The organism is Treponema sp. OMZ 799 (assembly GCF_024181365.1).
Classification (GTDB): Bacteria; Spirochaetota; Spirochaetia; order Treponematales; family Treponemataceae; genus Treponema_B.
On record NZ_CP051301.1, the window covers coordinates 519,043 to 749,728 of the forward strand.

Consider the following 230,686-nt stretch of genomic DNA (forward strand, 5'->3'; position numbering starts at 1 on the left):
AAGATGGGTTTAAAAGTAGATCCAAATCATCCCTTTTTGAATTTTAATCTTGCAGAGCTGTATAAGGAAGAAAAGCTTTACAAAGAAGCTATTAATTCATATCAAACTGCCATAAAAACAAAACCTAATTGGTATGAAGCTCTTACAGCTATTGCTGATTGTTATGTAGAAATGGAAGAATTCGAAAAAGCGATTGAAACCTACAAGATGCTTATAGAGACAAGCGGTAAGTCTGAAGAAAATTTTACAAAGTTGGCAAACCTGTATGAAAAGACTCATGACGATATAAATGCTGAAAACTTTTATAAAAAGGCCGTTTCTATAAATGAAAATTTTTTACCTGCGGTACTCGGATATTCCGATATGCTTAAAGCTCAAAAAAGATATTTTGATGCTTATAATATTTTGATAAATAATAAAGATAAACATCCTAATAGTAAAGAACTATTGTTGAGTACGGCAGAAGTTTGCTTGATGCTTGAGGATTATGCAAAGGCAAAAGAAATCTTAAATCATTTAAGTAAAGAAATTAAGGGCGATAAAGAAGTTCTTAAAATGCAGGGTAAACTTTATTCGGTATTAGGAGATACTAAAAAAGCAGAACTTATTTTTGAACACTTACTTCAGCTGTCTCCAAGCGAAATAAATATGAGGGCAGAGTTGGCTGATTTGTATTTTCACAACGATAAATATAAAGAAGCGGCAAATGAGCTGATTAAATATCTAAATGAAAGACCTCAAGAAATTTCTGCACGGTTAAAATTAGGAAAAGCCTATGAGCAAATGCAAAAATATGATTTAGCCAAACGTGAATACAATAAGATAATAAAAAACGATTCAAAAAATACTGAAGCTCTTGCAGCAATTGTAGAACTGAATAAAAAAGAAGGTAACACAGCCGAAGCAGTCCGTCTTGCAAATGAAATTGTCGATATTCAAACGGATAAAATTCAAAATGATGATATAGCCGGTCTTTCTAGGTCTGTACAGTTATATGAAGATGCAGTTAAGTCTTACGGTGATGACGGTATTTTGAATAAAAATCTTGATAAACTGAAATTGCCCCAAGAAGAGCTTGATATAAGTCCTGAACCGGATCTAAAAGATTTGGGAGAGGTGAATTTTGAAGATGATGATGAAATAACTCTCAGCGAAAGCTTTGAGGATATGCCTGACTTGGAAATGCCTTTTGATGATTTGATGGAACTGGCTGATGATGAGGTTTTTGATCGAGGAGAAGATGAAGACTCATTAGATAATTTGGTCTATGTTGATGCCCCCATTGACGATAGTCCGGATATAGGTGCCGAGTATGATCCTCTTGAACTCGGTAAGCCGGGGTCCAATAGGAATCGCAAAAACGATATACCTGAGGAAGAGTTTCAACTTCAAGATACTTCACAAAAAGAAGAACTGCCGGCAAAAGATGCCGCATCTGGAACAGATGCAGTACCTCCTCAGTATCCGCCTTATCAGCCCCCAAATGAGCCGGCTCCGTATCAGCCTCAGCACCAATCAAGCTTACCTGAACCGGATTATCCCCACGATTTTAACTCTGAAGCAAAGTCCGGGAAACCCGTTTCAGCTGAACCTGATAGCCCTGTTTTTGAAGACGACGAAATTGAAAAAAATGAAGAAATTGAAATGGAGCCGGAATTTGTAAAAGAACCGGAAACAGGGCTAGGTTCGAAAGATAGCTCTAAGCCGGCGGCTGAAAGCCCCTTAGGCAGAAAATCTCCACAAGCTTCTGATGTTCCGGCCTTTGATGAGATGGATTTAAGTGCTGAAGATGAAGATATGGATGAGACTGTCTTTGAAGACGACAATACTTTTGATGAAGCCGGTATTTTTGCTGAGGGTAATGATATTGAAGATGATGCTTTTTTGGATCCTGCTTTTTCTGCCCCGGACTCTCTTATTCCTTCTTCCTTTGATGATGATTTGGATGCCTCTGAAACTATCGATGAAATTGTAAATGAAGCTTCTGAAAAACCTTCGTTTTCAATTTTGCCTCACGGCGTAAAAAAATCTCCTCAATTTGAAGAAGAGTTGGATATTATCGAAAGCTATGAAATAGTTAGACTCTTTGTCTATTTACGTGACTTATTGGATAATCTTCCTTCTGTCGAGCTGAAAGATTTTCTTATCAGTAATGAACGTATTCAAATGGAATATGTTATAAATAAGTTGTCCGGAGATGTAGGATTAAAACGCAGGATGATTCTCTTAAATGTAAGAGGCGCTTTGAAAAAAACAATAGAACCTAAAACTTCTGCCGATAAGACCTTAAAGGATGTTTTAGGTTATCTGCGGATAGTCGCATCTCAGCTTCCTGATAAGGGGTTCGCTTCTGCCTGTATAGGAAAAATCAATAAGCTGATAGAACAAATCGAATAAAATTTTGACAGCGCAAGAGCTGGACAAAAGGCCAAATATATATTATTCTTAACAGATAGGAGTTTAAATATGGAATTAAATAAATATATAGATCACACCCTTCTTAAACCGACAGCTTCAGAAAAGGATATAATTAAAATTTGTAACGAAGCAAAGGAATATCATTTTGCTTCCGTTTGTGTAAATCCTTGCAATGTTTCGTTAGTGAGCAAGGAGCTGAAAGATTCGGATATAAAAGTGTGCAGCGTTATTTCTTTTCCTTTTGGAACTTCTTCAACAGAGGTAAAGGTAGAAGAAGCTAAAAAGGCAATCGAAGCCGGTGCTGAAGAGATAGACATGGTTATTAATGTCGGAAAGCTTTTGGAAGGAGATTTGGAGTATACTCAAAATGAGGTGAGCGCCGTTACAAAGGCTTGCCATGAAAAAAAAGCTCTTCTTAAAGTGATTGTAGAAACCTGCTATCTTGAAGAAAAAAACATCGCGGATATTTGTGCAATCATCGAAAAGGCCGGAGCGGATTTTATAAAAACCTCGACAGGCTACGGATCCCGCGGGGCCTCAGTTGAAGATATAAAACTGTTTAAAAAGTACTTAAAAAAAGATACGAAGATAAAGGCTTCGGGCGGAGTGCGTACCCGCGAAGATGCGGAAACCTACATCGGCTTGGGCTGTTCAAGAATAGGTGCAAGCAGCGGTATCGCAATAGTTACCGGCAAGTAAATTTTAAAAAGCTAATTTTAAACAGCGTACCTTTTATAATAAAAAAACCGGCCTCAAGCGAGCCGGTTTTTTTGTGTTCTTAAAATTTAGGCTCTTTCGCCCAGTTCTTTATCAAGAATCATAAGGCCTGCGTTGTTGTCTACATATTTGAATTTGTCTAAGATGGCCGAAACATTGGCTTCTTCTTCTACCTGCTCATTTATAAACCATGTCAAAAAGCTTTGAGTTTTATAATCTTTTTCGGCAAGGGCCAGCTCGTAAAGGCTTGTGATTGAAGCGGTTACGAATTTTTCATGTTCCAAAACCTTTTTGATTACATCTATAGGTTTTCCATATTCGGTACTCTGGGCACCGATGGCTCCTAAAACCGGCTTTGCTCCAATTTCAAATAAATATCTGTATATTTTAAGAGCATGTTCCATTTCTTCTTTAGCTTGTTCCTGCATCCAATGGGCAAAACCCGGAAGAGCCTCTGCTTCAAAATGTACAGCCATTCCTAAATACAAATAAGCCGATTCCATTTCCTTGTTAATCTGCTCGTTTAAAGCCTTTGTAATTTTTTCGTTCATAATATTTACCGCCTTTTGTTTATATGCATAAATAAAAGATAACACTATTTTTGTCTACAGTCAAGTTAAAATTTATTCATTATGCGTACAAAAAAGGCAAGGGTGCGTTTAAACTCGTCCAGGCGTATTCTTTCATCATTGCCGTGAATCAAGCCTCTTTCTTCCTTTGTTAAGTGCATCGCAGAAAAACGGTATACCTTGTCCGAGATTCTTGAGTAATGGCGGGAATCCGAGCAGGCCATCATAAGATACGGCGTTACAAGAGCGTCTTCCCAAGTTTGCCTGATTGCATCGCTTAAAAGTTCAAATTCGGGGCAATCTATTTTTGAATAGCGGCTTGGTTCCTCATCATATTTTACCTCTATCTTTACGTCTTCATTTTTTATTACTCTTTTAAAATGAGAAACAATATTCTCTCTTCCGTCTTCGGCCAGATAGCGGATATTGATTCCTATGCTTGCCTTAGGCGGAATAACGTTAAAGGCATCGGAGCCGGACATCTTTGTTACGGCCGTTGTTGTGCGGAGCATTGCGTTTAATTCCCCGCCTGTTTTTTTGGTAAGCAGATTAAAAAGCGGGTAAAAAACTTTTAGGTTTGCAAAGACTAACCTCATCCCAAGGCCTGCATGACGGCCGAGGACATCGAACATGGCCGAAACGGGAGGCGTTACATGAATGGGGAGGGGATTGTTTTCGATATTGCAAACAGCCTGAGAGAGCTCTCCTACTATTGTGTGCCGGGGAGGTGTTGAGGCGTGCCCGCCCTTGCTTTCCATCGAAAGCTCCACATCCATCTGTCCCTTTTCTCCTATACCGATTACGGCAAACCTTTCTTTAATGCCGGGGAAGACACCTTCAACTACGGCCCCTCCTTCATCGAGAACGAAGTCTATTTTTATGTTTTCTTTTTTAAGCTCTTCGACTATTGCAGGACAGCTTGGGCCGTGCGGCTCCTCATCCCCCGAAAAGGAAAGATAAATATCGTGCTCGGGCACAAAACCCTTTGAAAGGAGATATTCGGCAGCTTCCATTACGCCGCAGAGGGTGCACTTAGTATCCAAGGTACCGCGTCCCCAAAGCACATTATCTATAATTTCCGCCCCGAAGGGATCCCGGCTCCAGCCTTCCCGATTTACGGGAACTACATCATAATGGGCCATAAAAACCGAAGCCTTTTCGGAGCTCTTTCCCTTCCAATGATAGAGAAGCCCCTTAGGCCCTAAGATTCGCCGCGGACAGGTTTTGGTTACCAGAGGGTAGGCCTCGTTAAGATAGTCTTGAAATTTTTTAAAAACGGCAGGGTCTTCAAGGCTTACATCGGCGTGAGACACTGTCGGAATCTTTATCATCCCCGCAAAACGGCTTATAGCCTTGTCAAAGTCCATATCGATATCTTCGATAATAATCTTATTTAGTTTTTTAGGTTTAAATGTAAGAGCCCTTAGCAGCAAACTTAAAGGAAACACAAGAAGCAAAAATAACAGGTAAAAATAATTCATAAGTTTCTCCTCTTTTATAGTCCGCATTATAGCATAAACTCAACGAAATGGCAAATGTCAAAGTGCGAATGACGAGGTGTGAATGTCGAGGTACGAAAGGCAATTCGACCTTCGGCATTTTTCATTTCCCTATTGAATTCTTTCCCCTTATCCTGTACAATCAGCCTTAGATTATCAGACTATTATTAAAGCAAGGAGAATTGCATGGCTGTCATAAATGTTACAAGCGAAATAGGAAAACTAAAAAAGGTGCTCCTGCACCGTCCCGGAAAGGAACTTTTAAATCTTACTCCCGATAAACTTGACGAATTATTGTTCGATGATATTCCGTTTTTGAAAATGGCCCAAAAAGAGCATGATGCCTTTGCCGATATTTTATCTAAAAACGGAGTTCAGGTCGTATATCTTGAAGACCTGGCTGCTGAGGCTGTTTCTCAAAGTGCGGAAATCCGCGAAAAATTTATAAAGCAGTATATTAACGAAGCTGATGTATATTCCGAATATTATCAAAAAATGATCTATGATTTTCTTAATGCAATAAAGGATCCGAAAGAGCTTATCCTAAAAACAATGGAGGGGGTAAATGCAAACGAGATACCCTTTAAGAATACCCATTCTCTTGCCCACTATGTTTTGGACTCGGGCTCTATGCTTATAAATCCTATGCCTAACCTTTACTTTACCCGCGACCCCTTTGCATGTATAGGAAACGGAGTCAGCTTAAACAAGATGTACTCTGTAACCAGATGCCGCGAAACTATTTACGGTGAATATATCTTTGAGCATCATCCGGAATATGCAGGAAAAGTAAAAAAATTCTATAACCGCTACGATGCCCCCAGCATTGAAGGCGGAGACATCTTAAATATCGGGAAAGAAGTGCTGGCTATCGGCCTTTCTCAGCGTACATCTGCAAATGCCATAGACTCTATCGCAAACAATATTTTTGATGATGAGTCTTCTCCCATAAAGACCATCCTTGCCTTTCAGATTCCGGCAATAAGAGCCTTTATGCACTTGGATACGGTATTTACTCAGATAGACTTTGATAAGTTCACCATCCACCCCGGAATCCTTGGCCCCTTAAGAGTTTTTGAAATTACTAAAGGAGCAAAAAAGGGTGAGCTCAATGTAAAGCAGATTGATTCTACCTTAGAAAAGGTGCTTGAAAAATATACCGGTGCCGGAAAAATTGAGCTCATCCAATGTGCAGGCGGAGATAAGATTGCAGCCGAGCGCGAACAGTGGAACGACGGCTCCAACACCCTCTGCATAAGCCCCGGTACAATAGTCGTCTATGAAAGAAACGATGTTACAAACGAAATCTTAAACAAGAAGGGCTTAAAAGTCCTCGAAATGCCCTGCGGCGAACTTTCCCGCGGCCGAGGCGGCCCCCGCTGTATGAGTATGCCCTTGTTGAGAGATGATATACGCTAGCTTTATATAAAGATTAAAACTTATGGTCTATACCGCTTTGCTTCATAATGGCATTAGCGGTATGCCGTGATTTTATTTTTGAGTCAACGGTAAAACGGCAATCGCTTATCGGACTATACCAAATGTCATGGTCACCCTTGCCGTGTCTTACAAAACTGCATCCGTTTTTACGCAAGATTTCTCTCACAATTTTTTCATACTGAGCCATTACGCGTACATCCGTTCGGATTTTTCGGCACAAAAGTGCAATGTGGTTTGATCATGGGGAAGCTGATTATTTTCTTGGAGGAGCTCAGGCACGGCATATCGTACCCTCTCCATGAGGGCATCGATCGAACCGCTTTCAAGCACAAGCCCTCTCACATCATCACTTGTTGCTATCCATACTCCGGCTTCGTTATCCCAGTTTATTTTAATGACATATTCCATAACTATAAGTTTATCATAGGCCGGATATTTTTACAAGTATAAACTATTTTACGGTAAATATTCGGGTAAGATATTTTTTAGGGAATTAAAAAGGTTTATTTTTAATTTGTAGGAGCCGCCGGTCAGCCTGTCAAGTCTTGAGCGGGCTGTTTTTCGGGCGGAGTTTTCTTGAAAATTGCAGGTACAGGTAGAGCAGATATAGCCGGCCTGGTCCGCATGGCGGATAATCATGGGGAGGTCTGCAAGACAGAGGGGCCTTATCATGGTAACCGGATATTTTTCGAATTTTAAGACAGGGGGCATTGTAGATAAAATTCCCTTTTCCAAAGAATTCATCAAAAGGGTTTCCAAAATATCGTCCAGATGATGGCCCAAGGCTATCTTATTAAAGCCGGCCTCCATGGCAAATTTATTCAGCTCGGTACGCCTTTGGGCCGAGCACCACCAGCAATTCATCTTTTCGTTGGGTTTTAATCTTCCCAAAACCGAAACGGTTTTTACGGTGAGCGGAATGTTCCAGTTTTCAAACATTTTTATAAGCTCAGAGGAAAACGGCGGAGCTACATCGGTTGCAATGTGCATAGCGTGAACTTCAAATCTAGGAGAGGGCCGTTTTAAGCGCGTCGAAAAATATTCGGCCAAGGCTGTAGAGTCCTTTCCGCCCGAAGCAGCAAGCAAAATACGATCTCCTTCTTCTATCATCGTGTAATCAAAAACAGCCCTGTCGATTGTTCTAAAAAGTTTGGGATTTGCCATGAGATTGAGAATAATCTTTTTTTTAAAAAAAGACAATGGCTTTTGGGTTAATAAGTTTCCTGCCGATAATGAAAGAGAGGTGTTGTATGAATTTTAATGTGGATACAAAGAATTTGGAAGATATGGGCGAAGGCGAATTAAAACTTGAGCTTAAAAAGCTTTTTGATGAGATCTACGGTGCTTCACCCGAAGAAGGAATTTTAATAGCCTCTCCTGTCAGTTTGACCCTCATGGGGGAAGAGCTGGATTATAACGGCGGAAATGTTTTAAACTTATGCTTCAATAAGTCTATTTATTTTTTTATTAAAAAAAATAATACGGATAAAATTTCTTTTACGGATCTGTTGCTGAACAAAAAATTTGAAGGCTTTATAAGCGGACAAGCAGAAAAAAATCAAAAGCCGGACAGCGTGCAAGAAGAAGGTTCGGCAAATTTAATATTCGATATCATTCTTTTGACTGTACAAAAAATTAATAAGCATTTTGAAAATCCTTTAAGCGGATTTGACATCTTAGTTTTCGATAAGGTTCGCTTTAAGACAAGGCAGACCTCATTACCGGCCTTTGAAGCAGGTTTTTGCACAGGCCTTTTATCCTTGTTTAAGCTTAAAGAAAATTTTAAAACTATAGCCTCTTTGTGTCTGGAAGCTGAACATGAGGTCTTAAACACAAAGAGGGGACTGTCAAATCAGATATCGTCTTTTTCGGCAAAACAAGAGACTATTAACTTGTTTGACTCTAGGGATCTTTCTTTTTTAAGTCTTCCATTAAATTTAGGAGAATACGGAATCGTACTAATCGGTACCCGCTCAAACAGGGAAGCTTATAGGGCATCCTCCAATATTCGCTACATGGAGTGTGAAGAGGGTTTGCATATTTTGCAAAAAAAATTGGACTTGGATCACCTGTGCGAAATAACCGAGGCAGATTATACTTACTATAAACCGAGCTTTTTTGATAAGACGATATTACGGAGAGTAAAGCATTGCATTACCGAAAACGCAAGAGTCTCTAAGGCTGTAAAAGCCCTAAAAAACGGCGACATGGATCTTTTAGGAAAACTCCTTTGCGAATCCCATATTTCGATGAGGGATGATTTTGAGCTTATGAGCACCGAACAAAATATTCTTTTTGAAACCGCCATTATTCAAAGCGGCTGCCGAGGAGCAAAATTAATCGGAAATACTGAGGGCTGCTATATTCTCGCCTTGGTAAAAAAAGAGGCGATGGACGAATTCTATCTTGAGGTACATAAAAGGTATTTTGAAAAAACCGGGGACAGCCCCGAATTCTTTGAATTTAAAAGTTCCGGCGGAATCCGCATCTTATAAAATGAAAAAAGGTGTTTAGTGAGTCTAAGAGCTCATTAAACACCTTTTTTTTAACATTGAATAAAGCGGTTTAAACGCCTCTTTCGCTCATTATAACTTTTATTTCTTCTTCGTTGATTCCTACCATAGCAGAGCCTAAGTTTTCTGAAACCTCTGCTAAGATTGCAGGATTATCGTAATTCTTTACGGCTTTTACAATGGCTGCTGCTCTTTTTGCAGGATCTCCCGATTTAAAAATTCCGCTTCCGACAAAAACGCCGTCAGCACCGAGGTGAACCATCAAAGCTGCATCTGCGGGAGTTGCAACTCCGCCTGCCGAAAAGTTAGGAACGGGGAGCTTACCGTGCTTATGTACATATTCTACAAGGGCATAGGGAACTTGGAAATTCTTAGCCGCAACATAGAGTTCATCTTCTCTTAAAGTTGTCAGCTGCCTCATCTCGCTTTGAATTTGGCGCATGTGCTTTACAGCCTGAATAACGTCTCCGGTCCCGGCCTCACCCTTTGTGCGGATCATCTTTGCTCCTTCTTGAATTCTTCGCAAGGCTTCTCCCAAATTGCGGGCACCGCAGACAAAGGGTACCTTAAATTTGTTTTTATCTACATGATAAACCTCGTCTGCCGGAGATAGAACTTCGGATTCATCAATAAAATCGATACCGATAGCTTCCAAAATTGAAGCTTCTACAAAGTGACCGATTCTGACCTTTGCCATAACAGGAATTTTTACAGCCTTTATGATTTCTTTGATCATCTTAGGATCGCTCATTCTTGAGACCCCTCCTGCCGCCCGTATATCGGCGGGAATTCTTTCGAGGGCCATGACTGCAACGGCTCCTGCATCTTCTGCAATCTTTGCCTGTTCGGGGTTGGTTACGTCCATAATGACGCCGCCCCTTAGCTTATCTAAAATATCCACAAAAACCTCCATAAATCTTTTAGGACAGATATAGATTATACCGCAAAGTCAGGATAAGTTAAAGGGGGCTGTTGCCTTCTTCTTAGGTTGACATTTTTGCCCATCTTTTGTATAGTTTTTAAGGTGTGTTTTATATAAGGAGCCGGTTTATGAAAAAAAAACTGTCGATGATTTTTTTTGTCTTTATAATGATTTCTTATCTGTCATCTCAAGATTACTATACGGATGAATTTAAGGATTTTACCTTTGAGATGCCGGACGGTTGGGAAACAATGACTTATCCCGGGCTGAAGTATAAGATAATATACGGAGAATCGGCAAACGGTCAAAATCAAAATATGATTTTTATTTCCGAAGAGGTTTCAGGTTCAATGGATGATGTCGCTAATGAATATTTATCCGATCAAAAAAATCCTGATGACCCGGCCTCCGATTCTACAGTAATAACACAAGAAAAATTTGAAAGTAATTATAATTTGGAATGCCGAAAACTTATAATGGAATTTCATGAAGCGAAAGATTCTGTAAAACATTATTTTTATTTGTTTAAGCATAACAATATTCTTTATATATGTGCTGCTACCTTATCTAATGATGTTGAGCCTGAAATTTTGGAAATGCTTGATGCATCTATGAAAACATTTCAGGTTCTTGATAAAAAAGAAGAAGAGTAATTTAGTTTTCTTTCATGGAAAAAAAAGCAAAAAAAGCGAAATACCTTTTTATTCTCTTTATAATTATACTTTGGATAGTTGCAATTTTTAAACTATATCCGATAATAAAAGAATTTAAAGAAGGAAAATCAGACTCAAGTAAACATGATGTAAATATAAAGGCAAAACCTAAAAAAGAAAATTCAAAAGAAGAAATTTTTTTTAAAAAATATGCTGAAAGTTTATATTCAACCTATTATGATATTCTAAATGTTTCCGTTTACGATTATATACCTGATGATGAAGACTATGGTTCAAATGAAAAATTCTATTTTGTTTCGATAGAAAAAAAATTGAAGTTTAATTCGGTTTATCAACTGCCATTTGTTGCAGGCATGAAAAAAGCTGTTGAAAATTTTAAAGACAGTAAAAATGCCTTACGCCAATACAACAAAAGAACTACGGAATTAAAAAAGTATATAGGTAAAAAACAAATTGAAAACAATATTTTTAAAATAACATTTACCGAAAAAAACAATTTTGAAAATATAAAAATTGAAATAGCAACCTATCATACAAAAATAGACGCTTTTTCTTTAAGGTCTCCGGACTCTGAGGTGCTTATGCAAAACGGTTTTGATTTTATAAAGTATCATGTTAAAACAAATTCAAAAAAGATTGATTACAATAATGCGGCTGCCGTCGGCTATTCAAATAAATATACATCCAATCCTTTAAATCTGTCAAGCGATATATCCGTTTGGAATCCTGAGTACAAAATATATGACAATGATTGTGCAAATTTTGTTTCTCAATGTATCTATGCCGGCGGAATTTCGCCGACGGCTGCTTGGTATCCTGAAAGCCTTATTTGGATCAGAACAGGGAGTCCGCGATATGAAAATAGCGGCGTAACAACCTATATGCAGAAGAATAATTTATTTTATGCAACAAATTATTCTGCTGCAAGTGAGGGCGGTTTTATCTGTCTTACAAAAGAATCTCATGTCGTTTTTATAACATCCAATGACAGTATCACCATCTTATTTAACGGGCATACAAATGACCGCAAGCAAGTTTCCTTCCCTCACTTAAACAACTCTGAGGCTATTTATTTAAGTCCGAATAACTAGGCTTAGTCTATCTTGAATTTATTTACTTCTTCGGATAAGGCATCAATGCGGTATTTGTTTTGCTTGGTTATTTCATTTACTTCTTGTACTGCATTGTTTATTTGAACTGAGCCTAAAACCATTTCGTTCATGCTGTCTGTGATTATTCTGGTTAGGCTGTCAAGTCTGTTCATCTCTTCTGCAACCTGTTCTCCGCCTGTAAACATATCCTCAGAGCTTCCCTTTACGGATTCTGTTATTTCATTTATATTTTTTATTGCAGCCAGAACCTCCCGGCTTCCTGCTTCTTGTTCCTGCATGGCGGCTAATATCATATCCTCTTGTTGTGCGATTTCTTTTACAAGATCATAAACTTGTGCAAAGGCTTTTTCTGCTCCGGCTCCTGCAATCGTTAAATTTTCAATTATGCGGGTTGATTCCTTTATAACCTCACCGATTTGCTTTCCCTGCATGTTCGATTCTTCGGCGAGTTTTCGAATTTCATCGGCAACTACTGCAAAACCCTTACCGCTTTCTCCTGCGTGGGCTGCTTCAATAGCCGCATTCATAGCCAAAAGGTTTGTTTGGCTTGCTATGTTTTGGATGATTTGACTTGCTTCAAGAAGAGAGGCAGACTGTTCTGCCATTTGCGCTACTACAGCATTTGCTCCGGCCGCTCCTTCTTTTCCTTTTTTTGTTTGTTCGTATACGGTTTTTATCAGGGTATTATTTTTCCCCAAAGTAGTTGCAACTGAGGCAATGTTTGCCGTCATCTCTTCAACTGCAGAAGAGGATTGAGCGATATGTCTTGCCTGAGTTTCAATATTCTCGTTTAAACGTTGGATAGAGTTTATTATATTATCTATAGTTTCTGCCGTTTTGTTTACGCTTGAGGCTTGATTCAAGGTTTGCTGCTTTACGCCTTCAATATTGGCACTTATTTCATTTATTGAACTGGCTGTTTGGGCCATGTTTGTTGCAAGCTCTTCTCCGATAGACTGCATTTCGCGGGTATTGTATGAAACTGATTTAAGTGAAAATGCTATTTTTTCGATTGTTTGGTTAAAGTAAAGAGCTATATCGCTTATTTCATCTTTTCCGCTTACCGGTAAGGAAACTCTTAGATCGCCGTCTCCTTCTGCTATATTTCTTAGAGCTGTAGATGTCTTTTCAAGAGGCTTACTTATACGTCCTACAAGAATAGCCGCAGCAATCAGTAAGGTTAAAAGACAAGCACTGAATACCCATAAAGATATAATAAAGACTTTTTGAGTTTCATTTTCAAATTGCTCTGCAAAAATCTGCTTATCTCTGTCTATTGTATCTATATAGCAGCCTGTACCTATCCACATATCGGTATTTTTAATTCTCATTGCTGTCCCAAGCTTGGGAAAAACTTCTCCGGCCGGGGCATCCGGCTTTGACCAATAGAATTCTAAAAATACGGTATTATTTTTAGCTACTGCATCCAGCTCACGCACAATGTACTGAGTTTTTTGCGGATTTTGTAAATCCCATAGGCTGGTTCCTTCCAAATTTTTATTGGAACCGTGAATTCTGCATAGACCCGTTCCGTTTTGATAGGCATAATAATATCCGTCTGTCCCGAATCTTAAATTTCTAACAATTTCTGCCGAAAGGGCAAGTTTTTCTTCTTCGCCGATATCCGTTCGGGCATAAATGCCTTCTATCAAATTGACTGCGATTTCTGTGGCAGACTTCATTTCCTGCTTAAATTTGTCATACAAAAGCTGAGTTTCAACCTTTTCAAAAAACATATTGTAAGATTTTTTGGACAAGTTTAATATGATGACTATGGTTACAAGCATAAAAAGAGCTATGCAAAACAAGGGTACAAATATTTTAAAAGCAACCTTATTAACGATTGTTTTTTTTGTGGGGGCATTTTGATTTTTCATACAAAATACTTTACTACTTTTTGTAATTTTTGTCAATTACTGCTAAAAACTCAATTTTTATGTTCTTTTATAGGAAGAATTTTAATATATCTTATCAGGTCGTTATCCATTTCATGGATTACAAATTTATATTCTCCAATATCAACCTCTAAGCCGAGATGAGGAGAACGTCCCTGCTGTTTAAGATAGTTAAATACATAACCTGCAACAGTATTTCCATATGCCTCATCAAAATCCGAGTCCAGCCTATGGTTTATCTCATGGATACTTGTTCCGCCGTTTACTATATAATCGCATTCATTCCCGGCTCCATATTCTCCGCCTTCATTGAGGTATTTTTTTACGGCAAACAAGGCTGCAATGGCTACAACACCCAAAAGAGCATCAAGCATACTGCCATGATCGGCTATAATTTTTCGTGCAATGGTATAAAGGACAACTTCAAGGGCACTTCCGGGGGTATGCTTTATAAGCATGTTTACAAATTCAAGACCGATTACAAGAGAAAATATTAATGATAAGAATTCGGAAAATGAAGGAATTTTGTTACTATAAATGAATGCAAATACCATTTCTTTTAGATCAAAGAAAATTTCGATAGAAAGAATTAAAATTCCAATAAGCATTGCAAAGGATAGAACAATTTCGATTCGTCCTGCCAACCTTGCCGCTTTTCGTCTTAGGTTTTGTTGATGAAAAAAAGCTTTAATTTTTTGCATAATGACTCTCCCTTGTTGCCTCAGATTTCGATGGAAGTATACATAAAAGTTTTTTTTTTGTCAATCTTTTGATTATACCTCGAGTGTCTTTAAAAAAAAGAAAGCAGCCCGAAAAGGAGGAGAAAGGGCTGCTTGTGAATAGAATAATAGTGTGTATCTTCTGTGTGTGAAGGTAATATACTTAATTTTAAAATAAATGTCAATAGTTTTAACGAAAAAAATTATATTTTTTACTCTTTTTTTGCATATTATGCGGTTTTCTAACATATTATACCTTCGTTTTTGCATAATAAAATCCTTGCCTTGCACTTTAGGTTTGAATAGGGTATACTTATACAACGGAGGTAAGTATGAGTATTCATATAGCTGCAAAACAAGGCGAAATTGCCGATAAAATTCTTTTACCGGGGGACCCTCTGAGGGCCGAATTCGTTGCAAACAATTTTTTGGAAAACCCTCAATGTTATAACAAGGTGAGGGGGATGTTGGGCTTTACCGGAACCTATAAGGGAGTAAGGGTTTCTGTTCAGGGAACAGGAATGGGTCAGCCTTCTTTTTCAATCTACGCAAATGAACTGTTTAGCGAGTACGGGGTACAAAAAGCTATCCGTATCGGAACTGCCGGAGCCTTGCAAAAGGATATAGGTTTGAGGGATGTAGTTTTGGCTATGTCGGCCTCTACCGATTCCGGAATTAATACGCACCGTTTTAGGGGCTGCCACTATGCTCCCACCGCCGACTGGAAGCTGCTGAAAAACGCCTATGACCATGCCCAGAAGATGGGCGTCAATCCCTTGGTCGGGCCGATTGCAAGTTCCGATGTTTTTTATGATGATCTTGAAACGTGGAAAATGTGGGCTGAATATGGGGTTTTGGCTGTAGAAATGGAAGCGGCCGAGCTTTATACCCTTGCGGCTAAGTACAAAAGACAGGCCCTTGCCGTTCTTACTATTTCGGATAATGTTGTTACCCATGAGCAGACAAGTGCCGAGGAGCGGCAAACTACCTTTAAAACCATGATGGAAATTGCTCTGGAGGCAATAATAGCTTAACCGCTCTAAAACTTTAAACTGCGACTACCTCGGTAACCTCGGGGAACATGTCCTTAAGCTGTTCTTCAACGCCCATTTTGAGCGTGTAGATAGCCATAGGGCATGAGCCGCAGGCTCCCTTTAACTTAACATAAACCTTTCCGTTTTCATCAACAGAATCAAGCTCTATATCTCCGCCGTCAGCCTGCAAATAAGGCCTTACCAAGGCTATGCCTTTTTCGACTTCTTCTTTAACCAACATAATGACCTCCGCTATCTTATAAATACTTCACAAAATATACAAAAAATACGGGGAGAAAGCAAGATAGTTAAAACTCGTACCCTATACTTATCTTTATAAAATGACTGTTTTGGCAGCGCCCCAATTTCCCGGTTTTTTTGCCGCCGAAAAAGCCGAGACCTAGGTCAAAGCCGATGGTGCCTATCAGCCACGAAAGTTCGGGGTTTATCATAAAGTCAACATCTTCTATTCCTACAAGAGCGTTTAGCTTCCATTCGAGGGAGCCTCTCACCAAGGTTTGCGAAAGACTTAAAAGAAGGCGTGTATCCGTGATAGGCCTTCCCTTTTCCGTATCAAGGCTGAGATTGTCCCGGTTTATTCCCGAATTTAAAAGCCGTATATTTTCTGCGGCTTGAAGTCTCAAGTTTATATTTTTAGGAAGAGCGTATAAAAGGCCTAAATTCCATGCAAGGTTAGGATTATATATATCGGGATTGTTTCCTTTTAGGTCAGAGCTGATATTTGCGGCAAATTCGGTCTGTACTGTGAGTTTTCCGAACATTGCCTCATAGTCGGCTCCGATTTGGTGATAGCGGTTGTATATGAGCTGAGTCTTTTCAAAGGCCTTTATAAATTCGTCTTCGGTATAAGCTGAAAGTTTGTGTTCCGATTTAAAATTAGGCTCATGGAAAAAGCCCGTAAAATACTGGAAACCTAGGTCGTGCTTACCGCCGATGTTAAGAGTATAACGCAAGCCTCCTTGGGCATAGTTCAGAGTGTTTGCCGTTGGGCTTTGCAAAAAAAGTTTTTTCTTTGCCTCAAGCAAGGCTGTGTTATCCGCAGGAGAAGGCAAGTTACGCGTAAGGTTTGCGAAGATGTTTTTTTGCCATCGGCCGTCGAGATCAAATTCATCGGCTTCAAAAACCGGGAGATATACAAATTCTAGTTTCATGTCCTTAGGTAAGTAAGCCGAAAGAAAAAACACGGGGGCCGATTTTTTTATTTTTTCTGGATAGAATTCGTATGGTTCGCTGTAGTCTTTGGGATTCACTATATCCAAAACGCTGAAAAAATTAGATCTTCCCCAGTTTACTTTTTTGATTCCTCCGCCGAAAACTACGGGCCCTGTAAGAGCTTGCACATAGGCCTCATCAACCCACCTAGGAAAAAGAGGTTTAGGAAAGAATTCGGCCTGTTCGCCCATACCGGCGGCAATGGTCTTAGCGTTTAAGTTTACCGAGGCATAGGCTTCTGCAAGGGGCGACTTAGCCTCCAAACGAAGGCGGCCCCAAAGAGGAAAGGGAAACTTATAGCTTTCAGGTTTTTTAAAAGCATCAAAGAAAACTTCCGTTCCTGTATAAAAGGCGCCGCCGAAATCTATGCTGAATACGCTTGATTCACTGCCACCTTCTTCATCATCAAAGCCGAAATCTCCTAAACCGTCTTCTTCGCTAAAAATCAATGAACTTATCGAAAGGATAAAAATTAACCTAAAAAAAAACTTTTTCATATTGTACAGCACCTTATGATTGAGGCCTTAAAAAATCAGATTTTTTAAGGCCTCTTAAATAATTTATTTTTTGCCTGTTTCCAAGAACTTTTGCGTAAAAACATAATCGGGTATCTTCATGCCGTATTCTATTCTTTTTATGGTGATAACGGTGGAGGTATTCGTTTTGACGGTGGACAGCTTTGTTTTATGGGCTGTCATTATTCCGTTTACCTCCTTATAATCGTAAAGTTCAAGAGTCTTTACAAGCTGAGAACCTTGATAAAATTCTGCCTTGAGTAAGAGATTTTTATCCTTTGTGATGCGCATTAAAGTTTTTGAATACGTGTAGTTTTTATCCTTGGGCGTAGACTCTATAAGATAAACAGGCTTGCCGTTATATTCTTCCTCGCCTAAGATTTTAAAATTATCGAGCTTTGTGTCCCTCTCCATAAACGAAATATCGTTATTTGAAAAGTCCGAACCCATAAAGGACTCATCGGCACTTCCTTGGGCCGATATCTTTTGGACCTTTTTTGTTTGGGCCAAATACATTCTCTGGTCGGTTGAGCCGTCGGCTTTTTCAATCATTAAAAATCTTGAACCTCTATAAGAGGGCGGGTTTCTTATTTCGACAAACATTCTTTGTAACCCGTTTTTATCCAAAGAAGAATATTGCCTAATCTCCAAGGTTGAAAGGGTTTTTCCGTCGGACTGCATATCCAAGCTTGATTCCGAGCCAAGAGAAGATGCCGTGTTTTTTGTCTTTGTTTTAGCTGCGATTTCTTCTGCACTTTGGGCAAAAACTAAACTGCAAAATCCGATAGCAAAAATTAAACTTAAAGTAAGTTTTTTCATACTTCCTCCGTATCTTTTTCTTCATTAAAAGGATATTCGTTTTTTAATTCCTTTATATCTACAGGTAAAAGTTTTCTTATAAACTTTGGTTTCACTAAATTTAATAAAACAGGGAGAATAGTCAAGCTGCCTAGGGAGCTGGTTATCATTATCAGGGCAATTAAAAAACCAAGCTCTGAAAGCATGTTAAATTTTGAGAGCATTAAAACTGCAAAACCTGCACCAACCGAAACCGCATTGAATAGGATAGCCTTTCCCGACCCTAAAAAGGTTAGATATAAAAATTGCCCGCTGCCCTTTGTTTTTAGAAAGCATTTATGATAGGCTGCCAAGAAGTGGATGGTGTAATCAACTCCTATTCCTATTGCAAAGCTTGCCACCATTGCGGTACCGATATTGAGCTTTATTCCCAAGGTTCCCATTATTCCGAAATTAATTAAAATTGATAGTGCCAAAGGAAGGATGCCGAAGAGACCTGCAAAGGCCGATCTATAATAGATTGAAAGAATTACAAAAACTATAAATAAGGAGACTCCTACCGAAATAAGCTGGGATTCTACTACGAGTTTGTTTAAGGTTTTTTCGACCAATACGAAGCCGCCTGTTTCAGCGATTATATCTTCAGGAAATTTGAGGCGTACAAATTCGTTAATTTCTTCCAGAACCCTGTCAGTATCCTGTTGTCCTACGGTACGGAGCTGGATGTTTACTTTTAATGTTTTAGGATCGGTGTTATTATCTAAAAAGCCTTCCGTGTTTTTTCCTAAAAGAATCAGATAGTTTTGCATTAAGGCTGAAAGCTCTTCTTGAGAATTTTTTCCGTATTTTTTAGGATCTGCTGGAATTTCATAGTAGGCAAGGCCCTTGTAGTTTAATTTTTTTTCTAATTCGTAAACCAACTCTTCGGCAGAAAGATTCTTTTTTGCTCTTTTGTTTGCTGCTTCGTTCAGCATAGCCATAATTTCTTCTTGGCTGTATTGCTTTTTAGTTTTAGAATCATTTTGTGCAACTTGAGTATCAGCGTCATCTGAGTTTTCTTCAAAATTTTCAAAGTCGCCGAAGTCTTCAAAACTGCCGAAATCGTCTGAAGCCTCCGCCTCATTTATATCTGCGGCTTTTATTCCATCGGGGGACTCATCTGCATTGTAAACCTGATTTAAGCGCTTAATTAAGGGCACAATAGAAGTAACCTTTCCTACATCATCAATTTCTTCTTCCAAGAAAAAGGAAAGATCGTCGATTGCTTTTAAAATATCCGGACGTAAAACAGCGGATCCGTCCTTAGCCTTAATTACCATTTCAAGGAGCTTTGAACCGCCGAATTGTTTACGCATAAATACATCGGATTGAATGACTGCTACATCCTTGTCAAAGTACTCCATTAACACGTTATCGATAACAAGTTTTTTTAGTCCAAGTCCTGAAAGAATAACTATAAGCCCTGCAAAAAGAATTACCGAGCGGTAATGTTCTACAATAAGAACAAAGGTGTTTGCTATACCGCGGTCCAAGCCCCCGGTATTATCTTTTTTGTTTGCCCACCGCATTGAAGGTTTTTTAGGGCCCCTCAATATTAAAATACTGGGTATCAGGGTTATGGATATTAAAAAAGCCGCTGCAACGCCGAAACTCGCAAAGATACCGAACTCGAAAATAGGAACAACGGAGGTAAAGCAAAAGGAAACAAAGCCTGCAAAGGTTGTGAGGGCTGCTAAAAAAACCGGCCTTATAACCTCGCTTAAGGCCTTTACGACCTGCCTTTTATGTTCTTCCTTTGAAATAGAATCATCTTGAACGACTTCATCATAGTAGTGGTTGATAACATGGATTCCATAAGCCGAACCTACGGCAATCAAAATAATCGGTAAAATTGTAGAAAGAATCGATAAGGGAACATTAAAAAGAGCCATAGCTCCGAGCGACCAGATTACGGAACATATAACCGTCAATAACGGCAGAAAAACACCGGTAAACCTTCTAAAAGAAAGAAATAGGACTCCCAAAACAACGATGATAACCAGAGGGACTAAAAAGCTTAAATCATGGGCTGTCGCCTCATTTACTATCTCGTTAAAAATAGGGGCTCCGGTTAAATAAATTTTTGAATCGGGAAAATTCCAAGCCTCTGTCAGTTTCATAATTTTACGGCAGGCAGCAATAGTTGCGGGAGAGCCGCTTTCTTCATTCGTTATATTAAGAAAAACAAGGATTTGAGTTGCATGTAAATCTTCAGAAACAAGGCTTCTTTCATACATGTCCCAACTGCGGAGCTTGTGTTTAACGGCCTTAATTTCTTCTTCCGTACCTAAAAAATCGGCAGGTATAATCGGTTCACTTACAATTCCTTCCTCGCCTATATCTATGTGAGTTGTGTCAGTTATCAAGACCGTGTTTTTTACCAAATCAATTTCTTTTAAACTTTTATCGAGTTTTCTGATCTCATCTAAAAATTCTTTATCGATGATAGTGGAAAAATGACGTTCAATTCCTATTAAAATCGGAACATCTTCCCCAAAAATATCCGCAATCTTTTTTGCACTTATGCGGGACGGGTCATTTTTAGGGATGAAGCGGAAGTTATTATTATCAAAATTCAGCCTTATTATCTGAAGACCGAAAAATAAAGTGATTGCAAGAATCGTTATAAGCATTGTTATGGGATGTTTATAAAAGTTTTTTGTAGAAAATATGTGCTTTGTCTTTTTTTTCATAAAGTTTCTCCCTCTGCCGGCTCTGTTAATTATATAGCCGCCTTATCTTTTTGTCAAGCAAGAGCAAAAAGGCTCTTAATCCCAATATAAATTTGCTTTCCTATCGACTTTTTCTTATTTTTTGTGTATTATAGTAAGATATATTGGAGAATGTATGAGTAAAAATAACGACGATAAAAACCAAAATGATCCCTTTAATTTTTTTAACTTCGGGCCGGATTCCGACGGAGACGATAAAAAGTCTCCCAAAAAGCCTTTTTTTTCTTTATGGCTTTTAGCACCCCTTGTAGTTGTCATTTTTATCTTAATTAATCAGTTGATGATCCTCAATAGTTCTGCCTTGATTCCCTTTTCGGAATTTAAGGATAGAATTACCTCGGGACAGATAAAAAAAGTTGTTTTAGGCCCTGTTTATTTTACTGGATACACAAGCATACAGGATGCAGAGCCGTCCAATACATCCCTTTTTTCGTTTTTATCGGTAAAACAAAATACTAATGAATATACGACCGTCGGTATTTACACCTCGGAGTTTTTACAGCTTTTGGACGAGCATCATGTGGTTTACCATATAAAGCCCAAGGAAAAAAGCTACTTGGTTGAGCTTCTTTTACAATGGGTGCTTCCCTTCCTTTTAATCTTCCTTGTTTGGCGTGCCATTATGAGGCGGATGACCAAGGGTATGGGCGGTTTGGGCGGAAGTATTTTTTCTCCCGGGCAGGCTCGTAGTGCCGCAATAGACGAGGGAAAGGTCGAAACCCGTTTTAAGGATGTTGCAGGTGTAGACGAGGCCAAAGAAGAACTAATGGAAGTTGTAGACTTCTTAAAATATCCGCAAAAATATACCGAAATAGGCGGAAAGATTCCGCGGGGTGTTCTTTTGGTAGGCCCTCCCGGAACGGGAAAAACCCTTCTTGCACGGGCAGTCGCCGGAGAAGCCGGAGTTCCTTTCTTTAGGATAAGCGGTTCCGATTTTGTTGAAATGTTTGTCGGCGTAGGAGCTTCCCGTGTGCGCGACCTCTTTAGGCAGGCCCGCGAAAAAGCCCCCTGTATTATCTTTATAGACGAATTGGATGCCATCGGAAAGTCGCGCCATAATTCTTACAGCTCAAACGATGAGAGGGAGCAGACCCTCAATCAGCTCTTAGTCGAAATGGACGGCTTTGACAATAAGACCGGCTTGATTCTTTTAGCCGCCACCAACCGCCCCGATGTCTTGGATCCCGCACTTTTGCGCCCAGGCCGCTTTGACAGGCAGGTTGTAGTTGACCGCCCCGATGTTAAGGGTAGGGAGCAAATTCTTAAACTCCATGCAGAAAATGTAAAACTGGATGCTTCGGCTGATCTTGCTTCGATAGCCCGCATTACGGCAGGCTGTTCGGGTGCCGACCTTGCAAATATCATAAACGAAGCGGCTCTTTTGGCTGTTCGAGCCAAAAGAAAAACCGTCATTATGACGGACTTGGATGAGGCTGTCGAAAAGGCTATGATAGGTTTACAAAAAAAATCCCGCGTAATCCGCGAAGAAGAAAGAAGAGTAATAGCCTATCACGAAACAGGCCACGCCATTGTCGGAAGCTTTACCGAGGGAGCAGACAAGGTTCATAAGGTTACGATTGTTCCGCGCGGAACTTCCACCTTGGGCTATACCTTCCATATTCCTGAAGACGATAAGCACATTGTTACCGAAAAGCAGCTTTTGGCTGAAATAGACGTTCTCTTAGGCGGACGGGCTGCCGAACAGGTAAAATTCAATATGGTTTCTACCGGAGCTGCAAACGACCTTTCCCGTGCAACCGACATTGCCCGAAGCATTATTACCGACTACGGTATGAGCTCTAAGTTTAAAAACGTCGCTTTAAGCAAGAGGGGGGCAGGCTACCTAGGAGACAATGAACCGCAATTGGTTCGCGAATATGCAGAAACAACCCAGCAGTACATTGATGAAGAAATCGCAAAGATAATCAATACCCGCTACGAGGTTGTTATAAAAATGCTTAACGACAAAAAGCATCTTTTAGAGAAGATCGCCACAACTCTTTTAGAAAAAGAAACCATAGAAAACGAAGAGTTTGATGCGATAATCGCAGAAGAAAAGACACCTCAGCTTTTTGATAAAGAAGAAACGGAAAATGTAGAAACCGCTTCTGTCGGCTTGTAAATATGGTAAAAAAATGATAGAATACGGCTATTAATTACGGAGGTTTTATATGACTAGATGGGGAGCTTTTGCACTCGGTGTTGCTGCAGGCGGAGCCGCAGTTCTTTTAGCTCGAAATGCGAGCTTTAAAAAGGCTTGTGCCAAGGTAATCGGAGCAGGCTTAAAATTAAAAGATGAGGCAACTGCTTTTGTCGAAACCGTAAAAGAAGATGCTCAGGATATAATGGCAGAAGCCGCTTATAATAAAGAAGCAGCAGAAGCAAAATAGACTAAGATCTCTTATCCATTAGAATCTTTATGAATTTTTATATAGCTCACCGCCTTCCGGGACGTCTGCGTTTGAGGTACAACCGAAAAGGTTTAAGCCGAAAACAAGCTGTCCTTGTCGAGGCTCTTGTGTCCCTTCAGGAAGGTATAGTTTCTATAAGAGTAAATCCGGTTTCAGGAAGTATTTTAATTGAATATTCAGGCATAAGCGAAGAAGAAGCTCTTTCTTATATAAGAGCTCTAAATTCTTCCTATCTTGAAAATGAAGAATTATTGGCAAGTATAGATGAGCCTGTTGTAACGCCGAGTTTAGCCGTTTCTTTGGCCGGCCTGCTTGCAGAATTTTTTATCCGTAAGCTTTTACCCTTTCCTGTCAGAAAAATCCTAGCTCTTTCTTCAATTATGCCGCGTGTAAGAATCGGAATAAAAGCCTTGGCTGACGGGAAGCCCTTTTGTGCTGAGACCCTTGATGCAACAGCCCTTTCTCTGGCTTATGCAAGCGGGGATTTAAATACGGCCGGAACCATTGCCATGATGCTGGAGATGGGCGAAATCTTGGAAGATTATACAAGGCGTAAGTCCTATGAAAATTTAGCCCAAAGCTTTTTAAACACAAAGGAAATAGTACACGTCCTACGGGACGGGGATGAAACGGAAATTTCAGCCAATCTTCTTCAAGCCGGGGACACGGTTGTTCTTAGGATAGGCTCCGTTATTCCTGCCGACGGCACGGTCGTAGCCGGGGAGGCTTCGGTTAATCAGGCTTCGATGACAGGGGAAGGCTTGCCTGTACACAAGATTCCGGGAGATACGGTTTTTGCTTCTACCGTAGTTGAAGAGGGGGAGATTCATGTTTGTGTAAAAGCTTGCGGCAGGGAAACCAGAGTCAGCAAGATTGCCGATATGATTGACCGCTCTCAATCTTTAAAGGCTGCTTCACAAATAAGGGCTGAAAGAACAGCTGACAGGCTCGTTTTTTATAACTTCCTGCTTGCAGGTTTGACCTATGCCTTTACCCGTAACTTTGCAAAGGCTGCCTCGACCCTTCTTGTCGATTATTCTTGTGCGATGAAGCTATCGGCCCCTGTTTGTGTGCTTTCAGCCATGAAAAACTGTGCCGAACACGGCATTACCGTAAAGGGCGGGAAGTTTTTAGAGGACTTCGCCCGTGCCGATACGATTGTCTTTGATAAGACCGGGACTCTTACGGAATCCCAACCTTCAGTTAAAAAGATAGTTACTTTCGGCGGCAGAACGGAGAAATCTGTACTTAAAATAGCCGCCTGTCTTGAAGAGCATTTTCCTCACTCCCTTGCAAGGGCTGTTGTTCGGGAAGCTGAAAATAGGGGAATCGAACACAGGGAAGAACATACAAAGGTTTCTTATATTTTGGCTCACGGTCTTGCCTCAACCTTAAACGGAGAGGAGCTGCGCATAGGAAGCTCTCATTTTATATTCGATGATGAGGGGATTCCAAAAACTGAAGAGGCCGAAATGGCTATTGAGGATTTGGCAAAGACAGGCTGCTCACAGCTTTATTTATCGGTAGGAAAGGAGCTTGCAGGGATTATTGCAATAGAAGACCCCTTACGCCCTGAAGCCAAGGAAGTTGTTTCAGAGCTTCACAAGCTGGGGATAAAAAATATAATTATGCTTACGGGGGACGGGCCTCAGACTGCCCGCAGCATAGCCAAAAAAACCGGTATTGACCGCTACCATGCTCAGGCCCTGCCCGATACAAAGGCCGATTTTATTAAAAGATTAAAAGAAGAGGGCAAGCTTGTTGTAATGGTCGGCGACGGTATAAACGATTCGCCTGCCCTTTCGGAGGCCGATGTCGGGATTGCAATGGGGCAGGCTTCTTCCATAGCCGGAGAAACGGCAGACATCCTCCTTCCCGATGACGGCCTGAGAGCTCTACCCCTTTTAAGAAAAATTGCGATGGGTTTGATTAATAGGATTAATATCAATAACAAGCTTATTATAGGAATTAACTCAGGGCTTATTGCAGGAGAACTGGCCGGTTCTATTGCTCCGGCTGCAGCGGCCCTAATACATAACGGTTCTACAGTGGCCATAGGTATGTCGGCTATGAGAAGCTATGAAGAGCCGCTTGATAAAAGTGTTTAACAGAGGAAAATATTATAATGACCGTTTCAAGTTTTTTTCCCGGGCATATAAGGCTCAGGGGCGAGATGATAAAAGATAAGGATATTTTTGAAGCCTTTGAAAAGGCTGCATCTTCACATAAGGCTGTCCGCAAAATTGAAAGGAATGAGAGGACAGGAAGCCTTTGTATTGAGTACGATGCAAAGGCTCTGCCCCTATCGAAGTTTGAAATTTTTAGAGAAGACTTGCCTGAGTTAAAAAAACTTTCCGATGCTTACACTTTAGGCAAGGCCGAAAAGGAAGTGATCATCCAAAAAATTTCAGAGCTTTGGGAAAAATTAAAAAATGCGTAAAAAGTAATTTTAGGAAAATTAGTTGATTTTTATATATTTTGGAGTATAATAATAGGTATGAGAGTAAAATCTTACTTAGACTTAAAATTCGGTTTTTCTCATTGTAATTTTTTGTGTGCCGATTATGTGCATAAAAATGTTAGCCTAGGTTTCCCCCCCCCCCCCCCCCCCCAATTTCTCTATTAAGTAAAATATCTCTAATTAAAGCTGCTAATATTTATTTTTCTCAATTTATAAACCGCATGGCTGAATTTATTCGGCTCTGCGGTTTTTTGTATAAATTTATCCTATTTAAAAGGAGGAAAACAGCTATGATTTGGAAATGAATGACCAATGTACAATATGAAAGGAAAAGACAGGAGCTCTTATCCTTTGGGATAAGTGTGGAATTATAGTTGAGCTTAAAACTCAAAAATTATAAACCCTCTAAGTGAGGGAAAGGATTAACATGAAAGAAAAATTTTTATTAGATATAATGACGGATAAGTCATTATCATTAGTAAAATTTTTAAAAAATACAGATCCCAAAGAACCTAATAAAGTGAATGAAGATATGAGCAGATTAATAGCTAAATTCAATAAAATATTAAAAGGTGATGGTGAAAATTTCCAAATAAGTTCAGCAGATATAGAGAAAGAATGGTTTCCAGAAATTAGAGCTGATATTTTTATATCACACTCTCACAATGATTTAGAGATTGCTCGTGCATTAAAAAATTTGATAGAAACAACATTTGATCTAGAATGTTTTATTGACGCTGATGTTTGGGAACACTATCGCATATTAGCAGATATAATTACAAAATATGATGATTGTGGCTGTTTTAATGATAATATTATTAAAAGTTCTGCTATTTTAAATGTTGCTTTATTTAAAATGATTAACAGGTGTAAAGCCTTGTTTTTTATAAAAAGTAAAAATTCTACTATAAACAATAACCATCAAACTTTGTCTCCATGGATATACAGTGAAATATCCATTAGTAATATTATACACAGTACAGAAAAATATAATGAAAGCGTTCAAGTGTTTTTTGATACGGATTTTTCTAATTTTCGAAATTTTACTTTTAATGATTTAAAGATATGGCTTGATACGTGTAAAGAAGAACATATCAAAGGTCAGGAAGCATTAAATGTATTGACAGAAATTTGTAGAGATTATACTGGAGGTTTTATTAAAAACCCATGAGCACTGCTAAAGAAAAACATTTGGAGTTTATACAGGGAGTTATAACTCGTATGGCAAAGTGTTCATTTATGATAAAAGGATGGGCTATTGCCATTGCTACAGCAGGTATAACCTTGTTGTCGAAACAAGAAATAAGGTTTTTATATTGTTTTCCTGTATTTATTCTAATTATCGGACTTTGGGCCTTGGACGGATTTTTCCTCAGTCAAGAAAGAATGTATAGGGCTTTATACAATAAAGTAAGAAAAGAGGATAATACAGATTTTGATATGAATGCTTCTGTATTTAACACCGGTAAAAATAGTTGGGTATGTTCGACTTTTTCAAAAACTCTTTTATTATTTTACGGCATTATTTTTGCAGCTGTTATAATATTTTTTATTATAGCAACTATAAAATGCAAAATAGAATTTATTATTTAATAAGGAGAAAATTAGTTATGAAGAACACTAATTTCAAACTTAAGACTAAGGTCTTAAATCGGGCAGTATCTATTACTGCATTGTTGTTGGCTGCGGGGCTCTTATTGACCGGTTGTCCTACAGGTCAGGGAAAATCCGGAGGAGGTACTCCTACTGATAAGACATATACTGTAGGTTCAGTCGAATTTACTATGAAAGGCATAGCTGCTGTGGATGCGTCCTTGGGACATAATTATTACGTTGACAATAAGCCTCATACCGTAAGTTTAAGTGCCTATCTGATAGGGGAGACAGAGGTAACGCAGGAATTGTGGCAGGCGGTGATGGGCAATAATCCGAGCTGGTTTGATGGAAGCTCCGGCAAAGAACCTGCTGCAGGCGAAACACAGGGAAAGCGTCCTGTAGAAAGTGTAAACTGGTATCATGCAATAGCTTTTTGTAATAAACTCAGTATAAAACTGGGGCTTGAACCCTGCTATACGGTAAATGTTGGAGGAAATCCCGTCGATTTTGAAAATCTTAACTTTGATCAAATTCCTACTACTCGTAATACAGATTGGGATAAGGCCGAACTTAATATTAATAAAAACGGCTTTAGACTTCCAACGGAGGCTGAATGGGAATGGGCTGCTAAGGGAGGAACTGATGATAAATGGGCAGGAACAGATACCGAGGCTGAACTTAAAAACTATGCTTGGTACGTGTCAAACAGCGGAAATAAAACTCATGAGGTAAAGAAAAAGTCTCCTAACGGCTACGGTTTATATGACATGTCGGGAAATGTGTGGGAATGGTGCTGGGATTGGTATGGCGCTTTGCCGGCTTCGCCGGGAGCGGACTATGCAGGGCCTGCATCTGGCTCTTACCGTGTTGGTCGCGGCGGCAGCCATTACGACATCGCGTCCGACGGCTCTGTAGGCTCCCGGTACTGCTACAGTCCTGACTACCACGCCGGTGTTGGCATCCGCTTGGCTTGCCGGCCTTAGAGTTCACACATTTTGCCGGAGAGGTTGAGCAGCTGAGGGCGCAGCGTAAGCCGCCCGAAGCGGTGAAACCGAACAGGCAAAATGTGTGGTGTGGTTGCAGTAAATTTTTGAAAATAAGATTGACCTGCACTGTGTAAGCCGCTTTAGCGGTTCTAAATTTTTTTGGCTAAAAAACGGTATGGACCTTATAAGGTGCCGCATCAGGCTCTAACCGTGTTAAACGCGGCGGCAGCTGGAACAACAACGCGAACAACTGCACTGTAGGCTACCGGAACAACAACAGTCCTGACAACAGGAACAACAATCTTGGCATCCGCTTGGCTTGCCGGCCCTTGAGCCGCTTAAAAATGTACATCCGTGTACATTTTTAAGCTTCGAGTATTTTTGCTTCGCAAAAAACTCGCAAGAATAGAACCACCGCCGTCCATGGCGGTGCTGCATTAACTATTTAACTTTTTAAACCGTCCATAGGGCGGTTTAGAAGAAAATGATTAAAGGAGAAAAATTAAAATGACTTATGTTAAAAATTGGAATCGTAAAGCACAGAAAGAATCTATGATTGAAAAATGGGAACAATATACAGGAAAAAACTGTCCTGCATATTGTTCAAATGCTAATTGCGATAATAAGCTTGACGATGATAATAAATGTGGGGCACATGTGTATAAATGTAATAAAGATGGTAAGCAGATAAGTGGAACCATATACATAGTTCCACTTTGTAAAGAATGTAATAACACCTATAATGAAGATGCAATGAGAATAGGAAATGATAATTTACTGGCTCCGTTAAATAAGTTATAGAGATACAGTACTGTTTTAATCATATAGGTTTATCAGAACAATTTTGCCCTTATGAATTACAAGCTCTAAACTGCCGATTTTACATTTGGCCCTTGCGGTTAAATTATCCTCGCCTTTGTAAAGACGAGGGGTTCTTAGGGGCGGAGCCCCTAAGCGGTTCTTTTGAAGATAGGAGGGGTCATAGGGGAGGGTAACAACCAACGGAGTTTCAAGGTCAAGAAATCTTTTATCCGAAAAAGTTTCTTAGCCTTGAAGCTTCGCCGGCTATACCTCCCCTAATCTACAGTTCCTCAATCTCAGCTTCGGGAAGACCGGTCATTAATAAAATTTCAGAAATCGGATAACCTCTGTTTTTCATAAGTTTAGCCGTTTCTATTGATTTTTGCTTTAGGCCTTCAGAAAAACCCTTATATCTAGCGTCCATCTCAAAAGTAGACATTAATCTATATTCTTGCCTTGCCTGTAAGCCCAAGCTCTTCTCCTGCCCTTAACCTTGTTCTCATATTTTGAATTTTTGCATCCATAATTTCAAGCTCGGCAAGAATTTCTTTTTCTTTTTTTGAAGTTTCTATAACGGATGCTATTCCTCCGTTTTTGATAACTATCCGCTTATCCGCATAGAGGGCCAGAGCCGGATCGTGTGTGGCCATTAAAACAATTTTTTCCTTTGAAACCAAGAGTTCCAATGCTTTTTTGCGGTCTATACCGGCATTTTCTATTTCGTCTATGAGGACGATGGGAGAGGAGCTTAAAATAGCCGTATCCGCAATCATAAGAGCCCTCGACTGTCCTCCGCTCAAGGCCGTTATGGGTGTGTCCAAATTAAATTTTTCTCCTGCAAGATTGTTTGCCGCCTCTATAATGTTTTTTACCGCCTCTTCCTTGTTTTTTATTAAACGGCTTTCGGCATGAAGTTCTATAAATTCTTTTACAGACAAATCCATTACAAAGTTCATGTTTTGCGAAAGCTGGGCTACAAGTTTATTGTTTACCGAAAAGCGGATTGTTTTATCCGGCGTTTTTCCGTTAATCAAGATGCTGCGGCTTGTGGGTGTGTCCCCTTGAGCTGTCCATTCGATATCGGCTAGGAGCCTTGACTTTCCTGAACCTGTAGGGCCCACAATCGAAATAATTTGAGAAGTATAGAGGGTAAGCTCATCAAAGGTTTCCGCCTCTCCCGACTTATTTGTTCCAGGGAGTATTGTAAGACTTTTAACCTCGTTTGCATTTTCCAAATTTAAAAAAGCCTTCATTTGAATTATATATTCAAAAAAGGCATCATACAGTTCTTCTTTGTTTACGGCTTCTTCTTCGCAAAGCTCGTCTGAAAGAGATTGTAAAAATTCTTTTAAAGTCTGCTCTTTGTTTTTTAAAATACCTATTTCAATCAAGCGGTTTTCATTTATAAAATCTTCAATAAAAGGGTATTCGCTTAAAATATCTTGAATCGATTTTTCAGAAAGTTTTTTAACCTCTGTATTTTCATCATTTAAACTAAAATTATTTTTCATAGTTTCTTCCATAATTAATTGTTTTCTCCCAGTCCCTGCTCTTCAGCAATCTTCATCTTGCGGATATTTCCCATCTGAAAATTTTCTCCTATTCTTGTTTCACCCAAACAATAAGAGCAAAGGGCTGCCGGCATAGGAAAGCGGAGTTCCATACCTTGCACTGTAGAAAGAGATTCTGCCTTATCCGTTAAAAGGGTGCTAAGCTCAAAGGCTCCTTGCCCCGTAAGTCCGTTTACATGCATGATGATTGCTCGAGGATTTACGGCATTTACACGGGCTGCAAAAACTTCCCGCTCTGCCTGCGAAACGATGTCGCCCTTTGTGATAACCACAATGTCGGCTGACTTTAAAAGAGGCCCTATTTTTTTAGGCGTGTTTATTCCCGATAGGTTATCTATTACGCAGATGCCTAAAATGTTTTTTATATAGGGAGAGCAGCGGTTGCAAAGTCCCGCCGATTCGCTTATCAAAAGGTCTAGCCCCTCCTTGATACCCCATTGCACAACCTCTTCAATGTTTGACACAAAGAAATGGTCGGGGCATAGGGAGCCTGATATGCCTTTTTGTACGGGTATGCCTGCCTTTTGATATAAAAGATCATCATCAGTATAAAGGCAGTCGAATTTTACTGCCCCCGTTTTTATATTTTGTGTTTTTAGAGCTTCAATTGTTTTTAAGATTACGCTCGTTTTGCCCGACGAAGGCGGGCCTGAAAATATTATTAAGTTCATTAAATTTTTCCTGCAGCTATTTCAAAATCTTTTTTGATTTTTTCTAAAAGAGAACCTATGTCGTTTTGGTAAATAAAATCCCAGCCTACCCAAGAAAATTTTTTATCTTCACTTAAGCGGTTATCCACATCGGGATTTGTCGACGGGAAAAAACCGCTTTCCGAAAACACCTTTCCGGTTTTTTCCGAAAGAAAGAAGTCTGCAAAGGCCTTGGTTAGAGCTTCGTTTTCTTTTTTGACAAGCATAAAAATAGGGGCAGCTATGGCTCCGTCTTTGGGCCAAACCGTTTTTAATGCCGAGTCTTCTTTTATCATCTTAGAAAAAAAGTAGGGGCTTATATTTACGGCCGGCGGTTCATTGGCTGCCGGCTTAGGGCCTTTTAAAATAAGAGAAGCCTTGCCCTTTACCATTTGTGCCGGATGAAGAGAGGTGCGGCAAGCCCTGCCTAATTTTTTTATGCCTTCATCTCCAAAACGGCTGTAGATATTTAGGATGACCGAATTAAAGAGGTCTAAATCGCTGAAAGGTATTGCTGCCGAGTTTTCAAATTCGGGCGCAAGGAGGTCTGCCCAAGTTTCAGGTATTTTTCTTCCCTTTAACATTTCGGTATTTACAATCATTACTGCGGGAACTACCCCGATAATTGCATAGTTTTTTTTGCCGTCTCTAAGGTCTATATAATCGTTGCAAAAGTCCTTATTCATTTTTTCGATTGAACAGTGAAAATCTTTGTTTTCGATAAAGGAGCCCATTAGTTTTTTGTCGAAAAAAAGCTCAAACCCTGCAGAAAGGAGAATATCGGGAAGGTTTTCTTTTTTTCCTGTTTGAGCTTCTTTTATTATCCAGTCGATTCCGAGGTTTGCGGAACGAAGATCATAGCTGATTTTATAGTTTTGTTTTTCAAGCTCATCTTTATTTTCTTCAATATACTTGGAATGAAATTCTTTAAAGGCTTCAAGCAAGGGGATTCTTATAGGACATGGAAGAACTCCCTCAATTCTTATATTTTTTTTGCCGTCATCATAACCGGTGTTTTGTGCGTTTTTCTTTTCTAAGCTTGAATCTATTTCGGCAAAACCGATATTTTTATTTTGTTCGATAACTTCAATAAGCTCTTTTTCGCACAAGCCGATATCAAGATTCTTGGTTAAAAGGGCTTTTTCAAGACTAATCTTTTTCCCCATTATTTTGCGCATAAGGGGATTGGTAAGAGGGGTAAAGCCTTTTTCTGCCAAGTATCTTATCGTTTCAGGAAAGCGCTCGGTAATATCGAAAACACTTTCATCCATATTAAAATATTTATTCATTATAATCCTCCGATCTATAATCAAGTTAAAATTAAAATAACCCGAAATTAAAAGTATGAATCCTATTTTTAAAAATATATCCGCCCAAGAAGCAGAAAAATATTTAAAAAATACCAAGGCCAAAACCCTTAACTATAAAAAAGATGCCTTTATCTTTTTTGAGGGCGATACTCCCGCTTTTATTTTTGTTTTAAAATCGGGTATCGTTCAAATCGAAAAAAACACTGCCGATGGAAAGCGGCTTATTGTAAACCGCTTTGAAAACCCCGGTACGGTTTTTGCCGAAGTCTATGCTCTTTTGGATTCGGCTATCTACGATTACTCATGCCGTGTAATTAGCGATGCCGAAATTCTCCGTCTCCCCATAGAAGGTGTCTTTGGTACCGGAGCGTACTCCGAAACTCATTTTAAGGTTCTAAAGAACCTATTAAATATTTTGGCTCATAAGGCTTATTTTTTAAACCAAAAGCTTCTTATCTTTTCTTCATTCAGTCTTCGTCAAAAGATAGCCCTCTATTTATTGCAGCAGGCTGAAGGAAGTTCAAAGGTTGAGCTAAACCTAAACAGAGAGGCTATGGCTGAATACTTAGCAGTTCCTCGGCCATCTTTATCCCGCGAGCTTATGAGCATGCAAAAAGATGGGCTTTTAAAAATCGAAAAAGATACCATCATTGTCAACCTTGATAAACTCGAAGATTACAGGTAGATTATAAGCATTTTATGAATAGAAGTCGGTAACGGATGTTACGCGGATGTTAAATTTTTTCGGTTTTCCAGTCTTTTATGGTGCGCTCCTTTTCGTCAAAGGATGAACCGATTAAGACTATTTTTTTACCGCTTGATTTAAAGGGAGCTGCATAGCCTTTTTCTTTTATCTGTGCTATCGCATCTTCCGAGCTTCCGTTTCCGTCAAGTTTAAACTCAAAGATATAAACCTTATCTGTCGTGTGAACTATGCAGTCTGCTCTTCCGGCAGCACAGTGTATCTCTGTTTCGACAAACTGTCCCATAAGTTTAAAAATCAAATAAACAGCCGTCTGATAATTTTGCTCTCTAAGTTTTAACTTTTCTTTGGGAAGATTATCGTAAGGAATGCCGGCAATTATGGACTGCATTCTTTCCATAAAATTATCTACATTTCCTCTTTCAATATCTTTAGAAAATTGGGCGACGGAATGAGCCGTTTCAGTATTTTTAATATCTGAATAGACAGGCAAAAGATTGCTTAAAAAACCGTAACGAACCTCATCATTAGGAAAACCCAAAGAATAAAGCTTGTATTTTGAATCATAACTTTTTATTGTTAAATATCCTGCTTGAAATAAAATCGGCAGAGGATTTTTTGTGTCGGCTCGGTAATCGGCAAGACCTGCCTCATCAAGCTCAACATTTCCGTCTAAGTCGGGAATATTATACTCAGCTTCTTTGAGGTAGTTTACCAAAAAGGTCGGAGTTCCAGTAGCAAACCAATAGCTTCCCACATCTTTTGCCGAAAAAGCATTTAGAAGGCTGAAAGGATTATAAACACTTTTTCCTTCTTTTGCAAAAAGATATCCGTCATAGCGTCTTTTAAGAAGGCTTAAACATTCTTCATAGCTTATCTTTTCTTTGTCTGCCAAGACCTGAATTTCGGGAGAAAATACGACCGTTAATTCTTCTTGGGTTATACCGCAAAGAGCAGAGCAATCTTCGTGAAGGCTTATGTCTTGTAAGTTATTTAGGTCACTGAAAATACTTACCTTACTGAATTTTGTTACTCCCGTTAAAAATGCAAAGCGGATATATTTGTCGCAAGTTTTTATAACGGAATAAAAAGCTTTGAGTGTGATGCGGAATTCTTCGTTTAGGGTTTCATTTACATACATTGTTTGTAAGAGGGGCTTATCATATTCGTCTACAAGGATAACTACCTGTTTGCCGGTTTTTTCATAAGCTGTTTGTATTAAAAAAGCAAAGCGTTTACCAAAAGATAAATCGTTCCCCTGTATACCGAAACGCTCCTCTTCTGCCCTTAAAAAGAATTCAAGGCTTTCATTTAAAGATTCGGGCAAATCATACCGCCCCGTATTAAAATCCAAGTAAAGAACGGGATATTGAGTCCATGCTTCAGTCCCTTCGTTTTTAGCCCTGTTTTCTTCGGCCGCTTCAATGTACAGCCCCTTAAACAATTCTTTTTTTCCTAAAAAGTAGGCTTCGAGGGTAGAAAGAAAAAGGCTTTTTCCGAAACGGCGGGGGCGGCTTAAAAAATAAACCTTACCGAAATTGGCAAGCCGGAAAACATATTCCGTTTTATCTGCATATAAAAAATTCTTTTTGCGTAAATCTTCAAAACTTTGTACGCCTATAGGTATCTTCCGTGAAAAATCCATCATTTTTGCCTCCCCAATCAATCGTTAAGTGCTTATTCCCTTTATCTATTATATATTATAATTTACATGGATTCAAGTATTGATAAATTTTATGGGCTTGTCTATTTTTGCTCACTTGAAATCTCTTATTCTATCCTATATACTCAATCTTATGAAACCGGATAAAATCATACAGTGGCAAAAATTAGGTTTTGGGATGTTTATTCATTACGGGCTTTACTCTTTGTGCGGAGGCGTTTGGAAGGGAGAACCGGTAAAGCGCGGTTACAGTGAGCAGATTTTAAGTCACGGTAAAATACCCAAAGAAGAATATAAGTCCTTGCAAAATAAATTTACCTGCAAGAATTTTGATGCGGAAAAAATATGCACTATCGCAAAGGCTGCAGGAATGAAATACATTATTATCACGGCAAAGCACCATGACGGTTTTTGTCTTTTTAACACAAAGACTACAAATTATAATTCGGTAAAGACACCTGCAAAGCGGGATTTGATTTTAGAGCTTTCGCAAGCTTGCAAAAAAAACGGTTTAAAGTTCGGGCTTTATTTTTCTTGGATAGATTGGGATTGTGAATTCGCTCTTCCGATAAGCGATCATAACAGCGATAAAATTCCGCCTAAGCATCAAAGATTTAATTTGGAGCAGCTGACCGAGTTGTTTACAAATTACGGCCCTCTTTGTGAGCTTTGGATGGATATGGGGTTCCCGACAAAAAAGCAAAGCGAAGAGGTTAGAGCCCTTGCCCAGAAACTTCAACCCGATATGATGATCAACGGAAGAATATGGAATGACTGCGGAGATTTTTGTACCATGGGGGATAATAGACTTCCCGATAAAAGTTTAAATGTTCCTTGGCAAACTCCGGCTTCGATTTACCATGAGACATGGGGCTACCGCTCGTGGCAAAGGCGGGGCAATAAAAATAAAAAAGCCCAAGAGCTCATTGAAAGTCTTATAAGGGTAAGAGCTATGGGCGGTAATTATCTTCTAAACATCGGCCCTAAGGGAGACGGCTCTGTGGTTGCTTTTGAAGCCGAGGTTTTAAAAAAAATCGGGAGTTTTTTTAAATCAAAGGCATCCTCTCAAAAGTGCGCACAAAGACTTTGTAAAGAATTAAATTTAGATATCCCTCAGGATTCTATTACGGAATTAAAAGATAAAATAAACGAAATTCCATTTACAAAAAAATTATACCGCTTTACGGGAAAGGATTATTATTCTTCGCATTTTATTTGTACGGAACTTGAGCTAAGCTTAAAAATGTCAAAAGACTTAAGCAAAACAAACTTGTGGACAATCAGCCTCGTCAGAAAAAAGCCCTTATCCCAAGATGAGTTTTTGGAAATAAACGGAAAAGAATTTTGCTTCCCCGCAAACAAAAAAGAATTGGAAATTTTAAAAAACATAAAAATAGAAAGCCTTCTTAAAATTTCGGTATCCACAATAGGCTGCGCTGCCTCGCGGAAGGCGCTAAGGCAAGACAACCTAATTTTGAGGGTAGAAAAAAATGAGGTTTTATACTTTAAATTTTTCAACCTCTGTGACAAGGCTGCTTATATTTTCTTTATTTTTTTGAGAGATGCTATTGACTTCTTGGGTCGCTTCATTTATTTGAAATGCTCCTGCTGCCATTTCATTCATACTTGCGGTAATGACTCTGGTAAGATCGTCAAGTTTTTGCATTTCAACAGCGATGTTTTTTCCGCCTTCCAACATTTCGGCCGAACCATCATTTACACGCGATGTGATTAAATTGATATCGTGAATCGCCGTTAAAACTTCACGGCCGCCGTTTTCTTGCTCTTTCATTGCAAGCATCAGAGTTTCACTCATCTGTTTTACTTGTTCTGATAGGGCAAAGATACTGTCAAATTTTTCTTCAGCTAATTTTGAAGATGTGGAAAGGTTTTCAATCTCTTTACTTAAAATTTTTAAGGTTGAAGTTATCGTTTTTCCTTGTGAGCTGGATTCTTCTGCAAGTTTTCTAATTTCGTCTGCAACAACTGCAAAACCTTTTCCCGCTTCCCCGGCATGAGCTGCTTCAATTGCCGCATTCATCGCAAGCAGATTTGTCTGACTTGCAATATGCTGGATTACGCTTGAAGCTTCTAAAAGGCCGCCCGATTCTTCCGAAATTTTTTGCGTTACCGTATTTGATGCTGAAAGAGTTTCTTTTCCTTCGGCTGTAGCTTCTGCAAGATTTTTGATGGCTTCATCCGTTTTTATAAGAGTCTGAGTTATTGAGCTTATGTTGCCGACCATTTGTTCTATTGCTGATGAAGATTCAGCCACACTAACAGCCTGAGATTCTATCATTCCATTTAATTGTGTGATGGTTTTAATAATCTGTTCTATAGTTGCTGATGTCTCGGTGTCGCTTGCCGCCTGCGTAAAGGCTTGTTGTTTCACCCCTTCTATGTTTGTACTTATTTGATGTATTGCACTTACCGTTTCAGTCATGTTACTCGCAAGTTCATTTCCTATCTGCTCCATTTCCTGAGTTCCTGAACCGACTGTCTTTATTGAGTTTCCTATTTTTTCAATCGTTCTGTTAAAGTATTTTGATAGATCGGTTATTTCATCATTTCGTTTGATGGGCAAGCGTACCGTTAGATCGCCGTCTCCATCTGCAATATTTTTAAGAGCTTTAACTGCTGATGTAATCGGTCTTACGATTGTAAGGGCTATAACAGCCGTAAGAATGATAGATACAATCAATATGGTTATACCGATAAGCCTCATTGTAATTTTTAAGAGCTGAAGACTACGCATAAGTTCATTAACAGGAGCACTGACTATTACTTTCCAGTTTGTGGTTCTCATAGGAGAATAGGCGGCGATTTCTTCTTCACCTTCGTATACAAATCGATCCAAACCTGCTTCGGAAGATGTTAAGACCTTTTGTTCAAAATCGGCAATGCTTTTAAGTTCCGGCTCGGACACAGCCCTTTGAATGCTGTTTTCTTGGTTTTCAACCAATTCCCGATCCTTGTCGGCAATTGTCGTTCCCGCCGCCCCGATAATATAACAGCCTCCTGTTTCGCCTATTACAATGTCGTCAACCAGATCGCTAAGAACTAATCCGTTAATACCGGCGCTGAACACCCCCAAAATATTTTGTTCATCATCATAAATAGGTACGGAAAGTATAATCTGTAATCTGCCTGTTTTACGGTTTGCCATAGGTTCGGAAATAAAGTTCCGGCCTTCTATAGCTTCATTATACCATTCTCTATCTCCGACGAAAAAAGAAGTACCATCAGCAGAATATCTCATCCCATGTCTATCGGAAATTCCAAAGTATTCTATCATTTTATTCCGCTTGGCATCTTTTTGTAATGCTACTGCTTTCTCTGAAAAATCGAGTTTATAATCCCGAAGTGCAGGAATACGTGCAAGCCCTTCCATAAGTTGTAAAAAAGAATTAACTCTGCCATCAACAATTTCAGCCGTATCCTTTGCCTTCATTATTAGCGCACCTTCAATTTTTCCTGTTAAGGCATTTTTCGCTACAAACAAAGCAGCGGCACCCATTGTAAAGCCTCCAACCAGGATTAACAAACCAAAAAAGAAAATCAATTTTCCTAAAATAGAAAACCGTCTTCTTTCTTTTTGATGAATTTTTCCACCTAACATATGCGGCTCCTTCAAAATACTATTTTAAGAACTATTTATAATTGATTTTTATTGAATATACATTTAAGAGTTGATAAAGTAATTATACACTAATTTTTTTATTTTTACTAGGCATTTATGCAATAGATACATGGAAAATATTATAATGGAGAAAATTTATAAAATAGAAATAAATAAGTCTTATATTTTTACGACCCCGTCGACTTATATTTTGATACGCCGAATCGCCAAAAAAGATAGGCAGGAATTAAAAAGAAAAATGAAAGAAGGGGTAAAAAGGCGAGGGCCGGGTTTTCATATTTATCGAATAAAAACAAAAGAGGATAGTATTGAAAAAGAGCATAAGGAATTATAAATGTGCAAAAGCGTAAAATTTTGTTTCCGTATATTGAAACGGGATATGAGGCAAAGGTTCCGGCTCCATGTGTAAAAATATTCATAAATTCAAGACTCTGTATTGTAAAAAAAGAAATAGCTGCATAGATTAAAAAGAGTCCTGAAAATACTGCCATGCCTCCTAAGAGCATAAAGAAAATGGTCAGAGCCTTTAAAAACGACCAATCTATATTTCCGAATTTTAAACCGTAAAAAAATAAAATGACGGCTATAATAAGTCTTCCTATCCTTGAAAATTCGAATTTGCTTCCCAGAACTTGAAGGGTGAGTCTTCGAGGGCGTAAAAGAAGTCTGTCAAAATCTCCGTTTATAATCAGAGAAGAAAATGAATCAAAGCCTCTTGCATAGCTTTCTGTAATAGCAAAGCTCAACTGCATTATTGAATAACAAAAAATAACTTCGGCAAAGGAAAATCCTTTTATGGACTGAAAGCGTGCAAACAAAAAGTAAAGAGCAAAGACGCTGTTGCAGGTTAAAAGAAACTGCCCCAAACACGATAAAAAAAACGAAAGCTTATATTGCATTGTGCTTTTTAAAAGAATACCTATATATCTAAAATAAAGTTTTAAACCGTTCATACCTATCTTAAAAATTTTAATTTAGCCTCCTTGCACCACCAATTTTTTTTCTGCCGCCTTTGCAATAAGTTTTCCCGACAAAAATAAAACGATGAGCCAGAATACTTGCAGGATTATTTTTTTACCTGCATCTTTAGATGAAATATCGTAAGAAAAAATTCTTAAAGGAATATTTTGAATTCCTGTGAAGGGAGAAAATTCCAAAATCTTTTTTATTGTTTCGGGGAAAAAAGGAATGGGAATTACCTGTCCCATAAGCATTTCCGAAGCCGATAAAAATACTATTTGAAGCCCTCTTGGAGAAACCGTAAAAAAGCAAAGCACGTATATGAGGCAGGTAAAGGCAGCTGCCGTACAAAGGCCTAAAATCATGGAGGCTATAAACATTAAAAACGTAATAGGGTCAGGCATTATCAGACGGTAGGGCATGGGTAAAATTGCGGCAATTATTAAAACAGGGAAGCATCTTAAAAGTCCTCTTGCAAGTCTAAATGCAACCGAGCGGGTAAACCAGAGAGTGTATATTTCGATCGGTTTGGACATTTGGTAAACAATGGAGCCTGAAACAATAGAGTCCGTTATGTCGCCCTCGAATGTCCACATTGCAAAAAATGCTAAGAAGGCTTGCTGCATCCAGATATAGGAAACAAAGGCTGAAAAGCCCATAGGAAAATTTTGAGGTGAGGTTTCATAAAAGGCTTTGAATAAAATAATAGTTAAGCAGCCCCATGCAAATTGAGTCGAAATGCCTGCAAGAGCGGCAGCCCTGTACTGTAAGTTTGCGATAAATCTTATTTTAAAAAAAGAAAGATATTTTTTCATAAACCGTAAAAGCCTTTTTAGCAATTTTCTTTATAAAACTCGGCGAGGCTTTCATCCAAAGAGAGGTTTTCTTTTTTGATGTCTTTTAAAGTTCCGTCCAAAAGAATTTTTCCCTTGTCTATTAAAATTATGCGCTCGGTAATTGCTTCAATATCCTGCATATCGTGGGTGGTTAAAATAATTGTTGTTTTATTTTTTTTATTCAGTTCCGAAATAAATTTTCTTACCGTCAATTTTGAAAGAGCGTCAAGCCCTATTGTCGGCTCATCCAAAAAAAGAATTTTTGGGCTGTGCAAAAGAGAGGCCGCAATTTCACACTTCATCCTTTGGCCTAAAGAAAGTTGGCGGGCAGGAGTTTTTATAATTTCTTTTAAATCTAAAAGACTTATCAATTCTTCCAAATTATTTTGAAAAAGATTTTGAGGCACGGAATAAATATCCTTTAAAAGCTCAAAGGAATCTATAACGGGAATGTCCCACCACAGTTGAGTTCTTTGTCCGAAAACTACGCCGATATTTTTTACATATTCCACTCGTTTTTTCCATGGAACAAGACCTGCAATTTCGCAAGTACCGGAGTCCGGTGTAAGAATACCGCAAAGAACTTTTATGGTAGAGCTCTTTCCGGCTCCATTAGGACCGATGTAACCTACAGTTTCTCCTTCATTAATCGTAAACGAAATATCGTTTAGGGCTTTTATATAATCATAGTCTCTTTTGAAGAGGGCCTTTGCTGCTTCTTTTAAGCCCTTATTTCTTTTTGAGACCTTGTATGTTTTGCAAATATTTTTGACCCTAATCATTCTTTTTTCCATAAAAATTTTTATTGGGGCGGTATTATATCATTTTGAAAAAAATTGTTCAATATAAAATTCAAGTCTGATTTATTTTTTCCGAAACTCTAGTTATGAAAAAGCGGATTTTTTATATTTTCATTCTCGGTTTATCTTTTTTGTTTTTTTCATGTTTGAGTGTGTTTATAAGTCCTCCTCATTTAATCGAAAGCCGAGGCAGATGTTCGGCTGAGGATTTAACCGCCTTTTTTATGAGCCAAAATCCCAAGGCCGATAAGGCGAAGGTAAGGCGCCTTGCTCAATTTTATATAGAAGAGTCTGAGGCGGAAGGAATAAATTCTGATATTGCTTTTTCACAAATGTGCTTGGAAACAGGCTTTTTACGCTTCGGAGGTTTGGTAAGCGAGGAGATGAATAATTTTTGCGGCCTTGGTTCAATCGGAGACGGAAAAAAAGGAGAGAGTTTTCCAACCGAGAAGACGGGAGTTTTAGCCCATGTTCAGCACCTAAAGGCCTATGCTGCATCCAGGCCTCTTGTCCGCCCTCTAACCGATCCGCGGTATAAATATGTTAATCCTAAGGGAAAGGCTCCTACAATTTACGGGCTTGCCGGAACTTGGGCGGCAGACCCAAACTACGGCAAAAAACTTGAAAACATATTGAAAAGATTGTACAAATCGATTTATTAACCGGAACTATTCAATGTATATACTCTTGTCAAGTTATATTATATAAAAACCTGCCCACAAACCTGAGTTTACAAAAAGCATAAAAGCTTGTATACTTAAAGGGCGATAATGTAAAAAAACTTTATCTATGGAGGAACCATGATAGAAAACATAAGTACAAAAGAACAGTTTGAATCAAAATTTCTTAATGAAGAAAAAGAGATCTTAGTGCTTATCGAAACTAAAACCGGCGGAGCATTTAAATTTGGCGATATGTGGGCGCCGTCAAATCGTCCTTTAGCATTCATCGATCTTGCGGATAATTCACTTCATTCCGAATCTATACGCTTAGAGTGGCTTGTAGAAGATCGGGATTGGAAATATTATTTTAAACCTCAAACTGCCTTCCGAGTGAAGGTGCGCCCGCAAAAGCCCGGCTCTTCTTCGAGATATAAACATCTTTTTATGCTCGTAGAAGTCTTAGAAGAGGGCGTGAAAGATAAAAGATTTGACAAAATTCTAAAAGAATATAATACCGAAGTTATCTATGAAGATGAGGATTTTTATTTTGTTCTGAATAAAGAATATGACTGGTTCGAAGGTGCAATAAAGTATAAGGATGAAGATATTGACCTGAATGTAGAAACGGAAGATTTGGAAGAATTAAAAAATATTTTGAGTGCTTATAAAGCCGCAACAAAAAATTTCGATGAGTGGCTAAACAGAATAAAAAAATTTGCAGCAGAACAGCTTACCGGCTTGGCAAATGATTGGCAGGAGAAGGAGACTCCCGAAATTACTAAAAAAGACTTCTTCGACAGGGTTGAACTTTCGAGTATTGTTCTCGAACCTGAAAATAATTTTATTGTTGACCTGCATGATGATGATATGTTTTTCGGGCACATTATCTGTGTGTACGGAAACCTTGACGGAAAACTCGATAGTGCAAATATAGAAGGATAAGGAGCTTAACAAGTGAAAACAATAAACGAAAATCTAACGGTAGAAGTTATTAAAGAAATGGGAGAAGAAATCGACCTTTATCGGCTTGCCGACCCGATGTGGTACACCGTAAATATTTACGGAACGCATGAAGAGTATTTAAAATCGGCTAAAGATTTTACTTTGGAGCAGCGGTACTTATTAGCCCTGCAGTGGTACGGGGCTGAAGTAGATAACGGCGGTCATCATCAATTTTTTTTCAACTCCACAGGTATTGTGTGGAAAGATGCCTTGGAAGGTTTTAAGCTTTTCGGTATCGATACCTTATACAAAAATTTTTTGGAGGTGATAGAATTTTTCGGCGGCTCAATTTCTTTTGATAGGAAGCAGCGCTGGGATATGCTTTCAGAAGCGGAAAAAAAAGATGAAGAAGCTCTTAATGATTTTTTGGATAAGCACGATAGGTTCTATTATAATCACGATGAATTTGACGATAAACTGATAACCTACATTAAAAACAACCCCGAAAAATTTGTCTTCGTCGGCAGTTACGAAACAGATGAGGATTAGAACATGGAAACAAATAATATAATAAACGGGCTAAAACATTTATCTGAAGGACTATTCCTACCCGAAGAATGGATTGATTGGTGGAAACAAAATGAAAAATTTGCAAAACAATTTTTGTCGCCGCGGTGGTATTTAAAGATAAAACCTAAGATGCCACAAGGTTTAATGGGTGCCGCTCTAATATCTCAAAATGCGGCTCGTGAATACTTAAAATCTATAAATCAATCTTATAACGAAAATTCACAAGTCAATTATATGGAAGGATGGCGAAAGCAAATAGATGATATCTCCTTGAACTATGACAAAGTTGATATTATTGATTTTGACTTGAAATTTACCAAATTGAAGCAAAGTTACCCTAACTTGTTTACCGTAATAAAAAAACACTTACTGAAAAATGATGTTGTGGAAAATAATTTAACCGAAGAAAAATTAACCTCATCATTCTTTTATAAATTATTACATAGTGATGTGATTGCATTTTTTTATTGTATTTCGCAATTAAAAATGGAAGGAATTCTTATTGATTTTGATATGTTAGAATTACGGAAGGAATATATTAAATTTGGGGAATTATGGTTGAATAGTGATGGGGATGAGTTATATATCATACCTCATGAAACTTCTGTATATTTGCATGATATAGGGAAAAATCAAATACATATTATAAATAAATCATTTAATTCATTTATTGAAAATGATTTGAGTCATTTTATCTCTGAAAATATTTAGTCTTTTACTCTGTTTTGAAGTGATTATCCTTTCCTTTGCCAAGGACAACACCTTGATAGCAAAACCGAATTAGCGTATAATAGATACAGATATAAGGAATAATATGGACTTCAGTTTAATAAAAAATAGCAACATAATTACAAATGGAGATCTATCTGCTCTTAAAAGTTTTACCTTTAAAAATGGAAGGAAATTTCCTTCTTCTTATGTTTCTTTTGTTGAAAGATATGGTTATGGATTATCATCCGGGCTTTTTATAATTTATATTCCAATGGTTAATAATCCGGATTCAATTTTTTTGAGAAGTAAAGAAATTATTTCGACATATCAAGATGTTTTGGATAATGAAGAAAAATTATGGTTCGATATGGAACCGGATTTAAAATATCAAGATTTAAAGAATCTATTTCCATTTGGAATGAGCGAAAATGGACATTATTTGTTTTGGGATATTACAAGTAACGAGTTAAAAGATGAGATGAACATTTATATCACTGATTTTAGAGGAACCGGCTTTTTGAAAGCGGCGAACGATTTATATGACTTTTTTGAAAAAGTAGTATCCAAAAATAAATATAAAGAGATACTACCTTTTTCTGAAAATCCATTGCCTAATACTTTTCAAGTTCTTGAAATAGGTTGATATTATGAATAGTTTTTCACTTTTTCTAAATCAGACGGAGATAAAATATTAAACTATGATTTATATTAAATACTATAATAAGAGCAAAGGTTATTTTTTAGAAGACCTCAATAGAAAATCTGATCCCGAGATTGAAAAAAAATTAAATATCCAAACTGATGTCATCTATCAGTCACCTCATACAAGTAAGATCACTTGGGCGGCAAAGAGAATAGACGAAAATTGCATACGCATAATGGTATTCAATGAAACTTTAAATAAGATTACTTCTATAAAATTAGAAGATGAATTTAGTGATTCTGAAATAGCTTTTGCAGGCTTAAATGAAGAAAATCGTATAATAATATCTTTTACAGCAGGACAGGACGGTTCTCAAGATTATTGCATAGAATTAAACAATAATGAGCTGAAGGTAATATATAAGTTCCCGGAGAATTTATCCTATATGTTTAGCTTCGATAAGTATGCTTTGTTTGCAGATTTTTACAGCTCAAACTTTATTAAAATTTCATCCTCCGATTTTGCCCCAATCCTCGAGAAAACATATTCTCTGTTTGAAGAAGATTCATTATCCAATATCCAAAAAATCAATGATAGTTTCGGAATATTTTGTACAACTGAAGGAAAATGCTATGCTTTTGATTTATCCAAACTTGAACTAATTGATGAACTTATCATCGATTATACGATAGATGAATTAAAAAATAGCTGTGGCGTGAATGCATTATTTCAAACAAGGGATGAAATGATCTTCCAATATCGCAATTATAAAAATGGCAAAACAAGCATTGAATGGCTCAGTGTAGATAAATTATATTTGGATAAGCTTATCAAAGAACGAAAACTGTGATATAATTAAAAAAAGGATATATATTATGAAATTAAAAGAAGCACTAACAAAATTTAATAATGTGTTCGGCAGAAATAAAACCGATCTGGGAAATTTTTCCGTCATTGATGATGCCGTGAAAAATACCGAATGCACAGATGACTTGGAGGAGCTTTACTCTTTGATGTCTTTCGATAATGTGTTAATAATCGGAGGAGAATTCTTTCTTACCATTCAACCTAAGATAAAACTTGATAGAGCTCAGGAAGGCTGGTACATAATTCTTAATAAAGAAGGACAGCGGCAAAACGATGATACAAAGTGGAATAAAGATTGGGTTGTATTTGCAAATAGAAATGATGATGCTGTTTACTTTGACAAGAAAAATGGAGGAGTGTATGGTTCTATCAATAAAAGACAGTTCTTCCATTTAAGCTCTTCACTTGCCGATTTCTTTTTTCTTTTATCTGAATGTATGAAACTGGAAGAAGAAAAATATAAATTTAACACAAGCGATGATGAGGAAGATCCCTTAGAAAATTTTATCGATGATACGGAAGGCATTCTCTCGAAATGCTTAAGCACAAAGCAAGTTGAAGATTTTCTATCATTCTTTTTTGGATAGTTCAGTGGCTCCGATTTGTCAGGAAGGAATTGTAACTTATATTGATACCGAAGATGAAAAGTTTTGAGGCTGCGGAGAATGCGGTAATGTTTGGTTTTCAAAAGAAGATTTGGGTATAAAGTCATGAATTTAGAACAGTACTACTCCGGCGATGATGTTTGGAATTATTTCGTAAAAATAGCTAAACACGAAATAGCTTCCGCCGCATTTAATACAGACAAATCTTTTTTAGCTAAATTAAAAAGAAAATTGAAAAAGCATAATGACATAGCTTATGTTGCTTACTATCTATTCTACAATGATAGCATTAATTGGATTGAAAGAAGAATCCCTGCTTTAGATAATCTAATGCCGATAGAGTGTCTAGCATCTGAAGAATTAACTAATAGATTACGAGAGGTTCTATTAAGAACTCCCCTCTGATTAATGGGAAAATTTATTTTTAAATAAACTTATCAAAAATCAAATACTATGATATAATTAAAAAAGAGGTCTTGATATGATAAATGAAATCTATAAGAGGATTGGACAACGAATTTCGGATTCAATTAAAGAAAAATGGGTTAATGCTGTTTTGCAGATTGAATATATAGGGGCGGTAAAATGCTTTTTGCAATATAAAAAACCGGACGGCACAGCCGGCAACATAGCCTTAGTTGACAGTTTTAAAAATATGAGAGACATAAAAGATTTGCACAAAATAATGACAGAAGGCGGAAAAGCTAAATGGAATAAAGCTGTTTTTTATTTAAACGCTGACGGTTCATTCAATATGGAATTTGAATGGGATCAAAAATTGCAAGATGAAATAGAAAAATTATGTCAAAAATAAAAGATATATTTTCATATTCTTCGCGCTGGGATAGCATCGGGCTTAGCTGTGCAGGATGTAAATATTTTCAAGGACCGATCCAATGGCCTGATACAGAAAAGCAAAGCAGATGTGAGCTGCACAATATTTCATTAGCCGTATCATATAAAATTGAGAGGAGGAAAAAATAAATGAAGACAACGCTTTTTCCAAATTGGACATTAGACGAAATAGATGAAACGGGTGCAATTTCGGAATATTTTCATAATGAAAAAATGCCTTTCACCGAAGAGACTATGATTAATTGCCTTAAAATGAAGCGTAATAAATACGAAATTTATTGGGCTGTTTTAGCTCTGCGTATGCTAGGAACGCAGAAGGCAATTCAATATTTAAAAGAAGTTGCCGCTTATAAAAACTTAGATGTGCAGGGTGCATGTGTTTTAACTATCGCTTACTTAGCCGAGGGGACTGAAAATAAATATTTGGCGAGCCTCTTGTTAAATCAAGATTTCAAAGCAAAGTGGTACGCAGTTGTTGCCTTCAATCACAAACCGGACGGCAAGGCTGTTCCTTATGCAGCTGAGTACGGTTTTAAAACAATCAAAAGCTCAAAAAATAAACCTGAAGCGGGTTCTTTAATAGTTGAGTATCTTGCAAGATATGCCCCGGAAAATGAACTTGCAAAAAAGATATTTGCAAGAATAAATAAAGACTTCGAGAATCTTTCTCCCAAAGAACAGGAAGTTTTTACAGCGAATTTTCCGCATATCTTTAGAAATTGATATGAATAAAATTTTAACTACAACAGTAATGGTAATTTTTACTCTCTTAGTTTTTACAGCCGATATACTGCTGATTACGCGGTTTTTCATGTTGATAAAACAAAGAAGATATAATGATTCGGCCCCCCTTTGGGGCGGACTTCCGGATTTATTTCCCAAAATTGAAAATAGATATTTTAAAACTTTTTTGAACTACATCACGCTGAATATTGCGGTGTATATCATCGGGTACTATTTTCCAAGCAAATGGCCTGGTGCCAAAGCTCTTAGATTTTCTTTTGATGTTGTTATCGAAGGGTATAGATTTTTAATAGCATTTATAATAACAAACCTTTTTTTAGCTATTGGCCGGCTCACAAGAAAAATAAAAATTTTTCAACAAAATACAATGTCGGTTAAACTATATTACATTGAGCTTATCATCATTCCTATAATTGTTGTTCTTTCTCTTTATTTTTTTGACAGTGTTTTCAAAGTGCTCGCAAAGTATTATCTTGAATTGTCTATGGAGTAAGGTATGAAACAAAAATTGATAAAACGGCTGCAAATATTTTTCGATAGACACCCTTCACTAAGGGGAAAGCCTGCCGATATTGAGCAAATTACCGCTGCCGAACAAGAACTTAATATAAAGCTCGATGAGGACTATAAGGAATTTATAAAACTTTTCGGAGGAGCTTATGCGGGTTTGACGATACACGCTTTTGAAAATGGAGAATCCATAGGCAAAGAAACAATTATTGAATTAACCCGTTATGCCCGGAAATTATTTAATGATATAAAACTGTTCCCTGAAATAAATACAAGTCTTGTGATTGCAGATGACGGTTCGGGGAATCCGATAGCGATTGAAGCTGACGGAAGCGTTGTTTTATTTGATCTCGACATAGAAAAAAAGCGGGTTATTGCCTGTTCATTTGAGCGTCTCATTGAACAAAATTTTGAAGAGTGGTAAAAAATGATAAAATAAAAACGAGGTGGGAAAATATGGGAATAGGAATAACGCCTGAAATGGCGGTCTTAGCAACTCCTTTTTTATTAGGATTGTTTTTATTGGTAACAATAGGCACAAAGAAATTTGCAACGAAAGAAAACCCTAACGGACTGATGACAAAAAAAGGCAGAATTGCCTCTGCAATAGTTTTGTCCGTTTCGATTGCCGTTTCCGCACTGTGGTGGTATTTAGTTTACGGCAAGGGCAGCGGCGGTGCTGAGGTTAAAGGCGCCTTAATCACGATAGGTATAACCGAAGTGAGCCTTTGGGTATGCGTCTTGATTATTGCTGTGGTGTTTAAACTTAAAAATAAAAGAAAATGATATCGAGCAATATATGGAATTTTTTTTGAGTGCTGCAATCGGCGGAGAAATTACGGCTGAGGTTGACGGAGCAAAAATCATTCATTCATTGATAATAAAGATAAGAAAATCTTTAAAAGAACATTTTGAAAAATCTTCTTTTGAAGGTCTTAATAAGATAAAAATCAGTGTGTATATCGGCGGAGATGTTTCCTCTTATTGTGAAAAAACCGGCATTAGCGTAAACCGGTATTTCCGTACAAAAAAAGAATATACGGCAGAGTTTTGTATTGATAAAAATTATTGGACTTTAGAACCCCTTCTTCCGATAAAAAAGAAATTTATTTTGATTATGGAAAATTTATTGATAAACTCAGGTGAACTGATCGAAAAAAAACTTAAAGCAGACGGCTGCAATTTTGACTGCAAACTATTTAAAGAAATTGTTCTTAAAAGTTTAGTGGAGGTATAAAAAAGAATATGATAAAATATTCAAAAGAAGCATTAGATGAAGCATTACTGCAAGCTCAAAGCAACGATATTAGTATGAGAACAAAAGGAATACCGCGCTGAGTTCTTTCGGAAGACCTCATTTACAATGCCCTTGGAACACAGCAGTGTACGGCAATAGCGTTTTTAAAAAATGTAATAAAGATTATCGCAAAAGAGTAAACCTTCAGTTTTCAAAATGCCTTTCCAGCTTTTCAAACAACAAAGTTTTTTTTAAAATCTGTTTTACCGCTAAATTCGTCAATAAGGAAGCTCCCTGTTCGGTATTCTGAACTATATCAATGCAGCCGGAAAGCAGTTTTTTAATGGCATCCAGTTTTTCCTGCGAACAGGATACAAGTAAGGCCTCCCCTGTTTTTGAATTAAGATATACCTGATTCCTTGACAGTGCATCTTCGATCGTTTCTACCCACCGTTCGTATATACTTTTTTTCGCATAGGTATAATCTTTAAGTGAATTTTTAAGATTCCCTGTGCAGTTATCACGCAATTTGCCTTGAACGGTATAGGTTTCTATGAGTTGTCCGCGGCGGTAAACGGGAGGCATTCCGCTGTATGCCATTGCAGCCCAAAGCGGGCAAGGGTTAAAGTGCATAACGGCAGAAAACCCCTTCTGTTTATATAAGTCCGGGGCCGTATGTTTTGAAAGCGTGTGAATATCGCGAACTGTAAGACCTGCCCAGAACAGCACCGGACCGTAGGCAAAAAAGTAACCGCCTGCATCAATCAGAACGGTTACACAACTGATAGCTCCGTCTTCCATACATCTGCCGACAGCCGGAGAATAAAGTATAAACGGGTCTCCTTCTGTATCAAGACAGGTAAAAATATCGTCCCCGATTTTTTCCACCGGCTCGAATACATGATAATTCCATTCTTTGCCGGAAAATTCTCCCGCATTGATGCTTTGAATTACCTTACTGTGATATACGCTTGCAAGCCATTGATCCGACAGTCGGCCGATCATATGTTCGGATTCTGGTAATTCATTAAATATTTTACCGAATTTTTGCATCATAGGTTTGATACGTTTTATTACTGTATTCCCCGTTATATGCCATTTCGGCGGGCGCTTCCCCCTATCGCCCGTATAGATATCCAATTCATTTCTTTTATGTGCAATTTCTTCGGGAGAAGGAACGGAACAACGAGCCGGCAACTCTATATGACGGCGGTGTGTGCGGTGTTCTTTTTCCGCCTCCAAAAATTCGGGGGTAAAAACATCCGTTTTTTCCTTTCCCCGTTGTTTTTCAGATAACTCATTCGGGCTATGTCCCCAGTTAGTCCACAAGTGACAGGCATTATGAAAAGCCGTATAAAATGTAAAAAATTCGTTTGCCTCATCTATGTTTTCAAAAATAATGCCGCTGTCTTTGTTTAGAATTTCAATAATCTGATCCGCAGGGTAGTCCAGTTTAATATAGGGAATTAAATTCGCTACGGCTCCAAAAGCATCCAAAGGGGTATCCGTGTATTTTTCAAGGCAAGCCAGAAAGCCGTTTATTTCAGGTATATTTTCATCGTAGTCAATATTTTTTGATCTTTCCGCGATTTCTTTTTTTGAGGGAATATAGGGCTTAAGATGAATTCTGTCCGCAAATAAATCTTCAGCCTGGATATCAAAATCAATGCCATCACTTACAATCATAGATCTTCTATAATAAAATCTTTTATCTTCGCGTGCCGCTTTTTGCATAAGAGAGCGGAATCTCTTTTTATCCTCTATCCTGTTTTTCGGGGAGGCATCGCGGTTATAAATTTCCATAAAAATCTCCATCGTACAAATGCCGTACAGCAATGTCAGCACATGGGCGTAGTCGATGAACATTTGAAAAGCCTTGGGGCTAAGTTCTGTGATTTTTTGATTATCCATATTTCCATTATACTACAGCACGGTTTTTTATAAAAGTACCTGAGGATTTGTACGGGCGTATAAAGTGTTGCGACATGTAAACAAAGAATTCATACCATCATTAGCATTAATAATTTCTCCAATGGTTATGTATACATCCTGGTTCTCTAGATCAGGAAAACCTTTTTTAAGATTATTCTATTCATTTAAGTCCTGGAATTTACAAAATATAAAAAATATGATATACTTTTGTGTATAAAAAGGAGATGCACTATGAACGGAGAGTTATATCTAAAAAAAGGATTGCTTCAACTAAACAAAAAATTGTATGATGAAGCCTTGGAAACTTTGAATAAGGTTATCGAAATGGATGATGATCTTGCCAGTGTGGTATCTGCAAAATGTATTTTGGGTGAATATTATTTTATTCATCAAAACTATGAAAAAGCAAAAGAATTTTTATCATGGATTTGCGATATGCAGGATGAACTTGAAGAAGAGTTTGACGATTTACTTTCAGAAGAAATTGACACTGCCTATGTGTTGATGGAGTTAATTGAAAAATATAATCTGTAATATGAAAAATAATTCTTATATTCACAACTTAAAAATAGATGATGTTCCTTGGAATCGTCTTCCTACAACTTATGCAAGAGCAACTCTGTTTCCTCAATATTTTGAAGTATTGGATAATATGCAGGAATCGGATAAAATAGAAAAAGCATTAGATGAAATTTCAATAAACATTGAACATCAAAGTACTCTATGGTATGCAACTCCGTTTGCTCTTGTATTTCTTGGAAGAATTTTTATTAAAGCATTAAATCAAACTGAAGCAAACATAAATGCAGATTATATAGTGGAGAGGCTTCTCGAAATTTTTGATGTAATAGCTGAATGCTGTTGCGATGGAGAAGTACTGGAACATCCTGAACCCTTGCCTCTTTTTGAAGATATGTTAAAAGAAGAATATCTATGGTCTGAAATTTATAATGAAGAAGATGATTTACTCCGGTACGAGGAAGAAAATGTTTTCCCCGGTAATCTATTTTATAGTTTTTATTATTATTCTTTTGAAGTATTAACAACTTATCGTGAAGAATTTGCCAAATTAAAAGATACAAAATTTGCAGAAAGTGCAAAAATACTTTCTTCACGGGTCGAAGAAAAAAATTAATAATCAAAGATAATACATAAATAAGGAGGATATGATGAAATTATTCCCAAGTATTGATGAAGTTTTTGAAAAAGCACACCCTATTTATAAAACGCTTTTTTTCCGCTAATGAGTGTTGATTTGCAGGATATGGATAAAGGTGCGGGTAAGGTACATTTTATATCTGTCTGGGGAAATGGAGGGGTTGATGATTTTATGATTTTCGACAATATTTCTTTTGGAATGGAATTTATAAAATTCGATTGGAATGGAGAAAAATATTTTTTTGATGATACGCGTTTTAATCCTGAATATATTGACATACTTCAAAGATGGGAAAAGATATCAGCCGATTATAAATTATACGCAGATCAATTAATAAACTATTGGGTTACTCGCGATAAATATTTTGAAACAGGAAAATTTATTCAAGGTTCGGCCTATACACATGGTTTGAACGACGAGGAAAGAAAACCGATTATTTCTTTAAGTAAGACAAAGACAACTACACGCAGCAATGAACTGGTAGGAAAGGTTTGCGGGTACAATTATAAAACCAATGGCGAAGATGAAATCGCCTTGTATATAGACCGCAAACAAAACAATGTATTTCAAAAATTTAACCGGACATAATTTTGGAATGACATAAAAATATAAGGAAATTAGTATGATGAACTATTAGAGAAGTTTTTTCCGATGCTTTACCGGAAGAATAAAAAGAATGGGTTGTGAATGCTTAATGAAGAATTACAAACTGAAAAGGAGAACCTATGGTAAATAAGGCTCATATAATGTTATTAAGTGATGATTTAAAAAAAATATTGCAATTGGAATTACATGCAGGCAATACCATTGCAGAAACGGCAACAGGCGGATTTTCTAAAACCGAATCGTCTCATTTGTTTGTATTCCTTGAAAAACCTTTTTTGACTCCCGTACAAAAAAACATACCCGGAATAACATATACCGAAGTCAATGACGTACATTACTGGAAAGCGGAATATACCGATGAAGTAAATCATCAAACCCTTGCCTGCAAATTTTAATCGTAGGAAATAAACCGAGAACACAAATGCCTAACATCTTATTTCACAGCGACCCTTGCAGTAAAAAGGTTACACAGCGAAAGCAAAAAGTAAAATAATTAAACAATAAGTAGATAATTATGTTGTCAGAAAAAGTTAAAAATTATTTGATAGAAACAAGGTTGTACGATGAAATTGAAGATATAAATTATCAAAAAGTAATGTTAGATTTAGGTATTAAATAGGATGCGGCTTTCGCCTAATTTAATCTTTATACAAATGCTGTAACATTTTTAGGACAAGCTTATGACATATTGCTTGATGTCCTTGAGGTTGCAAAATATGATAATGAAAATGTTGAACTAAGATAAAGAATCCAAGTTTTACACTAGACAATTTATAAAAAAGCTACTAAAATAATAAATAGGTACACTAAAAAATAGGTTTTTAGAGGTGCCCTATAATTAATCGGGAATTATAATTAAACAAAAGGAGATAAAACAATGAACAACCTAAAATTAAGTTTATTGAAAAAATGGGAATTGGATAGTGAGTTTTCGTTTGTACACGGCTCTGTTTTGTTGCCGGACGGAACTGCGGTAATTCTAACTACAGGGCTGAAGAGCGATTGGGATAAATATTACCTCCTTGTGCTTTCTTCCGATGGAATAAAAAAGATTCCGATTGAACATGAACAAACATCAAGCAGAGATTATCCTGTGCTTTTTCGATATGGTGCAAGTTTCGGACTTATCATTTCGGCAAAAGAGCTGCGGTATTACTCCGGTATTCATTCGTTGCCTGAAATAATTCCGATAAAAAATAAATCACAGCTAAGAGGAAGCATTGTGCCGGAAAAAGCCCAACTGAGGTATTTTCAAAATATATCCGACAGCGAGACAATTCCTGTTTGCTTTGAAAACGAATTTTATTGCGGGGACGCAAGGTGTTTCGCTCTTTTGGAATTTGATGTTGCTGCAAAATCTGCCGAATGGAAATGTTTTTCTACAATAGAAAAAAAAGCATTTACACATCAAGAAGACAGCCGCGGCGATGCACCCAAAATAGACAGCATTAAAATATCTGATAAAGAAATCTATGCCTTTATTCCCGGCGACAGCCAAACATCGGTTAATAAGTGGGGAATGAATTATTATGCCCTTGCAAGAATTTCCGAAGATGGGAAAATAATCAAAAAACTTATCGAATCAGATGACTTAAAAAAAGACGGTAAAAAAGGCGGCATCAACGGATGCTTTACTGATTCTCAATATGTGATAATGACTCCTCTTTTTAAAACCGATGATTGGAAAGGCAAGCAAAAAGTTTTTTCACTCAGTACACATGAATATTCCGACATTACCTTCCCAAGAGGAATGTCAAAACACAAACTCGAAAACATCTTAGGCGAATTTTGCCTTACCTCACTTTACGATAGAGGCTTGAAAGAAATTGCCTTGTGTAATTGCGCTAACTTATAAAAGATGGACTAATGGTTTTATTTGTGGGCACCTCTAAAAACCTATTTTTTAGTGTACCTATTTATTATTTTAGTAGCTTTTTTATAAATTGTCTAGTGTAAAACTTGGATTCTTTATCTTAGTTCCCTTACTTTTCATTTTATTACCTATATGCTCCCTCATTTTATTTCTTTAGATAGCAATATCGACATAAGTTGTATGTTAAGTTCATCATTATTATCGAAAATGTTGCACGAGCTAATCCTATCGTTCTTACATATATACCTTTCATTGAGTTTGTCATAAAGCCAAATACATGTTCGACTCTCGCCCGTATTTTTGATTTTTTTCTGTTACCGATTTTTTGTTTTTTACTAAGAGGTTTCCCTCTTGCTCCTCTTTCACAAATTTGTCCTTCTATTCCTTTCGCTTTTAAAATCCTGTCTATTTCTTCTCCTATATAGGCACTATCTGCGTATAATCTTTCATCTTCCCTTTCAATCAAATTTTTTAACTCTCTACTATCATGAACATTGGCTGCTGTTACCGTCGCTTTCAATATAAGCTTACTTTTTTTATCTATTTTTATATGATCTTTATAACCGTAATAATTACGTTTATGCTTCTTTGTCCACCTCGCATCACAGTCTTTTTGCGATAATTTTGCCTTATTTTTTGCTTCTTGCCATTGTTCAGGGATTTTTCCGTTTTTGATTTGTTCATTTTCATCTTTGCTGTTATGCTGTATCGGAGCTTCTACTATTGTCGCATCTATTATCGTTCCCTCTTTTCCTATTAAGTTATTTCTAGCTAATTCTTTTCCAAACTTTTCAAATAACTTTTTTGATACTCTCGCTTCAATGAGTTTTTCTTTAAAAAGCCATATTGTTTTTGCATCGGGTACTTTATCTTTTAATTCCAATCCTAAAAATCTCATAAAGGATAGCCGATCGTTTATTTGATATTCCGTTTGATCATCACTTATGTTGTATAATTTTTGTAAGATTATTATTTTAAACATCAGTACATAATCGTATGCAGGTCTTCCGCCTAAACCTTTTGGCTCTTTGGTTAATGCTTTTTTTAATAGTGGTTTGAATATTTCCCAATTTATTTTTTCGTTTAATTTTTCAAGACTATCTCCTAACTTGCTTAATACTCTTAAACGATCTTCTTCATCAAATAATCCTTTTTGTTTCATATCTCATTTTATCATCTTTTTAATCTTTTTTAAAGGGGGTTTTTAGAGGTGCCCTTGTGTATATAATGAAGCGGGAGCATTTAAAAAATAAATAAAGGAGAAAATAAATGGCACATGCAGAAACATTTATTGAACATCATTGCGCTTTTATTGATTGGAAAGAAGAGATAGATGAAGCCGTTTATCAATTAACTATGCATTTTCCTGATTATAAAAGTATATTTGAAAACGAAGATTTTATTAAACTGATAGAAAACTATTCTGTAGAAGATGCTGAAGAGTTTCTTCCGGCTATTGGGCAGGAGTTAAGTCGTTACGATTTAGTTTTGTATGAAATATATGAGGACAGTGACCGCATTTGTCTTTATATTTGCCGCAAGGATAATAGTGCAATATTTGAAAAAGATGCAAAAACCAAAAAAATGAGATTGACTCAATATAAGCAATCGCGGAAGAAATGGGGTGAGCCTGCACGGCTTCTAAAATTGGCAAATCGTTTGCCGTATGAACTCTATCGCGTGGAAGATGTGAAGACATTCACCTACCCATTTTCCGTAGCAGAAGGCGGCTGGATAAGAGATATAGATAATATGGCTGAATCCATCTATATCGGCGGAAATTATGTGTTTTTAGACTTGCAAACTTTCCCTCCTAAAGAGAAAAATATAGCACTGACATATATGCCTGCCGGAATACATTATTATGATTATTCTTCTGAGCATAAACTTTATTGTGCCGGGTTTAGAAATGTCAGTGTAGATGAAAATAGAAATGGGAAATATTGGGGAACGATTAAAATAACTGCTGATCCTTTCGATATGGATAACTGGGAAGATGTTAAGTGCGAGGATTATTTAGATGAGCTTTCCGTTCCTGTTTGGATAGATGATGATGTAGTTATACTTTATGAAAATAAGGCGTGGATAATTCAAGATGCTGCTCACGGCGGAAGAGAATGCCGCAAAATTTGGGAAACACCAAAAAAGGAACAGCCTGCACGCGATGAGTTCTATCCGGAATTAATTGAAATGTCTGACGGAAAGCGCTATGTCTTTGCAAACGGATATTTCCTTTCTCTTGAATATAAAGAGAAAAAAAGCAACGGTTCGCTTTCCGAAAAAACGGAGAGAATCCCTGAACTTAAACCGCTATTTGAGCTGGACGAACCTATCAACTGCGGAGCAGCTTCTTTCGAAAAGAATAAGTTTGTGTATATTCATAGAGGATTTATTAAAGAAATTGATATCACGACAGGTAAGCTATTGCGCACTTTTGAATTGGAAAAAATGAATCCGAAAGTATATAACTATATCAGCAAACTGAATGACGAATGGCTCGCCGTAATAGGAGTTGCCGACAAAAACTATGACCTTGCTCAGTTTTGGAATTTCAAAACAGGCGAAAAGCTTAAGATGAAGTTCGGCAATCTCGGCAAATTCGCAGTGAGAGATATTATCGAGCATCCTGACGGCTATACTTTGATTAATGTTAGTAACAGCATACTAAAAGTCGATAATATGTTGAACTTGTTGCGTAAATAAAAGAATCAGCTAACCACTTCTAATTTGTCAATTTTTCATCTATAAGTAATATTTATAAAAACTTACTCACACTCTCCATTCAAATAAGCGGAAATATATTTTTCCGTATTCAAATAAAACTCTTCCCATGTTGCAAGCGGTGTGAATGTTTCGTGTTCATAGTCGATTACGTAAATCATTTTTTTAGCAGGATACCAAACAAGAAGCAGATCGTAATTATCTATTTTTGCTGCAAGTGAAAGTACTTTTTTATTTTTCCATGTCATCTCAATCGTATCCCCATAAGAATAAAAACGAATAAATTTCGAATATTCGGAATGAGGCATATTGATTACAAGATTATCACCTTGAAGAAAATCAATCATTTTTTTAGGTAACTTATAACTCTTAAGAGCAATATTCTTATTCTCAAGAATGTGAAATTCGCTAGGTTCATGCCTGGTCAAAAATTCAATCATTTCATCGTTACCATTCTGAACAGCAACGGAATAAGGTCTATCTCCGTATTTATCTTTGATAGTAATATCTGCTCCTTTTTCAACCAAAAACTGAACCATTTTAAAATGATTCCCTCTTGCAGCTTCTAAAACCGGTGTGCTTGCATAAGGAAAAATCATGTCCGGTTTATGATAATTTATATCGGCACCTTTTTCTAAAAACATCTGAACCTTTTCTAAATTATTTTCGGAAGCCAAAAGCCTTAACAATAAGCCTCCATATTCGGCAATGGTCACTCCCATTTTTTCCAAAGCATCAATATTGGCTGTTTTATTTTCTCCCCAAAATATTTCTTGAAAAAGTTTGGCTTTTTTCTCATCGGTTAAACTTTCTAAATCCTTTTCAAAGAGAGCAATCGTTTCAGGTTCACAAAAGCGCACGGCAATTTCAATAGGTTTTGGGTGTGATTTACCCTTATTTGATGCGTTATGTTCAAGTAGGTAATGAATAATATCCTTTTTATTTAAGTACAATGCCATTTCGAGGGCTGTAAAATCTTCTCCATACTTATTTTTAATTCGGATAATTTTATTTATTTTTTTCCCCAATAAATTTTTTAATTCTTCTAAATCATTGTTGTAGATAGCTATTATTTCAGAATCTAACTCCGATACATCAAATGTTCCAAAATGCGCAATTTTATATTTTTCCATAGTTTTCCAATTATATCACATCTGCCGGTTTTTTATAAGTATCTAAAATTGTTTTTAAACTTGTAAGCGATACAATGTTTAGTGCGGATAAATCGCCTTATAATTCTTCAAAGTATCCATTCTTCCGATTGTTTTCTGCTTTCAAGAAAATCTTTGTATATCCCTTGTTTATATAGGAGTTCTTTATGTGTTCCCACTTGTTCAATCACTCCATCTTTTAAAACAACGATCTGATCTGCATTTTTTATGGTAGAAAGTTTATGTGCAATTATGATTGTTGTCTTGTCTTTTAATAAGTTCTTTAATGCAAGCAATAATTGTTTTTCGTTTTCTGGATCTATACTGGAAGTTGCTTCATCAAGAATGACAAATTTACTGTGTTTTAACATAGCTCTGGCTATGGAAATTCTTTGACGTTCTCCGCCGGATAAATTAGAACCGCCTTCTTGCAAAATCGTGTTGTAGCCTTGCGGTAACTTCATAATAAACTCATGGCATTGAGCTTTTTTTGCAATTTCTATTACCTCTTCATCCGTCGCATTCGGATTTCCGAATTTGATATTGTTTTTTACAGTGTCATCAAACAAGTATACATCCTGAAACACAAAACTGAAATTGGACAAAAGCTCATCGTATCTGTATTCCTTTATATTTTTATTCCCTATATTTACTTCACCGGCATTTACATCCCAAAATCGTGCCATCAGGTTGCACAGTGTCGTTTTTCCGCTTCCTGAAAATCCGACAAGGGCAGTGGTTTTCCCTTCGGGCACAGTCATACTTAAATTCTTGAAAAGCTCTGCATCACCATAAGAGAACGAAACGTTTTTTATGGAGACTTCTGCCTTATCTATTTCAGTTTCTTCACCTTCTTCGATGACGGGTAAATTTCTCAAACGGATGACACTGTTGAGGTTTTGTACAGCAACACCCTTAATGCTCTGCATACTGCCGGCCAGTTCAAAACCCGAAAAAACAACAAAGCTCATAACAATCAGCATAATAGACTTGGTTACTTCAATGCTTCCCGAAAAATATCTTGTCAAGGAAGTGATGATTATCAAACAGATACCAATTTTAAACACCAACAAGAATAAGAGCTGTGTAGGAACCAAGATTTTTTCTACTGCTAAGAAACCTTTACGACTTTGTGTAATACTTTCATTTAATTCCTCAACTGTATTTCTATCTTTTCCAAATGCCTTTGTTATTCCTATTCCTTTCACATATTCAAGCATTTTTGAGCTTAAATCCAACTTAAGTCCTAACAACCTCTCGGTCAACCTGTCAGTCTTTTTTTGCGTAAGCATATTAACCATAATTCCAACAATCAATGTCAATAGAATAATTGCAGCTGTTATAAAATCATAGGGTAAGACAAAGGCAACCATAATAAGTGTTTGTATCGTACCTACAAGCATTTGTTCAATAATCGGAACCCCCACCGTTTCAAGCTCTCCTATAACCGTTGATAAGCCACCGGCTACATTTCCTAACGAATTTGTACTGAAATAGCCCATGTTTACATTTTTCAAACGATCACCTATATACAGTCTGTTTTCAGCTCCCAAGTTATATGAAGCAATATATTTGTTTCTATCGGCTAAGTATCCGAATACAACCTTTCCTATCATGCTTGTAACTGCAATAGCAAAAACGATATATACATCTCTCATTAAAACACTTCGTCCAATAAAGACTTTTTCACAAATTTTAGTCAGACAAAATAAGACAGCCCCCAACGCAACCCCTTCAAATATTCCCTTGAATACATCAAAAATGAGCATTCGTGTTATTTTTTTTGAATAGGAACCTGAAACCGCATATAAAGTTTTTATCAGTTCACTCACCTTAAATCACCTCAATTCCCTTAGATTCAGTATATACATCCCACATCTCTTTGTATTTCCCTTTTAATCCAAGCAATTCTTTATGAGAGCCCTGTTCTATCACCCGACCATTATCTACAACAATAATTTTATTAGCGTTTACTATTGTAGATAATCTATGGGCAATCATAATTACTGTCTTATCTTTAATAAGATTGTTGATAGACTCTTGAATAATTGCCTCATTATCAGGATCGGAATATGCAGTTGCCTCATCAAGTAATACAATCGGACTGTTTTTAAGGAAACTCCTCGCAATAGCAACCCGTTGCTTTTCTCCACCTGAAAGATTCGCTCCTCCTTCTCCAACAACTGTTTCATAACCACTTGGGAGATTCATTATAAAATCATGACAACTTGCTTTTTCACATGCTTTCTGAATTTCATCCATGCTTGCATCTTCCTTGGCCATTTTAAGATTTTCCAAGATTGTTTTATTAAAAAGAAAATTCTCCTGAGATACATAAGTGACAAGCTCCATATTCTGTTTTAATGGCATTTCATTCAAATTATTTTTTCCGATTAAAATTTCTCCATCTCCAACATTCCAAAATCCGGCAATCAGTTTGGCGATAGTAGACTTACCGCTGCCTGAATTTCCGACTATTGCAGTGAGTTCATTTTCGTTTGCTTTAAATGAAATACTATTTAATACATTTTTTGATTCATCATAGGTAAAAACTACATTTTTGAATTCCACATCATAAGACTCTACACTTTTTACTTCTTCTCCTCGTTTTAAATCTGGAAGATCCGTCACTTTCTTTATTTCTTCCAATACAATTTTTATATTTGCCACTGTTTCTATATGACTCATCGCTTTGATTAAAGGTTTATAGGAAGCATAAGATATCAGTATGCACATAACAAGAGTTCCAATTTCTATGTTTCCTTTCATAAAGAAATATAATGAAGTCGGCAAAACAAAAATCATAGTTGCCGGAATAATTTCCATGGTTGCAGTCATCGAAAAGCATACACTCAAATACCAATCAAGCATTGCATTTTTGTTTTCACTAACCGTTTCCTTAAATTTTCCAAAGGATGAAGCTGATTTATTGAATGCTTTAATCACCTTTATCCCGTTAACATACTCAACCATTGTAGTATTCATAGCTTTCGATGCTTCCTGATACCTTTTGGACTTCTTTTCATAACCTCTCATCATTAGCATAGAAAACAAGAAACCCAACGGAATAGTGAGCAAATTAGCAATTCCTATTCTCCAATCAAGAACAAAAATGATGACGACCAGTACGACGGGAATAATGATGTTGGCAATGACCTCCGGAATGACATGAGCAATCGGTTTTTCCATTTTATCAAGGGTTTCTACCATAAACTGTGACCACTGACCGCTGCTTTTTTTCTCAACCTCTCCCATAGAAATTCTACTCAATTTGTCTGCTAATAATTTTCTTTTATCTTCAATAATTCGATAAGCGAGATTATGTGAAATTATGGTAGACATTTGATGAAATAATATACTGCTTAAGAATCCAAAAAGTATAACTAAAATACATAACAGATAATTTCCTGCATCAGTATTTTTTTCAACAAGATTATTGATAATAGCAGCAACAGAAAAGTAAGGCAACACACCAAAACCGACTCCTATGATTGCAATTATTATAGATGCTGACACCTTACCTTTATATTCCTTTAACATCTCCATTTTTTACCTTCTTTCATAAAATTCACTTACTTTCCCATCAGAAATTTTTAATAATTTGTTGCAAACATTATCAATTAGTTCCTTATCATGTGTCACAACAAATATGATTTTATCTTTTGAAAACTTATTGATAACTTCGCTTATTTTGAGCATATTTAAATAGTCAAGCCCGCTGGTCGGTTCGTCTAAAATAATGATTTCTCTGCTCATCAATATTCCAACAGCCACAGCCAATCTCTGCATTTGTCCCCCGGATAAACACAATGGATGCGTATTCTTATAATTGATTAGTTCAAGTTTTATGAGAATTTCTTCCGCTTCTTCTTTTGTTATTTTTGAATCTGACAGCGCAAACTCCTCGATTACGCTTTCAGAAAATAGTTGATGTATTACATCTTGCATAACCATATAGCAAAGTTTTCTTCTTGATTTATGTTTAAAAGGTTTGCCTTTATATTTTACTAAGCCTTCTTTTTCCTTTAACAGTCCACATAAGATTTTCATCAAAGTAGTTTTGCCTTGTCCATTTTCTCCTGTAACTGCAATAATGTCTCCTTTATTGGCTGATATATTTATGTTCTTTAAAATGTTTTGTTTTGAATAACTATATTTTAAATTTGAAACTGTAAAATCATCCATATCGGAATACTCAACAGGGGAAACAAAATCATCATTTTCTATTTCCACAAAAGTTCTAAGTCCCATTTTTCTTCTCAATTCATCACTTAACGAAGTAAATTCCGAACCCTCAAAAATATATTTTATTTCTCCATCTTGTAAATAAATAGCTCTATCTAATAAATCCATCAAATAATACAATCTATGCTCGGATATAATGATTGTTTTTCCTTGTGCTTTGAGTTTGATAAGAGCTTCTCTGATTTTTTTAATGCCACATTCATCAATATTGGCAGAAGGTTCATCAAATACATAAATTTGAGGACTCGTAGCATATATGGATGCAATAGCCAATAGTTGTTTTTCTCCCCCTGACATTTTAAAGACATTTCTATTCACTAATTGTTCAATTCCTAAATCAGAAACAGCTTTAGAAACTTTTTTCTTTATTTCACTTGGATCTTCTCCCATGTTTTCTAAGCCAAAAGCTAATTCACTATTTGAGTCTAAATTAAAAAACTGTGTTTTGGGATTTTGAAAAACCGATCCGACCTGTTCTGAGATTTCATAAATCTTCATTTGACTTGTATCTTTTCCGTTTATATAAGTAGTTCCGGATAAATTGCCCTCTAAAAAATGAGGAATTAACCCGTTCACCAATTTAGTTATGGTTGTTTTTCCGCTACCGCTTTTTCCACACAACAGGATAATCTCTCCTTTGGTAATTTTCATAGAAATTCTTTTTAATTGTTCATCTTCACTTCTATGATAAGAATATGAAACTTCGTTTATGCTAATCATGGGTCACCTTTACAAAAATAATTGGAACCTTGCGTTAAAAAACATTATAATACATAATGCAAGCATTATCCCATCCCAAATATGAAATCTTGTATCGTCTACAAATGTCTTTCTTGCAGGATTTTCTATACCTCTTACTGTAATTGCTTGAGCTAATTCATCTGCTGTATTGGAAGCTGTAACAAGCAGCGGGATTACCGCTACCTTTATTTTTTTTAATCCGGTTACACCTCGAATTTTTATCGCATCTGAGATTAACATGCGTTCTTCTCTTAAAGAAGGAAAATATCTGATACTTATTGCCAAAGGTATGATTAAACTATCCGATAAATGTATTTTTTTCAAAGCATATATAATACTTCGTATCGAATTCGTTTTTATAAGAATTTGACCAACCAAAAAAATAGGGATCAACTTTGGTGCATGAATAACCAATAACCCAAAATGTGCTGAAATAGTATTCGGTAAAATTGGAAAAACAAAATATTTTATACCCTGTAATATTGCAAATATGGATAAAGCTTTTATTGATGTTCTTATCAAACCTGTACATGACGATATCATAGCAATTATCACAAGAATAAGAGTATCCATTTTTATGCCTTCATTTGTAAAACTAATGATGCTAACCGAAATTAAAAGGATAATTTCGGTTAACGGGTTCAATTTTATAATACCTTTTACGATTCCATCCATTTATATAATCCCGGCTTTCTCAAAATATTTTTTGAAAATAGATTTCCCGATAAAAGCTCCTACTACGCCGCCCACAAATGCAGTGACTATTACGCCAATCAATGTTGGAATTGAAATTAATGTTTGCAATTTACTAACATATTCCGGATCCATTCCCATTTCAATAATTGATTTCATATAAGATTCTTGGAATAGCCACATTGGCAAAGGAGAACCGATAAGTCCGATACAAATGATACCGGAAGATATAATTTCGCTTTTAGGATTCTTATATCCCAATATTTTTCTTACAAATTCTGCTAAAATCCCGGAAACAACGCAACTTACAACGATAACCCAAGTGCATTCACCTGTAACAAAATATATAATGCCTGTAATCGCTATCAAAAGAAATGCTGTCCCCGGTTTTGGCACTTTTGATACTAATAACATATAAATGAAATTACATATTACTCCTGTTATTGCCGGCCACAATAACCAAAGTATTGGCGATAAAATTGCAGTAGCCATCACTATAATTGATAGCACCATGTAAATTACCGAAAAGATTCCAATGTTTACCAAGTCTTTTGTTTTTAATTTTGTTTCATTCATTTGAATGCCTCCATAATTTAGTAAATATTTTTTTATTTGTTTACTTGCTCAAAGTACGTAAAATCAAGAGTAGTTCAATTTTAATAATTTTATGTAATTAGTTTTTTCTGTTTTCATTTTATAATCCTCCTCCATCCGAAATTCATTGCGGCATCCATCATATCAATAAGGTTTAAAGCTTTTTTATAAGAGTATTGGTGTGTGATTATCTCAAATAAAGGCGTAAATGCCATAGTATAGAGTATATGAAGTTCATCATCTTTTAAATCATTTACTGCAATATTTTTTTCTTTAAGAACTGCGATCAGTTTTTTTGCTCCTTGTACTTCAAGATTCACTAAATCATGACGAATTGACTCAAACTCCGTACCTTGCGAGCAATTAAACAGCAGATTAAAGACAGAAGCATTTTTATAAATAAATCCTAACAATTCTTTATTACTTTTGTCGGATTTTTTCTCAAAACATTCTAAACCATTTGATTTGATTTCTTCGATAGCCTGATTTGTTAATTCTATATTCCTTTTATTAAGATGATCTAATACCGGACATACGATAGCTTTAAAAATGTCTTCTTTCGATTTAAAATGTTTATATATTGCACCTGATGTAACACCGGCATTTTTAGCAATAGTACGCACCGAAGCTTGTTCAAAGCCGTGTTCTGTAAACTCATTCATTGCACTTTGTAATATTTTTGTAATTGTGTTTTCTTTATTTCTCACTAATATTCACCTCAATTTTAGATAACAGTGTTTACCAAAATATTAACACAATTAATCCATAGTGTCAATCGGTATCGTAGATGATTTTCTAGAAATATCCGTTTGGCTGACTAACAAAATATGGAAAAATGTGGTATAATTAATTTTGAATAAATTAGATGACTAAAAATTTTTAGGAGTTGAAAAATGAATGGAGAAGAATTTGTAAAACTTTGTTATAAAGAAAAAGAAACTATTTTGAATGAATATTTCAATCAAGATTCTACAGCAGTTGCAGGAAAAATAAGGAATCTAATGCAAGCCGGAATCAGTAAAAATGATTTATATGAACTTGTAAATTCTATTATGACAGATAGTTATTACACATTACTTCTAGGATTAGATGGAGCTGCTGCTTTGGGAGGTAAACAGGTATCATACAAAATCTATGACGAAAAAGGGAATTTGATAAATAAATACGGTGAAATTGAAGGATACGCATTCACATATTTTATGGAAAAAGAGAATCAAGTTTTACAAAAATAATGCACAGAAAAATGAAAACGTAATTTAAAAACCAAGGAGAAAAAGACTATGGCATCAAACACATTTGATATTGTTACCGCCTTTAATAAAAAAGGCTATATTTTAAATTATTGTGAAAAGCTTTTTGAAAAAAATAATTATAAAGAAAAAACTTTGTTTAAAGATATGCCGGAGAGAATGGTTTTTGAAACGGAAATATGGATGATTGGAGCAAAAATACGGCCGGAAATTGCTAAGATGAAAAAAGATAAGAGAAGCGATTTGCTTTTACAAGAAATTTTAACGATAGTTCAAACGAAGAAGTACCGCAAGGGCAGGGAGAGTTTTGTAATGTTATTGCATTATTTTTCGGATATACCGTCTATTGTGAATGTATTGGAAATTCTTTTGGAAGATAATGAGCTGTATGGTTTTGCCGTTTCAGAACTGAACAAATTGAAATTTTACCGCTATACGGAAAAAATAAAAAGCCTATTGGAAAACGAAAAAACAGGCTGGATAAAACAAGAACTCAAACGCAATTTACAAAATGCGTGGTGCATTTATGAATAGGCATAATGGCAGATAATTATTTTTCAGCGTTGATTGCAGAATAATGAAAATATAATTAATTTGAGGAGTGTTCACATTGATAGAAATAAAAGAAATTGCAGAAAATAAGAAACAGTTTTTATCACTTTTATTACTGGCAGATGAACAAGAAGACATGATAGACAAATATATAGAGGATGGGACAATGTATATTTTGGAAGATAACGGAATTAAGGCGGAATGCGTTGTTATTGATGCCGGTGATAAAGTTCTTGAAATCAAAAACATTGCCGTTTTGCCGGATTGTCAAGGCAAAGGATACGGAAAAGCTTTAATTGATTTTATCATAAGGAAATACAAAGGAAAATATTCAGTATTGCAAGCCGGAACAGGGGAAAGCCCCATGACCATTCCCTTCTATGAAAAATGCGGATTCATCCGCTCTCATACTGTAAAAAATTTTTTCATAGATCATTATAACCATCCGATTTATGAAAACGGCATTCAATTAGTAGATATGGTTTATTTAAAAAGAAATTTATAAGAGTGTTTTATTTGATACAGCAGACATATAGTTACAAATAGTTGTAAAGAGGAAAACAATGATTTATATATTACAAAATAAAAAAATGCCATCGGGTTATTACGGAGAAATATAAATTGCTTGCACCAGAATTAAAACTATTTAAGGGGAGTTTCAAAGTATGCTCGATTGATTAGTTTATAGGAGGTAATAAATGACAACAAAAAAATTTGCTAAGTACATGGAGAAGCAATGCAAAGGGATAAACAACTTTTCATTGGAATCTCTTTTTGGAGAGTATATTGTACTAGTATCGGGAAAGAGAGTCGGTGTTCTTTATCAGGAAAAGTTTTATGTTCTTTATGCTCCGACTTTTAAAAAACCTGAAAATGTATTACCGGGGTTTAAAACGATAAATTTATTTGACTGGAGCTATTATCAATTTATTGAAATTGATAATCTTGAAGACAAAGATAAACTCGAAAAAATAATAAATTACATCTACCATGAATTATATTTTCTTAAAGAAGTTGTACTTGATATCGCATTTTTATTTCAAAGTTATAGAGGCTATCCTGAAACGATATATAAGTTATACGAGGAACATCTTACATTTCTTAATTTTGCTTATGAAAAAAACTTAATAAAAGAAAATCCTTTCGACAGAGAGGGCAGAATAATAAGACTCTTATATAAGAATCTCGATTTAACGGAAGAAGGACGCAAAGTTTTAAGGGAACTATATGATAAGTGGCTTGCCTATACGGATAAAAACGATACCGATTCTTTAAAACGGGCGCGAAATATAAAACAATTAGAAAAGTATTATCAAAAACTAATGGATGATTTCGATAAAAGGGCAGCAGAAGGAAAAAGTCGGATGGAGAAAGGATGATGATTTATATATTAAAAAATAAAGAAATGCCGTGGGGTAATTACGGAGAAATATTATGGCAGGGAATCTACTACTTCGACAAAAAGAAACAGGAACACCGGATTTTGCGGACAGCTCCTTTTTGTCCTGAAATATATAGAAGCCAATACGACAGAGAAAGCCCTGTCATCATAGTAAAAGAATATGTAAAAAAACTGATAGAGAAAAACTTTTTATATTTCAATTTTGTAAAAGTATACAAAAATAAAATTGTCAAATTAGACTGGCAGGACTGGGATTTGTCAAAAGATGAATCTGAGATATATCTATCGGGAGATATGGATGCTGAAGAATACATTACAAACAAAAAACACAATGAAGTTTTCTCACAAGGATTGGGAAACTTATATGCTTTAATTCCTGAAAAAGACGGATACTCATATTATGATGAAAAAGATGCACAAGAAAAATTAGCAAAATTAACACTCTCAACAAAAGATATTTTTATAACACATTCATTAAAAAATCAGGAAATATATGTAAGTGAAAAATTTAAATTATTTTTGGAAACGAATTTTCCCAACGATATTTATTTTGAATCGGCAAAGCTCGGAGAACCTGAAGATTTTAATAAACTGGCAGAAAAATTTTTGCACTTAGATGTCTTAAAAGAAAAGACTGAAAAGATGTCGGATAATGACTGGAGTAAGTGGCATAAATTAAAGGGAGAAGCACAAAGATTAATTGAAAGAATAGATAGCTTAAAAACCGAAACTGCAAAAGATAAACGAAAAGAAAAAATACAGCTTTTGCTAAATCAAGTACATGAAATATATCCGCTCAATTACGAAAAATGGACGTACGGCTTTTGGAGAGAAAATTAATGATAAACTATTGCAGCATATATGGAGACAGTGATGAACAGAATCTGTATTTAGGGATGGACGATAAAATAAAAATAGATTATTGCGAAGCGTGTAAGATGGTATTAAACCGTGATGAAGCAATTTTACAAGCGGCAAAGATAGCTAAAATACGGAAAAAGAAGTTTTTCTTTGATACTTTGGACGGTGTATCCATTGCAAGCCAGCGGTTTTATGATATATATCATACATACAATATGAAAGGAATTGAATTTATTCCGTTTGAAAAATCGCGCGGATACTATATTTGCAAGTTTATGTATACTATGCACTTTGATGTTGAGCGGTCAAAATCGGTACGCATAGAATATGAGGGCAAGGTTTCTTATGGCGTATTGGATAATGGGAATTGCAGTGTTTGCAAAAGAAGCTTTGGACATCATCATCCATGGCCGTATCGAATGATCGTTGAAGATGAGAAAAAACTAAAACCGAACACATTTTATCGCAGCGATATTGAATTTGAGGAAAAGAATTTTCAGCACCCTCTTTTGTGGGCTTCAGACGGTATTATCCAAGCATTTACAAAAGAAAAATGCAGAATATTCTACAAAAATGTTGAAGGTAATTTTGGAAAAGGAGACTGCGGAAAATAAGATTATGAAAGTTGTTGTTTTGATTTTAATATTCTCCCGTTCAGCTACTAATCTATCTTTGTAAATTGTAATTTATGATTTTATACTGAATATTTTGTCGCAGAAAGCATTCCAACATATTTCATATTCTTCTTGAGATATCAACTTTAAATCCGACGGGCGGTAAACACCTCTTTTTTCTGCCTCTCTAACAAATCGCCAAATCCACTCATCCGTTTCGGTGATTACGGCACGAACTTTTTCCCATTTTTGTTTATATGCCAGATATAAGCGGGTATGTCCATCCAGTGAAACATAACGATCTTTTATCCGAATTACAGGAATGACAATATCTTCCGCTTTTTTAATAAAAGAGTTTACCGCCTGAAGTTTTTGACTGCTCACATAAAACTGTGAAGGTTGAACTAAATTCAACTCAAGGTCAAATTGTTCCTGTTGAGGAAGCTCCAAGATTGTTGTTCTATAAGAGTTTACAAACCGCGAAATGTGGGGAGCATGAAAACAAAATTCTTGAGCTAAGGATAAATATTTTCCGGAGTCTTTTCCTCGAATAACTGCACATTCCGAATCTATAATCTCAACTTCGTACGGTTCGCCGTCAATCTCATAAGCACCATGCTGAAACAATACGGTCTTTGAAAATCTTTTGTCATCGTATCTGTTTATGCGTTTTATATTCATCAATTTTTTCCTTTTAGGTTTTGGAACAAGCAGTTCTTTTGATGCCATATCATACCACAATAATGATGGTCTATTCAACTGAAACTATTAACGTTATAAATTAGATATTTGAAAAATCATTAAAATTTTTTATCTCTAATTCATAGTCAACAGATGATTGAATCTTTCCAATTTGATCAGTTCAAGAATTTTTATTGATTCTAATTTTTTTGTGGAATCTGACTCATATCCTGTTATTAATTTTTCAAGCATCCTATAGGCACTATAAAAATACCATCCTCCCGCTTATATGCAAACTCACCTATTCCAATAATGATCATCAAAAAGGATGGTGCAGGCATTTTTGATGTATCAATTTTATTTGATAATGATTTTAAATTTTTTGCTGCATCTTCAATCAATTTTTGTCCTCCCAGTTTAATTTCTGCTAAACCATATCTTCCATTTTTGAGATGAATTACCGTATCACATTCCAAACCTGATTTATCCCTATAATGTAAAACATTACCTCCAATACTTTCTGCATATACTCGAAGGTCTCTTACACACAGTGTTTCAAATAACAGCCCCATTGTGTTTAAATCATTAGTCAAATCTTTTGGTCCAATTCCAAGAGAAGCGGATGCTATTGATGGGTCTACATAGTATCTCGTATCAGAAGTTCTGATTGATGTTTTTGATCTTAGATTAGGATTCCATGCAGGCATATCTTCGACTACGAAAATGTTTTTTAGTGCATTAATATAGGATGCAATGGTATCTTCATTCAAAGATTCTGTATCATTTGAAATCATATCATTCTTCAGCATAGTGTTGGCAATTTGTGTTCCTTGATTTCTTGCAAAAGACCTCATCAGTCTTTTTACTCTTTCCGAATTCTTGCTCACACCATCTGCTCTATTAATATCTGATTTGATAACTGCTTCATAGTAATCTTCAGCTTGTAGTAATGCTGCTTTTTCCTTCATTCCAATGGCATGGGGCCACCCGCCTCTGCAAATTAAAAAAGCCAAGCGGTCTATATCTAAATCATTTATTCCTTTTATGCTATCAGTATTGTTAAAAAGTTTGTGTAGGCTTACTGCTCCTGTTGAATCTTCTGATTCATATAAAGACATAGGCCTCATCATTAACCATGTAAAGCGGCCTGTTCCCGAATGAGTTATTTCTCTTGATTCTATTGGTACTGCCGAACCTGTAAGTATAAATTGACCTTCTTCGCCTCTTGTATCAATCTCATATCTTGTTGCATCCCATAGTTTTGGTGCTATCTGCCATTCATCAATAAGTCTTGGGGTGTCACCTTTTAGCAATCTTCCGGGATCTATTTCAGACATTTGAATATTTGTTTCCCTTTTGCTGGGTTCATCCATTCTTAATACACTACCTGCAACTTGCATTGCGGTTGTTGTTTTTCCACACCACTTAGGGCCTTCAATAACAACAGCTCCTTTTGCTTCAAGTTTGTCTTTTAACATACCGTCTACTATGCGGGCTCTATATTTTTTCATTAAGCTTTACCTCTACATATATTATGTCATTTTTTCGGCGTTTTGGCAATAATTATTTCCTGCTTTTGGCTATATTTTTTTCTGCTATTTAGCTAAAAATTTTTCATCGTTTTAGCAGTTGCATTGCATCTCATTCGGGTAAACTTATATCATGCCTCAACAATAATCTGTTTTAAAAAATGTTCCTTCCTTCCCCCAAATAATATTTTCTATCTCTTTTTTCGTTATGTTTTCCAATTTTTTATAAACCGGAGCTCCTCTAATGCAAACTCCAAAAAAATAAAATATTCCGCAGGCCGGACATTGCAAATAAAAGCAGACTGTAAAATGAAGCTCCTCATCTATGATATTAAGCATATCTTTAAACTTACAGTCTCCTGCATAAATTGTCAGCTGTTCATTTTCAATCTTGCTTAACAGAAGTTCATAGACTGGCATAAAACTTTTATGCGGGGTTCCTTGAGCATTTTTAAAAGCTGTATCTATATCATCACACTCTTTGCACATTTTAATTCTCCTCTCTTCGTAATACTTAATTTCCTCACTACCGATTTCCGGAAGCGTATTCGCCTGTATTAATATCTATAACTTCTCTTATCGGCTGTATAAGAGAATCTTCATATTGAACCTCCCATTTTATATCGGGATTCACTTTGCCGCCTGTAAGACCTGCGATTGTATTCCCGTCTGCTATCGGATTATCATTATCGTAAATGTAGGATAAAACATTATATGCATGGTTTACAATATCATTCGGATTTAAGCCGTGAAAATGATATTGAATATCCGGTAAAAAGAGTGTACTCATGCCGAGCGAGTCAATCAGCATGTCATTTGTTCCTTGAATATTAAAAAAACGAATATTTACCGCATAATGAATAAAGCGTGTTTCTTTGGGTAAATTGCAGTTCAGAATCTCTTCCCTGGTCAGCATTTTTTTAGATGTTTCAAAAACGACTGCCTTGCAGGACGGATAAATGTTTACTAATGCTTCAACATAATGCACCAGCATTTCCGCTCTTTCTTTATAACCTAAACCGGCAGCCAACATATCCGTTGCCAATACTTGATATTTACATGTCTTCAGAATTTCTTCGCCGTTCGGACAATTCCATAATTGCTTTGCGGCAATATCATCCATAATCGGTTTTTCAATTTCAGAACAGTTCATAATGATAAGCTGAGGATGAGCATTCAGTTTTTCTTTTTCAAAGTACACGGAATATTTTTTTGGAGCAAAGCCTGCCATATTACTGTCATAGCAAAAGCAATCCGTTTCGCCTAAATGCTTGGCCATAATTTTATGCATAAGCTTTTTTTCAGGCGCTTTACATTTTTCTTCCATAAGTAAATGAATCACAAAAACCATACCGGGAAGGTCGGCAATTTGACTCATGTCTTGTTTAAGAGTTTTATCGTTTTCGTTTAATTTTTTTCTTTCATAACTTGATGTCATACCTTTACCTCCAAAAAAATCTAATTTTGTTGATTTCGCTAACTCATCATATCATTAAATTTTTATACAGAAAACAAAGGCGGTTTTTTTTGAAACACAAAATCTATATTACTCTCTTAAGTTTTTTAGGATATATTCCATAGCGTTTTGAAAATAATCACTTTGGGACATAAAATCATCTCCACAATTTCTATTTTATGTTCTTGATAAGAAATAATTGCATTATCATCACATAGGCTAAGCGGAATTGATGTTTCAGCAATATAAAGACATTTTTTACTCATAATTTGTGTTTTGGATAATTATTTTCCCTATCCTCAGCTTTCCCATGCAATGTCGATTATTTTCGCATCTTTGCCGAACTTCACGCATAGTATCTCGTCGCTTAAATCCGGATTAATCATAAAATCCATTGTGATGTGCGGAGTATTATTTATCCACAAACCCAGATTCGTTATGCTCATTTGATTTGCAAAATCAGTTGTATCGCTTGGTAAGTCATCTAAGTCCAACTCTTCGATATGAAAGTCAATATAGTGCCTGTCATTGTTTAAGTATTCGATAATAGCACGGCGGCCTTCCTTGATTTTCTCGTCTAAATCTACAAGAAATTGTGCATAGCTATCCAGCAAAACATCCGGCACTTCTCCGCTATTACTATACCACAGCCAAACTTGAATTCCATTAATTTCTTTCTCCCAAATTACCGATACATCGTCATCGGTTTCAAGGTTTAAAATACCGAAATACTTATGTTGAATTTCTTTCATGTTCTTTCCTCCATGTATTAGTTAGTAAAACATATCGACAAATAAATGTCAATAGTTAGTGTTTTCTTCTCGTAATTCCATCAGTTATTATTTTGTTCATAAATTCTCCTTAATTTATTGGTTGTTAGTAAAATTAACTTAATAAGATAGGATTTATATCACATAACCATTATTAAACGATGATACATAATTCCTATACCTACTAAAATAAGAAAAATTTCAATAGTAGGCACAATCCATTTTTCTCTTTTTAGATATTTTAGCTCCGACATTTCCTTTATTACAAAGCGATCAGGATTATTCTTTTGATAATATATGCTTATTGGTACTTCGCCTTTCTTATAATTTTTTCTTAGAAAACTAGTATAGTATTGCTCTTATCGTTCAAGAATACTTGCATTTCTTTCTCTTTCGCTGAAACCTTAATACCTTTCCAAACGCAAACAAATCCCCAAATGACAATACAAAGTGATGCGAAATATTCTTCCCAAAACTAAGTAAATTTTCTATAATCACTATCACTCCGAATGCGCATTCTTAAAGTATGTGCCTTCATCTCCCCAAAGCATATTAGTAAGTTCTTTTTCCGATATTTTCTCCATTTTTTTATAAATAGGAACACCCCTAATGCAATTACCAAAGAAATAGAACACTTTGCACTCTATACATTGCAAGTAAAAACAGACTGTATAATGCCGTTCCTCGCCTATTATCTTTAAGATTTCGCGAAACTTGCAGTCGCCTGCATAAACTTCTAAATACTCTTCTTCGAGTTTTTCAAGAGAAATTCATATAGAGGCATAAAACTCTTATGCGGATCTGCCTTTGCATTAATAAAAGCTTTATCTATATCATCACAATACTTACACATAATCTTCTTCACATAATTATTACCATAAATTGCTATTCTATCAGCCTCTTCATTTCTTCTTTATACTCCTCGTCCAAGAGAAATAAATCCAGAAAGTCAGAAAAACGTCCAAACTCTTCAATCTCTCTAAAATATACCTCATGATCCGTGGTATATACCTTTGGATTGCTAAAATCATTATCGCTTAAACATATAAAGTAATAATTGGGATAGGAGTTGGAGTCACCTATGATTAAAAACTCTAATTCACTGCAAGGAATGACAGAACTTACATAATCTTTATCAATAAAAGTGGAGTATTCATCGTAACTGGCAGTCCCCTTTGTGAAAGGAGTAAAAATCTCGGTTTTGTATTGTATTCTTGGGTATGGAATTTCCTCTTCCGGTATTATTCCCTCCTCCTTTATTCTATGGAGTAAATCATCTTCTAAGTAATCGCTAAAATCTTTCATAAGAAAACTTTTAGTGAAGCTAATGCTTCTCATATTGCTCAGCAAGTTCCCAGTTTCGAAGGCACATTTGCCACCCAATTTAGCGATTCTCTCACTTATTATTTTGTTCATAAATTCTCCTTATAACTTATTCTCTCGGTACATTAAATTTATAAATATCATCTTCATTGTTGCACTTAGCCATGTTCTCATTCACAGCTTCCTCGTTCTTTCTGAACACAAAAGCATAGCCGTAGTTTTTACTTTCCCTCTCAGTCTTCTCTATTTTTTCCAAGCCTATAAGATCAAACTCATACCTGCCTGTGGGTATATCAAAACATAAACGATAATTATAAGGCTCAATAATTTCCTCAGGGCCGGTTTTAATATATTCCGTGCGCTCAATAATATGCTTTTTAATATTTTCAAAATCATAGTTCAAATCATCGAAGCATGAAAAGCAAATTTTATTTAATTCTCCAACTTCCAAATAAAGTTTTTCAAATCTGCACACTTCTTTAAATCCTTCGGGGATGACAGTTTCTTCATTTATTGAAGCGAATATATGATATTCAAAAGCATTGATACGGTAAAAAGGAATCAGTTTAGCCTTTTCTACAAGTTCCTGAAAAAGATCGAAATTCTTCTGTAGGTAGCTTAAAAGCTTTTTCGCCTTGCATTTTTTTAAAGTTAAATATTCCGAAAGTAAATCGGTAGGAATAATCGCCATTCCATAACCGTCTGTTGTTAATTCTCCGATATAGTTCATTACATGTGTTCCTTTCTTTCTTTAATAAAATCAATCACATCCGACCAGCCGCCGTTTATTGCCTCATATCCCCAGCGTTTATCCGTCAATGATTCAAGGTCGTCAATACTTTTATGCAAAGCCTCGGACATTTCTTTTCTTCTATCTGAGGGAATAGAGTTTAAATATGCATCGCGTATTTTGAATCTGACATTTTGAAGAAAATTGACCGTATCGACATAGACAGCCGAATCTTCAAAGATCGTATTTTCAGGAAAACATTTTATAACGTTTTCAAAGGCGGTTTTCATATCGGATAATTTTAATGCCGCCAATGTGTCCGGTACATAACGGATAAGCTGCGGGTAATTGCAGATAAATTCCCACCAACCGTCGCCCTTCCAATTTCCTATGATGTTAACGGCAATATGAAAAAGAAATAAATCCTCATCGGTTTGATTTTTAATTTCTTCTACTCCTCCGATTTCCCATAGTTTATCCGATACTTCCGCAAAGAAGTCTTCCGTAAAATCTTTTTGATTTTTGATTAGTTCTTTCAGTGTAAGCATTTTATTCTCCTTGTTAACATAAGTTTACCTGATCTTCTATTTTTTCTTAGATTGATATTTTGAAACATCAAAACCCATCTTCTTTAAATTGCTGATTTGTTTTTGCCTGTGTTCCTCGGTTCCGCCTCCGATTAAAACGTCGCTGTAAATTTCACTTTCGGGCCAATCATCATAATAATTGTTTAGGAACTGCGGGATTTTTTCGTACATGGGTTGAATGATTGAAATAAAGCCCTGTTTAAGACATTCAATATACGTTTTTTTATCAAGGATTTCCGTATGCCCGTATCGGTCAAATGAATTGAGGCGGCTGAGAGCTCCCTCAATATCCCAAGGTGTGAACACAACCAAATGCTCAGGGCAGGCCCAGCGCTCAATATCCGTTTTATCGGGCGAGGGAAAAAGTTTTTCCCAAAAGCCTCTTTTTACCGCATAACTGCCGGTAGAAATATACAGCCGGTACGGAGTGTTTTCAAATACTTTTTCAGATAATTCGCCGGTGATGGGCTCAAATATTCCGTATACATCGCAATTTAATAGACGGGCATAATAGGATTTTTCACCTGCCTCTATTTCGTAAATTGCACCTATTTCATATCGTGCCATTTTATACCTTTTTTTAAAGTATTTGTTTCTTTTGCCATGTAAAAGCCCTTCACCAATTAAATATTGTTTATATTATATCATTTTTAATCGGGATTTTCTATCCGTATAGAGACGGTATAGAGGCGGCTTCTTACAAGCTGAACCACCCCGCCCTTGGTCAAGGTAATGGGTAATTACCCATTACCCTCTGTTTCAGTGTTGTCCGTTAAGGCGACGTTGTTGTTAGCTTCCCGTTTCTGTCAACATACCACATTTGACCGCTATTAGGCGTTACGGTAAACTTTCTGTAGTTTTGATTAGGTGCTGTACCCTTTGTTATATCGCCGTCAAGCACTTGCGTACTCGGGTCGTATTGGCCGTCCGCTACCGTAATACGGGCAGCCGTGCCGCCTGCGGGGGAGAGCTCTCCGTCAACGGTTATCTTGGTGTCGTCTTCCAAATACACGTCGTTTTTGCCCGGCTTGTTTACATCTTCTCCTGTTGAGGGGGTAACGCATGCGGAGCCTTTCATCTTAAGCGTTCCGTGGTTACTAACGTACACACCGCCGCCTGCTGTTACTGCCGTGTTGCCGATAAGCTGCACGCCCTGCGCTGTACCGCTGCCCTCTGGTGTGTAATTGTTAAGTGTCAAGGTGCAGTTTTCGCTGACATAGATGCCGCCGCCAAGGCTATAACCGCTATTGGTCGCCGTGTTTGCGTTTGTACCATCGCCGCCGATGATACCGCCTGAAATTGTTACTTTGGAGCTAGTGTCGTCTTTTCTTACTTCAATTGCACCGCCTCCGAAAAATGCCGTGTTGCCTCTCAGGGAGCAGTTTTTTATGTCGGCGATTCCGTTGTTGATAGTCATGCCGCCGCCTGATGTGTATCCCCTGTTGCCGATAAGGGTGCAGCTTGTCATAGTGAGACGTCCTTTATAGGTATATATGCCGCCGCCTAACTCTGCCTCGTTACTCATAAGGGTGCAGCTTTTTATGGTAATTTGAGACTCCGATCCATACACACCGCCGCCGTTTCTACCTGCCCCGTTATTCATAAGGGTGCAGTTTGTTATGTTGGCGGTTGCTTTTTCGCCGGCATACACGCCGCCGCCTAATGTTGCCGAGTTGCCGATAAGCTGCACGCCCTGCGCGGTACCGCTGCCGTCTGTGTACTCGTTAAGCGTCAAGGTGCAGTCTTCGCCGACATAGATTGCGCCGCCTATGCCGTAGAGTCCGGTCGTTGTGTTTCCGTGATCTCCGTCATCCTTCTTGCCGATAAAGCCGCCTAAAATTGTTACGGTGGACGGAGTTGTTCCATCTTTTTGTGCATAAATACCGCCACCGTCCTTTTCAGCCTTGTTTCCCGTAATGGTGCAGTTTGTCAGTTCGACGGAGGATCCGGTTGCAAAGATTGCGCCGCCTGAGCCGACGTCGTCATCCTTGTGTGCTGTGCATTTTTTAATGGTTGTGTTTGTAAGCTTTACGGTGCTGTTCTTGCTGCATCCTATAGCCCCGCCGTTGTCAGCGGTGCAGTCTTCGATAACACAGTCCGTAAGTTCCGCCGTGTTGCTGCCGGAGGTAACGAGGATGGCACCGCCGAATGTTCCGGCATTGCCTTTACTATTTGTAAGCGTCAGATTTTCGAGCGTGAGTTCTCCGCCGTCTTTGACGGTAAAGATGTTATGCTGTAGTGACGTATTGTTACTGTTTGCATTGAGTTTGGTATCTATACCAGTTCCTTTTAATATAATCTTTTTTGTTACATTGATAGTGCCGTTGTTGCCCTCATCGTTTGTTGCTTTAACTTCACCCATGACGGTTATAATGCCGCCCGCCTCTGAATTCTCGACGGCTGTTTTTAGATTTTTCCATGCTGTATCAGCACCGCTTATATCAGGGATATAACCTAAAGTATGCGCTTCTTTTGGCGTCGAAGAAAGGCCTTTTGTGTCGGTCAGCCGTACTGTGTATTTTTGGGGGAGTGTGCTTTCCGTAAGGCCTGTATCGGTTTTAAAACAAACCTTCCAGGTTTCTGAAGGAACAGGGTCAATAATTTGCGAAGCTGACGGCAAAAGTCCGTCATCCGGGACTACAGCAAATCCGGAACTTCCTATGGGAAGCGGTATTTTCTTTGTTTCTCCGCCCTCTTTAGTAATGACAAGGCCTAAATCTTTGTGCAGGTTTCCGCCTGCTATGGTTGTCCCCATATCCGTATCTTGCACTGTAAAGCACAAAACATAATGTGCCCCATCTTTTGCTATCGTTATATCACCGATTTCAGGCGGCGGCGTGTTCGCTTCAATATTCAGACTGAACTTTTTATTGAATTTTCTGCCGTCCGTCGAAATAAGGGTAATTTCGGGGCCTATGCCGCCGGTACCCCACTCATGGTTTTTTAAAAAGACTGAATTGTACGTGAGCTTCAATGCCGTTTTGTCAGGTGTCTGCTCCAAAGTATAGTCCGTGTTGTATGCCGGCGGCGTTGAAAGCCCGGGAAAGCTGATAATCTTCTGCACATCTGCTGCTGAGGACGTTGACGTAGGCGTAATTAAGGTAAATTTTTTCGGGTTATGCAGTTTAATTGTAATCGTTACAGGCCTGGCCGACGGTACGCACAGCACTCCATCCGCATTAGTTGGATGGGGCTTATCAATGTCAAAGCCTCTAGGGACAACTTCCGCAGACCAATAACTTAAAAATTCTTCAGGGTCATCCCGAAATTGTTTACAAGTTGTAAATAATATGGCAGTTGTCACCACTGCCGCGACCATTGTCAAAATCTTTAAAAGTTTTTTCATAAGTTAACTCCTTATTAGGGGGAGGGAGGAACTCCTCTCTCCCGCGCTGCCAAAGGGTACCCCCCTTTGAAAACCCCGTATAAGATTTTGTTTTTGATGAATTGTTCCAATCTGTAGAACATACTTTTTTATGTGAGAAAATTTGGTTGTGGGTGATTGTTTTATTTGGGCATAATAAGGCCTCAGCTGTGAAGCTGTGAAGCTGTGAAGCTGTGAAGCTGTGAAGCTGTGAAGCTGTGAAGCTGTGAAGCTGTGAAGCTGTGAAGCTGTGAAGCTGTGAAGCTGTGAAGCTGTGAATTCTGCCCGATACGCCGTTTTATGTCAAGTACTTTTGCAAAACTTTTTGCATTTTTTTTGTGAGGATGATTGTAACTGCTATCAGTGTGTTTATCCATACATTAATATACAGTATAGCATGTTTTTCCGTATATTTCAATCTTTTGAGGGGATTTTTTTTAATTTAACCGCAAAGATACAAAGAGCGCAAAGGAATTTTGATGAGGTTTTGATAACAGATTCTTTAAATTTACCCTTGGCGTTCCTTGCGGGTTTCGCGGTTTTTTTGAATCTACTCCGCCTATTTTTAAAAAGGCTGATTTTTATAGAGCTTTTATTTCTTCAACGGAAAGCCCTGTTCCTTCGGCTATTTTGGCAATGTCAAAGCCAAGTCTTTTAAAAGCCTTAGCCGTTTCAAGTTTTGTTTGGTATGCTCCATCGGAAAAGCCTTCACTGCGTCCCTCTTCCCGAGCGTCCATTTCAAATCCGGACATAAAGCGGTATTCCCTGCGTGCCTGTTCGTTATGTTTTACTGCCTCTATCATTGTTTCTATCCTCCCTGTGTATTCGGTGTTTGCCGTACCTGTTTCCAGGTATTCCAAAAAGCCTTTTAGTTCTATGTCTTCGGCTTTGCTGAATGCTTGTGCATTGATTATAACCTTTTTTGCCCCGTCTTGTAAGAATGTTTGGCGGTCTTCAAGGCAGACGTTTTCAAACGTGTAAAGGGGTTTGCCTTTTCCTATCGCGTCAAACAAACACACGAAAATAATGTAGCTGTCGTTTAATGCTTTGTAGTGAAGGCCTTTGTCTAAAAATGAAATATCAAGGGCGGCCTGATAATATCTCATTCGTTTCGGGATATTATGCTCGTTTGCAACCTGCATCTCAATATCATAGGTTTTGCCGTTTTCGTCTTTAACCAAAATGTCTAAGCATATGGATTTTGCTTCCAAGCCTGCGGCTATTGCATTTTGAGATGATAAATAGGCTATCTTCCCTATCTTGTCGGCTAAAACCATTTCGAGGAATTGTTTGCAAATGGCTTCATCTTGCATGACCTTGCAGAACATAAAATCGTCTGCTATGGTTAAATCGTCAAAACTTTTACGCACTTTTTAACCTCCACATACATTATACCACAATTACCTCAATTTTGTAAGAGCGGTTTTTTTTATTTAACCGCAAAGATACAAAGAGCGCAAAGGAATTTTGATGGATAGAAAAATACCGTAAAATCATGTATACTTTTGATAAAGTAAAACCGGATATTACTTATGTTCGGATTAGGAGAGAGGGAATAAATGACCACTAAAAAATTTGCTCAATATATGGAAAAACAATGCAAAGGAATAAATAATTTTTCACTGGAAGCCATTTTTGAAGAGTATATTGTACTTGTGTCAGGGAAACGAATTGGAGTGCTGTATCAGGAAAAATTTTATGTCCTTTATGCACCGACTTTTGAAAAAACGGAGAATATACTGCCTTGTTTTAAACCGGTAAATTTATTTAATTGGAAGTATTATCAATTTATTGAAGTTACAAATCTTGAAGATAAGGAGAACCTTGAAAAAATCATACATTATGTCTATCATGAATTATATTTTCTAAAAGAAATTGTCATTGATATAGGATTTTTATTTCAAAGTTATAGAGGCTATCCCGAAACCATTTATAAACTATATGAAGAAAATCTTACATTTCTTAATTTTGCCTATGAAAAAAAGCTGATAAAGGAAAATCCTGTAGACAGAGAAGGCCGAATTATAAAACTCTTATATACAAATCTCGATTTAACCGAAACCGGACAGAAAATTTTATATAACTTATATAATAAATGGCTGATCTATACGGATAAAAATGATGCCGATTCTTTAAAAAGAGCACGGAATATAAAACAATTAGAGAAGTATTATCAAAAACTGGTGGGATAAAAGTAGATAGATGAACACGATAATGGATAACCCAAAATTTAATATTCAAGAATGGGTAAATTTGAATTCTTATACCGACAGTGAAGGTTGGAAAGGATATTGCAAAAGAAATAAGCCTTTTACTATTTTCCGCACGAATAAAATAGTCGGATATTTTATGCATTTTTTTAGAAAATATACAAATAATATAATTATAGTTTCTAATATTTTTAAAGTAAAAGAATATAATCTAAATAACAACAATATAAACAATTACATAAAATACATAGAAAAATATCTGATTGATTTTGGATATATAAAAATAATGAGTGCTTCTATTTATGATAATGATAATTGTTTATCTTTAGGATTCAAAAAATTTCTAACTACGGATTATGATATTATATCTATGTTCTCTTTATTAATGATGATGGATGAAGGAATTGACGGACATTGTTTTTTTGTTTTTGATGAATTAGGATTTATTGCTTATCCCCATGATGATACAGGTTTTGGATTTATACGTATCAAAAATACTAAAGTTCACTATGAGGATTTGTTTCTTAAAAATGTATCTCAATTTTCAGATTTTACTAGTGTTTGGTAATAAAAAAGATTCGTAAACCAGTTGCGATATCTTTAAGTAAGGATTAAATATAAGGAGGATAACAATGAAACAATTTTCGGATTTTCTAAGAGAAAATGATAGATACTATATTTATGCATTGCAAGCTTTAAAACAATTGTTTACCGAAACGTCCTGTAGTTGGCAAAAATGGATTGAAACCGATATTGAAGAATACTTAAGCACAGGCAGCGTTGAGCATCATCTTGGGGCTTACGGAGGAATGGGCAGTATAAATGATATTTGGATTTGCAAGGTAAATAGTCATACTATAAACGACGAGGCTGAACCATGGGCAAATGAGTTGATGGAATATCTTAAATGCCTTTCTTACGGAATTGCAAATATAATAAAAGCAGGAAAAAAAATCAACATTGAAAAAATATTCGCAGAAAGCCGGTCACGGAAAATCTTAACCGGCATTCAGTGTGAGTCTTGCGGTTTTTCACAAATACACAAAAGAGAAACGAATTCGTATTTGGCTTCACTTCTTTTACCTAAAATGGTAAAAGAGGCTGTTTTACAAAACAAAACGGAAGAATTGATTTCCGCTTGCCTCATACCGGATATTCCGAACTTGGTTGAAGAAAGAGAGCGGATTATAAAACTTGCGGAACAAAGCGGAATCGGTTTTTCGGCATCTAAAAATTCTTGCTGCAAAAAATGCGGCGGCGATACAAGAATTAAATATTGGAAATTAGACGGTAATATTTTTAAACCGTCTTAAGGTAATATGAGTGAAATTGGGATTGCTGTTAAACAAATGGGCATCTCGTCTTTGGAAGAACTTTGGCTTATACAAAAGCGTGGTACTTACAAAGCGAAGATTTAAATGATGCATGGTGTTTGAGTATAGGAACACAGGATAGATATGTAATTCAAAAAACTAAGAATAAGGATAAACAGGATGGAGAACAAAATAATAATTAACGATAAAATATTTATTTTTAATGAGCATCACGGCTGTTATGAAGGCTGCTGTAAAATTTGGGGCAATGAAGTGCAAACAGTAATTGAAGTCAAAGATGAACCGCCTGATATCCTCTCTCCTATTTTATCAAGGTTGGAATGGCTTAACGCAAATAGAGAAAAAATATTGGATGCATTTTTAAAAGAGAATAGCTATTTTGTAGATACTATAAACGAAATGATAGACAATAAAGAATTTGAAGCTGATAGCCATATTACCCTTGCCGATTTTAGAGCAGCTCTGTTTATTTTATATCTTAATTTTGAACTTGATTCGGCCGGTGTAACTTGCTCTTTCGATCTTGATGCAAAACCTGATTATCTTTTGGGGCATTTAGCCTTTATGACAGTGGATGAAAAATATAATATCAAAAATGACAGTATAAACGGATAAATGATAAATGAATAGGCTGAACTGAAAAATAGAATATATGAAAGAGAGAAAACCGGATATGAACGAAATTTATGCAATTAGCGATTTATCGGAATTGGAAGCTTTTTTAAATTCTCAAACCTCTATTGAAAAACTGCGCGAAAAACTTTTTGCAGAGTTTTTAAAATATGCGGATTATAAAAGCGTATCCGAGTGGAACAAGGCGGTGCGTCTTTGTGAATGTCTTGCGGTAATCGGCTGGGGAAATCACGAACCTGTGGAAGCGTTCAGAGGAATATTTTTTAACGGTAATCCCCGCACCTTTTTTTGCAACAGATTCGGAGAACTGCGTTTTGTCGAGGCTGTATGGTCAAAAAGAAAGGCCGGCTTTACTATGGAGCAGAGCAGAACTTCCTATTATCCCGGTCCCGACTGCGAAGACAAGAAACAACCTGTGTATTGGGATTACCCCGTAACCGAAAAGATAGAAGACATAAAAATTGAAAGTCAACGCAATTGGATTCCCAAAAATCCTATTTGGATTGTGCGTACGATATCCAACTGTTATGAAAATTCAAAACCGGTTATCGAAAGTATTGAGGAAAAACTTCAGGACGAATTGAACAAAAAGATGCGCCCGGAAAAATACGGAAAAGCCGTGAATTGTATTTTCTTGAATTGTTCTTTCAGTTATTATGATAATGCTCATTGTAAAACAAATTATATTATCGATGAAACCGGCCGCAAATTATCAAATCAAGAAGCGGCGAAAGAATTACAAAAATTATACACAAAAAAAGAAATTTCCGAAAACGGATATTACTTGCGTCCTCGATTTCAATACGGCCCGTTTAAAACAGACACAGGCAAGATAAATGCAGACATACATTTTGAAAAAGAATTCGGTCAATTAACACATCAACAGCAAAAAGAAAAACTGGCAGAGTATTTTTTAGTTGCTCTTAAAACCATTGCAGAAAAACAAAAAAAGAAAATACCCGGTTATGATTTCAATTTAATGATTGCCGATTTTACCGAAATAATAAATAAGTGGAAAGTTTAAAAGGAGCGTCAGTAAAAAGAACAATGTCAAAGTTACAGGATAAAAAAGATTATAAGAAAGAAAATGACAGATATTATATTTGTGCATTGCAAGCCTTAAAACAATTATTTACCGAAACATCCTGCGCTTGGAAAAAATGGATTGAAACCGATATTGAAGAATACCTAAGCACAGGCAGTGTTCAACATCATCTTATGGCTTATGGAGGAATGGGCAGCATAAATGATATTTGGATTTGCAAGGTAAATAATCATACCATAAACGACGAGGCTGAACCATGGGCAAATGAGTTGATGGAATGTCTTAAATGGATTTCTTACGGAATTGCACATATGATAAAAGCAGGAAAACAAATAAATATCCAAAAAATATTTGCGGAAAGCCGTACACCTAAAATCTTAACAAGTATTCAATGTAAGTCTTGCGGCTTTTCGGAAATACGCAAAAAAGAAACGGATTCTTATTTGGCTTCACTTCTTTTACCCAAAATGGCAGAAGAAGCTTTTTTACAAAACAGAACGGAAGAATTGATTTCCGCTTGCCTCGTACCGGATATTCCGAACTTGCTTGAAGAAAGAGAGCGGATTATAAAGCTTGCAGAACAAAGCGGAGTCGGTTTTTCGGTATATAAAAATTTTTGCTGCAAAAAATGCGGCGGCGATACGATAATTAGATATTGGAAATTGGACGGTAATATTTTTAAACCGTATTAAGGTCAGAAAAGAATGGTTTGATAGATACGGGCATAGTGAGGTGTAAATATGATACCGATTCAAGGTTTAGGACTTCTTTATGTTATGATAATTTATATAGGCGGAATGTCTTTAATATCGAAATTGCCTTTTATCAGCCCGCAAAGCAGTAAGGTGCAAATAATTGTGATATTGATAAGCCATATAATTCTTTCAACTATAAATTATTTTCTTTCTCGGTTTTTAAACCGCAGCGAAGTAAAGCACAGTGTAGGCAACTTACGCTTGGAAAAGTTTATTTTCTTTTTAAGCCTTATATTTTTATTCATAATATCTATTATGATATACGGAGAATTTTTTAAGGGGTAAAAGACAGTTATAATGAATTAAACATAAAGTAGACAAATTTCAAAAATTATAAATTTTGAAGAGAAAGAACAATGGTAATACCAATTGAAGCCGTAATATGGTATAATATTGATTAATATATGCAAACAAAATTTGAATTTATAGGAGTATTGAAATATGATATTTCATGAATTTGGCAATAAAAATTTTCCTCATATATTATTGATACACGGTGGAGGTAATTCCTGGTGGAATTATTTTTGGCAAGCTCGTATATTATCAGACGAATTCCATGTAATTTTACCAACACTTGATGGTCATGGAGAAGAATATCAAAAAAATTATATTTCAACTGAAAATTCCGCACAGCAAATCATGGCTTATATAAAAAATAATTGTGATGGAAAATTGTTTGCCTTAGGCGGTGTTTCTCTGGGTGGTCAAATTGCAATTGAGTTATTATCATTAGATAGTGATATAGCTCAGAAAGCGATAATAGATGGGAGTATTTGTATTCCTCAGCCAAAATTAGCGCGAATTAGTACAATTATTGTAAAACTATTTGGGAAACTGATGTTTAGTAAATCGGCCTGTAAAATTCAATTAAGTTTAATGAAAAAAATGTATCCCAATATGGCCTATCCGGAAGAAATAGAAAACTATTATATGGAGGATATGCCAAGGATTACCATTAAAACATTAGTGACTATGTACCAAACATATATGGGCGGGTATAGACTTAAATGTGCTATTACAGAAAGCAAAGCACAGGTTTTATATATTTATGGTGAAAAAGAAATGAGCTGTGTTAAAGAATCTGCTAAACTGTTTCAAAAAATGCATCCTAATTGTACCATCTATGAAGCTAAAGGTTATAATCATGGATATCTATCAGCTTATCTACCTTTAGAGTGGGTGGAACTGGTTAATCCATTTTTGAAAACTAATGTTCAATTTAAAAACTAAATTAAACTACAAAGCTGTCTAACAAATCCCGATTTGCCGAAGCAGCACAATTTTTATATCAGGGCAGTAATTATAAGAATGAATATTTAGGCTTTACTCACTAACAAAATATGCGGAATGTGATATAATGAAATAAACATAAGGCAGGCAAATTTATAAATTTTGAGGTGAAAGAACAATGAGAATACCGATTGAAGTAGTAAGCGGCATTATTTTGATTAATGTATCTGTAAACGGAATTAACGGTTATATGGCATTTGATACAGGGGCTATGAAGACATGTCTTAATAAATTTCATTTTCCGGATTTTGTAGGAAAAGATATTGAAGTTGCCAAGTTCGATAATGAAATGAAGACTGCTTCTGCGGTAGAAAGTATATGTGATATTAGATGTCATGAATGGGTTGCACCCAAGACCTCAGTTTTGTTATTAGATATGGATTATGTTGAAAAACCGCTTAGAAATATTAAGCCGGATCTTTGTTTCCTTGGAACAATAGGAATTGATCTTATAAGAGAACACACTGTACTACTTGACTATGCTAATTTGCAGATTGGATTAGACGAAGATGCTCCGGAGGGATTGGAGTATTTTGAAATGAAAACGGGAGTATTGCCGGTGATTGATGTTAATGTCTTAGATAATGTATATCAGTTCGTATTGGATACGGGAGCAAACACTTGTCTTCTTGATAAATCTTTTGGAATAGATAGTTTAAAAGTAATAGATGAAGTAAACGGAATAGTTCAGATAAAGGTAACTGCACTTGGTAGTGAATATAGTGATGTTACCGCTGTTATGCATAATATTGACGATATTAAGCTCAAAGTACCGGTATCCGGTGTAATCGGATACCAAGTGTTAAAAAACCGCCTAAGCTTTTTTGATTTTAAAAACGAAAAGATTGGGATCAAATTTCATAAGAAACAAGAAGAATGTGATATAATGAAATAATCAGCTTAAACAAATTTAAAACTTACGGGAGGTATAAGAAAATGGGAATGATAGCAAACTATCAATATTTAAGTGATGAGAATTTAAAACAGCTCAAATCTTTTAATGCGGAAGAAGATGAAATCTTTGAGAATGTAGAAGAGTGGAATGAAGAAGCAAAACTGCTGCTGGATATAGATAAGATGTGGGATGCACTTCATTTTGTGCTTACTGGTATCGATAGCAGCAAACCGATAGAAAATGACCCTCTTAGTGAAGCTGTTGTAGGCGTATCTCCTATTGATGGCATAGAAGATTTTATAGCTTACACCGAAAAGTCAAGAATTAAAGACATCATTTCAGCTCTCGATAATTTTGATATAGAAAAAGCTATGAATAATTTCAGTATGAAAGAATGCAAAAAAGCGGATTTATATCCGAACATTTGGGATTATGAAGAAGAAGCTGATGAAATAAAAGAGGAATTAACCGACTGTTTTCAAAATATGAAAGAATTTTACAAGCAAGTGCTCGAAGCTGACGGCAATGTATTGGTTACCATTTATTAACCAGGTTTGAACATGGGAAGACTTTTGCATATCGGACTAATGGCATTTTTAGGTATCTCATTTATTTTTTGCACCTGTTTTTTATATCGCAATTTAAAAAACACCCTTGGTAATGGAAAAAGATTAATTGATGAGCCGGTAAACGAAAATACAAAAACCGGTAAATTGGGATTAGGCGAAATTCTTGTATATGGTTTAATGTTTATAATAGCAATTCTTTTTGTTGTACAAATTATCTACAAAGGATCCAGATTTCCTTCAGCAACAGCCGTTTTAACAAGAACGGTAATTCTTGTGCCGATTATGGCCTTTTTTAATGCAAGAAAACGCACCGGAAAATCGTTGGTTGTGCTTTTTGCCTCTTTATTGTTTTTAGTCTTTTGCACAATAGCATATATCGCTATCGGCTTACCGGTAAAAGCTCCGGTTTTTACCTTAAATAATACCGAAATCAAATTAGGGTATACTGCAATAAAAGAACTTATGAATGACGGTTTTGACATTTATACGGAAAAGGGACATGTAACGGCTTTAGACATAATGAAATTCCCCCATTCAAACGAATTTGAAAAATATTCAGGCTCACCGGATATATCCGTTGCAGAAGGTTATCATCGGCGGCCTATGAAACCGGTACCTTATTCAAAAGCCGTTTTAGTAAAAAATAATGCAATTATTGCCCGGCTTATATTTTACGGAAGCATGAAAAAGGAAACCCCGCTTAAAGATTGCAGCATCATTTATTTTTGGATGAAAAAGGATGACATTTCAAAAGCAAAAGATAATAAAATATCTATAAAATTAAACGGGGTCGATATGCTTTCTGTGCTTAAAACCGATACCATGAAAAAAACATTCGGGCGCAAGATATTAAGGCCCCATCAAATAGAAGCAGATAAACATTATCTAATTTCGTGGCACAGTAACAGCAATCACTTATTTTATAATTCCTACACTGCAAGTATCGATATGGATGATAATTATTTGATGACAGGTATTGAACTTGAATGCCAAATCGCAAGAGAGGCGGATTAATAAAAAAGCCCGCACTTCTTAACACTTTTTAAGAAGCGAGGGCTTATTGTATCGGTTTTAAGTTCACTGTGCTAGTCTTTTGTTTACAAGTTCGGCAGCTTGTTTAGGGTTAGCCTTGCCGCCGGATTTTTTCATAACCTGTCCCATAAGCCAGCCTGCAACATTGGTCTTTCCGTTTTTCCAGTCTTGGACGGCTTCGGTGTTTTCAGCAAAAACTTCTTCTACGATTTTTTCGATAAAGGAAGAGTCGCTCACCTGTTCCATGCCTTTTTCGGCGATTATGGCAGACGGTTTTTTACCGAGAGCTATCATCTCGGCAAAAACATCCTTTGCCTGCTTGCTTGTTATTTTTCCTTCTTCAATAACATTTACAAGTTCTGCTATAGCACAGGGTCCGAATTTTAAATCGGAGAGAGAAGAGTTTGTTTCGTTTAAAACAGCCAAAACTTCAGCCAAAATCCAGTTGGCGCATTTTTTGGGAGAAGAAGATTTTTTAGCCGCCTCTTCAAACCACTCCGCAAGCTCTCTTTCGGAGGTAAGAGTTTGAACATCGAATTCCGACAAGTGATATTCTTTTTTAAACCTAAGCCGTTTTGCTTCCGGTAATTCTCCGACCGAATCGCTCACCCTTTTGATAAACTCATCGCTTAACTCCAGAGCTCTTAAATCCGGTTCGGGCATAAAGCGGTAGTCTTCGGCTATTGTTTTTGTACGCTGAATTACAGTCTGCCCTGAAGGTTCGTCCCAGCCCATGGTGCGTTTAAAACCGGATTTAAAAGCAATTCGGTTCTCGCTCGTGTATTCTTCCAATTGGCGGGAAACCTCATAGGTGCAGGCATCCTTTACAGCCTTAAAGGAGTTCATATTTTTTATTTCCGAAATAGGAGTTCTAAACTCTACGCCGTTGTCGATGATTTTTAAGTTTATGTTTGCATCGCAGCGCAGGGCTCCTTCTTCCATGTTTCCGTCAGTAACGCCGACGAATTTTAAAATCTCCCTGATTGTCTGCATGTAGCGGGCAGCCTCATCGGGAGTTGACATATCGGGCTTTGAAACAATTTCGATTAGAGGAACTCCTGATCGGTTAAAATCGATGTAGCTGTGTGAACCTTCTATATGAAGACTCTTACCGACATCTTCCTCCAAATGAATGCGCTCAATTCTCACTTTCTTAAATTTAGGCTCCTCATTTTGAGCGGCGAGGTTAATTTCGACTTCGCCTTCTTCACATAGAGGTGTGTAAAATTGAGTTATCTGATAGCCCTTTACAAGGTCGGGATAAAAATAATGTTTTCTGTCGAATTTGGAAAAATTATTTATCCTGCAGCCGAGGGCGCATCCTGCCTTAATTCCGAACTCTACATATTCCTTGCTTACTCTGGGGAGGGCTCCCGGAAGTCCGAGACAGGAGGGGCAAACCCGCGTATTCGGAATGCCGCCGTAACGGTTTTCGCAAGAACAAAAAGCCTTTGTTTTGGTTAAAAGTTGGCAGTGTATTTCGCAGCCGATAATTATTTCGTATTCTAAATTGCCGTGTTTAAGCATGATCTTCCTCCCAGGCCTTTGCAAGTTTTAAGATGTTCTCTTCCGAAAATTTCTTTCCGCAAAACTGAATGCCTACCGGAAGTCCTGCCTTTGTTTTTCCTGCCGGAACCGAAAGGGACGGAATGCGGGCAAGGTTTACAAAGGTTGTAAAAAGGTCCGAAAGGTACATAGCGATAGGATCATCTACTTTTTCGTTAAGTTTAAAGGCCGGAGCCGGAGCTGTCGGACAGATTATAAAGTCGTATTTTTGTAAAACTTCATTTACGCCTTGAGCTATTTTTGCCCTTACGTTTAAGCTTTTTTCATAACAGTCGCCTGAAAATTCTTTTGAAAGAACATAGTTGCCGGTTATAATGCGTCTTTTAACCTCAGGGCCGAAACCTTCGCTTCTTGTTTGAATATAAAGCTCGTCATTTCCCTTACCGGCATCTTTGCGGAGGCCGAACCTTATGCCGTCTATGCGTGAAAGATTGCTCGCTCCCTCCGAGATTGCAAGCGTATAATAAGTAGGAATTGAGGCTTCCAAAACAGGAATGGAAACTTCTTCAAGTTTTGCCCCATTCTTGGTAAGCCATGCACACACTTCATCAAAGACTTGCTTGACTTCCCTCTCCAGGCCTTTCGTATTTAAAAATTCCTTGGGGATTGCAAATTTTAATGAGGCGATTTCTTTTTTTGAATAGGCAGAAAGATTTAATAATGAAGAAAAATCGGCTTCTTCCGAAGTTTCGTCATTTTCGTCCTTGCCTGCCATGACGGCTATGCCGAGGGCTATGTCGGCGGCTTCTTTTCCGAAAAGGCCTACTTGGTCTAAGGAAGAGCTGAAGGCTACTACCCCGTACCTGCTGAAAAGTCCGTATGTCGGTTTAAGGCCGTAAATTCCGCAGTATGAAGCCGGAAGACGAACCGAGCCTCCCGTTTCCGTTCCGAGAGAAAAAGGTGCCTGATTTCCTGCAACTACGGCAGCCGAGCCTCCCGAACTTCCGCCCGGAGTTCTTTCCCTGTCAACGGGATTTCTTGATGGGCCGTAACATGAAAATTCGGTTGAAGAACCCATGGCGAGTTCATCCATATTTATTCTCCCCATCAAAACGGCTCCGGCCTCCACCAATCGGTTTATTACGGTCGCATTATATGGAGCATAGTAGCCTTGCAATGAGCGGCTGCAGCAGGTGCAGAGCTTTCCCGCCATTGAGATATTGTCCTTTACCGCAATGGGCAGGCCTAAAAGAGGCTTTTCATCAAAGGAAACGCCTTGAGCAATAAGCTCATCCGCCTTTTTTGCATGTTCTTCTGCATCTTCAAAAAATTCGATAAACCCGTTTAAAGGAAGGGGGCTTTTTAGATCATCTTCGTATTCTGCTTTAAAAGCTCTAAGAATTTCGAGGGACGACAGTTCTTTATTCTTTAATTTTTCCCTTAATTGTGTAAAAGTTAAATTCGTTATCATAAACAACTCCTAAGCTCCCGACCCCAAAACCTTTGGAACCCTAAAATAATTGTCCATATATTCCGAGGTCATCTTTTTTAAGTCCTTTTGAGCAAGACCTTCTTTTACTTCATCGGAGCGTAAGGTTGATTCATCGTGTTTTGCATACATTGACGAATCCAAGTTACTGTCGGCAAATTTATCCAAAATTTCAAAATAACCTACCAAGTTATTTACCTGTCCGGCTAAGCGGTTTTCTTCTTCTTTTCCCAAAGAAAGACGGGAAAGATACAAAAGAGTCGAAAACACCTCTTTTGATATTTTATTGCTTTTCTTTTCCATAAGTAGGCGGTATGATATCACAAATGCAAAAGGATGTTAAGTAGGGCCAAAGGGGCGGCTGTATCGATAAACAGTAGAAAAATAAGCTTTGCGATAATAAATTTACCCGCAGAAAATCTATAAAAACCTTATAAAAAGTACTTGACAAAAGTTACGGAATGGGCTATATTCGCTCTCACCGTCGGTTACGGCGGTGAGCTTAGAAAACTGTAGAAAATACTAGAAAAGTTTTGAAGGTCTTACTCTTTGAATGAAGGTAAGGCTCTTTATTTTTGCAAGGTAAGAAACTTGCAGAAAGGTTAAAAAAAGTTAAAAAAACTTTTAAAAAGCTCTTGACAAAAAGTGAGAAAATAATGTATACTCCTTTTTGCTCGCTAAACAACTTTCACAAGTTGCCGGCGAATGATATTTGAAACTAAGAGGGAAGGGAAAGAACAAAAATAGCCAAAGCGTAAAGCTTTTGGTAAGGAAAGTATCAAAAATAACCGGTAAAGGCTAGCTGATTAGCTTTTACCAAATTCCTTAACATGTTAAGGACAAACTTACGTTAAGAAATCAACCGCTCTTTAAGGGCGGATTGAAATAATAATGATGGAGAGTTTGATCCTGGCTCAGAACGAACGCTGGCGGCGCGTCTTAAGCATGCAAGTCGAACGGTAAGGGAGAGCTTGCTCTCCCCTAGAGTGGCGGACTGGTGAGTAACGCGTGGGTGACCTGCCCTGAAGATGGGGATAGCTAGTAGAAATATTAGATAATACCGAATGTGCTCATTTACATAAAGGTAAATGAGGAAAGGAGCTACGGCTCCGCTTCAGGATGGGCCCGCGTCCCATTAGCTAGTTGGTGAGGTAAAGGCCCACCAAGGCAACGATGGGTATCCGGCCTGAGAGGGTGAACGGACACATTGGGACTGAGATACGGCCCAAACTCCTACGGGAGGCAGCAGCTAAGAATCTTCCGCAATGGACGAAAGTCTGACGGAGCGACGCCGTGTGAATGAAGAAGGCCGAAAGGTTGTAAAATTCTTTTGCAGATGAAGAATAAACACAGGAGGGAATGCCTGTGAGATGACGGTAGTCATGCGAATAAGCCCCGGCTAATTACGTGCCAGCAGCCGCGGTAACACGTAAGGGGCGAGCGTTGTTCGGAATTATTGGGCGTAAAGGGTATGTAGGCGGTTAGGTAAGCCCGGTGTGAAATCTACGAGCTCAACTCGTAAACTGCATTGGGTACTGCTTGACTTGAATCACGGAGGGGAAACCGGAATTCCAAGTGTAGGGGTGGAATCTGTAGATATTTGGAAGAACACCGGTGGCGAAGGCGGGTTTCTGGCCGATGATTGACGCTGATATACGAAGGTGCGGGGAGCAAACAGGATTAGATACCCTGGTAGTCCGCACAGTAAACGATGTACACTAGGTGTCGGGGCAAGAGCTTCGGTGCCGGCGCAAACGCATTAAGTGTACCGCCTGGGAAGTATGCCCGCAAGGGTGAAACTCAAAGGAATTGACGGGGGCCCACACAAGCGGTGGAGCATGTGGTTTAATTCGATGATACGCGAGAAACCTTACCTGGGTTTGACATCAAGAGCAATGACATAGAGATATGGCAGCGTAGCAATACGGCTCTTGACAGGTGCTGCATGGCTGTCGTCAGCTCGTGCCGTGAGGTGTTGGGTTAAGTCCCGCAACGAGCGCAACCCCTACTGCCAGTTACTAACAGGTAAAGCTGAGGACTCTGGCGGAACTGCCGATGACAAATCGGAGGAAGGTGGGGATGACGTCAAGTCATCATGGCCCTTACGTCCAGGGCTACACACGTGCTACAATGGTTGCTACAAATCGAAGCGACACCGCGAGGTCAAGCAAAACGCAAAAAAGCAATCGTAGTCCGGATTGAAGTCTGAAACTCGACTTCATGAAGTTGGAATCGCTAGTAATCGCACATCAGCACGGTGCGGTGAATACGTTCCTGGGCCTTGTACACACCGCCCGTCACACCATCCGAGTCGAGGGTACCCGAAGTCGCTAGTCTAACCCGTAAGGGAGGACGGTGCCGAAGGTACGTTTGGTAAGGAGGGTGAAGTCGTAACAAGGTAGCCGTACCGGAAGGTGCGGCTGGATCACCTCCTTTCTATGAGAAAGGGTATTTGAAGGTTGTTTTTAACCTTCTATTCAAGTCTTGAAGTACACAAGACAATTTGATACTTCCTTTTCGTTCTTTCCCCAAACTCTTTTTTATAGGGCCTGTAGCTCAGTCGGTTAGAGCACTTCTCTGATAAGGAAGGGGTCATTAGTTCAACTCTAATCAGGCCCATACCGATTGAAAAAATCGGCTCAATAGCTTAGTTTTTATGAACTTAGGCGAACAGATATTTGACATAACTAGGGAAGGGAACGAAGGCGTTTAAAAGTTTTAAGACTTTTAGGCGTAAAAGAAAAATAAAAAAATACAAAACTTCTTTTTGAAAAGAGTAAGAAAGAAGGGACAATAATATGGTCAAGCGAATATAGGTTTATGGCGAATGCCTATGGAGCTAAGAGGCGAAGAAGGCCGTGGTAAGCTGCGAAAAGTTCCGTGTAGGAGCACACATCCTGTGATACGGAAATAGCCGAATGGGGTAACCCGTCAGTAGTGATACTGACATTACACTCTTGAATAAAATAGAGAGGTAAAGCGATACTGAGTGAACTGAACCATCTAAGTAACTCAAGGAAAAGAAATCAAGTAAGAGATTCCGAAAGTAGCGGCGAGCGAAATTGGAGGAGCCTAAACCCTTTTGAGGGAGTTGTAGGGCTGCATCGGCGTAGGACCGACAAGTTACAAATTCGATTTATAGCAGAAAGGTTTTGGGAAAGCCTGGCGAAGAGGGTGAAACCCCCGTAAGCGAAATAAATCGGACTTGTTGATGCAGTACCTGAGTACGGCGGGGCACGAGAAACCCTGTCGGAAACCGGGTCGACCACGATCCAAGGCTAAATACTACTTAGCTACCGATAGTGAACAAGTACCGTGAGGGAAAGGTGAAAAGAACCCCAGTAAGGGGAGTGAAATAGAACCTGAAACCGTAAACCAACAAGATGTTACAGCCCTTTAAGGGTGGTAGCGTGCCTTTTGTAGAATGAGCCTGCGAGTTACGATATGCAGCGAGGTTAAGGAATAGAAGTTCCGGAGCCTAAGGGAAACCGAGTCTTAATAGGGCGAATAGTTGCATGTCGTAGACCCGAAGCCGGAGTGATCTAGTCATGAGCAGGTTGAAGCAGCGGTAAAACGCTGTGGAGGACCGAACTATAATCTGTTAAAAAAGGTATGGATGACTTGTGACTAGGAGTGAAAGGCTAATCAAACCCGGAAATAGCTGGTTCTCCCCGAAATGCCTTTAGGGACAGCCTCATACAAAATTATCGGAGGTAAAGCACTAGTTGGACTAGGGGGCGTCAAAGCCTACCAAACCCAGTTAAACTCTGAATGCCGATAATCAACGTATGGGAGTGAGACTGCGTGCGCTAAGGTTCGTAGTCAAAAGGGAAACAGCCCAGACCGTCAGCTAAGGTCCCCAAATACTGCTTGAGTGTGAAATGAAGTGTGGATACAAAGACAGCCAGGAGGTTGGCTTAGAAGCAGCAATTCCTTTAAAGAGTGCGTAACAGCTCACTGGTCGAGTGTCCATGCGCAGATAATGTAACGGGGCTAAGCAGTATACCGAAGCTACGGGTCTTACGCGATTAATGCGTAAGGCGGTAGGGGAGCATTCCATTAACTGAAGAAGGAATACCCGCGAGGGATTCTGGAGGAGATGGAAGAGAGAATGCAGGTATAAGTAACGAAAAGGGAGGTGAGATCCCTCCCCGCCGAAAATCTAAGGTTTCCTGGGTAAAGGTAATCTCCCCAGGGTAAGTCGGCCCCTAAGGCGAGGACGAAGGTCGTAGTCGATGGGAAATCGGTTCATATTCCGATACCTTTTATAATTTCGATGGCAGGACGCATGAGGTGAAACCCGGCCGGCTAACGGATGCCGGTCAAAGTAAGCGAGCCGTTAAAAAGGATGATAGGCAAATCCGTCGTCCAAGGTAAGCTGCGACAGCGAGGGACACTACGGTGGAACGAAGCGGGCGTAATCAAGGTGCCGGGAAATACTGTCTAAGGCTAGGTTATAAAAGACCGTACCGTAAACCGACACAGGTAGATGGGATGAGAAATCTAAGGCGCTCGAGAGAACTCGCGTTAAGGAATTCGGCAAAATGCACACGTAACTTCGGAAAAAGTGTGACCTCCTTTTTATAAAAAGTGGAGGTGGCAGAAAGCAGGCCCAGGCGACTGTTTATCAAAAACACAGCCATCTGCGAACCAGCAATGGGACGTATAGGTGGTGACACCTGCCCGGTGCCGGAAGGTTAAGAGGAGAGGTTAGCAGCAATGTGAAGCTTTGAATTGAAGCCCCGGTAAACGGCGGCCGTAACTATAACGGTCCTAAGGTAGCGAAATTCCTTGTCGGGTAAGTTCCGACCCGCACGAATGGTGTAACGATTCTGGGCACTGTCTCAACGCGAGACTCGGTGAAATTTATATACCGGTAAAGAAGCCGGTTACCCATAGTTAGACGGAAAGACCCCGTGAACCTTCACCGCAACTTATTATTGGGACTTGGTTTATCATGTGTAGAATAGGTGGGAGGCTATGAAGCTTGACCGTTAGGTTGGGTGGAGCCGAAATGTGAAATACCACCCTTGATAAATCAGGTTTCTAACCGCTGTCCGTGAAACCGGAAGCGGGACAGTGATAGGCAGGCGGTTTGACTGGGGCGGTCGCCTCCTAAAGAGTAACGGAGGTGCGCGAAGGTCTCCTCACGCCGGTTGGAAATCGGCGCAGCGAGTGTAAAGGCACAAGGAGGCTTAACTGCGAGAGTGACAGCTCGAGCAGATACGAAAGTAGGTCTTAATGATCTGGCGGTAGCGAGTGGAAGCGCCGTCACTTAACGGATAAAAGGTACTCCGGGGATAACAGGCTGATATTCCCCAAGAGTTCACATCGACGGGAATGTTTGGCACCTCGATGTCGGCTCATCGCATCCTGGGGCTGAAGCAGGTCCCAAGGGTTTGGCTGTTCGCCAATTAAAGCGGTACGTGAGCTGGGTTCAGAACGTCGCGAGACAGTTCGGTCCCTATCTGCTATGGGCGTTGGATACGTGAGAGGAGCTGTTTTTAGTACGAGAGGACCGAAATGGACGAACCTCTGGTGTACCGGTTATCCTGCCAAGGGTAATTGCCGGGTAGCTAAGTTCGGAAGGGATAACCGCTGAAGGCATCTAAGTGGGAAGCCCGCCTCAAGACTACGTATCCCTGAGGGTTTAACCCTCCTAAAGACTCCTTGCACACTACAAGGTTGATAGGTTGGAGGTCTAAGCACAGTAATGTGTTAAGCCGACCAATACTAATAAGTCGTGAGGCTTGACCATATTATTGTTTCTTTTTTCATTAATGAGATATGATTTTCTTCTTCGTTCTCATCTTTAGTACACTTAAAACTATTAAAGTTTTAAGTCCTTATTTTGTTTATTATTGCCAGGTGGCCATAGTGGAGAGGTAATACCCGTTCCCATCCCGAACACGGAAGTCAAGCTCTCTTACGCCGATGATACTGCTGATCAAGTGGGAAAGTAGGATGCTGCCTGGCTTTTTTTTGTTTTATTGATTATTTCTATAAAAAGTGATAGTATATTTCGGATGAAGGTTTTTAGGTTGACGGTTTCCGGAGCTATTTATATTGTGTTTTCAATTCTCTTGCTGACGGCAGCCGGTGTTCGAGGCGAATTATTTGCAATTGTTTGTGGTGTTTGCTTATGCCTTTATTTTGTGCTTTCCTTAATTCTTATTAGTCTTTCCGTTTTATTATGGCAAAAAGCGGATTCATTAGTAGAATTAAAAAATGAAACTATTTCTATTTTACCCTTAGAGGAACGAAAGGGAAAAAAACTTTTTCCGATTGTTTTGCCCGGCGTTTTTGTATTTTACGGTTTTGAGTTTTCATCCGATTTAAACAATAAAAAAGGCAGAAGATTGAAATTTAATATTAAGCTTAAGAGAACTGCTGCCCATTTCCCCCTTCCGAAGGAAGAACGAGGCAGATTTTTTTTGGAAAAGGAGTATATCGAAATTTCCGATCTTGCAGGATTTTTTTCATTCCGGCTTTTAAAAAATGAAAAATCCATACCTCAACTTTTTATTTATCCGATGATGACCGAAGTAAAAAGCTTTGCACTTCCCGAAATTCTAAATGAGACATCGGCTCATACCATAAATCTGAGACGGACTGATGAGCTTTATGATTCGCGCCCGTATTTTCCCGGCGATGATATAAGAAAAATTAACTGGAAGCTGTATGCGCACACTCAAGAACTTAATGTAAAGCAGGGAGATTTTGTTCCGCCGCCGAGAATTTTTTTTACGCTATATGTTGAAAGTCCGATTGTAAATAAAGATATTGTATTTTATAAAAATAGATTCGATGAATTTATTAATTTGAGTACGTCGATAGCTTTTTATTTACACCAAAAAGGAATAAGTTTTAATATCCGTTTTTATGATGGCGAAAAAAACTCTTATGAAACCGAAACAGTTTATCCGGGTGATATAGATGCGGAAGAATCGATAAAAAGAATTTTTTCAATTCCTCAAATTAGGATTCTAAAAAAAATGAATAAAGCTCAGCCTAAACTAAAAAAGAATTTTTTTATTGATGAAGAAAACAAAAAAACTTGTTTGCTCTATTTTTTTATGCCTGTACAATCAAGCAAGAAAATTTTAGAAAGACTTTTTGGAATTTTTTCGGATCATAAAAATGAATGTGCTTTTTATACCGGGCTTGAAAGTATAATTACCGTACCTAAGAACCGTTTGTTTTCTTTTTTGTTTTATACCTCTTCCCAAAAAAAATATAACCGCTTATCAAAAGAAATGAACGAAAAGATTGAAATTCTAAAAAATGAATTAAAGAGCGGAGGATTTTATGCTTACTCGATATAAGCTTAATTTTCTTTTACGTATATTCTCGCTGGTAATGCTAAGTATTATTCCGTCATTATACTTGTTTGAAATTTTACCTTCATTCGTTCTTCCTGTTTGGGCTGTTATTGTAATTTATTTGTGCTATCAACTTCAAAAAAAACGGATAAAGATATCGGCTTCTATTATTTTGTTGTTATTAAGTATTAGTATTTTTTTTATTTTTATTTTATTTTTATTAAAAATTATTTCAGCCGAGCCTTTTGATATCCTATATTTAAGGCTGGGTGTTATTCTTCCTTTTTTGATAATTCAATCTTTTTTTATTTCGGTATCGACTATTTTATTTTGTCAAAAAGAAAAATATAGACGTTATGAACCTATAATTCTATTTAGTGTATTTGCTTTGTTCTTTTTTGGGCAGGGAAATTTTTCAATGTCGGTTTTTGACCATCCGATATATGCAGTTTTGTTTTCACTTAGTTTTTCTGCAATCGAAATGATTCGCATTTTTTTATCTTTTAATTTTGAAAAAAAACAATTTGCATTTTTTTTGCTTTTTTTACCGTTTTTTGCCTTTATAATGACCTTTGTATTAAAAAACTATAATGAATCTGCATCGGTTAATCATGGAGGTTTATTGCAGCCCACTCTTTTTAGATTTGATTTTTCCGATTATTTAAAATTGCAATCTGAAATTAAAATGAGTGGTGACCTTATTTTAGTCGCTCATTTTGATAATGATTTTTCTCACAACATGTTAAGGCGAATGTATCTTTCAGGCTGGGATTCTGCAAAAGGTTTTTATGAAAAAAAAGCTCCATCCGAAAAGGCTCAAATTACCTCTCTGCCTAAGGGGCAAAAAGATATTTTGCATAGAGCCTTTTCTATGCGTGAAAAAGTTGCGCAAGAATATTTTTTTGTGAACCTATCACCATCTTCCTTTATTGCTATGGATTATCCGACACAGGTAATTCCTTATGAGATTTGGGACAGTTCAAAATTTAACGGAGGGTACAAGGTCTTTAGCGATGCAATATTTGATTTTGCATCTGATCTTTATGGAGAGGCATTTCCGTCAGGGGATGAAGATGAGGGAATGTCGAAAGAGGATTTGGATTTTTATACTAAAATTGATGAAGAAAGTTTTAAACTTGTGCATCAAACAGCTGAAGAAATAACCGGAGATATTCCAGATTATTTGGATAAAGTTTTAGCGCTTCAATTTTATTTTACGGATGGAGATTTCAGGTATTCTCTAAAACCGGGCAAGGCTCATGACGGTAATCAGCTAAAATATTTTTTGACTGAAACAAAAAAAGGATATTGTACTTACTTTGCCTTTTCTTATGCTCTCATGCTTAGAAGCATAGGAATACCTGCCAGAGTGGCGGTAGGATTTTTTGTTCAGCCCGAATCTGAAGTTATGAATTATTATCCTGTACGGGCAAACATGGCCCATGCATGGGTTGAGGTTTTCTTTCCTTTTATCGGATGGGTCAGCTTTGATCCTACAACTTCTCAGCTTGCCGAAGGAGAAAATATTAACTTTGGAATGAATGCGGGAGGAGAGGAATTTAATTCTCTTTTAAGTGAAATCCTCGAAAAACGCAGTGAAATAAAAATTACGGAAATCACCGAAAAGGAAGATGATATTTCAAACATAAGTACTTATATAAAACAATTTTTTAAAGAGAACATATCCTTATTCAGATTTATTATAATTATTTTTTTGATTATGATACTTGCAGCTTACAAGGCGCGTCCTCATCTTGTATTAAAATTTTCAGGGAATAATAGAAGAGTCGTGCTCACGGCAGGTAAGCTATTTAAGAAAAAGACACGGAGCGATGAGGACACAAAAGAAATGAATGCGCTTATTCAAAAGGCGAAATTTGCACCGGAATGTACAATAGAAGATGCAAATACTGCCAAAAATATTTTAAAAAACAAAACAAAAAAAATAATTCTCTTACTTGCTTTTTGTCTTGTATCGTGTTTTGTCGTTGCAGAAAACGCAGAAACCATTGTTATTGAGGCCGAAAAGGCAGTGGAAGCTGAGAATTGGGAGCGGGCCTTATCTCTTTTGCAAGATGGAATAAAAAAATATCCTCAAAACGATAGTTTGTTTTTAAAGTTGGGGGAAATTTATCATAATAAAGAATTATATAATCCTGCATATAAGGCCTTAAAAAAAGGCTTAGAAATTAATCCTGAAAACAGCAGTATCTTATTTTATCTTTCAAGTTGTGCATCTTTGCTAAATAAATATGAAGAAGCCTTGATCTATATTAAAAATTATTTACGCCTTATCCCTTATGACCGTTTTGCTGCTTCCAATTACGGCTGGTTATGTTATAAGTGCCACAGGCCGGAGGAAGGAATAAATTTTTTATTGGATAACATAAAGCGGTATGGAGAAGACTTATCGGTTTATAACTCTTTAGGAACTTTATACAATGAAATGTTTGATTATGAGAAATCCAAAGAGTTTTATACAAAGGCAATAAGGGGAGCAGAACAAGGCAGCAGAACATATTCGGGATCAGTTTACTATTATAATAAGGCTATTTTAGAAAGTCAATTTTATCGGTTTGATAATGCAATAGAGGATGCAAAGGCTGCTTTAAATATGGAAGAGCGTACATCTGGTTATATGATGCTGGGAGAACTTGAAGAAAGAAGAAATAATTTTTCGCAGGCCCTTTCTGCATATCTTTCGGCGTATGCTGATGATGAAACGCCTCTTTCGGCTTTAAGCATTATAAATCTATTTTTGAAAACAGGTCATATTGAAAAAGCCGAACAATATATTTTAAATGAACTGCAAAATATCAGTGAAGCATGGATTTCAAATTACGGTTTGAGTGTAAACGAATTTAAAAGCAATCTGTATGACATAAAAAAATCATTATACATACGCAAATATAATTTTGAAAAAACCAGATTAACATTAGGTTTTTTAGATTGGATAAAAAATTTTAACAATAAGATAAACTATAAACTAAAATATACATATTATGATGCCGTTTTTAGATTGTATTCTTTAAAGGTTGCAAAAGAATATAAGAAAAACAATACAGGAGATTTAATCAGCAATACAAATACTCTTTATACAAATACTTACTATTATCATGCATTTAAAGGCAAGGGGAAAAAAGCTTTAAAATATCTTAGAAAGGCTGAATCTATAGAAACCATGTTTATTCCGCAAAGTGCCGGCATCTATCTTGCCGACAGGGGAATCCTTGAGGAAGATTTAAAGCTGCTAAATGAAGGTATTTCAAAAATGGATTCGGAATGGGAAAAACATAGTCTTGCAGATCTGTATGCCCAAGGAAGTAAAATCGCGAAAAAAAACTCTTCACAACTTTATTATCTTTATTTGGAATCCCTTTTTGATTTAAATCCTGCCGGCTTTTTAGAATATGATATAAAATTACCTGTAAAAATAACTGCGGATATAGATAAAACTGAAAACACAAAAATTACAGCAAAAAAAATGAAAAAATTGATATTATCATCTCGTTTTATGGAAGATGGCGATTCTAAATTCTCCCTTAGGTTGACATACTCCGGCAAAACTCTTTTTTTTAAGTTAGCAGATAAAAACGGGTATACTCTTTACAGTAAAAATTTTACGATTGAAAACTTGGATAAAACCAATTTTAAAAACTGCGTTAATATTTTTGTAAAGGATATTTTTACTTTTAATTTATAGAACCTTTTGATATAGACAAAATTATATTTTCGGTTATACTGTTTGATATGAATACAAAAGATATAATAGATGAGCTTATAAGAAATATAGGCTTAGTAGTAAAAGGAAAGGATGAGATTATCCGCCTTTTTGTTGCTGCATTTTTGACCGGAGGCCATGTTCTTATAGATGATGTTCCCGGCGTCGGAAAAACAACAATGGTAAAAGCCTTGGCTAAATTAATAAAAAAGGATTATGGAAATCCTGCCGATTTTAAAAGGATTCAATGTACGCCGGACTTACTTCCATATGATATTACCGGTGTTGATGTTTTTAATGCACAAACTCAAAGTTTTGAATTTATAAAGGGTCCCGTTTTTTGTGATATTTTTTTGGCTGACGAATTAAATAGAACTCCTCCTAAGGTACAAGCCGCCCTTCTTGAAGTTATGGAAGAAAAGCAGGTTACTGTCGGAAGGCAAACTTACAGACTATCTGATGTTTTTTTTACTGCTGCCACTCAAAACCCTGTGGAAACGGTTGGAACCTATCCCTTGCCTCCGGCTCAGCTTGACCGCTTTATGCTTTCCGTTTCGGTAGGTTATCCTGATGATGAGTCTGCTCTCGAAATACTCCAAGGTAATCCCGGCGTGTCGGCTCTTTCAAAACTTTATCCCATTATAACTACAGGCGATATAGCGGCTTCCCGTGAAGAGCAAGAAAAAGTTTATTGTCACAAGGCCTTACAAAAAGCTATAATAGATATTTGCAATAAAACACGGGAACATTCCGATATTGAGTTAGGCGCTTCTCCAAGAGCCTCTTTACAGTTTTTGCATCTTGCAAAAACTGTTGCTCTCTCTAACGGCCGAAACTGGATTGAAGATACCGATATTGAAACAATCGCTCCTTATGTTCTTGCCCATAGATGTATTTTTAAAAACAGAAAGGTTAATGCAAAAGAATCTATTGCAGAAATTACAAAATCGGTTCTAGTAAAAATGGATAAAGAAACGGACTGGTCTAAAGAGTCATAAATAAAGCTGCCGATTAAAACTCTTATCTAAAAAGGATAGACATATTCTAAGGCAGGGCGCGGAATAAATTCTATATTATCGACTATGATTAATGGCTCAAAGCTGCCTTCATATTCTGTTTTAGAAATTGTTCCTGTAACGCAGACCCAATCGTCTTCTTTTAGCTCATCGGCCTTAAGCCATTGAGCTACCAGACCTGCCGGCTGCATATCGGCTGCACAGCAAACCATTAACATCCTTCCTATTGCGAATTCGTTTTTACTTAAAACTTCCGGATTTTTCCAAACGGCACCTTCAATTTTTATCTTCTTATTTACCCATGAGTCCAAATTTAAATAAAGTTCAGGCAGCCAGCGTCCGAAAGTTTCATTATCCATAACTACAAAGCCGTCTTCCAATTCCAAAAGCCTGCTTGGTCTAAAATTGAAATTAGGGCCTGTGTCTTCTTTTTGCTTTTGAAATGAAAAAATATCTCCGTTAAATGCAAGAGAGTCTGAAGTTAAGACCTTGTACGGAATAAGGAGAGCAAACAAAATTGGCAGTAAAAAAATTATTAGGTACAAGGGAGATTCCCTTTTTGAATGAGTGTGATATGGAAAATAAAAAGCATCACGCATTGTAAGAATGCCTATAATAAAAAATACAATAGCAGAAAAGATAATTATACCTGTGTGGCGGACATGAACATACAAGAGGGCTTTTTTTGATGCGACCGCATAGATAAAAATAATAGAAGCTGCCAACAATAATAATGAGCGTATAATTTTTTCAAGAAAAATATTTAAAAGTATTTTTTTCATATCCTGCCTATTAATTTTTATTTATAAAAATATAAAACCCATTGCACTTATAAAAATGATATTCATAACAGTTATGATTATCATCAACTCTATTACAAACCGTTTTTTAAAAATAGATAAAAGCATGAAGATATTTTTTATATCCATCATAGGTCCGTATACAAGAAAACCCATAATCGAAAAGAGTGAAAAACTGCCATAAAAGCTGCGGGCAATAAAGGCATCCGATGTTGAACATGCAGAAAAAACAAATGCAAAAAGCATCATAATTAATATTCCGCTCAAAGAATGGGATTCATTAAACTTTATAAAAAAATTACTCGGTACTCCGGCTCGTATTAGAGATGTAAATAAGGCTCCCAATATCAAATAAGGCCCGACATTAAAAAATTCAGTTCCGCTGTGTAAAAACATTTCCTTGAGGTTTTCAATAAAAGAGTTTTGTCCGGAATTTTGAGATGCACAGCAAGAGTCCCCGCAGCTGCAAGAACAATCATGCTCGATGTCTTCCTTCAAATATTCGTTTTTAGGATAGAACAAAAGTAAGATTCCGATGGAGGCGGCTGTTACTATCCCGAAGATTACCCTATATATCGCAGCCATCGGATATTCAGGAAAGGCATATAAGGTAGCCATTATCGAAATAGGATTTAAAATAGGAGCTGCAAGCATAAAGGTTACCGCAATAGGCATGGCAACTCCCTTTTTTACAAGCCCGGAAAGAACAGGCACCGCTGCACATTCACATACCGGAAAAACAAGGCCGCCGAATAAGGCAGTCAAAAATCCAAGGCCGTGCCTGCTCGGAAAAACTTTGACGATAAAATTATCCGAAATAAAAACATGCAGGATTGAAGATATAACTATTCCCAAAAGCATAAAAGGAAAGGCTTGAAGGAGGATGCTTAAAAAAATGGTGTTGGTTGTAGTTATAAAACTCAACATAAATTAAGAATACTGCGATACTAATTTTATGATATAGAGCTCTATATAATCTTGCAAGGCCTTTCTTTCCTTTATTTTTAAAAGCCCCGGAGACTCCAGCAGAGTTTTAGCCAGTCCTCTGACTCTGTCGGCGGTAAAGCTGGAAAAGGAAAGGGTTCTATTTATTCCCCGTAAATAATCTCTAATTAATGCATTTACGTCCTCTGTCAGATTCTCGCGTGCAGGATGTCCCAAAGTATGATTCCATTCATCTAAAGTTTTTTCGAGGGCTTGATCAATTGTCATTCCTTCAGGAATAAATTCGGTACTTATTTTTTCTGCAGCATCCTTTAATTTTTGCTTAGGCTTTTTATAGGTAGTTTCTTTTTTTTCAGGCTGTACAGGCTGAGCTACCTTTTTCTTGCGTTTAAAAAATGCAATTATTGCAGAAATTATAGGAATCGTATACCAGAATGGAAGAAGAATCTTTGTATCGCTTAAAATCTCGTATCGATTAAGCATTAAAATTTCGTTATATGATGCAGGTTTACCTGCCGGAAAAATTCGGTTTATTTCCATAGCTTGAATTTCATTTAAGCGGGGATCTGCAATAATCGATAAAATAAACGAAGCATTTAAAAGTCCGTATAGATTCGGTGCCGAATGAGCGGTTATTTCTTTTAATAATTCATTGAAAGCCGTGTCGTTTTTCATTGAGTCATCTTGCTCAAAATTCATTAACATCTCATGCCATCTTTTTATACATAGCTCCCTGACCGGTTTTCTTGCTTCATTGATGAGGGATATTAAAAGAGGAACGACCTTTTCGGTAAGCAGATAGAATCTATCATTTGCAGAGTTTGTAAAGGTAAGAATATCCGGAATTATATATTTTTCTGAGGAGCCTGTTTTTTCCTTCATAAAATTCTGTAAGGTTTCTTCAGAGTATTGCCCAAGCAGGGGAACTCCTCTGGAATCGGTAAATTGGGTTATCTGCTTCATTGTAAAATAATAAGGCGATTTTTGAAAAGCCAGAAGGAGATTTTTTAAAGCCGTGTCCGTTTGAATGTCTTTTTGAGCCCTGTTTCTGTAGTAATTATTTAAATACTCCAGAATGCCGGCAGCCTGCAATAAGGCTATCTCGTCAGGCAGCTTTTCATTCTTTTTGGCAAATTCCTGTTTTATAAAGGCGCATAATTGGCCCCACAAGATATAGTTGTCTCCCGATTCTTTAACATTTTGAAAACTATTAACACTATGTGCCATAGTTTTTGCAATAAAGGTTTTAACCGTAAATTCTTTACCGGGATTGGCCACCATGAGCCTCTTTTGCATATAATCCCTGCTTTCATCCTTCGATAAGAAAAGCTTAATCTTATCTAGGGCTAAACTTAAAAGTTTTTCTGTTTTGTAAGAGCCGGGAAAGATGAGGGCCGGAATATCTCCGTTGTAGTTTAGGGCATATAAAAAAGAATTTTCCTTTGATTCGGGTTTTAACTCTGCTATATCATCTGAGACGCTTATTGCCTTTAAAAGTTTCCCCGGAAAATTCTTAGGCAGATCCGATAAAAGAGGAAAAGGAATGTCGGGATGCTGCTCAAGATTTGCATATTGCCGGGATATATTATCTACATGGAAATATGGAACAAAGATGATGGTTGTATTGGACTTGTCTGTTGTTATTTCGATGTCCCCTTCATCCTGTATTTTTTTTAGCTCACTTAAAAGAGTTTCGAGAGAAATTTCAAGATGAACAGCCAACTCCGGTTTTTGCTGCAAAAAATGCCGTGCATAGCGGTGGAGATAATCTTGAAAAGGTTGTAAGGTCACTTGAGCGCTGTCTCTACGCAAAGAAAACATCCGCAACAGGTGCAGTAAATCCGTGTAAATAGTCATCCCCATATTATACACAATATTTTTCAATAATTCAAGGTTGTTGTTCCGAAAAAACGAGTTTTTTCTTTATTGAGGCTGCCATTGCATAAAACTCATTTTTAATATATAATTTTACAGTTCATAAATTATCAGTGAGGTGAAATTAATATGAGCTCACGAAAATTATTTGTTTTTGTTCCATTAGCAGTTATAGGAACTCTCCTTTTTTTTACGGCAGCTTTTTTTCTTTTTGTTACAATATCAGAGTATCGTCCTAACCCGCTTGAAAAAGCCGATATAAACAAGAATGCAAAAAGATCGATTTTACAGACTGATGAAACCTTCCGGATTTTAGACTGGAACATAGGTTATTGCGGCCTTGATGCTCAAAACGATTTTTTTTATGACGGCGGAAAAAATGTGACGGCCCGAAGCAAGGATGCGGTTTTGCAAAACCTTGAAAAGGTAAAGAACATAATAAAAGAAGAAGATTGCAGCTTTAATCTAATCCAAGAAATTGACTTAAAATCAAAGCGAAGCTTTTATGTAAACCAAAAAAAAGCCCTATCCGATTTTTTTACCGATTATGATTCAGCTCTTGCTCTAAACTATGATGCCCTCATTGTGCCGGTTCCAGTTTCAAATCCATTGGGAAGGGTCAAAAGCGGCGTCTTTACCTTAAGTGAGTATGGAATAGAAAAAGCGGAGAGGCTTCAGCTTCCGGGTTCATTTTCATGGCCCTTAAAAACCGTCAACTTAAAGCGCTGCCTTTTGTTTTCTGAAATTAAAACGGATGTTCCCAATAAAAATCTTTATATAATAAACTTGCATCTTTCGGCCTATGATGCGGCCGGAGTTCTAAGAAAGCAGGAAATGGAATTTTTACAAAACCTCGCTTTAAAATTTTATAATGAGGGGCATTGGGTAATTGCAGGCGGCGATTGGAACTCCCTTTTTCCGGGTGTAGAAAAAAATCGTTTTATGCCTTATACTACACATGAAAAATTTCTTGAATGGATAGAATATTCTCCTGCCGATTTTATCGGTAAGGAATGGAAATGGGGCTTTGACAGCTCGGTACCGACTGTTAGACTTCTGGAGCAGCCTTACGTTAAGGGAGAAAACTATACAACTATCATTGACGGTTTTATATGCTCACCCAATGTTGAAATTATCGGAGTCAAAACCCTTGATTTAAATTTTGAAGTTTCGGATCATCATCCTGTAATTGCAGAATTTAAACTTTTAAAATGATATTTATTTAAAATAAAAATATAAGGAGCAAAAAATGAAGGTAAAACCTGTAACAGTAACAGGCAGCAGTTTGACAATAGAAGATGTTGTAGCTGTTGCCCGACATGGAGCGGAAGTAAAGCTATCTGCAGATGCAAAAAAAAGAATCAAGGATTCAAAGAAAATTGTAGACGACATTGTAAAAAGCGGTAAGCCTACCTACGGCATTTCGACCGGTTTTGGAGAATTATCCACCGTAACGATTACCAAGGATCAAAACGGTGCCCTGCAGAGGAACTTAATTTTAAGTCATGCCTGCGGTGTAGGCAATACCTTCCCCGAAGACATAGTACGTGCTATAATGCTTTTAAGGCTTAACACCCATGCAAGCGGTTTTTCCGGTGTAACTCCTTCAGTGCCGGATATCCTAGTCGATATGCTCAATAAGGGTGTAATACCCTATGTACCCGAAAAAGGTTCTTTAGGTGCAAGCGGCGACTTGGCAAACCTTGCCCATATCGCCCTTGTAATGATAGGAGAGGGAAGGGCTTATTACGAAGGTAAGCTGATGGCCGGAAAAGATGCACTTGCAAAAGCCGGCTTAAAGCCTGTTGTGCTTTCAGGAAAAGACGGTCTTGGTATTATTAACGGTACTCCCGTAATGTCCGGTATCGGAGCCTTAGCCTTGCATGATGCAGAACAGCTTTTAAAGGCTGCAAACATGGGTGCTTCCTTGGTATTTGAAGCCTTTAGAGGCATTACAGCCGCCCTCGACCCCAGAATCCATAAAACCCGCCCCCACAAGGGACAGATGGATACGGCAGCCTTTATCCTCAAAATGCTAAAAGGCAGCTCTTCCATCAACACAAGGGAAAACGATGTTCAAGACCCCTATACGCTTAGGTGCGTTCCTCAGGTTCACGGTGCAAGTGCCGATGCTATCGCCTATGTCCGCAAGGTTCTTGAAATAGAAATCAATTCCGTAACCGATAATCCCTTAGTCTTCCCCGATAACAAAGACGTTATCTCAGGCGGAAACTTCCACGGTCAGCCCATCGCCATTACCATGGACTTCTTAGGAATCGCCGTAAGCGAACTTGCAAACATAAGCGAAAGAAGAACAGAACGCCTTGTAAACCCGCAGTTAAACGGAGGACTGCCTGCCTTCTTAATAGAAAACGGCGGAGTAAACTCAGGCTTTATGATTCCTCAGTATACAGCGGCCTCCCTCGTTTCGGAAAACAAGGTATTGGCTCACCCTGCCAGCGTTGACTCTATTACCTCATCGGGAAATAAAGAAGACCACGTAAGTATGGGAACAACTGCAGCCCGCAAAATAACCGAAATCGTTAAAAACGTACGCCACGTTCTTGCTATTGAATGGCTTACAGCCGCTCAGGCCTGCGATTTAAGGGGAGTAAAAAAATACGGCAAGGGAACCGGAGAAATGATGAAGCTTATCCGAAAGCATATCTCCAAGGTTACCGAAGACCGCATTCTCTATGATGATATAATGAAGGCTCTTGAGATTATTTCAAACGATGAAAATATTGAAATGATTGAAAATGCCATTAAGTAAGTTATTTTAACGAGTAAATACGCTGAATTTATAAGCAGGTTTATTTACAATAAAACCCGCATTGGAATATGAAATCCGATGCGGGTTTTTTAATAAAATTTTAAAATGAACTATAGGGTTTATTCCGAATACTTTCCTATGCTTCTGATTTTTTTGCTTCGGTATTTTACCAAAACGGCGGGGTCGCGTTTTGTAAGGTCGGCTAAATCCTTTAGGATTTGCTGCTTGATTGCCTCTGCAGTTTGTTTCGGATCGGTGTGGGCTCCTTTTTCGGGTTCGGGGATGATGCCGTTTATTACCTTTAAGTCGAGAACCTCTTGGCTGGTAATTTTGAGCATGGCGGCGGCATCCTTTGCCCTGCTTGAATCCCTCAATAGGATTGAGGCACAGCCTTCAGGGGATATAACCGAGAAGATGGCGTTTTCAAGCATGTAAATCTTGTCGCCGACTCCTATGCCGAGGGCTCCGCCTGAGCCTCCTTCGCCGATGATTATGCAGATAACCGGGGTTTTTAGGCGGCTGAATTCCCTCAAGTTAAAGGCAATGGCTTCTCCGATTCCTCTTTCTTCGGCTCCGAGGCCGGGGTAGGCTCCCTGAGTGTCGATAAAGGTTATAATCGGTCTTTTGAACTTTTCGGCCTGTTTTGCAAGGCGCATTGCTTTGCGGTAGCCTTCGGGGTTTGCCATACCTCCGTTCCTGTCGATGGTTTCGCGCAAGTTTCTTCCCTTTTGGGTGCCGATTACTGTAACCGGCATTCCGTCGATAAAGCCTATTCCGCCTATCATGGCAGGGTCATCGCCGAAAAAGCGGTCGCCGTGAAGCTCGGTAAAATTATCGAAAATCAAATTGATGTAGTCCAAGGTTCTGGGCCTGTCGCTGTGGCGGGCAAGCTCAACCCTTTCCCATGTTTTTGCAAGGGTTGTGGAACTTTCAAGTTTAGCATTTATCTTTGCAAGCTCCTCGCTTATATCAAGCCCCGCCTTTTGGGCTATATCTTTTAAGTTATTTAATAAATTAGTTTGATCCGTATTGCTCATACATTTTCTCCATTTCCCATAAAAACTTTAGGCCTTTTTCTTCTTAGGGGCTTCTTTTAGGCCGAGGCTGTGGGCATCAATCATACGGGCAAAAAACTGCCTTTGTTCTTGACGCGGTACTATGCAGTCCACAAAGCCCTTTTCCATCTGAAATTCGGCGCGCTGAAAGCCTTCGGGGAGCTGCTGGCGGATGGTGCCTTCGATAACTCTTGGGCCTGCAAAGCCGATGAGGGCTCCCGGCTCTGCTGCCGTTATGTCGCCGAGCATTGCAAAACTCGCCGTAACGCCTCCCGTGGTCGGGTCGCAGAGCATTATAAAAAGAGGAACACCCTTTTCATCCAACTCGGCGGCTGCACTTGAGGTCTTGGCCATCTGCATAAGCGAAAAAAGCCCCTCCTGCATTCGGGCTCCTCCTGAGGTTGCATAGATAATTACGGGGATCCTTTCTGCAGCTCCCTTTAACATGAGCCTCGAAATCTTCTCCCCTACAACCGAGCCCATCGAGCCTCCCATAAAGTGAAAGGACATAAGGGCCAGGAGGGCATCCCGCCCCTTAATCTTGCATGAGCCCGTAATTACAGCCTCGTTTAAGGCTGCCTTTTCTTCGGCGGCCGAAATCTTTGCTTCATACCCCTCCATTTCGATGGGGTTACAGGTTTTTAAGTTTGCATACAGCTCTTGAAAGGAATTTTCATCTGTCAGATAGGTAATCCTCTGCCTCGGCTCTATGCGTAAATGGCAATTACAGTGAGGGCAGACCATCAGGTTATCTGTAAAAACCTCTTCATCATATGATACTTTACAACTAGGACAATCCATATTTTTCAATACTCCTTATTTACTTCCAAAAAGCTCTTCATAGAGCCCGGTACCGAAAACACCGGATTTGAACTTTTTTGAGTTAAGTATAATCTTTTGCTCTTCGATATTGCAGGTGATGCCTTCGATTTTAAGCTCGTCGAGGGCGCAAAGCAGTTTTTGAATTGCATTAGCCCTGTCGGCTCCGTGAACGATGAGCTTAGCCGTCATCGAATCATAAAACGGAACTACCGAGTAACCTTGATATAAAAAGCTGTCAAAGCGTACACCGTTTCCGCCGGGAATCATCAAGTTTTTGATAAGGCCGGGAGAGCGGGCGTTTATTCTGGCCTCGATAGCCCAGCCCTTTGTAGGCAGGATGCCTTGGGCAAACTTCATGTTCTCGCCCGTACAAACGCGGATTTGTTCTGCAATTATATCGGTGCCTGTAATCATCTCCGAAACGGGGTGCTCGACCTGAATTCGGGCGTTTACTTCCATAAAGTAGAAATTGTTGCCCGATACGAGAAACTCGATTGTTCCCGCCCCGCGGTATTTAAGGGAAGAAAAGAGGCTGACAGCCCCCTTACACATGGCTTCGCGCATTTCCTCGCTTACGGCAGGGGAGGGGCTTTCTTCTATCAGCTTTTGATGATTTTTTTGAACAGAGCAGTCTCTTTCGCCTAAGACGGAAACGGCTCCCTTTCCGTTGCCTACGATTTGAAGTTCGACATGGCGCGGGTCTACGAGGTATTTTTCGATATAAACCGTGCCGTCTGCAAAGTTGGCCTCGGCTTCCGCGGAAGCGATTTTTAGGTTTTCAGGCAACTCCGATTCCTTATAAACGATGCGCATTCCCTTTCCGCCGCCGCCTGAAGCCGCCTTGATGATGACGGGATAACCGCATTTTTCGGCAGTTTTTTTGGCTTCTTCCAATTCTTTTACGGCTCCGTCCGAGCCGGGGGTTACGGGAAGGCCGCTTTTTACGGCGGTTTCGCGGGCCCGTACCTTGTCGCCCAGCATTTCGATTGTGTCGGGTTTAGGGCCTATCCAAAAAAGGCCTGCGTTTTCTACTTCGCGGGCGAAACCTGCGTTTTCGGATAAAAAGCCTACTCCCGGATGAACGGCCTCGCAGGAAGTGCAGAGGGCTGCCGTGATAAGGGCTTCCTTGTTGAGGTAGCTTTTAGCCGACGGGGGCGGGCCTATGCAGACAGCCTCATCAGCCAAAAGAACATGGAGGCAGTCCTTGTCCGCCGTGGAGTAAACGGCGACGGTTTTTATTCCCATTTCGCGGCAGGAGCGGATTACCCTTACGGCTATCTCACCCCTGTTGGCGATAAGTATTTTTTTAATCATAGGAACCTTCCTACTTAGCCTTTATCTTAAACAAGACCTGATCGAATTCGACAAGCTCTCCGTTTGAAACCAAGATTTCTTCGATAACTCCGTCATGTTCGCATTCTAGGGTGTTCATCATCTTCATAGCCTCAAGCACGCAAAGGGGCTGACCTTTTTTTACCGTGCCGCCTTTTTCGACATAGGGCGGAGAATCGGGAGACGGAGCCCTGTAAAAGGTTCCGACGATGGGGCTTTTTACCTCGATTAGATCGGCCGATGAAGATGCCGTGGCCGCTTGGGCCGGAGCTTCTGCAACAGGGCTTGCCGGTTGAGGTGCTGCCCCTTGAACTCCCGAAGGAGCGGTCTGAGGCACGCCCTGAAAACCTGCTTGGAAAGCTGCCGGCATAGCCAAAGGCATGGGATAGGCAGCCTGTGCTCCTGCCTGAGCTGCAACTTCCTTTTTAGGAAAGGCTCCTTCCTTTTTTAATACAAGCTCGCAGTCGTCCTGCTTTATCTGCAAGAAAACCGTATCACCTTTTTCAAATTGTTCTATCACTTTCAAAATAAAATCTTCTTTCATAAAATCTCCTTAAAGTTTTATTTTTTATCTATTTTTAACCGTTATATGCAATGTAAGATAGACAGTTTATCATTATGTAGGTAGTATGTCTATCCCCAGATAGACGGTCTATCCCTATGCAGGTGAACCGTCCACCATTATGTAGGTAGACCGTCCTCCATTATGTAAGTGGACAACCTGTCCTGTACTCATTGTTTTTTTACAATCCAGTATCCGTCCTTGGCACTGCCGACGTATTCAATTTTGTTATCTTTCTTTAATTTAGCTATATCCCTCTCAATGGTGGGTTTTGATACATTAATCATATAACTCATCATATCAATTGTAATTTTGTTATTTGATTTTATCAGTTCCATGATTTTTTCTTTTCTTTGTTCCGGGCTCAGTTTTTGGACATCATTTTGAACATCATTTTGAACATCATTTTCACCGTCATTTTGGACATCATAGTTTCGGTTAAACAAGGTAACAATTACCCCGTTATCGGAAATATAATATTCGGGCTGTTTTTTAAAGCCGGCATAATCTTCAAATATTCTGCGTACTCCTGAAGCATAATTTTCGATGACATCAGCCTTATCCAGAGTATCCACTATAATTTTATTCCTTTTAGCAACCATGCCCATTTTTATGTTTTCCAGGGTCAATCCGTCCGGCAAGCTGCCGGGAGAAAAAATTTGCACTCTGTCATCGTAAAATTCTATTTTTATATCTCCGCTCAAGGTCCAGTCCCTATGGCAATAGCAGTTTACGATAGCTTCTCTGAGAGCTCTTTCCGGAATATCCGAATACTCATCCCGCTCAGGGTTTCCGGTAATGGTTATTTTTTTGCGGTTCGATAAATTTGCAAAATATAGCACCTCATCTAATTGCTTTAAGATGGAACCTGTAAATTCTTTTTTATCCAAAAAGACATTAACCGTAGTACCCTGAAAAACGGCAAACTTACTGATAGCGGGATTTTGGTCGCTCAATAAGAGGGCGGCATTATTGTATTTACCATCCTTATCCATGAGGGATAGAGCATATTTGTCGAAGGGAACGCTTTTTTCTTTAAATCTATTTTCTATATAATTAAAGGTCAAATCATCCCGATGACATAACAAGCGCTCGTAATCATTTTGACTATGCTGCCTTATCATTCTTTGTATTTCATCAAAGCTTGCAAGCCTTTTTGTGCTGCCGACTCTGACATATACACACTTTGTATTAAAACCTTCTCCGTCTTTATAAAAGTAAGGCCTCTCTTTTCCCTTAAAAATTTTGATTCTAAAGGGAGCTTCGTTTGGATAAATATAAATCAAGCTCGTTACATCAGGCGTAAAAGCATTTACAATCCAATTTGAAAGAACTTCTTCCCATTTTTTCTTTTTTTCGTTTATGAGATCATAATGTATAGTTCCGCTGTCATCGACACCCAGATAAATTTCTCCATCAGTGCTGTTTAAAAAAGAAACGATTTCGGCTTTAAGTGCACTCTGTTTTTTAGGAATGTCGATTTTAAACTCTTTATTATAATCTTCCATAATTTTCAGTTACCCGCTGATGGTGTTTTCCAAGAAGCCGACGGCAATAATCATTTGCAGCCCGTAGTATTTTACAGAGCGGGCTGCAGTCCTATCCCCTTCAGTTTGAACTATTCGGAAATTCCTAATAGTTGCATCTTCTTGTAATTTATGTGCCGAAGAACAAATATCGGTTTTTGCCATAAACATCTATGAATTAAGAATTAATAATTATTAATAATTCCTCAATTTAAATCCTGTCGAACCTTTCTACCTCGGCTTCGTAGTTGACGCCTTCGACATCAAAGCCGTTTGAGGCTAAAAAGTCGTGGCGGTAACCTGCAAGGTCGGTTAGGCTTTCGGCATTTTCGCTTGTTACCTTTTCCATCAAGGCAGAAACTTCCCTTTGTACGTCTTCTTCAAGTTCCCAATCGTCAATGCGGATTCTGTTTTCTTCATCAACGGGGATTGAGCCGTCTTTGCGGTAGAGCCTTTCTGCATAAAGGCGGGTAATCTGCTCGATACAGCCCTCGTGGTTTCCTTTTTCTTTCATCACCTTGAATAAGGAAGCTAGGTAGAGGGGAATTACGGGGATTACTGCACTTGCCCTTGTTACAAGCCCCTTGTTTACCGAAACAAAGGCGCGTGCTGACGGGTTTTCTTTGTTTAAGCGGTGAGCTGTGGCTTCAAGGTGTTCTTTAGCCTTACCTATGGTTCCCTTGCGGTAGAGGGCTTGGGTGGCTTCGGGGCCGATATAAGAATAGGCCATGGTGATGCAGCCTTCTTCCAGCAAGCCTTCTTTTGAAAGTTGCTTTATCCAGCGCTCCCAGTCTTCTCCTCCCATAACCTTAACGGTGTCTCGGGCTTCTTCATCGCTTGCAGGCTCTGCGGAAATCTCTTTTAGTTCTCCCGTAAAGGGATCGACAGTCTTGCCTGTAAAGGTTTTGCCGAAGGGCTTTAAGACCGACTTGTGCATTATGCCTGTGTCGGGGTCTGTTCTTACGGGGCTTGCCAAGCTGTAAACAACAAGATCGAATTTTATGCCTTTCTTTTTAGCTTCTTCAATAACTTGAGCTTTGATTTCATCGGAAAAGGCATCGCCGTCTATAGTAAAGGAATAAAGACCTTCTTTTTTTGCTGCCTCGTCAAAGGCGAGGTTGTTGTACCAGCCCGGAGTTCCGTACTTTGTTTCGCTTCCAGCCTTTTCAAAGGAAACGCCTATAGTGGCGGCTCCGTATCCGAAGGCAGCCGTGATTCGGCTTGCAAGTCCGTATCCGTTAGAGCAGCCGAGCACGAGTACATTTTTCGGTGACGCCGCTCCCGATTTTACCTCAAGGGTAATCCTCTTCTTTGTGTATTCTATTTGATCCTCTACACCTTTTTTGCATCCTTTAGGATGAGCATTTAGACAAATGTTATTCCTAACCATCGGTTTTACAATCATATCATTCCTCCAAAAAAACTTTTAATTTAACCGCAAGTTTTACATTTTATTTATTCATGTTTTCATCTATAACCTTCTCCATAAATTTTTGTATACTCTCTTTCTTAAACTGAACAAAATTTGTTCTAAGTTGTCAGCGCTAATACTGGTGTTAGATGTAAAAAAAGTAATTACAACTATGCAAACAATTGATTATCAACTTTGTATGGATAAATCCTTTCATTTGCTAAATTTATATAATTATTATTGATTTCATACCCTATATAATGCCGTTGAGATTTTAAAGCTCCTATAGCAGTTGTTCCGCTGCCCATAAAAGGATCCAAAACTATATCATTTTTAAAAGAATATAGTTGAATCAATCTATAAGGTAATTCGATCGGAAAAGGAGCCGGATGTCCGACCCTCTTTGCACTTTCAGCATTCATTGTCCAAATTGACTTTGTCCATTCCATAAATTCTTCACGCTGTATGGTGTTTTCTTTTTGTAACTGTTGGCGTTTATAATCTCCTTTTGAAAAAACTAATATATATTCGTGAATATCTCTTAATGTGGGGTTAGATGCACTTTGCCAACTGCCCCACGCTGTTGAAGGACTGGCACTTGCCGCCTTATTCCATATAATTTCTCCTCGCATATTAAAACCTATATCTATCATCATTTTTGAAATATAATCTGATAATGGAATATAAGGTTTGCGTCCTAAATTTGCAATATTTATACAAGCTCTTCCGCCATTTACAAGCACCCGATATGTTTCGGAAAAAGCATTCTCAAGAAGTTTCAAATATTCTTCCAATGATAAATCATCGTCATATTCTTTTGATACATTGTAGGGAGGAGATGTTATCATTAAATGCAAAGAATTATCGGGTATTTTATTCATATTTTCACACGAGCCTAATATAATTGAATCAAGTAATTCTTTCGGAAAAGGATTTTCAATATCAGAAATAATTTGTTCTTTTTTTTCTAATTCTTTATATAATTTTGAATCATAAAATTTACTGGAATCATGATTTATTCTTCCGCTAACTCCAAAGCTGCTAGTTTCAGTACCGGATTTACTCATTACAACCTCGCAATAATTTTAAGAATTTTTCACCTTTTTTAACATTATCAATTTCTTTTGCCGCAATAGTTATTATATTGCCAAGTTGTTTTTTTGAAATCATAGAAGAAAAATAATGCCGTTCTTCCGATAAAATCTGTTTACATAAATTTGTTAACTCATTTACATCAGTAATAGTTATAAAGCCTTTCTCAGGTGATTCAAAAATAAAATCTGATTTTGTAGGATTTGGATTTAAGCTGTAAAATCCTTGAATAACTCCGGCTGACTTTAAGAAATCAACTTTTTTTGAATATGTAGATGTTATTGGACTGTTTCCTAAAATAATTATCGGAATAGTATTTGCATTTGAACCGGAAACTCTAATATTGATCGATCTTCCTATAGCCTTTAACATTGAATCTGATCTAAGCAGAGATGGATTTCCTTTATGGCTTTTATAATCGCCAATTAAATTTACAGTATCGGGTTGTTCAAATTTATAATTTGAAACGATACTCATTTTTACTTCAAAAATGAGTTTTATATCTTCTGCCTTTTGAGTGATGGTATTTTTAGTACAAAAAGCCAAATCAGCACTTGAAGATTTGGTCAACGCAATTTCTTCACAAACCACACCATTAATCGCATACAAACCTAATTCTTCAGCAATAGGAGAAAAAATTTGTTTGCACCATTTTTCCGTAAATTGCCCTATAAGTGAATTTCTACTTTGCAGTGTTTGTCCCTCAGAATCAAAATCTTTAGGTATATACGCATAATAACCCGATTGCAGGTTATAAAAAAGTTGTTCAGGCGAAGCAAAAGATTTTAGCGCTTCTCTGAAAAAATGCTTTTCCACTTCTTCATTCCATAACATATTTAATCTCCACTATTTCATAGTGTATATTGTAATTAAATCATTAAAATTTTCAAGATAGGGACTTTTTACATGTTTAAATTAAAGTTGTCATTCCATCATCACCTATATAGTTCTGTTTGGCATACGTGGAGTGAGTCCCCTATGAAGATAGACCGGCTGCCGTAGATTATGCACTTCGCCGGCCGTAGCCTATAGGCTTCGACTGACGTAGCTTATGTGCTTCGACCGGCGAAGGCTATAAGCTTCACTCGCCGTAGGTTATGCTCTACGGCAGGCGTAGCTTAGGCTCCCAATCCTCCGTCGACGCCTAGGACTTGGGCGGTTATGTAAAGCGATAAGTCCGAAGCTAAAAAGACTGCGGTGTTTGCTATGTCTATGGGTTGCCCTGCTCTTTTTAAAGGGATGCCTTCGACCCAGGTCTTGCGCATTTCTTCGTTTACGGCGGCTGTCATGTCGGTTTCAATGTAGCCGGGAGCTATGGCGTTTACGCGTACGCCCCTGCCTGCCGTTTCCTTTGCAAGACTCTTTGTGAAGCCGATGAGGCCTGCCTTACTTGCGGAATAGTTGACCTGTCCGCCCTGACCGTGGAGGCCGACTATGCTCGTCATATTGATGATTGAACCGGCTCTTTTTCTGATCATATCGGAAGAAACAATTTGCGAGGCGATAAAAACACCTGTTAGGTTTACGCGCAAAACATCTTCCCAGTCTGAAAGCTTCATTCTAAATGAAAGGCCGTCCCTTGTGATTCCTGCATTGTTTACAAGAACATCAAAGCCTCCCGATTCTTCAAGAGCTTTTTTTACCGTTTCGGTAAGGCCTTCCGCATTGCCGCAGTCGGCATATATTTCGTGAAATACCGAGCCTTTTTCTTTTGCAAAGGCTTCCATTTCTGATTTGGCTGCTGAGGGCTTTGTACAAAGGCCCCATACTTCTGCACCTTCTTCAATAAATCTTCTAACAACCTCTTTCCCGATTCCTCTCGAAGAGCCTGTTACCAATGCCTTTTTTCCTTGTAATAACATCATATTTATACCTTTCCTATTCTATAATTTTATTTAGCTGTTCCAAAGTTCCTGTCGGAGAACAGGCTAGCTCATCCGATGCAAAGCCGCTGTCTCTCCAAAGATTGCTTAAAGTATTTCCGGGGCCTGCTTCCAAGAGGCGGCAAGGTTTTAGGTTTTCACATAAAGAAGCTATCTCTTTTTCTTCGCTTGTCCAGAGAACGGGGTGGGTAAGGTGAAGGACTGCATTTGCCCTTGCTTCTTCTCCCGATTTTACTTTTTTACCCGTAACGTTTGAGAAGATGGGGATTTCGGGGTCTTTAAATTCAAAGCTTTTTAAAACCTCTTCAAATTCCTTTGCCGCTTCTTCCATTAGAGGGGAGTGGAAGGGGCCTGCAACCGCAAGTCGGACACATCTTTTTGCTCCGGCTTCTTTACAAAGATCTTCTGCAAGAGTGAGGCCTTCCGCCGTTCCCGAAATAACCGTTTGAACCGGACTATTCATGTTGGCTGCAAATACTATTCCGTTCTTGGGATCGGAATGAGGCTTTAAAAGCTCTATTACCTTTTCCGGATCAAGCTTTAAAATGGCCGACATGCCCAAGGAGCCTGAAGCCTCTGTTGCCTTAGCTGCAATCTTATCGCAGGCGGCTTGCATAATAGCTCCTCGTTTTTGGACTATGCGTATCATGTCTTCAAAGCTCAAAATGCCTGAAGCATAGAGGGCCGAAAACTCTCCCAAACTGAAACCTGCAACGGCCGAGGGAGCAACTCCTTTATCTTTTAAAACGGCAAGAATAGCTGTTTCAACTGCAATTATTGCAAGCTGGCTCTTGTCGCTTCTAGACAAAACCTCGTTTTCGGTGTGCCATAGGAGGGCTTCAATGTCCTCTCCGGTTATATCGCCGATATTTTTAATTATGTCCCTTGCAATTCCGTATTTTTCAACGATATCTTGGGCCATACCCTTAAATTGGGCTCCCTGCCCTGAAAATAAAAATATGTTTTTCATCATCATCCTTCCTTTATTCACAAATCAATTAAAACCTGATAACGGCACCGCCCCATGTGAGCCCGGCACCGAAACCTGCCGTAATAATTGTCATTCCTTTTTTAAGCCTTCCGTCCAGAACAAGATCGTCAAGGGTTATAGGGATTGAAGCTGCGGAGGTGTTTCCGTAGTTTTCCATATTACATACGAATTTACTCATGTCTGCACCAAGCCTTTTGGCCGCTGCTTCCAAAATTCTGGCATTGGCTTGATGGCATACCACTAGGTCTACATCTTCCATATTCATATTTTCTTTTTGAAGAAGGCTTTTTACGGTTTCGGTTATAACTCCGACTGCAAAATTGTAGACGGTTCTTCCGTTCATTTTTAGATAGTCTCCCATATAGAGGGCATCGTAACCTGTTCCGTCTGAACCTAAGATGACCGAGCCTATGCCTTCCTTTGTTTTTTCGAAGGTGTTTTCAAGAAGAACTGCTCCCGCCCCGTCTCCGAAAAGGACGCAGGTAGAGCGGTCAGACCAGTCTACGATTTTACTTAATACCTCGGATCCGCATACAAGGGCATAGTGCCATCCGTGCCTTTCCATAAGGGCGGCCGCCGTATCAATTGCGTATAAAAATCCGGAACAAGCTGCCGATAAGTCAAAACAGACTGCCTTTTTTGCATCCAGCTCTTTTTGAATAAGGCAGGCATTTGATGGGAAGCCTTGATACTCCGCCGTAGCGGTAGCACAAATAATCAAGTCTATATCGGAAATTTCTGCGGTCTGAGATTCGGTTGATAGAAGAGTTTTGTATTTATCCTTGTGTTGATTAAGCAGGGCTTGTTTACAGGCCTCCGCTCCCAAGGATGCACTTGTGTCCTCTTCGGAAGCTATGTAGCGGCTTCCTATCCCTGTATGACTTCTGATCCATTCATCCGAAGTATCCAGAGAAGCGGGAAAATCGCTGTTGTTCATTATCTTTTTGGGGATAGCCTTCCCTGTTGTCTTTATTATAATAGCCATATTTTTCTCGCTTTATATATGATAATTTATCATTTTATTATTTTTTTGATAATAATGTCAACTGTACGGGAAAATTTGAGAATGAGGTTTAAAAACATCTTTCATTTATTCCAATAATATGATACTATATGATTTAATTGAATTTTAGCTAAATCAAAATCTTAGGAGGTTTATTTATGAAACCCACTCTCTTAGTCTTAGCTGCCGGAATGGGCAGCAGGTATGGAGGAGTCAAACAGATAGCTGCCGTTGGAAGGCATGACGAAACTTTGTTGGATTATGCAGTTTACGATGCAATGAATAACGGCTTCGGCAAGGTTGTCTTTATAATTAGAGAAGATATCGAAAACGATTTTAGAGAACGTTTTTTTAATAGAATTGCGCGCAACTGTAATGCGGATTATGTATTCCAATCTATGGACGGTTTTTTGACTGATGAGCAAATAAAAAGAGCTGTCAACAGGAAAAAACCTTGGGGTACGGCTCATGCCATTTTGTCTGCGGAGTTAAAAATAAATGAACCCTTTGCGGTTATAAATGCCGATGACTATTACGGTCGCTCGGCTTATAAAACTATAGCTACCCACCTTTCAACCCTGTCAAACGATTCTACCGAGCATGCTATGGTCGGTTACATCTTGGATAAAACCTTGAGCCGCTCCGGCTCCGTTTCAAGAGGGGTTTGTCAGGTTGGAAACGGTTACCTTATCGGAATCACCGAGCATAAGGATATCGCATATAAAAAGGTTGGTCCTGTCGAAAAAATTATTTCGGAACATGAAGGAAAAGAGGTTGAGTTTTCAGGCAAGGAAACCGTCTCGATGAACCTCTTCGGTTTTTCTCCTAAAATTTTCGATTTTATGAACGAGTATTTCAAAGACTTTATTCATAAATATGCAGAAAGCGAAAAGGCCGAGTGTCTCTTGCCTGAAGGTGTAGGGACTATGATGAAAAAGGGCTTAGGAAAGGTTAAGGTTTATACTACCACCGAAAGATGGTTCGGAATGACCTATCCCGAAGACAGAGAAATTGTAAAAAACGAACTTGAAAGCAAGGTAAAAGAAGGCTACTATCCCGAATTCTTGTGGAGATAGAATTTTTATCTTTCTGCTAAGGCCTTTTCGACTTCGGGAGCAAAAAGAGCAAAGTCGTATTTTGCAGGATCTTCGGGACAAAATTCTTTGAGGCATCCCGTAATTTCTTCGACTGCTTTGCGGTCATTTTGTTTTCGGGTTAAGAGGCCGAGGGCTCTTCCCCTGCGGGCGCAGTGAACGTCCAAGGGGAGGTAGAGCTCAGACGGTTTAATGCTTTTCCATAAACCGAAGTCAACTCCCTTATCATTCGATCTTACCATCCAGCGTAAAAACATGTTTAATCTTTTTGCTGCGGAGCCGCCTTCCATGTCGGCGATGTGCTTTATGTTATGGGGCTCCATGTTTTTGATAAATTCTTTTCTAAATCGGCTCATCCTGTTTATCAAAGGTTCTTCCGGATTTTTGGCTTTAAATAGTTCCTCAAAATTTGAACCCGATAAATAAATGCGTCTTATAGCCTTTGCTATGGCAAGGCTGTCTTCTCCGTTTAAGGTGCGGTGATAAAAAGTGCTTATCGTTTTTAGCTGAGCCTGAGTGCTTTGAGTTAAAAATTCATGAGGCCGGTTTTGTAAAAGTTCCATCAGTTTATCCGCACTTTTTAAAATGGCGGTTCTGTTTCCCCATGCAAAAATAGAAACAAAAAAACCTGCAATTTCTATGTCTTCTTTTTTAGAAAAACGGTGAGGAATACTTATCGGATCGGCAGGTATAAAGGCCGGCTTTTCGTACTTTATTACCAGCTTGTCAAGAGTTTTTTTTAGGTCTTTAAATTGAGGGCTCATTATATCTTTATCTTAAAATTTGTTTTTAAAAGCTTTATAAGTTCCAGCCAGCGGGGATCGTGAGTGTCGGCAAGACCGAGGTCTGCAACAAAATCCCCTCTCTCTTTGAAAAACCAGTGGATAAGATTGAGCCTTATTTCATTGTCATCCAGTTTTGCATTTACGATTTTCAAAATGCTGAAAAGTTCATCGGCATTAATGAGCTTCCACTTTCCGCCGCTTATTATGTGATAAACGGAACCGTCACTTGATCTTTCAATTCTAAAATCTTTTTTAGGCTGTGTTTTTTTTACGCTGACAGTCTTTGTTCTTTTTTCTTCTATTGCCTGCAAGTCCTCTTCAAGAGCTTCCACCTGCATATTGTATAGGTGAACGCGGGCCTGTTCTATTAAAAACAAAAGGCCTTCAGCATTCATCTGTTTTGTAAGTTCCGCTAATTCGGCTGCAAGTTTTTTTTCGGCTGCCGATTGTTTGTAGGCTGAAATAGTTTTTTTAGCCGGAGCCTTAGTTTTTTTTGCAGCGGTTTTTGCCGGTGTTTTAGCCTTTTTTGTAGTTTCCGTTTTTTTTGTTTCGCTTGCTTTTTTTGCCATACCATCCTCCCCTATGAGTTTATCTTTTTATATAACATATCCAAATCATCTTTTGAAAAGTATGATATTTCGACGACTCCCTTTTTTAAGTTCCCCTTTATTTGCACCTTTGTTCCCAATGAATTTATAAACTGCTGCTCAATATCTCTTAATTCAAAATCATCGGAGGAAAGAGATGTTGTTTCCTTTTTTTGTTTTTTTGTTATGCGTCCGATTCCGGAGTTAAGATCGGCTGCCATAGATTCGGCTTCGCGTACCGACAGATCCGATTCTAAAATTCTTGTAAAAAGAATTTTTTGATCGGCAGGGTTTACTATGGATAGTAGAGAGCGTGCATGACCCGCCGAGATTTTATTTACCCGCAAAGCATCTTTCATTTCGTCGGGCAGTTTTAATATTCTTAAACTGTTTGTAATTGCCGACCGGCTTTTACCGACACGCTTTGCAAGTTCCTCTTGGTTTATGCGGGTGAGTTCCATAATCTCTTGATAGGCAAGGGCTTCATCGACTGCGTTTAGGTCTTCCCGCTGAATATTTTCGATGAGGGCAACTTCAAGCTTCTTTTTTTCTTCAAAGCTGCGAAGGATTACCGGAATGGTTTCTAAGCCTAAGCTGATGGCGGCTCTTGTACGTCTTTCGCCTGCTATTATAAAATAACCCTTGTCCTCATGTTTTTCGGCTACAATCGGTTGAATTATTCCGTGTTCTTTTATTGATTCTGCAAGCTCGATAATTTTTTCTTCATCAAAGGTTTTTCGAGGCTGATACGGATTGGGCTGAAGAAGTTTTGGATCAAGATTGATAATCGAATCTTCGGAAATATTCAGTGTTTCCTGCACTGCATGATTTGAAGCTTGTTCTTCCAATAGGGCATCGAGGCCCCGTCCTAATGCCGATTTTTTAGCCACGGTTTAATACCTCATGTGCAAGTTTTTCGTAACTTCTTGCTCCCATACATTTTGCGTCATAATTGCAAATCGGCACTCCATGTGACGGAGCTTCTGATAATCTTACATTTCTCGGAACAATGGTCGAAAAAACCTTATCCTTAAAATATGAAGATACCTGCTGCACAACTTCTTGAGCAAGATTTGTTCTTGAATCGAACATGGTAAAAAATATTCCGCCTATTTCAAGGGAAGGATTAAGGCTTTGCTGTACTCTTTGAACGGTCTGTAAAAGGAGGGTTAATCCTTCGAGGGCAAAGTATTCGCATTGAAGCGGTATATACACTTGGTCGGCTGCCGTGAGTCCGTTTAAGGTTAAAATGCCCAAAGACGGAGGACAGTCGATTAGGATATAATCGTATTCGCTTTTTACGCTTTCGATAATATTTTTAAGATAGAATTCTCTGTCGGCTTCTTCTACAAGTTCTACTGTCGCTCCCGAAAGGTCTATTGAAGCCGGGATCGCCGACAGGTTTTTTACCGTAGTAGGGTAGATGGTGTTTTTTATTGAGGTCTTTTGGGCAAGGGCATCATAAACGGTCGGCCGCTTTTTTTGAATACCGACACCTGAAGACATATTCCCCTGAGGGTCAAAGTCTATTAAAAGAGTCTTTTTTCCTGCCAGTGCGATGTAAGCACCCAAATTAATCACGGAAGTCGTCTTTCCGACCCCGCCTTTTTGGTTTACAAAAACAAATGTTTTTCCCATAATGGTTTATTATACATGATTTTTAATATTTATGTAAGGGGTTTTTAAGCTTTATGAGTTTTTAGGTATTAGAAGAAATAATGAGTAGATGATAATGATACAAAATCTGCGATAGATTCGGCTGGTAGACTAAAGAAATGGGTAGAAGGTGCTGATGTTCCGATATAAGCAAATTCGAAAATCTCCTTCAAAATCAATGAACTCGGGCGGTCTTCCCCCGGATATAAATTGATTGACAGAACAGACTATATTTACTATACTCAAATAAGGATGAGCTTTTTATGAACGAAAAAAAATTATTCACAGTTTCGTTTTTTATAAATTTTATTTTTTCTATGTTGACGGCTTTGTTATCTTTAATAGTATTTAATATCAACAAAAAAACAGGGGATATAAATATTATTATGATGACATTTATAGGCTCTCTACTGCTTACGCGTGTGTTTTCAATATGGAATTTTTTAAAGGCGAGGACGGAAATTATATTGGGAAGCATGTTGTTTACTGCCGGCTGCCTTATTTTGGTAATTGAAAGCGGCAGCATGACTTGGATGTTTATCGGAACAGTTTTATTCGGCATATCTATCGGTTTAGTTCCGCCCGCAATTTTGGTATTGCTCAGTGAAAACGAAAATAAGCTTACCTCTAATTTAGGTATATATAATGCTATCGTCGCCATAGCCTCCGTGTTTTTGCCCATTATAATAGGGGTCGGGATAGCACCGGTCTTTTTAATACCTTTTAATACGGGCTGGACAATGCTTTTTACCGGGAATTCCATTTACAGCATTTCAGCTTTGGTTTTATTTTTATTTTTGGGAAGATCGGCTATGGGGTTGACAAAGCATTAATTTATGTATAACTCTACAAAAATGAAAAGCCCTACACTTCATTCTCCGGCTAATTTTATATTTACCTCTCTCGCTGTTATTTTAGAATATGCCTTACTAAGAATAATTGCAGCTTTGCTTACCTCGCTGCATAAACCGCTTCCTTATATTTATTTGTTTTTAGCTGCTGCATTTCTTTTCTTCCTTTGCAGCTTTTATGCACGCAAACTGCGTATGCTGGTAACCTTAGAAAAAATGCAAGACTTACGCAATGAGGTGCTTGATTCATGCTTATTTTTAAACAATAAAAATACTTACGAAAATGTAAATTCCGTTTTAAACAAAGACAGCAGAATAATTGCTTCGTTTTACGGAACAGAAAAGCCGATTTTTATTTCCAATCTTATATTATATGGGGCCGTTTTATTTTTTCTTTTTAGTTCCAATCTTTATTTGGCTTTTTGTATTTTGGTAATTTCTTTTTTATGTATCGTTCCTGATTTAGTACTGCGTAAATATTTTATGCAAACTTATTGGGATACGAGAGAGGTTGAAAAAAGATTAAGCAATTATTTTATCGAAGCCTTTAATCTTAATGCAATGATAAATTTATACCGGGTACATTCTTGGTTTTTTAAACGCTTTTATAAAATAACGGACGAATTTTGTAAACTCGGAAACAAGGCTGAACTCTTTGCAAAACTTGAAGATTTTTTGCACAGCTTTTCGGAAGTAATTATTACACTCTTAAGCTATCTTTTAATTGCATATTTTAAAACAAAAGAAATCATAACGGTACAAGAAGCAATAAGCACGGCCGCAATTTTACCCGTCTTTTTTTCACGGACAGTAATGATGTTTTCAATCATAGGAGCAAAAAATAGTTTTACCGTAAGCTTAAAACGTTTTCAAAATCTTGTAAATAAAAACACAGACATAAAATCATCAAATGCAGAATTTACAAAAATAGAATATAAAGATGTTCTTCCTTCTTATTTAAAAGAAAAACTTAAACCTGTTTCTTTTTGTATAAATAAAAATGATAAGGTTTTAATCAAGGGTGAAAACGGAATCGGTAAAACATCTTTAATAAAATGTCTTTTTTGCGGAATCGAATATGAAGGCATAATAGAAATTGAAACAGAATCCGGAATTAAAAACAGCGCAGAGGTCTCCGAAAATTGTTTTATAAAAAACTGCATTTACCTTCCTCAAGAGTTTCCTTTGCTTTCTTTAACGGCTGAAGACTTTATAAATACTGTTGCCGAAAAAAATAATATCGATATTAAGGCTCTTAAAGAAAAATTTAAAGTCTACGATTTTGAATTTGAAAAACATAAGCACACAAAAATTAAAGACCTTTCAGGCGGTGAAAAGAAAAAGCTTTTACTTCCTTTGGCATTTATGTTGAACAAGATGGTTATACTGGATGAGCCTACAAATGATTTGGACGCGCAAGGAATTTCGGCATTAAAAAAAGATTTAACGGAATATAAAAATACCCTTATGGTTATTTCACACGATAAAGATATTGAATTCTGTTTTTCAAAAATATTAAATATCGGAGAAAATAAATGAATTTAAAAACGGTAAAAATATTTTGGTCTAGCTTTTTATTGGAAAGCGCCTCACAAATTATTTCACTTTTTTTACCTGTTTATTTTTCGGCACAGGTTGGAATTATCGTATCTCATATTTATAATAAAACTTCTGCCGACGGCATTATTTTACAAGCCCTGCTTATAATTTTATTGCTTTCTCTTATTTCCCCATTTGCAGCTTTTTTAAGTGCAAAGGTGTTTTTAAAAAAGTCCGTTTTACACGATGGTGTTAATTTAAAATCGATTTTGCAAAAAGACATAAGCCAGGTACATAATTCGGGAAGCGGAAGCATTTTACAGCTTTTTGAATCGGATTTAATCGAATATAGGTTAAAACTGCGTACTCTCATTGTTACACCGATTGTCGTAACCGTATTAATTGCCGTACTTTTTATTCAAAGCACCAATATAATTTTTTTACTCACAGTGTTTTGCGTATCGGCAATCCCTATTTTATTTAATAAATTATATTCACATTTGGAAGGAATTTACTACTCCCATTCTGCAGCTTACAATAATGACCGTATTGCATTTGAAGAAAATATTGTAAACAATAAAATTCCCCTTATTTTATTTTCACTTAAAGAAAATATTTTAGAATTATATAATAAGAATTACAGCTCTTATATAAATAAACATGCCGAAAAAAATATTATAAATCTCTCGCTTTCAAAAGCAATTTTAGGACTTTGTAAATATTCAATACAAGTGTTAATTATTATAAGTTTTTCTTTTTTGTTTAAATCCGTCACAATTGAAAATCTGGCTGCTTCACTTTTTTTAATTTACCCTATCGGACAAATAATAGAATTACTTATTGAATGGGTACAGATAATTCCGTTTATGAAGATTATAAAGGGGCGTGTAAATTTCTTTTTAAATTTTGATAATTCAAATATGCCTAAAACAGGTTATGAAAATCTTGAAACTAAAAATCTTGTTTACACAATCAACGGCAGAAAATTTTCATTCCCTGATATTAAAATAAAAAAAGATAATAAACTTTTAATTGAGGGAGTAAACGGAACAGGTAAAAGTATTTTCTTAAAAATCCTTGCAGGTGAACTTAAACCTCAGGCAGGAGAAATCATATTTTCAAATCCGGTAAAAGAAGCCCTGGGTTATGTTCCGCAGACCTCACTTTTATTTAATACAGGTATAAAAGAAAACATCACATTGGGTAATGAAATCCCTGAAAACGAAATAAATAAAATGCTTAAAACATTTTCACTTGAAAAACCTGCGGAAAGGAATTTTGCCGAAAAAGGTGAAAGCATTTTTTCGGGCGGAGAAATAAAAAAAACGGATATTGTACGAAGCTTGTTAAACTCAAAAGGTATTTTAATTTTAGATGAGCCTACAAATAATTTGGACAGCGAATCCGTAGAAGAACTTATAAAAATTTTAAAAACCAAAACGGTTATTTTTACCTCACATGATAAGCGCCTCAAAGAAATTGCCGACGATAGGGTAAACTTCTAATATCTTTTACCTTGACACAGCCCTTTAAAGAATAGTAGAATAATTCTTATAAAAACAAAAAAGGAATAGTATGGTTTATTTTGTAGGAGCGGGTCCTGGGGATCCTGATTTAATTACGATAAAAGGACGCAAGCTGATTGAAAAGGCCGATGTTATTATTTATGCAGGCTCTTTGGTTTCAAAGGCTCATTTGATGTTTGCAAAGCATAATTGCAAAAGCTATAACTCGGCTTCAATGACCCTTGAAGAAGTTATCAAGGTTATGGAAGAAAACCGCAATGCTCAAATTGTGAGGCTCCACACCGGAGACCCTTCAATTTACGGGGCAATCAGGGAGCAGATGGATGAACTTGATAAGCTGGGAATAGACTACGAGGTTGTCCCGGGCGTCAGCTCTTGTACGGCAGCGGCGGCGGCAATAAAAAAAGAGTTTACCCTTCCCGATGTAAGCCAGACAGTTATTTTAACCCGCATGGAAGGCCGCACCCCTGTTCCTCAAGATGAAAAGCTGGCAGACCTTGCAGCCCACAAGGCTTCGATGGCGATTTTTTTATCAGTGCAAAATATAGAAAATGTAGTTGCAGAACTTCTCAAGGGCTATAAGGATGAGGCGACTCCTGCTGCGGTAATTTACAAGGCAACTTGGGAAGATCAAGAAATAATAACCGGCACCCTCGGCGATATCGCTCAAAAAGTGAAGAAGGCCGGAGTAAACAAAACGGCTCAAATCTTGGTGGGGAATTTTATTGCAGGGTCTTATGAAAGGTCGCAGCTTTACAATCCTAAATTTTCTCACGAATTTAGAAAAGCGGGAAAATGAAAAAAATAGCAGTTTATTCCTTTACCGAAAAAGGAAATTTATTGGGCGAGAAATTATCAGGCTTGGATTCGCAAATCGAGCATTTTTATAATGCAAAAACAGCCGGCGGAATCCGCTCTCTTATTCCCGATGATTTTAAAAATAGAGATGCCCTTATTTTTATTTCTTCTACCGGTATTGCCGTCCGAATGATAAGGGATTATATTCAGGATAAAAGCCAAGACCCTGCCGTGCTTGTAATCGATGATATGGGACGCTTTGTAATTTCATTGCTGTCGGGGCATTTGGGCGGAGCCAATGCGCTTACCGAAAAAATTGCAAGTACGATAGGGGCTGTGAGTGTGATTACAACAGCTTCCGACGGCCGCAACATAGAAGCCGTAGACTTGTTTGCTCAAAAAAATAACTACGCCATCTTGTCCATGGAAGATGCAAAAATAATCACAGCCATCATGGTGGACGGAAAGGCTGTAGGCTTTTATTCCGAGGATAAGGTGTCTCCCATAAATTACCCTAATCTTTTTATTTTGCAAGATGAAGATTTTAATTCGAATTTGCCGGCCGTAAAATTTACTTCAAATTTACAATCTGTGAAAGAAGAAAAAAAACTTGAAGGCCTTATCATTGTTTCAAATAAAAAAAGAGAAGCGGTATCTGCTTTAAGCGGTTCTTTGCCAATGGTACACTTGGTGCCGAAAAATTTAAACCTTGGGATAGGCTTAAAAAAAGGAGTGAATAAAGAAACCCTTGCCGAGACGGTAAAGCTTGCCCTTGATTCGATAAACAAGGATTTGAAAGCTGTTAAGGCGATAGCCTCGATAGAATTAAAACAAAACGAAAAAGGCTTGCTTGATTTTGCAAAAGAACTAAACATAAGCCCCGTCTTTTTTTCTGAAAGCCAAATAGAAAAAATAGAAGACAATTTTGAAAAGTCCGACTTCGTAAAAAAGACAGTCGGCGTTTACAATGTCTCCGCCCCTTCCGCCTTCCTCCTCGGCGGCAAAATAATTTTAGATAAGTTTAAACATGAGGGTGTAACGGTTTCGGTTGCGGAGGAGGACATATAATTTAGAACATATAAACTTGACAAAAACAAAAAAAATAATATAATTATATTAGTTCTGATTATTGGAAGTAATCATTAATACAGAGGAAGGTGTTTATGATAATAATGAATTTAGAACTGGATAATTTATTCGGTTTTGGAGACTTTAAAGTCAATTTTTCCTATCCTAAAAGACCTGTAAAAACTTCAATTATCGGAGAGTATTTAAAAACAAAGCCCAATTTTAGATATAAAAAGGTAAATATACTTATGGGTGCTAATGCTTCCGGTAAAACATCTCTAGGCCAAGCTTTAAAAGATATTTTTAATTTTATTGAAAGAGGAAAATTTGAATTATTACAGAATGACTTTTTAGATAAAACAAAATCTGCTTATTTTTCTATAGATTTTTTAACTGATGAAGAATATCTATATAGAGTCAGTTGTAAATTCTCTTTAAAAGAAATACAGGAATTCGATGTTTATAATTGTAAGATATTAAAAAATGATTCGTATGAATCATGTGTTCAAAAACTAAAAAAAGCTTATCCGGATGCTCAAACTGACTTTATTCAAAAATTATCTGCTATTCCTAATATAGGATGGCTTTTTACTTTTCCTAAAGATGAGTCGAGTACCTATCTCATGGAGAATGATATAGATGTATTAAAACTTGATATTTTAAACGCTGTTTTAAAAACGCTTGATACTTCTATTACCGAAGTAATTGCAAGTTCTGAACTTGCAAATGCTTATATTATCAGAAGTAAAAATGGAGATGTAGTTATTCAAAACGGACAAATTGTTGATAAAAATATTTTATCAAGCGGTACAAAAGCGGGACTTGATATTTCTTATTTGATTAGTGCAATTTATTTAGGTGTCTTTGAGTTTTACTACTGTGATGAACAATTTTCTTTTATACAAAGTGATATCGAGCAAACAATACTTAGTTTGATGATTTCTCTTTTAAAGCCTAACACTCAACTTTTTTTTACAACTCATAATTTGGATATTTTAGAAATGAATTTGCCTATTCATTCTTTTATGTTTTTACGAAAAGACGATAAAATACAAGTTGTACATCCTGAAGAAAAAATCAAAAAAAATGATGTGTCATTGAGAAATGCCGTTAAAAATGATGTATTTGATATTTCGCCCGATATCACAAAGCTTCTTGAAATAGAAGACTCTTGCGCGGAGGTTTTATATGAAGACATTTAATTCATATATTTATTTGGTTGAAGGAGAAACAGAAGCAAAGGCGATCAAGGTTTTAAAAGAAAAATATATTATTTCAGGAAAGATTCGAATTTTGCATCAAAAGAGAATAAGTCATACACTGTTACGTACCTTGCCGGTTAATTCGAGTGTGATTCTCGTATTTGATACGGATATTTCATCTACTGCAAGTACAATAAAAAAGAATATCGAAATATTGAAAAAAGATGGAAATAATCTTAATGTAATCTTGATTCCTCAAATTCGTAATCTTGAAGAAGAATTTATTTTTTCTACATCTATAAAAGATATCAAAGAGTTATTAAACAGTAAATCCCGGCGGGAATTTAAAAGTGATTTTATAAAAGAAAAAAATTGCCTAAAAAACTCGAAGAAAAGAATTTTAATATAGAAAAATTTTGGTCAAGAGAAGCTGACAAATCAAGCGGTTTTAGCGGATATAAAAATAGCTCAAACAAAATAAAATATACTAATTAACCGCCTCTTTTCAAAACCCTCGATAATCTGATATAATACCCCGCCGATGGAAAAAGATAAGTGGAATGCTTTTTGTAAATTTAAAAGCGAGTATAAAGCCGAATGTATTCATTACCTTGATATTTTGGGATATAAATATAAAGAACCTTTTTTAGAAAACTGTGCCGCCCAATCTTTTAAAAAAGAAAATGCTTTATTTTTTAAGGAGGGCTTGGCCAAGCTTCAAGAAGAGGCGGCTCGAGCGGCTAAGACTCCTCCCTATACTGTGGAAACTCCGATAGTGTATAATCACGCTTGGGAGTTAATCGGTCAAGATGATGAGATTAAGCTCATTGTCATAGGCGATAATCCGGGGAAAAATGAGCAGCTGCATAAAAACCAAAAGTACCTTGTCGGTCTTGCAGGAAAGATTGCGGATAATTTCTTTAAAAAAAATCCCTCATTCGGAATCGATTTTAGAAAGAATGTCATTATCCTAAACAAAACGCCCATTCATACTGCCAAGACAAAACAGCTCGATTTTCTTTTAAGAAAAGACGGGGACGGTTCTTTTAAAAAATTTTATGAAGAGACTCAGATTTTTACGGCTCAAAAAACGGCTGAGGTTCAAAAAAAATTGGGCTGCCCGATTTGGCTTGTGGGTTACAGCGAACTTAAACCCCGCGGCTTATTTCAATCTTACGCAGATGAAATAAAGAACCTATATGCCGATACAAAGAATCCGCAAATTTATCTTTATCAGCACTTTTCGATGAACAGATTTTTGATTGATCTAAAAGATAATTATGATCAAAATATCAGCCTTGAAGAAAATTTATCTCTTTTAGGAATAAGACATCGAAAAGAAATTTTAGATTTTTAATGCAGGGGAGCTTTAAGACTTATGACTACGAATTTAAAACCGGCTGTAAATTTAAAATCGGTATTTTCCGATAAATCTTTTTTAAAAAACTTATTTATAATTGCCGTGCCCATAATATTGCAAAACTTTATAAGCTCCTTTGTAAATATTTTAGACACCATAATGATAGGCCGGCTCGGCACTGTCGAACTTGCGGCGGTAGGTCTCGGCAATCAATTATTCTTTTTATTGAATTTGATTTTATACGGAATAGGTTCGGGCGGAATGGTTTTTACCGCTCAGTTTTGGGGCAAAAAAGATTTTAAGGGCTTACAAAAAACATTTGCAATCTCACTAATTGTTGCGGTTTTTTTCAGCACCCTCTTTACCTTGGTCTGCACTATTTTCCCGAAAGAAATTTTATCCCTTTACTCAAAGGATGCCGCGGTAATCGAAAAGGGCGTGGACTACCTGAGTATTTCTGCTTTTTGTTTTTTGCCTTTTGCAGTGAACTTTATTTTTATGATTACCCTGCGCTCTATCGAAAAGGTAAGAGTAGCGGTTGCGGCAACTCTCGTTTCTCTTTTTGTAAACTTAATCTTAAATGCCGTTTTAATTTTCGGCTTGTTCGGTTTTCCTGCCCTCGGAGTTAAGGGGGCTGCTATTGCAACAGTTGCTTCCCGGGCTGCAGAGCTTATAATTCTTTTTTCGGTAACAAAGAAAAAGAAATATCCCATACTCGGAAAGCTCAAAAATCATTTTGACTTTGACCTTAAATTTATAAGACAATATTTTACGATAGTTATGCCCGTTTTAATAAACGAATCCTTATGGTCTTTGGGCATCACCTTTCACCATAAGATATTTGCAGGAATCGGAACCTTTGCCTATGCCTCCTACAACATCACAAACACCGTTTCGATGCTGACTTGGGTTATCTTTATCGGCTTCGGAAACGGAGTCAGCGTTTTGATAGGCAAAAAAATCGGAGAAAAAAATTATGATGAGGCAAAAACTTATGCGGCGAAGGTTTCAATCTTTGTACCCTTTGTTGCAGTTTTTGTAGGAGCTATGTTAATTCCCATTTCGTATTTAACTCCTATTTTCTTTAATGTAGAAAAAATAGTCTTAGAGACCGTAATGAAGCTTTTTATAATTTTAGCCTGCTGTTATCCCTTAAAAGCCTATAACATGTGTATGCTTGTCGGTATTCTGAGAGCCGGAGGCGACACACGCTTCGGCATAATCTGCGACACGGCAGTTATGTGGTGTGTTTCTATTCCCTTGGCCTATTCCTTATCGATCTACACTTCTATTCCTGCATGGGGAATTTATATTTGCCTTTTTAGTGAAGAACCCTTTAAGGCCCTTTTAGGCCTTTGGAGAATCCGGTCAGGTAAATGGCTGCGCTCCGTGACGGATTGATGACACCCTTAGCTAGATCCTACATATTGAGAATGTACTAAGCCGGACGGCTTGATCGGCTTAGGCGGTTTTCCACACCTTGCCTGTGCCGTCCGATTTTTCGAGAGAGGGGGTACATTCTCCGTTTACAAAGGCGTAATCTTTTTGCAGAGGCTTGTAGCTTTCGATTTTGGCTTGGATGTGTTTAAGCATCTTTTCTCTATCCTTAGGAAGATAGCCTCTTACCCTAAACTCCAGATAGTCATGGAAGCCGTCATAAAAAATAGGGCAGGTTTCATTTCCTAAAAGCTCGATCAATCTTTTTTCTTCTATAAGATTTTCCGTCTCGCTTGCAGCCTCATATTTTCCCGCCCTTATATCACTATAAAGCGGAACTTCTTTGTGGAGAAACATAGAAAAATTTACAACTCGGATGGGCTTCGTTCTATTTAAAAACTCTGCCGTTGCCTCGGCATTTTCTATGCTTCTGTCTTTTCCGGCTATGCCCGTCATAATGTGTGCCCCGAAAGAATAGCTGTGTTCTTGTATTTTAGAGATTGCCCTTTCGGCTTCGGTCCTTGTGTGATCCTTATTCATAAATAAAAGCACATCCTCCAAGCCGCTTTCTATTCCGATATAAAGAGTTCTAATTCCGTGAGTGTATAGGCTTTCCAATTCGGCATCGGTTTTTTGCAAAATGCCAGTGATTGTTGCATCCATGTTTATGCAATTACAATCGGGAAAATATTTATGAATTAAATTTAAGATTTTTAAAAGATGTTCCGTTTTTAAATTAAAGGCGCTTCCGTCTCCTAAAAAAATTTTAGAAAGGTTCCCGTTTAAATTTTTTACGCGTATAAGCTCCTCTTCAATTTGCGAAAGAGGCAGCTCCCTATACTTTATACTGCGGAATAAGTTACAAAACTTACACTTATTATACGAGCAGCCTGCCATTACCGGAAGCATAAAAGAAGCGCGCTCCATAGGAGGTCTGCAAATTCTACCTTCATATTCCATAAATATCTCCTCGTACATATTATACCTTCAAAATAGTGTACTTTCAAGATATGCTTAGATTTTGCCTCGGCTTGTACATAAGGGGTTTTTGTTATATAATTGTAAATAATTAAGGTTGAGGAGGTTTAAGATTGAATCTTTACAGAAAACTGCCTATAGGCGTACAAAGTTTTGAAGTCATGCGGAATGATAAATTTTTGTATGTGGATAAAACCGAATTTGTTTTTAAGCTGACTAATTCAAATAGAGTCTACTTTTTAAGCCGACCTCGCCGCTTCGGAAAAAGCCTTTTTCTTTCTACCCTCGAGGCCTATTTTTTAGGAAAAAAAGAGCTTTTTAAAGGCCTGTACATTGAAAAGGCGGAAGAAGAAAGAGCTAAGGCTGAAAACTCGGAGCCTTGGATTGAATATCCCGTTCTTTACTTGGATTTCAATATCGGAAAATATGATGAACCTAATTCTTTAAAAAGCCATCTAAATCTGGCTTTATCTAAATTTGAACAAATATATGGAGCTTATAAACAAGAAGAAGAATTAGCCCAAAGGTTTGCGGGTATAGTCCAGAGAGCTTATGAAAAAACAGGCAGGCAGGTTGTTATCCTCGTAGACGAGTACGATAAACCGCTTTTGCAAACAATGTCGGTAAATGAAACTCTAAACGAAGAATTCCGCAGCACTCTAAAATCTTTTTATTCCGTTATAAAGACTTGCGACAAGTACATACGCTTTGCCTTTTTAACGGGTGTAACCAAATTCAGCAAGGTAAGTATTTTCAGCGACTTAAATAACTTGCAGGACATAAGCCTTCACGAAGATTGCTCTGCCCTCTGCGGCATAACCCAGGAAGAATTGACGGCCGTTTTTTCTCCCGAAATTCAGGTACTAGCCGACAAAGAAAAAATAAGCTATGAAGAGTGTTTAAGCCTTCTTAAAAAAAGATATGACGGATATCTTTTTGCAAAGGAAGGAAAAAACGTTTATAACCCTTTCAGTCTTTTAAATGCTTTTTCTGCAAAGGATGTTGGAAGCTACTGGTTTGCGACGGGAACTCCGACCTTCTTGGTAAACTATCTAAAAGATGCTCACTATAATATTCCCGACTTGGACGGAAAGGTTGAGCTTGACGAAGCAGGACTCGCCGATTACAGAGCCGACACAAAAAATCCTCTGCCGATTTTGTTTCAGTCCGGCTATCTTACAATTAAAGAATATATAAGGGAGGCCGCTCTTTACAGATTAGGCTTTCCCAATGATGAGGTACGTTACGGCTTTTTTAAAAACCTTTTACCTGACTACACTTCCTTGCGTACCGATCAAACAGCATCTTCCGTTTGGCGTTTTACGGAAGATGTGAAGAACGGAAATGTAGCCGGCTTTATGGAAAGAATGCAGTCCATAATTGCAGGCGTCCCCTACGACAATCTTCCTAAAGACAAACTAAAACTTAGGGAGCAAAATTATCAGACTGCCGTGTACCTAATCTTTAAGCTGATGGGGCAATTTGTAGAAACTGAGGTGCACTGTGCCGCAGGAAGAGCAGATTCCATCGTGCATACTAAAGATACAATTTATATCTTTGAATTTAAACTTGACGGGAACGGAAGTGCGGAAGATGCAATAGCACAGATAAAAGAAAAAGGCTATGTTGTGCCTTTTAAATCAAGCGGTAAAAAAATAGTCTTAATAGGTTCATCCTTTGACGAAAAGGAGCGCACCATAAAAGACTGGAAATATGAAACTTTTGATAACCAATAGATTTTAAAGGAAACAAAATTGAGTAAACTATTTGTTGTAGGTATCGGCCCCGGCGGGCCGGAACAGATGTCGGTTCAGGCTGTCGAGGCCTTAAAAGAGTCCGAAATAATCGTAGGTTATTCGGGCTATATTGAATATGTAAAACCCCTTATCGAAGGAAAGGAAGTTTTTCAAACCGGAATGACCGGCGAAATTGAAAGATGTAAGTATGCGGTTTCAAAGGTAAAGGAAGGAAAAACCGTAAGCATTATAAGCACGGGAGATGCCGGGCTTTACGGAATGGCAGGCCCAATCTTGGAACTTGCTCCCGATTTAAATGTCGAAATAGTTCCGGGAATTTCCGCAGCCTTTGCCGCAGCTTCACGGCTGGGTGCCCCACTGATGCATGATACGGCCCTTATAAGCCTTTCAGACAGGCTTACCGATTACGAGGTTATAAAAAAAAGGCTCAAGCTGGCAGCCGAGGGAGACTTTGTAATAGCCCTTTACAATCCCAAATCTAAAACTCGTTCCGATTATATCGAAGAAGCCGTAAATATAATTTTAAAATTCAGGTCTCCTAAAACGCCTGCGGGCATAGTAAAAAACGCCTGCCGCAATAATGAAGAAGTTATTGTCACCGAGCTTCAAAAAATAGATTACGAAAAAATCGATATGTTCACCCTCATGATCATCGGGAACAGCAACACCTATATCCAAAACGGAAAAATGATTACGCCCCGAGGTTACGAGATTAAATGATCTGGATTATAGGCGGAACGACCGAGGCCGGAAACCTTGCAAACTTTTTAAAGGAAAAAAATGCGCCCTATATAATGAGCGTTGCAACGGAAGAAAGCAGGGATTTTTTTAAAAACCATAAACTTAAAATCGGCAGAATGGATGCCCTTCAAATGGAACAATTTTGCATTGCAGAAAAAATAAGCCTCATTGCCGATTTAAGCCATCCTTATGCCCTCATCGTTTCTCAAAACGCAAAAAAGACCGCTCAAAACTTGAACATAAAATATTTACGCTTTACCCGCGGACATTCGCAATCTTCAACGGACTTGGAACAAAATAGCTTTTACACTTTTGATGACATGGAAGGCCTTTGCTCATTTTTAAAAGAATTAAAATCTTCTACGGTTTTTTTTACGACGGGTTCCAAAACCGTTTCGGACTTTGAAGCTTTCCGCTCCTCAAACCGCTTTGTATATAGAATTTTACCTACGGCGGACAGTATCGAAAAATGCAAAAATGCAGGAGTTGCGACTCAGGATATAATTGCCATGACAGGCCCCTTTTCTCAAAATTTAAATGAAGCTATGTTTAAAGAATACGGAGCTTCCTATGTTGTGATGAAGGACAGCGGAGATGCCGGAGGCACAAGGGAAAAACTCGCCGCCTGTGAAGCTCTAAATATAATAGCCTTAATTCTCGGACGCGGAAAAGAAGAGGGCATTAACGAATTTGAAGAATTTAAAAAAGAGGTTTTAAAATATGGACATGCTTAGGATAGAGGATTTAAGCCTTTCCTACTGCGACAAACCTGTTGTTCAAAATTTAAACCTAAGGGTAAAAAAAGGGCAGGTGGTTTCGATAATCGGGCCCAACGCTTCGGGGAAGTCCACCGTTTTAAAAAGCATCGCAGGAATTATAAAACCCGTTTCAGGTAAAATCTTTATCGAAGAAAAAGATATCTCAAAAATGGATTCCAAAAAACTCGCCCAAAAAGTTTCTATCCTATTACAGCAAAATAAAAACCCTGACGATATAAGCATCGAAGAATTGGTCTATTTCGGCCGTTATCCCCATAAAAAATGGTTTGAGGGCTTTGAAGCTTCCGATCAAAAGATAATAGAAGAAGCTATGAAGCTTACAAATACCTTTGCTTTGCGGGACAAAACCTTGGAAACACTGTCCGGCGGCGAAAGACAAAGAGCTTGGATCGCTATGGCCCTTGCCCAAGAGCCTGATATCCTTTTGTTTGATGAGCCGACCACCTATTTGGATCTGGCTCATCAAATAGAATTCTTGGAGCTTGTAAACCGTCTAAACAAGGAAACGGGGGTTACGGTAGTTTTGGTTCTTCACGACTTAAATCAAGCTGCCCGTTACGGCAACCACCTTTTTGCGATGAAAGGGGGTAAAATTTTTGCCCAAGGCAGTCCCGAAGAAGTCCTAACCCCTGAAAATATTTTAAGTATCTATAAGATAGAGGCTGATATCATCAATAGACCCGACAGATTGGTCGTAATTCCAAGATAATGCATAGATAAACGCCGCTGCAATCTGGTTTACAAACTATGGAGAAATATGAGAGTGGAAAAATGTTTAATTTAATCTAAAATTATGGAATTACGGACTTGAAAAACATGATTTTTTGAGGTAGTATTTGGACGGGTTTAATGTATGTTAGAACGACGCCTATCGGCGCGAGGAGAAAAGAATGAGAAAAGTAGTATTGGTGATTGTTTTATTTTTTTCAGTTAATTGCCTGTTTTCTGAAAAGAATAAATATTTTTTTTATGTTCCGTCAACTGAAGAAATGCAGGTTTATTTTAGTATGAAGAATTACCTTTCAGAATGGGATGCCGGCAAACGTGTAGTAGATGATTTAACTTTCGATAAAATATATCAAAATAATATTGGAAAAGAAACGATAAATAGTTTACTACTTGAAAGTTTTTTTAGAAATACACGAAATGCCAAGATACAACAGCAATTAAAAAAATATATAAAATCCAATAAAATTGACTCATCATTTTCAAAAGCAATAGTAAAGAAAATTGATTCAAAATTAGAAAAACAAAAGACATCAGAAAAAGAAGTATGGAGATATAATTATGACGATAAGGAATTTGATGAGAATATAAATTTATTCAATTTTAGAGAAGCGAATGTGTTTAATAATAAACTCGGTATGCTGCTCTTTGATAATGATTGGAATCAAATTTCTTTTAGTCAAAAAGAAAAGACTTCCGAAGATAAATTTTTTCTGATTTACGGAGGTGGTACAAACTCAATAACAATTAATTTCTATGAGAAAAATGGAGTAAAGAGAGAAGATTTGGATGTTGCGATGAACCAAGGCTATTATAAAAACAGACATCCAAATAATTGGCAGTCAATAGAGTTGGAGCGTGAAGGAATTTTATGGAATTGTGGAGCCGATAAATATATTATTGCTTTCGGAAGTGACCCGGAAGGTAGTTCAGCAACCTTTAATGCATATCTTTATGATGAAAAAGAAAAAAGATTATATTTGATGAGTACATCAATGAATTTTTCAAATATCAATATGTTTTATTCTGAAAGATATAGAATATATAATTATTTACTTTTCAATTCATTGTTTTGTTTTATAAATAAAAAATAATCAGTTCTAACACTCATATTCAACCTGCCATTGCGGAGGAGCCGCAAATGCAGGTTAAGCGAATGCTAGACGACAGCCCTCTGAGCCGGTAAAGTAATATAAATGTACAAATAAACCGTTTTATTGTCGGCAAAATAAAATTGAATTTAAATACATAAATCCGCTTTATATATTGCCGATAATGTGTTATAATATTACCTATGAATAAGATAAAATACATATCTGTTAAAGAAACTGCAAAGCACTGGCAAATCAGTGAACGTAGTGTAAGAAATTACTGCTTGCAGGGTAGAATTGCGGGGGCTCTATTAGAAGGTAAAACATGGAAAATCCCTTCCGATGCAAAAAAGCCTCATCGAAAAACTCGTCATACAGCAAAACAAGATACTCTCTTATCATTTCTTAAACGTGAAAAAGAAGCCGGTCTGAAAGGCGGAATTTATCACAAAATTCAGATTGACCTTACTTATAATTCAAATCACATCGAAGGTTCAAAACTTACCCACGAGCAGACTCGATTCATTTTTGAAACAAGAACTCTTGGCGTTACAGATGACGTTGTTAGAGTTGATGATATTGTTGAAACAGTCAATCATTTTCATTGTATTGATTTAATAATAGAAGGTGCACATACGAAACTTTCAGAAAGTTTTATAAAACAGCTTCATTATGTTCTAAAGTACGGTACAACTGATAGCCGAAAATCATGGTTTAAGGTTGGGGATTATAAAATGCTGGAAAACGAAGTGGGCGGTGATGAAACTACAAAACCTGCGGATGTTGCAGCAGAGATGAAAGCATTATTAACGGAATACAATTTAAAAGCCAAGATCACTTTTGATGACATCTTAGATTTTCATGTCCGATTTGAAGCTATTCATCCATTTCAAGACGGTAATGGCCGTATTGGAAGATTAATAATGTTCAAGGAATGTCTTAAACATAATATTGTCCCTTTCATAATTACTGAAGAACTAAAAATTTACTATTACAGAGGAATTAAAAAGTGGAAAAATGAAAGAGGTTATTTAAGAGACACTTGTCTTACCGGACAGGATTTAATGAAGCAATATTTGGATTATTTCGGTATTATGTATGATTAATTATTATTTTAATTAATAGTGCTTGCATGGTTCTGCAATAAAAATCTTAAAAAATACGGTATGATTTTAGAAAAGCCCTTGACCCTTTTTTTTTCTATTAGTATCTTCTTATAAGATAAAGTTATAGCTATTGTTGGAGTTCAAATGAGTAAGAATCATGAAAAGCAGGCCGAAAAAAAACAGGCGGAGAAGGAAGAACTTGAAAAAGACCTTCAGCCTAAAGATGAGCCGCCTGTGAAAGATGAACAAGGGGCCGGATGCGGTTGTGAAGCTTCAAAAGAAATCCCTCAAGAAGAAAAAGCAGAGCACAGCACTTCTTCCGGCGAAACATGCGGAAAAGAAACAGAAAATGATAAGGCTTCTGAGCTTGAAAAAAAGATAGAAGAATTGGAAGCCCAATGTAAGGACTGGCAGGATCAGTACTTGCGCAAGGCTGCGGATTTTGAAAACTACCGCAAACGTATGATTAGGGAAAAGCAGGAAGCTATAGACTACGCAAACAGCAATCTGCTTTTGGATCTTGTACAGGTTCTGGATGATTTTGACAGAGCTATTGATGCAGGTAATAATGCCGGCAAAAATCAAGGCGGAGAAGCCGCAAACAATGCCTTTGTTGAAGGCGTTGTGATGATAAAAAATCAAATGGTTTCTATGCTGAGCTCAAAGTACGGACTTAGCTATTACCCTGCAAAGGGAGAAGCCTTTGACCCGAACCTTCACGAAGCCGTTTCAATGATTCAGTCTCCCGATGTAAAAGAGGCTGTTGTAGGGGAAGAGCTCCAAAAAGGTTATAAGCTAAAAGAAAGAGTGATCCGTCACTCCAAGGTAATGGTCTTAATGCCTGCCGAAAAGCAGGATGAAAAAGAGGCGGAAGAAAGCGAAGCCGCCGATAAAACAAACGAAAACTAGGTAATAGGAGATATTGAAAATGGGAAAGATTATAGGAATTGACTTAGGAACAACAAACTCTTGCGTATCGGTAATGGAGGGCGGCGAGCCTGTCGTTATACCGAACTCTGAAGGCGGAAGAACAACTCCGTCCATTGTAGGCTTTACCTCAAAGGATGAAAGGGTTGTAGGCCAGCCTGCAAAAAACCAAATGATTACCAACCCCGAAAGAACGGTTTACTCGGTAAAACGCTTTATCGGACACCGCTACAATGAACTCACAGACGAGTTAAAGCGGGTTCCCTACAAAATCGTACCTCAGGGCGATGATGTAAGAATCGACATTGACGGAAAACTTTATTCCACACAGGAAATTTCCGCCTTTATTCTGCAGAAAATGAAAAAAACAGCCGAAGACTATCTCGGCGAAACCGTAACCGAAGCCGTTATAACTGTTCCGGCTTATTTTAATGATGCTCAAAGGCAAGCAACAAAGGATGCAGGAAAAATCGCCGGTTTGGAAGTAAAGCGGATTATAAACGAGCCCACAGCCGCTTCCTTGGCCTTCGGTTTTAATAAGGACTCTAAAAAAGAAAAAACAATCGCCGTATATGACCTCGGAGGAGGAACCTTCGATATTTCTATTCTTGAACTGGGTGACGGCGTTTTTGAAGTAAAATCCACAAACGGAGATACCCACTTAGGCGGTGATGACTTCGATAACCGAATAGTAAACTGGCTCGTCGACGAGTTTAAAAAGGATACAGGTATCGACCTTTCCAAGGATAGGATGGCCTTACAGCGCTTGCGCGAGGCTGCCGAAAAGGCAAAGATTGAGCTTTCTTCCGTTGCAAACACTGATGTAAACTTGCCCTTTATCACAGCCGATGCAAACGGGCCTAAGCACTTACAAAAGAGCCTATCCAGGGCTAAGTTCGAGCAGATGACAGAAGACCTCTTTGAAAGAACAAAGGAGCCTTGCCGAAAAGCATTGAAGGATGCCGGTATCACTCCCGACAAAATCGACGAAATTCTTTTGGTCGGCGGTTCAACCCGAATGCCCAAAATTTTACAGATTATAAAAGAAATCTTCGGTAAAGAAGGCTCTAAGAGCGTAAACCCCGATGAGGCAGTAGCAATGGGAGCCGCTATTCAGGGCGGTATCTTGGGAGGAGACGTTAAAGATGTTCTTCTCTTGGATGTTACACCTCTTTCATTGGGTATCGAGACAATGGGAGGCGTATTTACTCCTCTTATCAACCGAAATACCACGATTCCGACGAGAAAGAGTCAGGTCTTCTCGACAGCTGCCGACGGACAGACTGCCGTTTCCATCCATGTATTGCAGGGTGAGCGCGGTATGGCCAGCCAGAACAGAACTCTCGGCAACTTTGACCTCGTAGGTATTCCTCCGGCACCCCGCGGTGTTCCGCAGATTGAAGTTACCTTCGATATTGACGCAAACGGTATCGTTCACGTTTCGGCTAAAGACCTGGGAACAGGAAAAGAACAGCACATCCGCATCGAAAGCTCCAGCGGCCTAAGCGAGAGCGAAATCGACAGGATGGTTAAAGAGGCTGAAGCCAATGCCGAAAACGATAAGCTCGAAAGAGAAAAGGTTGAGGCAAAGAATAATGCAGACTCTCTTATTTATCAAACCGAAAAAACTCTTAAAGAAATGGGAGACAAAATAGGGGCTGCCGATAAGCAGAATATTGAAACTGCAATAGCCGATTTAAGACAGGCCCTTGCTTCCGATAATACGGCCGACATTAAGGCAAAGACCGAAAGCCTCCAGCAGGCCGCTTATAAGATAGCAGAAGAAATGTACAAGCAGCAGGGAGCTCAAGCCGGTGCAGACCCCAACGCAGGTGCTCAAGGAGCTCAGCAGGGCGGCCCCAATTACGGCGCTTCCGGAGCAGGCCCCAACACAGGCACAGCCGATGATGTTGACTATGAAGTCGTAAATGATGATAATGATAAATAAATTTTAAGAATTAACACGGCGGAGAAAGGGTCTTTAGATTTTCTCTTTTCTCCGCCTATTAAATTTTCACACTGGGAGTTTTTAGTGCCGGCATCTAAAAGAGACTATTACGAGGTTTTAGGCGTAGATAAAAGAGCCTCAAACGACGAAATCAAAAAAGCATATCGAAAATTAGCAATCAAATATCATCCCGATAAAAATCAAGGGGATAAGACAGCTGAAGAAAAATTTAAAGAAGCTACTGAAGCTTATGAAATTCTTATAGACGAAAAAAAGCGCAGCATGTACGACCAATTCGGTCATGCAGGCGTAGACGGAATGTCGGGCGGAGGAGGCTATGATCCTTCTGCCTTCCAAGGTTTTGAAGACATCTTCGGCGGAAGCTTTTCCGATATTTTTGAAAATCTATTCGGAGGCGGCTTTGCCCGTGCTTCAGGTTTCGGAGGCCGTCATGCCGGCCCTATCCGCGGATCCAATCTGCGCTATGATCTTCAAATTTCTTTTGTTGATGCCGTTTACGGGAAAAAAGCTGAGCTCAGCTATACCCGCAACGAAAAATGCGCCGAATGTCACGGCAGCGGAAGTGAAAGCGGAAGCTCAAAGAGAATGTGTCCCGATTGTAAGGGTACGGGACAGGTACGTCAAAGTACCGGCTTCTTTTCTATATCGAGGCCATGTCCGACCTGCGGCGGCGAAGGCTCTATAATCGAAAAACCGTGTAAAAAATGCGGAGGAAACGGCTTAGAGCGCAAAAAACAGCGCATAATCGTTACCATTCCTGCCGGGGTCGAAAACGGAAAACGCATTACTATCCCAAGTCAGGGAAATGCAGGTCAATCGGGAGGAGACTATGGAGACCTCTTTGTATTTATCTTTGTTCAAGCTCATCCTCATTTTGAAAGAAACGGAATAGATCTCTACTGTGCAGTTCCTATTTCGATGACGCAGGCTGCCTTGGGAGGAGAAATAAACATCAAATCCCTTGACGAAAAAACCTTAAAGCTTAAAATCCCTGCCGGAACTCAAAACGGAAAACTTTTAAGAATCCGGGGCGAAGGAGTTCCTACAGGAATAGGCCGAAAGGGCGACCTTTACATTCAAATACAAGTGCAAATTCCTTCAAGGCTTTCTTCAAAGTCAAAAAAACTTTTGCAGGAAATTTCCGAGCTTGAAGGCGAAAACGAGAATCCGAATCTCATAGCCTTAAAGGATTTGCCTTAAAATAGACAGTTTGAATTTTTTTTACTTTATACTTTATCTTTATTTTATTTTATGGTATAATACCTCCTAAGCTGGAGAGGTCATAATGATAAAATTACGCAAATTACTTTCTAATATTCTAATAAGTATCGGGATGGGTAGTGTTTTTGCTCTTTTCTTGATATTTATAAGTCCAAGGTTTTTGTTTTTAGGTAAATTTTATTCGGCTAATGACATGACTCTGGCTTTAAGCCGCTTGGCAAGGATCCCTGAGATAACTCAGGTTCACCGTTTTATCATAGGTGCCTTGGTCTTTGTCATTGTAGCAATCTTTGCAGACTATCTTATACGTACCTTTTATAAGAAAATAGAAACTAGAGCATACGATAAGCCTAAAACTAAGATTTTTGCCGAATTTTTAAAAAAAATCAGGTTTTGCTACACAATCGAAAATTTAATAGACACCGTACAAAGTGAGCTTGAGTATTCAGGCGATTGTTCTGTAATGCTTGTAGATCCTATAGAAAATATAGTATTATACAATAGCACTTCAAGATTTGTTTCCTCTCCCGAAACTTTTACCTCTCTCCATGAAATTACGGCAGAATACAAGCCCGGAGTTTATTTTTTTAATGCAGATATGCAGGATTGTAAACTGAAAAATGCCCGTATTGCTGCGGTAATCTTAGAAAAAATGCAATTTTTTATTATTTGCGGATATTTTAACGAGGTTGAACCTGAAATTTTTAATACCATGTTTTCGGAATTTTTGAGTTATCAAAACAGGGTTACTACTCTTGAACAGCTTTTATACTTCTCGGAATTAAGTCAGGAATGGAATATGGTTGCCGGCACACAAAAAGCTTTTTTACCTCAAAAACTTCCTGAGATGCCTATGCTTGAGTTGGCAGCTTATTTTAAGCCTCTTGTAAACGTATCGGGCGACTATTATGATGCCATCAAGGTTGATGAACATAAGACCCTCTTAGTTGTAGGAGACGTTTCCGGTAAGGGCCTTTCAGCTGCATTGGTTATGGGTATTGTTGTAAATACAATTAAAATAGCAAAAAATAAAGAAGATCTTCCTGCTCTTGTTTTGGCGGTGGACAGCGCAATAAAACGAATGGGGCTCTTGGATAAATATACGGTTTTATTTTTGGGATTGGTTGATACCGAAAAAATGACTATAAAATATGTTAATGCTTCAATGGAAGATCCTATGATTCTCACTGAATCTCCGGACGGTTACAAGGTAAAAGTGCTTGAATCTACTTGCAGTATTGTAGGCATAATTGAGTTCGATAAAATAGAAGTGCATGAAAGGCCTCTTTATAGGGGGGACGTAATTTTAATGATGACAGACGGTGTTCCTGAGGCTATGAATGCTGAAGGTGTCGAATTAGCTGAGACCGGCACATACATGGAGTCTATAAAATCCTTTGTTCAATATAGTGCAGATGATATAGTGCAAAAAGTTGCCGGCATGGCTTATGCTCATGCAGGTAATCAGTCCATGAGAGATGATATTACTATAATGTGTGCTAAGGTTAAGGGGTAAAAACTATGGGCCTGATTGTTTTTGTATTCTTTTTTCTTGTTGTCTTAACGATATTGGCTATAAGTCTTATTTTTAAAGAAGAGCCTTATGCAAGAGATCTTTTTATGATTGCCGGAACGACAGTATTAACGACCCTGCTCTTTTTGACCTTGATATTGGCATTATATTTTAACTTTTCAGGTGTGGTTTTTATTGTATCTAAAATTTTCATGATAGGTATGGTTTTAATTTCATTTTTTACCTTACAGTTTACCGTTAAAATGCCGCACTTTGAACTTAAGAAAAATATTTCTTTTACAGTGTTTAATGGTATTTTACATTTAGGAATTGCTTCATTGGCAATTTTCTTTGTAAAAGGATTCTTTTGGAATCCCTTATCCGGTTTTAAATTCACGTCAACTATGATAGCGGGAAATCCTGCCGCAGATATCTTTGAAAGGCTCCTCCTTTTGTTTGTACCTGTTTTGGCCATGTTGATTTCTATATATAAAATTTTTAAGGAAGGAAGTAAAATCTACAGGCAGCAGATGATAATTTATTTTATGGCTCTTCTTTTTAGCGTAATTATTTGGAGCTTTGTATATTATCTTTCTACTATTTTTTCATGGGCAATAGCCATAACACCTCTTGGATATCTGCTTTTAGTTTTCTTCACTTCATTCGGGTTTTCAACCTCAATGGTATATGATAGAAAACAGCTGTTCCTTGCCTTATTGAGGTTTTTGATTTTTATTTTAGTCTTTGCTGCCGTAACAGGATTTTGGGCTTCATGGGTTCTTACCTATGTCCGAAATTTTTATCTTCAGATATTTTTGTTGATTGTAGGTGCTCTTGTTTTTCTCGTTATTAGAAATTTTGTTTCTCAAAAATTTAGATGGTTCTTGGGAGATACGTCCGAATATGCAAAGGCCATAGAGGAAAAATTGCAACAGGTTGACTATACGGAAGGCCGTGAAAAAGTTATGGAAAACTTTTCGAATATTTTGTTGGAACAGCTAAATGCCGGCTCTATCAATATTTTGATTACTAGTGACAGTGAAATATTGGAACCTGTTTATTCGACAATAAACGTAACTTCTACTTTTGATGCTAATCAGCGTATCTTTGAATTTTTATTGAATGAAAACATTCAGGTTGTAATGAGATCTCAAGTTTTGACAAATCCTGCTTTTTTCGGTGTAAGGAGCGAGTTAATCAGCTTTATGAACAGCACGTATGCCGAAATATTGATTTGTGTACGTGAAGGTCAAAAGCTGATAGGCGTTATTTCCATTTCTTCTAAAAAAAGGAAAGAAGCTTATACTACATATGACTTTGATGTATTAAACAGTCTTTATTCTTACTTCTTTTTGGTTGTTTATTATTTACGAAATATTGCAAAACAGGATATAGTTCTTATCCTTGACCGGGAAATAGAAATGTCCGACCAAATTATCGGAGCAATTCAAAAGAATATCGATATCGTCGAAAAAAAGGTTATTGATGTGGATTCGGTTGCCTTTTCAGCCCATCAACTGGGAGGCGATTTTACAGACTTTATTAGATTGTCTGAAGATAGATATTTATTTTTGATAGGAGATGTTTCCGGTAAGGGATTGAGTGCAAGTATGTCGATGGTTATTTTGAAGTCTGTTATGCATACCTATCTTTCAGAAACTCCCGATTTTAAAGAGCTTGTAGTAAAGATAAATTCCTTTATTAAAAATAATCTTCCTAAAGGTACATTTCTGGCAGGCCTTTTTGGTATTATAGATTTTAAGAGCTCAACAATATACTATCTTAACTGCGGTATTCCTCTTATGTCGATGTACATTGATTCTTATAAAAATGTTATCGAAATACAGGGAGAGGGAAGGGTATTAGGCTTTGTAAAAAATATCAGACCATTCTTAAAGGTCAGAAAAATTACAATGAACCGTAATGATGTTATAGTCTTTACGACTGACGGTCTTCTGGATTCTAAAAACTTAAAAGGCGATAAATTCGGAAATGATAGAGTACGCCGCTTAATTGCAGCGAATAAGACTAAGTCTGCTAAAGAGATTTCCAATGCAATATATAAAACTTTTTTGGATTATATTGCCCATGAAATTGAAGATGATATCACTATTATGACATTTAAACATATATAAGGAAGTTTTATGGAGAATTTAATTATTAATGAATCGCATGTATCCGGACGTTTGTTATTAACTATCGAAGGCACTGTTAATCTTTATACATCCGGTGATTTTGAAAAAAAAGTATATTCAGCAATTAAAGACCATGATACAATTTTGGATCTATCAAAGGTAACATCCTTGTCATCGTCAGGAATTGGAGTGCTTATGTCTGCCCATAACGATAGTGAAGATAACGGACACAAAATGTATGTATTGAATCCGGCTAAGGATGTTAAAATGGCTTTGGACACAACCGGTTTTTCGGATGTGTTTAATATTATACATTCCGTTGATGAGATTTAAGTAATATACTTTGATTATAGGCTTATAATTTATGTATTCTGCTCTGAAGAAAAACATTTTTGTTGTTTTATTCTTTGTTTTATTCATTGCCGGTTATACGGAAGACGAATCAAGGTATGATGAAAATGTATATAAAAAAGTTTGTACATATATTTCAAGACGTTTTCCCAAAAGTATTTATAATAAAATAGACAACAACCGAATAGATTTTCTTAAAGATTTGACGGCAGTGTTAAAAGACGAGAAAGAAGATGAGCTTATTTTGGTAGATAAGCTTAATCTTCTTGATAAAGATTATAAGCCGAAAAATATTATATTGTTGGTAAATATAAAAGACAGAAAATATGTTCTTTATCGCCATGATATCTATCTCGCAAAAATTGCAGAAAGGCCTCTCCAGAGAATGGCAGAAGCCGCTCAAAAAGACGGAGTTGAAATTCTAATTCGTTCCGCTTACAGAGATCATGCTAATCAATCTCGGCTTTTCCAAAGATATATTAAAGAATATGGGCCTTATGAAACTTCGGTATTTTCTGCTCCTCCCGGAGCCAGTCAACATCAACTCGGTACGACAATTGATTTTGGAAGTATTGACGATTCTTATGCCGATACCGCAGCCGGTAAATGGATGTTTAATAATGCGTGGAGATTCGGCTGGTCTCTATCTTATCCTAAAGATATGGAACATATTACGGGCTATAAATGGGAAAGCTGGCACTACAGGTATTTGGGTGTTGAGGCTTGCAAGTTTCAAAAGGAATGGTTTGGCGATATTCAACAATATATGCTGGAATTTATTGACCTTTGGAAAAAAGAGAAAGCAAAGCTAAATTAGTTGTTTATATCTTTTTCGGAAAGCCCGAATCCTTCTTCCTCACAGTTATGAATTCCATAAGGTTCAATGTGTACCATTACATCATAAACATTTTCTATTTTTGCTTTAATTGCAGAAGTTACCTTTTCTGCTATACAATGTCCCTCGCAAATGCTCATTTTAGCATCAACCTCTATATCCAGATCTATATCTAAGAGACTGGCCATCCTTCTTATTCTTGCACGGTGAGGATTATGAGCTCCTTCAACCGAATTCACGGCCTCAAATAATTGTTTATACAAAATATCGTTTGTGTTTCCATCCATCAATTCGACATTCAGTTCCATAAAAAGCTCTATGCCGGACTTCATAATCCAAAGGCTTACCAGCAGGGCTGTAATTGCGTCAAAAAAAGGTGCCTTAAAAAAATGGGAAATTGCAAGGCCTGTTAAAACCGAAGCCGAAAGGATTACGTCATTTGTCATGTTTTTTGCATTGGCTTGAATTATCATGCTGCCGGCCTTTTTGCCTAAAATATGCTGGCTTAAAGCCAATAGCAATTTAATTGTTATTGAAGATAGGGTAACTATGATAGCAAGAATGTGAGGCATAGGAAGAATAACGGAATTTTTATAAACGTTTATAAGCTTGCCTCCTGCCGTAATAAAGAGCTGAAAGCCTGCGATCGTAATTATAAAGGCTAAGATGAGTGAGGCCATGGTTTCTGCGCGCTGATGACCCCATGGGTGCTCCTTATCCGAAGGCCGGCTTATTATAAAACTCACTGCAAGAGTCATAACAGCTATGATAACATCGGCAGCAGAGTCAAGTCCGTCGCCGATTACTGAAAGGCTTTTTGCATAAATTCCTATTACAAGTTTTGCAATACATATTATTATGTTTCCGATAAGAGAAATAAGGGAGGCAATTCTGACAAGTTTTACTCTATTACCGCTGTTCATCTTTTGATTATATCAAAATAATAAAATAAAATCAATCTTGAATTAAATGGCAGGCCGTAAAATGGCCCTCTTCGGTTTCGATTAATTCCGGCTGAATTAACTTACATTTTTCAAAGGCTTTTGGGCAGCGTTTGTAAAATCGGCAGCCTTGGGGCGGATTGATTGCACTGCTTATTTCTCCCTTAATATGAATACGCCGTGCCGACATGGGAGCATCTATATCGGTACTTGGAATTGCAGAAATTAAGGCTTGTGAATAAGGATGAAGCGGGTTTTTATATAGGTCTACACTTTTTGCAAACTCTACAAGTTTTCCCGCATACATAACTCCGACCTTATCCGAAATATACTTTACGATAGATAAATCGTGGGCAATAAATAGATAGGTCATTTTAAATTCTTTTTGAAGCCTTATCAATAAATTTATTATCTGGGCTTGAATTGAAACATCAAGAGAAGAAATCGGTTCATCGCAAACTATAAAATCCGGCTGCACAGCCAAGGCTCTGGCGATACCGATTCTTTGCCTTTGACCTCCGGAAAATTCATGAGGAAATCTATTTGCATGTTCGGGGACGAGACCTACCGTTTCAAGAAGATAGTATACGGCCTCTTCTCTTTCTTTTTTTGTTTTATACAAATTATGTGCTTCCATGCCCTCCGAAATAATTTGCGAAATTGTCATGCGGGGATTAAAAGAAGCGAAAGGATCCTGTAAAATTATTTGGGCTCTCTTTTTAAAAGCATGCAATTCTTTTTTTGAGGCTGAACCGATTTCGGTCCCGTCAAAAATTATTTTTCCCCCGTTGGGGCGGTAAAGGCCGAGGACTGTTCTGCCCAAAGTGGTTTTTCCGCAGCCCGATTCGCCTACTATGCCTACCGTTTCTCCTCGGTTTACCGAAAAGCTTACATCATCGACTGCATGTAAAATTTCTTTACGGCCCAATTTGAAGTATTTTTTTAAATTGCAAACTTCTAAAAAAGTGTCAGCCATTGTTTTTTCCTTTTGCAAAATCATGCTGAAGCCAGCAGGAAGTAAGATGGTCTTCGCTTACCCTCATTTCGGGAGGCCTATGTGTAAGGCAAACCTTCATACATTTTTCGCACCTGTCGGCAAAGGCGCAGCCTTTTGAAAGAGAAAGCATATCGGGATGATTGCCTTCCGGAGCATAAAGTTTTGTTTCTTTCAATTGGTCGATTGAAGGAACGGCTGCGAGCAATGCCTTGGTGTAAGGGTGTCGGGCATTTTTAAAAATATGTTCGGCTTTTCCGCGCTCTATAATTTTTCCTGCATACATAACCTGAATGCGGTCTGCAACTTCGGCTGCAATTCCAAGGTCGTGGGTGATAAGCATTACGGCCGTCCTTGTTTCTTTTTGAATTTTTTGTATCAGCTCCAAGATCTCGGCTTGAATTGTTACATCGAGAGCCGTTGTCGGCTCATCTGCAATTAAGATTTTAGGATTGCTTGCAAGGGCTATTGAAATTAAAACCCTTTGCCTCATGCCTCCGGAAAATTCGTGTGGATATTGCTTGAGTCTTTTTTCCGGATCAGGGATTTGAGCCAGCTCTAATATTTTTATAGTTCTCTCTAAGGCTTCTTTTTTGCTTACCTTCTGATGAATTAAAATACTTTCCATAACCTGTCTGCCTATGGGCATTGTAGGGTTTAGATAGCTCAAGGGGTCTTGAAATATCATGGATATTTCGTTTCCTCTTATGTGCTGCATTTCTTCTTCGGAATATTCCAAGATATTTTTATCTGCAAAAATAATTTGAGATTTTTCGTGTATGCGCGTTTTTTTTCCGGGGAGGAGTTTTAAAATCGAGTGAGCCGTAACGCTTTTTCCGCAGCCCGATTCTCCGACAAGAACCAGGGTTTCATCTTCGTATAGATTAAAAGAAATTCCGTTCACGGCATAAATTGTTCCGCCGTAATTTTTGAAGGTAACTGCCAAATCTTTAACTTGTAAAATAGGCTTCATTTGTACTTCCTTAAATGAGGATCCATTGCATCCCGTAGTGCATCGCCTATAATCTGCAAGGATAAAATTGTGAGACTTATAAAAAGGGCAGGAAAAAATAATTGGTAAGGATAAAAGAGCATTGTCTTTTGAGCTTCCGAAGCTAAAACGCCCCAGCTCGTATAAGGCGGCTGAATGCCTAAGCCTATATAAGATAAAAAGGCTTCTCCAAAAATAAATGAAGGAATATCAAATGTTAAGGCTATTATCATAATGCTTACAGTATTTGGAAGTAAATGTTTTATGATGATTTTAAATGAGCTTGTGCCTAAGGCTTGTGCTGCCAAAATAAAGTCTTGATTTTTTATCTGTAAGACCTGCCCGCGCACAAGACGAGCCGTAAAACACCAGCCTGTAATCGTCATTGCAATGATAATCGAAAAAATTCCTTTGCCGAAAATAAGAGAAATTAAAATAGCCGTAATTAAATACGGAATGCTTGAAAGTATTTCGACTATACGCATCATGATTGTGTCTGTTCTTCCGCCTGCATAGGCTGAAGCTCCTCCATAAATTAAGCCTATGCTCATGTCGATTGCAGCTCCCACAATTGCAATTATAAGAGAAACCCGTCCGCCCTTGCATACCCTTGTAAAGATATCTCGGCCCAATTCATCGGTTCCAAAAAAATGCGAAAAAGATGGGCTTAGATTTTTTTCTTTTAAGTTTCCGTTGTCGGCAGAATACCCGCTTAAAATTGGGCCGAATAAACATATTAAAATAATCAAGCCTAAAACTGCACAAGAAAAAAGGGCGCGTTTGCTTTTTTTAAATCTCCTCCGCACATCTTGCCAAAAGCCTATGCTGACTCTTGTTGTTTGAAGTGTTGTTTTTGTTCTTGTAACCGGTTCAAAATCAGATAGACTTAGATTGAGTTCTTTAATTTGATTATCATAGCTCGTTATTATTTTCTCATCCATTTTTAAAGAACCTCATTTTTTGTTTGAATCTTAATTCTCGGATCGAGTAAGTTATAAGCTATGTCTACCAGAATAAGAGATGCTACATATAAAAAAGAAATAAAAATTGTTTGTCCCATTACCATTGTATAATCTCTTTCGGAAATTGAGCGTACAAAATAGGAGCCGAGTCCGGGAACCGAAAAAATATTTTCGATGACAAATGTTCCTGTGAAGGTAAAGGCTATTTGCGGGCCGAGCATGGTTATGATAGGCAAAAAGGCATTGCGCAAGATATGGCTTTTTATAATTCTTACCTTTGAAGCCCCCTTTGCTCTTGCAGTTAAAATATAATCTTGATTTATAATATCCAAATAATTGGAACGCATATATCGTGAGTATTTTGCGACAGGTCCTATAGCCAAAGCCAAGGAAGGCAGAACGGTATATTTAAAACTGCCCCAGCCTGTAATGGGAAAGAGGTTATGTTTAATGCCGAAAAAGTATTGCAGCATTTGTCCCAGCACAAAGTTGGGAATGGAGATACCTATAACTGCAATTAGTATAACACCGTAATCTAGTTTTTTTCCTCGGTTTACGGCTGCTAAGATTCCGAACACTAAACCTGCTGAAACGCCGAAAAATAATGCTTGAAGTCCCAGCCTTGCCGAAATAGGTGCATGGGTTTTTATTACATCGGTAACAAGTCTTCCTCTGTAATAAAGAGAAGTTCCTAAATCGCCCTTAGCCAAAAGATTTTTCCAAAAAACTATGTATTGAATAAAAAGAGGCTTGTCGTATCCGTATTGAGAATAAAGTTCACTACGCCTTTCTTCAGGTAAATTTTCTGCTATGGTTTCAATGGGATTGCCCGGAATAATATGCACTAAAAAAAAGGTAATACTGGCAACGATGAACATTGTAAGAATACCGTATAAAATTCTCTTAAAAATAAAGTTAAGCATCTTTAAAATGAGCCTTTTTTGTTAAGCTAAAAATAGAGAATATCACAAATTCGGCATAATAGGAAGGGGTTAAAATTTTTGCTTAAATTCATAAAGAAAAAGTTTTCAGAGCTACAAGCTCTGAAAACTTAAAGCTTTAATTATATTTTGAACTTTCCGACTTCTTGAGCCAGGGCTTCAATATTCATTTTATTTTTTTGCGAAATACCCTTTACTTCAGAACAGGAGGTTTGTATTTGGCTTGTTCCTGACGACATTTCTTGGATGCTGTTATTTATGATCTGCGTTAATCCCTCAAGCCTGTTCATTTCTTTGACGGCATCTTCACCGGCCTTAAGCATTTCGCCTGAGCCTTCTTGAACGTCTACAGTTATGTTGTTTATATCCTGAATTGCCGATAGAACTTCATGACTTCCGCTTTCTTGCTCTCGCATTGCAGCCATTACACTGCTGCTCATTGATTTTACATTTTCAGCAAGCTCAAATATTGCATTAAATTTTTGTTCTACTGTTTTTGAAGAAGCTGCTAATATGGAAATTTCCTCCGAGAATTTTTTGAGGGCAGACGATATTGATTTTCCCTGCATACTGGATTCTTCGGCTAACTTTCTTATTTCATCTGCGACTACTGCAAAACCTCTTCCTGCTTCTCCTGCATGGGCAGCTTCAATTGCCGCATTCATTGCTAAAAGATTTGTCTGGCTGGCAATATGCTGGATTACATTTGATGCTTCAATCAAACTTCCGGATTCTTCTGCAATTTTGTGCGTAACCGAATTTGAAAGATGAAGGGCTTCTTTTCCGTAGACTGTTGCATCTGCCAATTCTTTAATTGCCGAATCGCTTTGATCCAATATTCTTGTGACTGAAGAAATATTAGCAACCATCTCTTCGATTGCGGAAGATGATTGTGCTACATTTGCAGCCTGACTTTCAATTCGGCCGTCTAACTGTTTTATTGTTTGAAGAATTTGTTCGACGTTTGCCGTAGCTTCGCTCACGCTTGCCGATTGAGATTCGGCTTGCTCTTTTACCCTTAAAATATTTTTGCTTATTTGGCTTATTGAGCTTGCTGTTTCAAAAACGTTTACAGCAAGAGCTTCTCCTGTCCTTTGCATGTCCAAAGTACTGTTTGCAACATTCCTTACTGTAAAGCCTATTTTTTCTATTGTTTGATTAAAGGAATGAGATAGATCTGCAATTTCATCCTTACCCCTTCCTGTTAAACGGGCTGTCAAGTCCCCGTCTCCTTGCGCAATATTTCTGAGGGCCTTAACTACGCTTGAAATTCTTTTTGTGATTCCGTTTATTATAAATGTTAGAATGATTATTGATGCAACAAAACCGGCTAATAAAATTATTGAAACAAGTTTAATTAAATTTTTGCTTTCTTCATAGATTTCTTTTTCGGGTATTGAAGTGCCTACAAACCATATTTCATTTGTACGCCCTATCTTTATAGGAGTAAATACTTCAAGATGTTTATTTCCGTTTATTTGAGTTTCAAGTAAAAATGGAGCAAGTGACCTCTTTGCATCAAAAAAGAATTCTGCCGTTTCTTTATTTTCAAATTCGGGAAGAGTTTTTGATATTAGGTTTTTGTTTTTATGCGCAAGAACAGTGCCTTTAGCTGAAACAAGCATGGCATAGCCGGACTCAAAGAAAATTTCTTTTGAGAGTTTTTCCTGCATATAATCTAGGGAGTAATCAATTCCTACAACTCCTAAGACTTTTCCTGTTTTATCGCGTATTGGTATTGCGGTGCCTGCGACATAAAGCATGTTTCCTTGGATCTCATATTTATTAGGCTCGATCAAGATACCATGATGCGAGGTCTTAGGTATTTCATACCAAAAACTGCTTACATATTCGGTTAAGGGAACCATTGAAATTTTACCGCTAATCTTTGTCCAATAAGGAATAAATCTTCCGGTATTATCATGACCTTCCGTATTTTTAAATTTATAGTCAAGTTTATCCAGGGCATTAGGTTCCCATACTGTCCATACATCTACAAATTTTTCCGAATCTTTTAAAATTTCTTTTTGTAAACTATTAAAATAAGATCTCCTGTTTTCCGGCGGAATGTCTTGGAACGATTCAAATGTTTTTGCTAAGACTTTATTTGTATCATATACATTCTTTATAACCGTTTCGACAAAGCCTCCAAGGTTTTTGCTGGAATCATATAATTTTACAATTGCGTTTCGTTTTGAAGTATTTCCCAGTTTTTTTACAAGAACCACACTTGTAATAATCAAAAAGATTGATAAAACCGAAACTAAGGCAATCATTATTTTTTTTCTTATTGTTAAAGTAGAATATCTGCGTATTACTTGAGCATTGGATACTTTTTTCCCATTGATTTCATTCATAAATTTATCCTCCTAAATATTATAAAAAAATTCAATAATTGAAATGTGCTTAATGTTAGTGCAGGTTAGTATCTTATTCTGTAAGTAAAATTTTATATGCTTACAGAATAAAATATCGTTAAAAATACAGCAGCACACTGCGATTAAAGATATACAGCCGGGTGAGAATTTACAAAAAAAACCAAGGATGGTCAATAGTTTTTATCTAGAAAACAAAGATGCTTTCTATTTTTCGCTAAGCTCTATTTTTACGCCTATAGATTTGAGCCGCTCTACCAAATGCTCATAGCCTCTTTCTATCTGGTAGACGTTTCGGATAATGCTTTCTCCGCGGGCGCAGCAGGCGGCTATTACCATGGCCATGCCGGCTCTTACATCGGGAGAAACCAATTCGCCTCCGTGAAGAGAGCTTGGTCCCGAAATAACTGCACGGTGAGGATCGCACAAGGTAATGCGGGCTCCCATTCCGATCAGCTTATCTACAAAGAACATTCTGGATTCAAACATTTTTTCGTGGATTAAAACCGTGCCTTCTACCTGCGTTGCAATTACTGTCATGATGCTTGTAAGGTCAGGCGGGAAGCCGGGCCATGGGGCATCATCGATCTTGGGTATCATTCCTCCAAGATCACAGTTTACCTGCATCTTTTGCTTATCGGGAACGGTAAGGGTTGTCCCTTCCAGGGTCCAGCCTATGCCCAACTTGCCGAAGGCTACACGAAGAGGCCGCATGTCTCTCGGTTCTACATCGGTAATTTTAAGTTGACCGCGAGTAACGGCTGCAAGGCCGATAAAAGAGCCTATTTCCATATAGTCGGGGCCTATGCGGTGTTCCGTACCGCTTAGCTTTTCTACCCCTTCTATGGTCAATATATTAGAGCCTACTCCGCTGATTTTTGCACCCATCTTATTCAGCATTCTACAAAGTTCTTGAACATGGGGCTCGCTTGCAGCATTTGATATGATGGTAGTTCCTTCTGCAAGGCTTGCTGCCATAATAGCATTTTCCGTTGCGGTAACTGATGCTTCATCTAAAAAGATATCTTCTCCCATCAGCTTGTGTGCAATAAAAGAAAAATTTTGATCTGTTTCGACTCTGGCGCCCAATTCCGTCAAGGCTAAAAAATGGGTGTCGAGACGGCGCCTTCCGATAACGTCTCCTCCCGGAGGAGGCAAAATGGCCTTGCCTGTTCTTGCCAAAAGAGGCCCGGCAAATAAAATTGAGGCCCTTATCTTAGATGCAAGATCCTCCGGTATCTTGCTCGTTTTTACCTTTTCCATCCGTAGCTTAAATACGTTTTTTTCAAGTTTTTCGTAGTGGCCTCCCAGAGCTTCAAAAACTTGAAGCATTACAAACACATCCTCAATTTCGGGAATGTTTTTGAGGATAATGGGTTCTTCCGAAAGGATGGCGGCAGCAATACAGGGTAGGGCTGCATTTTTGTTTCCGCTTGCCTTTATTGTTCCCTTTACGGGAAATCCGCCTTGTATAATATATTCGTGCATACTTAACCTCCGCTTTACTGAACCGTTATAACCGAAGCGATTCGTCCATCGACAGTATAAACATGGTTTTTATTTGTGTTATCAGGAAGTCTTGTTCCGCCTGAAAAATAAGCATAGAACCAGGTTCCCGGCGGTAAATGTAAACTCAATTCATATCTCCCCGGAGAAACCTCTATAAGATCATACATAAAGGGGTCCCAATTATTAAATGACCCGGCAAGTCTTATAGTTTTTTTAGGTTCTCCCAAGTAGGTAAATTTTACGGAATTTTTATTATTCACCTCGGTTTTATACTCTTTTTTGTAAGGAACTTCAATACGTGAAACACTCATGCTGTGTATCCGATCGAAAACTATGTTTCTATTTATCGGATCCGATGACCAAAGCCCGTCTATCACAAGTCTGTATTTTATTTCAGTCAGCTCATCGGGAATCGGAAAAATATAGAATAAGATGGGCTCTTTTCCTTCATATAATTCGCTCTGGGGGAGCTTTTGAAAGGAATGAATATGCTTGTAATCTTCATGAGAAAAGGATATACCTACATGACGTTTAGCGGTTGAAGTAAAGATTATATGCCCGTCCTTAATTTTAGGAGCTTCAATACGTACAATAGACTCTACGAGTTTTTGATAAACTTCAGGCTCAATGCTTTTTTCCGAAAAAGCTCTTGGAAAAAAAAGAGCAATAAAAACTAATAAGAATAGTGATTTTTTCATACTCATCCTCATTTTAGTTTCGGAAAAATAAAAAAAATCTTAAGTAAGAGTTTAGCTCTGCGGAGGCGGCACTTTGGCCCATTTTTTTATAAGAATTTGAGGCTCATCAGCTTCTAATAATTCTTTAAAAAAAGAATTTGCATTGGATACTTGGCTTTTTAGAACGTCCAATTCGGATTGTGCGAAGCGGGAAAGCACATAGCCTGAAATATCTGGGGAGGCCTCTCCTCCTTGGGAAGAAAAATCGGGCCGGCCTATGCCTATCCTAAGACGGAAAAAATCTGCCGTGTTTAAAACCGATTTTATCGACCGCAAACCGTTATGCCCCCCAAGACCGCCTGACCACTTAAAGCTGAGAATACCGGGTTTTAATTCCAGCTCATCATGCACGATTAAAATATTTTCAGGTTTTAGTCTAAAAAAAGAAGCGGCAGCTATTACGCTTTCTCCCGACAGGTTCATGTAGGTTTCAGGTTTTAGAATGTGCACGGCCCTTCCGCAGGTCATAGAAGAAGGCAGTTTTGCATATTGCCCCTTAAATTTACCCTGCCATATAGCATTTGAGCCTATTTCTATTGAATCGCATAGTACCCAAGCTGCGTTATGCCTTGTATTTTCGTATTTTTTTCCGTAATTGCCTAAAAAAACGATTAAGTCTATCATCTCATCTCCAATTACATTCTGAATTCTTCGCCCAGATATATTTTTCGGGCAATTTCGGAATTTAAAATTTCATCCCTTGACCCTTGCTCTACAATTTCTCCGCTGCCTATTATGTAGGCCCTGTCGGTTATCTCCAAGGTGTCCCTGACATTGTGGTCGGTTATTAAAATCCCGATGCCCTGATCGGCTAAGATGCGGACTATGCTTTTAATGTCATGTACCGCAATCGGATCGATTCCTGCAAAGGGTTCGTCTAAAAGCAAAAACTTAGGCTCAATAGCCAAGGCCCTGGCTATTTCGGTACGCCTTCTTTCTCCTCCGGAGAGGGTATAGGCTTGCTGTTTTCTGTTTGCCTTAATTCCGAATTCTTCAAGAAGAAATTCAAGCTTTTCCTTTTTTTGCTCTTTGGAAAGATCCTTTCTTGTTTCCAAAATTGCGTAAATATTTTGCTCTACGGTCAGCTTTCTAAAAACCGAAGCTTCTTGAGGTAAATATGAAATTCCTGCGTGGGCTCTTTTATACATAGGCAGGGTTGTTATTCTGTTACCGTCTAAATATATGTTGCCGGAATTAGGTTTATAAAATCCGACAATCATATAAAAGGTGGTAGTTTTTCCTGCTCCATTAGGGCCCAAAAGGCCTACAATTTCTCCCTGATGCATTGAAAAACTTACATCCTTTACGGCATGTTTTTTTCTAAAAAATTTATTTAGCCCCTCAACCTTTAAAACACTCTTTTCGTCAAACATTAGGTTTTTCCTCTTCTTTTTCTTCCTTTCCCTGCTCTACAGAGCCTCTGACTCGGCCGTCAAGGGTTATATCTTCCGTGTCCAAGTTAACTGAAATCTTTCCTGCTCTAAATTCGTCCTTTCCCTTTTTTACAACAGGACTGCCGGTTAATTCTACCTTTGATTCTTTTCTATTATACAAAGCAAACATTGAATTGCAATTTATATCTTTATTTATTATCTTTACATTAAAGCGCATTATAATTATTTCTTGCTTCTTTTTATACTCAATATTTTCCGAAGTGATACTGACATCATTTTTTGTGTCTTTAAGTTCCAGTTTTCCGAACATTGTAACCGTATCCGTTTTTCTATCAAAATTGATTAAATCTGCCTTAAAGCTGTATCCTTTTTCGGTGTCCTCACCCTTAACCGAACCTGTCGCATTTACATATCTATAGTCTTTCCCAAAAATTTCGATACGGTCTGCCGATATTGTCAGGCTGTCTACCTTAACTTCGGCATTTCCTATTAAATTGGTCGATTTTTTATTTTCAGCTACCGCAGCCGTTACCTTATCGGCTTTAAAACTTATTGTTGATGTTTGAGCAGTAATATCCGTTAAAAAAAAGAATATAAGAAAATATACGGGAAAAAGCCTAAGGCTCTTGTGATTCCGAATCTTAGTCTGAATTTTCTTCATTTTTATTCTCCTCAGTTTTAGTCTGAATCTTACCTTCTATAGAGTTTAAAAATTCGAATTCTTTTGAAAGAGTGTTCGCTATGAACCCTGATCCGCTTATATAAAGTTCATCTCCTCTTTTTACTGTTACCTGACCGTCTTCTATTCCATACAGGAGGTTTTCTTTTTTATCCCAAAAAAATGCATCTCCCGAAATCATAAGCCCTTCTTTTAAATCCTCAAAAAAAACCTTTTGTCCTAAAAAGTACTGATTATTTTTTTCGTCTATTTTGATAATTCCGGCTCTTCCCTTGAGTTCTGCCTCCGGCTTGGCGTTTCCGAGCGATTTTTTATCTATTTTAAAGAAACGCAGATTTTTCCCGGCCCATATCCTGTCCGAATCATAAATCTCTAATTCCATAAAATTTATACGTAAATTTAAGGTGTCATCTTCATATTGATCCAAATTTGCATTTTTAAATACAAAATTCGGTTTTTTTTCAAAATTTTGTGCCTCTTTACTATAGTTTAAACTGCAAGAAAATGATATAATAGCAAGAATGGAGGCTATGATAAAAGTTTGAGCTTCCTTAAAATTCATAGTTTATTATACTATCTTTTTTAATCTTAGTCAAAAGCCTTTGACTGCCGATTGACATAATATCGTAGAAGTCATAGACTATATAGAATATTTAAAAATTAAATTTAAGGATGACAGGAGCCTAGAGTATGGCAGATTTTTTAACTGATCAAGAATTCCGTATGTTCAGCGATTTAATATATACCGCTAGCGGTATTACTTTTTCGGATACTAATAGGTCTATTTTGGAAAGCAGGTTAAAAGAAAAACTTAGGGACAAGAAACTTGAAAATGTGTCGGATTATTATGCGATGCTTATCAAGGATTCGGAAGAACAAAAGAGCCTTTTAGACTCCGTTACAACAAACCTTACAAGGTTTTTTAGAAACCAGCCTCACTTTGATGCATTGGAAAATTATGTTATACCTGAGCTTGTAAAGGTAAAAAGAGCTGAAGGAAAGAATAAGCTTAAAATATGGAGTGCCGGATGTTCAACAGGAGAGGAGCCTTATACCATAGCTATGGTTATGAAAAAACATCTTCCTATAGGTTTTACCGCTGAGATTACAGCTTCAGACTTATCCTTAAAATGTCTTCTTGTGGGTAAGACCGGTTTTTATCAGGAATCCAGAGTTGCAGGAATCCCTGACGATTATTTGAAGCTTTATTTTGACAAGTTAAATGACGGCTATCAGGTAAAAAAAGATATAAGTCAAATGGTAAATTTTGACTATCATAACTTAAAACATGACTCAAAGCATACCGATTTTGATCTTGTATTTTGCCGAAATGTTTTGATCTATTTTGATGAGCCTGCTCAAAAAGAAGTTATTGATAGGTTTTGGCGTGCTATGTCGCCTAAATCCTTTTTATTTATAGGTCATTCCGAATCGCTTTTTGGTATGGAGACTCAATTTAAGTTTTTAAAAACGGATTGGGCCTGCTTTTATCAAAAAGGATTTTGATTCTAAAAGCTTTATATAATTCTTCTAAAGGAGTTTTTTATGGAAGATATTCGTGTTTTAATAGTGGATGATTCTGCATTGATGAGAAATCTTATAGGTAAGATTGTTGATGCCACTCCCGGTCTGAAAATAGCCGATAAGGCAATGAACGGCCGTTTTGCCCTTCAAAAGCTTGACCGCGTTGCCCCGGATGTTATAGTTTTAGATCTGGAAATGCCTGAAATGAACGGCATTGAATTTTTAAGAGAACTTAAAAAGCAAAATATAAAGATTCCTGTAGTAATTTTGTCGAGTATTGCAAAAGAAGGGGCGAAGATTACTATGGACTGTTTGGAGCTTGGAGCCTGCGATTTTATTACAAAGCCGTCCGGCTCCGAATCTGCTAATCTAAATACCGTTTCGGAAACTCTTTCAAAGATGCTGCTTGCCTACGGCCGCCGTCATCAAATTGAAACAGGTACAAGAGGCGGTGATACAAGGAAATCTTTTTCAGAATCCTTTACAAGTTCTCTTCCTAAGCCTACAGTTAGAACATCGGCTCCCGAACCTCAAAAAGAAGAAAAACCCATTGCTCACCGGGAACCCGGAAATATTCAGATTATTGCCATAGGTATTTCTACCGGAGGTCCCAATGCCTTGCGTCAAGTTTTTGCATCTATTGATAAGGACCTCCCTCAACCGATAGTTGTCGTTCAGCACATGCCTCCCGGATTTACAAAGGAATTTGCTGCCAGCTTGGATAAAATCTGTCCTCTTGAAGTAAAAGAAGCGGAAGACGGAGATCTTATAAAACCCGGCCGCATTCTTATTGCCCCCGGAGGAAAACACCTCGTTGTAGAAAAGCGCTCCCTTGCTGCAGTTGCAAAGGTTATAGATACGGAACCCCAAAGCGGCCATAAGCCCAGCGTTGATGTTTTGTTTGAATCTGTTGCCAAAGAATACCAAAACCATGCCCTAGGAATAATCATGACCGGTATGGGAAAGGACGGAGCTCAAAATATTACAAAACTTTACAGCGAAGGCTCTCGCACCATAGGACAAGATGAGTCCTCTTCTGTTGTATACGGTATGCCTAGGGTTGCATGGGAAATGGGCGGTGTAATGGAGCAGGTAAGCCTTGATAACATGGCTGCTGCCATAAATCGCTATGGCAAAGAATTTGCTTAAAAATTTAGCGTAAGAGAGCCTATTCGGTTTTTAGTTTTTACAAGACTCAAAAAAACCGTCCGAAAGGACGGTTTTTTTTGTATATTGAAGAAGAGTCCGTCTAAAATGGTTTTTACAGCCTTACAAAGCTCAGTAAAAGCTCTTCTTTTTTAGAATAAAATTTTATTTCGTTTTCGTTTATTTCAATTATATCGGTATTTATTAAATTTTTCTCAAAAGCTTTATCAAAGGCCTTGCCTATAGTATTTGAAGGGTCTACAAGTTTTTTTTCGGTTATTTGAAATCTAAATGGGCTTTCTGTTCTATTTTTTTTATGCTTCCATGTTCCTTTATAATTCGTTATACCTGTTGTGGCTTCAAATTTTCCATCGCTAAAAAAATTTATACGCGACTCTGTCAAATTTGCATCAAGCTGTACATAGTGTCCGTTTTCAAAATAACATCCGGCCAATCTCCAAACCCTTTCTGCTAAGTATTCATCAAAGGGAATTGAGATATCTGCTTTTCTTTTGTGCTCCTTTGACGTTTTTATGCCTTGTGCCGAATTAAATGTTTCACATGACATGGTCAAAATAAGAAAAATCGTAATAAGGAATAAAAAATATATATTTTTTTTCATAATTATCATTCTACGGAAAAAAACGAAAAAAGCAAGATACCTGATTGCTTTTTTTTTTCATTTGATGTAACATTGGATACCGTAATTTCTTGCGATGAGTTTATTTACAACTTTGGGGAATTAGCTCAGTTGGTAGAGCGATTGGTTCGCAATCAATAGGTCGTGGGTTCGATCCCCATATTCTCCAATATCTTTTCTTCTAAAAATACACTATTTTATTCCGGGAGCATTTTAAATGGAAAACTCTTTTAAAGCATTTTTGGCTAAAAAAAACATTGAAATATCGGCTAAGCGTTATTTTATTGACGCAATGAGCGCGATGGCCATGGGGCTTTTTTCTTCTCTCTTAGTAGGTACTATTTTAAACAGCATAGGCCTTAAACTTAATATTACTTTTTTAACTCAAACCGTCTGGCCTATTTGCCGGGATATGACGGGGGCCGCAATCGGTATAGCCATAGCCCACTCGCTAAAAGCCCATACCTTTGTGCTTTTTTCGGCAACGATAGTAGGTTTTGCAGGAAATAAATTGGGTGGGCCTGTGGGGGCCTTTATAGCAACGATAATTAGTACCGAGCTTGGAAAAGCCGTTTCCCACGAAACTAAGATTGATCTCATAGTTACCCCGATGGTAACTATTATTTCGGGAGCCGTAATTGCCGCCTTAGTCGGCCCCGGAATGTCTTTTTTTATGACATGGCTCGGGCAAATTATAATGGAAGCTACTACTCTTCAACCCTTTTGGATGGGAGTTACCGTTTCGGTTTTGGTAGGTGTAATTCTTACCTTGCCTATAAGCAGTGCTGCAATCTGCATGATGCTTTCCCTTGGGGGGCTTGCAGGAGGAGCTGCAACCGTAGGCTGTGCCGCTCAAATGATAGGCTTTGCAGTTATGAGCTATCGGGATAACGGTATAGGCGGAAGTTTTGCCGTAGGCATAGGCACAAGTATGCTTCATATGCCCAATATAATTAAGAATCCTAAGATATGGATACCGCCTACCTTGGCGGCCGCTCTTTTGGGCCCCTTGGCTACTATTGTTTTTAAGATGGAAAATATACCCCTCGGTTCAGGAATGGGAACCTGCGGTCTTGTCGGCCAAATCGGTACTATCACTGCAATGGAAACTATAGGAAGGGGCGGCTTGGACACTTATTTTGCTATTCTTCTTTTACACTTTATCCTGCCGGCTGTTTTAACTCTTTTCTTTACCTTTCTTTTACGAAAAATAAATTGGATTAAGGATGGGGATTTAAAACTGGATCTTTAAAACCTGTTTAAAATAAAAAAAGACGGCCTTATTTTTAAGACCGTCTTTTTTTGTGTTTATCCGATTTCCGCTTGCCGAAAACCTAACAAAAGCTTATCCCCAGTATAGTTTTAACATCGGGGCTATAACCAATGAAACCATTGACATAAGCTTAATCAATATATTGATGGAGGGGCCGGAAGTATCCTTGAAGGGATCGCCTACAGTGTCGCCTACAACAGCGGCCTTGTGAGAGGGTGAACCCTTTCCGCCTGCGATTCCGCCTTCGATCATTTTCTTTGCATTATCCCATGCACCGCCCGCATTGGACATAAAGACGGCCAATACAACGCCGGAAACCGTTACACCTGTCAAAAGACCGATTAACATGGCGGGGCCTCCTGCAAAACCTACAAGGATGGGTGTAATAATTGCGGCAAGGCCGGGGATAACCATTTCCTTTAAGGCAGCCTGAGTACTGATGTCTACGCATCTCTTGTAATCGGGCTTTTCGGTATTTTCCAAGATGCCGGGGTGCTGTTTAAACTGGCGGCGTACTTCTTCAATCATCTTATGGGCAGCCTTTCCTACAGCCGACATTGTAAGGGCTGAGAACAAGAAGGGGAAAACTCCTCCCAAGAGAACGCCTACAAGAACGTTAATGTTTGTAATATCTACACTTGCAACACCGGCTTGCTCTTTAAATGAGGTAAAGAGGATGATGGCCGTCAAAGCAGCTGATCCGATGGCAAAGCCTTTTCCTATAGCGGCCGTGGTGTTTCCTACAGCATCAAGGCTGTCTGTGATATTTCGGACATCCTTGGGGAATTCTGCCATCTCGGCAAGACCGCCTGCGTTGTCGGCGATGGGGCCGTAAGCATCAACTGCAAGCTGGATTCCTAAGGTTACCAACATACCTACAGCGGCTATACCTACACCATAAAGGCCTGCGAGCATAAAGCTTGAAAAGATTGAAGCTCCGATTAAAATCATGACGGGGAAGGCACTTCTCATACCTACTGCTAAACCTGAAATAATTGTGGTTGCAGCTCCTGTTTCGCAAGCATCTACGATTCCCTTAACAGGTTTTTTTCCTGTACCTGTGTAGAATTCCGTGATAATACCTATTAGAACACCGGCCGCAAGACCAATTACCGTAGAAGCAAAGACATGTAAATAGCCTTGTGTTCCGTTAAATGTTGCATCACCCATTATGAATTTGACTAGGAAGAAAACAAAGATGGTAGCAACGATTGCGGCACCGAATGTTCCTGTGTTGAGAGCTTTTTGAGGGTTTGAACCCGGTTTTGCCTTTACAAAGAAAGTTCCGATTAATGAAGCAGCAAGGCCTGTAACCGAAACCAACAAGGGCAGTATCATCATCTTCATCTTTAAAGAAGAATCCGGAGTGTTTACGATTAGACCCAGAATCATAGCACCTACCAATGAGCCTACAAAGGACTCAAAGAGGTCTGCACCCATACCTGCAACGTCACCTACATTGTCTCCTACATTATCAGCAATGGTAGCAGGGTTTCGGGGGTCATCTTCGGGGATACCTGCTTCAACCTTTCCTACAAGATCGGCTCCTACGTCGGCAGCCTTTGTATAAATACCGCCGCCTACACGTGAGAAAAGGGCAATAGATGAAGCTCCTAATGAAAAAGCTGTTGCTAAGGGTAAAATAATATCTTTAAGGGTATTTTCTTCAGTTCCCAACATTGAAGTAGAGAGAATAAGAACGATAAAAAGACCTATAAATGCAAGACCGACAACGCTCATTCCCATAACGCTTCCGCCTGAAAAAGCAACTTTTAAAGCTCCGTTTAAGCCTTGATCCTTGGCGGCTTGTGTTGTGCGTGAGTTTGCTTGTGTTGCAACGCGCATACCTATGTATCCGGCTGACATTGAAGCAAGAGCACCAAGCAAGAATGAAAGAGATTGGAATTTAAGAGCTCCCTTATTTCCTATGGCTAGGAAAACGGCAACTATGGCGATGAAAGGTAGAAGAGTTATATATTCTCTTCTTAAAAAAGCCATAGCCCCATCGGCTATATGGCCTCCAATTTCTTTTAAAGCCTGATCTGAAACCTTTTGTTTATAAATCCATAAGGTTCTTACAAGTGCATAGGCTAGGGCTGCAATCCCGCCTCCGAGCACGGCATACAATGCGAGTGAAATACTCATTTTTTCCTCCTGTTGTTAGTACAACTTGAAATAATTATACGGTTTTTCCGTCATAATGTCTTTAAATTTACCATATTTTTGGGAGTTTTGCAAGTAGGGAATCAAGAGCTTGACAAGCAAAAATAAATCTGCTATCGTAAATATCTAAAAATGATTCCAAAAGCTTATTTCAACTGGAGATATACATCTAATTCGAGAGAAACAAGATTTTCTGCTGTTTTCAGATTATTCGCATTGAGTTTCCTCTTAATGATAGCCATACTCATGTTTGTCAAACTTTTGATAGGAAAATTATAAAATTATGAGGCAGAAAGATGAGAAAGAAAGATGTATAAGATTTATTGGGTTATCAACAAAAAAGACAAGGGGAGACTTTTTAGCAATAAACTTGAAGTAATTTATGGATAAACTATTATCCAAAAATCATAACAAAATAAGAGGTTTTTCACAGTGAAAAAGAAGATTTTTTTAATTATTATAACTATATTTTTTATATTCGGAACATATTGCATACACACAAAAAATATTTTTCGCTCGGCAAGGCAACTTCTTGTATTTGGTAAAAATATTCTCGTATTATCTTATCAAGAACCTAAAAATACATAAACAAACAAATGAAACAGCTTATAAAAATTTTAATTGTAGAAGATGACTCAACAATAGCTTTAGGTTTAAAAAAGAATTTGGAACAGTGGAGCTTCGATGTGCGCTGTGCAAAAAATTTCAATAATATTTTGGAAGAATTTGAAGACTATGCTCCCTCCCTCGTCATAATGGATATAGGGCTTCCCGCCTTTAATGGTTATCATTGGTGTTCCGAAATCAGGAACAAGTCGCAGGTTCCCATTATCTTTTTATCTTCCCGTAACGATAAGATGGATATTGTGATGGCTATGCAAATGGGAGGGGATGATTATATCGAAAAGCCCTTTGACATAGATGTAACCATCGCAAAGATTCAGGCCGTTATCAGGCGGACATATCAATTTACCGCTTCAATGAATGAAGTCAACTTTGCAGGAACCGTTTTAAATTTGAGCACCCTCATTCTTGCATACAACAAAAAAACCGTTTTATTGACTGCAAACGAAATCAAAATTTTAAAATGCCTTTACTTGGCACAAGGCGAATTTGTTTCACGCGAAAAAATTATGGATGTACTTTGGCAAAACAATCAGTTTGTAGATGATAATACCCTCTCGGTAAATATTACCCGTCTACGCAAAAAACTGGAGGGTATCGGACTTTTTAATTTTATCGAAAACAAAAAAGGTTTAGGATATAAGCTAAATGAAAATCACGGAAGCCGGTAAATTAAAAATAAACATAATTATAAAAAGTTTTTTTAAAGACAATTTTCTCTTTATATTTACCCCCTCTCTTTTAATCCTTGTGCAAGTGTTCATCCTATATTTAAGCAATGCCGAAAAAGGGCTCGCATCTTATATAAGTTCATTAAGTATTTCTATTTTAATTATTTTTGTAATATTAAAATTTATTTTTTATTACCGTAAAAATACGGATTATTTTGATCTTTTAGAAAACTGTGAAATAAACTCAGGAGAAATATCTTTAAATGATGAAGACTTCTATTCAATGCAAAGGTTATCTTTATCGCAGATTATTGCACTAAGCAAAATAAAAAAAATACTTTTAGAAAGAGAAGGTGCCGTTTACGAAAACAGAAAAATGCTCATCGATCAAAACGATTATTTTTCTCTTTGGATTCATCAGATAAAAACGCCTATTACTTCCATAAATATTTTATTGCAAAATATGAACTCTTCAAAAGATGAAATCTTTGAAATTAAAAAAGCTCTTTTAAACATAGATAATTATACTCAGATGGCCCTGCATTATTTAAAACTTCAAAGACCTGACAGAGATTTGGATTTTTCTAATTTCAATCTAAATGATGTTCTTCAAAACATCTTCCGCAAATATAGAAGCATTTTTATTTATAAAAATATAGAGCTTAATTATAAGCCTTGCGATTTGAATATTATAAGCGATCCGGTTCTTTTTGAACTGATGATTGAGCAGATAGTTTCCAACAGCTTAAAGTACTGCGGAATAGAAGGCAAAAAAGGAATTTTGAGCATCTATATTGAAAATCGAAATCCTTCGGTTCTTGTAATTGAGGACAACGGAATCGGAATAAGCCCTTCCGACCTCCCTAAAATTTTCGATAAGGGATATTCCGGTTTAAACGGCCGTCTCAGCGAAAAGGCTACAGGCCTCGGCCTTTACCTTGCACGGGAAATAGCCGAAAGGCTTAACTGTGAGCTTAGCATAGATTCTCTTCAAGGTGAATGGACTAGGGCAAAGGTTAAACTTGGAGGAGAATTTTCGTAAACCTCTAAAAATCAACAAGATTTTTAGAGATGGTCTTTAATCCTTACAAAAATGTAAGTGAAAAAAACAAAATGTAAGACTCCGTCAATGCAGCTCTTTTCTTTTTTTGATACAATGCGCATACTTAAATTTGTTTGGAGGTGTTTTTATGGAAACATTACTTGACGTTAAAAATATTCAAAAAATTTATAAAGCCAGATTTTCAAAACAGGGAACGGTTGCCTTGCGCGATGTAAGTTTTTCGGTAAAGAAAAATGAATTTACGGCTATTATGGGCGAATCGGGGTCAGGAAAAACGACCTTGCTCAATTTGCTTGCAACCTTGGATAAGCCTTCTTCCGGCGAAATATTTTTGCAAGGTGAACCTGTATCCAAGATAAAGGGGAAAGATATTTCAGCTTTTAGGCGGAATAAATTGGGCTTTGTATTTCAAGATTATAATCTTTTGGATCAATTTTCAGTAAAGGATAATATCTTACTTCCTCTTGTACTTTCAAATTATCCGATTGATGAAATGAATAAAAGGCTCCTTCCCATCGCAGAAAAGCTTGGGATTTCGGATCTTCTTGAAAAGTATCCTTATGAGATTTCGGGCGGGCAGTGCCAAAGAGCGGCAGCTGCAAGGGCCTTTATTACACAGCCTGAGCTCATCTTGGCAGATGAACCGACAGGCGCCCTCGATTCAAAGTCTTCCGATATGCTTTTGGAAACTTTTACGCATATGAATGAAGAAGGACAGACCATCATAATGGTAACCCACAGTGCACGGGCTGCAAGCTATGCAAAGCGCGTTTTATTTTTGCGTGACGGAAATATCTATTACGAAATATACAAAGGCGATATGGGGCAAGCCGTCTTTAGGGAAAGGATCAATGAAGGTCTTTTTATGATGAACCGCACCGGCATTTAGGAAAGGGAGGAACATGTATGAAACTTAATTTTTATTTTCAACTTGCTAAAAAAAATATTTCGACAGGCGCAAAAACTTATATTCCATATATTTTTGCCTGCTCTCTTTCGATAATGATGTTCTCGATTATGTACACTCTTTCAAAAGATGCCTTTACTCAAAAATTAGGCGGACTTAAAGCTTTGATGGAATTCGGTGTTATAATAGTCGGCTTTTTTTCGATGATTTTTATCTTTTACGGAAATAAGTTTTTAATTAAAAACAGGGTAAAGGAAATAGGGCTTTATACTATTTTGGGGCTTGAAAAAAAACACATTGCAGGCGTCCTGTTTTTTGAATTTCTTGCCTGCTATTTTTTAAGTATGCTTTTCGGAGCAATCGGTTCCATGCTTTTCGGAAAATTATGTTTTTTAATTTTATTTAAGTTAAGCGGCATTCCTTCAAAAATCGACTACAGTCTTTCTCTTGACTTTTTAAAACCTGCAAGCATTGTATTCTTTTGTTTTTTTGTAATCAATTACCTTTATAATTTAAAAAAGATAAGCCTTTTAAATCCTATTCAGTTTTTAACCGAATCAAAAAGCGGAGAAAAAAGGTCGAAATATTTACGCTTAAAAACTTTTCTCGCACTTTTTTTTGCCGGGGCAGGCTATATCCTTTCAATTTTAAGTTTTACTCCTATGACGGCTTTACAAAATTTTTTGCCTGCCGTTATCCTTGTAATTGCTGGAACATTTTTTTTCTTTGAAAGCATTACCGTTTTTATTTTAAATAAAATGAAAAAACGCAAATCCTATTATAAACCTGCAAAATTTATTTCCGTTTCGGGAATGATTTATAGAATGAGTCAGCATGCGAAGGGTTTGGCGAGTATCTGTATTTTGCTTACGATGATCCTGCTTACCCTCGCTTCGGTAACAAGTATTTATATGGTAAGCGAAAAAATCATATCAAAGGCCTTTACCCGCAATCATCAATTGGATAAAGTTTTTAAAAAGAACAATGCGGAATTACAAAATAAAGAGAGGCTAATTGCAGATATAAAAGAAATAGGTTTAAAGAACAATATAGAAACAAAAGATTTATTGTATGTAAGATACTTTTATGGAATTTCAAATATAAACGGAAATGTTTTTTATGAAAATGATGATTCATATTTTTCCCGCAATAATGTTCAAGTTATGCTGTGCAATCTTGATGATATTAAAAATATTTTTCCTGATGAGCTGCGTAAAAAATTATTAGCAAATGCTGCAAAGATGAATGATGATGAGCTTTTTATTTTTTGCAATAAAGAGGTTGACTGCACAAAGCCTTTACGAATTGGTCAAAAAGAATTTAAACTAACAAAACTTGAAAGTAAATTTGTTGCCATACTGGATAATTCTCCATATATTCCTTATTCTCCTTTTCCTTATATAAATATTATAGCTAAAGATTCTAAAAGTCTTGACCTTATTAAAGATGAATTAAATTTATTAAAAGAAAATTCAAAAGTGAGATTTAAAAATAAAAAACAGCTTACACTTGAAGAATCCTTTTTTTGGAATACTTCGGCCGATAATCTAAGTATTCCTCAAAGTTATTCTCAAGCTATACAAAAATTGGCAAAGACTTCGGAATCGGGGCTTTTTTATCACAATAAATTTGAGTCCTACAAAAACAGAAGAGAATTTGACGGGAGTTTTTTATTTTTAGGCGCTTTTTTAAGTTTGATGTTTTTAATCTGGCTCATCCTAATCATGTACTTTAAACAGATTTCTGAAGGCATGGAAGACAGAAGACGATGGCAAATAATGCTCAAAATAGGAATGGATTCTTCTTTAATTAAAAAGACTTCACACGCCCAGCTAGTCTGGCTCTTTGTTCTGCCTGTTTTAGTTTCGCTGGTTCACTGCCTCTTTGCTTCTCCTCTGTTTACCCGGCTCTTATTTGCCTTTGGCCTTTTTAACAAGATAGTCTTTTTTGCTGCCCTGTTTTTAAGCGGGGGATTTACCTTACTTTTATATTTGGTTTTTTATAAGATTACTTCGAGTAAGTATAATAAAATCATCAGATAGATCAAAGGCTGTTCCTTTTTGGAACAGCCTTTTTGTTGGTACTACTTTCCTCTATATTTCTTTAGAGCTTTTTTTATATCCTTGATTGCCCAGTCGTAATGACTGGCTGTTGCAGATACACAGTAGCTTCCGAGGGGTGTTGTTCCTGTCCAGTTAAAACATTTTTTTGAAAAAAGTTCATCATTCGAAAAAGTCTCGATGAGTTTCATAACTTCTTTATGAGTTTTTTTTAGCATTTTTTCGGCATCAGAGTACGGAGTATTTTGATGTTTTTTCCAAAACTCAACATTCATTTTAGGATAAGTTTTCCAATTATAAGGTGCAGGCAAAAAGGGTGCCGGCTTCCCTTTCGTGTTGGACTTTATCCAACTCGATAAAAGACAGTGCCACTCATAAAGATGAACCAGCACATCTCGGACATTTTTATCGCGCTCGTTCGGATTTATATCGGCAGCTCTTTCTTCTTCGGTCATACCGTCAATTAAGCTCCACAGTTTTTCAAACTGCTCATTTGAAGCAAAAATCAAATCTTCTTTTGTCGTAGGTCTCGGCATAGTTTACTCCTCATCTTGTAAAAATATATAACCTATTATACTACGTAAACATGTCAGAATGTGTCAGGTTTGAAAAAATGATTTAAACTTTCCTATGCTTTTTCATAATTCCTTCTGCAAGGCGGGCGATTTCTTCTTTTAAGCTTTTCGGCTCGAGGATTTCTACTTCGGTACCAAGTGACAGGATAAAACCGCAGACCCATGAATCAAAGGGGAGAGCTGCATTCAGGGTATACGAGCCGTCGGAATCCTTTGTAATAAGCTCCGGAGGAAATTCATCGTAGAGTCTGTAGACTGTTTTAGCGGTACATTTTAATTTAATGTTTGTAAGCGAAACCGGTGCAGCCTCTTTATAGTCAGGCATTTTATTCAGTAAGTCAGTACGGTTAAATGCCGTTAAAGTCTTTGTAATAGAAAGAATACGGGTTAATCTGAAAAGCCTGTAATCGTTTTTTTCGGTACAATAGCACTCGGCATACCACGCCTTTGATTTATACAAAAATCGCAAGGGATAAACCGTGCGCTCGCTTTTTTCTCCATAAGAGCTGATGTATTCCAGCTTGACGGCGCGGCATTCCAAAACCGCCTGCTTCAATGTTTCAAAAATGCCGTTACCGTTTTCACTTCCCCAAATTGAATAGTCGATTTTAACCCAGTCCGTATTTTTTTGAAAGATTGCAGATAAACGGTTCAAAATGGATTCGGTGTGTATCTCATCGATTGGTGAAAGGCATTGCAGTGCAAGCAGAATTTTTTCCTGCTCTTCTTTTGTTAAAATCGATTTATTGATTGTGTAGCTTTCATCGATAAAAATACCGCCGCCTGTTCCCTGCATTGTATATACGGGGATTCCTGCGGTACTTAAAATATCCATATCGCGGTAAATAGTACGTACCGATACTCCGAATTTTTTTGCAAGCTCCTGTGCAGTTGTCTGCTTCCGGTTGAGAAGAATGAATACGATTTCAAAAAGTCTTTCAGCGCGCATGGTTAAATCTAAAACAGTCCGGAGCAGGTTGTTATGTGTTTTCTATATTTTGTGCTCCACGAACCAGTCTTTTATTTTTTCTTGTTTTATCTTGCCTGAAGCTATTTCAAATCCAAAATTAATTAGTTCCTCTTGAGTATAATTCAAATCAATTCCATTTATTTTAAGAAAAATCAATGATAAATGGATACCTATTCTTTTATTTCCATCTAAAAAAGGATGATTTTCAATTAGTGAATAACAAAGTTGAGCTGCCTTATTTAAAGTCGATGGATATAATTCTTTTCCATCAAAAGTTTGAAATATTGATTTTAGGCTTGAGTCCAAAAGATTTAATTCCCGAACTCCATGTACTCCTCCGGTTTTTGTAATTAAAGATGAATGAATTTTTAAAACCTGTTCTTCCGAGAAGAAATTCATTTTGCCAATTCCTGATAGGCTTTCATATTTTTGGTAATTATTGAATCGGAAATTTCAGATAGTTGCTGGTTAGGAATAGTATCATAACAATTATCTTCATCTAAAATGGTAATTATCACTTTTCTCCCGTTATATTGGTCAAGTACACAATCTTTTATATAAACAGTATTATCTTGAATTATTCCTGTCGTTGCAAACATAAGACACCTCCTGTATTACTATAGCATATTTTTCAATTATCTTCCAGCAATAAATAATATTTTATTTACCGAATTAACAATTACATTTATTATATTTGAGTATAGTATGAACATAATATTAAATTAGACCGCAATGCAAGCTGCATTTAGATTCTGTAAGCTGTCAAGAAAATAAAAAACCCGGCAGGTAAAAGGAGGAGAAAAACCTGCCGGGAAACTGCAAAGGAGGTATATTGAATTGTTTGTTGTCGTTCAACATACACTAAACAAAACTATTTAGGCGCTTTTAGTTACAAAAAAAATTGAAAATTTAAGGGAAATTTTTAAATTTTTGCTTAAAAATAGGCTTTTTTTTAGAAAAAACTTTTTCTAAAGGTTTATTCTAAAAATACCGATAAGAAAATGTGAAATGCCGTATTTTTAAGAATAATATTTTAAAAAAGCTCGTCTTGTTCGTGTTTGCTCTGGGTTTTTCTCTCCTTTTTGCTGGTGAGGATGAAAAAAATGCCGAATTTCTCTTTAAATTTAGATTTATTGATGATGATGCCTATAAAATTCACTCGGTTGTAGATGAAAAGGTCTACGTAAACGGAAAATTTCATCATCAAGCTCATATTATCAATAGAATTGAGGTAGAAGTTTCGGATATACAGGCAGTAGAGGGGGATAAACCTGCCTCAGCTCTTTTTTCGTGTATGTTTATGACAAGTGAGCAAAATTCCAACAAAACCTTTGACTGGTCCCGCAATTATCCAAGCGTATTTAGGCGTGATGAGGCCGGTTTTTACTCTATCGGCGATGAATATTTTATGCCTGTGGTACGGAATGTGCCGACATTTCCTAATTATCCCGTTAAGCCGGGTGATACATGGCAGGGAGAAGGCTTTGAAGCCCATGATTTTAGGGATGCCTTCGGAATAGAAAAGCCCTTTACCTTTCCGTTTAAGGTTGACTATCAATACATAGGTCTTGCAGAAATAGACGGAAAAACTTACCGCCACATAACGGCAAGCTACGACTTAAATCACCTTGTTCCTCAAGAGGTTCTTAAAAATTACAAGGGTGAAATAGATGTTCCTGTAAAAATCTTAGGCAAATCGAGGCAGAACCTATATTGGGACGAAGAAAGAGGAAACCTCTTTTGTTACAATGAAGAATTTAATATTAAAATGTTTCTTTATTCAGGCTACACCTATGACTTTATAGGTACTGCAAGAGCAGAAGTAATTGAAGTAAAAAAGATAGATACGGGCACTGAAGAAGAAATTAAAAAGAGCGTTGAGGATCTAAACCTTGAAAATACTACCATCGAGAAAACGGATGAAGGCTTAACAATCAGTATTGAAAATATTCAGTTTTTGCCCAATTCGGCTGTTCTAAGGGAGAGCGAAAAGGAAAAATTAAAAAAGATAGGCGAAATTCTTTCAAAGTTCTCCGATAGAGAATTATTAATTTCAGGGCATACGGCCTTAGCCGGAACGGAAAAAGAGAGACAAAGGCTTTCAGAAGAGCGGGCTGCTGCCGTAGCTAATTATCTTATCGAACTGGGTGTGCAAGAAAGAGAACACGTTTATACCCGCGGCTTTGGCGCCCGCCGGCCCGTTGCCGCAAATAACTCGCCTGAAAACATGGCTAAAAACAGGCGTGTAGAAATAACTATTTTGGACAAATAATTATTCTAGACGGATATTTGGCTATACAACAGCCAATCAAATGTATATATGAATTTCATAAAAAATGGTATTTTTTGGGCAATACCTCTTACAATTTATATGTATTGACAACTTGTACACTAACACTTGACAAGTATCCTTTTATCTTACTTATGATTCGTATCATGAATGTCTTTTTTAATTGAATCAAATCCAGCAGAAGATAAGCGGGGTCCTTAGGGGCAGAGCCCCTAAGCGGTTCTTTTGAAAGAAGAGGGGGTGAGGGGGAGAGGAAAAACTTTTATCCGAAAAAAGTAACATTTCTCGACCCTATACCGATAGTGTAATTATTGTCCATTTTAATAAAACAACACTATGATAAAAAACAGCCTGAAAGGATTTTTCAACCCTTTTTACAACTCTTTAGCTAATACTAAAACATAATATTTTTTTTGTCAAGACCTAAATTGTTTTTTTTTTCTAAAAAATTGCAAAGAATATTTGACATATCCTGCTTTTTAGTTTCTTGCACTTTTGTTTTATGATTAGCATAAAAATTGACCATATCCGGAGTCTTATGACCTGTTAAAAGCATAATTTCACGTGGACTATAATTGTTATCGGCTAAAATAACGACTCCAAGATGCCTATAGCTATGAAATGTAATTCCATCTCGTAAAAAACCTAAAGTTTGTAACGCTTTTTTAAATTCACGAGTAATAACCGAGTAAGTAATAGGAATTTCTTTTTTTTCCGGATGATAAAATAAAAAAGCGTTTTTGTCGTTTTTAAACGGATTTTGCTCAATAAGTTTTTCTAAGTAAAGATACATTTCATTTGAAATTTTAACTGTTTTAGATGTTTTATTTTTTGTTTTTTTTAATTTATGTGTAGTCTTATCCCATGTTTTACTAATAGTAATCCAGCAATCAATAATTCCTTTATTATTCTTTGTAATAGAAATATCTTTTAGTTGAATAGCCTGTAATTCACCTATCCTACTTACCGATTCAATTGCCAACCTGTTTATACAATAATGTTCTAAATTTTTAAAATTATTAACTGATGAAAAAAGAGTTTCAGCCTCTTCTTTTTCCAAAATATTTTTTCTATATTTTTCAATGGAATATTGTTTTATGTCTTTAACAATATGATTTTTAATCAAATTTTCATCTTCGGCAAATTTACAAGCCTGTTTTATTGCACTTGAAAAAATTGAAAGAGAGGATACTGTCATTGTATCCAGTGAGATAATATAAGCAAAAAAAGCATTTATGTCATTAGCTGTAATGTCCGATAAATAAAATTCTTTATCATCAAAATATGATATATACTTTTTTAGCCATGAGTGAATACAATTAAATCTTTTTCTTTGAGGTAATTCATCACTTGGAGTACCTGTATTTATTAGTTTTAGAATATATGGGGATGAATCGTAGTTCCAAAAACCAAGAAGATAATCAACAAATTTAACTTCTATCGAATCTTTTTTTGTATTTTCAGAAGGATTTAATTGAATATCTAAAATAGTAGCTGCGGTTTGCAAAAAAGAAGAGGCTTGTTTTGAAGAAAATTTTTCCTTGTATGAATTTAAAAAAACAAAAAAAGCATTTAGACCGTCTTCAACATCTATTTTATTATCATAAATAAGAGAAGTAAGATTTTTAAAAACATCAACAGTTTGAACAGTTTTTTTCTTATTTTTTTCAGGAAACCCTAAAACAAGCCATTCGTTTATAATTCTCATAGCTTCATCATAATCTTTTGTTCCCGTTGACCTTGTAAAAAGCTTTTTACCTGTTGTAGGAGAAATAGGTTGACAATAGTAAATTCCGGATGGCTTTTGATAATAGTAAAATTGACAGCGGTTTTTCATAGATAATACCTCGTAATAAAATATTATCCCACCCATTAATAAATATACTACAGTAGAATATTTTAGTCAATATATAAAAAGAAACTTTTAAAATAAATTAGCCTCACTTGAGGCTAATTTTAGCTATTTTTTTTCTCTTTTTTTAAATTTATCAAAAATAAATTTAATTTTATATTCTTTATCTAAAGCAAATAAAGCAAATCTACATTTAAAAGATTTACCGTCTTTATTTTTACAAGTTTTAATATCAGTATTTTTCCCTGTAAGTAAGATTCTTACATCTTTTTCTGAAAGGTTTGCTCCTGCAATATCCTTCCAAAGAACAAATTTACAACCTTCTTTATATCCTGAGCAATAATAATTTTTCTTTCCCGGTAAAATATCTTTACCGCAATAAGGGCATTTTCCTATCATATTTTTTTGTTTTTCAAAGGAATCGATATTTTTTTTATTTTTACATACATTAAATACAAAATCTTTAATTGACTTCAAGAAAACTCCCGGATTATCCATCATTTTTTCTTCCCATTGAGTAGTCTGCGATATATCTATGAGCGGCAAAAGATCGGCATTTTTATTTATTTGAGTTATCAAAAAAACGCCTTTTTCTTGAACAGTGAGATTTTTTTTAACTTCTTTGATATAGCCCCTGTCAATAAGGCTTTTAATTATTTCACCCCTAGTTGCTTCCGTTCCAAGACCTACAAGTTTTTTATTTTCACTTTCATTTTTAGGATTTTCCATAAAGGCAAGCAGAGAGTCAAATTTATAAGGAGCTTTAGGCTTTGTAAGTTTTTTTACTTTTTGTACATCTTTACATATAAGATTTTCAAAATTTACATTTTCAAAAGAGTTTTCATCTTCTTCTAAATTAGCCTCACTTGAGGCTAATTCTTTCCAACCTTTCTGAATAATCTTTTTTCCTCGTGCTATAAAATCATGACCTTCGATATTAAAGTATACAGTCTTACTTTCATAAATGTAAGGCTTTGAAAAAGCGGCAAAAAACTGTTTAACGACAAGCTCAAAGACTCCTTTTTCTATTTCTGATGCTGAATGAGGTATATCGGTAAGCGGGACTAAAGCGTGATGATCTTCAAGTTTTGAATCATCAAATACATGTGTGTTAGATTTTTCAAATAAAGATAGATCAATATTTTTAGTATAGTCAGGCCTTACCGGTTTTAGTTTTTCGTAAATTTCTTTTGCAAAATCAACATTTGATTCGCTTAATACACGGCTTGGTGTTCTAGGATATGACAAGCATTTATATTCTTCATAAAGCTTTTGAGCAATGCTTAAAGTTTTATCGGGAGATATACCGAAACTTTTAAACGCTTCTTTTTGAAGTGCTGTAAGGTTAAAAAGCTTTTCCGGATTTTCCTTTTTTTGATTGCTTTCGATATTTTTAATTTGAGCTTTTTTACCGATACAACTCGATAAATCAATATCGTTTTTAAAAAAATGAGTAGAAAGCTTTTCATTTTGTATAACATATTTTTTTGCTTTTAAATTAGCCTCACTTGAGGCTAATTCTGCTACATATTCAAAAAACTCTTTAGGAATGAAATTTTTAATTTCAAGTTCTCGTTTATAAATCTCATTTAAAACGGCAGTCTGAACCCGGCCTACTGGAAGAAGAGTATTTGAAAGAACAGATATAAGTCTTGAAAAATTGATACCTATAAGCCAGTCAGCTTGCTGCCTTGCATAGCCTTGATTGCCTAAAACATTATAATCTTTAAGAGGTTTTGCATTTTTTAAGCCAATAGCGATGACTTCAGGAGTCAATGCCGCAGACTCCCAAAATCGATATATATTATCGATCGAGGTAAATCCAGCCTGTAAAAGAGTAATGCGGGCTATAAGTTCTCCTTCACGGCCGGCATCAGTTGCTATAATTATTTTAGCCGTTTTATTTTCTTGTAGTAGTTTTAAAACAAGATTTGCCTGATCTTTGGTGCTGTTATTTTTTTTATATTTAAAAGAGTCAGGGATTATTGGAAGAGTTTCAAGTGTCCATTTTTTTAAATTTTCACTGTAATCTTCTGGCATAAAAAGTTCAAATAGATGCCCTACGCAATTAGTAATGATATACTCATGGTTGGCATAAAAGCCGTTATTCCACGGAACCGATAAAGCTAAAGCAAAAGATTTTGCGACTGATGGTTTTTCACAAAGTATTAAAGAAGTCATAAAATTATTCTAACAATAAATAATTATAATGTCAATAATTGACAATAAGACTATATAATGTTATTATATACCTATGTCCGAAAGGCAAGATAAAGAAAAGTCGGACATTATGGCGAAACATACCAAGATATTGGTATGTTTTTTGTCGGACATAGGAAATAATTGTATGACAAGAAAACTGAAAGTATCCAAGATGTTGCAATGTTTTATGTAAGACAAATACATTTTATTTAAGGCTTAAGGAACATTAGAATGATTTCTTATAAAAATAATATTTTTAATGATAAACACAATAAAAAAAACGAAGATCCTTTTAAAATCAAATTTGTAAAAAAATCAAAAAATGATATGAAGCTCCTTCTTAGAGCTTTAAAAAAAACGACTTACAGAAAAAATAAATTAGCCTCAAGTGAGGCTAATTATTTAAGAGGAGGCTTTTCAAGCAAGAGAAAATCAGAGGGAACAAATCCATATCAACAACTTTGTGTGATAAAATTTAGGCATGGTACAAAAAAAACAAATCACAGAGAATTTTTAAAAACTTATATGCCTCAAAAAAACAAAGAAGATGTAAAAGAAAAGCCTATTTTTTTTGGAGATGACATTGAAGATTATGAAAAAAATATGACGGATAAACACTTTAAATTTATAATTTCCCCCGATAATCAAAATGTAGATTTAAAGGTTCTAACCGAGACTTTGGTTAAACAAATGAATAGCATTATGGATAGTGATCTATTTTGGGTTGCTGTTCAACATAATGATACAGCTCATAAACATGTGCATTTATTGATTAACGGTAAAGATAAAAATGGTAGATACATAAATAAGATTGATAAAGCTTTAATTAAAGGTACTTTAAGAGAGATGGCTCAAAATTTATGTACCAAAATGGTTGGAGAGCGAACAGAAGAAGAAATAATAAATTACCGAAATAAAGAATATACAAAAAACAGAATTACTAGATTAGATAAGGTTATCAATGGGCAAGTAAATAAAAATTATACTGATGTTATTTTTACAAAAAAAATAAAAACTTTTGATGAAAATGTCAGAAAAAGACTTGATTATTTAATCTCTTTAGGACTTGCAAAGAAGAGTAAAAAAGATTATTTACTCCAAGAAGATTGGTTTGAAAGTCTTGAGACTGTAGGTAGGTTTAATACATTTTTAGAAGCAAAAAATATTTACTCTTTTAAAAATAAAAAATTTAAATTATATAAAGAGACCGATAAAAATATTCAAAATGGAACGGTTCTTAAAATTTATAATATGAATGACGAAAACGTTTGGAATAATGCAGCGGTTATTGAAACCGATAATGAAATACTATATTTACCTATGTATAAAAAAATAGATACAAATTTATTAAACAAAAAAGTGGATATTGTTGATAGCAAGGATAAAACATCAAATGTATCTTTAAAAAATGTAGAGCTGAAAATACGAGAATAATCAAAATATATTATACACAATATTGACAATAAGATTAAACTTGAGTATACTCTTTTTAGAAAGCAACGATAAATCTAAAAGGAGAAGTTTTTGAAAAAGAATGAATTTTTACGAGGCAAACCTAACCGCATATCCCAACATTATATTTTAGACCTTTTCAATTGGCTTTTTCCTATTTTTTCATTATTTATAGGTTTTTGGCTATCGGCGCAACTTTTTGCACGTCTTATGAATTTTGATCCACGTATTGTAGGATATCCTATTTTAATTTTAAAAAGCTTTAATAATTACCGTATTTATCATCCCGGTTTATATATTCTATCATTTCTAAAATATGCGTTTAAGCCCGGATTTGGTCCTTACTTTTATGCTTCATTAAAGCCGGGGCTTATTGGTGTTATATTAGCCTTGTCTTCATTATTATTTTTTAGTCTTTTACGTAATTACTTACAAAGACTTCAAAAATTGTATGGAACTGCAAGATGGGCAAACAAAAAGGATTTAAAAAAATTCGGTCTTTTACAAGCTAAAGGAATGATTTTAGGACAGCTTGCAGAAGCTGATGTAAGAGCTGATGTTACAGGGGATGGTTCAATAAAATTAACTACTCAAAATAAATTGGGTTCAAAAAATCAAAATACAAGAGAGTTTGTATGTCATTCAGGTAAAACAAATACTCTTCTTATAGCTCCTACACGTTCAGGTAAAGGAGTATCAGTCATTATTCCATCTTTATTAAGTTATCCCGGTTCCGCAATTATTTTTGATCCAAAGGGCGAAAACTGGAGTATTACGGCTGGTTTTAGAAAGAAGTTTTCGCATGTATTAAAGTTTTCTCCTCTTTCAAGGGATACAATAAAGATTAATCCTATGGATGAAATCAGAGAGGGGGATTTTGCTTATGCCGATGCAAATCAGATAGCCGATATTCTTTATACATCCGAAGCCAAGGCAGATCAAGCATCGGAATTTTTTAATAATACTGCAAAAGACATCACTACAGCCGTTATTCTTCATATTAAATTTTCTCCTCAATATAAAGAAAAAAATCTTACTAGAGTGTTAAGGGTAATGAGTATTGCAGCTACTTCATCAGAGCAAGATGATGAAGGTGGTGAAGGTCTTGCTTTGATTAAAGAAATGATCAGTACCGATCACGGCGATGAAGATATGAATGAAAGAATTACTGCAATGGCTTCAAGGTTGACTACTAACCCTAAAGAAAGAGCAAGTGTTCTTTCGACAGTTTTTTCAAAGCTGCAACTCTTTGAAGATCCTTTAATTGCAAATGCTACAAGTTCATCGGATTTTAAAATTAAAGATTTTATAGATTCAAAATATCCTATTTCTTTATATCTAACAGTTCCTTTTGCTCATATTGACCGAGTTTCTCCTGTTTTTAGGCTTGTGATAAACTTTATGCTTAGAAAATTTTCAGAAGGAGAAACTCAATTCGGAGAAATAAAATTAAAGAATCACTTGGTATTTTTCCTTGACGAATTCCCAATTTTGGGACACTTCCCATTTATCGCAAAAGTTATGGGAATATTAGCGGGATATGGAGTTACATTCTTAATAGTATGTCAAGCTTTAAATCAAATTATAGATATATATGGTCAAAATCATCCCTTCCTTGACCATTGTAAAAATCTTGTTATATTTCAGCCTTCAAAAATTGAGGATGCAAAAATGTTTTCTGAGTCTATAGGAAAAGAATCGGTAATACATGATAACGTATCCACAAGTGGAAGAAAATTTAGTATCAGCTTAGATAACTTAAACCTATCAAGTCAGGAAATAGCAAGGGATTTAATAAATCCTGATGAGCTTAAAAAACTACCCTTCAATCAATGCTTAATTATGAATCACGGTATGCCGCCTTATATAGCATCTAAGGTCTGTTATTATGATGATGAGCGTTTTAAAGGTAAGGTAAGTCTTCCCGTTCCAATAAAACGAGAAGAACTATTACTTGAATGTCAAGCTCTTCCTTCTAATAAGACAATAGACTTAATAAACAAAGAAAAAAAATATATTGATAACTTAAAAAAACAAAGAATACAAAAGCAGGAAGAAAAAAGAATTTTAGAAGAAAAAAAAGAAAGAGCCGAGTTTTTAAATTATTTGGAGCCTCAGCCTGATGAGGATGAAGTTCATTTTTCGGATCCGCCTGATCCTGATTTTACCGTACTATTGCAACGATTACAAGAAATAGAGACTGAAGAAGAAATAAGTCTTGAATTTCAAAATGAAATAGATATTAAAAACAAACTGGAGGAAGTAACAGATGCACAAGTCTTCTAAGCAATATGATGGCATAAAATCAGAAAAGGTTTCTTTTAGGACTTCAAAGGAAATAGTTTCTTTGCTTGAAGAAGCTTTAAAATCGGGAAATAAAACAAAGTCGGAAGTCATAAATGACGCCCTTCTTCTTTATTTAACGCAAGGAATAAATGATAAGGAGTTGGTTTATGCTTCATTAAATGATAGCAAAAGAAGAATAGGATATTTAGATAAAAAGATTGAAGCTTTTTTTAACTATTTTCACTTTGCTCTTGTAAGTATTTTTGCAGGTATTCCCGATATTTCTATTCATTCCAAAGAAGAGCAAGCTGTCATAACTAAAAATGCCGTACGGAGACGTAATGCTATGTTTGAAGCATATAAAAAAAATATGAAAGATACACCTTCTTTTTTACAGATGCTTCTATCCGATTTTATTGAACAAGAAAATACTTTAAAGGATAAAAAATAATGGATACAGAAAAGCAAAGAGAGGAAAGGTATCAAAAAAATCTCTTAAACGATTTAAAACCTCTCATTCCTTATATAGAGCAAAAAGATGTAACAAATATTTTTGTTTTAAGTTCAGGAGAAGTAAAAGTATCAGCTTTAGGAAAGGGGTCAAAATATGTAGATGTTAATATTTCGGTAGAACAGCGAATGAGAATTATTTTTGCTATAGCTGCAATGTCAGGGGTTGAAATAAATCAAAGGGAATTACCTAAGCTTGAAGGAGTGATCCCTCTATACAATGCCCGCTTTACAGCTATTTTACCCCCGTGGGTTCAACGGCCCGAATTTACAATAAGGCGGTTACCGGAACAAATATATTCTCTTGAAAGTTATGTAGAAAGTGGGAGGATGAATGAAGAACAATATAAAAAAATATGTCAGTCTATAAAAAACCGACAAAATGTGATTATAGGAGGTGCGACGGGTTCAGGAAAAACAACATTTTTAAATGCTATTTTAAAAAAAATGGCAGAATACACTCCGGAGGAAAGATTTTTAATAATCGAAGATACTCCCGAGTTATCATGTCCTTATGCCAAGGATGTAACTTATGCTTGCGGAAAATCCAGTGAAGTAATCGAAATAGTTCGATTAGCTATGCGATGGTCAATGGATAGGATTATTTTCGGTGAGCTTAGATACGGAGATGTAGCTAATGAGCTTATCAAAATATGGGCTACGGGGCATACGGGAAATGCAACTACTATACATGCAGGAAGTGCTATAGAGGTATTTACCCGATTAAACGGTCTACTGAGAGAAGTTATTCTTGGGGAGCTCCCTCAGTTGTCATTATCGATTCAACTTTGTGTTCATTTAATTAAGGGAGAATCAGGTCCAAAGGTAAATGAAGTTTTGGATACAGGTTCCTCAGGAATAGATGAATACACAAAATTGTTAAAACCTTAAAAATTTTTAAAAGCTTTGAAAACCGGTCAAAAATATTTTTAAGGAGCATTTTATGCAAAAGAAAAAAATCGTTTTGATTTTATGTATGATCTTTTTTGTATGTGTTTCTGCCTTTGCACAAAAACAAGGCAGTATAGGTAAATTAGATGAGTGGGCCCAAACGCTCGTCAATCTTCTCACAGCCACATGGCTTAAGGCAATTTGTATAATTGCTTTGGTTGGAATCTGTATAGGTATGATTGTTGCAGGCCGTAATGAACCAGGATTGATAAAAAAATTTATTCCTTGGCTCATTGGAACAATTGTTCTTTTAAGTGCTGCGGATATTGTTAAATATTTTTTCACGGGCGCAGAGTTTAACATTAGCCTTTTAACAAATCAATTAAAACTATTCTTAGGGTAGGGAGAAAGAATATGAATACTAATAAAAAGAAAGTATATGATCTTTGTGTAGTTTTGGATCAATATCGCCAAGGAAATGAAATAAAACAGCGTTTTCAAAAGATCGGTACTGAAATTACTCAGATTAAAGATGGAAAAGAAAAAACAATAAGGCTTCTTGACCGTTTTATTAACCTTGCCGGTTTTCCTAATTTTTCGGATAAGAATTATGCTACAAGTATTTTAGTGTATAAATTCTTAAATAAAGATTTCTCCGAAGGATTGGATGAAGATGAAAAAAATCTGGAAGATGAATCATATCAGGAAATGGAAGCAAAAATTTTTTAATTTCAAAAAAATGGTGCTTCACTTTTTGTGGAGCACCTCCCATTTTAACTTTTTAAAGGAGTTTTTAATGAATGATAATTTAAGCAGTATTACGGATTTTAAAATATCGGTTCACAGAAGTTTATTACAGCCGGACATGTTGATGGGAATAGGTACTAATGCTGCCACAATGCTTCTTGTAGTAACTATACTATGTATGCAGATTGTAGGATTGTGGTTTATTTTTATTTCTGTAGGTATATATTTTGTTTTGCGTATTTTATGTAAAAGCGATCCTTATCTTTTGGAACAGTTATTGGACAATATTTTAGAACAGGATATGTATCATGGCTAGTAAAAATAAAACTGATGTAATCACAAACATTTCAGAGGCAACAGGCCTATCATGTAAACAAATAAGCGAAGTTTTAGCCTCTTTTTTTGAATATATTGTTAAAAACAATATACAGGGTAATGCAGTCAAAATAAATAAATTCGGTACTTTTTATATACAAAACTTTAAATATAATAAAAATCAATATGATTTTACGAGTAAAAAAAATAAAAAGCTCATAGCGACAAAAAAAAGTATTCAATTTAAAATGTCAAAACATTTAAAATATATTCTTAATAACAATATTGACAATGAGATTATATTGATGTAAAATATTGATGAGGAATAATATGTTAAAGAAAATTAAAGATTTTTTTAAATCGGAAAAATATGTCGAAGGTCTTGATTTGACTCCTTATAAAAATACAAAAAATCTTTTATCCGGTTATTGTCCTTGGAGCTGTATGGTAGCGGAGGGAGTAGTTTTGTTAAAAACGGGAGCCATTATGCGCTCCTTTATCTTCTCTTGTCCTGATTTAGGCTCTTCTTCTGCAGAGTCCATTAATTCGGTGTCATGGAATTTTAATAACGCACTTAAAAGTTTAGGCACGGGGTGGGCAGTTCAATTTGAAGTGCAGCGGTATAAAACAAAAGAATATCCGGGAGCAATTTTTGATAATGAAGCGGCTTATATAGTAGATAAATGCCGCGAAGCTAATTTTAAAAATTATGGAGAACACTTTGCTTCATCTTATTATATGACTTTCACCAAAGAACTTCCTTCAGAACTAAAACAGAAGTCATCATCTTTTTTCTTTAAAAGAGAAGGAGAAGATGAGAATATAAATACAGGTGCTATAAGAAAAGAAATAGATAATTTTATAACTGTAACAACAAAAATTATAGGAAGTTTATCATCTTCATTAAAAGTAAAATCTTTAAACTCGGCAGAAACCGTATCATATCTTCATACATCTGTTTCTTTAAAATGGTACGGAATGAATTTCCCAAATCATTTTATTTTTATTGACAAAATGATAACAGATGAAGATATAGAAAATTCCATTCCTTTAAAACTAGGAAAAAATTATATACCTATAATAACAGTCAAAGACTTTCCTATGGAAACATATCCTGCCATTTTTGATAGCCTTAATGCTGCAGAAATAGAATATAGATGGTCAACAAGATTTATTTCTTTAGATAAGGTTGATGCTCAAAAATATATAGAGAAAACAGTAAAACGGTTTTATGGATCAAGAAAAAGTGCGAAGCAGCTTGTAATGGAAGAGACAATGCAGGTTCAATCTAATCTTGAAAATCAGGGAGCTGCAGCGTTCCAACAAGATGCTCAAAACGCTCAAGAAGAGTCTCTTACAGATATTTTCGGATTTGGTTTTTATGCTTCTTCCTTAATGGTTTGGGATCAAGATGTTGATACGGCAATGGATAAAGCTCGCTATCTTGAAAGTATTATATCTTCTTGCGGTTTTGCTTCTAAAATAGAAACTCAAAATTCGTTAAAGGCTTATCTTTCAATGCAGCCGGGAAACTTGGCAGCAAATACAAGAACTTTTTTTGTATCTACCGGCAATGTATCTCATATTATTCCACTATCTTCAATATGGGAAGGGATGATAAATAATAATCACACAAAAGAGGTTACAGGAGTCAATGTTCCTCTTCTAACATGTTCTACAAGATATGGGACACCTTTTTTCTTAAATTTGAATGTAAATGATGTAGGGCACACTATTGTGTTAGGTCCTACAGGAGCCGGAAAATCAACTTTAATGAACTTACTTGAAATTCAAATGTTAAAGTATCCTAAAAGCAATGTAATAATATTCGATGTAGATAAGTCAGCACGAGGCCTTACAATGGCTGCAGGAGGTATTTATGTTGAACCGGGAGGTGAAAACAATATTGCATTCCAACCTTTAGCTGAGCTGGAAACAAATATAGATATACTATGGGCAGCAGAATTTATTGAATGTCTTTTAACAGTACAAAATATAACAGTAACTCCTGAAATGAAACTTTCAATAAATGAAGCTTTAAAACTTATGAAATCTTTAAGTGTTCATGAAAGAACTTTAACAAGTTTTAACCAATATGTAAATTACGTTAATCCTGAAACAGAAACCAATGATATACGAGTCGGAATAAGCCCTTATGTTTTAGGCGGCCAGTACGGAAACATTTTTGATGCAGATTCAACTTCAATGCCTCTTTCAAAATGGACTATGATTGAAATGGGCTCTTTAATGAAATTAAACGATCAGGCAATAACACCTGCTCTTATGTTTTTATTTAAGTATGTTGAAAAAGTATGGGAAGGTAAAAAAGATGAAATTACTCTTTTAGTTATGGATGAGTTCCATGTGTTCTTAAAAAATCCAATCTTTGTGAATCAAATCGGTAATTGGCTAATGAGATTAAGAAAGAAAAACGTGTGGTGCCTTTTTGCAACTCAAAATATTGCAAGTGCAAGAAAAACCGAAATTGCTGAAATTCTTATTCAGCAATGCTTAACCAAAATATATTTAGCCGATGAAACGGCTTTAACGGCAGGCCAAAAAGAAGGCTATAGATACTTCGGCTTAAGTGATCCTGAAATTGCTGCAATAAGACATGCAAGGATGAAACATGACTATTTTTATAAAAGTCCTTTAGGGGCAAGAATGTTTCAATTGGACTTGGATAAAACACAGTTATCTATTCTTACTTCAAATCATGAATTTCTAGATTTACTTGAACAAAAGTACGGTAAAAATTGCGGGAAACCTCTTGTAAAAGAGATTTTAGAACATAATAACATAAACTATGAAAAGTTTATAAATAAACATTTATAAAATAAATAAGGAGTTTTTTATGAAAAAAATTATTGCTATTTTTTTAATTTTTTCAATTTTGTCTGTAAATGCTTTTACTGTTGGCCCTAATCTTGTTTTTGATCCAAAAAATTGGCTTGTAGCAATAGATAATTTATATGCCATTTATGATCAGATTAAAACTAATGTTGAACAATTAAAATTGCAGTATGAAAGAATGCAACATGCCGTACAAACTGTAAAGGGGTGGGAGTTTGATGAAATTAAATGGGATGGAGACTTTGATTTTAGAAATGAAATTTCGGATTTTACCCGATCCATTGATAGACAATTATCGAATATTCGAAATCTGCAGAATAGCTTAACAGCTCAAAATATATCCATCGGAGGGCAAAATTTTTCAATAGCTGACTTGGTAGGAGCCGGTGAAAAAGGAAAAACAATAGCAGGTTTTGCTGAAACAGCATATAAATGGGGAAAAGAAGAGAAGATGGAAAAAATAAAAAAAGCCTTTGAAGAAGGATTAACTGATGCCGAATATATGGCTATTTTTAATAGATATGGATTAAGGCCTGCAAATTATATGATGGTAAAACAAGCAGAAGCACAGGTTAAAAGCCAGATAGGACGAGTAATAGCTGCGAACTCTGAAATAGGCTCTGAAAAATGGGTAAAGGCTCAAGAGATGATGTACGGTCCCATTTTTACGGCCGCTTTGGGAAAAGATGCAACTCCTCAACAAGTAACTCAGGCCGTTTTAATGCATGAAAAAATGATAAATGAAAACATAAACCTATTAAGAACTAACCTTTTGGAAGTAGGAGAGATGATTGCTTGGAATATTCAAAAACAGGAAAAACAAAAAGAAGCGGAAGAAGCTCAACGGTTTATGATTCAAAGTGCAAAAGAGTCGCGAGTCGGTGTTTCTTCAATGTTTTTAGGCGGTAATTCGTTGAGAAAAAACAAACATAATAAATAAAAGGTAAAAATATGGGCGGATTTACAAGTTATACATGGGTAGATAATGCATTACTCGACGGAATGGATTATTTTTCAGGAGTATTCTTTTACTTTTTAAATATAGCAAATAAACTTGCCGTTATTGTTGCTTTGGTCGGTATAGTAATCAACTGTATTAAACTCTGGTTTGGAGCTATTGCAGTTAGAAAAATGGCTATTTCAACAATTTTAAATTTTATGCTTTTTTTGGGTGCCATAGGTCTTTATAATATTGCAGTAGGAACTATTGCAAAAACTGCAACTATATGGGGTTCTGAGGCCGGAGGCGGTAAAGCTGTGGTTCAACAAAACTTAGTCGCCTTAATGGAACAATGTGAACATGATTTAAAGGTTGCAAAAACTATCGAAAATATGAGTCCTGAACAGGCTCAAAGCTACATAGCTCAAAGAAAACTTAATATAACTCAAAAAGGTTTGGGTTCAGGAAGATCCGAAAAGAAAAACTCTCCTTTTGCTGATGGTGTTGTAGATAAAAACGGGCCTGAAGAATATATGAATAGCGTAAATTTGTATAGAACAACCGAGCAAAATATTGCTGCGGCTCAAGCTAATATAGATGCTTTAAAAGCTGTTTTATCTCCTACAAAAATTAAGGACAAAAACGGAAATCTAATAGATACATATTTTCTCGATGTTATGATTCACGATACAAAAGGAGGCGGCTCAAATTTTATAAGCCCCGCTTCTTTTTTTAAAGTTTCTATTTTACTTGCAAAATTACTTATGCAAAGAGAATTTAACTATTTAACAGTTAAGATTGGAAAAGCTCAAGATGAAGCCGATCAATCATGGAATCCAATTAAACCACCGCGTGCCATAGTAGTTCTTAGTGCTATGAGTTTTTCTGATTATGGAAATATTATCTTAACCTTTATATGCGGCATCGCAATAGTTTTTGCTGCAATTTTTGTTCTAATGCAGTATTGTATGGCTATTTTTGAATATGCAATCGTAACAAGTATTTGTATTGCTTTTATCCCTTTTATTTTGGCAAATGAAACAAAAGCTATTGCAAAAAAAATATTACCTTCCTTTTGGGGACAGGCAATAAAACTATTAATTTTAACAATTTGTATGTGGTTTGCCATGTATCAATATATTTACCTTGCTGCAGGACAAATGGGAGAAGATTCTGCCGTAGATTTAGGTGTCTTTGCTTATATTATGTTTACTATAATCCTTTCATTTGTCGTTACACAAAACGGGCCTCAAATTGCAAGGACAATTTTAACAGGAGAACCTCAACTATCTATGGGAGAATTAGTTGCTGCAGGTGCGACTGTTGCAGGAGGTGCCGCTGCCATAGCTTCAGCTCCTGGACGTATAAAACAGGGAGTACAAAAAACCGCCAGTGCTGTAGGAGGAGCTATAGGGAAAGGGGCAAATATGATAGGTACCGGTGCAGGTATGATAAAGGAAGCTAGAAGTGCAGGAGCTGCTGCACGGATGGAAGCTTCAGAAAAAGGTTATTCCTTACAAGAACAAGGTACCTATGGAAGAAAAGCAATGGGAGCCGCCATAGGCGGACACATGAAAAATGCAGGTAAAAACTTTTTACATAATCTTTCTCATGCTTCAGCTACCAAAGATAACAGAAACGGTGGTAGCTATAGAGGTTCAACATTTAATAACCGCTTTGACGGTCATGAAGGAAAAGTTCCTCATACTTCATTTGTTCAGGCAAAAAATGCAGACGGAACAAGTCAGACATTAAATGAATACATATCAAGTATGGGTAAGGCAGGAGAATCTATAGGAAGGGGTATAGTTCCTGATAATAAAAATGTCGATCCGTCCCCGGGTTTTGAAAGGCCCGGATTACCGCCTCCTAAGCCGGGGTTACCTACTCCAAAACCGGAACTTCCGACGCCTAAAGAATAAGCAAAATTTTAAAAAATAGGAGATAAAAAAATATATGATGACATATTATAAAGAAGAACCACCAAAAGAACTCAATCCTCAATTTAAGGAGTATGATAGGATTATTGGCTTACAAAACAAGGAAAATAGAACTTGGAGGATAATCGCTGTAGCCTCTTTATCTTTTCTTTTCCTTTCACTTCTTTTATTGCTTTATGCAATTAAATTACCTAAGACTATCCCTATGGTAATTACGGTTTCAGAGTATGGTGAAGCTAAGTATGTAGGAAATGTTTCAAAACTTTCATACTCGAATATGAAGGTTCCCGATATTGCAATTCAATATCAGATTAAAAGGTTTGTAACAAATATGAATACCATTACAAGCGATGCTCAAGTTATGAAGCAAAATATTCGCGATTGTTACAATATGCTTTCAGGAGACGCAGGCTTAAAATTAAGTAATATTTTAAAAAATGATAATCCTTTTGATAAATTCGGAGATATAAAGCAAAGTATTTTGCTTGAATCCATTTTACAGTTATCTCCTCAAAGTTATCAGGTAGACTATATTCAGTCAAAAATAACAATGACAGGAGTAGTTACGGATAGAACCAGATACCGAGGTATTATTTCTATAGCATTACTTGAGCCGCCTGAAGACAAAAAGATAGAAAACCCACTAGGGATTTATATAAGCGATTTTGATTTTACAAAAGTAAATACTTTAACACAAGGAGATAAATAAAATGAAAAAGATTTTTAGAGTAGTTGCAATTTTATTAATTGCCGTAAGTTTTTCAGGTTGTACTACAACCAAGGATATGGAACCTTTTAATGAGCTTAAAACGGAAGCTTTAGACGGTGCTGTTTCCTTACAAGAAGAAGAAAAAAAGATTGAAAAAGAAGATGAAGCTTTGATGGTGGAAGCTCTTCAAAAACAGGTAGATATAGAAAAAACTATAGTCTATATTGAAAAGCCTGTTTACCGTCCTATTGAAGATAAGACAAATGAATTAGCTCGAAAAAAACTTGACGGCCAAGAAACCGTAAAAGAAGCTATGAGATCGGCTTTAAAAACACCTGAAAGGTATTCATCAGGAAAAATGTTTTATGATTTTGATGAAAATTTTGTGTACGAAATATACTGTGCTCCATATCGTATAACCGACATCGAACTTGAGCCCGGAGAAGAAATCTTGGAAACTCCTTTTGTATCGGAGCCGGAAGTATGGCAGGTTGGAGCCGGAGTTTCTAAATATAAAGGTCTTGATGTGCAGCACTTTTTTGTAAAGCCTTCATATTCTAAACTTACCACGACTATGATTATCATAACAAATAGAAGAATATATCATATTCTTTTAAAAAGCTTTAAAGATGATTATATGGCTATGGTTAAGTGGAATTATCCGATTCAAATGCCTTACACAATTAAAAGTGAAATGGCTCATCCCGACTCAAAAATAAAAACCGTACTTGAAGGAATATCTCCCGAATTTCTTTCTTTCGATTATAAGATGAAATACTCGCCTTTTAAAAAACCTATATGGCTTCCTACCCGTGTTTATGATGATGGAAGAAAAACATATATAGAGCTTGACGAGAAGGTTTTAAATGCGGAGCTTCCAGCACTTTTTGATCAGAAGAATAATATCATCAATTACAGAGTAAGAAAAAACATTCTTATAGTTGACTCTTTAATTACTAAGGTTACTTTGAAATTAAATAAGTCAAAAGTGATTATTGAAAAAAAGAAATCAAAGTCTGAAGTAACGAAATGAGGTAAATTATGAGCGATGAAAATAATATTTTTGACTTGGATCTAATGAGTCAAAGTCAAAATGAAAACATTGAAGAAAATGATTATTCTCCTATTGATAATGAGCCTTCGGCGAGTCCTGATTCTATATTAAGCAGTGAGGATACGCATACAGGCCCAAATGATGATATTTTAGAAAGTAAAGATAATGAAAAGCAGAGTGAAGCTCAACAAATACCTTCAGAAGAAACTAAAAATGAAGAAAGCAAGAAAAGTCCTGATGATGTTATAAAACAAAAGAAAAAAGGTGCTTTAAAATTAAATAGACAGCTTATTTTAACCATTGTCGTTTCTTTGTTTCTTGCTCTTATGCTGATTACTTTTTTAAGTACTGGTAAAAAAGAAAGTAAAAAAGATGATGAAAAAATAAAATCGGCAGGTGAGGCTTATATGCCTGACTTTGAAGCTATGGCCGCTTCGTCATATAATTCTGCCGTTTCAAATGATACGGCACCTGATGTAAATGCTCCTTCAAAATTTTTTGAAAGTAATGAAGATGCTTTGATTGCCAGTGCCAATTCAAAAATGCCTGACATAAATGAGGTAGGTAAAGCTCCTGTTTCAGAAAATCAAAGAGGCGGTAGCGCTCAAGGTTATTCACGGCCTGATACAAGAAATAATCCTATCCAAAAACAAATTCAAGGTATTAAAGGTTTAACTCCAACCGGAAGGCAAACCCAAGGGTATGAGGGACAGATAAATCAATCATACGGTAATCAGGAACAAGGCTCCAACAATCCGTATTCACAGTTTAATTTACCTTCCAAAGAGGATTTTATAAAACAAATGCTCGCCTCCCAAGGTATACAAGGGGGATATTTAGAAGGATATGGTAATAATAATAACAATGCAGGAAAAGAAAATTTCTATAGTAAAAATATAGGCTCAACTTCACAAGGCGAATTCTTAAACTCATTATCTTTATGGCAGGGCACTATTATTCCTGCGGTTTTAGTTACGAGTATAAATACGGACTTACCCGGTAATATTATCGCTCGTGTTACAAAAAATATTTACTCTTCTCTTGACGGCCGATTTTTACTTGTTCCTCAAGGAACCCTGCTTTTTGCAGATTATAACTCTTCGATTTCTTATGCACAAAACAGAATTCAAGTTGCTTGGACCTACATGATTCGTCCGGACGGTTTTGCAATTCAACTCGGGAATATGGGAGGCGTCGATAATCAAGGTTTTGCAGGTTATAAAGGACGAGTTAATAATCACCCATGGGCTTTTTTAAAGGGTATGCTTTTGGTGTCGGCTATTTCAATTGCAGATACGGATTTAAATGCTGCTGCAAAAGAATTTCAAACCGATCCTTATGCAAAAAATATAACGGAAAGATTACAAGACCCTTATAAAAAAATAACCAATAAAATAATTGATAGAGCTTTGGATATCCAGCCTACAATTACTATAAAGTCGGGTATTGGTATCAATATATTGACCAATACAAACCTATTTCTTCCGCCTGTCGAAATACCGGAAGTTACACAAAAATATATTAGACATTAAGGAGGTCTAAAATGAAAAAGATTAATTTTAAGCTAATCGTGTTTTTTACAGTATTATTTATTGTAAATATTTCAAGCTGCAGAATGGCTATTCAAAGTCTTCTCGGTAAAAAAAACGGTGAAGAAGAAACATCATCAGTACAGCTTGATCAGTTAAGCTGGAGTAAAAGTTCTATAGAACTTAAAATCGGCGGAATGGATCATATTCTTTTAACAGCCAAACCTGAAAGTAAAAGAAATGAAGCAAATATAGTATATGAATATAACTCAGCTATAATCAATTTGATTACCGATTCTAGAGGTGTTATTGTAGAAGGATTAAAAAAAGGCAAAACTACTTTGTCGGCCATAAACGGCAGAATTAGAACAACATGTATAATTAATGTTTCAGGCTACGATGAAAATTACGAAAAAGAGCCTTATATTTATTCTACAAGCAATATAATTCAGTTAAGGCCGGGTACTCAAGAGCGTGTTGCAGTATCTCTTTATGGAGGTTCTGCAGAAGACAGTCAAAAATTTACATGGAAAAACGAAAAAAATGAAGTTGTAGAGATTGCTCCAAACGGACAGTTCTGTCTTATCAATGCAAAAAGTGAAGGAAACTCTAAGATTACAATTACTCATCCTAAAGCAGCATATCCTTATACAATACTGGTTTATAATTTGCCTGATACTCAAAATGCAACCTATATAAGCACAAATGAGAATGTTATTACGCTACAAAAAACTAAAGGCGAAAAAGAAATTACGGTTGTTATGGAAAATCCTCCTAACAATTTTAATCCTGCTTTATTTAAATGGGAACTTATACAGAATCAAGGAGAGGTATGCTCAATAGATTTTAATAGAGAAAAATGTGTCATTACTCCCTTAAATGCAGGAACGGCAATGATTAAAATTTCTCATCCTGCAGCTCCATATCCATTAGAAATTTTAGCTAGAGTTGTAGAGCTTGTAAAAAATGTCTATATCACCCCCTCCGATACATTTGTTGAAATTTCAGGGGATGAAACTAAAACAGTTTCTTTAAAACTTGAAGGAACTTCTGAAAATTATGATGTAAATGAATTTCAGTGGGATATACCGGATAATGAAGTTATAACTTGCAATCATTATGGAAACGAAATTCTTCTTTCAGGAAAGAAGAATGGAATGGTTAAAATAACGGTATCTCATCCTATGGCAGCATATTCTCGCGATATTATGGTTAATGTAAAAAATCAAACCTCAGATGCCGTAGATTCATCTCATTATATCACTACTTCTCAAAACTATATACGGACTAAAGTCGGGGCAGAAGCAATACCTTTAAATATCCTTCTTGTAGGAGGAGAGGTCGGTGATCAAAAGAAATTTAAATGGACTATAAAAAACACTCCAAAAATCACAGGGCAGAAAGTTATTGATTTTGAAACAACACACGGTGAAGTTTTTACCCGTTCCGCTGTTTCTTCATATGAAGACGGTACAGGATATATTACTCCTATTTCAGAAGGCACGGCCGTTATAGAGATTACTCATCCTAAAATCCTTTATTCTACTGAAGTATTAGTAAAAGTTTTATCTTCTTCTGCCATATTAGAGGAGCCTTTTTATTTTACAGGAATTCCTATTGTAAGGCTTTTAAATGGAGCTGAACAAGAAGTTAATATAAATCTTCACGGTAAAAATAAAACCGATAGCGATAATGCAAATATTATCTGGAATACTGAAAGTTCTCATATAACCGTTACCGGTAATGGAGAAAAAGCCGTTATAAGGGCTACCGGGCAAGGCTCCCATGTATCTCATGTTACGGTTTCTCATCCTCGCTCAGATGTTGATAAAAAGATTGTAGTATTAACTGCCGATACTCAAGAAGAGCTTGATAAAATGAAGGCTCTTTATGCTTATAAACAGTCTTATAAGATGAAAGTTGACGATATTTTAATTATTCAGGCAGAACAAACAGGTTTTAATGATGAAGAAATTAAAAATTTCACATGGACTTCTTTAAATCCGGACATTTTAAATTGTGAACCTTATATTGATGAATCAGGTAAAACATTTTATACACTCACAAAAGTTAACGGATTAAAATCAGGTGAAGCAAAAATACTTTTAAAATCAAATTTACCTGATATTCCTAATCTCACTTTTGATATTACTGTTTTACCCAAAAATGCAATTATTGAAGCAGAACCTGATGAAGCTTATTTGACTACATTTCAAAATGTTGTTTCATTAAAAGAAAAAAATGAATCGGCTAATGTCGAGGTGTCTGCCATAGGTTTATCTTCCGATAAATTATCAGGAATTTCTTGGACTCCGGAGAAAAATGGTATTGTTTCTATTAACTCACAAGGCAGCTCGGCCGTTTTTACGGCTCTAAAGGAAGGAGAAACAAAAGTTTTCGTTTCTCATCCTGAGTGCCAAAATAAACTTACTATTCATGTTAAGGTAGGAAAAGAATACATTTTTAATAACAACGATAAAACTATCTATATTTCAACAGATATAGATACTATTCTTGCAATTAAAGATGAACCGGCAAAAAAAATTACGGCAAGACTGGTAAATTATTCGGATTTTACAAATGAAAAGTTTAAATTTGAAATCGATAAGCCGGATATTGCTTCCATATCCCAAAGTGATGACTCTTGTCTTGTTAAGCCTATTAAGGCAGGTCAAGCCCTAATTACCGTCTCTCATCCTAAAAGCAATTTTACTAAGTCGGTTTTGGTTGTAGTCGGAAACAGTAAAGAGGAGTTGGAAGGATTTTCTTATCTAACTACGGCAAATAACGTTATTACTGTTACAAAAGGTCAATCCAAAAATATTTCCGTTGCAGTTATGAACTCTCCCGATGTTATAATTGATGGTTATTCATGGGAATCAAAAAATCCTGAGATAGCAACAGCTCAAGGAGTTGGGGCTAATGCTATTATTCACGGAAATGAAGTAGGAACTGCAAGAATTAAGGTTTCAAACACTAAATGTACATATCCTCTTGAACTTATTGTTATTTGTGTTGACTCTTCATCTGCCGTTTTAAATCCTTTCATAAGCACTGCAACTAATATTCTAACTTTAAAAGCTCAAGAAGGTTCATCTCCTTGGACTACATTTGCTGCAACTCTTGAAGGCGGTTCCGAATTTGATCAGCAAAATTTTAGCTGGCAGATAGAAGATTCAAGCATAGTACAGATGTTCGGACAAGGTTCTTCTTGCAAAATGAGAGCAATTAAGGCAGGTACTACTCGTCTTATTATAAGTCATCCAAAATCAGAACATCGCTGCTATGTATTACTAATTTGTGATGAGGCAAAGCCCAATAAGTATTTTATAAGTGTTCCTGAAAATATTATTTCAATGAAACCTAATCAAAGTGAAATGGCTATTACAGCTTCTTTGGTCAACGGTGATATTGAAGATAAATATGCTTTTAACTTTTATGCCGATACTTATGATGTTATTGAGCTTAATTACTCTGCTAATGTTGCAAGCATAAGGCCTATAGGTCAAGGACAAACAACAATCCATGTAACACACCCGAAAGCCGCTTATGAACAGCAAATCATTGTAAAGGTTTCTGAATATACCCAATTCGAATTCGGTATGGAGTATTATAAGCTTACAAAAGGAAAAACGGGATATGTTTCTATGCGTGTTCCTGTTACTTCCGTTCCATGCCATGTAGAATATGAATCCTTAAATACAAATATTTGCATGATTGAAGGAACCAATAAAACTGCACAGATTACAGGCCTTGCTCCGGGAAATACTAAAGTAAAGGCAAAGCTTGTCGCTACAAAAACGAATATTGTTCAAGCAACAGCGGAAATGCTTATAAATATTGAAGAATCGACGGAAGACTTAATTTATATCACTACAACAAAAACCGTTTATTCGATTGAAAAAGGAACTACGACTACGATAACCGCTAATATCACAGGTCAAGGAATAGGTACGGTCGATCAGCAAAATCTAAAATGGAAGTCAAGCGATCCGTCAGTTATTAAGCTGGTCGGAGCTTCTACAACAGGTATTGCTGCAGGCCCGCAATGTATGCTCCAAGCTTTAAAAGCCGGTGAATGTACCGTTACAATCTCTCACGATAAATGCAATACAGATTTGATAATAAAAATAATTGTTCCCGGAACCGATGATGTCGATATTTCTTTAAATAAAACCTATATACGTCTTGAAACAGGAGGCAGAACTGAAGTTAAGGCAAAATTAACTAATGCAAAGCCCGAAGATTATAAAACTATAGAATGGTCTATCGAAAAGCAAAACGGAAACGTAATAGCTGATGTTTTAGGAAAAGGTGAAACCGTTGCGGTTTTTGCAAGAAATGTAGGTAAAACGGTTCTTCACGCTCGTCTTCCTAACGGTAAAGCTGCCGAATGCGAAATTATAGTTGAAGCTTCAAGGAATATAAGTTTTGCAAGTCAGGAAATATTTGTAGAACCGGGACAAACTAAAACCGTTAAATATACTGTTGCTCCTGAAGATGCCGGTATTACTTGGACTACAGATTCCGATAAATATTTTGATTATTCCGTCGATGAACATACAAAGACGGTTACAATTACAGGCAAAATCGAAGGTTATGGAAGACTTACAGCTGTAACTCAATACGGAAATAGAGCAACTCTCGCAGTAAAATGTTCTTGGAATTACAAATTCTCGATAGATAAGTCGATTATAAAAGCAGAGCCTAAGGGTGAGTTTGTTATAAATTATCAAGTAACGCCTGAAGATGCAAACATAGAAGTTGTTTTATTAAACAATAATACCGACTTTATAAAATGGACAGTTGATGAACTTCAAAAAAAGATTACTATCACTCCCATTAAAGAAGGTGAAGGTAACTTATCTATTACTGCAAAAAATCCGAGAGATGGAGATAAGTTGATTGGAACAAGAACTTGTAACCTTGAGCTATTATACAAGCAAGTAAATATTTTACCAAAAATTATAAGTCAAAAAGGTATTTTTAGTAAAATAAATGATAACTTAATCGTATTAGGGGACGGAGAAGACATTGATATTAAATTCGATTTCGATAAGGAAAATGCTGATGTAAGTATCTCAACCGTATCTTTTGAAAAGACTCCTAATGGCGAAGCTCAAAAAATTGTATTCAAACCCAATGAAGATTACAATAAATTTAATTTAAAGCACACCCATGATAATACGGTAAAGGTTTATAAAATTACTCATAAGCCATACCTTCTTTATGAAGGCAGAAAGTCGTATTTTAACTGGATAAAAAATGGGGATAAATACTTTATAAATGTTGACTTGAATGATTATAAGGACTTAAATACGGTTATACCTGCACAAACAGTACAAACAACAGAGCGGGCGCCTGTATTGAGACATAAAGATGAAACTGGGAATCCTTATGTTGATTATATTGCTGCAACTTATTATAAAGACTATTCTTCATATATTCTGAAATTTAAAGGTTTTTTTGTTAAAAATGGCAATATTTATTCTTTGTTCCAATCTCATTCATCTTTTACTGTTGTTAAAAGAAAACCTAAATTACATTTGCATCAAGAAACATATTATTATACAGACCAAAACGGAACAGAGCATGAAGCTGAATTTAAAGCATATGTATGGGATGAAAGTAGTTATGAAACATCTCTCCCTGAAACTATTACGCAAGCTGCTTCTCAAGAAAATATCGTATCAGATAAAGTTCGTTATGAAAAACTGGATAAGCCTGTATATATCGATAAAAACAAGAAAAAAGAATATCCACAGTATTTTTTACCACAAAATGACGATTTTTGTCAGCTTTGTACTCTCAACGGAGGTGAGGAGTATAATAAAGAAGTGATTACTCCTGATAAAGTGATAACAGATGATGTACAGGCAGGGTTTATTATTGTAAATTACTTACATAATAATAGACAGTATACAAAAAAGATACCTGTAAAAGTCGAGGTAAGAAAATGTAATATTAATTGTACTGAAAATTAAGTTCTTTAAATAAAAATGCTGCCCCTTAAAGGCAGCATTTTTTTATGATTAAAAAATTTTATTAAGGGGCAATTCCGATTTCAACTCGTCCTTCTTGTTTTGCATAAGGATGAGTTACTTTGATAATAGGCGAAGTACTACCGTCTCTGCCAATTGCCGTAATTTTTATGTAATTTTTATTAGGTTCGATTTTAATAAAATCTTTTCCTTCAATTATAGTCCACTCAAATTTAGAATTATCTACTTCTAAGGAAGGAGATGTTTTTGTTTTTTTTATTTCAACCCGTAAGTCAAGACTATCGCCGTTGTTTATTGAATACCAAAAAGGACTTGCTTCAAAAGTATCATCTCCCACTATTACGAAAAAAATATCACCTTTTTCTTCTTCCGGAATAGTACCTGAATTTTCTTCTTTTGTAATATGTACTACTCTTTGTATATATGAAAGGGCTTCGGGATGATTTATTTTAATCATAGCATTTCCGATAAATGTCTTTTTTGCCGTAATTTTTACGGTATTTCCATTGGGTACAATATCAATAGCATCGGCACCTGTTACAATTGACCATTCAAATTTAGAGTTATCCACTGTTACGGGTTGATCATTCCCATCTGTTATTTTAGCCTTAACTTCTACAGTCTCTCCGACTTTTACGTTTATTATATCGGGATCAAGAGAAATATGCTTCGCTTTTGATGCCAAAGCTGATGCCAGATTTTTATCACAGCCCACAAATACAGTACTTATCAAAAGTACAGCCAATAATAATAAAATTACCTTTTTCATTCTTTATTCTCCTTGTTCAATATTTTTATTCTCAATATTTTTATTCTTTTTCTTAAATAATCCAATTATAAACTTCACAAGACTAATAATTGCATATCCTATAAGCCCTAAAAACATGCCTAATATATAGGGTATTGCAGTTATGCCCTTTTTAATAATTTCAATTATTAGTGCGATGGCAAGACATACTATAAATCCAATTAAAAGAACATCACCAAACCAATTGTCGTTTATTTTTAAAACTATGATTGCAATAATCCATATAATTCCTAAAAAACCACCAAACGAGATTCGTTTTTCATTTTCTTTTTTCGATACAAAAATTCTCTTAAAAAGCTTCTTTCTTTCCGCTTCTTTCTTTTTCTTTTCTTCTTCCAACCTATTATATTCTTGTTGCCGTTTGGCCTCTTCAAACGCATCATCACTCATTTTTTTCTCCTCTTATGATATTATACTTTAATCCTCAAAAATAAACCAGTCAGTTGGATTGATTTTTGGTGAAAATTCTATCATCCTTTTAAATGTTAAAATTTTTGTCTTACCTGTTTTTAGTTTATATATGGCTTGTTTGTCAATTTTTAAGTCTAAAAACTCATCTTTACTCAATTTTTCAAGCTTCTTAAAGCCGAGTGTGTTTTTTAGTTCTGCCTTTTCAATCGTTATTGTCTTTATTTTCTTTGTCTTAGGTTTTGCCTCATCGATGCTTGTAAACCATAATATAGGGTGCATTACCTCACAAAGTGCAAGGATTATATAATATCCGGGGGCTCTTTCTCCGGTTGCCATTCGGTAAACATCGCTATTCGGAATATTATGCTCTATACAGAAAGAACGTAAGGTTCTCGCCTTTATTCTATCAATCATAATTTGCTGTGCATAAGAGATGTTTTCTAAACCTTCCGACGGTACTATTTTTATAAGCTTTTCTATGTAATACTCATTTGCCATCTTTTCTAGGCCTTCCTTTACCACGGCGATTAAAGAATTTTTCAATATCGGATTCTGTATAAAGGTAGATTTTTCTTCTTCCATCTCCAATATATTTTACTCCGTTCTTTTCAGCCCAATTTGTAACATTACGCCTGTTTTCAGGCGGATTTTTCCTGTTACAAACTTCTTCTGTCGTATAATATCCGTCAATCATAGATATAATATACCACAGTAGAGCATTTTTGTCAATAACTTTTATCGGCTTTTTATGCTTCTGTGGTAAAAATATCGTGTTTTTGTCGAAAAAAGTGAAATTTTATTAAAAATTTGTAAAAAAAAGTATTGACACATAAGCAAAAAATCGGTAAACTTCAATTACAATATATTTTTGTTAAGTATTTTTTTTTATTTATAGCTTTGATGTAGGCTTGGATACATCATAAATAATATGATTTCATAATATAAGCCAGCCTTTTAGGCTGGCTTTTTTTTTGGAGTAAAAATATGTTTGAGTTATTTGATTTAACCAATTTGCATGTTTTAATACAGGTCTTGTAACATCAAATTATGAAAGAATTTTTGCTGTATTTGAAAAAAATAAATATCCCCGTGAAGATAAACTCAATCAACTTTTCTTTAAGAGCTTCAATAAGCAAAGTGATTATTCTTTATTAGGAGTTTTTGCTAATAATTTACCGGAAGCTGCAAACTATTTTAGCGACCCAAAAAATCTTATTTTTGATACTAAAATTCCCATTATAGCTGACATAGATCATATAATTGACGATAATTCTGATAGATTCCCTAAATATTTGGATAATATTGATTTAAGAAGACGACAACTTGAAGGTGCTGTTGAAGAAGTAAAAAAAAGAATTATAACAAACTATACTATAGCAATTCCGCAATATTATGATGGAAAAATTCAGCTGTTACTTCCGTTATGCTTAACTCCGGGCTCCCCCAATGCGGATTTAGCCCTTGTTCTTGATAGAATGGGGGAAGTATATAGAGCAAATACATGTTTAACAATACAGATGGCATATAATAATGCTAGGCTTATTGTAAAACCTTACAGTTCATGGTTACGCCCATAATTTAAAAACTTAAAAATCTCTTTAAAGTGTATGTAATGCTTGATATAAAATAAGGTAATCTATGATATAAAAATAAACAGGCTAAAAATAATAGTACAATTTTTATAATCTTGAAAGCAGGGCCTATAATACTGCCGGTTTTTCGACGTGAGCGGCTTGAGCTTGAATCCATGAAAGATATGATTATTCTGTTATCTTCACTGTCGTTCCTGTTGAAAAACATACCCTTTCTCCATTTTTTTCTCAAATTCCGATACTTTATTTATGAACCCTATGTTTACCGGCTCTTTTATTTTGCAGCCGATTATAAGTTTTCCGGTTTCTTTATCGGCAGAATGAACTCTTATAGGCTCCGTAATTAAAAAAAGACAAAGTACAGGATTGATAAACATAAGTTTTATTCCTAAAACGGATGATATAAGAGTTAAACTTTCAACTTCTCCGGTTTGAAATTTCGGATAATAAAAACTTATTCTTATACCGTGCATTGATACATCTTCAATTATACAATCATATTCAAATCCAGATATAACAACCTTCTGTTTTATATTATCCAATCCGAAAAGTCTATAATTTTCCCTGCTTACTTTTAACCGTAGACCTTGCCGTTTTTCTGCAGAACCGTACTTTTCCTTTAGTACATTAATTTTATATGAGATACTTAAAGGTAAAGGTTTTATAAAAAAGATTATATATTGCTTATATTTTTGATCAATTTTTTTTATTTTGCATGGTACTTTTATAAATTCATTATCTGTTTTTAATATTTCAAGATACGCCGATTTACTTGTAAAATTATTATCAAGCCCTATATATATTCTCCAACAATCATCATAAAATTGTACAGGTAAACAAACTACTTTTTTGTCAGTCGTTATGCTTATATATACCGCTTTTATCTCTATATATTCCAATATTTCTTTTGTAATAGTCAACATCTTTTACTCCTACAATAATCCATATTTTTTCATCAATAAGTTTAATTTAAATCGATTTAGCTTTTTTGAATCGGCTAAAATTCCCATTTCATAATAAAATTCTTTCGGAAAAAATAAATAATCTTCATTTGTAGTTTTTCTCAAATAATAAAAAGCATTTTTTGTAACATCAAAAACCTTTCCCATACCTCGAAAAATTATGCAGGCCGGCGTATCTGTACAAGGAAGTTGAATTTTATCGCCCACGCCCTTGGTATGTAAAATATAAAGCCTTCGATGGTTGGGATATGTGTAATATAAGACTAAAATGGCAGAGTCAGAAAAGCTTAAATATAAGTCTCCCCGGCTTGTGTTTTCCATATCAATCAAAGCCCCTTCTGCAAAAACTGAAAATCCGTCTCTCTCTTTAACCGGAATAAAAACTTTCATGATTTATATTGTATCATTTATTATATCATATTGTCAATATTGATAATATGATATAATTCGGATAAGATATATAATGCAAAAACAATGTAAATATTGACAATATAATAAAATTAAGGTAAGATACCTATGTGCAAAAACAATTCCTCTTTTTTTGCAAAAACACTATAAAGATGAGGTTCTGTTATGGGAAAATACGGTAGGGAAAATTATAGTTTTTATTCAAATCTGCTCGATGAAACCAAAGAAAATTTTAATCTTGACAATGAAGTAAAGCCGAATAAATGCTATATAAGCGTGCCTGAAAATATTATTTTGATGAAGCCTAATCAGGGGGAGATGGCTATTACAGCTTCTTTAGTAAACGGAGAAACTGAAGATAAGTATTCTTTTAATTTTTACGCAGATACTTACGATGTTGTTGAGCTTAATTTTTCTGCAAATGTCGCAAGTATTAAGCCTATTGGTCAAGGTCAAACTACAATCTATGTAACGCACCCTAAAGCAGCTTTTGAGCAGCAAATTATTGTAGAGGTTTCAGAATATACCCAATTCGAATTCGGAATAAAGTATTATAAATTAACCGAAGGAGATACAGGCTATGTTTCAATGAGAGTGCCGGTTACTTCCATTCCCTGCCATGTGGAATACGAATCTTTAAATACCAATCTCTGTACGATTGAAGGAACAAATACCACGGCGCAACTTACAGCTCTTGCTCCAGGGAACACCAAGATTAAGGCAAAGCTTGTTGCAACAAAATCAAATGTTGTTCAGGCAACCGCAGAAATGCTTATTAACATTGAAAAAGCAGCAAAATTGATGGAATGATTGAAATAGAATATGTACATGGTAATACAACAAAAAAATTAAAATTCCTGTAAAGTAATTTTTAATATTTAATAATATGACATCTGATCAAATATTTTAAGATCAGAGGTCATTGATTTAATGTTATTTTTTCTTATATATTTGTTTTGAAGGATTAGCATTTAGACTTCCTTAACCAAGTAAAACAGAAAATTTATATATAAAAATTGTATTATTTGAGTTTTTTTCTATTTTGACATCTAATATAATCGAAGCAGTCTTATCGGTACAAAGAAGCCGGACTTTATCTCCTACACCCTTGTTATGCAATATATAAAACCTTCTATGGTTGGGGTAGTTTATATTGAATTATATCATATTGTCAATATTGACAATATGATATAATTCAAGTAAGATATATATGCAAAAACAATTCTCCTTTTTTGCAAAAACACTATAAAGATGAGGTATTAGTATGGGAAAATACGATAGGGAAAATGATAATTTTTATTCAACTCTTTTGGACGAAATAAAAGAAAACTTTAATCTTGACAATGAAGGGGCTGAGACTGCCTTGCTTTTAATAAAGGAAAGAGCCTTATCTCTTGAACTGTCTTTACCTGAATATATGAGAACCTACCATCCTAACGGTTTTTCCGAGAAGGATAATTCTTTAAATGATGAGTATAAGGGGTATATCAGATTTATAGGGGAAGAGGCTTCTTCTATCATTAAAACAGGCAAAAATGCAGACTTTTCTACCTTTACACATGAAGTAGCCCACGGATTTAGGCGGCAGTTATCGGGAGAATTAAAAGAAATAGCAGAAAGGGCTTTTAAAGTAGAAAACGGTAATTGGTCTGAAATTCAAGAAGAATCCTTTGCCGTAGGCTTTGAAGAATATATAAGGCTTCGTTTAACCGAAAATGAAGAACTTGAAAAGGTTTTTGAAAAAGGAAGCCTTTATATGCAGAGAGTCTATAACGGCCTTGACCGTATAATAGAGCTTAATCCTGAAATCATTAAAGTATATGATCAAATGTTCACACACGGCCGATTCCAGTTTAATCAAGAGGAATTTGATAAAACTATTGATAAGATTGCAAATTTTAAAGATGAAACATCAAAATTTTCCTCTTCTCATGTATACCTTGGAATGACTCCGCCGATCTATCAGGAATTGGGTTTTGAGCGGCTGCCTGTGATGGCTACTGCATTTCACTTAAAAACGGCTATGATGAAAAGAGGGAATGATCCAAATATAAACTATCACGGTATTCCAGCTGAAATGATTAAACAAATACCCGAAGCCATCAAAAAACCTTTGATAATTATGCAATCTCAAAAAGAAAGTAAGAAAGAAGATATAATTGCAGTCATCGAATTAAAAGATAGAAAAGGCAGGCAAATCATTGTTCCTTTTTCTCCCAACAAAAAAGGTAACTTTAATGATATTGAAATAGATATAAATCTCGCGAAAAGTATCTACGGTAGAAATAATTTTAATAAGTTTGTACAAAATGCTTTTAAAGAAAATAGAATTTTATACTTAAACAAAAAAAGCCAAGATATTGTCCCCCCGCAGGTACAATACCCACGCAATTACAAATCTCAGCTTCTATATAATAATATAGCAGAATATCATAAAGCTGTCAAGGAAAAAAATCCCGATTTTAACATTTTATATCAAAAACAAGCTTATTATTCAGGCGGACAATTTGAATTTGACTTTTTAAATGATCCTGAAAAAAAGAAAGAACAGAAAGCGCAAGAAAAGCCTATTCAAGCTCAAAATAATGATAAGCTTTCTGTAAATACGGAGAATAAGCAAAACACCGGTATTCTTGTACAAACCGATAAAATAAAAATTTTAAACAATACCGAAATGGAACGGGTTCAAATCTTTTTTCCGGGTGCACCGAATGAAGAAATTAGGAACGATTTAAAATCACACGGTTGGAGGTGGTCGCCTCGTAATTTTTGCTGGCAGAGGCTTAATACCGAAAATGGTTTAAACGATGCAATGCGTGTCTTTGATAAATGGTATAAAGAAAAACCTTTACAAGAAGAATATGATACTTTGGTTAAACAGGTAGAAAAACAACATGAAGAGCTTATTAAGGATGCCGATTATTGGTTTCCGATCAATACAGATGATTACTTAAAAGAAGAAAACGAATGGAAGACTGTGTTTAAAAATACACCCCTTCAAATTGACCATTTACCATATAACACCTCCCGCACTCCCGAAGAATTCCTTAATGAAATTGCAAAATCCGGAAAATATACAGAGGAACAAATACAAAAAACAGAAGAGATTATCAAAGGGAATTCTATAACAGTAAGAATACTTGAACATAGAATTAAAGCCTCTCAAAATTTAAAAGAAAAACTTCCTAAATGGATTGAGGCTGCACAAAAAAGTATTCAAACAGGACAGCTATGGGAACATTACGGTGATGAGATAAAAAAAGTAAGAGATACTATAAATAATGAAAATATTAAAAATTTACAAGATCGTATTATATTAAACAAAATACGAATCATCAAAATGGATGATGTTATTTCTACTTTTGAAAATCAATTAAAAGAATATAATAAAATTATAGCAGAAAAAAACAATCAAAATGAAAAAGATTATAATGAAACTGAACAAAATAAGGAGAAGCAAAATGGAAAAAATAATCAGGGAGTACAAGACAGAGAAGGGAACCGTAATACGGGAAACGGAGGAGAACGGAATAAGGACGAGGGAAGAAATACCGGCTTGGATGATAGCGGACTTAAGCAGGGAAGAACAGAAGCTATTGGAAGAAGCGGCAATGAGTCTTCAAGAGGCGAAATTCCCGAAAGTTTGCAAGATGGGCAAACAGAACGCAGTCAAGTGGGCAATAGCCATGAACCGCAAAATGGGCAGGGAAATAACGAAACAGAATATCAAGTTCAGCCTAATCAACCTCGAAATGGACTTATAGATGATGATAAAAAAACTTTAAAAGAAGTAAAATCAATCCGTGAAATTTGCCTTAATCTTCTTAATTCTAAAGAGGATCATGAGTTTACACAGGAAGATAAAAAGCTCCTATCACAATATGAAGGCGGAGGAGGAACAGGAGAAGAAAATAGAAGTACATCAGGAGTGCTTTATGAGTTTTACACTCCCAATTCTGTCGTAAATAAGGTATGGGAACTTGTAGATAGTTATGCTCCAAATGCAAAAACAGTATTGGAACCATCCGGAGGCACCGGCCGCTTTATTCACGGAAGAGATAAAAATGAATGTACCTTAATCGAGCTTGATAAAACCTCATCACGTATTGCTTCTATATTGCATCCTAATGCAGAAGTTAAAAATCAAGCCTTTCAGGAGCTCTTTTTTAAAGACGGAGTTATCCATAAAGAAAATTATGAAGGTAAAAAATACGATCTTGTTATTGGTAATCCTCCTTACGGAGACTATACTGGTGTTTATAAGGGAAAAGGTGAAGGAAAAAAACACTCAAGATATGAGCAGTATTTTATAGAAAGAGGTCTTGATACCTTAAAAGAAAACGGTGTTTTAGCCTTTGTTCTTCCATCTTCTTTTTTAAGTAACGGAGAAAACGAAGGAAAGCGTCTTATCGCTTCAAAAGGCGAATTGATAGATGCTTGGAGGCTTCCTTCAGGAGTTTTTAATACTACGGATGTAGGTACCGATATTGTAATCATCAAAAAGGGACAGGGGAATATAAAGGACTTTTGCAGCGATACCTTCTTTTCCTTAAATCCTGATCATGTTTTAGGAGAAGAAAAGGAAGTATCGGACCGATTCGGAAAACCGGAAAAAAGGATAATTCCCTTTAACGAATATTCTACACAAGAAGCTCTTAATCTTATTGTACCTAAAAACATTTCTTTTACCGCAATAGAAAATATTAATGTTTCTAAAGCTAAAGAAAAAAACGAAAATCCAATAAAAAAAGAAAAGAATAATGAAGTTGAAGAAGTTGAAGAAGTTGAAAATAATGTATCTCAATCTTCCTTACTATCTGCCGATGAATTTGGTTTAAAATATGGAAAAGAAATAGATAAAAGAGAACTGCCTATCTGGAAACTTACCGATTATGAAGGAAAAATCAATGAATCGGCAATGACTAAAGAAGATATTGATTTTATCCGTAAAAATCCCAATTATGTAAAGATAGACTCATCTTCGTGGATGCATATAGTAAACTATACAAAAGGTAATATTTATGAGAAGCTGGATGAACTTGAAAAGGAAGCCCATAAGATAGATTTTCAAGTTTATTTAAAACGGAAGAAAATTCTTCAAAATGCAATTCCTGAAAAAATATCTTATGAAAAAATAAATATTCCTGTTCATTCTTCGATTGCTCAAGAGTTTATAGTCGAACGAAATCCTGATGGTACTTATGTAAACTTACAGGAAGGTTTTATTAAGTGGGCAACAGGAGAAAAAGAGCAGGCGCAAGCTCAAGCAAATAATCTTAAAAATTATACAACTACTTATTATATCGATTATGAATACTCTCCATTAAATAAAAATGATATGCCTGAAAATATAGGCTGGTATGATATTATAAGTTTTATTAACAAGGAGCCTGTAAGGGCTAGGGCCGCGGATGGGATAGAAGAAAAAAAAGCGGCTCAAATAGAAGCTCAAAAAAAGAGAAACACACGCCGTGATACGGCAGAACGCCTTTTTAACAGATATATTCAAGAAGGTGTACCTCCACATTTAAAAGATGAGCTTTGCGATATGTGGAATAGAAGGTTTAACGGGTATGTTAATCCGGATTATACTAAATTCCCTTTATTTGTTGAAGGTATGAATCGGTTTAAAAATGGTGAAGAATTTACTCTTTACGATCAGCAAATAAAAGGCGTTTCTTTTTTATCAAATAAAGGTAACGGTCTTTTGGCATATGATGTCGGAGTCGGAAAAACCGCTTGCGGTATAGTCTTTAATGCAAATCAAATACAGTCAGAAAGAGCAAAAAGGCCTTTAATATGTGTGCCTAAGTCGGTTTATTCAAAATGGGTAAAAGATATAAAAGAGTTGTTTCCGAATATAAAGGTAAACGAGCTAGGAAATTTCAGTAAAGATGTTTTAAAACCTTTTGCTGCCGATGATCATGGTCTTAATATCCCCGAAAAAAGTATTTCTGTTTGTACAATTGAAGCCTTGCAAAAAATTACTTTTATGCAAGAAACTATTGATAATGAAATAGCAGCAGACTTACTTGATGCCCGTTTAAACTTAACCGGAAACGCTCGAACCGACGCTCAAGACAAAGAAAGGGTATATGAAATATTGGGAGGGGCAACACAGGCAAAGGATGATGATTATGTCTTTTGGGAAAAAACCGGTTTTGATTCTATAACTGTGGATGAAGCTCATCGATTTAAGAATTTATTTACAGTTCCTAGAGCAGTTAAAGAAGATGAAAAGCAGACAGCAAATGAATTTGAAGGAATAGGTAGCGGTGTTCCTTCTAAAAGAGCGCAAAAGTTATTTGCAATCACTCAGCTCATTCAAAAAGAAAATGATGGAAGAAATGTATGTCTTCTTACAGCAACTCCCTTTACTAATTCACCTACGGAAGTTTATTCAATGCTTTCATATGTTGCCCGTCAAAAATTAAAAGATATGCATATTTATAATTTAAGTGCTTTTTTAACCGAATTTGCAGAAACTAAAACCGAATGGGTTGTAAAGCCTAAAGGAGATATTCAACCTAAACAGGTTATGAAAAACTTTAAGAATTTAAAGAGTTTGCAAAATCTTTTAACCGAGTATATAGATAAAGTAGATGCTGAAGAAGCTGGAGTTATAAGACCTAAAAAGATACCTCATGTTGTAGAGCTTAAGATGAATGATATTCAAAAGAAAATTATAGAGGCTGAAACGCAAAGAATCCAAAATGCTTCTAAAGATGATCCCGGAGCCGTTCTTGTTGCAATGAATAATATGCGTATGGCTCTTTTATCGCCGGCTTTGGTTAATCCGGTATATGATTTTGAGCTTCCTCCTCCTTCAAAAATTGTTGAAAGCTCTCCTAAACTTACCTTTGTATGTGATTCTATAATTGCTTCTTATAAAAAAGAACCTCAAGGAGGGCAGGTTATGTATATGCCTAGAGGTGTCACGGAATTTTCTCATGTGAAAAACTATCTCGTTTCTCATGGAATACCAAAAGATGCTATAGCTTTGGTAAGTTCTTCTACAACTAATGCTCAAAAAGATAAAATAACCGAAGATTTTAACGATAAAAATAAAAAGCTTAAAATAATAATCGGCAGTGAAACTATAAGCGAAGGGATTGACTTAAACGGAAATTCCTTTGCTCTTTATAATACTATGTTAGGTTGGAATCCCACGGAAAGTATTCAGGTTGAAGGCCGTATTTGGAGGCAGGGTAACGAACAAGGACATGTTCATATAGTATATCCTGTAATGTATGATTCTATTGATTCTCTTATGCTTCAAAAACATGATGAAAAGTCTTCCCGAATAAAGGATTTATGGAGTTACAAAGGAGATAAACTCAATGTTGAGCATATTCATCCTGAAGAATTAAAGTTTGATCTAATTAAGGATCCTATAAAAAAGGCTGATTTTCTAATCGAACAAAGAGTAAGTAGTTTTAAAAGGGATATATCAATTATAAATATGAAAATAAAATCTATAGATGAGATTATTGAAAAAAGAAAGGAATATAAAGAAGAGGCAGCTTATTATGAAGTGAGAAATGATAAGAAAAAATTAACCTTTTTTAAAAATAGATTAGCTTCTCTAGATAAAAAGTGTAAATCTTTTGGAATTACATCTGAAGCTGAGCAATATACAGTAATTGCAAAGCTAAATAAAGAAAAACAAGAATTGGATGTAAAAATTGATGTTATGAAAAATGAAAAAGACAACTTTATTAAAAAATTCATTGCTGAAGCTGAAAAAAGCCAAAAAACATTGCTGCCTATACCGGAAATAGTAAAGGATAATTGCAATAAAATTCTTAACGATTTATGCCCGATGGAAAAACTAAAAAAGCAATATAAAATAAAAAACAATCAATCCAATAAAGTTAAGAAAGTTCCGAATATAGGTCATTCTGTATTTAGGACAGATAAGGTTAGAACTGAAGCCGTGCCGCTTAAAACATATAAACAAGCTCCTTTTGAATTTATGGTTGCAGAAAAAAAATCTGATTTTTTTGGTGTAAAGTCATCTTCAAACACTAAAAAAGAGACCTTATTCTTAAACACAAAGGCTCCCGGTCATAAAAAAATAGAAAATTCAATAGAAAGGTAAAAAAAATCTGCAAGAAAGAGATTTAAGGAGTTTTCTTGCAGATAATTCAGATAATTTTTTTTATGTGTAGTAACATACTTAGTATAACAATTTATAAAAAATTTGTCAATATCTTATATACAATATTGACAAAAAGAAATAAAGAGCGTATACTAATTATAGTGATTGATAAAAATTCCTTTTATCAAAATATATCGCTTTAAGGAGAAAATTATGAGTGATTTAAATGAAAAAGTAGAAAGCAATTCTACACAAGTATTGGGAAAATCGGATCGTATTCCTGTAGAAAGGATTACAACCGATAAGTTTAAGCAGTTATTGGCTACCGATAACCTTCCTTTCTTACCAAACGAAAATGGATTTTGCAATGTAAAATCTGTTAAGACTACCGCAGGTTATGAGCTTCAAGGGGCAAATCAGCTTATTGCAAAAATGTATTTGCATGAAAGAGGTGTAGATAATGATAATATCTTAACCTTTAGACAAGCTCAAAAGGCAAAAACTTCTATTCGGGCCGGAGAAAAAGGTTTTTACCTTTCTTTCTATGATAAGGAGAAAAATAGTAACACGGTAACCCGTTATTTTGCTGAAAGTCAAACTTCCAATCCTGATGTTCTTCCCTATCAGTCGGTAAAGGCCGAGTCAAAAAAAGAAAAACATGTTCAACTCTCATCTGATGCACAAGATTATATCACTAATTATCTCAAATGTGTCAACGAAAACAGAGCTTTTACCGCCTCTCCCGAAGTTGCTGCTGAGTTTAAAGAAAACTTTGCAAAAGAACTTGAAAAATCTCCTATGCAGATTTTCAAAATGGGCGACAGAGCTGCAAAAGAAATCTTTATCGAAACAGACAAAGGTAAAGAATGGCTTAAAACCGAAAAAGGCCAGCAATGGCTTAATACTGAAAACGGTAAAGACTTCTTAAAAGCAAACCCTGATAAGGACATTAATAAGGGAAAAGAAGTGCAAAAATCGGTAAAACCTATCGAGCGCGCTATTGCAGTTGAAAGGTAAGGTTTATTTTTAAGGATGGACTTCATATTTTAATATGAGTCCATCCTTTTTATTACTTTATAAGGAGTAAGTTATGCCTAGTTTAATGGATGGATCAATTAAAACTGTATGGGAGCCTTATAAATATGGTTCTCCTGAAGATTATTATATTACTCAATTCAACTCTCTTTTACAGGAATGTTCAAGTAAGGATATTCTTCCTTTTTTTGACCATACAAAAAAAGATATTCCTGAAAATATGCTTAACCGAAGTATTATGAAAGATATAAATAAAGTTGCCGCCGAATTGCATTCTGCCTCTACAGGAGCAGGAGGGAATACTTATATATTCGGAAAGGATGCTTTAGAACTTAACTTGAGTCTTGATACAACAAAAAATATAAGACCGTTACTTGTATGCGCTGATGGTAAATATTCAAGTATTCAACCGATTTTGCATGAAATGAAAGTTGCAGAATCGGGTGCAAAAACAAAGTATCAATTCATGTATAATCTTGAACAATTTGATGAGCGAAGTCAAAAAATATTAAAAAAAGTAGCTAAAGAATATAATCAGGAAAAAGAAACAAATAAAATTAAAAATGAAATTCAAAAAGATGCTAAAGAATTTTATAAGGATAATTGTAAAAATCCTGATAATCGAAAGAAAATGACCAATCTTTTACAGCAAAATAGAGAAGAAAATAAAAATTTACTTTCTTCGTTTGAAGCTGTCATGATTCATAATTTGGCTCAAAAACATGGCGGGTTTGAACTAATAGGCGATAAATATATTAAGCCGGAAAATGAAATAGTCGCTAAAATGAAAATGCGTGAAGAAATTGACTCCAGTCTTAAGGCTATCGCCGATAATAAATTGAAACCGGATGCCTTAATGCGTTCTGTATTTAAAGGTCAGGAGACAGCTAACTTAATAATGAGTAAAGATGTTTCTTATGACCGTAGCCATGAAAAACACGAAACCATTAAGGCTAAAACTAATACTCATAAACTGGAGTATGGATATGGAAGATAAAAAACCTCGTTTCCAACATGTTTTTTCGGCAAAAATAAGAGAACCGCCTCCTTCGGTTGAAGAAGTTATAGGAGTAAAACTTGTCAATAATGATAATTGTTTTGATTCAGAATCTATAAAAAAATTAGGAGATGTTTTATCTATCTATCGTAATAAAAAAGAAGAGACATTTAGATACTTATTTTTAGATAAAGATTATAAAATAGTCGAACATATAGGAATTTGTTCCCATAGTCTAAATAGCTGTAAAGCTGCTCTTCAGCCAAATAAAAACTTTAAAAGGTTTCCATCAGAAGACCCTTTTTTAGATTTAATTTGTGAACATGTTAAAAAAAATGATTTGAAGATTATTTTAGCACATAATCATCCTTCCGGCAATGTCCAAGAAAGTTCAGAAGATATTTTTCTTACTTCAAAAATCGAGTTAAAAATAAATCAGCTTGGTGGTAAAAATAAGTTTTTAGGTCATATTATTTTAGATCATGGGAAATTTAATTTTTATACACCAAATAAAGGGTGGAATAATGAATATATTATTTTAACCAATAATATGAATATTAATGATAAAGATCCTTTAATAAAGAAAAATATAAAACCTTATTTTAATTATACTTTTAGTTCTCCGTATGAAATTACAATATTACATGATATTGCAAAAAAATTAGATGCCAAAGAAAATTGGAATTTTAAATCTTTTACTCCTTTTTTTTGTGTAAATAATGATAATAAACCTATTGCAGTAAAATTTATTGATAATGAAACAATATTTAATGCTTCACAAGATAAGAAAGCTTTTTTTGATCTAAGAAATTCTCTTACACAAACTGCAAAAAACTTTGGTATTAAAGGATTTATTCCTGTGGTGGTAAATGAAAAGACAACTATACCTATTGATAAAATTGCAAGAAAAGACATTTTTATGGATGTTGTAATTTTAAAAGATAATAATCCTGTTGCATGGAGTATTTCTGCTCAAAATACTGAAACTCATTATCCTCATTTTTTCTCTTTTCCGAGTATTGCAGATGTCGGTTTTGAACAATCTAAAAACTTTAAAAAAACTAATGCTTCTAAAGAAATAAAAAAGAATTTTTTCTATGTTGAAAGATAATTTTTTACATTTTAAAATTAACCACAAGCTACACAAGCTCCACAATCAGTACGGAGTTTTAGGCTCCTCCCTTTCATGTGGATTTGTGCATTTGTGGATAATTTTTTAAAAATATTTACACATCCTCGCTTCGGATTAGAACTCCGTCTTTCCAGAACTCTCGATGTTTAAATCCGTTACTTACTCTTGCAGGACGATTTTCATCGTCTCTTGTAATAACTCCATCGGTTCTGTACTCTATAAAGCCGGGACCTTCTACTGCGGGGTCAGGACTTTCATCTTCAAGGATAAAATTTGTAATCTTACCATCATAGAATCGAATTACATGGTTTTCTATTATCCTTACTCCATATATCAATTTACCGTCTTCGGTAAACTCATCCTTTATAATAGGATTTTTTAACATTTCAATATTAAAATCTTTTAATTCCATTCTCTTTATCTCCTTATGTTGTTATTTTATCATTAAAACGATATAAATTACAAGGTATTTATTTTAACTTTTCGCAAGAAATAAATACTCCATTTTGCCAATGTTCACGAATATTAAGATCGCCGCTTACTACGGCAGGATTTCCATGAAGACGCCCGTGTACCCAATATTCTAACTGTCCATCGTCACATTCAATTGTTCCATGCAAATAACCTTTATTATCAAACTGTAAAATACTTCCGTCTTTTAAAACTACATCATCAGTTAATATAAGGTTATGTTCATCCGTAAGTTGTGTGTTTTGTAAATGCAAAAATCTTGATATGGTATTCATTATTTTCCTCCATTACTTATATAAGTAAGATTTATTTCATCGAATTCTTCAATTTCATCCCTAAGAGAAAGACATTTTCTGTTTACTATGTTTAAAGTATTCTTCAAAAATGCTTCCGTTTCAGGTAAAAAATTAATTTCCTTATTGTTTAAATCGCAGGCTATCTGTCTTGCTGTTTCAGGGGTTATTTTTAATTTTATATCCATCTTTCTTACACTCCCTTTATAAGATGTGATAATAAAATAAATGCCAGTAAGCATCCTAATGCCGATTCAATGATTCTAATTAAAAAAATCAATAAAAGATTTGAAAGTTTTTTAAAAAACTTATCTGTCGATTTTATAATATTCATCATGTCATACTTCATTTTTCTCTCTCCTTATTTTATCAACTGTGTTACATGTCCGCGTAAAAGTCGACGATCATTTTTTTCAGCTCTGCAGACACCGGCACTTTTTTGTGTGATAGCTTTACATAAGCTATCTTTTTGCCTAGGTCTTTCATCTTCATTTTTCATTTATTCACTCCTTAAATTTGGTCTATAGCTATCCCAGTCAAATTCAAAACTTTGACCGGCACATTGCCACCTGTTTATTATTGATCCGTCAAACGTCTCCTTAAGCCAGCTCCATGTAAAATTCCCTGCCAACGCTAAGGGTTTATGACGCTCATATCTTTCTCTGATAATAAAAGATAGATGTTCTATTCTGTCTTTATCAGGCCCTTTTTCTATTTCATCAATGGCTAAAAAAGGAATTGTACATAGTTCTTTAAATATTTCTTCTTCGGAATATTTAGCTTTTGGAGAATAACTTGACTTTATTCTTAAATTAAGCCATTCGTAAGTTGTATACTTACCGCCTAATTCTTTTACCAAGGCACTTAAAAGCTTCGATTTTCCCGTGCCGCTGTTGCCGTAAAATACCAAGCATTTTCTTCCCGGTTTTTTTGCAAATCCTTTAATAGCTTCAAGATGAGCTTTTGCTTTATTTGTAGGAGGAAAAAAGTTATCAAGAGTAGCTTCATAGTGTTCTTCGTATAACCCCATTACTTCTAACTTTCTCATCTTTTCGATAGCAGCTGTCCGACTGGCTTCATTTATCCTTTCACAATAAGGACAAACGGCTTTATCATCAGCTTCTCCCTTAAAAACATCAACTTCTACATTCCCATGACTAGGACAATAAATAATTTTTTTTACCGTCATTTTACTCATAATTTTTTTAGCTAACATTTCTCCTGTCATTTACCCCTCCTAAAACGGTATTGTTTCAAAGCTTTTTACCCAGCTGTTATTATAATCTTTAGTTTTTTTAGACCTTTCTTTTTCCGAAATAAAATCTTCAAGATTAAAATTTTCAGGTAAAAACTTTGATATTATTTTATTTTGGCAGAATCTGTCAAAAGGTAAGACGGCCTTCCACCAAGTCGCTCCTTCACGCTTTAAAGCCAGAACTTTTGCATAGTTTTCACAAGAACTTAATAGAGTTTCTAAACTCACATAAATTTTTTGATCATAAAGCATTGTAATACCTGTAATAAAATCCGATTCTAAAAAGTCTTTAAACTTTGTATTCGGTTTGATATTGCAAGACAAAAAGACTTCATGAATTTTTTTTGTAATAATTAAAAACTCCTTCTCTCTCTCATTTTTTCCTGAAATTAATTCTTGAACTGTAAATTCAAGTTTTTCGGGTAGAGAGAGTAGTTTATGTATGTAATTTATGATGTAGTTTATGTTACTAATAGAAAGTGGGTTTTGACCACTTTCTTGGAAAGTGGGAATTTCCCACTTTGGAAAGTGGGTTTTCCCCACTTTCGGAATTTCCGACTTTCTGAAATTACCACTTTTGCCATTGGTTTTTTCTTCTATTTCGTCCTGATTATAAGAAGTATCATCAGAAGGTTCTTTATCAGATTTAGGCTTTTCTTCATTATCAGAAGGTGTATCAATCTCTTTATCTTCGGGTTTGTCATCTCCTTCTTTTTCGCAAGTCTCAAGCAAGAACTCTATTAAAGTTTCCTGATTGACTTTATAATGCAATATTGGCGTATTTCCTATTTTTTTTACCATAGTAGTAATCAAATTAAGTTCTTCAAGCTTCTTTTTAATGGCCATAGCCTTATCTTTTTTTATAAAAAGTTCTTCTTCCCATTCCTGATAGGTTTTATAAATCCATCCATCAGGATTAGCTCCTTTCCCTGTCCAATATATGAGTTGACCTAAAAAAAGAGCGGCACAATGGTCTCCTTTTAGCTTTTTAACAAGAAGAGTCGGTACGGTAAGGAGATTGTTTTGTCCGAAGGTGTTTTTTAATAGATTAAAAATAGCTTGCTGTTTCATTTATTCATTCCTCACTTTATGAAGCAAAGAGACCCAGCCTCTTTTTATACAGAGGGGCGTATTCTTCATTTATGTCTATTCCTATCCAGTTCCTGTTAAATAAAGCCGCTACTTCTGCCACAGTACCTGAACCAAAAAACGGATCAAGGATTATATATCCTTCATGGCTTCCAGCTAAAATACAAGGTTGTATCAAAGCCGGAGGGAAAGCCGCAAAATGAGCTTCTGTATATGGTCTAGTGTTGACAGTCCATACATCTCTTTTATTGCGTTTTGTTATATCATAACTGCTGTCCTTTCGATTAAGTCTTTTTTGAGGATGAGAGGATTTTATAGCATCCCTTTTATCATCACGTCTCATATTATATTTAGGATTCATAGCGTTTAATTTACTGTCGTACTCATATATTCTGTTCCGTACAATTCCATGCGGCCGATTTTCAAAAGTACTAGCTTCTTCTTTAATGGCTTCATTATCAAAATAATAGTTTTTGTTTTTTGATAAAAGAAAAATATACTCATGACTTTTTGTGCATCTGTCTTTTACTGCTTCCGGCATGACATTAGGTTTATTCCAAATAATATCCTGTCTTAAATACCGGCCGTCATCCTGCAGAGCAAAGGCAACTCTCCAAGGGACTCCTATCAAATCTTTAGGTTTGAGTTTCCCGGAAAGAGGTGTTTTTTTAATTAGGCCTTGTCGTCTTCCTTTATGGTGTGCATCTTCATATTCTTCTTTAAGTCCATAGTCTATGCCTTTTGCGTTCCTATTCTTGCCGCTTCCTGCATAACTATCTCCGAGATTAAGCCATAAGGTACCGTCATCTTTTAATATCCGCTTTACTTCACGGAATACATTGACTAAGGAATTAACATAATCCTCTACTGAGTCCTCTAATCCTATTTGACCTTCTACTCCATAATCCCGTAAGTTAAAATAAGGAGGGCTTGTAACTACGCATTGAACGAGCTTATCAGGAAGAGAGGGAAGTATATTTCTACAATCGCCTATTAAAAGATTGTTAATCATAATTCATTCCTTTATTATCCTTTTCAGGAATAGGTTTAAACTCTACATGTTCAGCAATTATTTTTACCTTGCTGCATTTTTTACCCTCTAAATCAGTCCATCTATCTTGTTTAAGTCTACCTACAACACGCACACATCTACCCTTGGCTCCGTTTTCATCACATAACTTTGCAAGATGTGCCCATGTTTCTACATCAAAATAGGATGTTTCTTGCATAAACTCATCACCTTTTTTGTAACTCCTATTTGCAGCTATGGAAAAATTACATGTAGCCGTTCCATTTGATGTAATTTTAAAAACAGGTTCCCTAACCATGTTTCCTTCAATGATTACCGAATTTAATGTTTTCATTTTTCTCTCCTTAATTTTATTCTGTCATTTCTTCAAGTTTTGCCTTAAAACGTTTAACTGTTTCATGGCAAGTAGAGTCTGCTTCAATTAGATACTCTTTGATCGAATATGCAAGACTTACTGCTTTATCTGTTTCTCCTGCTATCAGAAAGTCACAGAGATTTTCAAACTCGTCTATAAGGCTTACTCTTGCGGCCCTATACCATGTTGCCTGTTCGGTAGGACTATCAGCATTTAATATTGTTTCTCCTACAATATATTCTGTACTGTCTCCTCCGACTCCAATGTACATTTTGTTTTTTAATTCTTTTAATGTTTTTTCATTAAAAACTACCGGAAATGTTTGTTTCATTTTGTTCACTCCTTATCTTTTATATTTATTGAATTTCTCCTTCGATAAGTTTATCAAAACTATTAAAACGGAATATCCATAGGATCGCCCGTTTTACCGTCAAAGAATTCTTTGACTTGGGTTTTTGCTTTAACAGTTCACACGGGAACGGTTCTATTTCTGCAAAACCTACAGGCTTAAAGCCTAACGGCTTCCATGCAACTGTTGCAGCTTCTATACCGCTGCATACAGATAAGTAGGTCATTACAATTCCCCGCAAGGGCTACCGTCGTCGGCAAAGACATATCTGTTATAAAGATCTTCCGTATTTAATCCGCCAGTCAGTCCACTAATGTAAGTGCGAATTGATTTTTCATCATACGCAACTATAAAAAAAGCAAGAGAGCTTTTTCTACATTTTATCCACCCGCCGTGTTTTTTAATTGCTTCCGTCGCTTTTTCACGCTTTCAAACGGCTTGTACTTCGGTTCGTTGGGCGATTCGATGAGATAGGCGTAACAATACGCATAATTATTACCTACGAACAAGTTATCAGCACCGGTGTTATGTAGTCTGTAAAATGTTTCAACACAATCAGCGTCTTCTTCTACTTTTCTTCGCAAGCCTTTTACCGTATCTGCAAAAATGCACTTACTCCCAATCTTCAACTCATCGGCATTTACCGCCGTATATACTCTTGACTTATCAAATTCCATAAACTATATCTCCTTTTATTTATCCCAATCAGGATGTCTTTTAATCCATAGTTTGATATTCACTTCTTTTGTACAAGCAAGCTCGCAATTAGAAACTTCATAATCTTTTAATACTTCCCTTACAAACTTTTCTGCTGCCTTTTTCATTCTTTCTGTGGGTTCTGTAGCAACGTCATCGAAATAATTAAAATTACAATCCAAAGATTGTAGAAAATCATCTAAAATACAAGTTGCCTCACCTTTTACATCAGGCTCCATTTTTGCAAAACCTGTTAATGTTAAGACTTTCGGTATTTCTCTTTCTTCTTTTTGGATTTTTTTTAAAATTCCCTCAACTGCTTCATTTACGCTTGTATAATATAAACGCTCACTGTCGGCTAAATCCCAATAATCAATCTTTTTCATTTTTCATCTTCTCCTTTTGTTCAAAATCAAGTAATAATTTTTCATCAATAAAATTAAGTTCTATTTCTCCAATGATTCCGATATTATTTTCTTTCCACAAAATAGATTCTATAATCAAAAATATTTTTTTTGTTTTTTATATATTTTTTGTAGATAAAATTATCTATCGTAGATATTATCAAATAATCATTATTATTTAATTTATTCATTAGATGACTAAAAAAAGATTCTTGAAATTTCTTTTGTATATTGGAATCAATTGACTCAATAATATATTGATAATATTCTGTGTAATAGCCTTCAAATATCTTTCGTATTTTATAATCTAAATTTATATTTTCAGTTATATTTTTTGAAGGAGTTTTATGTATTATTTTATTTTCAAATAAAAATTTTTTTAATCCATTCGATAGTAATTTTGAAGAATTTATATATTTTTCAATCTCTTGTTTAGTAAAATTTTCTTTTGCTAAAAAATTTAAAAATTTATTATTTATTTTATTTTTAAAATCCATTGAAGATAAGTTATCTCTTGAACTTATTTTTCCGGATGCTTCAAAAAACATGATAATAAGAACTATAGATTTTATCCCATCTTCAAAATAATCAAGACTTTGTCCTGATGGATAATCTTTTGTCTTTACATTAATTTTTAATATTTCTTCTAAATCTTTAAGATAAACATTGAATACATCATCATTTAATGTAAAACACATATTTGTGTTTTTAAGAGTTCTATATACTTCAATTGCAGAAGAATAAAATTCATATAATACCGATTGAATTCCTCTAACTTTATGCAATTGCAATATGTAGTATACAAATTCTCTTCCTTCAGGAATATGATGGATTTTAGGCCTTAAATATATTTTAGGTGAGTTTTTTACTTTTTTTATATTACAATTATTTCCATAAAGAGTAAAAATAGTAAAATCTGTTTTATACACAATTTTAGTTTTTGTTGAAATAAAATTATGAATATTTTGAAAACTCAAAACATCTTGGATATTTTTCGAAAATATATTTTCTTTTGTTTTTTTATTAAAAAATTCAGATAATTCCAAATTTATCATAAACATATTTTTTTCAATCCACTCTAAAGCTGCAATGAGACGTAAAATTTCTCTTGAGCCATAACCTTGAAAGATTGTAAGATGTGATATTTCAAATTTGTTTTTTTTAATACCTGCAAAATTATTGACTATAAGTTCTTTCATTTTTATTTTCCCCTAATATATTTTAAACTTTCTTTTCTAAAGAATATTTTATGTTTTCTTGTTTGAAACCCTATTTTAGCGTTATTATGATTGTCAAAGTAACAAAAAAAAGAATTACATATAAAACAATCAAATAATCCTGACGAGATCGTCCAAAATATTCTCCTATTTTAAAAATCTTTAAAATAATAGATAACGTCAGTAAAATAATAGAAATAAATAAAAAAATAAAAAACATATCTTCCTCCAGTCGCTAATATATTTTAAAGCTTCTTTACTAAAAAATATTTTATATTTTCTTTTTTGAAAAAAGCTTCAAGCCGTTTGACTTGTTTTTTACTCACTTCCAATTCACAAGTATAGGACTCCACGATTATAGAAACTTCATTTTCTTTTGATGTATTTTGAACGGCATTATAAGCTGCATTGATAGACATCTCTCCATCTTCAACAGCCTTTTTAATTTCTTCCGAAGCTTTATTTTGAATTGTTCTAACCTTTTCAACTTTAGATCTTGAAACTCCTATTTTTTTAGCTGTGATTTCGGCGGATTTACCGGAAGCCTTTTCGTTGGAATCTAAGGCTATCCTTCCTGCCTGTTTTATTTGATCAAGAGTCTGTAATATTTTTAAAAGCTCTCCATCCGATAGATTTCTTCTATCGGTTTGAAGTTTAATAGCATAGGCTAGAGCTTCTTCCAAATCTTTAAAATAATGATAGAATACGGGTATTTCTTTTAATCCTGCCTTTTTTGCAGCAGCAAGTCTATGATGACCATCGACTAAAACCATCCCTTCTTTCCATACATGAATAGGTTGGCTTTTATCGTAAGTATCGGATAATATATTTTCTGTAATTGTATCTACCATATTTCCATTTAACGGAAACAGATTTTTAAATTCGTCTTTTAAATTTATGGTATCTATTGGAACCATAACAGATAGTTCACTTGCTCCTGAATTAGCTATAGAGGCTTTGCCCATGTTGCTTAATGCCGTTAATTTTGCCATTTTTTTATTCTCCTATATTTTTATTTTGAACTTTATATGCCGCCGATAAAGTTTTTCTATAATGTTTCTTTACCGTATACCCATTTTTTAATATATAAATTTGATATTTATACGAAAGTTCCGGTGTATTTACTATTGCAGATTCAATAAAATCTCTTTCAATCATCTTATGCCTATGATTATGCTGTATTGATGTATAGTTTTTCATTGAGAGTTCTCCTTATCTTTTAAGGATTTAATAAGTTTAGCAAACTCTTTTTCATCAAGTTTTATTGATTTTGTTTCTGTGTTATACAAACAAGGAAGAATGTCTCCCTCTTTCAATAAATCATACTCTTCTTTTGTGATATAAATAGTATGATTTTTAATATCTGCAGAACTCTTTATTTCAAAATTAAGATTGTATGTTATTTTATCTTTTTCTCTAACTATTTCTTTTGAAGATATGGAATATGATATTTTTTGTACATATTGACTATCTTCTTTATTTTTTAATATTCCGTCGTTATAAATATGAATAATCTTTATTAGCAAAAGAACAATTACTATACTTACTGCAGCCCCTTTAATAATATAATCTCCAATAGAATGCTCGGCTTCTTTAAACGTGTCACGGATAATGTTAAAAGAGACAAAAGATATAGTTGACAGACCTATAATTTCAATAATATCTATGGCAGTAAATTTCATTTTCTTTCTCCTTTAATTAGCCTCACTTGAGGCTAATTTTTTTCTATTGATATGTTCAATCATCAGTCGGCAGTGTGCGGTACTCTGTTTTTGCTTTTTGCTGCCCATGATAAAACTATATCCGATCGGTACCAGCTCAACGTTTCCGATAATTCCTTGGTCATTAAAATAAATCTCTTGAATAGGATAATATTCTTTACCATATGAAAATTCTTTTACAAGGAGAACAAACTCAGGGAAGCTTGAAGGCATGCTACTATCATACCGAATAGTCATTGTGTTTTTAGCTTTGTTTATCTTCACTGCAACCGGGTACAATTCTTGATTTGCTAT

At 36.4% G+C, this 230,686-nt stretch carries 217 protein-coding genes, 2 tRNA genes, 3 rRNA genes and 3 pseudogenes (2 of these 225 running past the window's edge); 116 read left to right on the plus strand and 109 right to left on the minus strand.

Features of this window, described 5'->3' with window-relative positions; translation table 11 throughout:
- Positions 1 to 2,397: the 3' portion of a tetratricopeptide repeat protein gene (locus tag E4O04_RS02295; protein ID WP_253709619.1), read on the plus strand. The gene continues 504 nt to the left of window position 1, outside the view; only the last 2,397 of its 2,901 coding nucleotides appear in the window; its start codon lies beyond the left edge, outside the window; the stop codon is at positions 2,395 to 2,397.
- A 69-nt stretch (positions 2,398 to 2,466) separates the two neighbouring features.
- Positions 2,467 to 3,117, plus strand: coding sequence for a deoxyribose-phosphate aldolase (gene deoC, locus E4O04_RS02300; RefSeq protein WP_253709622.1), 651 nt, complete (start codon positions 2,467 to 2,469; stop codon positions 3,115 to 3,117).
- A gap of 86 nt (positions 3,118 to 3,203) precedes the next feature.
- Here deoC and E4O04_RS02305 read toward each other — a convergent pair whose 3' ends face one another.
- Together E4O04_RS02305 and E4O04_RS02310 are read right to left on the minus strand one after the other, a co-directional pair.
- Complete coding sequence (locus E4O04_RS02305; protein ID WP_253709625.1) at positions 3,204 to 3,686, minus strand: ferritin; 483 nt, start codon at positions 3,684 to 3,686, stop codon at positions 3,204 to 3,206.
- Positions 3,687 to 3,751: 65 nt separating this feature from the next.
- Positions 3,752 to 5,185 (minus strand): M20 family peptidase, encoded by a 1,434-nt coding sequence (locus tag E4O04_RS02310; protein WP_253709628.1) that lies wholly within the window; start codon positions 5,183 to 5,185, stop codon positions 3,752 to 3,754.
- A gap of 204 nt (positions 5,186 to 5,389) precedes the next feature.
- Here E4O04_RS02310 and arcA point away from each other — a divergent pair, with 204 nt between their 5' ends.
- Entirely contained in the window at positions 5,390 to 6,622 is a 1,233-nt protein-coding gene (gene arcA, locus E4O04_RS02315) for an arginine deiminase (RefSeq protein WP_253685809.1), read from the plus strand.
- A 13-nt stretch (positions 6,623 to 6,635) separates the two neighbouring features.
- On the opposite strand, the gene E4O04_RS02320 is transcribed toward arcA, so the two are convergent.
- From E4O04_RS02320 to E4O04_RS02330, 3 genes are read right to left on the minus strand one after another with little or no spacing between them, the layout of a single operon-like run.
- Positions 6,636 to 6,830, minus strand: coding sequence for a type II toxin-antitoxin system HicA family toxin (locus E4O04_RS02320; RefSeq protein ID WP_253677539.1), 195 nt, complete (start codon positions 6,828 to 6,830; stop codon positions 6,636 to 6,638).
- Positions 6,830 to 7,051, minus strand: a complete 222-nt coding sequence (locus tag E4O04_RS02325) for a DUF1902 domain-containing protein (protein WP_253677538.1) — start codon at positions 7,049 to 7,051, stop codon at positions 6,830 to 6,832. The genes E4O04_RS02320 and E4O04_RS02325 overlap by 1 nt, the downstream gene beginning before the upstream one ends.
- A gap of 48 nt (positions 7,052 to 7,099) precedes the next feature.
- On the minus strand, positions 7,100 to 7,807 hold the full coding sequence (locus tag E4O04_RS02330; protein WP_253709631.1) for a tRNA 2-thiocytidine biosynthesis TtcA family protein: 708 nt from the start codon (positions 7,805 to 7,807) through the stop codon (positions 7,100 to 7,102).
- Between the two features lie 86 nt (positions 7,808 to 7,893).
- Here E4O04_RS02330 and E4O04_RS02335 point away from each other — a divergent pair, with 86 nt between their 5' ends.
- Positions 7,894 to 9,138 carry a galactokinase gene (locus tag E4O04_RS02335; RefSeq protein ID WP_253709634.1) on the plus strand — a complete coding sequence of 415 codons (1,245 nt, stop codon included), beginning with the start codon at positions 7,894 to 7,896 and terminating at the stop codon, positions 9,136 to 9,138.
- A gap of 70 nt (positions 9,139 to 9,208) precedes the next feature.
- Here the strand turns inward: E4O04_RS02335 and pdxS are convergent, their stop codons facing one another.
- Entirely contained in the window at positions 9,209 to 10,057 is an 849-nt protein-coding gene (pdxS, locus tag E4O04_RS02340) for a pyridoxal 5'-phosphate synthase lyase subunit PdxS (protein WP_256481878.1), read from the minus strand.
- Between the two features lie 149 nt (positions 10,058 to 10,206).
- Here pdxS and E4O04_RS02345 point away from each other — a divergent pair, with 149 nt between their 5' ends.
- Both E4O04_RS02345 and E4O04_RS02350 read left to right on the plus strand, forming a co-directional pair.
- The gene (locus E4O04_RS02345) at positions 10,207 to 10,731 is read left to right on the plus strand and encodes a PsbP-related protein (RefSeq protein ID WP_253709637.1); all 525 of its coding nucleotides are present in this window, start codon (positions 10,207 to 10,209) and stop codon (positions 10,729 to 10,731) included.
- A 14-nt stretch (positions 10,732 to 10,745) separates the two neighbouring features.
- Positions 10,746 to 11,843, plus strand: coding sequence for an amidase domain-containing protein (locus E4O04_RS02350; RefSeq protein ID WP_253709639.1), 1,098 nt, complete (start codon positions 10,746 to 10,748; stop codon positions 11,841 to 11,843).
- A gap of 2 nt (positions 11,844 to 11,845) precedes the next feature.
- Here the strand turns inward: E4O04_RS02350 and E4O04_RS02355 are convergent, their stop codons facing one another.
- Positions 11,846 to 13,741, minus strand: a complete 1,896-nt coding sequence (locus tag E4O04_RS02355; RefSeq protein WP_253685799.1) for a methyl-accepting chemotaxis protein — start codon at positions 13,739 to 13,741, stop codon at positions 11,846 to 11,848.
- A gap of 50 nt (positions 13,742 to 13,791) precedes the next feature.
- On the minus strand, positions 13,792 to 14,460 hold the full coding sequence (locus tag E4O04_RS02360) for an HlyC/CorC family transporter associated domain-containing protein (RefSeq protein WP_253685797.1): 669 nt from the start codon (positions 14,458 to 14,460) through the stop codon (positions 13,792 to 13,794).
- A gap of 350 nt (positions 14,461 to 14,810) precedes the next feature.
- On the opposite strand from E4O04_RS02360, the gene deoD reads away from it, so the two are divergent.
- The gene (gene deoD / locus E4O04_RS02365) at positions 14,811 to 15,512 is read left to right on the plus strand and encodes a purine-nucleoside phosphorylase (RefSeq protein ID WP_253709653.1); all 702 of its coding nucleotides are present in this window, start codon (positions 14,811 to 14,813) and stop codon (positions 15,510 to 15,512) included.
- A gap of 13 nt (positions 15,513 to 15,525) precedes the next feature.
- Here the strand turns inward: deoD and E4O04_RS02370 are convergent, their stop codons facing one another.
- The 4 genes from E4O04_RS02370 to E4O04_RS02385 all read right to left on the minus strand — a co-directional run bounded on the left by E4O04_RS02370 (position 15,526) and on the right by E4O04_RS02385 (position 20,790).
- Positions 15,526 to 15,753, minus strand: coding sequence for a NifU family protein (locus E4O04_RS02370; protein WP_253685793.1), 228 nt, complete (start codon positions 15,751 to 15,753; stop codon positions 15,526 to 15,528).
- Between the two features lie 67 nt (positions 15,754 to 15,820).
- Positions 15,821 to 17,242, minus strand: coding sequence for a hypothetical protein (locus E4O04_RS02375; RefSeq protein ID WP_253709656.1), 1,422 nt, complete (start codon positions 17,240 to 17,242; stop codon positions 15,821 to 15,823).
- A gap of 63 nt (positions 17,243 to 17,305) precedes the next feature.
- Positions 17,306 to 18,079: an outer membrane lipoprotein-sorting protein gene (locus E4O04_RS02380; protein ID WP_253685785.1), complete on the minus strand. Its 774-nt coding sequence runs from the start codon at positions 18,077 to 18,079 to the stop codon at positions 17,306 to 17,308.
- Positions 18,076 to 20,790 carry an efflux RND transporter permease subunit gene (locus E4O04_RS02385; RefSeq protein WP_253709659.1) on the minus strand — a complete coding sequence of 905 codons (2,715 nt, stop codon included), beginning with the start codon at positions 20,788 to 20,790 and terminating at the stop codon, positions 18,076 to 18,078. Before E4O04_RS02385 ends, E4O04_RS02380 begins: the two co-directional genes overlap by 4 nt.
- 154 nt (positions 20,791 to 20,944) lie before the next feature.
- Here E4O04_RS02385 and ftsH point away from each other — a divergent pair, with 154 nt between their 5' ends.
- The 8 genes from ftsH (at position 20,945) to E4O04_RS02430 (ending at position 29,084) form a co-directional block, all read left to right on the plus strand.
- Entirely contained in the window at positions 20,945 to 22,951 is a 2,007-nt protein-coding gene (ftsH, locus tag E4O04_RS02390; RefSeq protein WP_253709661.1) for an ATP-dependent zinc metalloprotease FtsH, read from the plus strand.
- A gap of 49 nt (positions 22,952 to 23,000) precedes the next feature.
- Positions 23,001 to 23,219: a DUF6110 family protein gene (locus E4O04_RS02395; protein WP_253709664.1), complete on the plus strand. Its 219-nt coding sequence runs from the start codon at positions 23,001 to 23,003 to the stop codon at positions 23,217 to 23,219.
- Positions 23,220 to 23,248: 29 nt separating this feature from the next.
- On the plus strand, positions 23,249 to 25,348 hold the full coding sequence (locus tag E4O04_RS02400; protein ID WP_253709666.1) for a heavy metal translocating P-type ATPase: 2,100 nt from the start codon (positions 23,249 to 23,251) through the stop codon (positions 25,346 to 25,348).
- 17 nt (positions 25,349 to 25,365) lie between these two features.
- Positions 25,366 to 25,680 carry a hypothetical protein gene (locus tag E4O04_RS02405; RefSeq protein ID WP_253709667.1) on the plus strand — a complete coding sequence of 105 codons (315 nt, stop codon included), beginning with the start codon at positions 25,366 to 25,368 and terminating at the stop codon, positions 25,678 to 25,680.
- 448 nt (positions 25,681 to 26,128) lie between these two features.
- The gene (locus tag E4O04_RS02410) at positions 26,129 to 26,872 is read left to right on the plus strand and encodes a hypothetical protein (protein WP_253709669.1); all 744 of its coding nucleotides are present in this window, start codon (positions 26,129 to 26,131) and stop codon (positions 26,870 to 26,872) included.
- Between the two features lie 50 nt (positions 26,873 to 26,922).
- A complete protein-coding gene (locus E4O04_RS02415; RefSeq protein ID WP_253709670.1) occupies positions 26,923 to 27,294 on the plus strand; it encodes a hypothetical protein in 372 nt (123 codons plus the stop codon).
- 17 nt (positions 27,295 to 27,311) lie between these two features.
- Entirely contained in the window at positions 27,312 to 28,280 is a 969-nt protein-coding gene (locus E4O04_RS02420) for a formylglycine-generating enzyme family protein (RefSeq protein ID WP_253709672.1), read from the plus strand.
- Between the two features lie 510 nt (positions 28,281 to 28,790).
- The gene (locus E4O04_RS02430; RefSeq protein WP_253709674.1) at positions 28,791 to 29,084 is read left to right on the plus strand and encodes a hypothetical protein; all 294 of its coding nucleotides are present in this window, start codon (positions 28,791 to 28,793) and stop codon (positions 29,082 to 29,084) included.
- A gap of 280 nt (positions 29,085 to 29,364) precedes the next feature.
- On the opposite strand, the pseudogene E4O04_RS02435 reads toward E4O04_RS02430, so the two are convergent.
- From E4O04_RS02435 to E4O04_RS02450, 4 genes and pseudogenes are all read right to left on the minus strand, one after another.
- A pseudogene (locus tag E4O04_RS02435) lies at positions 29,365 to 29,547 on the minus strand (hypothetical protein); the annotation flags it as partial.
- A complete protein-coding gene (locus E4O04_RS02440) occupies positions 29,528 to 30,595 on the minus strand; it encodes an ATP-binding cassette domain-containing protein (RefSeq protein WP_253709677.1) in 1,068 nt (355 codons plus the stop codon). The gene E4O04_RS02440 and the pseudogene E4O04_RS02435, both read right to left, overlap by 20 nt.
- A 14-nt stretch (positions 30,596 to 30,609) precedes the next feature.
- Positions 30,610 to 31,326, minus strand: a complete 717-nt coding sequence (locus E4O04_RS02445) for a GTP-binding protein (RefSeq protein WP_253709679.1) — start codon at positions 31,324 to 31,326, stop codon at positions 30,610 to 30,612.
- Positions 31,326 to 32,633 carry an ABC transporter substrate-binding protein gene (locus E4O04_RS02450; RefSeq protein ID WP_253709681.1) on the minus strand — a complete coding sequence of 436 codons (1,308 nt, stop codon included), beginning with the start codon at positions 32,631 to 32,633 and terminating at the stop codon, positions 31,326 to 31,328. Before E4O04_RS02450 ends, E4O04_RS02445 begins: the two co-directional genes overlap by 1 nt.
- 55 nt (positions 32,634 to 32,688) lie before the next feature.
- On the opposite strand from E4O04_RS02450, the gene E4O04_RS02455 reads away from it, so the two are divergent.
- Positions 32,689 to 33,339 (plus strand): Crp/Fnr family transcriptional regulator, encoded by a 651-nt coding sequence (locus tag E4O04_RS02455; protein ID WP_253709684.1) that lies wholly within the window; start codon positions 32,689 to 32,691, stop codon positions 33,337 to 33,339.
- Between the two features lie 49 nt (positions 33,340 to 33,388).
- On the opposite strand, the gene E4O04_RS02460 is transcribed toward E4O04_RS02455, so the two are convergent.
- Positions 33,389 to 35,002, minus strand: coding sequence for an ATP-binding protein (locus tag E4O04_RS02460; protein ID WP_253710794.1), 1,614 nt, complete (start codon positions 35,000 to 35,002; stop codon positions 33,389 to 33,391).
- Positions 35,003 to 35,153: 151 nt separating this feature from the next.
- Here E4O04_RS02460 and E4O04_RS02465 point away from each other — a divergent pair.
- Positions 35,154 to 36,062 (plus strand): annotated as a pseudogene (locus tag E4O04_RS02465) (alpha-L-fucosidase); the annotation flags it as partial.
- A gap of 456 nt (positions 36,063 to 36,518) precedes the next feature.
- Here E4O04_RS02465 and E4O04_RS02470 read toward each other — a convergent pair.
- The 4 genes from E4O04_RS02470 to E4O04_RS02485 all read right to left on the minus strand — a co-directional run bounded on the left by E4O04_RS02470 (position 36,519) and on the right by E4O04_RS02485 (position 41,238).
- Positions 36,519 to 38,639 carry a methyl-accepting chemotaxis protein gene (locus E4O04_RS02470; protein WP_253709686.1) on the minus strand — a complete coding sequence of 707 codons (2,121 nt, stop codon included), beginning with the start codon at positions 38,637 to 38,639 and terminating at the stop codon, positions 36,519 to 36,521.
- A 188-nt stretch (positions 38,640 to 38,827) separates the two neighbouring features.
- Complete coding sequence (locus E4O04_RS02475; protein WP_253709688.1) at positions 38,828 to 39,613, minus strand: ABC transporter permease; 786 nt, start codon at positions 39,611 to 39,613, stop codon at positions 38,828 to 38,830.
- A 21-nt stretch (positions 39,614 to 39,634) separates the two neighbouring features.
- Complete coding sequence (locus E4O04_RS02480; RefSeq protein ID WP_253709691.1) at positions 39,635 to 40,435, minus strand: ABC transporter permease; 801 nt, start codon at positions 40,433 to 40,435, stop codon at positions 39,635 to 39,637.
- A gap of 17 nt (positions 40,436 to 40,452) precedes the next feature.
- Positions 40,453 to 41,238 carry an ABC transporter ATP-binding protein gene (locus tag E4O04_RS02485; RefSeq protein ID WP_371921880.1) on the minus strand — a complete coding sequence of 262 codons (786 nt, stop codon included), beginning with the start codon at positions 41,236 to 41,238 and terminating at the stop codon, positions 40,453 to 40,455.
- 104 nt (positions 41,239 to 41,342) lie between these two features.
- On the opposite strand from E4O04_RS02485, the gene E4O04_RS02490 reads away from it, so the two are divergent.
- The 14 genes from E4O04_RS02490 to E4O04_RS02555 all read left to right on the plus strand — a co-directional run bounded on the left by E4O04_RS02490 (position 41,343) and on the right by E4O04_RS02555 (position 49,602).
- Positions 41,343 to 41,918, plus strand: coding sequence for a glucosaminidase domain-containing protein (locus E4O04_RS02490; protein WP_253709697.1), 576 nt, complete (start codon positions 41,343 to 41,345; stop codon positions 41,916 to 41,918).
- Between the two features lie 138 nt (positions 41,919 to 42,056).
- Complete coding sequence (locus E4O04_RS02495) at positions 42,057 to 42,860, plus strand: DUF2262 domain-containing protein (RefSeq protein WP_253709700.1); 804 nt, start codon at positions 42,057 to 42,059, stop codon at positions 42,858 to 42,860.
- 12 nt (positions 42,861 to 42,872) lie between these two features.
- The gene (locus tag E4O04_RS02500; RefSeq protein ID WP_253709702.1) at positions 42,873 to 43,409 is read left to right on the plus strand and encodes a DMP19 family protein; all 537 of its coding nucleotides are present in this window, start codon (positions 42,873 to 42,875) and stop codon (positions 43,407 to 43,409) included.
- A gap of 3 nt (positions 43,410 to 43,412) precedes the next feature.
- The gene (locus E4O04_RS02505) at positions 43,413 to 44,141 is read left to right on the plus strand and encodes a hypothetical protein (RefSeq protein WP_253692950.1); all 729 of its coding nucleotides are present in this window, start codon (positions 43,413 to 43,415) and stop codon (positions 44,139 to 44,141) included.
- A 103-nt stretch (positions 44,142 to 44,244) separates the two neighbouring features.
- Positions 44,245 to 44,784: an SMI1/KNR4 family protein gene (locus tag E4O04_RS02510; protein ID WP_253709705.1), complete on the plus strand. Its 540-nt coding sequence runs from the start codon at positions 44,245 to 44,247 to the stop codon at positions 44,782 to 44,784.
- A gap of 55 nt (positions 44,785 to 44,839) precedes the next feature.
- On the plus strand, positions 44,840 to 45,634 hold the full coding sequence (locus E4O04_RS02515; protein WP_253709708.1) for a hypothetical protein: 795 nt from the start codon (positions 44,840 to 44,842) through the stop codon (positions 45,632 to 45,634).
- Positions 45,635 to 45,659: 25 nt separating this feature from the next.
- Positions 45,660 to 46,238: a hypothetical protein gene (locus E4O04_RS02520; RefSeq protein ID WP_253709711.1), complete on the plus strand. Its 579-nt coding sequence runs from the start codon at positions 45,660 to 45,662 to the stop codon at positions 46,236 to 46,238.
- Between the two features lie 123 nt (positions 46,239 to 46,361).
- Positions 46,362 to 46,661: a hypothetical protein gene (locus E4O04_RS02525; RefSeq protein WP_253709714.1), complete on the plus strand. Its 300-nt coding sequence runs from the start codon at positions 46,362 to 46,364 to the stop codon at positions 46,659 to 46,661.
- A 76-nt stretch (positions 46,662 to 46,737) separates the two neighbouring features.
- Positions 46,738 to 47,070: a hypothetical protein gene (locus tag E4O04_RS02530; RefSeq protein ID WP_253709716.1), complete on the plus strand. Its 333-nt coding sequence runs from the start codon at positions 46,738 to 46,740 to the stop codon at positions 47,068 to 47,070.
- A 170-nt stretch (positions 47,071 to 47,240) separates the two neighbouring features.
- Positions 47,241 to 47,834, plus strand: a complete 594-nt coding sequence (locus tag E4O04_RS02535) for a HEAT repeat domain-containing protein (protein WP_253685723.1) — start codon at positions 47,241 to 47,243, stop codon at positions 47,832 to 47,834.
- A gap of 1 nt (position 47,835) precedes the next feature.
- Positions 47,836 to 48,348, plus strand: coding sequence for a hypothetical protein (locus E4O04_RS02540; protein ID WP_253692943.1), 513 nt, complete (start codon positions 47,836 to 47,838; stop codon positions 48,346 to 48,348).
- A gap of 3 nt (positions 48,349 to 48,351) precedes the next feature.
- Complete coding sequence (locus E4O04_RS02545) at positions 48,352 to 48,789, plus strand: SMI1/KNR4 family protein (protein WP_253692942.1); 438 nt, start codon at positions 48,352 to 48,354, stop codon at positions 48,787 to 48,789.
- Between the two features lie 32 nt (positions 48,790 to 48,821).
- The gene (locus E4O04_RS02550) at positions 48,822 to 49,151 is read left to right on the plus strand and encodes a hypothetical protein (RefSeq protein WP_253685717.1); all 330 of its coding nucleotides are present in this window, start codon (positions 48,822 to 48,824) and stop codon (positions 49,149 to 49,151) included.
- Between the two features lie 13 nt (positions 49,152 to 49,164).
- On the plus strand, positions 49,165 to 49,602 hold the full coding sequence (locus E4O04_RS02555; protein ID WP_253709719.1) for an Imm12 family immunity protein: 438 nt from the start codon (positions 49,165 to 49,167) through the stop codon (positions 49,600 to 49,602).
- A 204-nt stretch (positions 49,603 to 49,806) separates the two neighbouring features.
- On the opposite strand, the gene E4O04_RS02560 is transcribed toward E4O04_RS02555, so the two are convergent.
- The gene (locus E4O04_RS02560; protein ID WP_253709722.1) at positions 49,807 to 51,513 is read right to left on the minus strand and encodes a hypothetical protein; all 1,707 of its coding nucleotides are present in this window, start codon (positions 51,511 to 51,513) and stop codon (positions 49,807 to 49,809) included.
- A gap of 252 nt (positions 51,514 to 51,765) precedes the next feature.
- On the opposite strand from E4O04_RS02560, the gene E4O04_RS02565 reads away from it, so the two are divergent.
- From E4O04_RS02565 to E4O04_RS02585, 5 genes are all read left to right on the plus strand, one after another.
- Entirely contained in the window at positions 51,766 to 52,068 is a 303-nt protein-coding gene (locus E4O04_RS02565; RefSeq protein ID WP_253685711.1) for a tetratricopeptide repeat protein, read from the plus strand.
- A 1-nt stretch (position 52,069) separates the two neighbouring features.
- Positions 52,070 to 52,669 (plus strand): hypothetical protein, encoded by a 600-nt coding sequence (locus E4O04_RS02570; RefSeq protein WP_253709725.1) that lies wholly within the window; start codon positions 52,070 to 52,072, stop codon positions 52,667 to 52,669.
- A gap of 108 nt (positions 52,670 to 52,777) precedes the next feature.
- On the plus strand, positions 52,778 to 53,281 hold the full coding sequence (locus tag E4O04_RS02575) for a hypothetical protein (RefSeq protein WP_253709728.1): 504 nt from the start codon (positions 52,778 to 52,780) through the stop codon (positions 53,279 to 53,281).
- A 137-nt stretch (positions 53,282 to 53,418) separates the two neighbouring features.
- Positions 53,419 to 53,694 carry a hypothetical protein gene (locus E4O04_RS02580; RefSeq protein ID WP_253709730.1) on the plus strand — a complete coding sequence of 92 codons (276 nt, stop codon included), beginning with the start codon at positions 53,419 to 53,421 and terminating at the stop codon, positions 53,692 to 53,694.
- A gap of 482 nt (positions 53,695 to 54,176) precedes the next feature.
- Positions 54,177 to 55,154 (plus strand): hypothetical protein, encoded by a 978-nt coding sequence (locus tag E4O04_RS02585; protein ID WP_253709732.1) that lies wholly within the window; start codon positions 54,177 to 54,179, stop codon positions 55,152 to 55,154.
- A 163-nt stretch (positions 55,155 to 55,317) separates the two neighbouring features.
- Here the strand turns inward: E4O04_RS02585 and E4O04_RS02590 are convergent, their stop codons facing one another.
- Entirely contained in the window at positions 55,318 to 56,334 is a 1,017-nt protein-coding gene (locus E4O04_RS02590) for an IS5 family transposase (protein WP_253709735.1), read from the minus strand.
- 107 nt (positions 56,335 to 56,441) lie between these two features.
- Between E4O04_RS02590 and E4O04_RS02595 the strand changes: the two genes are divergently transcribed.
- Entirely contained in the window at positions 56,442 to 57,875 is a 1,434-nt protein-coding gene (locus E4O04_RS02595) for a DUF6630 family protein (RefSeq protein ID WP_253709738.1), read from the plus strand.
- Between the two features lie 62 nt (positions 57,876 to 57,937).
- Here E4O04_RS02595 and E4O04_RS02600 read toward each other — a convergent pair whose 3' ends face one another.
- From E4O04_RS02600 to E4O04_RS02630, 7 genes are all read right to left on the minus strand, one after another.
- Entirely contained in the window at positions 57,938 to 59,026 is a 1,089-nt protein-coding gene (locus tag E4O04_RS02600) for an ankyrin repeat domain-containing protein (protein WP_253709740.1), read from the minus strand.
- A gap of 107 nt (positions 59,027 to 59,133) precedes the next feature.
- On the minus strand, positions 59,134 to 60,876 hold the full coding sequence (locus tag E4O04_RS02605; protein WP_253709743.1) for an ABC transporter ATP-binding protein: 1,743 nt from the start codon (positions 60,874 to 60,876) through the stop codon (positions 59,134 to 59,136).
- Between the two features lies 1 nt (position 60,877).
- Entirely contained in the window at positions 60,878 to 62,590 is a 1,713-nt protein-coding gene (locus E4O04_RS02610; protein ID WP_253709746.1) for an ABC transporter ATP-binding protein, read from the minus strand.
- Between the two features lie 3 nt (positions 62,591 to 62,593).
- Positions 62,594 to 64,009: an ABC transporter ATP-binding protein gene (locus E4O04_RS02615; RefSeq protein ID WP_253709749.1), complete on the minus strand. Its 1,416-nt coding sequence runs from the start codon at positions 64,007 to 64,009 to the stop codon at positions 62,594 to 62,596.
- Between the two features lie 9 nt (positions 64,010 to 64,018).
- Positions 64,019 to 64,705 carry an energy-coupling factor transporter transmembrane component T gene (locus tag E4O04_RS02620; protein ID WP_253709752.1) on the minus strand — a complete coding sequence of 229 codons (687 nt, stop codon included), beginning with the start codon at positions 64,703 to 64,705 and terminating at the stop codon, positions 64,019 to 64,021.
- On the minus strand, positions 64,706 to 65,299 hold the full coding sequence (locus E4O04_RS02625) for an MptD family putative ECF transporter S component (protein ID WP_253709755.1): 594 nt from the start codon (positions 65,297 to 65,299) through the stop codon (positions 64,706 to 64,708).
- A 113-nt stretch (positions 65,300 to 65,412) separates the two neighbouring features.
- Positions 65,413 to 66,024, minus strand: a complete 612-nt coding sequence (locus E4O04_RS02630; RefSeq protein WP_253709757.1) for a TetR/AcrR family transcriptional regulator — start codon at positions 66,022 to 66,024, stop codon at positions 65,413 to 65,415.
- A gap of 186 nt (positions 66,025 to 66,210) precedes the next feature.
- Here E4O04_RS02630 and E4O04_RS02635 point away from each other — a divergent pair, with 186 nt between their 5' ends.
- The 6 genes from E4O04_RS02635 (at position 66,211) to E4O04_RS02660 (ending at position 69,996) form a co-directional block, all read left to right on the plus strand.
- Positions 66,211 to 66,549, plus strand: a complete 339-nt coding sequence (locus E4O04_RS02635; RefSeq protein ID WP_253709760.1) for a hypothetical protein — start codon at positions 66,211 to 66,213, stop codon at positions 66,547 to 66,549.
- 48 nt (positions 66,550 to 66,597) lie between these two features.
- The gene (locus E4O04_RS02640) at positions 66,598 to 67,101 is read left to right on the plus strand and encodes a hypothetical protein (RefSeq protein ID WP_253709763.1); all 504 of its coding nucleotides are present in this window, start codon (positions 66,598 to 66,600) and stop codon (positions 67,099 to 67,101) included.
- Positions 67,102 to 67,177: 76 nt separating this feature from the next.
- A complete protein-coding gene (locus E4O04_RS02645) occupies positions 67,178 to 67,624 on the plus strand; it encodes a GNAT family N-acetyltransferase (protein ID WP_253709766.1) in 447 nt (148 codons plus the stop codon).
- Positions 67,625 to 67,817: 193 nt separating this feature from the next.
- Positions 67,818 to 68,498, plus strand: coding sequence for a hypothetical protein (locus E4O04_RS02650; protein WP_253709769.1), 681 nt, complete (start codon positions 67,818 to 67,820; stop codon positions 68,496 to 68,498).
- Entirely contained in the window at positions 68,495 to 69,361 is an 867-nt protein-coding gene (locus E4O04_RS02655; RefSeq protein WP_253709772.1) for a hypothetical protein, read from the plus strand. Before E4O04_RS02650 ends, E4O04_RS02655 begins: the two co-directional genes overlap by 4 nt.
- Positions 69,361 to 69,996, plus strand: a complete 636-nt coding sequence (locus E4O04_RS02660) for a hypothetical protein (RefSeq protein WP_253709775.1) — start codon at positions 69,361 to 69,363, stop codon at positions 69,994 to 69,996. Before E4O04_RS02655 ends, E4O04_RS02660 begins: the two co-directional genes overlap by 1 nt.
- A 72-nt stretch (positions 69,997 to 70,068) precedes the next feature.
- Here E4O04_RS02660 and E4O04_RS02665 read toward each other — a convergent pair whose 3' ends face one another.
- The 12 genes from E4O04_RS02665 to E4O04_RS02720 all read right to left on the minus strand — a co-directional run bounded on the left by E4O04_RS02665 (position 70,069) and on the right by E4O04_RS02720 (position 81,806).
- Positions 70,069 to 70,725 (minus strand): hypothetical protein, encoded by a 657-nt coding sequence (locus E4O04_RS02665; protein ID WP_253709777.1) that lies wholly within the window; start codon positions 70,723 to 70,725, stop codon positions 70,069 to 70,071.
- 188 nt (positions 70,726 to 70,913) lie between these two features.
- A complete protein-coding gene (locus tag E4O04_RS02670) occupies positions 70,914 to 72,188 on the minus strand; it encodes an ATP-binding protein (RefSeq protein ID WP_253685684.1) in 1,275 nt (424 codons plus the stop codon).
- A gap of 156 nt (positions 72,189 to 72,344) precedes the next feature.
- Positions 72,345 to 72,695 (minus strand): hypothetical protein, encoded by a 351-nt coding sequence (locus E4O04_RS02675; RefSeq protein WP_253709780.1) that lies wholly within the window; start codon positions 72,693 to 72,695, stop codon positions 72,345 to 72,347.
- Between the two features lie 37 nt (positions 72,696 to 72,732).
- Positions 72,733 to 73,644 carry a DUF4261 domain-containing protein gene (locus E4O04_RS02680; protein WP_253709783.1) on the minus strand — a complete coding sequence of 304 codons (912 nt, stop codon included), beginning with the start codon at positions 73,642 to 73,644 and terminating at the stop codon, positions 72,733 to 72,735.
- Positions 73,645 to 73,961: 317 nt separating this feature from the next.
- The gene (locus E4O04_RS02685; protein ID WP_253685678.1) at positions 73,962 to 74,414 is read right to left on the minus strand and encodes a DUF2004 domain-containing protein; all 453 of its coding nucleotides are present in this window, start codon (positions 74,412 to 74,414) and stop codon (positions 73,962 to 73,964) included.
- 903 nt (positions 74,415 to 75,317) lie between these two features.
- Positions 75,318 to 75,848 carry a hypothetical protein gene (locus E4O04_RS02690; RefSeq protein WP_253685676.1) on the minus strand — a complete coding sequence of 177 codons (531 nt, stop codon included), beginning with the start codon at positions 75,846 to 75,848 and terminating at the stop codon, positions 75,318 to 75,320.
- Between the two features lie 16 nt (positions 75,849 to 75,864).
- Positions 75,865 to 76,485 (minus strand): hypothetical protein, encoded by a 621-nt coding sequence (locus tag E4O04_RS02695; protein ID WP_253685674.1) that lies wholly within the window; start codon positions 76,483 to 76,485, stop codon positions 75,865 to 75,867.
- Positions 76,485 to 77,033: a hypothetical protein gene (locus tag E4O04_RS02700; protein ID WP_253709786.1), complete on the minus strand. Its 549-nt coding sequence runs from the start codon at positions 77,031 to 77,033 to the stop codon at positions 76,485 to 76,487. The genes E4O04_RS02695 and E4O04_RS02700 overlap by 1 nt, the downstream gene beginning before the upstream one ends.
- 36 nt (positions 77,034 to 77,069) lie before the next feature.
- Entirely contained in the window at positions 77,070 to 77,639 is a 570-nt protein-coding gene (locus tag E4O04_RS02705; protein WP_253709787.1) for a hypothetical protein, read from the minus strand.
- 205 nt (positions 77,640 to 77,844) lie between these two features.
- A complete protein-coding gene (locus tag E4O04_RS02710; protein WP_253709788.1) occupies positions 77,845 to 80,418 on the minus strand; it encodes an autotransporter outer membrane beta-barrel domain-containing protein in 2,574 nt (857 codons plus the stop codon).
- A 182-nt stretch (positions 80,419 to 80,600) separates the two neighbouring features.
- Positions 80,601 to 80,813 carry a hypothetical protein gene (locus E4O04_RS02715; protein ID WP_253709789.1) on the minus strand — a complete coding sequence of 71 codons (213 nt, stop codon included), beginning with the start codon at positions 80,811 to 80,813 and terminating at the stop codon, positions 80,601 to 80,603.
- 204 nt (positions 80,814 to 81,017) lie between these two features.
- A complete protein-coding gene (locus E4O04_RS02720) occupies positions 81,018 to 81,806 on the minus strand; it encodes an Rpn family recombination-promoting nuclease/putative transposase (protein ID WP_253709790.1) in 789 nt (262 codons plus the stop codon).
- Between the two features lie 189 nt (positions 81,807 to 81,995).
- Between E4O04_RS02720 and E4O04_RS02725 the strand changes: the two genes are divergently transcribed.
- The 11 genes from E4O04_RS02725 to E4O04_RS02775 all read left to right on the plus strand — a co-directional run bounded on the left by E4O04_RS02725 (position 81,996) and on the right by E4O04_RS02775 (position 90,181).
- A complete protein-coding gene (locus tag E4O04_RS02725) occupies positions 81,996 to 82,628 on the plus strand; it encodes a hypothetical protein (RefSeq protein ID WP_253709791.1) in 633 nt (210 codons plus the stop codon).
- 10 nt (positions 82,629 to 82,638) lie between these two features.
- Positions 82,639 to 83,214 (plus strand): hypothetical protein, encoded by a 576-nt coding sequence (locus tag E4O04_RS02730; protein WP_253709792.1) that lies wholly within the window; start codon positions 82,639 to 82,641, stop codon positions 83,212 to 83,214.
- Positions 83,215 to 83,278: 64 nt separating this feature from the next.
- Positions 83,279 to 83,959, plus strand: coding sequence for a DUF6966 domain-containing protein (locus E4O04_RS02735; RefSeq protein ID WP_253709793.1), 681 nt, complete (start codon positions 83,279 to 83,281; stop codon positions 83,957 to 83,959).
- Positions 83,960 to 84,139: 180 nt separating this feature from the next.
- Positions 84,140 to 84,595: a hypothetical protein gene (locus tag E4O04_RS02740; RefSeq protein ID WP_253709794.1), complete on the plus strand. Its 456-nt coding sequence runs from the start codon at positions 84,140 to 84,142 to the stop codon at positions 84,593 to 84,595.
- 58 nt (positions 84,596 to 84,653) lie between these two features.
- On the plus strand, positions 84,654 to 85,637 hold the full coding sequence (locus E4O04_RS02745) for a hypothetical protein (protein ID WP_371922274.1): 984 nt from the start codon (positions 84,654 to 84,656) through the stop codon (positions 85,635 to 85,637).
- 23 nt (positions 85,638 to 85,660) lie between these two features.
- Positions 85,661 to 86,350 carry a DUF6966 domain-containing protein gene (locus E4O04_RS02750; protein WP_371922275.1) on the plus strand — a complete coding sequence of 230 codons (690 nt, stop codon included), beginning with the start codon at positions 85,661 to 85,663 and terminating at the stop codon, positions 86,348 to 86,350.
- Positions 86,351 to 86,398: 48 nt separating this feature from the next.
- Complete coding sequence (locus tag E4O04_RS02755) at positions 86,399 to 86,698, plus strand: hypothetical protein (protein WP_253709797.1); 300 nt, start codon at positions 86,399 to 86,401, stop codon at positions 86,696 to 86,698.
- Positions 86,699 to 86,854: 156 nt separating this feature from the next.
- On the plus strand, positions 86,855 to 87,643 hold the full coding sequence (locus E4O04_RS02760) for an alpha/beta fold hydrolase (protein WP_253709798.1): 789 nt from the start codon (positions 86,855 to 86,857) through the stop codon (positions 87,641 to 87,643).
- A 178-nt stretch (positions 87,644 to 87,821) separates the two neighbouring features.
- Positions 87,822 to 88,598 (plus strand): hypothetical protein, encoded by a 777-nt coding sequence (locus tag E4O04_RS02765; protein WP_253685654.1) that lies wholly within the window; start codon positions 87,822 to 87,824, stop codon positions 88,596 to 88,598.
- A 41-nt stretch (positions 88,599 to 88,639) separates the two neighbouring features.
- The gene (locus E4O04_RS02770) at positions 88,640 to 89,146 is read left to right on the plus strand and encodes a YfbM family protein (protein ID WP_253685652.1); all 507 of its coding nucleotides are present in this window, start codon (positions 88,640 to 88,642) and stop codon (positions 89,144 to 89,146) included.
- Between the two features lie 12 nt (positions 89,147 to 89,158).
- On the plus strand, positions 89,159 to 90,181 hold the full coding sequence (locus tag E4O04_RS02775) for a hypothetical protein (protein ID WP_253709799.1): 1,023 nt from the start codon (positions 89,159 to 89,161) through the stop codon (positions 90,179 to 90,181).
- Positions 90,182 to 90,244: 63 nt separating this feature from the next.
- Here E4O04_RS02775 and gatB read toward each other — a convergent pair whose 3' ends face one another.
- From gatB to gatC, 3 genes are read right to left on the minus strand one after another with little or no spacing between them, the layout of a single operon-like run.
- Positions 90,245 to 91,726 carry an Asp-tRNA(Asn)/Glu-tRNA(Gln) amidotransferase subunit GatB gene (gene gatB / locus E4O04_RS02780; protein ID WP_253709801.1) on the minus strand — a complete coding sequence of 494 codons (1,482 nt, stop codon included), beginning with the start codon at positions 91,724 to 91,726 and terminating at the stop codon, positions 90,245 to 90,247.
- Positions 91,719 to 93,176 carry an Asp-tRNA(Asn)/Glu-tRNA(Gln) amidotransferase subunit GatA gene (gene gatA, locus E4O04_RS02785; RefSeq protein ID WP_253709802.1) on the minus strand — a complete coding sequence of 486 codons (1,458 nt, stop codon included), beginning with the start codon at positions 93,174 to 93,176 and terminating at the stop codon, positions 91,719 to 91,721. Before gatA ends, gatB begins: the two co-directional genes overlap by 8 nt.
- A 9-nt stretch (positions 93,177 to 93,185) precedes the next feature.
- Complete coding sequence (gatC, locus tag E4O04_RS02790; RefSeq protein ID WP_253685644.1) at positions 93,186 to 93,497, minus strand: Asp-tRNA(Asn)/Glu-tRNA(Gln) amidotransferase subunit GatC; 312 nt, start codon at positions 93,495 to 93,497, stop codon at positions 93,186 to 93,188.
- A 588-nt stretch (positions 93,498 to 94,085) separates the two neighbouring features.
- Here gatC and E4O04_RS02795 point away from each other — a divergent pair.
- From E4O04_RS02795 to E4O04_RS02825, 7 genes are all read left to right on the plus strand, one after another.
- Positions 94,086 to 95,630: ribosomal RNA gene (locus E4O04_RS02795) — 16S ribosomal RNA — on the plus strand.
- A 109-nt stretch (positions 95,631 to 95,739) separates the two neighbouring features.
- A tRNA-Ile gene (locus E4O04_RS02800) sits at positions 95,740 to 95,813 on the plus strand.
- A gap of 181 nt (positions 95,814 to 95,994) precedes the next feature.
- Positions 95,995 to 98,952: ribosomal RNA gene (locus tag E4O04_RS02805) — 23S ribosomal RNA — on the plus strand.
- A 106-nt stretch (positions 98,953 to 99,058) separates the two neighbouring features.
- Positions 99,059 to 99,170: ribosomal RNA gene (rrf, locus tag E4O04_RS02810) — 5S ribosomal RNA — on the plus strand.
- Together the 16S, 23S and 5S rRNA genes with 1 tRNA gene alongside form the textbook arrangement of a ribosomal RNA operon.
- Before the next feature lie 50 nt (positions 99,171 to 99,220).
- A complete protein-coding gene (locus tag E4O04_RS02815; RefSeq protein ID WP_253685642.1) occupies positions 99,221 to 100,519 on the plus strand; it encodes a DUF58 domain-containing protein in 1,299 nt (432 codons plus the stop codon).
- Positions 100,503 to 104,219: a transglutaminase domain-containing protein gene (locus tag E4O04_RS02820; RefSeq protein WP_253685640.1), complete on the plus strand. Its 3,717-nt coding sequence runs from the start codon at positions 100,503 to 100,505 to the stop codon at positions 104,217 to 104,219. Before E4O04_RS02815 ends, E4O04_RS02820 begins: the two co-directional genes overlap by 17 nt.
- A gap of 47 nt (positions 104,220 to 104,266) precedes the next feature.
- Positions 104,267 to 105,235, plus strand: a complete 969-nt coding sequence (locus tag E4O04_RS02825) for an AAA family ATPase (RefSeq protein WP_253685639.1) — start codon at positions 104,267 to 104,269, stop codon at positions 105,233 to 105,235.
- 26 nt (positions 105,236 to 105,261) lie between these two features.
- Here E4O04_RS02825 and E4O04_RS02830 read toward each other — a convergent pair whose 3' ends face one another.
- The 3 genes from E4O04_RS02830 to E4O04_RS02840 are packed head-to-tail and all read right to left on the minus strand — an operon-like array spanning position 105,262 to position 108,861.
- Complete coding sequence (locus E4O04_RS02830) at positions 105,262 to 106,035, minus strand: TIGR03943 family putative permease subunit (RefSeq protein ID WP_253685637.1); 774 nt, start codon at positions 106,033 to 106,035, stop codon at positions 105,262 to 105,264.
- A 21-nt stretch (positions 106,036 to 106,056) separates the two neighbouring features.
- Entirely contained in the window at positions 106,057 to 106,980 is a 924-nt protein-coding gene (locus E4O04_RS02835) for a permease (RefSeq protein ID WP_253709804.1), read from the minus strand.
- 3 nt (positions 106,981 to 106,983) lie between these two features.
- The gene (locus E4O04_RS02840) at positions 106,984 to 108,861 is read right to left on the minus strand and encodes a hypothetical protein (RefSeq protein ID WP_371921924.1); all 1,878 of its coding nucleotides are present in this window, start codon (positions 108,859 to 108,861) and stop codon (positions 106,984 to 106,986) included.
- Between the two features lie 141 nt (positions 108,862 to 109,002).
- Here E4O04_RS02840 and E4O04_RS02845 point away from each other — a divergent pair, with 141 nt between their 5' ends.
- Entirely contained in the window at positions 109,003 to 110,088 is a 1,086-nt protein-coding gene (locus tag E4O04_RS02845) for an endonuclease/exonuclease/phosphatase family protein (RefSeq protein WP_253685631.1), read from the plus strand.
- A 34-nt stretch (positions 110,089 to 110,122) separates the two neighbouring features.
- Positions 110,123 to 111,646 carry a histidine ammonia-lyase gene (hutH, locus tag E4O04_RS02850; protein ID WP_253709806.1) on the plus strand — a complete coding sequence of 508 codons (1,524 nt, stop codon included), beginning with the start codon at positions 110,123 to 110,125 and terminating at the stop codon, positions 111,644 to 111,646.
- Between the two features lie 119 nt (positions 111,647 to 111,765).
- On the opposite strand, the gene E4O04_RS02855 is transcribed toward hutH, so the two are convergent.
- The 12 genes from E4O04_RS02855 to E4O04_RS02910 all read right to left on the minus strand — a co-directional run bounded on the left by E4O04_RS02855 (position 111,766) and on the right by E4O04_RS02910 (position 123,305).
- Positions 111,766 to 112,683, minus strand: coding sequence for an acetyl-CoA carboxylase carboxyltransferase subunit alpha (locus E4O04_RS02855; protein ID WP_253685627.1), 918 nt, complete (start codon positions 112,681 to 112,683; stop codon positions 111,766 to 111,768).
- A gap of 27 nt (positions 112,684 to 112,710) precedes the next feature.
- The gene (gene accD, locus E4O04_RS02860) at positions 112,711 to 113,502 is read right to left on the minus strand and encodes an acetyl-CoA carboxylase, carboxyltransferase subunit beta (RefSeq protein ID WP_253685625.1); all 792 of its coding nucleotides are present in this window, start codon (positions 113,500 to 113,502) and stop codon (positions 112,711 to 112,713) included.
- Positions 113,503 to 113,517: 15 nt separating this feature from the next.
- Positions 113,518 to 114,837, minus strand: a complete 1,320-nt coding sequence (locus tag E4O04_RS02865; protein ID WP_253685623.1) for an acetyl-CoA carboxylase biotin carboxylase subunit — start codon at positions 114,835 to 114,837, stop codon at positions 113,518 to 113,520.
- Between the two features lie 10 nt (positions 114,838 to 114,847).
- Complete coding sequence (accB, locus tag E4O04_RS02870) at positions 114,848 to 115,399, minus strand: acetyl-CoA carboxylase biotin carboxyl carrier protein (RefSeq protein WP_253709807.1); 552 nt, start codon at positions 115,397 to 115,399, stop codon at positions 114,848 to 114,850.
- A 188-nt stretch (positions 115,400 to 115,587) separates the two neighbouring features.
- The gene (locus E4O04_RS02875; RefSeq protein WP_253709809.1) at positions 115,588 to 116,925 is read right to left on the minus strand and encodes an ATP-binding protein; all 1,338 of its coding nucleotides are present in this window, start codon (positions 116,923 to 116,925) and stop codon (positions 115,588 to 115,590) included.
- Between the two features lie 9 nt (positions 116,926 to 116,934).
- Positions 116,935 to 117,114 (minus strand): virulence RhuM family protein, encoded by a 180-nt coding sequence (locus tag E4O04_RS02880; RefSeq protein WP_253709811.1) that lies wholly within the window; start codon positions 117,112 to 117,114, stop codon positions 116,935 to 116,937.
- Between the two features lie 40 nt (positions 117,115 to 117,154).
- Positions 117,155 to 118,348: an enoyl-ACP reductase FabV gene (gene fabV / locus E4O04_RS02885; protein ID WP_253709813.1), complete on the minus strand. Its 1,194-nt coding sequence runs from the start codon at positions 118,346 to 118,348 to the stop codon at positions 117,155 to 117,157.
- A gap of 176 nt (positions 118,349 to 118,524) precedes the next feature.
- On the minus strand, positions 118,525 to 119,421 hold the full coding sequence (locus E4O04_RS02890; protein ID WP_253685615.1) for a DNA-methyltransferase: 897 nt from the start codon (positions 119,419 to 119,421) through the stop codon (positions 118,525 to 118,527).
- Positions 119,414 to 120,280, minus strand: a complete 867-nt coding sequence (locus tag E4O04_RS02895; RefSeq protein WP_253709815.1) for a hypothetical protein — start codon at positions 120,278 to 120,280, stop codon at positions 119,414 to 119,416. The genes E4O04_RS02890 and E4O04_RS02895 overlap by 8 nt, the downstream gene beginning before the upstream one ends.
- A 284-nt stretch (positions 120,281 to 120,564) precedes the next feature.
- The gene (gene fabG / locus E4O04_RS02900; RefSeq protein WP_253710795.1) at positions 120,565 to 121,308 is read right to left on the minus strand and encodes a 3-oxoacyl-[acyl-carrier-protein] reductase; all 744 of its coding nucleotides are present in this window, start codon (positions 121,306 to 121,308) and stop codon (positions 120,565 to 120,567) included.
- 16 nt (positions 121,309 to 121,324) lie between these two features.
- A complete protein-coding gene (locus E4O04_RS02905) occupies positions 121,325 to 122,299 on the minus strand; it encodes an ACP S-malonyltransferase (RefSeq protein ID WP_253688141.1) in 975 nt (324 codons plus the stop codon).
- Positions 122,300 to 122,327: 28 nt separating this feature from the next.
- Entirely contained in the window at positions 122,328 to 123,305 is a 978-nt protein-coding gene (locus E4O04_RS02910) for a beta-ketoacyl-ACP synthase III (protein ID WP_253685611.1), read from the minus strand.
- 176 nt (positions 123,306 to 123,481) lie between these two features.
- Between E4O04_RS02910 and E4O04_RS02915 the strand changes: the two genes are divergently transcribed.
- A complete protein-coding gene (locus tag E4O04_RS02915; RefSeq protein WP_253685609.1) occupies positions 123,482 to 124,399 on the plus strand; it encodes a nucleotidyltransferase family protein in 918 nt (305 codons plus the stop codon).
- Positions 124,400 to 124,404: 5 nt separating this feature from the next.
- On the opposite strand, the gene E4O04_RS02920 is transcribed toward E4O04_RS02915, so the two are convergent.
- From E4O04_RS02920 to E4O04_RS02935, 4 genes are read right to left on the minus strand one after another with little or no spacing between them, the layout of a single operon-like run.
- A complete protein-coding gene (locus E4O04_RS02920; protein ID WP_253709816.1) occupies positions 124,405 to 125,181 on the minus strand; it encodes a TIGR02757 family protein in 777 nt (258 codons plus the stop codon).
- Entirely contained in the window at positions 125,181 to 125,771 is a 591-nt protein-coding gene (locus E4O04_RS02925) for a hypothetical protein (protein WP_253709818.1), read from the minus strand. Before E4O04_RS02925 ends, E4O04_RS02920 begins: the two co-directional genes overlap by 1 nt.
- Positions 125,772 to 125,782: 11 nt before the next feature.
- Positions 125,783 to 126,679 (minus strand): ParB/RepB/Spo0J family partition protein, encoded by an 897-nt coding sequence (locus tag E4O04_RS02930; RefSeq protein ID WP_253685603.1) that lies wholly within the window; start codon positions 126,677 to 126,679, stop codon positions 125,783 to 125,785.
- Positions 126,672 to 127,427: a ParA family protein gene (locus tag E4O04_RS02935; protein WP_253685601.1), complete on the minus strand. Its 756-nt coding sequence runs from the start codon at positions 127,425 to 127,427 to the stop codon at positions 126,672 to 126,674. The genes E4O04_RS02930 and E4O04_RS02935 overlap by 8 nt, the downstream gene beginning before the upstream one ends.
- Before the next feature lie 281 nt (positions 127,428 to 127,708).
- Between E4O04_RS02935 and E4O04_RS02940 the strand changes: the two genes are divergently transcribed.
- The 9 genes from E4O04_RS02940 to E4O04_RS02980 all read left to right on the plus strand — a co-directional run bounded on the left by E4O04_RS02940 (position 127,709) and on the right by E4O04_RS02980 (position 137,190).
- Positions 127,709 to 128,278 carry an MFS transporter gene (locus tag E4O04_RS02940; RefSeq protein WP_253709819.1) on the plus strand — a complete coding sequence of 190 codons (570 nt, stop codon included), beginning with the start codon at positions 127,709 to 127,711 and terminating at the stop codon, positions 128,276 to 128,278.
- 21 nt (positions 128,279 to 128,299) lie between these two features.
- On the plus strand, positions 128,300 to 129,835 hold the full coding sequence (locus E4O04_RS02945) for an ABC transporter ATP-binding protein (RefSeq protein ID WP_253709821.1): 1,536 nt from the start codon (positions 128,300 to 128,302) through the stop codon (positions 129,833 to 129,835).
- Complete coding sequence (locus E4O04_RS02950; protein ID WP_253709822.1) at positions 129,832 to 131,340, plus strand: ATP-binding cassette domain-containing protein; 1,509 nt, start codon at positions 129,832 to 129,834, stop codon at positions 131,338 to 131,340. Before E4O04_RS02945 ends, E4O04_RS02950 begins: the two co-directional genes overlap by 4 nt.
- Before the next feature lie 70 nt (positions 131,341 to 131,410).
- Complete coding sequence (gene cobM / locus E4O04_RS02955; protein ID WP_253709825.1) at positions 131,411 to 132,160, plus strand: precorrin-4 C(11)-methyltransferase; 750 nt, start codon at positions 131,411 to 131,413, stop codon at positions 132,158 to 132,160.
- A complete protein-coding gene (gene cbiG / locus E4O04_RS02960; RefSeq protein WP_253709828.1) occupies positions 132,157 to 133,227 on the plus strand; it encodes a cobalt-precorrin 5A hydrolase in 1,071 nt (356 codons plus the stop codon). The genes cobM and cbiG overlap by 4 nt, the downstream gene beginning before the upstream one ends.
- 95 nt (positions 133,228 to 133,322) lie before the next feature.
- Entirely contained in the window at positions 133,323 to 134,429 is a 1,107-nt protein-coding gene (locus E4O04_RS02965; RefSeq protein WP_253685589.1) for an ATP-binding protein, read from the plus strand.
- Positions 134,416 to 134,838 (plus strand): hypothetical protein, encoded by a 423-nt coding sequence (locus E4O04_RS02970; RefSeq protein WP_253709830.1) that lies wholly within the window; start codon positions 134,416 to 134,418, stop codon positions 134,836 to 134,838. The genes E4O04_RS02965 and E4O04_RS02970 overlap by 14 nt, the downstream gene beginning before the upstream one ends.
- A gap of 132 nt (positions 134,839 to 134,970) precedes the next feature.
- A complete protein-coding gene (locus tag E4O04_RS02975; RefSeq protein WP_253685585.1) occupies positions 134,971 to 135,786 on the plus strand; it encodes a hypothetical protein in 816 nt (271 codons plus the stop codon).
- A 21-nt stretch (positions 135,787 to 135,807) separates the two neighbouring features.
- The gene (locus E4O04_RS02980) at positions 135,808 to 137,190 is read left to right on the plus strand and encodes an MATE family efflux transporter (protein WP_253685583.1); all 1,383 of its coding nucleotides are present in this window, start codon (positions 135,808 to 135,810) and stop codon (positions 137,188 to 137,190) included.
- Positions 137,191 to 137,250: 60 nt separating this feature from the next.
- Here the strand turns inward: E4O04_RS02980 and E4O04_RS02985 are convergent, their stop codons facing one another.
- The gene (locus E4O04_RS02985; RefSeq protein WP_253685581.1) at positions 137,251 to 138,186 is read right to left on the minus strand and encodes a radical SAM protein; all 936 of its coding nucleotides are present in this window, start codon (positions 138,184 to 138,186) and stop codon (positions 137,251 to 137,253) included.
- A gap of 131 nt (positions 138,187 to 138,317) precedes the next feature.
- Between E4O04_RS02985 and E4O04_RS02990 the strand changes: the two genes are divergently transcribed.
- From E4O04_RS02990 to E4O04_RS03050, 13 genes are all read left to right on the plus strand, one after another.
- Entirely contained in the window at positions 138,318 to 139,940 is a 1,623-nt protein-coding gene (locus E4O04_RS02990) for an ATP-binding protein (RefSeq protein ID WP_253709833.1), read from the plus strand.
- Positions 139,941 to 139,958: 18 nt separating this feature from the next.
- Complete coding sequence (cobJ, locus tag E4O04_RS02995) at positions 139,959 to 140,681, plus strand: precorrin-3B C(17)-methyltransferase (RefSeq protein WP_253709836.1); 723 nt, start codon at positions 139,959 to 139,961, stop codon at positions 140,679 to 140,681.
- Positions 140,678 to 141,436, plus strand: a complete 759-nt coding sequence (gene cobK, locus E4O04_RS03000; protein ID WP_253709838.1) for a precorrin-6A reductase — start codon at positions 140,678 to 140,680, stop codon at positions 141,434 to 141,436. Before cobJ ends, cobK begins: the two co-directional genes overlap by 4 nt.
- Positions 141,423 to 142,190 carry an ABC transporter ATP-binding protein gene (locus E4O04_RS03005; protein ID WP_253709841.1) on the plus strand — a complete coding sequence of 256 codons (768 nt, stop codon included), beginning with the start codon at positions 141,423 to 141,425 and terminating at the stop codon, positions 142,188 to 142,190. Before cobK ends, E4O04_RS03005 begins: the two co-directional genes overlap by 14 nt.
- 181 nt (positions 142,191 to 142,371) lie before the next feature.
- Entirely contained in the window at positions 142,372 to 143,301 is a 930-nt protein-coding gene (locus tag E4O04_RS03010) for a hypothetical protein (protein ID WP_253677452.1), read from the plus strand.
- 200 nt (positions 143,302 to 143,501) lie between these two features.
- Complete coding sequence (locus E4O04_RS03015; RefSeq protein WP_253709845.1) at positions 143,502 to 144,404, plus strand: Fic family protein; 903 nt, start codon at positions 143,502 to 143,504, stop codon at positions 144,402 to 144,404.
- A gap of 144 nt (positions 144,405 to 144,548) precedes the next feature.
- Positions 144,549 to 145,313, plus strand: coding sequence for a nucleotide exchange factor GrpE (locus E4O04_RS03020; protein ID WP_253709848.1), 765 nt, complete (start codon positions 144,549 to 144,551; stop codon positions 145,311 to 145,313).
- Positions 145,314 to 145,332: 19 nt separating this feature from the next.
- Positions 145,333 to 147,279: a molecular chaperone DnaK gene (gene dnaK / locus E4O04_RS03025; RefSeq protein ID WP_253709851.1), complete on the plus strand. Its 1,947-nt coding sequence runs from the start codon at positions 145,333 to 145,335 to the stop codon at positions 147,277 to 147,279.
- A gap of 84 nt (positions 147,280 to 147,363) precedes the next feature.
- The gene (dnaJ, locus tag E4O04_RS03030) at positions 147,364 to 148,500 is read left to right on the plus strand and encodes a molecular chaperone DnaJ (protein WP_253709853.1); all 1,137 of its coding nucleotides are present in this window, start codon (positions 147,364 to 147,366) and stop codon (positions 148,498 to 148,500) included.
- 85 nt (positions 148,501 to 148,585) lie between these two features.
- Positions 148,586 to 150,037 carry a PP2C family protein-serine/threonine phosphatase gene (locus E4O04_RS03035; protein WP_253685563.1) on the plus strand — a complete coding sequence of 484 codons (1,452 nt, stop codon included), beginning with the start codon at positions 148,586 to 148,588 and terminating at the stop codon, positions 150,035 to 150,037.
- A 5-nt stretch (positions 150,038 to 150,042) separates the two neighbouring features.
- Positions 150,043 to 152,169, plus strand: a complete 2,127-nt coding sequence (locus tag E4O04_RS03040; protein WP_253685561.1) for a PP2C family protein-serine/threonine phosphatase — start codon at positions 150,043 to 150,045, stop codon at positions 152,167 to 152,169.
- A 9-nt stretch (positions 152,170 to 152,178) separates the two neighbouring features.
- The gene (locus E4O04_RS03045) at positions 152,179 to 152,502 is read left to right on the plus strand and encodes an STAS domain-containing protein (RefSeq protein ID WP_253709856.1); all 324 of its coding nucleotides are present in this window, start codon (positions 152,179 to 152,181) and stop codon (positions 152,500 to 152,502) included.
- A gap of 31 nt (positions 152,503 to 152,533) precedes the next feature.
- Positions 152,534 to 153,337, plus strand: a complete 804-nt coding sequence (locus E4O04_RS03050; protein ID WP_253709858.1) for a M15 family metallopeptidase — start codon at positions 152,534 to 152,536, stop codon at positions 153,335 to 153,337.
- Here E4O04_RS03050 and E4O04_RS03055 read toward each other — a convergent pair.
- The 12 genes from E4O04_RS03055 to E4O04_RS03110 all read right to left on the minus strand — a co-directional run bounded on the left by E4O04_RS03055 (position 153,334) and on the right by E4O04_RS03110 (position 165,440).
- A complete protein-coding gene (locus E4O04_RS03055; protein ID WP_253709860.1) occupies positions 153,334 to 154,278 on the minus strand; it encodes a cation diffusion facilitator family transporter in 945 nt (314 codons plus the stop codon). The genes E4O04_RS03050 and E4O04_RS03055 overlap by 4 nt on opposite strands.
- Positions 154,279 to 154,309: 31 nt before the next feature.
- Positions 154,310 to 155,272 (minus strand): ABC transporter ATP-binding protein, encoded by a 963-nt coding sequence (locus E4O04_RS03060; RefSeq protein ID WP_253709862.1) that lies wholly within the window; start codon positions 155,270 to 155,272, stop codon positions 154,310 to 154,312.
- Entirely contained in the window at positions 155,265 to 156,263 is a 999-nt protein-coding gene (locus E4O04_RS03065; RefSeq protein ID WP_253709864.1) for an ABC transporter ATP-binding protein, read from the minus strand. The genes E4O04_RS03060 and E4O04_RS03065 overlap by 8 nt, the downstream gene beginning before the upstream one ends.
- On the minus strand, positions 156,260 to 157,222 hold the full coding sequence (locus E4O04_RS03070; protein WP_253685549.1) for an ABC transporter permease: 963 nt from the start codon (positions 157,220 to 157,222) through the stop codon (positions 156,260 to 156,262). Before E4O04_RS03070 ends, E4O04_RS03065 begins: the two co-directional genes overlap by 4 nt.
- Before the next feature lie 2 nt (positions 157,223 to 157,224).
- Positions 157,225 to 158,166, minus strand: a complete 942-nt coding sequence (locus E4O04_RS03075) for an ABC transporter permease (RefSeq protein ID WP_253709866.1) — start codon at positions 158,164 to 158,166, stop codon at positions 157,225 to 157,227.
- 140 nt (positions 158,167 to 158,306) lie between these two features.
- Entirely contained in the window at positions 158,307 to 160,541 is a 2,235-nt protein-coding gene (locus E4O04_RS03080) for a methyl-accepting chemotaxis protein (protein WP_253709868.1), read from the minus strand.
- Between the two features lie 225 nt (positions 160,542 to 160,766).
- Positions 160,767 to 162,047 carry a UDP-N-acetylglucosamine 1-carboxyvinyltransferase gene (gene murA, locus E4O04_RS03085; RefSeq protein WP_253709871.1) on the minus strand — a complete coding sequence of 427 codons (1,281 nt, stop codon included), beginning with the start codon at positions 162,045 to 162,047 and terminating at the stop codon, positions 160,767 to 160,769.
- A gap of 14 nt (positions 162,048 to 162,061) precedes the next feature.
- The gene (locus tag E4O04_RS03090; RefSeq protein ID WP_253685541.1) at positions 162,062 to 162,766 is read right to left on the minus strand and encodes an early set domain-containing protein; all 705 of its coding nucleotides are present in this window, start codon (positions 162,764 to 162,766) and stop codon (positions 162,062 to 162,064) included.
- Between the two features lie 51 nt (positions 162,767 to 162,817).
- Positions 162,818 to 163,429, minus strand: coding sequence for an aminoacyl-tRNA hydrolase (gene pth, locus E4O04_RS03095; protein WP_253685539.1), 612 nt, complete (start codon positions 163,427 to 163,429; stop codon positions 162,818 to 162,820).
- A gap of 11 nt (positions 163,430 to 163,440) precedes the next feature.
- Positions 163,441 to 164,178: an LPS export ABC transporter ATP-binding protein gene (gene lptB / locus E4O04_RS03100; protein ID WP_253685537.1), complete on the minus strand. Its 738-nt coding sequence runs from the start codon at positions 164,176 to 164,178 to the stop codon at positions 163,441 to 163,443.
- Positions 164,171 to 164,860, minus strand: coding sequence for an LptA/OstA family protein (locus E4O04_RS03105; RefSeq protein ID WP_253685535.1), 690 nt, complete (start codon positions 164,858 to 164,860; stop codon positions 164,171 to 164,173). The genes lptB and E4O04_RS03105 overlap by 8 nt, the downstream gene beginning before the upstream one ends.
- On the minus strand, positions 164,841 to 165,440 hold the full coding sequence (locus tag E4O04_RS03110) for an LptA/OstA family protein (RefSeq protein WP_253685533.1): 600 nt from the start codon (positions 165,438 to 165,440) through the stop codon (positions 164,841 to 164,843). The genes E4O04_RS03105 and E4O04_RS03110 overlap by 20 nt, the downstream gene beginning before the upstream one ends.
- 128 nt (positions 165,441 to 165,568) lie before the next feature.
- On the opposite strand from E4O04_RS03110, the gene E4O04_RS03115 reads away from it, so the two are divergent.
- Positions 165,569 to 166,384: a CheR family methyltransferase gene (locus tag E4O04_RS03115; RefSeq protein ID WP_253709874.1), complete on the plus strand. Its 816-nt coding sequence runs from the start codon at positions 165,569 to 165,571 to the stop codon at positions 166,382 to 166,384.
- Between the two features lie 39 nt (positions 166,385 to 166,423).
- Complete coding sequence (locus E4O04_RS03120) at positions 166,424 to 167,551, plus strand: protein-glutamate methylesterase/protein-glutamine glutaminase (RefSeq protein WP_253685529.1); 1,128 nt, start codon at positions 166,424 to 166,426, stop codon at positions 167,549 to 167,551.
- A 112-nt stretch (positions 167,552 to 167,663) separates the two neighbouring features.
- Here E4O04_RS03120 and E4O04_RS03125 read toward each other — a convergent pair whose 3' ends face one another.
- Positions 167,664 to 168,170 (minus strand): hypothetical protein, encoded by a 507-nt coding sequence (locus E4O04_RS03125; protein ID WP_253685527.1) that lies wholly within the window; start codon positions 168,168 to 168,170, stop codon positions 167,664 to 167,666.
- A gap of 114 nt (positions 168,171 to 168,284) precedes the next feature.
- Between E4O04_RS03125 and E4O04_RS03130 the strand changes: the two genes are divergently transcribed.
- Positions 168,285 to 168,357: transfer RNA gene (locus E4O04_RS03130), tRNA-Ala, on the plus strand.
- Between the two features lie 48 nt (positions 168,358 to 168,405).
- A complete protein-coding gene (locus E4O04_RS03135) occupies positions 168,406 to 169,440 on the plus strand; it encodes a PTS sugar transporter subunit IIC (protein ID WP_253709876.1) in 1,035 nt (344 codons plus the stop codon).
- A gap of 93 nt (positions 169,441 to 169,533) precedes the next feature.
- Here E4O04_RS03135 and E4O04_RS03140 read toward each other — a convergent pair whose 3' ends face one another.
- A complete protein-coding gene (locus tag E4O04_RS03140) occupies positions 169,534 to 171,606 on the minus strand; it encodes a sodium-translocating pyrophosphatase (protein WP_253685523.1) in 2,073 nt (690 codons plus the stop codon).
- 614 nt (positions 171,607 to 172,220) lie between these two features.
- Here E4O04_RS03140 and E4O04_RS03145 point away from each other — a divergent pair.
- From E4O04_RS03145 to E4O04_RS03160, 4 genes are all read left to right on the plus strand, one after another.
- Positions 172,221 to 172,919: a response regulator transcription factor gene (locus tag E4O04_RS03145; RefSeq protein WP_253685522.1), complete on the plus strand. Its 699-nt coding sequence runs from the start codon at positions 172,221 to 172,223 to the stop codon at positions 172,917 to 172,919.
- Positions 172,897 to 173,961, plus strand: coding sequence for a sensor histidine kinase (locus E4O04_RS03150; protein WP_253709879.1), 1,065 nt, complete (start codon positions 172,897 to 172,899; stop codon positions 173,959 to 173,961). The genes E4O04_RS03145 and E4O04_RS03150 overlap by 23 nt, the downstream gene beginning before the upstream one ends.
- A gap of 148 nt (positions 173,962 to 174,109) precedes the next feature.
- Positions 174,110 to 174,871 (plus strand): ABC transporter ATP-binding protein, encoded by a 762-nt coding sequence (locus E4O04_RS03155; protein WP_253709881.1) that lies wholly within the window; start codon positions 174,110 to 174,112, stop codon positions 174,869 to 174,871.
- A gap of 17 nt (positions 174,872 to 174,888) precedes the next feature.
- Complete coding sequence (locus E4O04_RS03160) at positions 174,889 to 176,931, plus strand: FtsX-like permease family protein (RefSeq protein ID WP_253709884.1); 2,043 nt, start codon at positions 174,889 to 174,891, stop codon at positions 176,929 to 176,931.
- A 41-nt stretch (positions 176,932 to 176,972) separates the two neighbouring features.
- On the opposite strand, the gene E4O04_RS03165 is transcribed toward E4O04_RS03160, so the two are convergent.
- The 4 genes from E4O04_RS03165 to E4O04_RS03180 all read right to left on the minus strand — a co-directional run bounded on the left by E4O04_RS03165 (position 176,973) and on the right by E4O04_RS03180 (position 179,093).
- Positions 176,973 to 177,485 (minus strand): ClbS/DfsB family four-helix bundle protein, encoded by a 513-nt coding sequence (locus E4O04_RS03165; protein ID WP_253709887.1) that lies wholly within the window; start codon positions 177,483 to 177,485, stop codon positions 176,973 to 176,975.
- Positions 177,486 to 177,567: 82 nt separating this feature from the next.
- A complete protein-coding gene (locus tag E4O04_RS03170) occupies positions 177,568 to 178,500 on the minus strand; it encodes a helix-turn-helix transcriptional regulator (protein WP_256488896.1) in 933 nt (310 codons plus the stop codon).
- 15 nt (positions 178,501 to 178,515) lie between these two features.
- A complete protein-coding gene (locus E4O04_RS03175; RefSeq protein ID WP_253677419.1) occupies positions 178,516 to 178,893 on the minus strand; it encodes a type II toxin-antitoxin system death-on-curing family toxin in 378 nt (125 codons plus the stop codon).
- Positions 178,890 to 179,093: a hypothetical protein gene (locus E4O04_RS03180; RefSeq protein WP_253677418.1), complete on the minus strand. Its 204-nt coding sequence runs from the start codon at positions 179,091 to 179,093 to the stop codon at positions 178,890 to 178,892. The genes E4O04_RS03175 and E4O04_RS03180 overlap by 4 nt, the downstream gene beginning before the upstream one ends.
- Positions 179,094 to 179,497: 404 nt before the next feature.
- Between E4O04_RS03180 and E4O04_RS03185 the strand changes: the two genes are divergently transcribed.
- Entirely contained in the window at positions 179,498 to 180,766 is a 1,269-nt protein-coding gene (locus E4O04_RS03185; protein WP_253709892.1) for an OmpA family protein, read from the plus strand.
- Positions 180,767 to 181,178: 412 nt separating this feature from the next.
- Here E4O04_RS03185 and E4O04_RS03190 read toward each other — a convergent pair whose 3' ends face one another.
- Entirely contained in the window at positions 181,179 to 182,621 is a 1,443-nt protein-coding gene (locus E4O04_RS03190; protein WP_253707618.1) for a tyrosine-type recombinase/integrase, read from the minus strand.
- Positions 182,622 to 182,744: 123 nt separating this feature from the next.
- On the minus strand, positions 182,745 to 184,817 hold the full coding sequence (locus tag E4O04_RS03195) for a type IA DNA topoisomerase (protein WP_253707620.1): 2,073 nt from the start codon (positions 184,815 to 184,817) through the stop codon (positions 182,745 to 182,747).
- A 252-nt stretch (positions 184,818 to 185,069) separates the two neighbouring features.
- Between E4O04_RS03195 and E4O04_RS03200 the strand changes: the two genes are divergently transcribed.
- The 15 genes from E4O04_RS03200 to E4O04_RS03270 all read left to right on the plus strand — a co-directional run bounded on the left by E4O04_RS03200 (position 185,070) and on the right by E4O04_RS03270 (position 206,048).
- Entirely contained in the window at positions 185,070 to 186,272 is a 1,203-nt protein-coding gene (locus E4O04_RS03200) for a relaxase/mobilization nuclease domain-containing protein (RefSeq protein ID WP_253707622.1), read from the plus strand.
- Positions 186,273 to 186,362: 90 nt separating this feature from the next.
- A complete protein-coding gene (locus E4O04_RS03205) occupies positions 186,363 to 188,576 on the plus strand; it encodes a type IV secretory system conjugative DNA transfer family protein (RefSeq protein ID WP_253707624.1) in 2,214 nt (737 codons plus the stop codon).
- On the plus strand, positions 188,560 to 189,027 hold the full coding sequence (locus E4O04_RS03210) for a hypothetical protein (protein WP_253707625.1): 468 nt from the start codon (positions 188,560 to 188,562) through the stop codon (positions 189,025 to 189,027). Before E4O04_RS03205 ends, E4O04_RS03210 begins: the two co-directional genes overlap by 17 nt.
- Positions 189,027 to 189,977, plus strand: coding sequence for an ATPase, T2SS/T4P/T4SS family (locus E4O04_RS03215; RefSeq protein ID WP_253707627.1), 951 nt, complete (start codon positions 189,027 to 189,029; stop codon positions 189,975 to 189,977). The genes E4O04_RS03210 and E4O04_RS03215 overlap by 1 nt, the downstream gene beginning before the upstream one ends.
- 52 nt (positions 189,978 to 190,029) lie before the next feature.
- Positions 190,030 to 190,380, plus strand: coding sequence for a TrbC/VirB2 family protein (locus E4O04_RS03220; protein WP_002686850.1), 351 nt, complete (start codon positions 190,030 to 190,032; stop codon positions 190,378 to 190,380).
- An 11-nt stretch (positions 190,381 to 190,391) separates the two neighbouring features.
- Positions 190,392 to 190,706, plus strand: coding sequence for a hypothetical protein (locus E4O04_RS03225; RefSeq protein WP_253707629.1), 315 nt, complete (start codon positions 190,392 to 190,394; stop codon positions 190,704 to 190,706).
- Between the two features lie 67 nt (positions 190,707 to 190,773).
- A complete protein-coding gene (locus E4O04_RS03230; RefSeq protein ID WP_253707631.1) occupies positions 190,774 to 191,040 on the plus strand; it encodes a VirB3 family type IV secretion system protein in 267 nt (88 codons plus the stop codon).
- On the plus strand, positions 191,033 to 191,350 hold the full coding sequence (locus tag E4O04_RS03235) for an HU family DNA-binding protein (RefSeq protein WP_253707632.1): 318 nt from the start codon (positions 191,033 to 191,035) through the stop codon (positions 191,348 to 191,350). Before E4O04_RS03230 ends, E4O04_RS03235 begins: the two co-directional genes overlap by 8 nt.
- Before the next feature lie 19 nt (positions 191,351 to 191,369).
- Positions 191,370 to 193,874 (plus strand): VirB4 family type IV secretion/conjugal transfer ATPase, encoded by a 2,505-nt coding sequence (locus E4O04_RS03240; RefSeq protein WP_253707633.1) that lies wholly within the window; start codon positions 191,370 to 191,372, stop codon positions 193,872 to 193,874.
- Positions 193,875 to 193,893: 19 nt separating this feature from the next.
- The gene (locus tag E4O04_RS03245; protein WP_253707634.1) at positions 193,894 to 194,832 is read left to right on the plus strand and encodes a hypothetical protein; all 939 of its coding nucleotides are present in this window, start codon (positions 193,894 to 193,896) and stop codon (positions 194,830 to 194,832) included.
- A gap of 11 nt (positions 194,833 to 194,843) precedes the next feature.
- Complete coding sequence (locus tag E4O04_RS03250) at positions 194,844 to 196,754, plus strand: TrbL/VirB6 family protein (RefSeq protein ID WP_253707635.1); 1,911 nt, start codon at positions 194,844 to 194,846, stop codon at positions 196,752 to 196,754.
- A 34-nt stretch (positions 196,755 to 196,788) separates the two neighbouring features.
- Complete coding sequence (locus E4O04_RS03255; protein ID WP_253707636.1) at positions 196,789 to 197,481, plus strand: VirB8 family type IV secretion system protein; 693 nt, start codon at positions 196,789 to 196,791, stop codon at positions 197,479 to 197,481.
- Position 197,482: 1 nt separating this feature from the next.
- Positions 197,483 to 198,514: a TrbG/VirB9 family P-type conjugative transfer protein gene (locus E4O04_RS03260; RefSeq protein WP_253707637.1), complete on the plus strand. Its 1,032-nt coding sequence runs from the start codon at positions 197,483 to 197,485 to the stop codon at positions 198,512 to 198,514.
- An 8-nt stretch (positions 198,515 to 198,522) separates the two neighbouring features.
- Positions 198,523 to 200,067 carry a TraB/TrbI/VirB10 family type IV secretion system protein gene (locus E4O04_RS03265; protein ID WP_253707638.1) on the plus strand — a complete coding sequence of 515 codons (1,545 nt, stop codon included), beginning with the start codon at positions 198,523 to 198,525 and terminating at the stop codon, positions 200,065 to 200,067.
- A gap of 11 nt (positions 200,068 to 200,078) precedes the next feature.
- Positions 200,079 to 206,048: a hypothetical protein gene (locus E4O04_RS03270; RefSeq protein WP_253707639.1), complete on the plus strand. Its 5,970-nt coding sequence runs from the start codon at positions 200,079 to 200,081 to the stop codon at positions 206,046 to 206,048.
- A gap of 61 nt (positions 206,049 to 206,109) precedes the next feature.
- On the opposite strand, the gene E4O04_RS03275 is transcribed toward E4O04_RS03270, so the two are convergent.
- From E4O04_RS03275 to E4O04_RS03290, 4 genes are read right to left on the minus strand one after another with little or no spacing between them, the layout of a single operon-like run.
- Positions 206,110 to 206,835, minus strand: a complete 726-nt coding sequence (locus E4O04_RS03275; protein ID WP_253707641.1) for a hypothetical protein — start codon at positions 206,833 to 206,835, stop codon at positions 206,110 to 206,112.
- Between the two features lie 3 nt (positions 206,836 to 206,838).
- Positions 206,839 to 207,264, minus strand: a complete 426-nt coding sequence (locus tag E4O04_RS03280) for a hypothetical protein (RefSeq protein ID WP_253707643.1) — start codon at positions 207,262 to 207,264, stop codon at positions 206,839 to 206,841.
- 27 nt (positions 207,265 to 207,291) lie between these two features.
- The gene (locus tag E4O04_RS03285) at positions 207,292 to 207,783 is read right to left on the minus strand and encodes a hypothetical protein (protein ID WP_253707645.1); all 492 of its coding nucleotides are present in this window, start codon (positions 207,781 to 207,783) and stop codon (positions 207,292 to 207,294) included.
- Entirely contained in the window at positions 207,773 to 207,979 is a 207-nt protein-coding gene (locus tag E4O04_RS03290) for a hypothetical protein (RefSeq protein ID WP_253707647.1), read from the minus strand. Before E4O04_RS03290 ends, E4O04_RS03285 begins: the two co-directional genes overlap by 11 nt.
- A 325-nt stretch (positions 207,980 to 208,304) precedes the next feature.
- Between E4O04_RS03290 and E4O04_RS03295 the strand changes: the two are divergent.
- Positions 208,305 to 208,862: pseudogene (locus tag E4O04_RS03295) on the plus strand (DUF3825 domain-containing protein); the annotation flags it as partial.
- 197 nt (positions 208,863 to 209,059) lie between these two features.
- Here E4O04_RS03295 and E4O04_RS03300 read toward each other — a convergent pair.
- Both E4O04_RS03300 and E4O04_RS03305 read right to left on the minus strand, forming a co-directional pair.
- Complete coding sequence (locus tag E4O04_RS03300) at positions 209,060 to 209,800, minus strand: PilZ domain-containing protein (protein WP_253707649.1); 741 nt, start codon at positions 209,798 to 209,800, stop codon at positions 209,060 to 209,062.
- Between the two features lie 9 nt (positions 209,801 to 209,809).
- Positions 209,810 to 210,229, minus strand: a complete 420-nt coding sequence (locus E4O04_RS03305; RefSeq protein ID WP_253707651.1) for a hypothetical protein — start codon at positions 210,227 to 210,229, stop codon at positions 209,810 to 209,812.
- A gap of 183 nt (positions 210,230 to 210,412) precedes the next feature.
- Here E4O04_RS03305 and E4O04_RS03310 point away from each other — a divergent pair, with 183 nt between their 5' ends.
- From E4O04_RS03310 to E4O04_RS03330, 5 genes are all read left to right on the plus strand, one after another.
- Positions 210,413 to 211,057 (plus strand): hypothetical protein, encoded by a 645-nt coding sequence (locus tag E4O04_RS03310; protein WP_253707653.1) that lies wholly within the window; start codon positions 210,413 to 210,415, stop codon positions 211,055 to 211,057.
- A 454-nt stretch (positions 211,058 to 211,511) separates the two neighbouring features.
- Complete coding sequence (locus E4O04_RS03315; protein ID WP_253707655.1) at positions 211,512 to 218,348, plus strand: MuF-C-terminal domain-containing protein; 6,837 nt, start codon at positions 211,512 to 211,514, stop codon at positions 218,346 to 218,348.
- Positions 218,349 to 218,561: 213 nt separating this feature from the next.
- Positions 218,562 to 219,365 carry an ArdC-like ssDNA-binding domain-containing protein gene (locus E4O04_RS03320; RefSeq protein WP_253707657.1) on the plus strand — a complete coding sequence of 268 codons (804 nt, stop codon included), beginning with the start codon at positions 218,562 to 218,564 and terminating at the stop codon, positions 219,363 to 219,365.
- Between the two features lie 73 nt (positions 219,366 to 219,438).
- Positions 219,439 to 220,380, plus strand: a complete 942-nt coding sequence (locus tag E4O04_RS03325; RefSeq protein ID WP_253707659.1) for a hypothetical protein — start codon at positions 219,439 to 219,441, stop codon at positions 220,378 to 220,380.
- Entirely contained in the window at positions 220,370 to 221,491 is a 1,122-nt protein-coding gene (locus E4O04_RS03330; protein WP_253707661.1) for a JAB domain-containing protein, read from the plus strand. Before E4O04_RS03325 ends, E4O04_RS03330 begins: the two co-directional genes overlap by 11 nt.
- A gap of 115 nt (positions 221,492 to 221,606) precedes the next feature.
- On the opposite strand, the gene E4O04_RS03335 is transcribed toward E4O04_RS03330, so the two are convergent.
- The 18 genes from E4O04_RS03335 to E4O04_RS03420 form a co-directional block, all read right to left on the minus strand.
- Positions 221,607 to 221,924 (minus strand): hypothetical protein, encoded by a 318-nt coding sequence (locus E4O04_RS03335; RefSeq protein WP_002686806.1) that lies wholly within the window; start codon positions 221,922 to 221,924, stop codon positions 221,607 to 221,609.
- Positions 221,925 to 221,982: 58 nt separating this feature from the next.
- Entirely contained in the window at positions 221,983 to 222,258 is a 276-nt protein-coding gene (locus tag E4O04_RS03340) for a hypothetical protein (protein ID WP_253704242.1), read from the minus strand.
- Complete coding sequence (locus tag E4O04_RS03345) at positions 222,258 to 222,464, minus strand: hypothetical protein (RefSeq protein WP_253707663.1); 207 nt, start codon at positions 222,462 to 222,464, stop codon at positions 222,258 to 222,260. The genes E4O04_RS03340 and E4O04_RS03345 overlap by 1 nt, the downstream gene beginning before the upstream one ends.
- Before the next feature lie 5 nt (positions 222,465 to 222,469).
- Positions 222,470 to 222,625: a hypothetical protein gene (locus E4O04_RS03350; RefSeq protein WP_010691766.1), complete on the minus strand. Its 156-nt coding sequence runs from the start codon at positions 222,623 to 222,625 to the stop codon at positions 222,470 to 222,472.
- A gap of 12 nt (positions 222,626 to 222,637) precedes the next feature.
- Positions 222,638 to 222,775, minus strand: coding sequence for a hypothetical protein (locus E4O04_RS03355; RefSeq protein ID WP_253707665.1), 138 nt, complete (start codon positions 222,773 to 222,775; stop codon positions 222,638 to 222,640).
- Complete coding sequence (locus tag E4O04_RS03360) at positions 222,776 to 223,504, minus strand: AAA family ATPase (RefSeq protein WP_253707667.1); 729 nt, start codon at positions 223,502 to 223,504, stop codon at positions 222,776 to 222,778.
- A 9-nt stretch (positions 223,505 to 223,513) separates the two neighbouring features.
- Complete coding sequence (locus E4O04_RS03365) at positions 223,514 to 224,602, minus strand: hypothetical protein (RefSeq protein WP_253707669.1); 1,089 nt, start codon at positions 224,600 to 224,602, stop codon at positions 223,514 to 223,516.
- A 16-nt stretch (positions 224,603 to 224,618) separates the two neighbouring features.
- Positions 224,619 to 225,632: a DNA-methyltransferase gene (locus E4O04_RS03370; RefSeq protein ID WP_253707671.1), complete on the minus strand. Its 1,014-nt coding sequence runs from the start codon at positions 225,630 to 225,632 to the stop codon at positions 224,619 to 224,621.
- On the minus strand, positions 225,625 to 225,984 hold the full coding sequence (locus tag E4O04_RS03375) for a single-stranded DNA-binding protein (protein WP_253707672.1): 360 nt from the start codon (positions 225,982 to 225,984) through the stop codon (positions 225,625 to 225,627). Before E4O04_RS03375 ends, E4O04_RS03370 begins: the two co-directional genes overlap by 8 nt.
- 16 nt (positions 225,985 to 226,000) lie before the next feature.
- Positions 226,001 to 226,336: a hypothetical protein gene (locus E4O04_RS03380; protein ID WP_253707674.1), complete on the minus strand. Its 336-nt coding sequence runs from the start codon at positions 226,334 to 226,336 to the stop codon at positions 226,001 to 226,003.
- A 25-nt stretch (positions 226,337 to 226,361) separates the two neighbouring features.
- Positions 226,362 to 226,580 (minus strand): hypothetical protein, encoded by a 219-nt coding sequence (locus tag E4O04_RS03385; protein ID WP_253707676.1) that lies wholly within the window; start codon positions 226,578 to 226,580, stop codon positions 226,362 to 226,364.
- Between the two features lie 154 nt (positions 226,581 to 226,734).
- Positions 226,735 to 227,031 (minus strand): hypothetical protein, encoded by a 297-nt coding sequence (locus tag E4O04_RS03390; RefSeq protein ID WP_253707677.1) that lies wholly within the window; start codon positions 227,029 to 227,031, stop codon positions 226,735 to 226,737.
- 15 nt (positions 227,032 to 227,046) lie between these two features.
- Positions 227,047 to 227,436, minus strand: coding sequence for a hypothetical protein (locus E4O04_RS03395; RefSeq protein WP_253707679.1), 390 nt, complete (start codon positions 227,434 to 227,436; stop codon positions 227,047 to 227,049).
- 83 nt (positions 227,437 to 227,519) lie between these two features.
- Positions 227,520 to 228,653 carry a hypothetical protein gene (locus tag E4O04_RS03400; RefSeq protein ID WP_253707681.1) on the minus strand — a complete coding sequence of 378 codons (1,134 nt, stop codon included), beginning with the start codon at positions 228,651 to 228,653 and terminating at the stop codon, positions 227,520 to 227,522.
- A 263-nt stretch (positions 228,654 to 228,916) separates the two neighbouring features.
- Positions 228,917 to 229,663 carry a ParB/RepB/Spo0J family partition protein gene (locus E4O04_RS03405; protein WP_253707683.1) on the minus strand — a complete coding sequence of 249 codons (747 nt, stop codon included), beginning with the start codon at positions 229,661 to 229,663 and terminating at the stop codon, positions 228,917 to 228,919.
- A gap of 4 nt (positions 229,664 to 229,667) precedes the next feature.
- Positions 229,668 to 229,871 (minus strand): hypothetical protein, encoded by a 204-nt coding sequence (locus E4O04_RS03410; protein WP_253707684.1) that lies wholly within the window; start codon positions 229,869 to 229,871, stop codon positions 229,668 to 229,670.
- Positions 229,868 to 230,353: a hypothetical protein gene (locus tag E4O04_RS03415; protein ID WP_253707686.1), complete on the minus strand. Its 486-nt coding sequence runs from the start codon at positions 230,351 to 230,353 to the stop codon at positions 229,868 to 229,870. The genes E4O04_RS03410 and E4O04_RS03415 overlap by 4 nt, the downstream gene beginning before the upstream one ends.
- A gap of 12 nt (positions 230,354 to 230,365) precedes the next feature.
- Positions 230,366 to 230,686 carry the 3' portion of a hypothetical protein gene (locus E4O04_RS03420; protein WP_253707688.1) on the minus strand. It continues 102 nt past the right edge of the window, so only the last 321 of its 423 coding nucleotides appear in the window; its start codon lies off the right edge, out of view; its stop codon occupies positions 230,366 to 230,368.

Coding starts and splice junctions, on each gene's coding strand:
- deoC (WP_253709622.1), top strand. CDS start 2,467: ATGGAATTAAATAAATATATAGATCACACCCTTCTTAAACCGACAGCT.
- E4O04_RS02305 (WP_253709625.1), bottom strand. CDS start 3,686: ATGAACGAAAAAATTACAAAGGCTTTAAACGAGCAGATTAACAAGGAA.
- E4O04_RS02310 (WP_253709628.1), bottom strand. CDS start 5,185: ATGAATTATTTTTACCTGTTATTTTTGCTTCTTGTGTTTCCTTTAAGT.
- arcA (WP_253685809.1), top strand. CDS start 5,390: ATGGCTGTCATAAATGTTACAAGCGAAATAGGAAAACTAAAAAAGGTG.
- E4O04_RS02320 (WP_253677539.1), bottom strand. CDS start 6,830: ATGGCTCAGTATGAAAAAATTGTGAGAGAAATCTTGCGTAAAAACGGA.
- E4O04_RS02325 (WP_253677538.1), bottom strand. CDS start 7,051: ATGGAATATGTCATTAAAATAAACTGGGATAACGAAGCCGGAGTATGG.
- E4O04_RS02330 (WP_253709631.1), bottom strand. CDS start 7,807: ATGGCAAATCCCAAACTTTTTAGAACAATCGACAGGGCTGTTTTTGAT.
- E4O04_RS02335 (WP_253709634.1), top strand. CDS start 7,894: ATGAATTTTAATGTGGATACAAAGAATTTGGAAGATATGGGCGAAGGC.
- E4O04_RS02345 (WP_253709637.1), top strand. CDS start 10,207: ATGAAAAAAAAACTGTCGATGATTTTTTTTGTCTTTATAATGATTTCT.
- E4O04_RS02350 (WP_253709639.1), top strand. CDS start 10,746: ATGGAAAAAAAAGCAAAAAAAGCGAAATACCTTTTTATTCTCTTTATA.
- E4O04_RS02355 (WP_253685799.1), bottom strand. CDS start 13,741: ATGAAAAATCAAAATGCCCCCACAAAAAAAACAATCGTTAATAAGGTT.
- E4O04_RS02360 (WP_253685797.1), bottom strand. CDS start 14,460: ATGCAAAAAATTAAAGCTTTTTTTCATCAACAAAACCTAAGACGAAAA.
- deoD (WP_253709653.1), top strand. CDS start 14,811: ATGAGTATTCATATAGCTGCAAAACAAGGCGAAATTGCCGATAAAATT.
- E4O04_RS02370 (WP_253685793.1), bottom strand. CDS start 15,753: ATGTTGGTTAAAGAAGAAGTCGAAAAAGGCATAGCCTTGGTAAGGCCT.
- E4O04_RS02375 (WP_253709656.1), bottom strand. CDS start 17,242: ATGAAAAAGTTTTTTTTTAGGTTAATTTTTATCCTTTCGATAAGTTCA.
- E4O04_RS02380 (WP_253685785.1), bottom strand. CDS start 18,079: ATGAAAAAACTTACTTTAAGTTTAATTTTTGCTATCGGATTTTGCAGT.
- E4O04_RS02385 (WP_253709659.1), bottom strand. CDS start 20,790: ATGAAAAAAAAGACAAAGCACATATTTTCTACAAAAAACTTTTATAAA.
- ftsH (WP_253709661.1), top strand. CDS start 20,945: ATGAGTAAAAATAACGACGATAAAAACCAAAATGATCCCTTTAATTTT.
- E4O04_RS02395 (WP_253709664.1), top strand. CDS start 23,001: ATGACTAGATGGGGAGCTTTTGCACTCGGTGTTGCTGCAGGCGGAGCC.
- E4O04_RS02400 (WP_253709666.1), top strand. CDS start 23,249: ATGAATTTTTATATAGCTCACCGCCTTCCGGGACGTCTGCGTTTGAGG.
- E4O04_RS02405 (WP_253709667.1), top strand. CDS start 25,366: ATGACCGTTTCAAGTTTTTTTCCCGGGCATATAAGGCTCAGGGGCGAG.
- E4O04_RS02410 (WP_253709669.1), top strand. CDS start 26,129: ATGAAAGAAAAATTTTTATTAGATATAATGACGGATAAGTCATTATCA.
- E4O04_RS02415 (WP_253709670.1), top strand. CDS start 26,923: ATGGCAAAGTGTTCATTTATGATAAAAGGATGGGCTATTGCCATTGCT.
- E4O04_RS02420 (WP_253709672.1), top strand. CDS start 27,312: ATGAAGAACACTAATTTCAAACTTAAGACTAAGGTCTTAAATCGGGCA.
- E4O04_RS02430 (WP_253709674.1), top strand. CDS start 28,791: ATGACTTATGTTAAAAATTGGAATCGTAAAGCACAGAAAGAATCTATG.
- E4O04_RS02440 (WP_253709677.1), bottom strand. CDS start 30,595: ATGAAAAATAATTTTAGTTTAAATGATGAAAATACAGAGGTTAAAAAA.
- E4O04_RS02445 (WP_253709679.1), bottom strand. CDS start 31,326: ATGAACTTAATAATATTTTCAGGCCCGCCTTCGTCGGGCAAAACGAGC.
- E4O04_RS02450 (WP_253709681.1), bottom strand. CDS start 32,633: ATGAATAAATATTTTAATATGGATGAAAGTGTTTTCGATATTACCGAG.
- E4O04_RS02455 (WP_253709684.1), top strand. CDS start 32,689: ATGAATCCTATTTTTAAAAATATATCCGCCCAAGAAGCAGAAAAATAT.
- E4O04_RS02460 (WP_253710794.1), bottom strand. CDS start 35,002: ATGGATTTTTCACGGAAGATACCTATAGGCGTACAAAGTTTTGAAGAT.
- E4O04_RS02470 (WP_253709686.1), bottom strand. CDS start 38,639: ATGTTAGGTGGAAAAATTCATCAAAAAGAAAGAAGACGGTTTTCTATT.
- E4O04_RS02475 (WP_253709688.1), bottom strand. CDS start 39,613: ATGAACGGTTTAAAACTTTATTTTAGATATATAGGTATTCTTTTAAAA.
- E4O04_RS02480 (WP_253709691.1), bottom strand. CDS start 40,435: ATGAAAAAATATCTTTCTTTTTTTAAAATAAGATTTATCGCAAACTTA.
- E4O04_RS02485 (WP_371921880.1), bottom strand. CDS start 41,238: ATGATTAGGGTCAAAAATATTTGCAAAACATACAAGGTCTCAAAAAGA.
- E4O04_RS02490 (WP_253709697.1), top strand. CDS start 41,343: ATGAAAAAGCGGATTTTTTATATTTTCATTCTCGGTTTATCTTTTTTG.
- E4O04_RS02495 (WP_253709700.1), top strand. CDS start 42,057: ATGATAGAAAACATAAGTACAAAAGAACAGTTTGAATCAAAATTTCTT.
- E4O04_RS02505 (WP_253692950.1), top strand. CDS start 43,413: ATGGAAACAAATAATATAATAAACGGGCTAAAACATTTATCTGAAGGA.
- E4O04_RS02510 (WP_253709705.1), top strand. CDS start 44,245: ATGGACTTCAGTTTAATAAAAAATAGCAACATAATTACAAATGGAGAT.
- E4O04_RS02515 (WP_253709708.1), top strand. CDS start 44,840: ATGATTTATATTAAATACTATAATAAGAGCAAAGGTTATTTTTTAGAA.
- E4O04_RS02520 (WP_253709711.1), top strand. CDS start 45,660: ATGAAATTAAAAGAAGCACTAACAAAATTTAATAATGTGTTCGGCAGA.
- E4O04_RS02525 (WP_253709714.1), top strand. CDS start 46,362: ATGAATTTAGAACAGTACTACTCCGGCGATGATGTTTGGAATTATTTC.
- E4O04_RS02530 (WP_253709716.1), top strand. CDS start 46,738: ATGATAAATGAAATCTATAAGAGGATTGGACAACGAATTTCGGATTCA.
- E4O04_RS02535 (WP_253685723.1), top strand. CDS start 47,241: ATGAAGACAACGCTTTTTCCAAATTGGACATTAGACGAAATAGATGAA.
- E4O04_RS02540 (WP_253692943.1), top strand. CDS start 47,836: ATGAATAAAATTTTAACTACAACAGTAATGGTAATTTTTACTCTCTTA.
- E4O04_RS02545 (WP_253692942.1), top strand. CDS start 48,352: ATGAAACAAAAATTGATAAAACGGCTGCAAATATTTTTCGATAGACAC.
- E4O04_RS02550 (WP_253685717.1), top strand. CDS start 48,822: ATGGGAATAGGAATAACGCCTGAAATGGCGGTCTTAGCAACTCCTTTT.
- E4O04_RS02555 (WP_253709719.1), top strand. CDS start 49,165: ATGGAATTTTTTTTGAGTGCTGCAATCGGCGGAGAAATTACGGCTGAG.
- E4O04_RS02560 (WP_253709722.1), bottom strand. CDS start 51,513: ATGGATAATCAAAAAATCACAGAACTTAGCCCCAAGGCTTTTCAAATG.
- E4O04_RS02565 (WP_253685711.1), top strand. CDS start 51,766: ATGAACGGAGAGTTATATCTAAAAAAAGGATTGCTTCAACTAAACAAA.
- E4O04_RS02570 (WP_253709725.1), top strand. CDS start 52,070: ATGAAAAATAATTCTTATATTCACAACTTAAAAATAGATGATGTTCCT.
- E4O04_RS02575 (WP_253709728.1), top strand. CDS start 52,778: ATGAGTGTTGATTTGCAGGATATGGATAAAGGTGCGGGTAAGGTACAT.
- E4O04_RS02580 (WP_253709730.1), top strand. CDS start 53,419: ATGGTAAATAAGGCTCATATAATGTTATTAAGTGATGATTTAAAAAAA.
- E4O04_RS02585 (WP_253709732.1), top strand. CDS start 54,177: ATGAACAACCTAAAATTAAGTTTATTGAAAAAATGGGAATTGGATAGT.
- E4O04_RS02590 (WP_253709735.1), bottom strand. CDS start 56,334: ATGAAACAAAAAGGATTATTTGATGAAGAAGATCGTTTAAGAGTATTA.
- E4O04_RS02595 (WP_253709738.1), top strand. CDS start 56,442: ATGGCACATGCAGAAACATTTATTGAACATCATTGCGCTTTTATTGAT.
- E4O04_RS02600 (WP_253709740.1), bottom strand. CDS start 59,026: ATGGAAAAATATAAAATTGCGCATTTTGGAACATTTGATGTATCGGAG.
- E4O04_RS02610 (WP_253709746.1), bottom strand. CDS start 62,590: ATGGAGATGTTAAAGGAATATAAAGGTAAGGTGTCAGCATCTATAATA.
- E4O04_RS02615 (WP_253709749.1), bottom strand. CDS start 64,009: ATGATTAGCATAAACGAAGTTTCATATTCTTATCATAGAAGTGAAGAT.
- E4O04_RS02620 (WP_253709752.1), bottom strand. CDS start 64,705: ATGGATGGAATCGTAAAAGGTATTATAAAATTGAACCCGTTAACCGAA.
- E4O04_RS02625 (WP_253709755.1), bottom strand. CDS start 65,299: ATGAATGAAACAAAATTAAAAACAAAAGACTTGGTAAACATTGGAATC.
- E4O04_RS02635 (WP_253709760.1), top strand. CDS start 66,211: ATGAATGGAGAAGAATTTGTAAAACTTTGTTATAAAGAAAAAGAAACT.
- E4O04_RS02640 (WP_253709763.1), top strand. CDS start 66,598: ATGGCATCAAACACATTTGATATTGTTACCGCCTTTAATAAAAAAGGC.
- E4O04_RS02650 (WP_253709769.1), top strand. CDS start 67,818: ATGACAACAAAAAAATTTGCTAAGTACATGGAGAAGCAATGCAAAGGG.
- E4O04_RS02655 (WP_253709772.1), top strand. CDS start 68,495: ATGATGATTTATATATTAAAAAATAAAGAAATGCCGTGGGGTAATTAC.
- E4O04_RS02660 (WP_253709775.1), top strand. CDS start 69,361: ATGATAAACTATTGCAGCATATATGGAGACAGTGATGAACAGAATCTG.
- E4O04_RS02665 (WP_253709777.1), bottom strand. CDS start 70,725: ATGGCATCAAAAGAACTGCTTGTTCCAAAACCTAAAAGGAAAAAATTG.
- E4O04_RS02670 (WP_253685684.1), bottom strand. CDS start 72,188: ATGAAAAAATATAGAGCCCGCATAGTAGACGGTATGTTAAAAGACAAA.
- E4O04_RS02675 (WP_253709780.1), bottom strand. CDS start 72,695: ATGTGCAAAGAGTGTGATGATATAGATACAGCTTTTAAAAATGCTCAA.
- E4O04_RS02680 (WP_253709783.1), bottom strand. CDS start 73,644: ATGACATCAAGTTATGAAAGAAAAAAATTAAACGAAAACGATAAAACT.
- E4O04_RS02685 (WP_253685678.1), bottom strand. CDS start 74,414: ATGAAAGAAATTCAACATAAGTATTTCGGTATTTTAAACCTTGAAACC.
- E4O04_RS02690 (WP_253685676.1), bottom strand. CDS start 75,848: ATGAACAAAATAATAAGTGAGAGAATCGCTAAATTGGGTGGCAAATGT.
- E4O04_RS02695 (WP_253685674.1), bottom strand. CDS start 76,485: ATGAACTATATCGGAGAATTAACAACAGACGGTTATGGAATGGCGATT.
- E4O04_RS02700 (WP_253709786.1), bottom strand. CDS start 77,033: ATGCTTACACTGAAAGAACTAATCAAAAATCAAAAAGATTTTACGGAA.
- E4O04_RS02705 (WP_253709787.1), bottom strand. CDS start 77,639: ATGGCACGATATGAAATAGGTGCAATTTACGAAATAGAGGCAGGTGAA.
- E4O04_RS02710 (WP_253709788.1), bottom strand. CDS start 80,418: ATGAAAAAACTTTTAAAGATTTTGACAATGGTCGCGGCAGTGGTGACA.
- E4O04_RS02715 (WP_253709789.1), bottom strand. CDS start 80,813: ATGGATAAACACACTGATAGCAGTTACAATCATCCTCACAAAAAAAAT.
- E4O04_RS02725 (WP_253709791.1), top strand. CDS start 81,996: ATGACCACTAAAAAATTTGCTCAATATATGGAAAAACAATGCAAAGGA.
- E4O04_RS02730 (WP_253709792.1), top strand. CDS start 82,639: ATGAACACGATAATGGATAACCCAAAATTTAATATTCAAGAATGGGTA.
- E4O04_RS02735 (WP_253709793.1), top strand. CDS start 83,279: ATGAAACAATTTTCGGATTTTCTAAGAGAAAATGATAGATACTATATT.
- E4O04_RS02740 (WP_253709794.1), top strand. CDS start 84,140: ATGGAGAACAAAATAATAATTAACGATAAAATATTTATTTTTAATGAG.
- E4O04_RS02745 (WP_371922274.1), top strand. CDS start 84,654: ATGAACGAAATTTATGCAATTAGCGATTTATCGGAATTGGAAGCTTTT.
- E4O04_RS02750 (WP_371922275.1), top strand. CDS start 85,661: ATGTCAAAGTTACAGGATAAAAAAGATTATAAGAAAGAAAATGACAGA.
- E4O04_RS02755 (WP_253709797.1), top strand. CDS start 86,399: ATGATACCGATTCAAGGTTTAGGACTTCTTTATGTTATGATAATTTAT.
- E4O04_RS02760 (WP_253709798.1), top strand. CDS start 86,855: ATGATATTTCATGAATTTGGCAATAAAAATTTTCCTCATATATTATTG.
- E4O04_RS02765 (WP_253685654.1), top strand. CDS start 87,822: ATGAGAATACCGATTGAAGTAGTAAGCGGCATTATTTTGATTAATGTA.
- E4O04_RS02770 (WP_253685652.1), top strand. CDS start 88,640: ATGGGAATGATAGCAAACTATCAATATTTAAGTGATGAGAATTTAAAA.
- E4O04_RS02775 (WP_253709799.1), top strand. CDS start 89,159: ATGGGAAGACTTTTGCATATCGGACTAATGGCATTTTTAGGTATCTCA.
- gatB (WP_253709801.1), bottom strand. CDS start 91,726: ATGCTTAAACACGGCAATTTAGAATACGAAATAATTATCGGCTGCGAA.
- gatA (WP_253709802.1), bottom strand. CDS start 93,176: ATGATAACGAATTTAACTTTTACACAATTAAGGGAAAAATTAAAGAAT.
- gatC (WP_253685644.1), bottom strand. CDS start 93,497: ATGGAAAAGAAAAGCAATAAAATATCAAAAGAGGTGTTTTCGACTCTT.
- E4O04_RS02815 (WP_253685642.1), top strand. CDS start 99,221: ATGAAGGTTTTTAGGTTGACGGTTTCCGGAGCTATTTATATTGTGTTT.
- E4O04_RS02820 (WP_253685640.1), top strand. CDS start 100,503: ATGCTTACTCGATATAAGCTTAATTTTCTTTTACGTATATTCTCGCTG.
- E4O04_RS02825 (WP_253685639.1), top strand. CDS start 104,267: ATGAATACAAAAGATATAATAGATGAGCTTATAAGAAATATAGGCTTA.
- E4O04_RS02830 (WP_253685637.1), bottom strand. CDS start 106,035: ATGAAAAAAATACTTTTAAATATTTTTCTTGAAAAAATTATACGCTCA.
- E4O04_RS02835 (WP_253709804.1), bottom strand. CDS start 106,980: ATGTTGAGTTTTATAACTACAACCAACACCATTTTTTTAAGCATCCTC.
- E4O04_RS02840 (WP_371921924.1), bottom strand. CDS start 108,861: ATGGGGATGACTATTTACACGGATTTACTGCACCTGTTGCGGATGTTT.
- E4O04_RS02845 (WP_253685631.1), top strand. CDS start 109,003: ATGAGCTCACGAAAATTATTTGTTTTTGTTCCATTAGCAGTTATAGGA.
- hutH (WP_253709806.1), top strand. CDS start 110,123: ATGAAGGTAAAACCTGTAACAGTAACAGGCAGCAGTTTGACAATAGAA.
- E4O04_RS02855 (WP_253685627.1), bottom strand. CDS start 112,683: ATGAGCAATACGGATCAAACTAATTTATTAAATAACTTAAAAGATATA.
- accD (WP_253685625.1), bottom strand. CDS start 113,502: ATGGATTGTCCTAGTTGTAAAGTATCATATGATGAAGAGGTTTTTACA.
- E4O04_RS02865 (WP_253685623.1), bottom strand. CDS start 114,837: ATGATTAAAAAAATACTTATCGCCAACAGGGGTGAGATAGCCGTAAGG.
- accB (WP_253709807.1), bottom strand. CDS start 115,399: ATGAAAGAAGATTTTATTTTGAAAGTGATAGAACAATTTGAAAAAGGT.
- E4O04_RS02875 (WP_253709809.1), bottom strand. CDS start 116,925: ATGGAAGATTATAATAAAGAGTTTAAAATCGACATTCCTAAAAAACAG.
- E4O04_RS02880 (WP_253709811.1), bottom strand. CDS start 117,114: ATGTTTATGGCAAAAACCGATATTTGTTCTTCGGCACATAAATTACAA.
- fabV (WP_253709813.1), bottom strand. CDS start 118,348: ATGATTGTAAAACCGATGGTTAGGAATAACATTTGTCTAAATGCTCAT.
- E4O04_RS02890 (WP_253685615.1), bottom strand. CDS start 119,421: ATGAGTAAATCCGGTACTGAAACTAGCAGCTTTGGAGTTAGCGGAAGA.
- E4O04_RS02895 (WP_253709815.1), bottom strand. CDS start 120,280: ATGTTATGGAATGAAGAAGTGGAAAAGCATTTTTTCAGAGAAGCGCTA.
- fabG (WP_253710795.1), bottom strand. CDS start 121,308: ATGTTATTACAAGGAAAAAAGGCATTGGTAACAGGCTCTTCGAGAGGA.
- E4O04_RS02905 (WP_253688141.1), bottom strand. CDS start 122,299: ATGAAAAACATATTTTTATTTTCAGGGCAGGGAGCCCAATTTAAGGGT.
- E4O04_RS02910 (WP_253685611.1), bottom strand. CDS start 123,305: ATGGCTATTATAATAAAGACAACAGGGAAGGCTATCCCCAAAAAGATA.
- E4O04_RS02915 (WP_253685609.1), top strand. CDS start 123,482: ATGAAACCCACTCTCTTAGTCTTAGCTGCCGGAATGGGCAGCAGGTAT.
- E4O04_RS02920 (WP_253709816.1), bottom strand. CDS start 125,181: ATGAGCCCTCAATTTAAAGACCTAAAAAAAACTCTTGACAAGCTGGTA.
- E4O04_RS02925 (WP_253709818.1), bottom strand. CDS start 125,771: ATGGCAAAAAAAGCAAGCGAAACAAAAAAAACGGAAACTACAAAAAAG.
- E4O04_RS02935 (WP_253685601.1), bottom strand. CDS start 127,427: ATGGGAAAAACATTTGTTTTTGTAAACCAAAAAGGCGGGGTCGGAAAG.
- E4O04_RS02940 (WP_253709819.1), top strand. CDS start 127,709: ATGAACGAAAAAAAATTATTCACAGTTTCGTTTTTTATAAATTTTATT.
- E4O04_RS02945 (WP_253709821.1), top strand. CDS start 128,300: ATGAAAAGCCCTACACTTCATTCTCCGGCTAATTTTATATTTACCTCT.
- E4O04_RS02950 (WP_253709822.1), top strand. CDS start 129,832: ATGAATTTAAAAACGGTAAAAATATTTTGGTCTAGCTTTTTATTGGAA.
- cobM (WP_253709825.1), top strand. CDS start 131,411: ATGGTTTATTTTGTAGGAGCGGGTCCTGGGGATCCTGATTTAATTACG.
- cbiG (WP_253709828.1), top strand. CDS start 132,157: ATGAAAAAAATAGCAGTTTATTCCTTTACCGAAAAAGGAAATTTATTG.
- E4O04_RS02965 (WP_253685589.1), top strand. CDS start 133,323: ATGATAATAATGAATTTAGAACTGGATAATTTATTCGGTTTTGGAGAC.
- E4O04_RS02970 (WP_253709830.1), top strand. CDS start 134,416: ATGAAGACATTTAATTCATATATTTATTTGGTTGAAGGAGAAACAGAA.
- E4O04_RS02975 (WP_253685585.1), top strand. CDS start 134,971: ATGGAAAAAGATAAGTGGAATGCTTTTTGTAAATTTAAAAGCGAGTAT.
- E4O04_RS02980 (WP_253685583.1), top strand. CDS start 135,808: ATGACTACGAATTTAAAACCGGCTGTAAATTTAAAATCGGTATTTTCC.
- E4O04_RS02985 (WP_253685581.1), bottom strand. CDS start 138,186: ATGGAATATGAAGGTAGAATTTGCAGACCTCCTATGGAGCGCGCTTCT.
- cobK (WP_253709838.1), top strand. CDS start 140,678: ATGATCTGGATTATAGGCGGAACGACCGAGGCCGGAAACCTTGCAAAC.
- E4O04_RS03005 (WP_253709841.1), top strand. CDS start 141,423: ATGGACATGCTTAGGATAGAGGATTTAAGCCTTTCCTACTGCGACAAA.
- E4O04_RS03010 (WP_253677452.1), top strand. CDS start 142,372: ATGAGAAAAGTAGTATTGGTGATTGTTTTATTTTTTTCAGTTAATTGC.
- E4O04_RS03015 (WP_253709845.1), top strand. CDS start 143,502: ATGAATAAGATAAAATACATATCTGTTAAAGAAACTGCAAAGCACTGG.
- E4O04_RS03020 (WP_253709848.1), top strand. CDS start 144,549: ATGAGTAAGAATCATGAAAAGCAGGCCGAAAAAAAACAGGCGGAGAAG.
- dnaK (WP_253709851.1), top strand. CDS start 145,333: ATGGGAAAGATTATAGGAATTGACTTAGGAACAACAAACTCTTGCGTA.
- E4O04_RS03035 (WP_253685563.1), top strand. CDS start 148,586: ATGATAAAATTACGCAAATTACTTTCTAATATTCTAATAAGTATCGGG.
- E4O04_RS03040 (WP_253685561.1), top strand. CDS start 150,043: ATGGGCCTGATTGTTTTTGTATTCTTTTTTCTTGTTGTCTTAACGATA.
- E4O04_RS03045 (WP_253709856.1), top strand. CDS start 152,179: ATGGAGAATTTAATTATTAATGAATCGCATGTATCCGGACGTTTGTTA.
- E4O04_RS03050 (WP_253709858.1), top strand. CDS start 152,534: ATGTATTCTGCTCTGAAGAAAAACATTTTTGTTGTTTTATTCTTTGTT.
- E4O04_RS03055 (WP_253709860.1), bottom strand. CDS start 154,278: ATGAACAGCGGTAATAGAGTAAAACTTGTCAGAATTGCCTCCCTTATT.
- E4O04_RS03060 (WP_253709862.1), bottom strand. CDS start 155,272: ATGGCTGACACTTTTTTAGAAGTTTGCAATTTAAAAAAATACTTCAAA.
- E4O04_RS03065 (WP_253709864.1), bottom strand. CDS start 156,263: ATGAAGCCTATTTTACAAGTTAAAGATTTGGCAGTTACCTTCAAAAAT.
- E4O04_RS03070 (WP_253685549.1), bottom strand. CDS start 157,222: ATGGATGAGAAAATAATAACGAGCTATGATAATCAAATTAAAGAACTC.
- E4O04_RS03075 (WP_253709866.1), bottom strand. CDS start 158,166: ATGCTTAACTTTATTTTTAAGAGAATTTTATACGGTATTCTTACAATG.
- E4O04_RS03080 (WP_253709868.1), bottom strand. CDS start 160,541: ATGAATGAAATCAATGGGAAAAAAGTATCCAATGCTCAAGTAATACGC.
- murA (WP_253709871.1), bottom strand. CDS start 162,047: ATGCACGAATATATTATACAAGGCGGATTTCCCGTAAAGGGAACAATA.
- E4O04_RS03090 (WP_253685541.1), bottom strand. CDS start 162,766: ATGAAAAAATCACTATTCTTATTAGTTTTTATTGCTCTTTTTTTTCCA.
- pth (WP_253685539.1), bottom strand. CDS start 163,429: ATGATAGACTTAATCGTTTTTTTAGGCAATTACGGAAAAAAATACGAA.
- lptB (WP_253685537.1), bottom strand. CDS start 164,178: ATGTTTGACGAAAAGAGTGTTTTAAAGGTTGAGGGGCTAAATAAATTT.
- E4O04_RS03105 (WP_253685535.1), bottom strand. CDS start 164,860: ATGAAGAAAATTCAGACTAAGATTCGGAATCACAAGAGCCTTAGGCTT.
- E4O04_RS03110 (WP_253685533.1), bottom strand. CDS start 165,440: ATGAATTTTAAGGAAGCTCAAACTTTTATCATAGCCTCCATTCTTGCT.
- E4O04_RS03115 (WP_253709874.1), top strand. CDS start 165,569: ATGGCAGATTTTTTAACTGATCAAGAATTCCGTATGTTCAGCGATTTA.
- E4O04_RS03120 (WP_253685529.1), top strand. CDS start 166,424: ATGGAAGATATTCGTGTTTTAATAGTGGATGATTCTGCATTGATGAGA.
- E4O04_RS03125 (WP_253685527.1), bottom strand. CDS start 168,170: ATGAAAAAAAATATATATTTTTTATTCCTTATTACGATTTTTCTTATT.
- E4O04_RS03135 (WP_253709876.1), top strand. CDS start 168,406: ATGGAAAACTCTTTTAAAGCATTTTTGGCTAAAAAAAACATTGAAATA.
- E4O04_RS03140 (WP_253685523.1), bottom strand. CDS start 171,606: ATGAGTATTTCACTCGCATTGTATGCCGTGCTCGGAGGCGGGATTGCA.
- E4O04_RS03145 (WP_253685522.1), top strand. CDS start 172,221: ATGAAACAGCTTATAAAAATTTTAATTGTAGAAGATGACTCAACAATA.
- E4O04_RS03150 (WP_253709879.1), top strand. CDS start 172,897: ATGAAAATCACGGAAGCCGGTAAATTAAAAATAAACATAATTATAAAA.
- E4O04_RS03155 (WP_253709881.1), top strand. CDS start 174,110: ATGGAAACATTACTTGACGTTAAAAATATTCAAAAAATTTATAAAGCC.
- E4O04_RS03160 (WP_253709884.1), top strand. CDS start 174,889: ATGAAACTTAATTTTTATTTTCAACTTGCTAAAAAAAATATTTCGACA.
- E4O04_RS03165 (WP_253709887.1), bottom strand. CDS start 177,485: ATGCCGAGACCTACGACAAAAGAAGATTTGATTTTTGCTTCAAATGAG.
- E4O04_RS03175 (WP_253677419.1), bottom strand. CDS start 178,893: ATGAATTTCTTCTCGGAAGAACAGGTTTTAAAAATTCATTCATCTTTA.
- E4O04_RS03180 (WP_253677418.1), bottom strand. CDS start 179,093: ATGTTTGCAACGACAGGAATAATTCAAGATAATACTGTTTATATAAAA.
- E4O04_RS03190 (WP_253707618.1), bottom strand. CDS start 182,621: ATGAAAAACCGCTGTCAATTTTACTATTATCAAAAGCCATCCGGAATT.
- E4O04_RS03195 (WP_253707620.1), bottom strand. CDS start 184,817: ATGACTTCTTTAATACTTTGTGAAAAACCATCAGTCGCAAAATCTTTT.
- E4O04_RS03200 (WP_253707622.1), top strand. CDS start 185,070: ATGATTTCTTATAAAAATAATATTTTTAATGATAAACACAATAAAAAA.
- E4O04_RS03210 (WP_253707625.1), top strand. CDS start 188,560: ATGCACAAGTCTTCTAAGCAATATGATGGCATAAAATCAGAAAAGGTT.
- E4O04_RS03215 (WP_253707627.1), top strand. CDS start 189,027: ATGGATACAGAAAAGCAAAGAGAGGAAAGGTATCAAAAAAATCTCTTA.
- E4O04_RS03220 (WP_002686850.1), top strand. CDS start 190,030: ATGCAAAAGAAAAAAATCGTTTTGATTTTATGTATGATCTTTTTTGTA.
- E4O04_RS03225 (WP_253707629.1), top strand. CDS start 190,392: ATGAATACTAATAAAAAGAAAGTATATGATCTTTGTGTAGTTTTGGAT.
- E4O04_RS03230 (WP_253707631.1), top strand. CDS start 190,774: ATGAATGATAATTTAAGCAGTATTACGGATTTTAAAATATCGGTTCAC.
- E4O04_RS03235 (WP_253707632.1), top strand. CDS start 191,033: ATGGCTAGTAAAAATAAAACTGATGTAATCACAAACATTTCAGAGGCA.
- E4O04_RS03240 (WP_253707633.1), top strand. CDS start 191,370: ATGTTAAAGAAAATTAAAGATTTTTTTAAATCGGAAAAATATGTCGAA.
- E4O04_RS03245 (WP_253707634.1), top strand. CDS start 193,894: ATGAAAAAAATTATTGCTATTTTTTTAATTTTTTCAATTTTGTCTGTA.
- E4O04_RS03250 (WP_253707635.1), top strand. CDS start 194,844: ATGGGCGGATTTACAAGTTATACATGGGTAGATAATGCATTACTCGAC.
- E4O04_RS03255 (WP_253707636.1), top strand. CDS start 196,789: ATGATGACATATTATAAAGAAGAACCACCAAAAGAACTCAATCCTCAA.
- E4O04_RS03260 (WP_253707637.1), top strand. CDS start 197,483: ATGAAAAAGATTTTTAGAGTAGTTGCAATTTTATTAATTGCCGTAAGT.
- E4O04_RS03265 (WP_253707638.1), top strand. CDS start 198,523: ATGAGCGATGAAAATAATATTTTTGACTTGGATCTAATGAGTCAAAGT.
- E4O04_RS03270 (WP_253707639.1), top strand. CDS start 200,079: ATGAAAAAGATTAATTTTAAGCTAATCGTGTTTTTTACAGTATTATTT.
- E4O04_RS03275 (WP_253707641.1), bottom strand. CDS start 206,835: ATGAAAAAGGTAATTTTATTATTATTGGCTGTACTTTTGATAAGTACT.
- E4O04_RS03280 (WP_253707643.1), bottom strand. CDS start 207,264: ATGAGTGATGATGCGTTTGAAGAGGCCAAACGGCAACAAGAATATAAT.
- E4O04_RS03285 (WP_253707645.1), bottom strand. CDS start 207,783: ATGGCAAATGAGTATTACATAGAAAAGCTTATAAAAATAGTACCGTCG.
- E4O04_RS03290 (WP_253707647.1), bottom strand. CDS start 207,979: ATGATTGACGGATATTATACGACAGAAGAAGTTTGTAACAGGAAAAAT.
- E4O04_RS03300 (WP_253707649.1), bottom strand. CDS start 209,800: ATGTTGACTATTACAAAAGAAATATTGGAATATATAGAGATAAAAGCG.
- E4O04_RS03305 (WP_253707651.1), bottom strand. CDS start 210,229: ATGAAAGTTTTTATTCCGGTTAAAGAGAGAGACGGATTTTCAGTTTTT.
- E4O04_RS03310 (WP_253707653.1), top strand. CDS start 210,413: ATGGGAAAATACGGTAGGGAAAATTATAGTTTTTATTCAAATCTGCTC.
- E4O04_RS03315 (WP_253707655.1), top strand. CDS start 211,512: ATGGGAAAATACGATAGGGAAAATGATAATTTTTATTCAACTCTTTTG.
- E4O04_RS03320 (WP_253707657.1), top strand. CDS start 218,562: ATGAGTGATTTAAATGAAAAAGTAGAAAGCAATTCTACACAAGTATTG.
- E4O04_RS03325 (WP_253707659.1), top strand. CDS start 219,439: ATGCCTAGTTTAATGGATGGATCAATTAAAACTGTATGGGAGCCTTAT.
- E4O04_RS03330 (WP_253707661.1), top strand. CDS start 220,370: ATGGAAGATAAAAAACCTCGTTTCCAACATGTTTTTTCGGCAAAAATA.
- E4O04_RS03335 (WP_002686806.1), bottom strand. CDS start 221,924: ATGGAATTAAAAGATTTTAATATTGAAATGTTAAAAAATCCTATTATA.
- E4O04_RS03340 (WP_253704242.1), bottom strand. CDS start 222,258: ATGAATACCATATCAAGATTTTTGCATTTACAAAACACACAACTTACG.
- E4O04_RS03345 (WP_253707663.1), bottom strand. CDS start 222,464: ATGGATATAAAATTAAAAATAACCCCTGAAACAGCAAGACAGATAGCC.
- E4O04_RS03350 (WP_010691766.1), bottom strand. CDS start 222,625: ATGAAGTATGACATGATGAATATTATAAAATCGACAGATAAGTTTTTT.
- E4O04_RS03355 (WP_253707665.1), bottom strand. CDS start 222,775: ATGAAAAATGAAGATGAAAGACCTAGGCAAAAAGATAGCTTATGTAAA.
- E4O04_RS03360 (WP_253707667.1), bottom strand. CDS start 223,504: ATGACAGGAGAAATGTTAGCTAAAAAAATTATGAGTAAAATGACGGTA.
- E4O04_RS03365 (WP_253707669.1), bottom strand. CDS start 224,602: ATGAAACAGCAAGCTATTTTTAATCTATTAAAAAACACCTTCGGACAA.
- E4O04_RS03370 (WP_253707671.1), bottom strand. CDS start 225,632: ATGATTAACAATCTTTTAATAGGCGATTGTAGAAATATACTTCCCTCT.
- E4O04_RS03375 (WP_253707672.1), bottom strand. CDS start 225,984: ATGAAAACATTAAATTCGGTAATCATTGAAGGAAACATGGTTAGGGAA.
- E4O04_RS03380 (WP_253707674.1), bottom strand. CDS start 226,336: ATGAAACAAACATTTCCGGTAGTTTTTAATGAAAAAACATTAAAAGAA.
- E4O04_RS03385 (WP_253707676.1), bottom strand. CDS start 226,580: ATGACCTACTTATCTGTATGCAGCGGTATAGAAGCTGCAACAGTTGCA.
- E4O04_RS03390 (WP_253707677.1), bottom strand. CDS start 227,031: ATGGAATTTGATAAGTCAAGAGTATATACGGCGGTAAATGCCGATGAG.
- E4O04_RS03395 (WP_253707679.1), bottom strand. CDS start 227,436: ATGAAAAAGATTGATTATTGGGATTTAGCCGACAGTGAGCGTTTATAT.
- E4O04_RS03400 (WP_253707681.1), bottom strand. CDS start 228,653: ATGAAAGAACTTATAGTCAATAATTTTGCAGGTATTAAAAAAAACAAA.
- E4O04_RS03405 (WP_253707683.1), bottom strand. CDS start 229,663: ATGGCAAAATTAACGGCATTAAGCAACATGGGCAAAGCCTCTATAGCT.
- E4O04_RS03410 (WP_253707684.1), bottom strand. CDS start 229,871: ATGAAAAACTATACATCAATACAGCATAATCATAGGCATAAGATGATT.
- E4O04_RS03415 (WP_253707686.1), bottom strand. CDS start 230,353: ATGAAATTTACTGCCATAGATATTATTGAAATTATAGGTCTGTCAACT.